Here is a 229,975-nt window from a genome sequence, read left to right as displayed (position 1 = left end):
TTTCCACCCATTCAATCTTGGCCAGCGTTTCGTTCATCTGGCTCCAGCGCACGGTCACGCAGCCGCCCGGTACGCTAAGCGACCCATATTTCGCCGCATTGGTCGCCAACTCATGAATTGCCAACCCGAGAGAAAGAGCGTCGTTTGGAGCAAGCTCGGTATGCGGGCCAACCAATTCCAGCTTCTGCTCCTCGTCGCGGGCATAGGGCGCAAGTTCGACATCGACGACAGAACGGATCGGGGTAGTGCCCCACTCCGATTGCGTTAAAAGATCATGGGTGGCCGACAGAGCCCTGATGCGGCCATCGAGCCCTTCGGCAAACTCATCGAGACTTCCAGAACGACGCCTCGTCAAAGAGACGATCGAAAGGACGTTGGCGAGTGTGTTCTTGACCCTGTGGTTGAGTTCGCGGGTCAGCGAGTTTCGAATGGAGTTCTGCTCTTCGAACCAGATGATCGCCCGGCGGTCTTCCAGAGTCTGCTGTGTTAGAAGACGGGATACCAGCATTAACAGGCTGGCAACGGCAAGGCCGAACAGCAAGGTGATCATCGACATGGATGAAAGGCCTTCCACGCGTGTCGACTGCACCTCGAGCAGCATGCGCCGGTTGGCCAGGCTGACTTCGCGCGTCACAGCGGAGCGGCCATCGATCCACCCGTCGCTCTGTGCAAGTATCGGCTCACCTTGGGCTTCACCATCTCTCAACCGGGCGCCGACAGATTCGTAGCTGACAAGATTTGCGGCCGATCCCAGGAATTGCGATGCATTGAATGGACTGAAAATGAAGCCCTTGAGGTTACGCGCCATGCTCAGACCTTCGAAGACCGGCATGTAGATAAGAAAGCCGGCTGCATCGCCCCCGCCTTCCTGCACCAGCACGACGGGTCCGCTGGCCGTGGGGCGATCATTGGCCGCTGCCAGATCCATCGCAGTACGGCGAACGGGTTGCGAATACATGTCGTATCCCAACGCCCTGCGATTACGCGCCGTATCGGGCTGCATATAGAGGATCGGGGTGAGGATTTCGCGAGGCTGCTCTTGCAGGGTCGGCCTGACCATCTTGTCGCTGATACGCTCGGCGTTCAGCCGTCCTTCGAAAGACCGCAACTGATTGGCTGCGACTACGGGGGCCCATCCGATGCCTTCCGCACCCCGGTAATTGGAATCCAGCCTGAGTTCGGAAACAAACCGGCGGAATACCGCGGGGGTCACGTCAGCCTGTGTGGAAAACAAGGCCGCCCCTGCGCGTAAATATGCCGAGCTCGTATAGGCACGGCGCTCGATTGCCGACGTCATGGCCTGCGCCTTGCGAGATACGTCTGCCGCATCGCGCTCGACCTCACCGCGTTCGATAGAGAACACGCTGAGGACTGTTATCGCCGTCACGAGAACGAATATCAGCACCGGGATACCGCGCGGATAATCGATCAGCCAACGCCTGCGGCGACCCTTGCGTTGGAGCTCTTCCGTGACCAGCTTCCTGCCCCTGACGATTTACCCGGCGATATAGTATGCTGCGCACGCCATTTGGTTCCGAAATGAAATGGGTGGGAACACTGTGCCGCCATGTGCGTTGTGCGAAGCACGTTCGGGATCGAATTTTTCCGCTGCTGCGTCTTTTCAAAGGCCCTGGCGGGAATTCTAAGAGGGCAATATCTTTTAAGCCATGACATCACACACGCCGAGAAATCCGCAGCGGCAACCCGCCAGCGGTTCACCTGCCGCTTCCAGCGGATCCGGAAAAGAAAAAGACCCTGACTGGGCCAACGGCCTCAAGCAACTCTACGATTCCGTAGTCGAAGAGCCGCTGCCTGACAGCTTTCAGGATCTGATCGACAAGCTGGATTCCAACAGCTGATGCCGCCCGAAGAACGGACGGCCTCCGAAAAAGCCGATTTCAAGCGTGAACTGACCGACGTCGTGCCCCACCTTCGTGCGTTTGCACGCGGACTTTGCGGGCGTGCCGACATGGCGGATGATCTCGTGCAGGAGACGCTGCTGAAGGCGTGGGCCGCACAGGAACGCTTTCAACCGGGTACAAGCATGCGGGCCTGGACCTTCGTCATTCTGCGCAATGCCTATCTCACCGATATGCGCCGAAACCGTTTTCGCGGGGAGTATGACGAAACCGTTGCAGAGCGCGTGCTGACAGCGCCTGCCGGACAGGAAGAACCCATCCACTTGTCGGATATGCACAGGGCGTTGCTTACCCTTCCACCGGAACGGCGCGAGGCGCTGCTGTTGGTTGGCGCCGGCGGTTTTTCGTACGAAGAAGCAGCGACTATCTGCGACTGCGCGGTCGGCACGATCAAGAGCCGCGTCGGACGTGCGCGCGCTGCACTCAACGCCATGCTGGCGGATGGAAACATTCCCAAGCGCTCAATCGGTGACGATGCCGCCCACCGCGCAATTCTCGAAGAATTGGACGATGTGGCCGCAGGTCAGGGTTCCAGCCGCAGCTAGATTATCTTTGCCTTCGGGCCGCTTGTCACATCTTGCAGCGCGAGGCAGATAGTCTGTTATGAGCGAGACGGAGCCACCTCAGCAAGGCGATGCGCCGGCGATACCACGCCGGTCACGTCGTCGTGCTTTTGCCGAGCAGGAACTGCGCCTTATTTCCTCGCTCGTCTTGCTGATCGGGTTAGGTCTTTTCTTTGCCTTGCCATTCGTGCTGTCGATCGGCTCCGTGGTTTTTCTGCCGGTGGTAACCGCGCTGGTCCTCACGGTTATTCTTTCGCCACTGGCGGACAAACTCAACGGCTGGGGCCTTCCCAACGCCCTTGCCTCATTTGCCGCTCTCATCATCTTTTTCGCAATTCTGGTGCTGGCACTGGCAACGATCCTGCAGCCGGCAATCGCGCTGTTCGACGATGTTCCGGCCATGGCCCAGCAGGTAATGGCCCGCTTCGGCGAAGTTCGCGAGCAATTTGCCTGGGTAGCCTCGCTGAATAAACAGCTGGCAACCTTCATGAACACCGACAGCACGCGCGAAGTGGTGCTGGCGGCACCCAGTCTGCTGGAGCAGGTGGCGTTCGCCACCCCGAGTGTGGTTCTCGAAGTGGTGCTGACGCTCCTGATGGCGTATTTCATGATAGAGGCGCGGGTGAGACTTCGTCAGCGGCTACTGTTCGGTCGTGCGAGTTTCGGTACCAGCATCAAGGCAGCGCGCGTCATTCGCGAAGTGCAGGACCGCGTCGCTGCGTACATTCTGACGGTCGGCTGGATCAACGCTGTGGTCGGTGTCATAGTAGCCTTGGGCGCCTGGGCCCTGGACATAGACGCGCCGATCATGTGGGGCGGTCTTGCGGCGCTGCTTAATTTCCTCCCCTATGTCGGCCCCATTGTGATGATTGCATTGCTGGGGCTTTTCGGGATCGGGACTTCGGATACAATCTTGCTGGGCCTTGTGCCGGCTCTTGCTTACCTTGCGCTACACACCGTTGAAGCAAATCTGGTGACTCCTTCCATACTTGGTGCTCGCTTCACGATGAATCCGGTCATGATCCTCATTGCGCTATCCTACTTCACATGGATCTGGGGGGTATTCGGGGCGCTCCTGTCCGTTCCGATCCTGTTGATGCTGACCGCGTTATTCGACCATATCGGCAGGCCCAATCTGGTTGGCTTCATTTTTGGCGAACCGTTGTTCACTGCCAATCTTTTCGACGAAGAAGACACCGCGGAACAGGGCGCCGAATAGAAAACCCGCCGCCATTTCTGGCGACGGGCTTTGGAAACTTAACATGAAGCCGTGATCAGCCGGGATATTTCCAGGTTGTTCCGCGCGCAAGGTTTTCACTTGCGAACTTCCAGTTCAGCTTGCCGTTAACCGCATCAAGATAGGCCGGACGCGCGTTTTGATGGTCCAGATAATATGCGTGTTCCCAAAGGTCGATCACGAGAAGTGGATTGAATTCACCCTGATCTGCGAGCGTATCGCCATCATGGGTTTCCTCGATGCTCAGCTTGCCGCCCTTCACGGCGAGCCACACCCAACCACTGGCGAAATGTCCGGCTCCGCGCTCGGCAAGCTTTTCCTTCAAACCGTCCGTCGACCCGAAGGCATCATCGATCATGCTCTTCAGCTCGTCGGAAGCGCCGGTTTCGTCGGCTGCCATCGAATGCCAGTAGAAACCGTGGTTCCAGCTTTGTGCCGAGTTGTTGAAGAGGCCTGCATTGCTGCCACGAGCGGCAGCAATGACGTCTTCCAGGCTCTTGTCTGCCAGATCGCCGCCTTCGATCGCCGCGTTGGTCTTGTCGATATACGCCTTGTGATGCTTACCATGATGGAACGACAGGGTCTTTGCCGATACGGCAGGCTCCAGCGCGGTGTCTTCGTAAGGCAGGTCGATCAGCTCAAAAGCCATTGATTTTCCCCTCTTGGGTTGGTGTGAAAGAATTTCGTACTCGCGTCCCTAACGTATTGGCGCGCGCGTGGTTGCACATAGCCACGATATTACGCGCGAAAAGGGGGACGGTCGGTCTTTTATTCATGCTCCAATCGGGCCATGGGTCAATCGGCAAAAGGGGATCGCGGATAGATGGCACGCAAATTTTTCGGTACCGACGGCATTCGCGGTCGCACGAACGAAGGAGCAATGACGGCCGCTATTGTCATGCGCGTCGGGCAGGCTGCCGGCACCCATTTCCTACGCGGCGAACATCGCCACCGTGTGGTCATTGGCAAGGATACACGCTTGTCGGGCTACATGATGGAAAGCGCACTGGTCGCAGGTTTCACCAGCGTGGGAATGGATGTCATCATGACAGGACCATTACCCACACCTGCGATCGCGCTGCTGACGCGCGAAATGCGCGCCGACCTGGGCGTGATGATTTCCGCCAGCCACAATCCGTTCGAGGATAATGGCATCAAGTTGTTCGGACCGGACGGATACAAACTTTCGGACGACGCTGAAGCCGCAATCGAACTCCTGTTGGAACAGCAACCGCTGCTGGTTCAACCTGACCGCATCGGTCGTGCCCGCCGGATCGACGACGCAAGCGGGCGGTATATTCATGCCGTAAAGCAATCCATATCCTCGGAGATACGTTTCGATGGGCTCAAGGTCGTCGTCGATTGCGCTCACGGCGCAGCATACGAAGTAGCCCCTAGTGCCATATGGGAACTGGGCGCGAACGTGATCGCAATCGGCGTTTCCCCCAATGGCACCAACATCAACGATGGGGTCGGCTCGACCTCCCTCGACGCCATGCGTGAGCGCGTTGTCGAAGAAGGTGCCGATATCGGCATCGCACTGGATGGGGACGCGGACAGGCTGATAGTTATCGACGAGAAAGGCAACACCGTTGATGGGGATCAGATCATGGGTCTGATCGCTACCCGCCTTCACGATCAAGGCGCACTAAGGGGTGGCGGTGTCGTCGCCACCGTCATGTCGAACCTTGGTCTCGAACGATATTTGCAAAGCATGGGCCTGGCGCTTGAGCGCACCAAGGTAGGCGATCGTTACGTACTTGAACGCATGCGTGCTGGAGGTTTCAACCTTGGCGGCGAGCAATCGGGACATATGATCCTGACCGACCATGCCACGACTGGCGATGGGACCATGGCCGCGCTCAGCGTACTGGCAAGTTTGGTGCGCACGGGCAAACCAGCCAGCGAATTGCTTCATGTCTTCGATCCGGTACCACAGCTTCTCAAGAACGTCCGCTACTCTGGCAGCACACCTCTGGAGAATGCAGTGGTCAAACAGACGATCTCCGATGCCGAGAACGAACTGGCGGGCAAGGGCCGCCTTGTCATTCGTGCGTCCGGTACCGAGCCGGTCATCCGTGTCATGGCCGAAGGTGACGATGCGGCTCAGGTCGAGGCGGTAGTCGACCGGATTTGCGAAGCCGTAAAGGCGGCCGCCTGATGCTTGAGATGCGACCCGAATGCGAGAGGTGTGGCGCCGGACTGCCTGCCGAAGGCGCCGGAGCCTTTATCTGCAGTTTAGAATGCACCTTTTGCGCGACATGTGCTGACGAACTCGATGACATCTGCCCCAATTGCAAGGGCGAGCTGATGGACCGACCGACACGCCCCAAGAGGCTTCACGATAAATACCCCCCAACGAGCCTGCGCGCTCAGGGCACTTCGACAGGCGCCGGATGAGCGAGAACGCTCCCCCTCCCCCCCGCATATTGTCCATAGCCGGCTCGGACAGCTCAGGCGGCGCCGGCATTCAGGCAGACATCAAGACGATCACGATGCTGGGCGGTTATGCCATGACGGCCATTACCGCCGTAACGTCGCAAAACACCTGCGGTGTCGTTGGGGTGGAAGCGCTGTCGCCCCAGTTTGTTCTCGATCAGGTCGAAAGCTGCCTGTCCGACATCGGTGCTGATGCAATCAAGATCGGTATGCTTGGTTCGCCCGAGACAGCAACCTTGCTTGCTGAGCGGCTCGATACCTTTGCAGGACCTATCGTGTTCGATCCGGTCATGGTCGCCACCAGCGGGTCGATCCTGGCCGATGAAGACACCATCGCCAGCTTCGCGGCGCTGATGGACATCGCCACTGTCGTCACCCCCAACCTGCCCGAACTGGGCGTGCTGGCCGGTCGGGAAACGATCGCCGATGACGAGGTGTTCGATGCGGCAGCAGCGCTCGCCAGCCGTTTCGGGGTACAAGTGCTGGCCAAGGGCGGCCATGCGGGCGACGAAACGCAGGTCATCGACCGGATCGTGTCGCCCACCGGCAAGTTAGCCAGCTTCGCCCATGCGCGGATCCAGACGCGGCATACGCATGGGACGGGGTGTACGCTGTCTTCGGCGCTGGCGACCATGCTTGGATATCGCCAGCCGCTAGTCAACGCCGTGCGCATTGCGCGTGCCTTCACCTATGCCGCGATAGAGAATGCGCCTGGCTTTGGAGAAGGATCGGGCCCGATGGGACATCAGGCGGTCCGCAAGTTGGAACCGCCCGAAGAAATCCCTCACTAGAGTTCGTAGAAGGCGCTGATGTGATCCCAGGCTTCCTGGGCATCTTCGCACCAGCGGAACAGATCGAGATCCTTCCTGGATATCGTTCCTTCGTCGGCCAGCGCCTCGAAATCGATGACGCGCGTCCAGAAATCCTTGCCGAACAGGAGGATCGGCATCGGCTTCATCTTGCCGGTCTGGATAAGCGTGAGAAGTTCGAAAAATTCATCGAACGTGCCGAAGCCGCCGGGGAAGACCGCAACCGCCTTGGCCCGCAGGAGGAAATGCATCTTGCGCAGCGCAAAGTAGTGGAAGTTCAGCGATAGATACGGCGTCACATACTGGTTCGGCGCCTGTTCGTGCGGCAGGATGATGTTGAGCCCGACGCTTTCGGCACCCGCATCGCTGGCGCCCTTGTTGGCCGCTTCCATGATCGAAGGACCGCCGCCAGAGCACACCACGAACTGACGCTTCCCATTTTCGATGATCGAGCGTTCGGAAGCGATCCGCGCCAGCTTGTACGCTTCGGTGTAATATTTGCTCTTCTTGACGAGGTTTTCGACGACCCGCCGTTCGTCTTCGGGCAGATCCTTGGCCCCTTCGAGCGCCGCTTCGCAGGCATCTTCGGGAGGAATGCGCGCGCTGCCGTACATCACCAGCGTGGAGCCCACGCCCGCTTCGTCGAGCAGCATTTCCGGCTTCAGCAGTTCGAGCTGAAATCGCACCGGGCGCAATTCGTCGCGCAGGAGAAAGTCCGTATCCTGGAATGCCAGTTTATAGGCAGGATGGGCTGTCTGCGGCGTTTGCAGCTGCGTTTTTTCGAATTCGGCTTCTTTGTCGGCCGGATAGAACTTGCGATCAGACAGATCGCGTTCGCTTTTCTTGTCGGTCATGGGCAGCGCGATAGGGCGCAGGCAAGCCGCGCACAAGCGCTGAAGAACAAGGAAATGGCAGGGGTGACAGGATTCGAACCCGTGGCCCTCGGTTTTGGAGACCGATGCTCTACCAGCTGAGCTACACCCCTGCAGGAAGGGCGCGCATTAGTATGGCCGCCGACACTTGGCAAGGCGCATATCGCTTGTTGAGATGAAGTGCTATTATTCCAGCCTATGCATGCTCCCGTTTCGCCCCCAATTCCGATCGAACTTCTGCTGCGCGCCTATCGTGGCGGCGTTTTCCCGATGGCCGACCACCGCAGCGATCCCGAAGTCTACTGGGTGGAGCCGCGCGAGCGAGCGATCATTCCGCTCGACGGGTTTCGTCTTTCGAAAAGCCTGAAGAAAGTGCTGCGGCAAGATCGCTTTCACGTCACTTGCGACACCCGTTTCGCCGATGTGATTGCCGAATGCGCCGCCCCGCGCGAGGAACATGCCGAAAGCTGGATCAGCCACAGGATCGAGGCGAGCTACCGCGCGCTGCATGCGGCCGGACACGCCCATTCCATCGAATGCTGGCAGGACGGCGAGCTAGTCGGCGGGCTCTACGGCGTCAGCTTCGAGCGGGTATTTTGCGGCGAAAGCATGTTCAGCCGCACCGCCGATGCCAGCAAAGTCGCTCTGGCATGGCTTGTCGCGGCGATGCGTCAGGCAGGTTTTGCCCTGCTCGACTGCCAGTTCATGACCGATCATCTGGCCACCATGGGGGCCGTCGCCGTACCGCAATCGCGGTATATGGACATGCTGATCGCCGCAGATGGCTATCCCGTAGCGTCGCTACCCGACGCCGTTGCGCGATTCGCAGCCTCTTCTTCGCCCGGGAAATCCATTGCACAGTCCTTGACCCAGACGTCGTAGATCGGGTGTTCCACGACATTCAGGCTGGGAGAATTCTTGAACAGCCAGCCCGAAAAGACTTTCGCGAACTGGTCTTCGGTGCCGCGTTGCCTGACGAGCAGTTGCACGAATGCGCCCGTTTCCTTCGGCATTTCCCAGGGAGCCGTACGCTCGCACGCCTGAAGGCGGACTATGACGTCGCCGATACGCTGTTCTTCGCCGGGACGCATTTCGAGATCCTGGCTGACATTATTGCGTTTGTTGAGGAGGCCGAGCGTCGCGACCCGTTCCGCCATGGGCGTGCCGATATTCGCTTCGTCGGCAGGCTGCACAGGCGTTTCCGCCTGCTGCACGCTTTCCGGGATCGTCGTCCGGATGGCATCTTCGGGTTCGGCAGTTTCCTGCCCGCAGGCCGCAAGAGCCGCCGTCGCAGCGACAAGGGCGAATGCCCTGCGCATGGTCACGCCTCTGGCGACCAGGCTTCGTAGTCGCCTGTAGCCTTGGCCCGCTTGCCACCCATTTCCAACGCACCGGCAGGGCGGTAGGCGCCTACCGTGCCAGTGGCATTCGGAGTGTAATCGGCTTCCCAGATACGAGCAGGCGGAAGATTGCTTTCCGGTATGTCGTCGAACGCCCCGTGGAGCCAGCCGTGCCATTCACTCGGAACGCGGCTCGCGTCATTGGTGCCTTCGTAAATGACCCAGCGACGTTCCCGGCCGTCACCGGTCTTCTTCTTCGAACGATAATAGCGGTTGCCCTGCACATCTGTGCCGACATGCTCCCCATTGCGTGAGGACCACAGGAGAGTGCCGATCGTGGCGCCGTCCCACCAGGTGAAAATCTTGCCGAGGAAGTTCATGGTCGCGCGGTTAGCGGATTCGCGCGCAGTGGCCAAGCCATTCGATGATCACCATTCCACCAAATCGCCCGGCTCTATGCCAAGTTCCTGTGCCCGGCCGCCGCGCAATTCGAGCACACCGAGCACCGGACCGACGGAATAGACCGATTCGAGCGAATAAGGCTCTGCCATCGCGGCGATGTTGGAAATCCGCCGATCCGGACCGATGAAGATGATGTCGAGCGGCAGCGGCGTGTTCTTCATCCAGAAACTCTGCGCCGTCACCCCGCCATAGGGGAAGATCATGCCTTCGAAATCACCGAGTTCGGTGCGAAACATCAGTCCCCGCGCCTGAGATTCGGGCGTGTCGGCGACTTCGACCTTGAAGCCGATTCGTTCGTCCCCACTCGTCACGGTCAGCGGCACCACTCGCAAACCGGATATCGGATGATTGCCAGCGGCCGCGGTGCCAGCGGCAGTCGGCCCCTTGTCCGCCGACGCTTCGGCCTGGGTCTGGGGCGAGCAGGCGGCCAGCGCCGCCAGCATGGCGAGAGCGCAGCCCGATCCCCTCAGCCGAGTTCGTCCGAAGCTTCCGTGACCCATTCTTCCAGTTCCTCGACCGTGGACGCTTCTATGACGCGCCGTGCCATGTCGAAATCATGGCCCGCCCTGACCACTGCGGCAAGCTGCTTTTCACGAAGCTTGCGGGCGTCTTCGGCGCTCGCTTCGCCCAGTCGCCCGAACGGCCCGAACCGGCGTTTGCGGGCGAGAACCACAACCGCCTGTCGCATGTGGGCTTCGTCCGGTTGCAGGACTTCGCGAAGATCCTCCGCGATGCCGGCGGACCGCAAGGTCTGTTCGACACGCCGCCCGCCATAGCCGCGGGCGACCAGATCGTTGGCCTTGGCGCGGCCATAGGCTTCGTCGTCGACATAGCCCTTGCCCACGAAACTGGAGATCAGCGTTTCGATGTCGGGTTCTTCGCCATCGACAAATCCGCGCTCGTGCAATTTACGCCTGAGGTAGGTCCGAAGCGTGCCCGCGCTCGTCGCAAATCGCGCCACATAAGCGAGCGCCAATTCTTCCAGTCGATTGCGATCAAGCGGTTTTGCGCGGCGGCGAGTGTGACCAGATGTTGCGCGTTCATCATTCATCGGCCATATTCCTGCCACAGTCCTTTAAGAATGGGAAACGTGGGAGAGTGCGCAGCCGCCGGTTTGCGCATTAACAGCGCAATGAGGTAAGCCGTAAGGCACCAGCTATTCACGGGTATCGCCGAAAATTATGACCGACGCCGAAATTTCGCCGACGCCGAACGATTGCGACCTGCCGCGTCGCCGTTCGGATTTCGCGACCTTCAACGAAGCCATCGACTACGCTGCGCGGAGTGCGAAGGGTCTCAACTTCCATGACATGCGTGGCACGCTGGAATGCAGTTACCCCTATGTGCAGATGCGCGAGGATGCGATCCAGGGGGCATACCGCCTGGTTGCGATGGGCATCGAAAAGGAAGACCGCGTCGCAATCGTCGCGGAGACCAGCCCGGAATTCGCGGCGCTTTTCTGCGCCTGTACCCTGATGGGGGCATGGCCGGTTCCGCTGCCGCTGCCGACCACCTTCGGCGGCAAGGAAAGCTATATCGACCAGCTTTCCGTTCAGTTGCAGAGTTCCGATCCCAAAATCCTGATTTATCCGGGCGAGATCGCGGACATGGCCAAGGCCGCCGCCGATCGCCAGGGCTGCGCGGGCGAAAGCTGGGAAGATTTCAACCAGCGCCCTGCGCCCCAGGCCGAGCTTCCCGAAGCGAAGCCGGAAGACATCTGCTATCTGCAATATTCATCCGGATCGACCCGCTTTCCCACAGGCGTTGCGGTAACCCACGAAGCGCTGCTGCACAATCTGCGCGGCCATGCGGAATCGATGGAAATCGGCACGAACGACCGCGTGGTCAGTTGGCTGCCGTGGTATCACGACATGGGCCTGGTGGGCTGTTTCCTGTCGCTGATCGCCAACCAGGTTTCGGTCGATTATCTCAAGACCGAGCATTTTGCGCGCCGCCCGCTTGCTTGGCTCGATCTGATCAGCCGCAACAAGGGCACCACGCTGAGCTATTCGCCGACATTCGGTTACGACATCTGCGCACGCCGCATTTCGAGCCAGACGCATGTCGAGGATCGGTTCGACCTTTCGCGCTGGCGAGTTGCAGGTAACGGGGCCGACATGATCCGCCCCGACGTGATGCAGAACTTCGTCAACGCCTTTGCCGATGCAGGCTTTCAGGCAAGCAGTTTCAATCCCAGCTATGGCCTCGCCGAGGCGACGCTTGCCGTTACCGTCATGCCCCCGGGCGAAGGCATCCGGGTCGAACTGGTCGAGGAAGAGCGCCTGTCGGGGCGCCCGCGCGACCTGTCCAAGCCCGCACGGTATCGCGCGATCGTGAACTGCGGCAAGCCGATCCCGGGCATGGAAGTCGAAATCCGCGGGGAGAGCGACCAGATCCGCGGCGATCACCAGATCGGCAAGGTCTGGTGCCGCGGCAAGAGCGTCATGCATTCCTATTTCCGCAACGAGGAAGCCACCAACGACTGCCTGGTCGATGGCTGGCTGGACACGGGCGACATGGGATACATGGCCGACAATTACCTGTTCATCGTGGGCCGTGCGAAGGACATGATCATCATCAACGGCAAGAACCTGTGGCCGCAGGACATCGAGTGGGCGGTCGAGCAATTGCCGGGCTTCAACCACGGCGACATCGCGGCCTTTTCCATCGATACCGAAGGCGGTGAAGAAGCGCCTGCCGTGCTGGTCCACTGCCGGGTGTCTGACCCCGAAGAGCGGATCAAGCTGCGCGACCAGATCGCGGACAAGGTGCGCGGCGTGACCGGCATGAGCTGCGTCGTCGAACTGGTCCCCCCGCGCACCCTGCCCCGCACCAGTTCCGGCAAGCTGAGCCGGGCGAAAGCGAAGAAGCAGTACCTGTCGGGAGAGATCACCCCGCTCGACCTGGCTGCCTGAGGATTTTCCGGCAGCAGAATTGCCTTGCGCTTGCCCGCCAGGGCGCGGCACTATCGCCGCGCCGGGTGACAGTGCGCTTGAAGATCGTGTATTGCCACCCTAATACAGGATCATAGCCGCTTGGAGAGACCTGCGCCCATGAGCGATACGAAAACGCAGACTGCCACCGAAACCGCGTTCGACCTGACGCCCCCCGATCCGGTGCCCGAGGTCAAGCCGGAGAAGGCTGCCGGGCTGGTACCGGTTTCGGACGAGGTGAAGAGCAAGCTGGAAACCAAGGTCGACGGCTTCGTCGAAGACCTGATTTCGCAGGATGCGAATTCGCCGGAGTTCGGCAAGAAGGTCGACCAGCTCACCAATATGGGCCGCAAGGAAATCATGGCTGCGGCCGGCATGTCCAACCGTTTCCTGGACCGCCCGGTGCGGGCCATGGACAAGGACGAAGGCGTCGGCGCCAATCTGGCCGAATTGCGCCGGGTCGTCGAAGATCTCGATCCGGGCAAGCGCGGCAAGCTGGCTGGCCCGCGCAAGATCCTCGGCATCATTCCGTTCGGCAACAAGCTGACCAATTATTTCCGCAGCTACCAGAGCGCGCAGACGCACATCCAGTCGATCCTCAACAACCTTGCCAGCGGCAAGGACGAGCTGATCATGGACAATGCCGCGATCGACGTGGAGCGGCAGAAGCTGTGGGAGGCGATGGGCAATCTGGAACAGATGATCCACATTTCCAACACGCTGGACCAGAAGCTGGAAGACAAGGCCGCCGAACTCGACGCGACCGATCCGGCCAAGGCCAAGGCGGTTCGCGAAACCGCGCTGTTCTATGTCCGCCAGCGCACGCAGGACCTGCTCACGCAGATGGCGGTCAGCGTGCAGGGCTACCTCGCGCTCGACCTTGTGAAGAAGAACAATGTCGAGCTGGTCAAAGGGGTGGACCGCGCCAGCACCACGACCGTAGGTGCGCTGCGCACCGCGGTAACCGTGGCCGAAGCGATGACGAACCAGCGCCTGGTGCTGGGACAGATCACGGCCCTGAACGAAACGACTGCTGGCATCATCGATTCCACCAGCACTCTGCTGCGCGACCAGACCGGCAAGATCCACGAACAAGCCGCCGCGAGCACGATCCCGCTGGAAACGCTGCAGCGCGCGTTCCAGAACATCTACGACACGATGGACGAGGTCGACAGCTTCAAGCTGCGCGCGCTCGACAGCATGAAGCAGACGGTTACACTGCTGACCGACGAGGTCGAGAAGTCGAAGGGCTATATCGCACGCGCCGAAGGCCAGGCGCAGGCCCAGAAGCAGGTTGCCGAAAGCGGCCTGCTGAGCATCGAGGGCTGAGGGCGGCATCGTGAACGACCTCACCCGCGACAGCGACCGGATATTGTCCGAAAGCAAGGCGCTGGTGCGCGACAACCGCGAAGGCGGCCGCCACCGGCGCGCGCCCTCGATCGGGCAGGGCTCGGCGAAGGCGAAGCGCGATCATCTGCTGAAGAAGGTCCGCAACGTCGTGATCGCGGTATTTGCGATCTGGCTGGCAAGCGGTGTCGCCGGAGCGATCTTCAGCGGCATCGGTTTCTGGGGCGTGATGGGTGTTCTGGTGGCGAGCATCATCGCGATTGCGGTGTTTTCCAGCTATCCGAAAATGGGCACACCCAAGCGGGCGGACATCAACAAGGGCAACGTCCAGCAGATGGTCGGCCGCACCGAATTGTGGCTCGAAGCGCAGCGCCCCGCCCTCCCTGCGCCAGCCGCGCGGATAATCGACGACATGGGCGTGCAGCTCGATGCGCTGGGCCTGCAGCTCGAAGGGCTCGACCAGAACCACCCCAAGGCACGCGAAGTGCGCAGTCTGGTGGGAGAACAGCTGCCCGAGATGATCGACAGCTATCGCCGCATCCCTGCCCATCTGCGCAAGGAACAGCGCGCCGGTTCTACGCCGGACGAGCAGTTGACCGACAGCCTCGGCAAGATCAGCGGCGAAATCGATTCCATCACCCGGCAGCTTGCGGAAGGCTCGCTCGACGATCTCGCGATCAAGCACCGCTATCTGGATTACAAATTCGGCGAAGGGGCGCAGACGAGCCCGCAATTGGAGAACAAGAGCTGATGCGCGTTCCTATTCCCCACGACATCGGCAAGGAAGAGGTGCGGCGGCGCCTCCACGCACGCAGCCATGAAATCGGCCAGTTCGTTCCCGGGGGCGTGGCAGATGTGCAGACGGCCTGGCCGAACGAGGACCGGATGGATCTGTCGGTAAAGGCGATGGGTCAGGGCATCGACGGCAGCGTTATCATTGAGGATGCGCAGGTCATCTTCGAAGTAAACCTGCCCCCTGCGCTTTCGTTCGTCGAACCCATGGTTGCGAGTGCTATCCGCCAGCAAGGGCAAAAGCTGATCGCGCCAAAGTAACCAAGCGCGCTGCACAGGCCAAATTTCGCCTTTCAGGAACCATTTGCAACCCCGTTCGCTTTGCGTCGAGGAAGGGCGTGCATTCGGCCATCGATTGTTTATTGCATCCGCTTCCGTGGGCGCAGCGGTAGGGAAAGCGAGGCCGAGCGAATGCCGACATCTAAGGCAGTGGGTCGCACCACTAGGGATTATCTCAGGGAAGCCACCGCGGACAGCCATGAACGGCTGGATCTGCTAATGGGCGAGCTCGTCGTCGATGACGAGGCAGCTTATGCAGAGTTCCTTCAAATCCAATGGCATGCCCGGGTCGGCGTCGAGAACTGGCTTCATGAAAGCCATGTCGAGGCAATGCCGCCGCACCAGACGGACCTGATCGCGCGCGATCTGGCGGCGCTGCGCTGCGCGCTGCCGGACAACCCGCCTGCCTTCGCCCCGTCGGCGGACGCCGATCCCATGGGCACGGTCTGGGTGCTGGCCGGTTCTTCGCTAGGTAATCGTTCGCTTTTGAAGCGGTTGAAGAAGACAGGCACTGCACTTCCGACCGCGTTCCTCTCCGATCCCCGGATGGTGCAGTTCTGGCAAGATCTGCGACCCGCACTAGAGAGGCCACATAGTTTGCCGGACGACCAGGCGGTCCTAATGGCAGCGCAAGCGACATTCGCCCATTTTCAGCAAGTAGCCATGAATACTCGGGTAATTGAGCCAGCATGACGAACCCATCCAATGTCACGCTGTCCAATTGCGACCGTGAACCAATCCACCAGCTTGGCCAGATTCAGGCTTTCGGCGCATTGATCGCCGTCAACTCGGATTGGTTTGTCGCGCATCGATCAACCAATCTGGAAGACATCTTCGGGCGTGGACGCACGGTCGAGATAGGGGCTAGCCTGACGCGATTGATGACGCCAGGCGCGATGGATCTGCTTCGCAGTGCGGCGGCGAACCTGGCCATTCCCGATCAGGTCGAACGACTTTTCGGGGTAGCCTTGTTCGGTACGGACGATCTGTTCGACTGTGCGCTGCATTCGTCAGGTGCGAACACGATAATCGAAATCGAGCCTCACGCGGCGGGCGATCTCAACCGCCAGCTTGCCGTCCTGCGGCCAATCATGAGCCGCCTCGAGAAGCACGCGGATTTGCTCCCACTCGTCGAGGAAGCTGCCCGGCAGCTTCGTCACACGCTGCAAATCGACCGGGTCATGGTCTATCGCTTCCGCGACGATCTTTCAGGTGAGGTCATCGCCGAAGCAGCCCGGGAAGATCTCGAGAAATTCCGCGGTCTGCGTTATCCCAAATCGGATATTCCGACGCAGGCCCGCGCCCTTTATGTGCGTAATCGCTTTCGGATCATCGCCGATGTCGAAGCTGAGCCCGTGCCGATCGAGCCCGGCATTTCTCTCGAAGGTGAACCGCTCGATCTCAGCATGAGCGCACTACGTGCGGTCTCACCGATCCATATCGAATATCTGCACAACATGGGCGTGGGAGCCTCGCTCTCCATCTCCATCATAGTCGGCGGCAAGCTGTGGGGGCTCTTCGCCTGTCATCACTATGGCCCCAAACTGCTGCCTTACACGCAGCGAACAGCGGCGGAGCTTTTCTCCGAACTGTTCTCACTGGTACTGGACCGCACCTTATCGCGCCAGATCGCCAACCGGCGCGAGCTGGGGCGCGATATCCACACGCGCCTGATGCGTGACGTGGCAGCAGGGACGCCCCTGTCTTCCAGCCTGCCCATGATCGAACCGGTCATCCAGCAGGTCATTCCGCATGACGGCGTGAGTATCTTCGTCGAGGATATTTACGATTCACGTGGGTCTGCCCCGAACGAGGAAGAATTCCGCGCCATCGTACCCGGCCTCAATGCCGCTGCGACGAGCCGGCTGCTGGCAAGCGAACAGATCGCGGAAAGAATGCCGCGGGCGACGCGGTTTGCCGATCGTGCGGCGGGGGCATTGATTATTCCCGTATCGCGCACACCGCGCGATTATCTGGTCCTCTGGCGCAAGCCGCTTACGCAAACAGTCGTATGGGCGGGCAATCCGGAAAAACCGGTCGAAACAGGTCCGAATGGCGATCGCCTCACGCCACGAAAGAGCTTCGAAGCGTGGCAGGAAACCGTAGAGGGCCGTGCGGAGAAATGGTCGGAAGCAGAACTGGACATTGCTGAAGGCCTGCGCGTCACCCTGCTCGAAATCATTCTTCGTTTGACCGACGAGGCCGTCGCAGAGCGGGCCAAAGCCCAGCAACAGCAGGAACTGCTCATAGCGGAGCTAAACCACCGCGTTCGCAATATCCTCAATCTTATCCGTGGCCTGATCAACCAATCGAAACACGATGCGCCCGATATCGACACCTTCGCTCAGATCGTTGGAGGAAGGATCAGTTCACTCGCATCGGCCCATGACAATATCACCAAGGGCAACTGGTCTCACGCCCCGTTTTCGGAACTCATCGAAACCGAAGCCAATGCCTATCTGACCGGCAAGAAGGACCGCCTGGATGTGCAGGGGCCCGAGGCCATGATTGCGCCGGAAGCCTATACGGTGATGGCGCTCGTCATTCACGAGATGATGACAAATTCCGCCAAATACGGCTCGCTCAGCGATCAGTCCGGTCAGCTGGAAGTGATCGTCAGCCGCGATGACGAGGACAATTTCTGTGCAACCTGGCGCGAGAGTGCGGGACCACCGGTCAAGCCGCCCAAGCGGCGCGGGTTTGGCAGCACCATCATCGAGCGCTCCATCCCTTATGAACTCAAGGGCACTGCAGAAATCGATTACCGGCTGGAAGGGGTAGAAGCGCGCTTCTGCATCCCTGCCCGCTTCGTCGAATGGCGTGCGCGCGAAACCGCCGGCGCGGCTGCCCAGGCGAAGCAACGAAAGGCAACAGCGTTGGATAATCTTCCCGAAAGCGTCCTGCTGGTTGAAGACAGCATGATTATCGCTCTCGATGCGGAAGACTGTCTGAAAGAGATGGGCATCACGAAGGTCCGCATAGAAAGCTCCGTCGCCGGCGCTCTGGATGCGCTGGCGAAGTCTCCTCCCGCCATGGCCATTCTCGATTATAATCTCGGACGAGAGAACAGCGAGCCGGTGGCCCGCAAGCTGCAGGAACTAGGCATACCTTTCTGGCTAGCAACCGGGTACGGCGAAATGCAGGACCGTGTGGAAGAGCTTGGAGCCTCAGGCCTCCTTACCAAACCCTACGGCAAGGATGAGCTTGTCGAAATGGTCGGCAGTCTGTCCTGATCCAAAGAGCTAGCTTCTTAATTGAAGAAGCGTTGCTGGTAGAAGAAAGTCGCACTGACTGCATTGCCGGCAAAGTCCCTTGCCGGTTCGAACCGGAGCTGATCCAATGCCAACCGGCATACGGTTGCGTCGGTTTCCGGGAAGGGGCTTGGACGGTAGATGCTACACTGCGTTGCACGCCCTTCCGCCGAGACGGTCAGGCGGACAATGACCGATTGACCAATGCGGGCTTGCCTCCCCCCGGGAGGGACTGGAAAGGCACTGGCGTTGGTAATCGCCCGAGTCAGGACTGGCTTGGTTGCGATCCCGCCGCCCTGACCGTTACCGCCCGTACCGCTCCCCGTACCGTCGCCGTCACCCGCGCGACCAGTGCCTGCCCCGTCGTCTGTAGCTCCCGATGTTTGCGCTGTACCGGTCGACGACGCGCGGGGTACAGGGGGGGCTTCAGGTTTGCGAATGGGCGGTTCCGGTGCAGTAACGGGTTGCGGCACCGCCTCGCGACCCGGGTCACCCTGAGCGCCCGCAGGCTCGGGTTCATCGGGTTCTGGCTCCGGCTCGGGAGTCGTGACCGTCACAGTAAACGCAGATACGACCTTCTGTTCGACCTGCGAGACTGCGGACGGCGCAAAGCTGCGTATCAGGAGATAAAAAATGGCGACATGAAGGAGCACGATCAGCGCGATCACCCATGGGTTGGGTTTTCGCCGGGTCTGGGAGTAGCGAGTGATTTGCTCGTTCATTTCTGAACAACCGCATAGCTCCAGTGCCCGTTCCGGTCACCATCGATCCACACGAAAAAGGGCGGCCCTCCAAGCAGGAGAGCCGCCCTACATTCTTTATGCGAACTGGAAGCTTAGAAGCCCCAGATAAGCGATGCCGTGAATGCACGCGGTGCGCCGATATTCACATTTCGCGCACCTCGAGTGAGATCCGTAGGAGCCGACCCAATATAGACCTCGTCCAGAAGATTGGTAATGTTCAGCTGAATGAACGCCTTGTCGAGATCGTCATTAAAGTAGCCGAGAGCCAAACGAGCGTCGAGATCGGCTACGGTGTAGCCGGGCAGTTCAATCGTATTGATATCGTTCACGAAGCGTGATCCAGTACGCTTGATTTGAGCGCCAAGCTCAAGCGGTCCGAAGGAGCCTTGTGCGCGAGCGCCGAGCGTGAACTTCGGAGCGCCAGCTTCGCGCTTGCCGGCTGTAGCCGCAAACGAATTCGCACCGGTCTGAACGTCTTCCTTGATTTCCGATTTCAGATAAGAACCGAACACATAGAGGAAGAAGGGCTCTGCTGGTTGCCACGCAATACTGCCGTCCACACCGTACATTTCTACCTTGCCAAGGTTGCGGGTGATGGACCGATCAAGAATTGGATCGTAGGCCGTCTTTATGCGATCGTTGTATTGATTGTACCATCCAGTAACTTGAGCTTGGACGTTGCCAGTCTGGTAACGGACGCCCAAATCAAAGGCGTCCGACGTTTCGGGAACTGGCGCCACGCCGACAAAAAGCGAACCGTAAAGCGGATCGGTACTCGGAACGGACAAGTTCTTAGCATAGCTTGCAAAGATGCTGGCCGCCGGGGTGATGTCGTAGTTCAGGCCAATATTTGGCAATAGCTTGTCATATTTGTAAGTTGCCGAAGTAGGTGCCACGGATGTCGGATTTGCCGTTAAATAATCTGCGATAGCGTCATCGCCGTTAACACAATCAACATCTCCCGATGCAGTAGTCGTTATACAGTACTGGTTGAGTTCACGTTCGAAGAACGGTGCGCGCAAACCCAGCGTAGCGGTCAGATCACCGAACTGTCCGCGATACTCGGCTGAAATTTGGTTCAATATCGCGAACGACTTGCGGTTACGCTTCTGCGGCGCAACGCCATTGGCATCGAGAACCGGATCGTTGGCCGGAAAAACGTCGACCGGTTCGGCGTTCGGCAAGAGTAGTCCTGCCGTACCGGTCTGCCGGTGACGGGCGTGGTCAAGCGTATAAGCTAAACGCACGCGGTGATCCGGATTGATGTCGTAAATCAAGTTCGCAATGACACCATAACGGTTAGTACGAGTATGGCTCGGCGACAAAATCGTCACGTAGTCGAGGGCATCACCGTCTCCATTGAGATCTACGCCCCCGAAATAGTAGTATTGTGTCCGTCTGCCAGGTTCCCGCTCATTGCGCGAATCCGCGGTAAATATCCCTCCGGTAAATCCGCCGGCCGAAGCACCCTCGAAGCCAATTGATGTGCCACCACCGTTCGCTTTCACATATTGAAAGTTCGGGTCCACAGTGAGCGTCAGCTTATCACTCAGCGTAAAGAGCGAATTAATACGAACGTTGCCTGTATTTGACGGATTGTAGCGACGCTCAAACGCGGTACCACAATCATTGTAGGTATCTTCTACGCCAGTCACACCAGCAACGACTGTGCAAGGAAAACCATCGCCACCGACTTCGTAGAACCGGTCTTCGGGCTCTTGAAGTGGGTTAGTTCCGTCATAGCCATATGTAGAACCGTTAAAATTGTTACGGTTCACATTATAATGGCCGGCAATCGAGATGAAATCGCCGTTATCGCCGATCGGCTGGAAGATCTTGGCGTTGTACTGCTGCTTTTCCACACCGCCGTAATTCGAAAAGGTGGATTCATTCTCGGTGGTCGATGCGCTGAAGAAGGCTTTGAGGCCGCCCGAGGTAAGCTCGCCGGTTTCGACCTTGCCGAAGAAGCGATACATCATGCGATCGCCCGGATTGCCGCGCGAAATGATATTGCCGTAGGTGGTGGCAGTGTAGACGCCGAACTCGTCATCCGGAGCCTTCGTACGAATATTGATCGTGCCACCGGCGGCCGCAGCGGTTGGGCTGTCGACATCGGTCGAGCCGAGCGTCACAGTAGCCGCTTCGATGATTTCCGGATCAACCATCTGGTTGGTGTAAAGAGCGTAGTTGCCCGAATCGTTCAGCGGAATACCGTCGAACGTCTGCGAAATGCGATCCGAGTTGAAGCCACGGATGGTGAAGTTGCCACCGAGCGAACCGAAAGGATCGTTGTTGGTGAAGCTGACGCCGGGGACGAGGTTCAACGTGTCGTTGATCGTCTGGCCGGGTGCCTGGCGCAGGATCAGTTCGGAATCGAGCTGAACCTTGGCCTTCGGCGAATCGGGAATATCGACCCCGCCAACATCGGTGCTGCGCGCACCCGATACGACGATGACATCGTCGTCGAAGTTGAGCGAACCGGTCGACTGCGCGGCGGCAGGAACGGCGACCATGGCGCTGGCGGTGCTGACCACCGATGCGGCCAGGAGAAACTTGAATTTCATCAGAGTAGACCCCTTCAGTCTCTTGATGCGGGATTGCAATGCGAGAGGTGAGCCCCCGCTAGGCGGGACACGTTTCCGCAAAGCGATGGAAATGTGACAGAGTCAAGACAACCGTGATACTTCTGCCGAGAGTTCAGGTGCCCCGCCAAAATTGCACTTAAGGAACAACACGTTGATGGTGTTGCAATCAGGCCACGAGTCTGAAATTTTCCTGATTATGGTTTTTTTGCAACGCACAAATTGGTGCACCGCACCAGATCACGCGAGATTGATCTCGCGCAGGCGCTGCATGAGGAATTCATGGCTGGAGATTGCATCGGGTCGATTCTCCGGATGCTCCGGATCGATGCACGAAGGCAGCGTCTCAATGACATAATCGGGGCGGAAATGCAGGAAAAACGGCATCGAGTACCGCGCACGATAGGCCGCTTCGCCTCGCGGATTTACCACCCGATGCTTGGTCGAGCGCAATCGGCCGTTGGTCAATCTTTCAAGCATATCGCCGATATTGACCACCAGCGCACCCTCCGGCGGGGCGACGGCTTTCCATTCGCCTTGCGAAGTAAGAAGTTCCAGACCGGCTTCTTCCGCACCAAGTAGCAATGTGATCGTGTTGATATCGCCATGCGCGGCTGCGCGGATCGCACCTTCCGCTTCTGCGCCTTCGAGGGGAGGATACCGCAAAAGGCGCATGACGGAATTGCCGTCCTCTACCGTAGGAGCAAAGAACTGGCGCGGTAGCCCCAGATGAAGCGCGATGCCCTCCAGCACCTTGCCGCCGGCTTCTTCGAATGCTGTGTAAAGTTCGAGGAAGGTTTCGCGAAATCCGTCGATCTCGTCCGGCCAGATATTGGCTGGCATATAATCCGCAAGATCATGGCCCTCCGGCAGCTGGCGACCGACGTGCCAGAATTCCTTGAGGTCATGGACCTTGGCATCCTTGGCCTTTTCGGTCCCGAACGGCGTGTATCCGCGAGCCCCGCCGCCACCAGGCGTGTGATACGCCTTCTTCACATCATCGGGGAGCGCGAAGAATTCCTTGGACAGCGCCTCGGCGCGATCGATCAGGTCCTGCGGGATGCCGTGATCGCGGATGACGGCGAAACCGTATTGCTCGAAGCTACGCCCCAGCTCATCGGCTATGCTGTCCAGCGGCTGTGCCAGCGACACTACCGCGATATCGGTGTTCGAATCGGTCATGGCGAAGCCCTTTAATACGGTAGGAAAAGACCTGCCAGCGCGGCGCTCATAAGGTTGGCGAGAGAACCGGCGGCAAGCGCTCGCAAACCAAGCCTGGCGATGACCGGCCGCTGGTTGGGAGCGAGCCCGCCGGTCACGGCCATCTGAATGGCTATCGAACTGAAATTAGCGAAACCGCACAAGGCGAACGTAATAATAGCGCGACTGCGTTCCGTCAGGACCTCGGGGCCGATCGTCCCGAGCTCGATGAATGCGACAAACTCGTTCAGCACGATCTTCGTCCCGAACAGTCCGCCCGCAGCGCCAGCCTGATCCCACGGAATGCCGATCAGATACATCATGGGAGCGAAGACGAAGCCGAGCAGCTTCTGGAAGCTGAGGTCCGAATAGCCGAACCATCCGCCAACACCCGCCAGAAGACCATTGGCCAGGGCTACCAGCGCGACGAATGCAAGGACCATCGCGCCAACGGCGACCGCAAGTTTGACACCGGTTTGCGCGCCCTGCGCGGCGGCTTCGATGACATTGGCCGGACGCTCGCCCTCCTCGAAGGTCTCTGCGATCTCCACTTCCCTCTCGCTCTCGGTGAGCGCGGCAGGTCCCTCGCCGCTGATCCGGCCGCGCGGCAACGGCAACTCACCCTCCGCTTCAGGAGACGGCTCGCCGTCATCGGGCATGATGATCTTCGCCATCAATATGCCGCCAGGGGCAGACATGAATGCGGCGGCCAGGAGAAAGGGCAGATAGGCATTGCCGAGCAGCCCGGCATAAGCGGCAAGGATCGTGCCGGCAACGCCGGCCATTCCCACCGCCATGAGCGTGAACAGCCGAGAGGGCGCAAGTGCGGCGAGGTACGGGCGCACAACGAGCGGGCTTTCGGATTGGCCGACAAAAATATTCGCCGCGGCCCCTAGCGATTCGACCTTCGATATCCCCGTCACCCAGCCGATTGCACCGCCGACCCAACGCACGACACGTTGCATGATGCCGAGATAATAGAGGATCGAAACCAAGGCTGCGAAAAAGATGATCACCGGCAACGCGCCCAGTGCGAAGGTGTTCGCCAACGGGTTCGTCTCGTTCGGGCCGAAAAGAAACTGCGTTCCCTGGTCCGCATAGGAAAGGAGGGCGGCCACCCCATTAGCCATGCCTTGTATCACGGCACGCCCGCCGCTCGTGGCCAGTACGAGAAAAGCCATCAGAGTCTGCAGCGCGAAGGCTGCACCGACGACCCTGAGTTTGATCCTCCGCTTGCCGGTCGACAGCAAGAATGCGACCAGCAAAATCGCCAGAATGCCGATAATATTGATAAGGATGGGCGACATCGGCTTCCCTTCGGACGCTACAAGTTGCGGATGAAATTAGCCGCTGTCTTGCTTGCACCGTCCCATTAGTCAATTTTCACTACTCACCGATGGCCAAGCCGTCCCCGAATTCCACGAGATCCACCCATGACAGAACCCGCCAACGAAATCCGGCCTGCCGCTGCCGCCATGCCGCTCGGCCTGTTCGTTTACACTCTGATCTACGGGGGAATGACCGTCTTGGCAGGCGTTCTCGCGTACAAGCAGGTTCAGCTGTGGCCGACCGAACTGGCCGTGGAATCCGGCATCTTCGCCTTTCTGCTACTGGTCGTGATATCGAGCACCATCGCACAGCTGTACGGCGAAAAGCTTGCCAATAGGATCGTTTGGTGGGGTTTCATTCCGCTGCTCATCGCTTCGCTACTGATGCAACTAGTACTGAATCTTCCTGCTTCAGTAGAGATGGTCGAGTTTCGCGGCGAGGACCTCGCAGCTTTCGAGCGCGTCCATGCTACGTTGTGGCGCGTATGGATGGCCGGGCCCGCGGCTTACATCGTATCGCTGCTACTCAATGTCTGGATTTTTTCGCGTCTACGCGGCTCATCGCAGAGTACCTCAACCGTCTCGTTGATGATGCGCGGCGCAATTGCTTCCGCACTCAGCCAAGCTATCGATTCGGTCATCTTCATCACGCTCGCCTTTTACGGGCAATTCGAGATAACCAATCTGCTCATCGGGCAAGTCATCGCCAAGGTGGCGCTCAGCTTCGTGCTGGTTCCGTTTCTGATTACGGGCGGCGTGGCTTTTGCACGCTGGCTGGACCGGCGCTAGAGACGCCGGACATCCCCGATCAGGGTTTCGTCCAGAGCGTCACCATGCAGTACGGAAACGTCGCCCGTGGTTTCCAGAACCACCGCGCGTACGCACGAAAGGTCGAGCGCGTTCGCCTCGCGCAGTTTTGCGATCAGATCGCTTTTCGACACCCGGGTTTTGCGTAACGCGTCCTCCAAGAATTTGCCGTTGCGCATCAGAAAGACCGGCTCGTTCTGCATGATTGCTTCGGCGGCATCCGACGTCTTGCGGATGTAAGCAGCGATAAACTGGACCAGAAACAGGCCGAGCATTCCGGCCGATGCCTGGGCGAACCCGCTCCAACTGCTGGCTTGTGCCGCCCCAGCCACCAAGCTGCCCAAGGCAACGGTCATGACGAAATCGAAATTCGTCATCTTGGACAAGGATCGCAAACCGTTGATGCGGATAAGGATGACGACCCAAACAATGGCTCCCGCAGACAGAATGATGCCGCGCGCAGCGATATCCAGCACCGTGTTTTCCAGTATCATGCCCGTTCAACGCCTGAAGCGCGATAGGTAAGCGGGGCCGCACTAAAGTCGACATCGAGGGGGTCGGCGACCGGAGAGGGCAAATCGGTTGCGGTGCTGTAGGCCGGGAGATCTTCGCCAGCCTCCTGGGCACGAGACGGCGACGCACAGGCGAACAGTGCCAGGGCAGCCGTGCCGCCAAACGTTCCGATGATGCCTCCCACAGATCCCATCGCGCCATGTCTAGCAGGGAAATCCCGCAAAGCCACAGTCATCGGGCGCGGCAGAGCTTTTATGCCGTGGGGAGTGCTACTCGGCGCCGCTCTGTTTCAAATGTCGCGCATGCCAGGCCACGTGTTCGGCCATGAATGTCGATATGAAGTAGTACGAATGGTCGTACCCATCCTGAAACCGGATGTCTGCAGGCATGCTGGCTTTTTCGCAGATTTCAATCAGCAGTTCGGTCTTGAGTTGCTCTTCGAGAAAGCCATCGGCCGTGCCTTGATCCACCAGTAGGGCAGGCAATCTCGCACCGTCTTCTATCAGTGCGCAGGCGTCATATTCACGCCAAGCCTGGCGATCCGCCCCGAGATATCCGCCGAGCGCCTTTTCTCCCCACGGACATGCAAGCGGACTTGCGATCGGCGAGAATGCACTGACCGAACGAAAGCGGTCCGCGTTGCGGAGTGCGACGGTCAGTGCGCCGTGACCACCCATCGAATGGCCCGTGATGCTCTGACGGTTCATATCGATGGGGAAATGCCCGCCAACCAGCTCCGGCAGTTCCTGTTCGATATAGCTGCGCATGCGGAAATGCTCTGCCCAGGGGTCCTGCGTAGCGTCGACATAAAATCCAGCGCCTTGGCCGAAATCGTATGCTTCATCGTCGGGCACGTTCTCGCCGCGCGGTGAGGTGTCTGGCGCAATAAAGATGATCCCGTGCTCGGCGCATGCAGCACGAAACTCGCCCTTGTCGGTGACGTTGGCGTGGGTGCATGTAAGCCCGGAAAGGAACCACAGGACCGGCAGCTTCGTGCCTTCTTCGTGCTCGGGTACAAACACGGAGAACGTCATATCGGTGCCGGTACTGACCGAAGCGTGGCGATAAACGCCTTGAATGCCGCCCTGGCTACGGTGCTCCTCGACTGTTTCCAACGCGGTAGCCATCCCTAGAGAGCGACTTCGTACTGCGCGGTCGTCTTTTCGGCTACTTCTTCGGCGGTCACGCCCGGCGCCAGTTCGATCAAACGAAATGCGCTGTCATGGTCGGGCCGCTGGAATACGGCGAGATCCGTCACCACCATGTCGACCACGTTCTGCCCTGTCAGAGGCAGCGTGCATTCGGAGATGAACTTCGGGCTTCCGTCCTTGGCAGTGTGCTCCATAACAACGATGATCTTCTTGACGCCGGCAACCAGATCCATGGCGCCGCCCATGCCCTTGATCATTTTGCCGGGGATCATCCAGTTCGCGATATCGCCATTTTGTGCGACTTCCATTGCACCGAGCACAGTCAGATCGATGTGCCCGCCACGGATCATGGCGAAGCTGGCAGCACTATCGAAATAGGCACTATGCGGAAGTTCGCTGATGGTCTGCTTACCAGCATTGATCAGATCGGCATCTTCTTCACCGGCATAGGGGAATGGTCCGATGCCGAGCATGCCGTTCTCGCTCTGCAGCGTTACATGCATGCCGTCAGGAATGTGGTTGGCCACCAGCGTCGGGATGCCGATGCCGAGGTTGACGTAATATCCGTCTTCCAGTTCCTTGGCCGCGCGGGCGGCCATCTGGTTGCGATCCCAGCCCATTACGCGGCCTCCCTTTCGCGGGTTGTCACAAATTCGATCTTCTTGTCGTAAGGTGACCCAACGATCATGCGCTGGACGTAGACCCCGGGCAGATGAATGCAGTCGGGATCGAGGCTACCGGTAGGCACGATTTCCTCGACTTCGACGACGCAGACCTTGCCGCACGTTGCGGCGGGGAGATTGAAGTTGCGAGCGGTCTTTCGGAAAACGAGATTGCCCGTCTCGTCGGCCTTCCACGCCTTCACGATTGCGAGGTCGGCGAAAATCCCATGTTCCAGGATATAGGTTTCGCCGTCGAAATCCTTGTGCTCCTTGCCTTCGGCGACCTGCGTGCCGACGCCGGTCTTGGTATAGAAGCCGGGAATGCCCGCTCCACCTGCCCGCATGCGTTCGGCCAGCGTGCCCTGCGGGCAGAACTCGACCTCCAGCTCGCCGGAAAGGAATTGCCGCTCGAATTCCTTGTTCTCGCCAACATAGGAAGAAAACATTTTCTTCACCTGCTGGGTACGCAAAAGCATGCCGATGCCTTCATTATCGATGCCGGCGTTGTTGCTGCAGAAAGTGAGCCCCTTGACCCCGCTGTCACGAATAGCGGTGAGCAGGCGCTCCGGAATTCCGCAGAGGCCAAAGCCGCCGCTTGCGATGAGCATGTCGTCGCGCAACACCCCGTCGAGCGCCGCTGCGGCGTCAGAATAGATCTTGCCGGCCATCAGAACACCACCACGCTGCGGATGCTTTCACCTGCATGCATAAGGTCAAACCCCTTGTTGATGTCCTCTAGGCTGAGAACGTGAGTGATCATCGGGTCGATCTCGATCTTCCCGTCCATGTACCAATCGACGATTTTCGGAACATCGGTGCGGCCCTTGGCTCCGCCGAACGCCGTGCCGCGCCAGTTGCGACCGGTCACCAGCTGGAAGGGCCGGGTGGAGATTTCCTTGCCCGCTTCGGCAACGCCAATGACGATGGATGTACCCCAGCCGCGATGGCAAGCCTCCAGGGCCGTGCGCATCACCTCCGTATTACCCGTACAGTCGAAGGTGTAATCGGCTCCTCCGTCCGTCATCTCGACGACCTTGGCCACCACTTCGTCCCGGCTCATACCCTTGGTATTGAGGAAATGGGTCATTCCGAACTTGCGGCCCCATTCTTCGCGATCAGAATTGATGTCGATGCCGATGATCATGCCGGCGCCGGCGAGCCGCGCACCCTGAATGACATTGAGACCGATCCCGCCCAGGCCGAAGACCACGACATTGTCACCAACCTGGACCTTGGCCGTATTGGTCACTGCGCCGACGCCCGTTGTGACACCGCAGCCGATATAGCAGCTCGTCTTGAAGGGGGCATCCTCACGAATCTTGGCGACCGCGATTTCGGGCAGGACAGTGAAGTTCGAGAAGGTCGAGCAGCCCATATAATGGAAAATCGGCTCGCCCTTGTAGGAAAAGCGCGTCGTACCATCGGGCATCAGGCCCTTACCCTGAGTGGCCCTGATCGCGGTACAAAGGTTCGTCTTGCCGCTCAGGCACGATTTGCACTGGCGGCATTCGGGGGTGTAAAGCGGAATGACGTGGTCGCCGGGCGAGACGCTCGTGACGCCGGCGCCGACTTCACGCACGATTCCTGCGCCCTCATGACCCAGGACACTGGGAAAGATCCCCTCGCTGTCCAATCCATCGAGCGTATACGCATCCGTGTGGCAGAGACCGGTCGCCATGATCTCGACCAGCACTTCGCCCGCCTTTGGTCCCTCCAGGTCTAACTCGACGATTTCGAGTGGTTGCTTGGGGGCGAAAGCGACGGCGGCGCGGGTTTTCATGGGAATGTCGGCTCCGGTAGTTGGTGCCGGCACTCCGGCCTCGGTGCGGATAGTGGTGGTGAGCCGTGCTGGGTTCGAACCAGCGACCTACTGATTAAAAGTCAGTTGCTCTACCGACTGAGCTAACGGCCCGACCACGGCGTGCCACCTAGGGGCGCCTTTGCGGGCGGTCAAGCGGGTCATGCGAGATTTGGCGCAGGTCAGCGGAAACTTCTTCTGGCGAGCTGACGCAGGGTGTGGCCCGAGACAGGGTCTCGCCAATCCGCTGCAATTTCGGCCGCCGGGCGCAACACAAATTCACGTTCTCGAAACAGGGGATGCGGGATCGAAAGAGTTGTCGAATGCCAGGCCCCGCCACTCCAAAGAACGATGTCGAGATCGAGTGTGCGCGATCGCCACCTCTGCCCGCGCCGCTCGCGTCCGAACTTTTCCTCGATTGATTGAAGGTGTTCCAGCGTCTCGGTGGGATCGAGATCGCCACTGATTACGACAGCGCCATTTGCATATTGCCGCTGCGAAGGGCCGATGGGCACGCTATCCACCCAAGACGAGACAGCTTCGACCTCCCAGCCTTCCTCGGCCAGTTCTGCCACCGCCGCATCAAGCACTGCGCGCGGGGCACCGATCTGGGGTACGCGCCGGTTCGACCCCAGTGCAATCAGGTAGCGATGCTTGCTTGCCTCCATGAAGGCTCCGTCCTAGCGTCCCGCCGCGTGATAGCCAACTGGAGGGGCAGGCGATGAGGGTAAAGGCATTTCTTCTGGCGGGCGCGCTGGCTTCGGCGGGCCCAATCGCGGCTCAGGATACCGAAACGCGTCAACTGACCGATCACCAGCAGATGGTCCATGACATCTATCGCGACATAATAGGCTTTCGTACGGCGCGCGGTCATCAGCAGGTGGATGACATGGTCGCGTACCTCACGAAGCATCTGTCCGATGCTGGCTTCGCGCAGGAAGACCTGATGGTCGCTGACTACGACAGCGACGGCGAACCGACGCAGGGGCTTATTGTAAGATATCGCGGTGACGGTTCATCGGGAGAAAAGCCGATCGTGATGCTGGCTCACATGGACATGGTGGATGCTCTGCCGGAGGATTGGGATCGCGATCCATTCACTCTGACCGAAGAAGACGGTTATTTCTTCGGACGCGGAACGATGGACAATAAGTACGGCGTCGCCAATCTCGTAGGCACTTTCATACGGCTGAAAGATGAAGGTTGGACGCCCAACCGGGATCTCTATCTGGCTTTCTCTGGTGATGAGGAAACCGGCATGGTTTCCACCCGCGCACAGGCGAAGTGGATCGCAGAGAACGTCGACCCTGCTTTCGTGCTGAATTCCGATGCCGGCGGAACGGCGCTGGACGACGAGTTCAAGCCGCTGGCCATGCGTGTTCAGGCTGCAGAAAAAACGTTTGCGACGTTCGAGCTTACCGTGAGCAATCCAGGCGGCCACTCTTCGCGGCCGCGATCCGACAATGCCATCTATGAACTGTCGGCAGCGCTTCTGAAATTGGCCGATCACAAATTCGCAGTTCAGGCGACACCGCTGACCCGAAGCTATTTTGCAGCCCTTGGCCAGAGCGTGCCGGGCGAACTGGGCGATGCCATGCGGGCCTTTGCGGAAAACCCAGAAGATCCGGCAGCCGTCGCCACGCTTCAGTCGAACCCCGAGACGGTGGGCACGCTCGGCACGACTTGCGTTGCGACGATGCTCCGCGCCGGGCATGCGGAAAACGCGTTGCCGCAGAGCGCGACGGCGACCGTGAACTGCCGCATTTTCCCCGGCATCGGGGTGGAGAAGACCCAGGCCGAACTGGCCCGCGTCATCGGCAACGACAATGTTTCGTTCAAGCTGATGGCAGAGGTGACGGAAAGCCCCGTCTCTGTTCTCCGGGACGATGTCCGGGCAGCGGTCGCGAAAAGCCTCGCCGCACGATACGGCAAGGACATACCAATCATTCCCTATATGGAATCGGGCGGTACCGACGGGATGCATTACCGCACGCTAGGCTACGATACGGTCGCCGTAAGCGGAGGCGCCAGCCGTTCGCAGGACATGTATGCACATGGCCTAAACGAACGGGCAAATGTCGATGCGTTCTATTCGGGCCTCGATCACTGGACGATCATACTCAAGGAACTGGCAGGCAGATAGCGCGGGGGCGTACGGCCCGCCTTCAGATATCCTCGCAGATGCGCCCGTAAAGCTGGGGACGTCGATCGCGAAAGAAGCCCATGCCCGCACGATGTTTTCGTGCGCGGTCGAGGTCGAGCGTTGCGACGAGGACACCATGTGACGAACCGCCGAATTCCTCGACCAGATCGCCCCATTCATCGCTGATGAAACTGTGGCCATAGAAGCTCTGCTGACGATCCGCGGGACCTTCGTGTCCGATACGATTGGCCGCGCAGACGGGCATGCAATTGGACACCGCATGACCGATCATTGCACGCCGCCACATGCGGCTGGTATCGAGATCTGCATCGTAAGGTTCGGAGCCGATGGCAGTCGGATAAAACAGTACTTCGGCGCCCTCAAGCGCCATGACGCGAGCACATTCGGGATACCATTGATCCCAGCAGATGCCGATGCCGATACGCGCGCCGAACACATCCCATACCTTGAACCCGTCGTTGCCGGGGCGGAAGTAGTATTTCTCTTCGTAGCCCGGTCCGTCAGGAATATGGCTTTTGCGGTATGTCCCCATGATTTCGCCATCCGGGCCGATCATGGCGAGCGTGTTGTAATAATGCTGGCCGTCACGTTCGAAGAAGCTTGTCGGAATGGCCACCTTTAATCTTGCGGCGAGTTCCTGCATGGCAATGACGCTGGGGCTTTCGCCGGTCGGGTGAGCAAGAGCAAAGAGGTCCTCCTCCTCCTCCCGGCAGAAATATTCCCCCGCGAAAAGTTCGGGCGGCAGGATGATCTGTGCGCCCTTGGCCGCCGCGTCTTCCACCAGTTTCGAGACGGCGGCGATATTGTCTGCCGCGTCGGGGCGGGCGAGCGGCAATTGCAGGACGGCGACGGTCAGTTCTCTCATGGGCGCCAGATAAGCAACCGTCGCGCGTCAGGCAATGATCAGTCCCGCTTGCGGAACAGCAGGGTCATGCGATCGCTTTCGCCCAGATTGCGCGTTTGCGCGTCCATCGCATCATCGCCCCCGAGGCTTGGCGGCATCATCCATACGCCGTCTTCCCAATTGGCCGGATCGCGCGGATTGGCGTTCACCTCGCTGCTGCCGACGAATTCGAAGCCTAGGGCCTCCACGAAGCCCACGACATCGTCCTGTCGCAGATAGCCTTTCGAGCCGTTGGCATAGTCGGCGCTGGCATCTTCGGGCGCGCGATGCTGGACGATGCCAAGCATCCCGCCTGGTTTGAGCAGGCCGCGCATGGTCTTGATTTCACTGTCGGCATTGTTCCAGCGCATCATGTTGTGGAGCATGCGAATGACGAGGATGCGATCGAACGTGCCCGCTTCGCCTTCCGGCACGGCATCAAGCGTCATGGCCGAGAAATGTTCTGCCGGAAGCCCGGTGAATTCGGCAGCTTCGGCAGGAAAACCGGCGGCCCCGGCGCGGATGCGCTGCTGCGCTTCGGCGTCGAAGGGACCGCTGGTGGGATCGTAATACAAACCGACGAGCTGCCCCTCACCGCCCAGATAGTGTCCGAGAACGCGCGTGTACCAGCCGCCGCCAGGCGCATATTCACCGACTTTCATGTCCGGGGCGACGCGGAAGAATGCGAGGGTTTCGGAAGGGTGACGATACTGATCACGCGCGCGATCTTCGGCGCGGCTGGGATGATTGATCTCGCCGGATATCGCTTCGGCATGAGTCGCTGCGAAGGCCGCGGGATCGGGCAATTTCTGATCGTCGGCAACGGCAGGAACGCCGAATGCCAGCGCTGTGGCGGCGAGCAGGTAACGCATCTGATCTCTCCCTCGAATGGATCGGTGATGTCCTGCACGTGCAACTGCACGATGACAAGCGCGGGACGGATTCCTATCTTGGTATCCAACAAGGAGTTTGATGACATGGCAGAACAGCAGGCGATCATTGCCGGCGGGTGCTTCTGGTGCACCGAAGCGGTGATGAAGGACGTGATCGGCGTCAGCGAAGTAGAGAGCGGCTATATCGGCGGGCATCAGGCGAACCCGACCTACAAGGAGGTCTGCACGGGCAATACCGGCCATGCCGAAGGTGTGCGTGTCACATTCGATGACGAGCAGATCACCCTCGCCCAGCTTTACGACGTCTTCCTGGGCACGCATGATCCGACCCAGCTGAATCGGCAGGGCAACGATGTCGGCACCCAGTATCGCAGTGCGATCTTCCCGCTCGAAGGGCAGGAAGAAGAAGCCAGGGCCGCCATTGCGCGATGGAACGACGAACACGAGGGGCAGGAGGCCGTCACCACCATCGAGAGCGGCGAATGGTACCCGGCGGAGGATTACCATCAGGAATACTGGGATGGCGAAGGCCAGCGGAACCCGTACTGCCTTGCAGTTATCCCGCCCAAGCTGATGAAACTGCGCAAAAGCTTCCAGAAGTATCTGAAGGAAGACGCCTGATTCGAACGCCCGGCTGCTTAGCTTTGCAACCGCAAAGCTGAGACATGGACCGGGTGTTACACAGTCCAAGAGCAAAAAAAACCACCGCCGGATAATCCTCATCCGGCGGTGGTTTTTTGCGATTCTGGCAGGGTGGGATAGGCATGGAGAATACGCTGGCACGTGGGGCAGCGAGTAGGAAAGCCGGTAATGATGCGTGCTCAGTACCGGCCGGCCTTGCGCGCCGGATGGGTCGCTGCTAGCCAACCGCCGTCATCTGGGGAGTAGCCCGCCGCATTCAGTGCGGTTCCCTCGCGTCAACATACTCGGCCGAGAGGTCGTGGCGCAGGGGTTCGAGCATCCGTTCGGGCAAGACCAATGGCACCTGACTTTCGTCCGGCCGGGCGGAAGGTCCGGTGTCGTTGAAGTCTTGAAGCCCGGCCCGGAGATACCCTGTGGAAGCCATTCTCACTTCGACCGCCGTGGTTGCGCTCGCCGAAATCGGCGACAAGACCATGCTCCTTGCCATCGTGCTTGCAACGCGATTTCGCAAACCCCTGCCGATTGTTTTCGGCATCCTGGTCGCCACCCTGGCAAACCATGGCATTGCCGCTTTCGTGGGCCAATCCGTCGCCAGCCTGCTGGAAGGTCCGTGGTTTCGCTATGCCGTCGGAGCAAGCTTCATCGCCATGGCCCTGTGGACGCTTGTGCCAGACAAGCTGGACGACGATGAACAACCCAAGGCCCCGCGGTTCGGGGCCTTCCTGACAACCACCATCGCGTTCTTCATTGTCGAAATAGGAGACAAAACGCAGGTTGCCACCATTGCCCTGGGGGCGCAGTTCCAGAGCGTCCTTCTGGTAACGCTGGGCACGACGCTCGGCATGATGCTGGCCAATGTGCCGGCGGTCTATTTCGGCAATGCCATCGTAGAACGCGTTTCGCTGAAAGCAGTACGGATCATTGCGGCACTGCTGTTCCTTGCGATAGGCCTGTGGGTCATCGCGGCCGCGGCGCTGCCGGGCATCTCCTGATTGGAGGTTGCGATTGCGGATAATTTTTGGGTGGCAACGCCCAGGAAACACCCGCGCAGCCTTAACCGGTTTCCCGTGCCATCCTATTCGGCGGGCACCAAATCGCCGAGCGCAACCGTCTGGTCGACGTCTTCGGCGATGGTGAAGGCAAAGGTCGTCTGGTCGGCATCGTTCAGTACGATCGTCCAGCGGCCGGGAGCAAGGCCGGTCGCACCAAAACGGCCGGCCGAGTTGGTGAATAGCGCCACGGGTTCCCGTTCGGGATGGGCATCCTCGATCGCGACGCCAGACAGAAGCGAAATCGGTTCGCCATCGCTGTTAAGCAAACGCCCGACCACGCTCGCCATATAGTCCGAGCCGACAGTCAGGCGATATCCTCCGCGATAGGGCGGAAGGAGCCGGAAGGAGCCTTCACCCAGATCCGTATTCAGGGGCGCATCGGGAGCAGTTATCAGCAGGTTACGTTCGCTATAGCTGCTCAGGCTGGGCTGCAGGGCGGTACCCAATGCGCCGCTGTTTGCCGCGGCCGAGCGCCCGGTCGGTTCGATCAATATGTCGGTTCCACGCAGCGAGGCATGTGGACTGACGATGGCAAAACTGTCCTGGATGGGCCGTCCGACCGAAAATGCACCGTCTGCGACAGCCAAGGCAGTGCCGAACCGAAGGGATGTCCTCTGGCTCGTCGATCCGCCGAGATCGCCTTCGAACGCGCCAAAATGACTGAAGCCCAGTTCGGCCCGGTTGCTGAACAGCGTGCCATTGGCGCCGGTCACTATGCCGACGTCGCTGTGTTCGATATCGGCGCTGAAATTATAGGCCCCGGTCCCCGTCCCGTGGTACGTCTGGTAGGTCAGGCGTTTGCGGTCGCCGCGGCTGTCGTAATCGGCGCGCAGGCTTGAACTGCGATCGAAACGGAAGACGAGCGAGAAGAACGCGCTGAGCCGGTTTTGCCCGCCCACCCGGTCATAACCGAAATCGCCAGTCAGGTTCAGCCGGGGCGAGATCTGCCAACCACCGGTGGCGCGCAGACTGCCGACATCGGGTTCGTCATCCCGGCCGCGCGAATAGCGCGCATCCAAGCCGGCATAGACCGTGTCGCTGATCGTGGCGCTGTAGCTTGCCCCGGCGATGTAGCGATAGGGATTGAACGGCAAGCCGGTACCGATCGGGGAGAAGTCTCGGCTTCGTGTTTCGATGGAAGCTGACAGAACGTCAGCCCCGCCGGCAGTATTGCGCGCGATAGTCCGCTGAAACGTAAGGATCGATGCCCAACCCGAGCCGGCGCCTTCGCTGTGCGAGGCGGAAGCGAACCCGCCGAGAGATCCGATTGGAGTTGCAACAACCGCTTCGACACCGCCCATCCAACCGTCGGGATCTGCCTGCGCATTCGCGCCAAGTGTCAACCGGTCGTTGATACCGCGCCGATAGAAGCCGCTGAAGGCGAGGTCGTCGCTATACACGGGACCGCGCCCACCCGATGGTGCGAGCACGCCGGCATAAAGCCCGAATTCGCTAAGACCTTCGGCAAGCTGTGCCTGATCGAGGAAAATGTCGAAATCGACGGTTTCGCTGCGCCCGGTATCATCGGTTATGGTCAGCTCGACGTCATTGGACCCTTGGGCAAAAGGGAAATCGGTCAGGTCGAACGTGCCTGGATCGAGTTCCAGCCGCCGAACGAGCTGTCCGTTAACCCGCACTTCCACCTGTGAACGACGATCCAGACGGAAACTGCGGCTGCCGCGCGGACGGATGATCCGTTGCGGATCGAGGAGGGAGTAGAAGCGCGAAACCGAAAGACCGCTGATCTCCGGTGCCGCCTGAAATCCGCGGGCCAATGTGCGCAGGTCCCCGGCCGATGCGCGCAGAAGATTGCGTCGGTCATCGTAGACCAGCCGCGTTCCGCGGCGCTGGAAATCCGCCCCTGGCGCGCTGGCCTGCCAATTGGCTTCGCTTTCCAGCACCACGCCGCCCAGCCTCGCTGCCCCGTCGAGAAACGTGATGGGTGGCGCCAGCCCTTCGTCGCTACCCTGCTGAACCCAGTCCAGCGAACCGCGTATGTTGAGATAGGCACTGAAATCGGCTGGCGCGACATAGTTGACCACCCCGCGCTCGTCTTCGTTGCCCAACGTCAGCGACCGGCTCGCCCGGCTTGCAGGGGCGATATCAAGGATCAGTTGCAGCGATTGCGGATCATAGCGGATCGCGATGCCGACAGCTTCGAGATCGGATCGCCCTATCTGACCCTGCTGGGCCAACCGGGAGCGCAACCGTTCGACGAGCTGCGGTGCGATGCGCGGCTCCAGCAGCGCCAGCAGGCGTTCTGCCGCGAAGCTTGCCTGCCCGCCCGGCTCGAGCGTTAGGGTCGTGTCGCCAATATAGGTTTCGCCATCGAGCAAGGGTGCCGTCAGGACGAAGGTTCGCCCGGTAGGATTGACCTGATCGCCATCGGGGCCCGGATCGATCACCACGCGAGCGCGCACCGGGGCAGCGGGCTGCGCATTCCCCACTTGGGGAACGAGGCAACCGGCAAGCAGGACAGCAGCGAGTATCTGGCGGTTCATACGAACCTGGGGCCCTTAATTGTCGGGCGTGAACTGCACTTCGACACGCCCATCCGTTTGCGGCAGGACCACAGGCAGCGTCAGGCGCCGCGTCTGGCCCCCGCCAATCAGACCATAGCCCAGCGTCTGCTGCAGCTCCGGGCCTGAAATTTCCTTGCGGAACACCTCGCGGCCGTCGGCGCCGGTCTGGACGACCCGCAGCCTTCCGCGCGACAGATAGCCGTGCGCAGCCGAATCATTGGTTACGGTAATGACAGGGGCTGGTCGCCCCTCGGCATCGGTGCCGATCTGTGCAGAGGCGATCGACAAGGAAGGTTTCACGCCATCGGGCGAGACGCTGACGAGAATCTGGAAATTGTACAGGAGCTGCACGTTCGAAGTCGTATCGCTGGTTTCAACCGGCAGCTGCGCGGCCGTGACGAAATAGTGCTTGCTGCGTGCAAGGTCGGGATCGCCGACATACTGTACGCGGAAGCTCTGCCGCTGGCCGGGAGGGATCAGCGCCTGGGGGGGAAAGGCCACCAGTTCGCCGGGATCGACCCCGGTCGGGGTCACGCCGTCGCTGTTCAGTTCCAGCGCCTCGATCCGCATTTCAACCGGCAGCGGTTTGTCGAAGGTATTCTCGACAGTCACGACATCGCTCATACCGCGGCCGGCTGTCGTCAAGTCGATGACTACGGGCTGGACGATCATCGCATAGGCGGCGACAGAGCCGACCACCCCAAGAACCGTAACCAGCAGCGCGACCGCAATTTTTCTAAGTGACTGCAATGGATACTCCTGCGAGACAGCCTTATCGGGCGACCATGGACCGACCCACCCCGGTTCGCCAAGGACGAATTGCCGCGAACCGCCGGATAGGCCCAGGGGTGTTTCCCTGCGGCAGCACTTACTTCGGAATGGCGACTCCGCGCCATTCGGGGCGCGCTGCCAGACCGGTTTCCTGCGCCATGCGTTCATATTCAATCGCGAGGTACAGCAGCTCGTTACGCTCCTCGCCCTCGGCATCCTGCGCTCTTAAGCGCAGTTCGGTCGCGAGATCGGCCGGATTATGTGTGACCATGAAGAATTCCAAAAATTTCCGGCAGGCTGCCCCCGCGCCTGCCGGAAACCCCCCTGTCAGGCGGTCGGTGCGATGGTGACTTCCACCTTACCGGCATAGGTGCCGGCGTCGAGGATCGCAGCCGGATCCGCAGTAAGCCCGCTGCCGATCGTCAGCGTGATATTGTTGGACGTGGCGGCCAGACGGTCACCGACCTGGGCCGAGGTGGCACCTGCGGTCAGAGACTGGTCGGCAACCGGAGTAGTTCCACCCTTGGCACCGGTGGCAACCAGCGTCGCGGTGTAGTGGACGGTGTTGGTGTAGCCGGCAGGTACGTTCGTTGCAGCGGCATTGATCAGCGGCTTGGCATCGACCGAGATTTTCGGGTTGGAGCCATTGCACTTCACGGTGAAGTTGCGGGTAAGGCCGCCGGTGTTGCCGGCAAAGCTCGGGTCGACGGTGCCGTCGGTCTTAGCAAGTTCGCCAAGGGTGATGTTGCCGCTGATGGGCGAAACGGCGAGGCAGCGTGCTGCAACCGAGCCCGTGACGTCAACCGATCCGGTTGCCTGGGCGAAAGCAGGGGTAGCGCCGAGTCCCGAACCGAGAACCAGGACGGAAAGAACCAGCTTTTTCATTTCGTATCTCCAATCTGAATTTCAGAGGGGCTCGTCACCCCGATGAGTTGGAAATAGCCGGGAATCGCCGGTCGCCCCATTTAGCGGGTGGCGAAAACGGCGCTAACTTTGAGCGTTATTCGCTATACCCTTGGGTATAGTTGGCGGGCGGTCAGAGCCCGGCGCAATTGCTGGCGGACGCAGCCGTGACCACAGGCGTGAAAGTGATGCTGATCACGTCACTGTAGTTGGGGGCCGGCGTCTTGGCCGCCCCGCCTTCCTTCAATGTGGCGCGCAACGGCAGAACCCCTGCGCTTCCGTCCATGCCCGCACGTGCACAGGTCCGCGTTCCGAAAGAGGCATTGGAGGTGACCTCCTGCCCCAGAAAGCGCGCACTGTAGCGGATCGCCTGCGACGCGTCGCCGAGGTTGCCGCCCGGATAGGTAAGGCGGAAATCGTTCTGCGAGCGCATCCTTACCTCGAACGGGCCGGAGCTGCGCACGCGCAACGAATTTCCTGCGGGCGTCGTGTAACGTTCGGGCGCGGCCAGTACCGCCGTCGTGCTGGCATCACCGACTTCGCCGAAGTCGAGGGGGGAGCCGGCATAATAAGCCTGAAGCGCGCTGACCGTGTTGACGTTGATCCGAATGGTGCCCGGTTCGCGAACGGGAACGGGTAAGCTCGCCAGTCCACCGATACCGGAGCAGATGTATAGCAGGTCGAGGACAATAGGTTCGCCGGCCGACAGATCACTACCAGGCGGCACGGTTACGCGCAGGTTGAGCGGATTGGACAAATCCGAGCTCAGAATGCCGCCGAAATTGTATCGTATTTCACCTGCCGAACCGGCGCCGTTGTCGCGTGAATCCAGCGATCGGGGACGACCCGCCGTCGATCCTTCGGGATAAATCACCCGGAAACCGCGATAGGTCACGTCGAGCGGCGGCGAGCCCGTGGGGGCGACGATGACGAGACTGACCTCATCCGTGCGGCCGAGGAGGATACCGCGATTGCGCCGCAGGATCAGCGGGATGGTCACTTCCGAAAGGCCGCCGGGCGAGAATGGATCATAAGTGATGCTGGCCGGTGCGGTAGCCGTACCGGTAACGCCGCAAACCGACGAAATCTGCGATTGAGCCTGTGCGGGCGATGTTATCGCGAAAGCCGCGGCGGCGGCTGCAAAACCTACTGTCCAACGCCTCATACCTGAGGCGATACGACGATCTCCAGTGCAGCGCGAGAAGAGAATTCTGCCGATTGAACCGGTATCGGCCTGAGCGGGCCGCGCGGCTGCCTCTGCAACTTCGCCATGACGGTCCAGTTTTCCGACACCGATCGAGCGACGGAATGATTGCAGACCGCACGGCGAGCGTTGGCCGCCGGGGTGGACATCACGACCACAGCCTTCGGATCGGAAACCCAGCAGCGCGGCGCCACATGACCGGTAATGTCCACCTCTGCCGCGCTTTGCGCGGCCGATGGAACTGAACACAACAGAGCTGCAATACATGTCGACTGCGCGGCAATCGCGCGAATTCTGGCCGAACGGATTATATGCAGTTTCGTCACACCGTCGGAGGTATAGGCGAGTTTCTAACAAAGGGCGAATCTTGTTCGTTACCATGGCGTTAGGGACTCACGCTGACAGTGACCGAAAGCGTGTCGGCGTACCGGCCCGATACGAGCGTGTCGCTTCCGGTATAGGCGGGTGCGCTGACACGAAGATACGATCCGTTTACCTTCGTCGAGGCTCCGGCAAGGCGCAGACCCTGGGCTGCGGTCGCGGTTCCTGCAAAGCTGCAAGAGCCACCCGCCGACAGCGTGGCCGCATCGCAGGTGGCCGAAGCATTCTTACCGTTGTCGGCCACCATATAGAGGGCAACACGGTAAGGTGCCTTGGTCTGATATCCAGAGCCGCCCGCTGCCTGGCTGGCCATCCCGCCATTGAGCGAGGACACGGCAATGCGCGAGGCGCCCGTGCAGTTGAGCTGGATTGCGAAATCGCGGCTGAAGCCGTTCACATCGAAATCGGCCTGATCGATCGTGCCCGAAGGTGCGCCCGACGTTGCAAAACCGCAGCGGCCGGTTACCGAGGCGCGAACCTCTACGCCCACTTCGATGCTGTTTACCGCACCCTGGCCGGCCGCATAGGCGGTGGTCTGCGCGCGCACGGGCTGGCCGGCGATCGCGAAGATCGCAACCAGCATCGCCATTCCGAGCGCGTGAAGAGTTTTCATTATCCGCCTGTTGCAGCCGGCGACCCCATGTCGCCGATATGCCAGACAGATGCGTCATTGGTTGATTACGAGCCATTCACCCGACGGAGACAAACGCCCTCACCTTCGGCGAAAAGCGCCTATTACTTTCGATATAACCTCAGTCGCCACGCTCTTGCGCAAGGAGGATCAATTCGGTTCGTCCGCGGATGCCGAGCTTGTCGAAAACCTTGTGGAGATGGACCTTCACCGTCCCTTCGGTGAGGCCCAGTTCGCTGGCGACTTCCTTGTTGCGTAGCCCGCGCTGGACCAGCGATGCGACAGCGCGTTCCCGCGCGCTCAGCGCGTCGAAGGGATCGCGCGGCGCATCGGGCGACATGGCCTGTTCCATCACCCGCTGCATGACTTCCTGATCGATCCACCGGCGCCCCTGGACGACGCTTTCGAGGCAGACCAGCAGGTCGCGTGGCGCCGTGGACTTGATGACGATGCCGTTGACCGACAACTTCACCGCCTCGCGGGCAAGCTCGTCATTGAGCCGGCTGGTGAGCAGAACCACCGGGCGATCGTCGCCCTTGCTGCGTAGCGTGCGGAGAACATCCAGCCCGCTTCTTTCGGGCATATCGTTGTCGAGGATCAGAAGTTCGGGCCGCGCGCCGGGAAGTGCATCCAGCACCGCGGCGCCTGTGTTTACCGTCGCAACCACGGTGAAATTGGTTTTGTCGAGCAGTGTCGTGATGCCCGCCATTGTCAACGGATCGTCGTCGGCTACGAGTACCTTGGTCATTCTGTTGCACCGGTCAAATCATGGGGGCCGAGAGGCCTAACACCCTCATCGAGCGCCGGTCCACCCCGCTTCAACTCCGCTGCGTTATGGGTTCGCTCGTGCATGGACCACCCTGAGCAGGGCCGTCAGCCCGTCGATTGCAGCGGACAGGCTTTGTGGCGACTGTCCTGCATCCAGCGCTTGCTCGATACGGCTAGCAGCTTCGCCCAACGCCGCTTCGCCGAACATGCCCGCGCGCCCCGCCAGACTGTGACACAATTGCTGAAGCCTCTGCACATCGCCCGTGTTCGCCGCATTTTCGATCGCTTCGGCACTGGCGCCGGCATGCTCCGCGAACAGCCGGGAAAAGGCCGCGAGGCGTTCGTCGATGTCATCCATCGAGAAAGCTCCGCACTTGTTCGGCCAGTGTCATGGGATCGAATGGCTTGGCGATAACGCCCCGCGCACCGAGTTGCTTCAGGTGGGCGATCTCCTGCTCCTGCGTGCGGGCGGTGATGAAAACAACGGGCACGGATGCGGTAACCGGATCGTCTTGCAAAAGGCTCAACACGCCTGGTCCATCCAATCCGGGCATCATGACATCGAGCAACATCAGATCTGGCGGAGACTGCCGGGCTTGCTCGAAACCTTCCTGGCCTGATCCGCAAGTGCGCACGATCAACGATGGGTCCAAGCCAATGGCCATTTCTGCAATCTCGCGGATATCGGCCTCGTCATCGACGTAGAGGATTTCGCTGGTCACGGGCCTATTCCCTTATTTTTGCGCGCCTCGATCAGGTCGATGGTTTGATCGACCAGCGTATCGAGGCTGGCGCGAGATTTTACCAATACGAGATCGATACCATTACGTGCTGCCAGTTCGACTTCCTGTGCGGTGAACAGCATGATCGGCACGGTGGGTGAACGCTCGCGCAGTGGAGCGACCAGGTCCGTGCCACATCCATCGAGCATGCCGACATCGAGAATTGCTGCATCATATTTACTGCGACGGATAAACGCTCGCGCCTGAGACATGCTCTGCGTAGAATGGAGAAGCGCCTTGCCTTCGAAGGCGCTTTCCACGACGGCCAGCATGTCCGGATCATCGTCGACATGGAGAATCGTCGGCAGCGATGGTTCGGGGTCGCGGCGCTCCTGCGGCCGTGCTTCGATCGCAACCGGCCCATGGAGCTCGGCCGCGGGCAGGTCGACGTGGAAGACGGTTCCCCTACCTTCCACAGTATCGAAGCTGATCGAACCGCCGAGGCGTGTAACGATTTCCTTCACGATGCTGAGCCCAAGTCCGGTACCGCCCTTCTGCCGGGAATCCGATGCATCGGCCTGGGCAAATTTCTGGAAAATGCGCGCGCGAAAGACTTCCGAAATCCCCTCACCGCAATCGGTCACGCTGATACGATATCGACGATCGAGCGGCCGTACGGTCACGTTAACCGTTTCTCCGCGCCGCGAAAACTTGATCGCGTTCGACAGCAGGTTCGTCATCACCTGCATCAAGCGGTCCTCGTCGGCCAGCACTCCGGCATTGGGCGGGAACGGCTCTATACGGAGCGCTATATCGTATTGACCGGCGAAGCCGGCCGCCTGATGCACAGCCGCATCGAGCAATGGTGCGAGTGCGAGCGGCCGAATATCGAATTGCATCCGCCCCGCCTCGATCTTTTCGATATCGAGAATGTCGTTGATCAGCCTGACAAGCCGGGCTGCGTTACTATGCGCAATTTCGATCAGTCGCCCGACTTTGGGCGACACCTCGCCCGCCGCGCCACCATTTATCAGGCCGAGCGAGCCGGCAATCGACGTAAGCGGAGTGCGAAGCTCGTGGCTGACGGTGGCGACAAATTCGCTCTTCATCTGCTCGACTTCGCGGCGTTCGCTTACGTCGCGCAAGACCGCTACAAAGCTGGTCCGGTCGGCGAGATCGACCGGGCTGACCGAGACTTCGAGCGGGAAAATCGTTCCATCGCTGCGTCGGCCGAAAAATTCCTGAATACGGCCCTTGTTCTCGCTACGCTTGGCCTTGAGCCTGGCGAGGAAAGTCTCGATCTGTCCACGATCTGGCGCGACTTCGAACAGAATGCCGATATCGCGCCGCAGGAGAGAACTCGCGCTAGCGCCGAACATGGATGCCGCAGCGGGATTTATGCTTTCGATACTGCCGCTGGGGTTGAGCACGATCATGCCATCCATCGAGCTGTCGAAGATCGCTTCCTGACGCGCCGCCATATCGCTGGCCCTGCGCAGAGCCGATTGCCTACTCAACTGGCTGCGCAAGACCAGCAGACCGGCCAATGTCAGCAGGAGGATCAGCCCGATTTCAAGCCCCAGCGTCCGCCCTTGGAGCTTCTGACGATCGGTTTCCGCATTGGCGGTGCTCCGATCCAGCATCAGCCGTTCGACTTCGGATAGTTCTTCGACCAATCCGCGAACGCGGTCCATCAGCACTTTGCCGGCTCCGGTCGCTATCAGTCGCTGGGCTTCGCCGCGCCGACCGTCGGCGACCAGGGCGATCGTGCGTTTGGCAAAATCTCGCTTTTCACGGGACGCCTGCCTGAGCTGCGCAACCAGCTGCGTCGAGCCGATCTTGCTCGTTCGTGCGGCGACTGCATTCAGCTGGCCTTCGACTTGCGCTTCGGCAATACGATATGGTTCGAGGAACGCGGTATCACCGGTGATGGCATAACCGCGCTGACCTATCTCGATATCCTGGTGCAGGGTCATCAACTCCTGCAGCGCCGACCTTGCGTCATATGAGTCGGTTACGAGATGCCGAAGCCGGTCATTTTCCTCGAAACCACGATTTGTCGAGATCGCCAGAAAGGCGAGAATGATCAGCGTACCGATACATGAGGCGACCAGGACCCACCCGACGAGCCCGATCCGCAATCTTTGCGCTGAAAGTTTCAAGAAAAGGACATTCTAGTAGCTAAGTAGCCGCCGCTTCTTCAGGATGCTTCGAGCCCCGTTCGCTAGGAAATCGAGGTTAACAAAACGTAAAGAAAGCAGGCTCCGGCGTGCCTGCTGGAACGGGAACCGAGCAAGACACAGCTTCCGTCAGCGGTACTAAAATGCAGCAGGCACCGGCACCATTTTTCCCACGAGGGGTTAGCGTTGAGGAGTGCATGACAATCGGAGGAAATTTACATGGCTGAAACGCTTGCTCGAACCAGGTCATTCACCAACCCGATACATGCGATCCTGCTTGCTTTTCCCGTCGCGCTATACCCCGCCGCACTCTTGTCCGACATCACCTATCTCAACACGGCGGTCATCCAGTGGACCAATTTTTCATCCTGGCTGATTGCCGGGGCCGATGTATTTGCGGGACTTGTTCTTGCCTGGGCCCTTGTCAGCCAGTTCCTTGGCCGCAAGAGGCAGCGCGGGTGGGCATATGTGATGGTAGTTGCGCTGATGTTCATTGCCGGCGTCCTCAACGCCTTTCAGCACGCACGTGACGGTTGGCATTCGGTCGGCACCTCCGGTCTTGTCCTCTCGATCCTCTGTACGATCCTGGCCTTTGTCGCAGCCTTCCTCGCCTATGCCCAAACCCAGGTTAGGGAGTATCGGGCATGAAACGGATCGTCCTTCTCTCTCTCGCGTTTTCGCTCGCCGCGTGCCAATCGCAAAGCGATCCCGATCTGGATCAGACAGGCGAACGGCCCGACCTTCCTCAGCAAAGCGACACGCTCTTGCCCGCCATGAAAATTCCCACTCCCAAAGGCTGGGACGGCGAACTTCCGACCGTGCCCGAAGGTTTCACGGTGACTGCGATTGCGAAAGACCTTAAAATCCCGCGGCAGATGCTGCTTCTGCCCAATGGCGACATACTGGTTGCCGAAGGATCGGGTGGACACGCCCCGGCTGTCCGTCCGAAGGACGTCATCGCCGGAATGATCAAGAAGCGCGGCAAAAGTTCGGTCGAAGGTGGCAACCGCATCACTCTGCTGCGCGACCGCGACGGCGATGGGCAGACCGATCTGCAGACCACCTTCATCGACGGGCTCGATGCTCCGTACGGATTGGCTTTCGTCGACGGGAAAATCTACGTCGCCAATCAGGGAAATCTGGTCAGCTTCGATTACACCGAAGGCGCTACGCGTATCGATGGCCCGGGCACCGAGGTGACCAAGCTGCCATCGGTGATCAATCATCACTGGACCAAGGCCATGACCGCCAGCCCGGACGGCTCGAAGCTGTATGTCGGCATAGGCTCGAACAGCAATGTCGGTGAGCGCGGCATGGATGTGGAGGAAGACCGCGCGGTGATCTGGGAAATCGACCGCCAGACCGGTGCCAACCGCATCTTCGCCTCCGGCATCCGCAATCCGACGGCCCTGTCCATCAATCCCTGGACCGAGCAATTGTGGGCGGTGGTCAATGAGCGGGACGAACTCGGGCCGCAGCTGGTGCCCGACTATCTTACATCCGTTCGCCAGGGCGCCTTCTATGGCTGGCCCTATAGCTATTACGGTCAACACGTTGATCCCCGTGTTCGCCCGCAGCGGCCTGATCTGGTGCGCAAGGCGATAGCGCCCGATTATGCTCTTGGTTCGCACGTCGCCGCGTTGGGCCTGGATTTCACCACGAACGGGGGCCTTGGGGGCCCCTTCTCTGAAGGCGCGTTCGTGGGTGAACACGGCAGTTGGAACCGCAGCGATCCGTCGGGTTACAAGGTTACTTTCGTGCCGTTCCGAAACGGGCGCCCTTCGGGAAAGCCTATCGACCTTGCTACCGGCTTCCTGAAGGATGGGCACGCCCGCGGACGCCCTGTCGGAGTACTGTTCGACGAGCAGCGCCGGGCATTGCTGATAGCGGATGACGTTTCAAACACCGTTTGGCGTGTCGCTCTGCAAGGCGGTTCGGCTGTACCGGCTGGCGAAGCGCGCCAGTCGTCGCGCTAAGAGCGTACGTCAGAAGCAGGTCGATATTGCCAGGATCGGCAGCCCCGTTATGACGGTAGCGCCGAGGCCGATCCACCCGATCGCTATGCCGATGCGCTCCATCTGCGTATCGCGCCGTCGCATCAGCCAAAGCAGCAGGACGACCTGTGAGGCAATCAGCCCCGCCCAGACCGCAAGCAGAACCGCCTTCGTCTGCGTAAGGCCGAATACGGCCGGATCGGTCCAGCCTCGTGCACAGCCCAGCCCTTGCAGTGCGTAAAGCACTGCGAAAGCGATGCTCCACAATACAAGGCCGGAGATCATGCGGATCAGCGCCGTCATAGCGATGCACTCGAAAGCGACAGTATCCAGGCGACAGCCAGTGCGACGGCGGCCCCGTAATCACTCCACACCGCAGCGATGCGCAATTCATGGGGGCGGTCGGAGGTCGTATGCCCGCTCGCGATCCGCCGGGTTATGAATACCTGCGCGAGCAGCCCAACAATTGCCGAGAAAACCGCGTAGCTTGTCAGTGTCCAGCCGACGGCGGCGAACGAATGCTCGCCGGGGCCCGGCAAGTGGCGAATTGCACCAATGAGAAGACCGGCAATGGCCAATGCGAGACCACAAGCAGATATCATGGCGCCATTTCTCGATCGTGCAAAATCGCGCGCCCCGATCCGCGCTGCGGCCAGAGCAAGGAGTGCACCTGCTGTCACCAGCACGGGTTCGAGGAAATACGCGCCGAAGTCGCCGGGCGGAGGCCAGTTGGGGGCAACGACCCAAAGGAAGAAATGGCCGAACACCAGCGAGGCGAACAGCGTTGCGCTCGCCGCGATTGCCAGCACACTGCCCCAGTAACCCACGCTGCCGCGCACCGCGAAACTGGTGGGCACTCGATCACCATGTCCGGTATCGACAGGACCGTCGTCCTCGGTTGTTCCAGTCGTCGCTGTCCAGCGCCAGACCATGACCGCCGTACCGAGAATGAAAACCGGCGCCAGCCAATACAGGCTCAACAGCATCGACAGGAAGAAGCCGCCGATTACCAGAGCGGTCTGGAAAGGAACAATGCTTGGCCCGGGCAGGATCGCAACATGCTCCGGCGCGCCAGTAACCATGTCCACGGCAAGCGTCTCTCGGCGGTGGCCGATCGTACGGCCCAGCAACCCCCTGCCGGCAGCGAGGCCCGCACCCAGCAGGCGATCGCGGGTAAGCGGTTCGCGGCAGTCGACCGTGGGCAGGCTGGCGAAATTGTACTGCGGCGGCGGGGTAGGCATCGCCCATTCCAGGGTTTCGGCATTCCATGGGTCACGTCGCGAACGATTGCCGACCCGGCGCTGCAATGCGATGTCGATCGCGAAGAGGCCGAAACCAAAGGCCTGCATGAAACTACCGACGGAGGATATGAGGTTGAGCCAGGTCCATCCCGCTTCCGCAGGATAGGTGTACATGCGACGCGGCATACCCAGCAGACCCGTCAGATGCATGTGCAGAAACGTCAGGTTGAAACCGATGAAGATCAGCCAGAAGGCGGCGATGCCCAATCGCATCACGCGTGTCCGCCCTGTGGCGTGTGGCATCCAGTAGTAAGCCGCTGCCAGCATCGGGAAAACGAACCCACCGACAAGCACGTAATGCAGGTGTGCAGTTACGAAAGCGGTATCGTGTGCCTGCTGGTCGAAGGGCACGATCGCAAGCATCACGCCCGTCAGGCCGCCCAGCACGAAGACGATAAAAAAACCGACTATGTAATACATCGGCAGCGTGAATTTCGGTCGCCCTGCCCAGATCGTACCGATCCAGGCGAATATCTGGACGGCAGTCGGTATCGCCACCAGGACCGATGCGGCAGAGAAAAAGCCCAGCGCCATGTGCGGAATGCCGGTGGTGAACATGTGGTGGACCCACAAGCCAAAGCTGAGAAAGGCGAGCGCCATGACCGCGGTCACGATCGCGCCGTACCCGATGAGCGGTGTGCGTGCCATGACAGGAATGATGGTGGACAGCGCACCGGCCGCCGGCAGGAAGATGATATAGACTTCCGGATGGCCGAACAGCCAGAACAGGTGCTGCCAGAGCAGCGGCGACCCGCCGAGTTCGGGCTGGAAGAACGGCCAGCCGAACGCGCGTTCGAGTTCCAGCAGGATCGACCCGAGGATCAGCGGCGGAAAGCCGAAGATCATCATTCCAGCCGTTGCCAACAGATACCACGCCATGATCGGCATTCTGGTCAACGACATGTTCGCAGCGCGGAACTTCAGGATAGTCACCACGATTTCGATCGCGGCGCACATCGCCGAAATCTCGACGAAGGTAATGCCCAATAGCCAAACATCCGAATTGACGCCGGGCGTAAACTCCTTGCCCGACAGCGGCGGATAGAGGAACCAGCCCGCATCGGGCGCCACGCCGCCCAGCAGCGCCAGGATCATGATCGAACCGCCGAACAGGTAACACCACCAGCCAAGAGCAGTCAGCCGCGGATAGGCGAGATCGCGCGCGCCAAGAATCTTGGGCAGCAGATAGATGGCCAGCCCTTCCAGCATGGGAATGGCGAACAGGAACATCATGATACTGCCATGCATCGTGAATATCTGTCCGTAGACCTCCGGCCCGGCGAAAGCGCTCTCGGGCGTCGCAAGTTGAGCCCGGATAAGCATGGCGAGCACGCCCCCGATCCCAAAGAAAACAGCTGCTGCAATGATGAAGCGCTTGCCCAGATCGGTGTGGCTGACGCTGGTGAGAACGCCGCGCCAGCCCGGCTCGCCTTCCCAGATGCGCGTCAGATCGCAGTGGAGCTGGATTGCTTTCATCGTGCCGCCTCCAGTCCGTCCGGCCTATCGCCAATGTCGTACGCCTGGACCACAAAACGATGATCGGCGTGGCCTATGCCGCAATATTCTGCGCAGACGGCCTCGTAACGCCCCGGCGCTTCGGCTTCGATCCTGAGGCGGTTAACCTGGCCGGGGATCGCATCCATTTTGCCTGCCAGTCGGGGTATCCAGAGGCTGTGGATCACGTCGGTGGCCGTTATGTCGATGTCCACCGGGCGTTTGGCTGGAATGCGCATCACCCCTTCCGAACAGCTTCCGTCTTCGTAACAGAATGTCCAACCGTAATTGTAGGCGGTAGCCTCGACCCGTACTGCTGCGGTGCCCGTGGGCAGGCTGCGCTCGCCCACCCAAAGGGCGTAGACGAGCAGAACCGAAAGAACGCCGATTGGCATGGCCAGGCCTAGCCAACCGATCCACACACCCTTTCGATCCGGCTTCTGGCGGTCTGCGATACCGCGCCTGAACAGAGCCATGAATAGAAGCGTAAAGACCAGGGCCGACAACAACAGGGACCCGCCAAGCATCCACCACCACAGGTCTGCCACCCGCAAGGCGGACGGTCCGGCAGGATCGATTGTGGACAATGACCCGTTGCAGGCCGCAAGAGGGGCGAGAGCGAACGTCGCGCTCGCCGCACGCACCCGATTACGCAAAGGATGAAACCATTGACCGACACGTTGCACGAAGAGGTTGCCGAAAAGGAACTGGTCGAGGGGAACCCCGATGAGCTGGTCGATCCGGTCGAACAGCAGCCCAATTTTCATCGCCTTGAATCGCGCATCGCTCTGGCCGGTCATCCAATTCATGCGATGCTGGTTGCTTTCCCGATTGCGCTGACCGCCTGCGTTCTTGGTGCGGACATATTCTATTGGTGGACCGGCGACATTTTCTGGGCGCGGGCCGGGTTGTGGGCGGCCGGCATGGCGTTTCTGTTCGGCGTTCTCGCCGGGGTGACCGGCACGATCGAGCTGCTCAGTGTGCCCGGTATCCGTCAGCGCGCCGCCAGCTGGACGCATTTCATCATCGCCGTGATGTTGCTGTCCATTCTGGGAATGAACTGGGGTTTCAGACTGCTCGGGTACGAACAGGCCGTGCTGCCATTTGGCATCATGATCTCCGCCTTCGCCGTCGCCTTCACCGGGTTCACCGGCTGGCACGGGGGCAAGCTTGTTTTCGAGTATCAAATCGGGGTCTCGTCGACCGGGAGTTCATGACCGAGCGGGTGGTCCAGCCAGGCCGGGGCGAAGCTGTCCAGTGTTGGTTTGCCCAGTACCAGAAACAGGATCGCCACCATCGCGACGACGATCGGCAGGAGCGTGGGCAGCGCACTTCGCGGAACGAAGCTGCCCCGTCTCTCGCTCATCAGGATCACCAGATGCCCGATCCAAGCGTGTAGCGAGACCAGAACGCCGACGACCAGCAGCTTCACGAACATCCACAGGGTGAAGGCCCCAGCCAGGAAAATCAGTGCGGTCCCTGCGGTAATGGCAATGATGGCAGCGGGAGTCACGAAATAGGAATACGCGCGATGGGTCAGTAGACGCAGCTGGGCATAGCTGCCCTGACCCTCCCCGATTTCGTGCTTGCTGAGCATGAGCGGCAGACCCACCAGCCCTGCACACCATATGATGAGAGCGGCGATGTGAACCGCCTTGACGAGGGAGAGAATCATCTCAGGCCGGGTTCCGGACAATGCCGGCGACGGGCATGATGTCGTCCTGACGCAGCCACGCCTTGCGAGCGATCACGGCTGCGCCGATCGCGAAAGGCGCCATCCCGCCGACCCACATGATGAGCCCGGACAGTTGCTGGTCGGCCAGCGCCGAAATTCCCCATGATGGCGCAGCGACGATATGGACCAGATAGAACGGCCGCGCCGCAAATGTCAGCAGTGCGCCCAGAAAACCCATCTGCACCATGCCGCCCAGCAGCCCGCCAACTGCACCCACCGCGCCCGCCCGGCAAACCGCATGCCAGAATGCGAAGGACGTCGCGAGGATCGACAGCTGCATCGCCCAGTACACCAGCATGTTGGAGAGCGCAGCATCGTAGAGCGCCGGCACATGCCAGCCCCATAGCACGACGGTCATGACGATCGCTGCAGGGCCAACCGGGATGTGAAGGCCGGACAGCGCCCGCACGATACGGTTCGACGCGCCGCTGTCACGGACCGCCATCGCAAAGGCCAGCGAAGCCGCGATCAGAAAAAGATGATGGACCGAGCGGGCCGAAAACAGCGTAACACTCGCAGCACAGAGCGGCGAAACGAAAGCGACCGCAAGCAGCGCGACCCCGGAGGCTGCCAACCGGTTGCGTGCCCGCAACGCCAAGGCCAGCCCGCATGCCAGGACAGCGATCAGTGCCGGGTCGAAATTCCACCGCATGGCGATTTCGTGGAGGCCCGGTGGGCTTCCGCAATAACTGCCGGCAAACATTCGCATCACTCCCGGATAAATGGATCGACCCCGCCGAGGCAGCCTGAAACTCGATAATTCCCTGCGCGTGCGAGGGAACATAGCGGTCGGAATTGCGGTTTGGAAACGGTCAATTGCAACAATTTATCCCGGCAAACGGGATGCGGGAGTATCGAATTTGAGCCAGAAACGGATTGCAGTGTTCGGCGCCAGCGGCGCAACCGGTCGCGAAGTTGTCAGACATGCCTTGCGCGCCGGGCTCGAGGTCGTGGCTATCGACCGCTCGCAGCCGGATGAGGAGGACCGCCTCGAAGGTGTGACCTATCGCCAGGCAGACGTGCTCGAAGACGATCTCGCCGACGCAATGGAAGGCTGCGATGCGGTAATTTCGACGCTGGGTGTCGCCTTCTCGCCAAGCAATGCCATGTCCCCTCCCCCGCTCTACACCAAGGGCACCGGCAATATCCTGGACGGCATGCAACGTGCTGGCATCGACCGGATCGTGGTGATCTCTGCGGCCTTCGTCGCCGATCAGCCCAGCTTGCCGAAGTGGTTCAAGCTCACGGTAGTCCCGGCGCTGCACAACATCTTGGAACAGATGAAGGAAATGGAGACGTCTCTGGAAGAGGCGACAAATCTCGAATGGACCGCCGTGCGTCCCGCCTGGCTCATCGAAAAGCCGGCCAACGGCGAATTGCTAGTCGATGAAGAACACCTGCCCCAGGAAGCCTTCCGCTGCCGCATAGGAGATCTCGGCGCCTTCATGGTCGATTGCGTGAAGAACGAGAAACACGTGCGCGCCAAACCGGCCGTCGGCGCCCCCGAGGACGAAAAGTTTGAAAGCCCCCTCGCCCTGGGCGAAGAATTCGTCGGATTGTAGGGAGCCTCGGCGCCCCGTCTACGTGTCGGCAAAAGACAGGGAAGTGGCGGAGCAGGAGGGATTCGAACCCTCGATACGGGGTTACCGTATACACACTTTCCAGGCGTGCGCCTTCGACCACTCGGCCACTGCTCCGCATTCCCCGCCCGGACATGCCAAGCAAGGAAGGCGCGCCTCTAGCGGCGAGGCGATGATTCCGCAAGCCGGGACGGGATGCGTGTTATTGGCATTTGCATAAATGGGAGTAATATCCGGGCTGCGACGGAGCTGCGCGGATCAGGCATACCCTGCGAACTCCGTCTCGAAGCCCCCTCCTGCCCCTACAATGCGCAGGTGGGGGCTTTTGTTTTCCAGCGCACGGTGGCACGCCATGCGCGATGACGAGACCGCTGATTTCCCTCGCCGCGCTGCTTGCGCTCGCCGCCCCCTCCTTCGCGCAGGAGGCAGCGCCCGCGCCGCCCTCGCCTGCGGAGATCGTCGATCAGGCCCCCGCGGACGAATGGGTCGTCATCCCGCCCGAAGATCTGCTGGTGATGACTCTGGCTCCCGCTGCGGACGGATCGGAACGCAAGGTGGTGATCCAGCTCATGCCGGCGCCTTTCAGCCAAGACTGGGTTGCAAACATTCGTACGTTCGCGCGTGCCGGCTGGTTCGACGACATCACCGTCAACCGCGTGCAGGACAATTATGTCGCCCAGTGGGGCGATGCCAATTACGACAATCCCGAAAGCACGGGCGAGGCCAAGCCTCTGCCCGATGGCCTGATCGCGACGGACGAGCGGAACTACACGGCGCCTAGCGAGGCGATCGGCCTGTCCACCCTCCTGGCGGATTCGACCCGCGACCTTGCGCTGAAAACCGGCCATGTGCTTTCGACGAGCGACGAAACGGCTGGCGTGATCATCGCCAACGGCCTCGTCGATTCCTACGCGCAGCTTTCGCTGTTCGATCGCGGGTGGCCGCTGGCATCCAATATCGGCGCCGACGACGAAAGCGAGCCTGCAGCCGTCTGGCCGATCCATTGCTACGGCATGGTGGGCGTCGGACGGAACATGTCCCCGGATGCGGGGACGGGGGCGGAACTCTACACGGTCATCGGGCATGCGCCGCGTCATCTCGACCGTAATATCGCGCTCGTCGGCAGGGTGGTCGAAGGGATCGAGCATCTGTCCAGCCTGCCGCGCGGCAAAGGCCAGCTCGGCTTTTACGAAAACGAAGCCATGCGCACACCGATCCTCACCGTCCGGGTGGCTGCCGACCTTCCCGCATCCGAGCGCCCCTCGTTCGAATATCTCGCGACAGACGGCGCCAGTTTCGCCCGCTATGCCGAGGCGCGCGCCAATCGCCGCGACCCCTTCTTCATCGTGCCGGCGGGCGGCGCGGATATCTGCAATATTCCGGTGCCGGTCCGGCGCACGGGCAGCGAATGACGCCGCATCGATGGCGCGAGATATGAGCTGATTGGCAAGCGCCGCCGTCCAAACGGATGCGCGGCCTCGTCCCGCGTCAGACCTTCTGCATCAATTCGATGCGATTGCCGAAGGGGTCGGCGATATCGCCGCGCCGATAGCCTTCCAGATCCTTACCCGGCTTGTAGCGGATCCCCGCCTTGCCCAGCTTGGCCACCAGGCCGGCCAGATCATCGACCAACAATGCCGGATGCGACCGGCGCGACGGGAGGAAACCTTCCTCCACCCCGCAGTGGATGGCAATACCGGCGCCTTCGAACCAGCAGCCGCCGTTGACGGCCAGATGTGCGGGCTTTGCCACCTCGGCAAGTCCCATGACATCGACCCAGAAACGCCGTGCATGCGGTTCGCCCCCATGGGGCATGGCCAGTTGCACGTGGTCGATGCCGATGACGGCGGTCATACCCGCTCCGCCTGAGCGATGGAATCGCTGGCGCGCAGGGCACTGAGAATACGGTTGAGGTGGGGGACGTCCTGTACTTCCAGATCGATTTCGTAGGTGGTGAACGGATGGTCGAGCTGGGTCTGGTCGAGGCTCGTCACGTTGACATGGTTCTGCGCGAAGATACCCGCCATCTCGGCCAGCGTGCCCGGCCGGTCGTACAGCGTCACCCGCAGGCGCCCGGTGGCCCCGCGCGACCGCTTGCCCCACGACAGGTCGAGCCAGTCGCTGTCGATACCGCTGGCGAGGTGATGGCAGTCGATCGTGTGCACTTCGACGCCTTCATTGGGCTTGCGCAGCCCGACGATCCGATCGCCGGGTACCGGGTGGCAGCATTCCGCCAGCTTGAAGCCGACGCCCGGCGTCAGCCCGCGGATCGACAGGGCCTTGCCGCTCTTCGCCCAGTCGGGCTCGTCCTCCAGCTCTGCCGTGCTTCCCGGAACCAGAGCCTCCATCACCTCGCGATCGGAAATCTTGGCCGATCCGATGGCGTAATAGAGATCCTCTTCCTCGTCCATTTCCAATCGCCGCAACGCCTCGCGCTGGGCTTTCTTGCCGATCTTTGCCGGCACCCGCAAAGCGATCTCGTCGAACAGCTTCTTGCCGATTTCGGCCACTTCGGCGCGCTCCTTCAGGCGCACTGCGCGGCGGATGGACGCACGCGCCTTGCCGGTGACGACGAAGCCCAGCCAGCTCATCTGCGGATCGGCCTGCGCGCTCTTGATGATCTCGACCACATCGCCATTGTTCAGCTGCGTGCGCAGCGGCATGTGCCGCCCGTTGATCTTGGCGCCCACCGTCTGCGCGCCCAGATCGGTGTGAACGGCGAAAGCGAAATCGACCGGCGTCGCCCCCTTGGGCAGCTGGAACAGCGCGCCCTTGGGCGTGAAAGCGAAGATGCGATCCTGGTAGATGGCCAGCCGCGTGTGCTCCAGCAGCTCTTCGGGATCGTGGCTCGCATCCACGATCTCGATCAGATCGCGCAGCCAGGCAACCTGCCCGTCGGGGCGATTGCCCTGTTTGTAGGCCCAGTGCGCGGCAAAGCCGAATTCGTTGATCCGGTGCATTTCGCGGGTGCGCAGCTGCACCTCGACCCGCATGGATTTGCCATAGATCAGCGAGGTATGGAGCGAACGATACCCGTTGTTCTTCGGGGTCGAGATATAGTCCTTGAACTTGCCGGGCAGGAACTGCCACGTCGTATGCAGCACACCCAAAGCGCGGTAGCAGTCCGACACTTCCTCGCAGATGATGCGGAAGGCCATGATGTCCGTCACCTGTTCGAAGCTCACATGGCGCTCGGCCATCTTGCGCCAGATCGAATAGGGGTGCTTTTCGCGGCCCGATACTTCGGTGGTTATCCCGGCTTCCGCCAGCGCGTGTTTCATGTCGAGCGCGATGGCATCGACCTGCCCGCCATCCTCGCTGCGGATCTGGTCCAGCCGCTGGGTGATGGTCCGGAAGGCTTCGGGTTCCAGCTGTTCGAAAGCGAGCATCTGCATCTCGCGCATATATTCGTACAGCCCGATCCGCTCTGCCAGCGGGGCATAGATGTCCATCGTCTCGCGCGAGATGCGCTGGCGCTTTTCCGGGTTCTTGATGAAATGCAGCGTGCGCATGTTGTGCAGCCGGTCGCCCAGCTTCACCAGCAGCACGCGGATATCCTCGCTCATGGCCAGCAGGAACTTGCGCAGGTTTTCCGCCGCGCGCTCGTTCTCGGGCATCTGCTCGATCTTGGACAGCTTGGTCACGCCGTCCACCAGCCGCGCGACATCGGTGCCGAAATTCGCCTCGATGTCGTCGATCGTCGCCAGCGTATCTTCCACCGTGTCGTGGAGCAGCGCGGTGGCGATGGTTTCCTGGTCGAGCTTCAGATCGGTCATCAGGCCGGCGACTTCGACCGGATGGCTGAAATAGGGATCGCCGCTGGCCCGGGTCTGCGTGCCGTGCTTCTGCACCGTATAGACATAGGCGCGGTTGAGCATCGCCTCATCGGCGTCGGGGTCGTATTCCTTGACCCGCTCTACGAGTTCGTATTGGCGCAGCATTCTGTTCTGACGATGTGGGCAAACGCTACCGCAATGCAACGCAAAAGTGCCTCGGGTCCGACTAAATACGTTCGCGCAGCGCGGTGAGGAACAGCTCTGGCTCGTCGACCCGGAATGCCACCCGCTCGACCGTCCGTGTTTTACCAAAAAGCCCGCGATGCCGGATTGGCTTCTTCAGCCGCAAGATAATGTTCGGATGCGCCAGAATGGCGGCATTTAGAACGTCGCTGCGTTTGGTGTCTTCCATTGAAATGGCCGCATCGACGCCTGCAATCTCGCAATGCGGCACCGCGAAGTCGGTCAGCGTTCCTGCCCGCACACGCACCATGTTTTCGTCCATCAGCACGGGATAAATCCGGAACGCCTTCATCAGTGCAATGGTGAAAAGCAAACCCCAGACGCCCAGCGCAAACAGTATCCATGCTGCCGTGGCGCTCCAGTGGCTGACCAGCAGATGCATCACTCCAATCTCGATCAGCTGAAGTACCAGCAAAGTGGCAATCATCGGATTGACTATCCGGTGACAGCTGAAGCTCTGCGTTTTCGCAGGGACATCGGGCTGTGCGCCCCAGCTGAACAGCGCCAGGCGAAGCATGGTGAATTCATACGCTGCCATGCGTACAAGCAATTCGGGCAGCACCTGCTGCGCGGCTTCTGCGATAGACCCGGTTCGCTGAAAAACCCGTATGGCCCGCCACAGGCTCCACCCGGCATAAGTGGCCACGGTCAGAGCCATCGCCAGAACTACGGCGTGCATGTCGAGCAGCGCAGCGCGGACCGGATCGGCAGCGCCCAGGGTCGCGACCAGAAAACCCGTCGCGATTGCGCCCAGCACGGCGCGCAGTTGCGGCCGGTTGCGCGGCGCCTTTGCGATGAGCGCCAATGTTAGGCTGTCGGCGGCAATCCATAGAAAGCACAAGGCGGCAGTGCGCGGATAGCGAGCGGCAATTTCACTGTGAGTGGCCATGCGCGCGGCAAAGATTGCCAAGAGTGGCGCAAGAAGCAGAAGTATCGGGCGCAGCCGGTTCGGGAGTGAATACAGCACAGGCCATCTCCTTCGTTTGCGTCCTAACCTGCCCCCACGAACAGAACAATTGTCCGCGGCGCAACGACATATGCAAGAAACGGAAGGTGGGTCGGCGGCCCACGGGTGGCCAGCGCGATCATAGCACCCTAATCGGGTCGACGTCTGCGCGAGTATCAGGAGCGACACCATGACCGACACGAGAACCGAAACCGACTCCATCGGACCGATCGATGTGGCAAGCAGCGCCTATTGGGGCGCGCAGACGCAGCGCAGTCTGGAAAACTTCCCTTTCCCCGCTCACCAGCGCATGCCGATCCAGATCGTCCATGCACAGGCCGTGGTGAAACAGGCCGCCGCGCGCATCAATCGCAAGCACGGGCTGGACGGGAAGCTGGCCGACGCCATAGAAGCCGCCGCAACGGCAATCCGCAAAGGCGACTATGACGAAGAGTTCCCGCTGACCATCTTCCAGACCGGCAGCGGCACCCAGACGAACATGAACGTCAACGAGGTGATCGCAGGGATCGCGAACGAACGGCTCGCCGGTACGCGCGGCGGGAAGGAGCCGGTCCATCCCAACGACCACGTCAACAAATCGCAAAGTTCGAACGACAGCTTCCCCACCGCGCTTCATGTAGCGACGGCGCTCGCCACCCGCGATGCGCTGCTCCCCGCGCTCGACCGGTTGACCTCCTCGCTCAATGCCAAGGTCGAAGCCTTCGCCGATATCGTCAAGATCGGGCGCACGCATACGCAGGATGCCACCCCGCTGACCCTGGGGCAGGAATTCTCCGGCTATGTCGCACAGCTCATAAGCTGCAAGGCACGCATCGAGGGCGCTCTCAATGGCAATATCCGCAAGCTGGCCATTGGCGGCACCGCCGTCGGCACGGGGCTGAATGCGCCCGATGGCTGGGCCGAGGATATGAGCGGCGCGATCAGCGAGATCACCGGCTTCGAATTCGAACCTGCGCCGAACAAGTTCGAACAACTGGCGGCAAAGGATGGGCTCGTCTTTTTCTCCGGCGCGCTCAACACGCTGGCGGTGGCGCTCAACAAGATCGCCAACGACATCCGCTTTCTCGGCTCCGGTCCGCGCTCGGGCCTTGGCGAACTGTCGCTGCCCGCCAACGAGCCGGGCAGTTCGATCATGCCGGGCAAGGTCAATCCGACGCAGTGCGAGATGCTGACCATGGTTGCAGCGCAGGTGATCGGCAACAACCAGGCCGTGACCGTCGGCGGCATGCAGGGGCAGTTCGAACTCAACGTCTTCATGCCGCTGATCGGCTCGAACGTGATCCGCTCCATCGAACTGCTGGCGATCGGGATGGAGAGCTTCGCCGAACGCTGCGTGGACGGGATCGAAGCGAACAGGGACCAGATCGCCGCCCTGGTCGACAGGTCGCTCATGCTGGTCACCGCGCTCGCCCCCGAAATCGGCTACGACAACGCCGCGACGATCGCGAAACACGCGCACAAGAACGGCCAGACCCTCAAGGAAGCCGCGCTCGAACTGGAACTGGTCGACGCGGAAACATTCGACCGCCTGGTCCGTCCAGAGGACATGGTCTGAGTTTCTGCGGGCCGGTCACGAACAGACGGAGGGACAGCACAATGGCATCGGGCAGCAAAAAGAGGGCATGGCACTTCGCTGTCGATCGCGGGGGCACCTTTACCGATGTCGTTGCCGTAACGCCCGATGGGGTACTGGTGACCGACAAGCTGCTCTCGGAAAATCCCGGCCATTATGCGGATGCGGCGAGCGAAGCCGTGCGGCGCCTCATGGAGCGGCATGGGAATGCCCCCATCGCGGAACTGCGGATCGGGACAACGGTCGCGACGAATGCGCTGCTCGAACGCAAGGGCGAACGGCTTGCCCTCGCCATCACCCGCGGCTTCGGGGATGCGCTCCGTATCGGCAACCAGGCACGGCCGGACATCTTCGCGCGGCATATCGTCCTGCCTGAACAGCTGGCCTCGCAGGTGGTGGAAATCGACGAGCGGGTTTCCGCCGATGGCGAGGTACTGACTGCCCTTGACGAGCAAGGGACGCGCCGGGCTTTCGAAAGGCTGCGTGCCGACGGCGTCGATGCGCTCGCCATCGTGCTTATGCACGGCTGGAAATATCGCGATCACGAGGAACGGCTGGCCGCCATCGCGCGCGACATGGGCTTTGCGCAGATCAGCGTCAGTCACGAGGTTGCGCCGCTCATTCGCCTGATCCCGCGCGGCGACACGACTGTCGTCGATGCCTATCTCTCGCCGGTCCTGCGACGCTATACCGACACGCTTCAGGCCGGTCTGCCCGAAACCGACAGCCTGCGTTTCATGCAATCGAACGGCGGGTTGGCGGAAGTCGGCGCATTTCGCGGGAAGGATGCCATTCTGTCCGGTCCGGCAGGCGGCGTCGTCGGCATGGTCGCTGCGGGCAAGCCACTGGGCCATGACAAGCTCATCGGCTTCGACATGGGCGGGACCAGCACCGATGTCGCGCATTACGCGGGCGAATACGAGCTGACCGGCGATAGCGTGGTGGCCGGCGTGCGCGTCGCCGCCCCGATGATGCAGATCCACACCGTTGCCGCAGGGGGCGGATCGATCTGCCAGTTCGACGGCGGACGCTTCACGGTCGGCCCGGAAAGCGCGGGTGCGGATCCGGGACCCGCCTGCTATCGCAAGGGCGGCCCTCTGACAGTGACTGACTGCAACCTGTTTCTTGGCCGAATAGACCCTGCATTCTTCCCGAACGTCTTTGGTTCGGACGGCAATCAAACGCTTGATCCGCATGCATCCCACAACCGTCTGAAGGAAATCGCCGAAGCGCTTCCACACCCCAGATCGCTGAAGGAAATCGCGGAAGGCTTCCTCGATATCGCGGTCGACAACATGGCGAATGCGATTCGCAAGATCAGTGTGGCGCGCGGGCACGATGTGACGACCTATGCCCTCGCCTGCTTCGGCGGAGCGGGCGGACAGCATGCCTGCAGGGTCGCCGACGCTCTCGGTATGGAAACCGTTCTCGTCCACCCGCTCGCCGGCATTCTCTCCGCCTACGGTATTGGCCTGGCGCCGGTGAAAGCCATCCGCGAAGTCAGTCTCGTCAGAAAGCTCGGCGAGAGTTTCGCCGCAGAACTAGCGGATCTCGAGGCTCAGGCACGCCGGGCCTTGCTGGACCAAGGTATCGAAAACAGCGAGATCGTGCTCGAAAGCCACGCCCGCCTGCGGTTCGAAGGCAGTGACAGCTTGCTGCAGATCGATTGCGGCGATGTCGCTACGATGGACCGGACGTTCCGCACCCTTCACCGCCAGCGGTTCGGCTATTCCGATGACCACGCGCCGATCGTGGTCGAGGCTCTGAGCGTCGAGGCCAGCGGGATGAGTGGCGGCCTCGGCAGTGCAGTGGCCCAGCCGGTTGCCGCCAGCGGCAAGCCCTCGGGCACATGGCAGACCGTAGAACGCGCGGCGATGAGCCGGGGCGACGTCGTGCATGGTCCGGTTCTGGTGATCGATCCGGCATCGACGACAGTCGTCGAAGGCGGATGGCAGGCCCGGCTCGCGGAAGAAGGCAGCCTCGTACTTACACGCAGCGAACCGCTTCAGCGCGACCGTGCGGCAGGGACTGAGGTGGACCCGGTCAGGCTCGAAATTTTCAACAATCTCTTCATGGCGATCGCGGAAGAGATGGGCGTCGTTCTCCAGTCGACGGCGACTTCGGTAAACATCAAGGAACGGCTCGATTTTTCCTGCGCCCTGTTCGACGGATCGGGCGAACTGATCGCCAATGCGCCGCACATTCCCGTCCATTTAGGGTCGATGGGCGACAGTATCGCCCGCGTTATCGAAGCGCGGGGCAACGCTCGCGACGGGCGCGGCTTCAGGCGGGGCGATGCCTATGTGCTCAACGATCCCTATCGCGGCGGGACCCACCTTCCCGACATCACCGTGATCGTGCCCGTTTTCTTCGAAGACAATGCTTCCGAACCCGGCGCGTTCGTGGCCGCGCGCGGGCATCATTCGGATATCGGCGGGATTGCACCGGGATCGATGCCACCCGAAAGCCGGACCATCGAGGAAGAAGGCGTACTTATCGATAATGCCCTGCTGGTCGATGCCGGGCATTTCCGCGAGGCGGAAATGCGCGAGGTCCTCGCTGCGGCTACGCATCCTGCGCGCAATCCGGATCGCAACGTCTCCGATCTGCGCGCGCAGCTTGCCGCATGCACCCGCGGGGAGTCACTGCTTCAGTCAGCCGCGCGCGATCAGGGAGCGGACGTGGTGGCCGCCTATATGAACCACGTTCTCGCCAATGCGGAGGAAAGCGTCAGGCGGCTGCTCGACCGGCTGGACGACGGCACATTCGCCTATCCGATGGACAACGGTGCGGTGGTGAAGGTAGCCATCCGGATCAACCGGGATGAGCGATCGGCGGTCTTCGATTTCACGGGCACCAGTGGACAATTGCCCGATAATTTCAACGCGCCCAAATCCATAACGCGCGCAGCGGCACTCTATGTCGTGCGCACGCTGATCGACGATGCCATTCCCATGAACGATGGCTGCCTACGTCCTGTCGAACTTCTTGTACCGGAAGGATCGATGCTCAATCCGCGCCCGGGGGCTGCCGTGGTGGCAGGTAATGTCGAGACAAGTCAGGTCGTGACCGACACGCTCTTCGCAGCGACAGGCAGGCTGGCACCGAGCCAGGGCACGATGAACAATTTTACCTTCGGCGACGGCGCAGATCAATATTACGAAACGATCTCCGGCGGATCGGGCGCCGGCCTCGACCATGACGGGACCAGCGCCGTGCAGACCCATATGACCAATTCGCGGCTGACCGATCCGGAAATCCTGGAAAGTCGGCTTCCGGTCCGTCTCGACACCTTCTCCATTCGGCGGGGGTCTGGCGGGGATGGCGAATATCGCGGCGGAGATGGCGTAGAACGCCGCATTGCTTTCCTCCACCCGATGCGCGCCAATATGCTGGCGAACCGGCGGGAGATCGCGCCGCGCGGCATCTGCGGCGGCAGTGATGCAGCGCCGGGCCGCAACTGGATCGAGCGTGCAGAGGGCTCACGAGAAAATCTCGGCGCCACGGGCTCGGGCGACATGCAGCCCGGCGATACATTCGTCATCCTCACCCCCGGCGGTGGAGGGTTCGGCCCTCCCCGCCAGAAGTGAGGGTCGCGATCAGACGGCCGCGTCGCGTTTGACCGTGATGACCTGAGGATAGGTGAATTCCTTCAAACCATCGACGCCATATTCGGCGCCGAATCCCGACTGCTTGTGCCCGCCGAAGGGAGCGAACGGCGAGAGGTGCATGAATTCGTTGATCCAAACCGTACCCGTTTCGAGCTGTTCCGCGATTTCGACACCCTTATCTGTATCTTTGGTCCAGACTGCGCCGGCGAGGCCGTAATCCGAATTGTTCGCGCGTTCGATGACTTCGTCGATCGTGTCGAATTTCAAAAGCGGCATGACAGGGCCAAACTGTTCTTCGGCCACGATCCGGGCATCTTCGGGAGGGTTGTCTAGTATCGTGATCGGTACGTAATATCCGGTGCCGGACGGGTCCTTGTCGCCTCCGGTCAGGAATTTGTAGCCATTGTCCTTCGCATCCTGGATCAGTTCGAGCACGCGCTCATACTGCTTCTTGTTCTGGATCGGGCCGACGCCGGTACCCTGCTGCGAACCATCGCCGACCACCACGGTGTTTGCATAAGCAGCGATCGCCTTGGACAGGTCGTCGTAAATATCCTTGTGAATGTAGACGCGCTTGGCCGCGATGCAGACCTGCCCAGCGTTGGAAAAGCTCGACCAGAATAGCTGCTCTGCGACTTTTTCGACATCGGCATCCGGCAGTACGATCGACGCGTCATTACCGCCAAGCTCGAGCGTGATACGCTTCAGGTCGCCGCTCGCGCCTGCCATGATTTTCTTGCCCGTGGCAGTCGACCCGGTGAAGGTTATCTTGTCGATGTCCGGGTGCTCGGTAATCAGCGGGCCCAAGGTGTCTTCTCCGGTGATGATGTTCACCGTACCGGCCGGCACCACGTCCTTGATCAGTTCCGCAATGCGCAGCGTAGTCAGCGGCGTGAACGGCGACGGCTTGAGCACGATCGTGCAGCCTGCGACCAGCGCTGGCACGATCTTCTGAATGGCCATCATGATCGGGAAGTTCCAGGGCACGATACCGCCGACCACGCCCACAGGCACACGGCGGGTACGCGACAGACGCGTATCGTCGTCCTGGCTGATCACATCATCCAATGTCAGCGTCGATTGCGCAGCAGCAAGGCCGGCTGCGCCGTAAATTTCCTGTTGCGCCTGCGTATGTGGCTTGCCCTGCTCGCTGGTCAGCAGGCGATAGAGCTCGTCGGCATTTCCCTTGATCGCTGCCGCGATACCCTGGACCACCTTTTGACGTTCTTCCTGGGGAGTTTTCTTCCATTCCTTGAACGCTCGTCGCGCGGCAGCGACGGCACGGTCCAGTTCATCCTTGCCGCAAGCTGGTACGCGCCCGACCACCTGCTCGTTGGCAGGGTTCAGAACCTCCAGCCACTCGCCATTGTCGACCATTTCGCCGTCGATCAGGTTCTTATAGTCTGTCATCGCTTTTCTCTCCTTGCCGGAATCCAGGAATTTTCTCTTCGCAATATCCTGTCGGGATTCGTTGCATGATGCAACGGGTCTTGCGGCGCGGCCAGAAATTGGAGACAGAAGCACCGGAGAGGAGAGCGATGCAGACCTTCGCAACCGAAGCGGTCGACTGGCCGGACACGGCGACGCGCCTGCGCGACCAGGTCCGTGATCTGGTTGCGCAGCACGGCGAGCGAGATCCTGTTCGCCGGGCAAACAGCTGGACCAAGCCGAACCCCGCCTTCAGCCGCAAATTGGGTGATGCGGGCCTGCTCGGCATGACCTGGCCCAAGGAGTACGGGGGGCACGAGCGCAGCCAGCTTGAACGCTATGTAGTGATCGAAGAACTGCTGGCGGCTGGTGCCCCGGTCGGGGCGCACTGGATCGCGGACCGGCAGAGCGGGCCGCTGCTGCTGCGTCTCGGCAACGACAGGTTGAAACGGCGCTGGGTACCCGCGATTGCCCGCGGCGAGGCATTTGCCTGCATCGGCCTTAGCGAACCGGGCTCGGGTTCGGACCTTGCCTCGGTCCGCACGTCGGCACGCCGTGACGGCGACGAGTGGATCATCAACGGCCAGAAAGTGTGGACCACCGGCGCACATATCAGCCATTTCATGATTGCCCTTGTCCGCAGCGAAGCAGGCAGCGAGCGACAGGCCGGATTGTCGCAATTCGTCATTCCGACGGATGCGCCGGGCGTCACGGTCAAACCGATCATAGACCTGACGGGTGCGCATGAATTCAACGAGGTGTTTTTCGAGGATGTCCGCTTGCCAGCCGATGCACTTTTGGGGGTCGAAGGCGAAGGCTGGAAGCAGGCCACTGCCGAGCTCTCGCTCGAACGGTCGGGGCCGGAGCGATACCTGTCGTCCATGGCGCTTTTTCTGGAACTGGTGCGATATGCCGGAACGCGGACAGATCCCGCGCTCCAGCAACTGGTCGGCCGCCTTGCCGCAGAGGCGTGGACCTTGCGATTGATGAGCGCATCGGTCGCGGCCAAGCTTGCACGAGGCGAGGACCCGGCGCTGGAAGCGACCATCGTCAAGGATCTTGGCAATTCGTACGAGCAGGCGATCCCACAATTGGTCCAGGCTGTTGTCGATTTCGGCGACGCAGATGCCGAGGTGCTACGAGCCGTCTGCTTCTACCTGCTGCAGGTAAGCCCGAGCTTCTCGCTGCGTGGCGGCACGCGGGAAATCGTCCGGGGAATTATCGCACGCGGATTGGGCCTCAGATGAGTGACACGCGCCGCATGCTGGCTGAAATGGTCGATCCTCTTTTCGCGGGAATGGGTGCGGCAGCCATTGTCGAGCGTGACATTGCGCGCCTTGAAGAGCTCGGACTGCCAAACCTTCTGGTTCCAGAAGCGAAGGGCGGCTTCGGCGGCAGCTGGCTCGATGCGCTGACAGTCTTTCGCCTGGCCGGCTATCACGCCCTTGGCATCGACCTACCGAAGCTCATCGTGAAGCGGGCAGCAGTAGCAGACACCGAATTGGCAATGGCCTTTGCCCGCGCCTGTCAGATCGCGGGCGCTCTGGACGCGGCGCTGGCCTTGTCGATCGCCTATGCCAATGAGCGCCAGCAATTCGGCAGGCCACTGGGAAAATTCCAGGCCGTGCAGCAGTCTCTGGCGAGCTTTGCCTGCGAAGCGGCAGCGGCCAATTGCGCTGCGATGGGTGCGGCACAGGCGCTTGATCGCGGTAACGCCGAATTCGAAGTCGCCGCTGCCAAGCTGCGCGCGAACCGGGCGGTCGAAGTGGGCACCAGTGTTGCTCATCAGGTTCACGGCGCGATCGGCTTCACGGACGAATACGCATTAGCCCCCCTCACCCGGCGGTTGTGGCAATGGCGTTCCGAATACGGCAACGATGCCTATTGGAGCGCTCGGCTCGGCAGTAAGGTAATCGCGCAAGGGGCAGACCGGTTCTGGCCGGACCTTTCCGCGCGAACTGACCATTCCTAGCCGCGCTGCGCAATCCCGGCGCAGCAATCGCCGGCACTAAGCCAGCGCAAGCACCCCCGTAAGAATGTTGCGCACTAGGTCGACCTGCCCCCGAGCGCCCGTCTTCGCATAGATTTTCTTTGAGTAGTACCGGGCGGTTTCAACGGTAAGGGCGTGCGCTTCTGCCGCTTCGACAATCGACAATCCTTGCGCCAGCGACCAGGCAAGGCGCGCTTCCGCAGGCGTCAGATCGAATAGATCGACTAATTGCTCATGGCGGTCGGCGGAGGATGAGCGGTCGCCGCGCAGGTAGACAACCGCGACCGCCTTGTCCTTTCCCGCCAGCAAGTTGATGCGCGTGGGCGCAACAAGAATATCGATCCATGGGTCCTTGCTGATGTTGATCGCCTGAGGGCGATGTCGGCGGTCGGCCGCCATCGCCTTGGCAAGTGCTGTCAGTTCACGATCCACATGGGGCGAAGATGGCACGAGGCGATCATAGGGACCCCGCCTGAGTGCGCCCGATCGGCGCAGGAAGCTGTCTGCCTGACTGTCCAGATCAACTATCCGGCAACGCTCGTCCAATGCAATCCAGCCAAAGTTCATTCGCCGGAACGCCTCCTCGCTCACGGATGCACGGCTACGTTCGCGCTCGAGCGTTTCGAGGACCCTCAGGGCCACACGTAAATGCGGGACCAGAGCCGTCAGCAGGCTGGCGATCTTTGCCGTTGGCGACGCTTGCGCCAGAACCGCCAGCGTCAGAACGATGCCGGCCCCTTCCACGCGCACTGCACGCAGGCCAGCATCATCATAGCCGATCTCCTCACCTGAATAGACGCGCCCGTTGCGCATTTCCTCCGCCACGAACCCGATCAATTCGCCGTCATGTAGGGCCACAGCGTCTGTATCGCCCGTACCGGTCAGCCAGATGGCCACGCCCTCGGCTTCGCAGACCCGGCGCATCAGTCGCAGGAAGGTTACCCACATGGGCTGCTCGAATAAGCCCGAATGGAGCGGGATGAGCAATTCCGTTTCGCCAAGATTAGGGATGCGCATGCAAGCATTTCTATCACCTCCCATTTGGGAGGTCCATTGGCTATGCAGCTTCCTATCTCTCACCAGAGAAAAGCGGAGCCGATCCATGACCGACGCCAAATCCCTGACCCATCTCCAACGGCTCGAAGCCGAGAGCATCCATATCATGCGCGAAGTCGTCGCAGAGGCGGAAAAGCCCGTGATGCTTTATTCGATCGGCAAGGACAGTGCCGTCATGCTGCACCTTGCGAAGAAAGCATTCTATCCATCGCCCCCGCCCTTCCCGCTCATGCATGTCGACACGACATGGAAGTTCAAGGACATGTATGCGCTGCGGGAAAAGGCCGCCGAAGAAGCGGGGATGGAACTGATCGTCCATCAGAACCCAGACGCCGCGGCGCGAGGAATCAACCCTTTCGATCATGGCCCGCTACATACCGATATGTGGAAGACGGAAGGGTTGAAGCAAGCGCTCGATAAATACGGTTTCGACGCGGCATTCGGCGGCGCCCGACGCGACGAAGAGAAGAGCCGCGCCAAGGAGCGCATTTTCTCGTTCCGCACCGCCACGCATGGCTGGGACCCGAAAAACCAGCGGCCCGAGCTTTGGAACCTCTACAACGCACGCAAGAAAAAGGGCGAGAGCATCCGCATCTTCCCGCTTTCCAACTGGACCGAGCTCGACATCTGGCAATACATCATGGCCGAAAATATCGAGATCGTGCCGCTCTATTTCAGCGCGAAGCGACCAACCTACGAACATGATGGCGGGCTGTTCATGGCCGACGACATCGAAAGGTTGGAGCGGGTGATCGGACACCGTCCGGAGATAATCGAACGTTCGATCCGCTTCCGTACCCTTGGATGCTTCCCCCTTACCGGGGCCGTGGAAAGCGAAGCTGCGACACTGCAGGAAGTGGTGCAGGAGATGTTACTGACGACCACCAGCGAACGGCAGGGGCGCGTGATCGACAAGGACGCTGGGGATGCGTCAATGGAGAAGAAAAAGCAGGAGGGTTACTTCTGATGACCGATCCGATTTATCAGACCGATGCTCTGATCGCCGAAGATATCGAAGCCTATCTGGAGCAGCATCAGAACAAATCGATGCTGCGCTTCATCACCTGCGGCAGCGTGGATGACGGTAAATCAACCTTGATCGGCCGCCTGCTGTATGATTCCAAGATGATCTTCGAAGACCAGCTCGCCGCTCTGGAAATTGACAGCCGGCGGGTCGGGACCCAGGGTCAGGACATCGATTTCGCGCTGCTGGTCGACGGACTCGCTGCCGAGCGCGAACAAGGCATTACGATCGATGTCGCCTATCGCTTTTTCGCGACGGAGAAACGCAAGTTCATCGTCGCAGATTGCCCGGGTCACGAGCAATACACGCGCAACATGGTCACCGGCGCATCGACAGCCGATTGTGCCGTCATCCTGATCGACGCTCGCAAGGGCGTGCTGGTCCAGACCCGTCGCCACAGCTTCCTGTGCCAACAGCTTGGCATCAGGAACCTCGTGCTGGCAGTGAATAAGATGGATTTGATCGATTACGATGAGACCAAGTTCAACGCCATCGTTTCCGATTACGCAAAGTTTGCAGAAAGTATCGGAATCGAAAGCTTCCACGCCGTTCCGATATCGGGCCTAGCGGGCGACAATATCACCTCGCGGTCGGACAACACGGATTGGTATGGCGGTCCGGTTCTCATCGACCTTCTGGAAACGATGCAGATCAGCAATACTGCCAGCCAGAAGAAGCCCTTCCGCATGCCCGTCCAATGGGTAAACCGTCCCAATCTCGACTTTCGCGGCTTCTCGGGACTGATCGCTAGCGGCACCGTGAAGCCGGGCGACGAATTACGTTCTCTCCCTTCGGGCAAGACCAGCACGGTAAAATCGGTGGTCACCATGGACGGGGAACTCGACGAAGCGGTTGCGGGCCAATCCATCACGATCACTTTGGAGGAAGAGATCGATTGTTCGCGCGGCGATGTGCTTGCCACTGCCGACGACCCTCCCGAAGTCGCTGACCAGTTCGAAACCACTATCGTGTGGATGGACGACGAGCCGCTCGTCGTCGGCCGCGGCTACTGGCTCAAACTGGGCACGCAGATGGTCAGCGTAACAATCGCCGAACCAAAATACGAAATCGACGTCAATACGATGGAACATCTCGCATCGCAGACGCTGAATCTGAATCAGATCGGGGTCTGCGAGATTACGACCGACAGGCGCATCGTCTTCGATCCCTATACAGAAAATCGCGCGCTGGGCGGCTTCATCCTGATCGACAAGATCGCCAACCACACCGTTGGCGCAGGGATGCTGCATTTCAGCCTGCGCCGCAGCCAGAACGTCCATTGGCAGCCTACCGATATTACGCGCGACCACCACGCTTCGATGAAAAACCAGACGCCGCGTGTGCTCTGGTTCACCGGGCTGTCGGGTTCGGGAAAATCGACTATCGCGAACGAAGTCGAGAAGAAGCTGGCCCTCATGAACCGGCATACCTTCCTGCTCGATGGCGACAATGTTCGCCACGGGCTGAACAAGGATCTCGGCTTTACCGAAAGCGACCGGATCGAGAATATCCGTCGGATAGGCGAGGTTGCGAAGCTGATGACCGATGCCGGCCTGATCGTACTGACAGCCTTCATCAGCCCTTTTCGCGCCGACCGGCAACTGGTGCGGGACATGATCGATGGTGGCGAATTCATCGAGATCCATGTCGATACGCCGCTGGAAATTGCCGAGGCGCGCGATGTGAAGGGGCTTTACAAGAAGGCGCGCGAGGGGAAGCTGAAGAACTTCACCGGCATCGACAGCCCCTACGAACCACCGGAAAGTCCGGAAATTCGCGTCAACACGGTGGAGATGACACCCGAAGAGGCGGCGGACCATATCATCGCGAAGATCTTGCCATTGAAGTAGGCACGCCGACGGATGTAAAGGATGCATGCTCGCACCAGATGGTCGTGGGCTGGCCGTCCGCGCCATTTCGGTAACCTGAGAAATCGATGCAAATCAGCGAACGTACTTACCAGATCGCGCTAGTCGAAGATGACGGCGCTCTGCGTACTTTGCTGACGCGCTATCTCCGACAGAGCGGGTTTCCCGTTCGCGGGTACGCGACGGCTGCAGAATTTCGGGCATCTGCCGACCAATTCGATCTGGTCATTCTGGATGTCATGCTCCCTGCCACCAGCGGTCTCGACCTGTGCCGATGGTTGCGCGAGAGGAGTAAGGTTCCGATCATTTTCATCAGTGCACGGTCGAGCCATACCGATCGGATCGTGGGGCTGGAGCTTGGTGCGGACGACTATCTGATCAAGCCGGTCGACCCAGGCGAACTGGTTGCGCGAATCCGATCCGTATTGCGCCGCTCGGAAGAAGCCGGACAGCGTGATATGGCAGACTATGCATCGATCGTTCGGTTCGAAGGCTGGCAAATGGACCGTCGCCGGCGCGAGCTGTTTGCCCCGGAAGGTTCACGCGTATCCATTTCGGAAGCTGAATTCGACCTCCTCAACGTGTTCATCGACATGCCACAGCGCGTTATTGGCCGGGACACTCTGCTCGAGCATTCCAGAAGCCGCTTGCCGGGCCGCGACCACAGCGACCGCAGCGTGGATGTGCTTGTAAGCCGCCTGCGCCGCAAGCTCGGGTCTGTCGATGGCGGGCGCGACTTGATCCGCACAGTGCGAGGCGTGGGATACGTCTTTACTGCGTCAGTAGACGCGTGATGGCACGACACAGTCTCTGGCCCAAGGGTCTGACCGGAAGGGTAATCCTCGTTCTGGTGCTGGCCGTACTGTTCCAGTTCCTAGCTGGCAGCGTGCTAATTCGCACCGGAGAGATGCACATACAGCGTCAGGATCTAGGACGACGAGTTGCCGAACAGGTGCTAATCGCGGAACGTATCATTACTGCCGCCGATCGATCGGACCGCAGTCGCCTGCTCGAAAGCCTGTCTACAATCCATACGAAACTGGAACTCGTCGAAGGCAGCCCGGAGATCGGTCCGGGCATAGATGCGGAAGCCAGGGAAATTGCGAATGCAATTTTCGAGTTCGAGCCAGCCTTGGCCAATTACGAATTACGCCTCTCTCTCGCCTCAGGTTCATTCCTCAACCTTGAGCGAAAAGTCATTGGCGCTATCGAGATAGACGAAGACACATGGATTGGCTTCACGACGCAGGAAAGGGTCGCCGACTGGCGGCTCCTGCTGGAAACCTCGATCCGGGTTGGACTGATAGCCGTACTGATCCTTGGATCCGCCGCTGTGCTTGTCCGTACGCTGAGCGCGCCCCTTCGCCGGCTGTCGGAAAATGCGCAGTTGATCGGAACGTCGGGGCGAATCTTTTTCGATGATACCACCGGCCCGGAAGAACTGCGCGAGGTTTCGCGGGCTCTGAACGCAATGCAGGAACGGCTAGAAGGCGTGATCGATCAGCGAACGCAGGCGCTGCTTGCGGTCGGCCATGATCTGCGCACGCCGCTGGCCCGGTTACGGCTGCGAGTGGATGGGATCGAAGATCGGGCGGATCGAAGCGCGGCACGTGAGGACATAGATCAGATGACCCGCATGCTGCAGGAGCTCTTAGAGTTCTTCGAGACTGGCGAGAGCCAGTTGGATCGCGAACCGACGGAACTGTCCAGTCTGTGCCAGATGATTGCGGAGGCCTTCGACGACTTAGGAGCAAACGTTCGTTTCGAGGGCCCTGACCGCTTGGTAATCGACGCCGTGCACGATCATCTGGCGAGGGCCATCGAGAATCTGGTCGATAACGCTATCAAATATGGCGGCGATGCGACGATCACGCTCGCCACCGATCCAGACTGGGCCATTGTGTCGGTAGAAGATAACGGCCCCGGCATCCCTGCATCGCAATTCGCTCGGGTGATGCACCCATTTGAGCGATCCGACGCAGCGCGCTCTGGCAGGCATCCCGGCATGGGCCTTGGGCTGAGCATCGCGCGCAACGTCGCGGAGGCCCATGGCGGCCGTCTCGAACTCGCGAACCGCACCGGCGGAGGACTTCGGGCGACGCTGACGTTCCCCAAAAAATAGCACCTGCAACACTTTGTTACATTCGGGGCGATGCACAGCAATGTTCTAACGCCATTGTGCACTGCGAAAGATTTCGTCCCCCCCCAAAGCAGGAGCCAGAAATGGAACAGCTGATGAAAGGCGTGTCGCGGTTTCGCGATGCGGTCTATCCCGAACACAAGCAACGCCTCGAGACCCTCGGGCGCGACGGGCAAAGCCCGACAACCTTGATGATAAGCTGTTCAGACAGCCGTGTGGTACCTGAACTCATTACCCAGTCCCAACCCGGCGAATTGTTCGTGATCCGCAATGCGGGCAACATCGTACCGCCCTGGCAGCGGGTAAACGGCGGCGTGACCTCCACGATCGAATATGCCGTCATGGGCCTCGGCGTGACAGACATCGTCATTTGCGGCCACGCCGACTGCGGCGCGATGAAGGCGCACTTCGCGCCCGAGGGCGCTCTCGACGCCATGCCGTCGGTCAAGGAATGGATTGGTCATTCCACCGCTGCACACTCGGTGATCGAAGCTTGCTGCGGCTCGGCAGACGACGGCGAAAAGCTTGACCGCCTCGTAGAAGAGAATGTCATCCTTCAGCTGACGCATCTGCGCAGCCACCCCTGCGTAGCCGCTGCACTGGCTAAGGGCGAACTCCGCTTGCATGGCTGGGTGTTCGACATCTCCGAAGGCGCAATCCGCGCGCTCGACGGCGAAAGTGGCAAATTCCGCCGCATGGAAGATCCCCAGCATCCGGTCCCGGTTGCCGATTTCGGCGGTAATCGCCAGCAGGCTCGGGAAGCGGCCTGACCTCCCAGTCCCTTCCCAGGGCCGGTGCCCGTTCGCAGGAGTTCGAGCGCACCGGCCCACCCTCCCGTCAGATCTGCTGACCCGAGACTTTTACACTAAGGAGCCGTCGTGGCCGACAAATCGTCGTTATTCTCGTCCTTGGGCAAGGACATTCCCGCTTCAATCGTGGTGGCGCTGGTTGCCCTGCCGTTGTGTCTGGGTATCGCGCTCGCTTCGGGCGCGCCCTTGTTCTCCGGACTGATCGCGGGGATCGTCGGCGGCATCGTCGTCGGTGTCCTCTCCAAATCGCAACTTTCGGTCAGCGGCCCCGCAGCGGGCCTGACCGTGATCGTCCTCGACGCTTTGGCGGTCCTGCCTACCTGGGAAATCTTCCTCCTGGCAGTTCTGCTCTCCGGTTTGCTTCAGGTCGGGCTTTACTTCACCCGTTCAGGAACTCTGTCGGAATTCGTGCCCAGTTCGGTCATCACCGGCATGCTGGCGGCGATCGGCCTGATCCTGATCCTCAAGCAAATCCCTTATGCCATGGGCTATGACGGAGATTTCGAAGGCAGCCTCAGCTTCCTCCAGCCTGATGGTCTCAACACGATTTCCGCCTTGTTCTACTCCGTTTGGGATTTCTTCCTGCTGGGGCCGATCATCATCGCAGTGGTTTCGCTTATCTTCCTCTTCTGGTGGGATGCAAACCGACCCAAAGACGGCCTGCTGAAGCTCCTGCCCGGACCACTGGTTGTCGTTCTGTTTGGCGTGCTTGCAAACGAAGCGTTCAAGCTCTTCGCACCCGGGCTCGTCATCGACCCAAGCCAGCTCGTACAGGTGCCCGTATCGGAATCGCTGGGCGAATTCGTCGGACAGTTCCGTACTCCCGACTTCTCGGCCATCACCATGCCCGACGTATGGATCGTGGCAGTGACACTAGCGATCGTAGCCAGTCTGGAATCGCTGCTGTGCGTTAAAGCCGTCGACGAAATCGACCCACGGCGCCGTACGACCGACAAGAACCACGAACTGCTCGCACAGGGCGGTGGTAACTTCGTTTCCGGCCTGATCGGCGGCCTGCCGCTCACGTCTGTTATCGTCCGGTCTTCGGCCAACGTTGCCGCTGGGGGCGAAACCAAGACTTCGGCCATCCTCCACGGCTTCTGGTTGCTCCTGAGCGTTCTGCTGATCCCGGTCGTACTCAACCTCATCCCGCTTGCTGCGCTCGCTGCGATCCTCATTCAGGTCGGCTACAAGCTCAATACGCCTGAACTCTACAAGCGCCGCTGGGCACAGGGCTGGCATCAGTTTGTGCCCTTCATGGCCACTATCGCAGCAATCCTTTTCACCGATCTGCTTCGCGGCATCATCATCGGGCTGGTCATCGGCTTCGTATTCGTCGTCGCCCGCAACTTCCGCACGGCAGTCAGCGTAGCCAATGACGGTGATTTCTGGATGGTACGCGCTCGCCGCAACCTCTACTTCATTCACAAGTACGAATTGCAGAATTCGCTCAACAAGGTGCCGGAAGGCGCGAGCGTGGTGATTGATCTCGAACGGGCGGAATTTGTGGATCCCGACAACATCGACATCATCAACAGCTTTGCCCGCAACGCCAAGTTCCGCGACGTTTCGGTCACCATCCGCGGCGATGTCGACCACCTCGAAGACACTCCGCTGGAAGCCCCTGCCAAGAAGGTAGCTTACACATGAAGACCATTCGAGAACTGAAGCTGTCCAACAAGGCCTGGTCGGACGAAATGCGTGAGCGCAAAAAGGACTATTTTGCGCGGCAGACGGTCGGCCAGAATCCGGAAGTGATGTGGATTGGCGGATCCGACAGTCGGGTATTTCCGCACCAGATCACGCAGACCCGACCGGGCGAATTGTTCATTCATCGCAACCTCGCCAATCTGGTCTACTCGGATGATGACAATCTGATGGCTGACTTGCAGCATGCGGTCGACGATCTGAAAGTCGCGCACATCATCCTGTGCGGGATATACGGTTGCAACGGCATGGGTGCCGTATTGAATGGCGACGCGACGGGCCACATGCATTCCTGGCTACGTGCTTTACGGGAGGTCTACGAAGAAAACCGGCTGGAAGTCGATTCGATCGAAGATCCCCTGGATCGGCAGAACCGCTTGGCCGAACTCAACGTCCGTGAACAGCTTCGCCGACTTTCGCAGCTCGACATTGTGCGCGCTGCCTTGGAACGCGGGCAGGACCTGACCTTGCATGGCTGGATTTACGATTTGAGCAACGGCAGGCTGACCGAATTGTTCGAAGTCGAACCCGTCAGCGAAACGTCGGGCTTTGCTATGCCTCTGCAGGACGTTCCGCAGATGGAAGACCATCTCGCCGTTGCAGAGTAATTGAATGCATGGTGTGGTAGCGAGGAGGCCCCGCGCGCCTCTCGCTACCACACCTAACCTCGCGGTCAGGCAATCGCACCCAGTTCCTTCTGAAGCTCGGACAACCACGGAGCATAGGGCTTCCATGCCCCTTGCCCGGACCGGTTGAGCGGACGTCGAACCTGTTCGGAACTTGCCGTCCGTACCGCCCGCTCGGTTCGGTGGAAATCGAGGCAGGCTTCTTCGAATGGAAGGCCGATATGATCCAGCATGCGCCGGGTCTGGCCTTCCAGATCATCGAGCACATCCTCGTGGTTCACTCGGAGGACCCGGCCGGGAAGCACACTATCCCAGTGGTCCATCAGACCGACATAATCGCGGTAGTAGCGACCGATCTCCGTCATTCCGTACGTGAAGTCCTGCCCCTCGGCAAAAAGCTGTTTGAAGCCCGAGAAGCAGCAATCCATCGCATCGCGCCGCGCATCGATAATGGTCGCGTTGGGCAGTATTAGGTGGATCAATCCGATGTGGCGGAAGTTGTTCGGCATCTTGTCGATGAAGAACGGCGCGCCCTGTCTGTGAATGCGAGTATCCTCGACGAAGCGATTACCCATTTCAGCGAATTGATCCGCGTCAAGATCGTGGAGCACCTCAGGATAACGGCTCTTGCCGGCCTTCCGCCCCCGCAATTTGTGCGCGAGCGCGAGGATATTCGGCAGTTCCAGTGTCCCATCGATCTGTGAGTGGCTGGCAAGGATCTGTTCGAGCAGTGTCGATCCGGCGCGCGGCAGGCCGAGGATGAAGATCGGGTCCCGCACACGGCTACCCACATTCGCCTTGCTCTCAAATAATTCAGATGTGCAGACTTTCTTCTGCGCGTCCATTTCAGCAGTCATCCGGTCGGCATCATAACCGGTTTGACGGCGCTTCAGATCATTGCCGAGTTCATAAAAGCGGAATGACTGGGCATGTTCGGCGCGGTCTTCGAAGGCCTTGCCGAGCGCGAAAGCAAGGTGAACCCGGTCCATGAATCCGATGTCCGTGCGGGCTGCCTGCCCTTGCATGGCGGCGAGCTCTACTTCGGTAAAACGATAGGTCTTGAGATTGGCAAGCGCGTAATACGCATCACCATGGCCGGGCCGCGCAGCGATCGCGGCGCGATAGGACGCCACAGCGCGTTCCTGATCCCCGACCGTCTTCAGCGCATGGCCGCGCGACGTCAGCGTCGCCGGATCGCCGGGCAGGCGCGCCAATACACTATCGAAAAGTTCGAAGGCCCGGTCGTAATTGCCGGTCTGCATGCTTTCGATCGCCAGGTGGGACTGAAACAGCGGGCTGTCAGGATCTCGCCTATACAGCGCCTCTGCTTCTTCACATGAGCGAGCGAACTTTTGTCGCTTGCGAAGCACGTCGATATAATCGAGCCGAACCTGAATATTATCGGGTTCGAATGCCGCTGCGCTCTCCAGCAGGAATTCCGCATCATCAAGTATGCCCAGCGTCAGGCCGATCTGAGCCAGCAACCGCATCGCTTCGACATTCTTGGGATTGCGGCGAAGAAAGTGTCGGCAGATTTCTTCTGCCCGCAGTGGTCGGCCTTCATGGAGATGATGCGTCACCGCAATCAGTTCTTTAGGCAGGGTCAGGAGGCGCCGTTCCTGACTGCGCGCAGTTGTCGCTTCGCCCATTTGCCCAGCCGCTTCGAGCAATTCCGCCTGTGCGCGCCAGCTTGCCGCGAGCGCGGGATTGAACCGGACTGCGCGTCCATAAGCTTCAACTGCTTGCTCCGTGTCGCCCGTCGCACGCGCGAGGTGGCCGGCCTCCTGCCAGGCGCGTCCATATTCGGGGATCTGGGAGTGCAGGCGGTCCAAATAATCCTGCGCATCCTGATGGCGTGCCAGATAACGGTTTGCGACCGCCGCGATATAGAGCGCCTCGGCATCATTCGGGACATCGGCCAGGATGGCCTCGGCAAGTGCCAGCCCCCGCTCGAAGGCGTTGGCCTGCAGCGCCTCCTGCGCGTCCTTCAGCGTTTGGTCACGCCGATCCATCCTGTCTCCTCGTTACTTCTTGTACAAATGGCGGAGGCGAGCCTCAAGCTGCGCCCCCGCCATAAATACGACCGTTGTTCTGGGTCAGTAGCTGAAGGTGGCTTTCGCGCCCACCGTCAGCGGCCGATTGGTTACGATGCGCGCGCGATCGTAATAAAAATCGCCCGCAATTTGAGCCCGCTCGTCGAAGAGGTTCGCCCCGTAAACCTCGAACCGCCACTGATCGTAGGATACGCCCGCCGACAGATCGACCACGGTGTAGCTGTCGAGCTCCAACCGATTGATGGAGATAATGTCGGTGAACTTTGAGGCTGAATGCGAAATGGACGGCTGGATAAACGCGCCCAGTTCGTCGGTCAGATCCCACTCATAGCGCACCCGCAGATTACCCTGAAAGGATGGGGCATAGGCAAGATCGGATCCAACCTGCACGTCGTCCGTCGGGGTCAGGACCTCGGTAATCTCGGTATCGAGCAATGACACCGCACCCGAAAGCGTCAGACCGGGCGCTGCATAAGGCGCGAAGGTGAAATCGGCTTCGAAACCCTTGATCTCTGCATTCGCCGCATTGTCCGAAAAGAACAGATTGGTGATGCTGGGATCGAAGATGGTCGTCTGCAGATTGCTGATGTCGACGTAGAACAGGCTGCCGTTGATACGCAGCTGACGATCGAACAGTTCGGTTTTCGCGCCGATCTCGTAGTTCTTCACCTCGTCCGATTCCAGCTCGAACGGAACTGTGAAGCCGTCGGGTCCTTGCGCTCCGCCGGGACGATTGAGCAGGCCGGGACGGAAGCCTTCCGAATAGGTCGCATAGAACAGCAGATCTTCCGTCGGGGTGAAATTGACAGTCGCCTTGAAGATCACGCCCTCGGTCTTCGCCTTGTCGGGCGCTCGGATCGCATTGAACACCTGTTGTGCCTGAGCAGCAGTAAGTCCTGCTGCCTGTATGTCCTCAAGGCTATCATCGCGTCCGAAGGTCTGACGCAGATCGGCATCGCACGACCCGATGAAGGTATATTGCCCATCGCCATCATAGAGATCCGACAGGTTGGTGCCAAAGGCGTTCGCATCCTGCGCAGCGCCCGCATTGCAGAAGGAACTGTTGGCTGTGCCTTCGAAATCGACCTCGACATTGTAATACCGAGCGCCGCCGGTGATCGACAGCAAATCGGGAACAAGGTCGAAGGTTGCTTCCCCGAAAATGCCGAACTGCTGATCGGTCCGCTTCACGTCGTTACGGAAGATGACGCCATACGGAAACGGCCCGGCATCGCTGGCATAGGCTCCAGGGAAAGGGAAGTTCGGCGCAAACCCGCCGAACGGCTGGGCCAGTTCGCTACCCGGATAGGTATAGTCGTTGCGCTCCTTGAGCACGAGGTCGGAATAGAACCCCCCTGCGGTCACGCGGAAGCGATTTTCCTCCGGCGTGCTTAGCCGCAATTCCTGCGTAAACACCTGAAGATTGCTATCCGAGGTGACATAGAGGTTGGGCGCCTGACATGTCCCGCTTGGTGCCGCATCGCCGGGATAGCTGACCGACCCGTCGCAGATGTAATATGGAAGATACTGGCCGGCGAAAAGATAATCCGAATAGTCGATCCGCTGCTCGGTTTCGCGTTCCGTGTAGGCACCGTTGTAAATCACATCGAGCATGCCCAGACGGCCCTCGACGCTCCAGGCGGTGTTGGAGAAATCGTCCTCCAGCCGGTCGTCTTCAAAGCGCTGGATCTCAAGATCATCGAGATCGAGTTCCGGATCGGCGAAGAATACTCCGTCGCTCTCCAGACTTTGGCGGCTGTGCGCTACGGTGATCCGCCAGTCCGGCGATACCTCGTAAAGGGCCGAGACGCGGAAGCCTGAATATTGGGTGTCGTTGAAGTCATTCTCGACCAGCCCGGCGTTATTCGCCTCGATGAAGTTAACGCCCGACAGGTCATCGCCCGATTGAAAGCCGGCGCGATTGGGTGCCACGGGCACACCGTTGTCGCGCACCGTTCCGGCTGGGCGGAAGCGCGCGCTTTCGCTTGCGTCGCGGGTGCCTGCGACATTGTCGATGTAGCCGCCCTGATCATCGAGATATACGACGCCGCGCACGGCGAGATTGTCGGTCACCGGCACATTGAGCATGGCTTCGGCCTTGTAGCTCGCCTCGCCTCCCTTGGTGAAGGACGTGCCGACACTGACCCTGGTGTCAAAGCCCGACAGATCGGGCTTGTTGGTGATGAGCCGCACGACACCAGCCTGCGAACTCGCTCCGAACAAGGTGCCCTGAGGCCCGGAAAGAACTTCGATCCGTTCGAGGTCGGCGGCATAGACGTCGAGATTACGACCCGGCTGTGCCAGCGGTTGCTCGTCTAGATAAAGCGAAACGTTAGGAGCAAGACCCGCGACGCCCGCCGTTGTGAGGTTTGGCGTGGTCGACGCAAGTCCGCGAATATAGATCGTGCTCTGGCCGGGACTGCCACCGCCAGCGGTCACGGTGGGCAATTGCTGCAGATAATCGTCGAAGGTCGCGATGTTCAACTGGTCGAGCTGTTCCTGACCCAGGGCTTGAACCGAAACCGGTACGTCCTGCAGATCTTCGCTGCGACGCTGGGCGGTGACAACGATGGTTGTGACGCCGCCTTGGCGCGGCTGCCTCTGAGCGCCGGTCCGGCTCTCGGGCTGCGTGGCGGTTCTCGAAGTAGTGGAACTCTGCGCGTGCGCATGTGTGGGTGAAAGAAGTGCAATCGCAAGCGCACCGAATGATATGCCTTGTGCGGTTTTAAATAGGATAATGGCCCCCTTGAAGATGTCATGCGTGAAGTCGATCAACCGGCGCGACAAGTCGGCCAGGTATCGACGATGATGGATGTTGTGTGGGGGCGACCTACGGAAGCTGGTCCCGTTCGGCCACCGAAGTGCCCCTATTTCCCGGGATTGGCCGATGGCTGTTGCTGCAATGCAACAATTAATCCCGCCACCCGGCAGTGCCGGTCACTTAGTTGTGCTGTTGATCACTTCTTGTCCGCTGCGACCCCGACCGCCGTCGTGGGCACGCCCTGATGTTTACGGATCAAGTCGTAACAGATCGCCTTCACGATCGAAATCGCCATCAAGGCGACGACGAACGAGAATGGGAGTGCGCCAATGATCATCGTGATCCGGATCGCCTCGATTCCCCCAAGAACCAGCATGCTGCCGACTACTGCGGCGAGAGCGGCCCCCCAGAACAGGATGTGCTTTCGATGTTCGCCTTCCGTGTCGCCTGCTCCGTTGATCGTATTTACGATCAGGATCGCGCTGTCGGTGGAGGTCACCAGATAAGTCATCAAAAGCACCACGATCATGCCCGAGACGGCAAACGCCGTTCCAGGATCTAGGATGACGGCTAAGGTCGCATAAAGCTGGTCGGCCATCGTGGCATTCACAATGGTGCCACCTGCACTTCCATTGAGTTCAAGGGCGATCGCGGTGCCGCCAAGCAATGTCATCCAGATGAAGCATACCAAAGATGGGACGAGAACCACGCCGAAGATATACTCGCGGATCGTCCGCCCTCTTGAAATGCGGGCGATGAACATGCCGACAAAAGGGGAGAACGCGATCCACCACGCCCAGTAGAACACCGACCAGTCCAACTGCCACGCTACCAATTGCTCTCCTACGGGGCTCTCATCGGAAAACAGGGTGAGCGACAGGGGAATGAAATGCCCGATATAATCCGCGATTCCCTGGCCCAGCAGTTTCAGGGCGAATAGGCCGGCGCCCATGATCGCAAACAGCAAGAGCAGCAGAAAGGACAGGCCAAGATTGAGGTTGGAAAGCCACTTGATACCCTTCCCCACGCCCGACAGCGCACTGAGGGTAGAGGCACCAACCAGAATGGCCAGGGCAAGTGCAATGGCAGGCAGGGAAGAGGACCCATCCGGGTTGAGCAGCCAATCACCCAGGCCGACGCGTGAAAGACCGACAACGAATTGTTCAACGCCGAGGCCCATGGTCACTGCAACGCCGAGTATGGTTGCCACGACCGCGACGACATCGACCACGTGGCCGCCAAATCCGGACATGGTCTTTCCGAATAAAGGAACCAGAGCGGACCGGATCGTCAGCGGAAGATCGCGCCTGTACGCTACGTAGCCGATCGCCAGCCCCACCAGGGCATAGGTTCCCCAGGCTGCGAAACCCCAGTGGAGGAAGGTATAGACAAATGCTGGCCGCACCGCGTCCCAGGATTGCGCCTGGACCGCGCCGCGGATGATATCCGGATTTTCGGAAAAATGGGAGAGGGGCTCACCCGTCGAATAAGTGAGCAGCCCGATACCGATGCCCGCACCGAATAGCATGGCAAACCACGAAAGACGTGAGAACTCAGGCTTTTCTCCGGCATATCCTATCCTGAGGCTGCCGGTTTGCGGGAAAATTGCCAGGATGGCACAGATCGCTATGAGCGCCGCCACAAGATAGACATACCAGCCGGCGAAGGACGATATGATCGTCGAATTGGCCGCCGACAGGGTCTCGTTGGCGCTGACTGGGAAGAAGATCGCCCACAGGATGATGAGCGTGACTATGATCTTCGCTGGGATTGTCACCTGACGGCTGAAGCCATGGTAAAAGCCGCGATCGGCCGTGCTGATCGGCAGTTCGACCAATGGCGGGGCTATCCCCTTGGGGTCATCGGATGACATGGTTCTCTCGCTGACTTGGCTGTCCCAAGGTTCGGCGAACAGTGGGTAAGGATGCTGGCATCATACGGACGATCGTCAAGAGATCAAATGGCACTGCCATCTTAAGCACGGCGCGATTGCCCCAGCGCACATCGGAATAAGCCGCGATGGCAGGTCGCGATGCGCGGCGTCTGTTGCGGCAGGTGAAACTTCGACCTCCTTGTCCAGCCAGCACAAAGCACCCAGCATTCTCACCGGCGCGCACTAGGCAAAGGTTGGATTTTTCAAGCTTTTCTCAATCTTTCCATACTAACGCGATGCTTCAGTTCCACTTAACCACGCCTCGAGAAGCCTCGCCCAAGCAATGGTCGCAATCCTCATCACTCTCGCTGTCGCCGGCATGGTGGGCATAGCGCTGGCCGTTTGGCTCAGGCCGCAACTCATCCAACTGCACGGCGCCATAGAGCGCGCTGAAGGACTGATCGGAGTAAAGCATACCGGCGGATTTCTGACCCGGGCGTCACAAATAATCGTGGCAATGGAGCAGGCGCTCCAAAGCTCAGCGCCGCGTGCGCAATCTCACGCGATTTCGGGTTTGCCGACGCGCGAACCCTTGATTGCGCGGATGAAGAGCGATCGAAAGGGTACACTCGGCATCCTGGCGTTGAAAGACTACGATCGCTTGTGCGCCTTCGACCCGGAATCGGCAGAGCGCTTGTTGCTGATCATGGTCGAGCGTTTGACGGCAATGGTGCCAAGAGATCAGCTCGTCGCACAGCTTGATCGCTCCCATTTGGCTATCTGGATTGGCCCGGACATGGAGTTGGCGGCGGCGACTACCGAGGTGGAAGCACTCGCCTACTCATTGGGCGATCGCTGGTGTGACGGCGAAAGAGAAATTTTTCCCGAAATCGCATTCCGTACCGGAGAGTTCACGTCCGACAGCGGAGCTCCCGAAGCCTTGCTGTCGCAAACCCTTTCATCATTCTCGGTTCCACTGATCACCGACGTGCGGGAGATCGTATCGAGCATCGATCCGGTGATCCAGTCGCGCGAGCGCTTCCAGATAGAACAGGATCTGCGTCAGGCTGTCGGACGGGACGAACTGCGCATGCAGTTTCAGCCTCTGATAGACGCGTCGACAGGGCGGGTGTCGGGGGCAGAGGCATTGCTCCGTTGGCACCATCCCACGCGAGGACTGATCCCGCCGACCCGCTTTATTCCGATCATGGAAGCTTCCGATCTGTCGCCTGAAATTGGCCTTTGGGCTCTTAACCGGGCGGCGCGAGAGGCACGCCAATGGCGCGACGGTGGACATGATTTGCGTGTTGCGGTCAACGTGTCCGGTAGACAGTTAGATGGCGCAGACCTGCCGCTCCTGATCGAACGGACACTGGCACGACATGATCTCGGTGGGGAAGCTCTGGAGATCGAACTGACTGAAACTGTTGCCCTTGCCGAAGGCGACTGCGCCGCGCGCCTTAGCGACGCTCTGCGGTCGCGGGGCATCCGGATCGCAATCGACGATTTCGGCACCGGTTATTCCAGTTTCGCGGCGCTCAATGCCATCACCTTCGACAAGATAAAGATCGACCGGGCATTCGTAACTGACGTTCATGCCCGACGCGAAAGCCAGGCGATCTGTTCCAGCATTCTTACGCTTGGCCGGGGGCTTGGCATTAACGTCTTGGCTGAAGGCGTCGAAACAGCCGAAGAATTTCTATGGCTGCGCGATCATGGATGTCGTTTCTTCCAAGGTTTCTATTTCGCCCGGCCGCTTTCGGGCGAGGACTTCCTGACTTTTGTCAAAGACGAACAGACGCTCAACAAATTGTTGCAGCCGGACACACAACTGATTTCTGAGAGGATGCGGGCATGACGACCCTTTTGCGGAGCGTGAACATAGGAATGGGCCTGCTTGGTGTTCTGGTGCTGAGCGCATGCTCGTCCGGACCAAAGAGCATAGTGCCCGCTTCGGCCATACAGCAGGTCGATCCTGATGAGGTCGAAGAAATTGCAGCTTTGCTTGACCGGGGAGAGGTTCGATCCGCGGAGAAACGACTCCGGAAAGGTTTGGACCGGGATCCGATGAACCCTTCCCTGCAAGTCCTTCTACAGGGGATCGAAGGTGACGCCCGAACCGATCTGGGACCGAAAAACTTCAGCTACACCGTCCGATCTGGCGAAACGATGACGGAATTGGCTGAACGCTTCCTTGGCAACCGCCTCAAGTCCTATCAGCTGGCGAAATATAACGGCATCGATGTGCCGGACGCATTGGAAGTCGGGCGCGAACTTCTGATACCCGGACAGTCACCCAATGCAGCGAGCGCCCCTCGATCGACACCAAAGGCGGAAAAAGCCGCACCTGCCCGCCCAAAAACGGAAGTGGCAAAGCCAGCTAAGCCGGCAGCCGCCCCTGCGCCACGCAAGACTGTCGATCATGCTGCTGTCCGTCGTGCGCGCTCCGCGGGGCTTGTTGCCCTCAATCAGGGCAATGTGAAACAAGCGGTTGCGCTGCTCCGCCGCGCAGCTGCGCTCGATCCAGACAACAAAGCGATTGCAGCTGATCTGCGCCGGGCGGAACAGATTGCCGCAACTGTCAGGGCACGACAGTAATTGGTTGATAAGACTTTTACTTTAATGCCGCGTCACCTGCCGATTGGACTATCGAGCTGGAAGGGACGCGCACAGTATGATCGAACGGCTCGACCGTTACCGGATAGAGGGCAAGCTTGGCGAAGGCGCCATGGCGGACGTTTACCGTGCACACGATCCGGAAATCGGTCGTACGGTTGCCATCAAGGTTCTCAAACCCGAATTCGCCAGCAATGCAGACATTGGTAGTCGTTTCCTGCGCGAAGCGCGGGCCGCAGGTGCCCTGAGCCACGCCAACATCGCGACGATCTATGACGTGGGCGAGGCCGACGGAATTGCGTACATCGCGATGGAGTTGGTGGACGGACGCCCGCTCGACCGTTGGATTGCGGCCAATGGCAGGATTCCGCATGAAAGAACGCTCCATCTAGCTCTGCAACTCGCCCAGGCTCTCGGCTATGCGCATAGCATGGGGATCGTGCATCGCGACGTGAAGCCATCCAACATTTTGATCTCCGAAGACGGGAAGACCGTGAAACTGCTCGACTTCGGGGTAGCGAGAATGGGCGATGCCGATCCTTCCGCGCTTGAGAGGACGCAGGTGGGCCAGCTTGTCGGCACACCGCGCTACATGAGCCCCGAACAGGCGCTCGGTCTGCCGGTGGACGCCCGTTCCGACCTCTTTTCGCTCGGGGCGGTTTTCTACGAAATGACGACCGGAAAACCAGCTTTCCCCGGCGGAGAACTGGCAGTGCTCGCAATCCAGATTGCTCAGGGCAAAGTCACGCCGATCGGAGAGGTCACCACTGATTGCCCACCTGGATTTCGCGCGATCATAGACAGACTTCTCGCGAAAAAACCCGAGCAACGTTATGCGGATGGCACTGCCCTCGCCCAAGTGCTCGAACGCGAAGTGAACGACGCACGCGAGGGAGGCGCAGTTTCGCGAGGCCTTTCTTTGCGGTTCAAAGTTCCAATCGCGCTTTTTCTGGTCACGGCCCTCGCCTTGGCGGCTTGCGTCAGCGTCATTCTCCACCGCCAGCAGCAAGCACTCGAAACGATGGCGGCCGCGACCGGAAACAGCATTGCTGCCTTCATTACCGGCAATGCGGCCGTCACGATTGCAGAGAACGCCGGAATGCCGTCTGCGCAACAGGACTGGACGGCTCTTCAGGCGTTCGTCACCACTGCCGCGCAAGACGACGCCATGCGCGGGATTGTGGTCGCCGACGCAGATGGCACGATCCGGGCGTCCAGCAACCCGCAACTCATCGGCAGGCGCTACCAGAGTCATGACGCCGAGGACGCGATCCTGGAACAGCCGGATCGACGCGTCACGAATGTGTCCGACGCGGATGGCGGTGGCATGCGTTTTGTTCATCCGGTGAACTATGCCGGGGTCCGGTTCGGAACAGTAGATCTGGTGCTGAAACGCGACGCGCTCAATGCGGCCCTTTCTACATCGAAAGCTCTGTTTGCAGGGCTTTCGGCCGCTGTCATGGCCGTAGTCCTGCTCATTGGATATCTAAGCGGCGCGTTTGTAGCGCGTCCACTGCGTCGCCTGCGAAAGGCGCTGGACGAAATGACGGCGGGCGATCTCACCACCCGCATTTCACATCAGCGCCGGGACGAGGTGGGCGAGGCTTTCGATGCCTTCAACCGCGCAGCATCCACCGCTGAGGTGCGCAGTGCCAGCACCCCGAAACCGGCCGATACCGCGGTTCTTGCTACCCGGATCGCGGCGTAGGAGCATCGCAATGTACATGCTTCAACTGTTCGATATCGACGACGCAGTCCAGCCGATCGACGCACGGCTGTTTGCTACGGGGAACCTCACTATCGGACGCGACGCTGCTGCCGACTGGAGCATTGCAGACCCCAATTGCGAAGTGTCACGCAATCATTGCGAACTTCGGATCTCGGACAATGGCCTGTCGCTCCATGTCAGCGGAGCGAACGGCGTTTATGACGACTTCAGCGGCGCCCGTTATCCGGACGACGCCGAATTCGTGCTCTCTCTGCCGGCAACATTGAGGCTGGGACGGTTCCGCATCGTCATCGCTCCTGCGCCCCTTGCCGCATCGCCTTCCGGCGCAGCAGATCGCACGATGGTTCTTACTCCTCCGCTTGGCACATCGACCGACGTTCCCAGCGAATGGGACGAACCGACAAATCAATCGACACCTGCCAGCGGAACGCTTCTGGAAGCTTTCTGTCAGGGGGCCCAACTCGATGCGTCGCTGTTGTCCAGCGAAGACCCCGATGAGATCATGCGCCGCGCGGGCGCTCTTTACCGCCAGATGGTCCTTGGAATTGGCGATCTTATGTCCGAACGCAATGCCGCGCGGCAAAGATACAGCCTCAACCGGACAACCATGTCGGGCCAGGACAACAATCCTTTCAAATGGGCACCGTCCCAAAGGCTCGCCGTCGACCTCCTGCTTGCAGAATCAACCGGCTTCATGTCCGGTCCTACAGCGCTCCAAGCTTCGTTTCGCGACGTCAAACGGCATCTCGTCGCTACCTTTGCAGGCATGCGCGGGAGCCTGCGCGCAGCGATCAATCATTTGAACCCGGATCGACTGGACGGGTCGGGTTCTCGGCGCAAGACGTTGCTTCAGACGCGCTCTCAGTCAGCCTTGGCACAACTACGTGAGCGTCATGCCGAACTTTGTTCCGAGATTGCGGACGGTGTGCCGGGCGCGCTCGACCGCGCCTTTGTGGTGGCCTACGACGAAGCGGAAACGGTTGCTGATAAATGCGACTGAGCAGGTTCTTCCGGCATCGGAAAGAGAGCGGTCCGCTGGCTTCGTCGGATATTCAATCCGTAAGCCGTAGCCATGTCGGTCGGTTCCGCACTCTTAACGAGGACCGCATCCTTGATCGTCCGAATTCCCGGTTATGGGCAATCGCCGACGGCATGGGCGGTCATGTGAACGGCAGTCTCGCTGCAGAGACCGTCATTGCCCATCTTGGAGGTTTGCCGCAGGTACAGGAACCGGCGGCCATTCGCGCTGCCATCGAAGCGGCGAATGGCTCGATCCTTGAACAGGCTGGCGGAAAAAGCGGGACGACAATCGTCGCACTGAAAATATTTGATGACTGCGCGCGCATCTGGTGGGCCGGCGACAGTCGCGCCTATCGTTTGAGAGACGGGAAAGTGGACCTTCTCACCCGAGACCATAGCCTTGTACAGGAACTGGTCGAAGTGGGCGAATTAGCCGCTGACGAAGCGGCAGGACACCCTCGGGCCAATGTCATCACCCGTGCGCTCGGCATTGCCAGCAGTATAGATCTCGACGTGCGGGAAATCGAAGTGTGTGCGGGCGACCTGTTGCTTTTGTGCTCTGACGGCCTTTCCCGCTCGTTTGTTAGTGACGATCTTCGCAACGAGGAGCCGATCGATGCCATGGCTGATCGATTGCTCAGGAATGCACTCGAGCGAGACGGGCGCGACAACATCTCCTTCGTGCTCGTAAAAGCGTAAGCGTTCTCGATACTACCGACGTTGTGAGATCAACGGGGGAGTGCGTCAAAATCCCCGGACAATTCACAACAGGAACCACATACCTCCCAGCAAAACGACCGAGCCGGTTCCCATCAGACTCGCGACCAGCCGCAGGTTCATCCGCCTCAGGGGCTGGACAGAATGAGCGTCCAGCCGCTCGAGAACGCTGCAGGAATTACGCTCCGCGAGGTAGAATATCACCATCCCAGACAGGATGAAGCAGGATGCTATTGCCTTGGGCAACCAAGACGGTTCCATCTTTCCAAACAAGGCATTGAACCCCAAGCCGATGCCAACCGCTGCAAGACCTGTTCGCATCCAGCCCGCAAATGTTCTTTCATTCGCTAGCACGGTGCGGTCCTCAGCCAGATCGGTACGCTCTCCGGCAAGCTCGGCGGTGTCGCTCGATTTCGTCATACGCCTTCAGTGCCACGTCGGCCGCCGCCGTGCGCACAACATAAGTTGCGCTCCTCATCGAGACGTATGTCTCGGTGTTCTCATGATAATTCCACATGATCTTTGTTGTGTGAAGGAACCCGATGGAGGCGATATTCGCTCAGTCGCTACTATCGACGCAATCCGTGTTTTGAACCAGTAAGCGCGGCATCATACGCTAGGTTCGTGAGAACCCCTGTCGTTACAGCAAAGGGTACTGCTTGAATGTTCACGCAATTGCAGACGCCCCTTCCGGTTCATGTGATCGGCAAAGGCGCGGGGCTGGCTTTCGCAGTGATCGATTATGGCGCGGAGCATAATCTGATATGGGTGACTGCGCTGGATGAGGGCGGCGAAATCTGGTGTGCACCCAACCCGAAGGTGCGGGTCGCGGAGAACTGGTCGCTAGGTCGTAGCAGGGACTCGATAGCTGGCGCCGACAGTCTTGCTGCCCCGGAGGGTGATACCCCTTGAACCAGAAACCGATTGCCTTCTTCGCCCATCATCAGGGCCGGGGCCACGCAAACCGGATAATGGCGATTTCCAAACACATTCCTCCCGAAAGACCTATCACCATTTTGACTGCGCAACCGGGGCAGTTTGAAAGCCTACCTCGCGAGGCTGAGCTCGTCCGGCTCCCGGACATGATCGGCGCGCCATCGCGACCCAAAGCCTTGCACGACCAGGCGACACCATCCGTTCTGCATTGCGTTCCACTAGGCGTAGACGAGATGCGCGATCATATGGGCATTATCGCCCAAACCTTACGCGCCATCGATCCGGCCCTTTTCGTCATCGATGTGTCCGCGGAAATCGCACTTCTTTCGCGCATCATGAGCATACCAGCCGTCACGATCCGCATGCATGGCGATCGGTCAGACATTGGTCATCTCGCGGGATACGAAGCCTGTGTGGGCATGCTCGCGCCGTTCGACGACGCCATCGAACAGGATAGCTACCCTGACTGGGCTCGCTCGCGCACCTTTTACACTGGCGGCCTCTGCACCACGAAAGATCCAATCCTCACGCGAGACGAAGCCCGCAAACGGCTGGACCTGCCGCTCGACAAGCCCATTACGTTGGTGATCGCAGGCGGCGGTGGATCGGGTACTCCCTACGCTCCGTTAACCGTGGCTGCCCGGGCAGAACCCGAAGGTCTATGGCTCGTTGCAGGCCCCGTCCACCGCGAAGGACATGAAACGGATTTCGGCAACCTGCGCGAACTCGGATGGATCGATAATCTGACGGAGTTTCTGTGTGCGGCAGACCGGGTCGTTGCATCGGCCGGCGACAATACGGTCCATGAGATCGCGAGAGCGGCCAAGCCTTTCCTCTGCATTCCAGAGTGGCGATACTTCGATGAACAACAGGACAAGGCTGCCGAGTTGGCCCGAGTAGGTGCCGCCATCCACCTCAACACCTGGCCAGCTTCGATACCACACTGGCAACGTGCGCTCGCAGACACGGACGGGCTGGATGTTTCGAGGCTCGCGACCCTTCACGACGAGGAGGCTGCGCAGAAGGCGGCGCAATGGCTGGAAAGCGAAGCGCGCCGTTTATGGGCTAACTGAAACGGATTTCCGGACCCTGCGTTGTCTTGGCAATCTCTGACGCTGTTGGATGGCGGATCACGGTCAGCTTATCCGCATCACGCTCTATCAATCCGCGACGTGCGAAATCGTCCAGCCAGTAATCCATGCACCACTCATGCCAGCAATCGTGGAAAAGCGTCGCATTGCGGACAATGCTCTCGAAATGCTGGAGAGGCGGTTTGTTGATTGTGTGATGCTGGTGGTAACATACCGTGCCTCCCAGCCAGTAAAGTTCGGCTCCGGCTCTTTCGAGGCGGCGACCGAAATCCGTTTCCTCCGCGCCATAGCCGACGTATCGTTCATCCATGCCTCCTGCGCTGTCCCACGTCTTTCCTGTAAGGATGAAGGCAAGACCCCAGATTTCACCAAAGTCCTGAATGGCCCTGGTCGCGCACATGGAAAGGTCGGGCTTCGCCGGGTGGCGCTTGCCTGCCCATTCGAGTTTGGTGACATCAGGCGTGCGCTGCGTGTGGTCCAGCCAGCCGTCCGGATTGCCTGGAAGGTAGCGGACCTCGGGCAAAAAGACGCCATCGGGAAGTTGGTCGACGGCTTCGATCGCGCGTTTCACAAAGTTTCGATCAGGGATGCAGTCGACATCTAGAAACGCCAGAATTTCTCCTTCCGCCTGATCGGCAGCGTGGTTTCGCGCTTTGGCTAGCGGGAGGGCATCGCCATCGATTTGCAGCAGACGAATAGGGAAAGGACAGTCTGGAGGAACTCGAGGTGCTACGTCCTGCATGAAAGCGACGATCAGTTCGTCCGGCATTCTCGCCTGCGCGCATAGCCCGGCAATCAGATGATCCAGATGCACTTGGCGACCCCGCACCAGCGTAAGCACAGATACCGAGCGGTACGTCATTGCCAGTGCCCGGCCTCGCTGTAGTGGCGGACCCCCTCGAGCACTCCCCCAGCGTGGGTAGCAGATGCCATATAGGCATGGGAGAGCGCGGGATCATCGCCCAGGCCGTCACTCCAGTTGCCGACAATGATGGGATGAGGACATGCGCGGAGCATGGCCCGGTCGTTCCCGCTGTCGCCTGCCACGACTACTTGCGATTGCGTCATGCCTAGCGCATCCGCAACATGCAGAACGGCGGCGTGTTTGCCCACGCCTCTGGCCAGGATATCCAGATATCGGCCATGACTGGCGACGATCTCGATATCCAAACCGGCGTCGTGCATGGTTCGGCGGATTTCTTCCGGATCGTGATCGTCGAGGAAGTAACTCGCCTTGCCCTTGCGCTGTTCGAGAGGCGCCTGAGGGCGAAGGCCGAGGTCTCTGGCCAAGCATTCTATTGCTTCACCTCGCCAATCCCTCGCCACGTACTTTGCCCATGCGCCGTCCTCCGCATAGCTTCGCGTCGCGGGATCATACCAATGAATTTGGCTGCCCACGCTGCTGATGATGACGTTCGGCGTGGGAACTCCTTCTGCCGCAAGTATGGCCTGAGCGCTGTGAAAGCTGCGCCCGGTAGCAATCCCCAACGCGATCTTGGATGAGTTCTGGGTTTGCCAGTCGAGAAATTCGCGCAGCGCCGCCCGATCACCCAGCAGGGTATTGTCGATGTCGCAGACAAGAAGCCGTCGATGCTCGCTGCTCGGCTTCTGAGGCTTTAACAGCTCGCGGATCAGCTTGTGATAGATGTCCGTATGAGCTTCCCAGTCGTAGGCAGCGACTGCATCGCCGCCCGCCGATGCGTATCGAATCCATTCGCGTCGATTGGAGATAATCTCAAGACAGGCACTAGCAATCGCCGCTGGATCCTTGGGACAAACCAGAAGACCGTTCTTGCAGCGCTCCACGATATCGTTGGGGCCTCCACTATCGGTAGCAACTACCGGCAGACGCGCAGCAGCCGCTTCGAGTAGGGTCAGACCAAATGGCTCATTCAGTGCTGGGTTTACGAAAACGCCGCCACTCTCCCGGGCAAGAGCATAATAGGCCGGGATGTCTTCGGGCTCGTGCGATTTGGGATAGGCAACCTTCCCGTACAGATCGTGCGAATCGACCGCGCGGATAAGCTCCTCGCAGATCGACCGACATTCAGGCTCGAGATCGGTAATCCTGCTCCGGCAACCGGCAACGATAACCAAGTTCGCACGGTCTTGAAGAGACGGGTTGGACGCATATGCTTCGACAAGCCCAATCAGATTTTTCTTTCGGACCGGACGGGCGATGGCCAGAATTATGGGCTTTTTCGGATCTCGTAAAAAGCGCTCAACCTCTTGCTGCACCTTCGCATTTGGTGCCGCTCCTTCGAAGCGTTCCAATTCGCAGCCAGGGGGAATGACCCGGATCCGTCCCGCAGGGATCGAACGGTAATGCGCATACTGGGCTTCAGCCTCGTCGCGCGAACTCGCAATCACGGCGTCGGCGGCTTCCAGCGCCCTTTCTTCAATAGCTATTCGCCGTTCCAGCTCGTCATTGGTTCGGCCGTTGGCCTCTCGTTTGACCGCTCCCAGAGAATGTCCTGTGAAAACATAGGGAATGCCAAACACCTCCTTCGCGCGGCGAGCCAGAATGCCAGCGTCGGCGTAGTGCGCGTGGATGAGATCAGGTTTCCTATGGAGACCGCGAAGATAGGCGATGAAGGAATCGCACAGCTCGCCATGGCGATGGCGCAGGTCTTCCTTGGGAAGGTAAGCTTCCTCGCCATCGGCAATCCGGACGAGACGCACCTTGTGATCACGCTCGCTCTCACCGGGTCGAAATTTTTCGCCCAGTCGTGAATCCACAAACCCTCGCGTCACGAGATCGATGCGGTGAACGGAGGGATCTTTTGCGCTCGCGTCAGCAAGCTCCAGCAGATATTTGATATGACCGCCGGTGTCCGCCGTCAGCCCATAGGGAACATCCTGCAAAGTGAGACACCCTTGGAGCGCAACATGGCAAATGAACATGTGAAGACCCTTTCCAAAGGGTAGGATTCACTTATACATGCTAAGTTCCTGAAATAGCAGGCAATCTATGTTAGTTCTATGCGTATAGCTCATGTCGCGCCCGTGATTTATCCCATCCCGCCGAAGACGTATGGCGGGACAGAGCGTGTCGTCGCCGATCTTGCTACGGCACAGGCCAAAGCGGGGCATGAGGTCAGTGTGTTCGCGCCTCGCGACAGTACGCTAACGGACGTCGAAATAGTCGGGAGCTATCGCTCAGCCTCCGCATCTTCCGACACAAATGGAAAACTGACGCCGGGCTTCCCGGCAGAATTGGAGGCGGAACAACTCGCCGATCTCGTAACGCGCGCTGCGCAGTTCGACGTTGTACACCTCCATGGCTCCGCTCATGCGAGCGGAGTATGTGCTGCGCTAGGAATTCCGACATTTCGCACGGTTCACTGGCGAGCAGACGAACCAGATCATGTGCGACATTTTCAAAGCTTCCCGAAGGAACGGGTCATTGCAATTTCGCGGCGGCAAGCCTTGGACGTGCCTCGCGCCAACCTGGCAGGAGTGGTGCATCACGGCATACCGCTTGACCGGTACGCCTTCGGAGGCAGCGGCACTGACTACCTCGCCTTCCTCGGGCGAATGACTGACCAGAAACGTCCCGATCGCGCCATCGCGCTCGCCAGGCAGAGCGGTCTGACCCTAAAACTTGCGGGGCCGGTAGACCCCGGCAATCCAACATACTTCGATGACGTCGTTAAACCGCATCTAGATGCCGCTATTCAGCACCTGGGCAATGTCACGGACGATCAGAAGCAAGGTTTTCTGTCGAACGCACTGGCCCTGATGTTCCCGATCGACTGGCCTGAACCGTTCGGCCTCGTCATGATCGAAGCCATGGCATGCGGAACTCCGGTTATCGGATGGGATGAGGGTAGTGTCCGCGAAATCGTCGATGATGGGGTAACGGGTATTATCGTCAATTCGGTTGAGGAGGCGCTCGATCGTCTGCCGGAAATTCGCAACCTTGACCCTGCCATCATCCGCAAGACGTTCGAGCAACGGTTTTCGGCCGACAGAATGGCCCGCGAAATAACGGACCTCTACCGCCAGTTTGGCGTCTAACGGTCGTCCAGTGTATCCAGCGCCAGGTCGCCGTCGCCATACAGATAGTCTCCATCGAACTCGCCCAGCTTGTTCAATGCCGCCTCGTCTTGGATGACAATCCTGCCATCGCCCTGTGGATCGAGAATTCCGCGTTCACGAAGGTTTCTGAAGCTGCGATTGGCGTGGACCGAGGTTATACCGCACGCTTCTGCATAATCGCGCTGCAACAGCGGAACCGGCAGATTGGTGCCATCAAACCGCCCGACGAACTTGAGCCGCTCGATTATCTCCGAAACCAGATGCGCGATCCGCCCCTCGGCATTGAGGCGCCCCAAACGGAATATCCATTCCCGATGCATGGCCGCGTCGAGCAAGGTCGAAAACCACATCGCCCGGGCCAGATGCGGGAAACGCTCGACCAGCCGGGCGATCGCCGTGTGCGGCACTTTAGCCAAGGTTACAGTATCGAGCGATGCGACATTGTGATCGAGCCGTTTCATGGGAAAACCGTGCAGGTCGACGAAATCGCCCGTGACGTTCAAACCGACCAGCTGGCGTTCGCCCCGGCGATCATCGATATGCCGGAGCATCGTCCCTTCGATGATATAGTAGGAATTCTCTATCCGCTCGCCCCGCTCAACCAATGTCTTGCGCGGATCGAGTTTGACGACATCGACGACAGCATCCTCGAGAGCGCGCTTCTCATCCGCGCTGAGATCGTGTCGAAGCCTGCCTTTGAGGAATAATTCGGTACGCACGGATAGTCCCTGTTTGTTCCACGCTTCGCTATCCGCCCGGCAGGCCGGTGTCAAAGCGGGAGCAACTAACTTAAGTCAGGCAAGGTAGAATTGCGCAGAACGTCAATCAACACTTCCGGTAATCAAGCACGATGCGATTAGCTGAAGCTGATCCCACCGCGCCAGCTTGGCGGGACGTGGCACCGGCAAAATGCAGCGCCGAACAACGAGCTTGCTGAAGCCTTCTTCAGATGACCCCGGCCTTAGGTGCCTAAGCTCACATCGCTATTTTGCGTTCGTTTCCGAAAGATGGTGCCCAGAAGAGGCATCACATTCGAACTTCTTTTCCGTTTAATTTCTGATGTTTAGATATTTCGGTCAAGCTGAAAAGCCCGCAAAAGGCCCGCAAAATCCCTCTAATGTATTGGTTCGATGCCTTTTTTAGGACTCGGAATTTCAATTTCAAACTTGACCGCGGAGTAGGTCGTTATCCGCTTTGCGCTCCAATCTCCGCTATTCTACGGGCTGCGCGCTCTGCCCGGAAGCAGTCATCCGTTCGGTTTACTTTAAATCATCGATATTCGTTCCAGCTTCTCTTCTTTTTGGCCGATAGTCTGGGAGGGGAGGATTTGATGTAATTCCCTCAACCTGAATATCTTCGATTTTTTCACTGAGAGGAGCAAGTTCGCGACTAAGCTCGCGAAGGTCCGTTTCACCTTCAACCAAAGAATCTTCGACCGCCGGAATGCCACTCCTTATCTGGGAAAGTTTGTTTTCAGCGTTCTGCACGCCCTCCCTGAATTGGCGAAGGCGTCGTTGCGCGATAGCAGAAGCGCTCCGCCCTGAGATCCGCCGATCTGCATCTCGAAGATTATTTCCCCATCCACCAACCCTGTGCCCTAAGTCTAACAATCTTCCTTTTGTTGAGGCCAATCGTTCGTCCCAACCTTCGGCGTCCGATGCGAGTGCGGCCGTCGTGACTCGAAGCCGGACAAGATCGGAGGTGATCACCCGTTGCTTTTCTGGCTCCAGTCCTTCGTTCAGAGCGCGAATGCTATTTGCCACGGTCTCTACAGTGGCGGTCGCATCCCTCCCCAATAGTCCGGTTTCGTCCGCGGCGGGAATGATCTTTTTTCCTGACTTGTCGGTGTAAATGCCCTGACGACCCCGTCGGCCCTCGAGCACGAGCGCAGCCTCTCCAGTTATCAGATCCGTGCTGATTGTCGCTTCAAGGCCGTGGACTTTCGCCGCAGAAGGATCGAGAGTCAGAACAACGACCACGTTTTCCGGTTCATTTTCCGCCAGACGGACCGATGTTACCTGTCCCACAGGGACTCCCGATAGTGTTACAGTCGATCCCGACTGAAGGCCTTCCACGGAGCGATCAAACTTGATCTGATATGTTTCCTGATTTGGTCTGGGATCGATTAGCCACATCGCGAAAGCGATGGTCGTAAGCATCAGAATGCCAACGATCCACGCCACTAGGGAGAAGTTTGCGTTAGTTTCCATCTAGCACGCCGCCAGCGGTTTGTTCGTCCGGCAGAGGGCCGGTGCAATGAAAGTTCGCGTCCCGCATGCTCCATTCGGTTGTCCGCTATAGAACATGACCGAGGTTCGTCCCCTGGCGCAATCGCCACGAGCGGGGCATCCGGGCGCGTCGAATGTGTTTTGGTTTTGAGATCGGCCTAGTCCCAACACGGGCGTGATGCCGCCCCGCCCGTGGCGACCGAATATTGCTATGACTTGCGCAAGCCGCGTCCGGTCACTCAAGCGCGAAGGCGTCATGTCTTCCAGGCCGCTGCTGGAGGATGTGATTTCAAGTCTCCTGGCGATGTCCGTCTGGTTCAGGGCAGGAGCTCTGATCAACTGCGCCAACACACGCCACTGCGTACGATTGAGGCTCAGCGGCTGTGCTCGGTCATCGAATGCCTTGCGCGCGGCGCGGCTGATCTGGTCCATCATGAAGATCGCTCGATCATCGTGGGTGATGACATTGTCGAGTGCGAGAGTGCCCTCATCTTCTGGCATGAGACATTCCTATCGATCGGAGAAAAATAGTAAAGGACTTTCGCATTTTGTTTTGGCCGCTATATCGCTCGCGCAGCGGCTCAAACGATGGCGAGGAGCGAAATAATCATGGCGGACGAGACAGCAGGGGCTAGCGATGAAGGCGCACGTCCGACGGGGTTGTCCAGTCCGCGGGTCCGGCTGGGTCTGCTGATCGCCGGCATTCTGGTCCTGCTCGCCGGGAGCTACTGGTATTACAATCATCAGACGTACGGCAGATTCCAGCAGTCCACCGACAACGCTTATATTGCCGCCGACAGCGTCATCATCTCCCCCAAAATTGCGGGCTACGTCGAGCGCGTATTAGTGACGGAGAATCAAACGGTCGCGTCGGGCGATGCGCTTGTCCAGCTGGACGTGCGAGATTATCGTGCCCAAACGAACCAGGTCGAAGCCCAGATCGCCGCGTCGCTCGCCGGAGCAGATACGGTACGCGCCCAGCAACAAGAGCAGGACGCGGCAATTGCCCAGGCCCGTGCACAGCTCGCAGCGGCATCTGCACAGGCTGGTCTCGCTGCTGAGCAGGTTGTCCGGTACCGCCCCCTTGCCGCTTCGGGAGCGGAGCCGCGCGAGAGGCTCGATCAGCTGGAGGCCCAGGCCAGAGAAGCGCAGGCTCAAGTCGCGGCAGCGCGCGCCGCGCTCACGGCGGCACAGCGCCGACAGAACACGCTTAGCGAGCAGATAGACCAGGCCAATTCGCAAGCCAACGCCGCTCGTGCGCAACTCGAGGCCGCCCGTCTGAACCTGTCATCGACCACGCTCCAGGCCAGTATTTCCGGGCGGGTGGGTGACCTCACGGTCCGACCTGGACAATTTGTCCAGCCTGGCCAACGCCTTATGAGCCTCGTACCGACCGACCGCCTCTACGTGACAGCAAATTTCAAGGAAACGCAGCTCGGACTTGTCCGCCCGGGGCAACCCGTCACCTTGGAAATCGACGCGCTGCCGGACCTCGAGCTATCAGGAAGAGTGCAGAGCATCGCGCCGGGTACCGGGGCAGAATTCTCAATCCTTCCGCCACAGAACGCGACGGGTAATTTCACCAAGATCGTTCAGCGCGTCCCGGTGCGCATATCCATTCAGGCTTCGCCCGAGATCCTGCGTCTGCTGGTGCCGGGCATGTCTGTTGTCGCGAGTGTCGATACGCGCGCCGCTAGAGACCAACTCGATTCGATCCGCAACGCGGCCGGAGACTGACCGATGGCAGGCGCCGCTGCAGCGGTTTCGCCGCCGGTCGAAAAGGCCGATGCTACGGCCTGGATCGCCGTAGCCGCCGGTGCGCTGGGGGCGATGCTGGCAACGCTTGACATCTCGATCGTCAATTCGGCGCTGCCGACGATCCAGGGGGAAATCGGCGCGACCGGAACCGAAGGCACCTGGATCGCGACAGCCTTCCTTGTTGCCGAGATCATCATCATTCCTCTGAGCGCGTGGCTGGAAAGACTGCTCGGCCTTCGCACGCTGCTCATCGTCGCGGTTTCTGCCTTCACGGCCTTTTCGGTGTTGTGCGGCATTGCCACCGATCTGACGACGATGATCATCGGTCGCACCGGTCAAGGGTTCATGGGCGGCGCGCTTATTCCAACCGCCATGACCATCGTCGCAAAGCGACTGCCTCCATCGCAACAGCCGATTGGCATGGCGCTCTTCGGAATGACCGTGGTTCTTGGGCCGGTAATGGGCCCGTTGGTGGGGGGCTGGCTTACCGAGAACCTGAGCTGGCACTACGCCTTCTTCGTCAACGTGCCCGTCTGCGCGTTGCTCCTTGCTTTACTATTCATCGGGCTACCCCATGAAAAGCCCGACTGGGTTTACCTGCGCGAGGCTGATTGGGCGGGAATAGCTGGTATGATCCTTGGGTTGGGTGGGCTGACCATCGTTCTGGAAGAAGGCCACCGTGAGGAGTGGTTCGATTCCACGCTGATCGTCCAGCTCACACTGATGACGGTCGTGGGTTTTGCACTTCTGACCTACGGACAGCTTTACGCGCGCAAACCCGTGCTCAAATTGCGCCTGATGCTCAGCAGGCAGTTTGCCAGCGTCGTGGTGATGGCACTGGCGCTTGGCATGGTCATGTATGGCTCGACCTACGTGATCCCGCAATTTCTCGCGATAATTTCCGATTATAATGCCTTGCAGACCGGACTTGTGATCTTCTGGATGGGCGTTCCGGCTTTCCTGTTGATGCCCGTTCTCCCGTTCATGATCCGCAGGATTCACATCCGCATTGCGGTCGGCGCGGGCATGTTCATCATGGCGCTAAGCTGTTTCGTCAGCATAAATCTGACAGCGGAATCGGGAGGTGGAGTGTTCACCGAAAGCCAGTTCCTGCGTGGCATCGGCATGATCCTCACGATGATGTTCCTCAACCAGGCGACGGTAGCTTCGGTTGCCAAGGAGGATGCCGGCGATGCTTCCGGGATCTTCAACGCGGCGCGAAACCTCGGGGGCTCGTTCGCGCTCGCGGGGCTTGCCTCGTTCCAGGATCAGCGCCTGTGGCATCATAGTCGACGCATGGAAGAAACCCTCAACGCCAACAGCCCCCGGCTACAGGAATACCTGGACGGCATGACGGCGTCGCTGGGCAGCCCACAGGCCGCGCTGGAGATGCTTTCCGGCATCATTCAGCGCGATGCGTTCGTGATGACCTACAACGATGTCTTTTTCGCCATGGGCGCGATTACCCTGGTCACGGTGCCGCTGGTACTGTTCCTCAAGCCTCTCCCGAAGAACTTATCCCTTTCGATGCACTGAGAACTCTATGCGCAAGACCCTAACCCTCCTCGCTCCCATGGCGCTCCTCGCGGGTTGCATGTCCGGTCCCGACTATGCCGGTCCCCCGCAACTTGCGACCGCCGCAGGCAATGCGTTCGTACGCGCCGGCCCCGAAATCGATCCGTTTGCGCCGATTGCCGGCGACTGGTGGACGCTGCTCGGCGATCCGGTTCTCAATGAACTGGAGGCGCGCGCGCTGGTCGGCAATCCGGGCGTGGCCGCGGCGCGCGCTCGCATCGAACAGGCAAGGGCTTCTCTCCGCCAGGAGCGCGCCAACCGGCTACCCGCCGTGGCTGCGCAGGCGACTGCGGTCCAGGCGAATATCCCAGGGCTAGATATCGGCAGCGGCCCGCCCCCGGGATCGCCCGGCGCTCCTGCAGACACCGAAGAGCAGGACAGCCTCAGCGTCTACAACGTCGGGCTCAATGCAAACTGGGAGATCGATTTCGCTGGGGGGCAGGCACGGCGTGTCGAGGCCATTAACGCTCAGGCTGCGGCCTCGGTGGCGAACGCCGAGGATGCGAAAGTCCAGCTCGCCGCCGAAATCGCGCGGGCGTATGTGAGCCTGCGAGAAGCGCAAGGGCGGCTCGAGCTTGTCCAGCGAGAGCGCGACTTGCAGCAGCAAATTCTCGAATTGACCTATCAGCGCTATACACAGGGCGCTCTCGCGCTGTTCCCGGTCGGTAACGCGAACGCCGAGCTCGAACTGCTCAAGTCGCAGATCGCGGAAGCTCAAGCGGACATCGATGTATTCAAAGACACGCTCGCGGTGCTGACGGGCGAAGCGCCCGGCGCACTCGACGGGCTCCTGGCGGCTCAGGCCGAAATTCCGCTTCCCCCCGAACGGGTCGCGGTGGGCGATCCCGCAGCGCTAATAGCGCGGCGGCCGGATGTTCGAGCCGCCGAACGCATGCTGGCCGCGGCGAATGCGCGCATTGGCGTGGCAGAGGCTGCTCGCTTCCCCAAGATTTCCTTCATGGGGATTCTCGGTTTGGGCGGATCGGAGCCCGACGACATCCTGGACCCGGGCAACTTATCGGCAATCGCTTTGCCGCGGCTGCAGTGGAACCTGCTTGATTCCGGCCGCACGGCAGCATCGATCGATCAGGCCGAGAGTGCGCGCGACGAGGCCGAAGCGCGCTATCTTGAAGTGGTCCTGGGCGCACTACGCGACGCCGAACAATCGCTTGCTCGGTTCGGGCAACAAAGAGCCAACGTAGCCGCGCTGGCGCTGATCAGTCGGCAGGCCGACACGGCTGCGGAGCTTAACGAGCAACGCCGCGCCGCGGGGGTAATCTCGCAAGGCGAACTCGACACTTCGATCCGCAAGCGCGAACAGGCCAGAGCAAATCTCGATCGGGCGATCGCCGCCATGACAAATGGCTGGATCGCGATCCAGAAGTCGCTTGGGTTGGGATGGGTCGAATTGTCTCGCGACAATCGCACGTCGGTTGAGCCAGCTCCGGTCGATCGAAAATCAGTTATGAAACCTGAACAGAGTTAGGATAAGTTTTCTCAGAAGTCTGCCCCGCAGCCCCTTCCAACTTTTCCTAACGCGTCAGCACCTCGTGCACTGCGACCCAATCTTGGATCATAGGGGTCAGCATGTTTCCGCCTTTCGCAGAGTGCGTTTGCCAGTATCACCATCGGATATCCCGATTGCACTATTCGGTGACTCTTCATTGTCGTTTCTATGTAAGGCCTTAAGCTTTCCGCGAGCATCTCGTAGCGACATCAACGAGCGATCGTACAGGCATTTCGAGTGCAGCTCGCATTTGGCCGGTTCGATGACCGCCTCGTCGGTAGGCTTACGAGGCGGTCATCGAGCATTACGCCGCTCTGGAAAAGCTATAAAGTCATGGGTCGAAATACGAACTAGCTGGCACTGTCCTTTCGGGTCGTTGGGAGGACCACCGATCTCCCCGCCAACACGATCTGGACCTGTTAGAAACTGAACCCCAAAGCAACACCATATCTACGAGGATCCAAAGTGTAGATATTGGTAAAATTCCCCGAGGATGCGTCGGTCAAGTACAATCCTGTCACCGAGCTGCTGTCGAAAATGTTCTGAACAAATCCGCGCACGAACCAACGCTCATCCGCACTGTTCAACTGCACGATCGCGTTGGCTTGCACGAATGGCTCGATCCGGTTGACCCTGCCGTTAAAGATATTGCCGTATTGCTCACCAGTCAGCGCTACGTCCACGCGAGGAACCAGAGTCATGCCATTGTCGAAAGTGGCGGTGTACTGCACACCCATCGAAACCTTCATTTCGGGGGCCTGCGGCAACTTGTTCCCTTTTAAGTTGACCTCTACGCCAGGGCTTAATACCGCAAGGCCGCTGCCCGCCGGAACGGCTCCGGCCAAGACATCGCAAATGCTGAATGCGCCGCTTGACGCAAGATTGCCGTCATTAGGAAATTCTTCGGGACCACGAAGACCCAGAGCTGCGTTCACTCCGGCGACGAATGCGTCGGCCACGCCGGGGGCTGGCCCGGTTACGGCACAATTAGCACCGTTGCTGATATCCTTGATGATGACGGCATCAGGATCGCCGCCACCCGGGTCGCGCGGATTGGAGAAGAACTGGTCGCCGGCAACTTCCGCGTTGAGATAACTGAACGTCAAGTTGACAAGCCAATCGGGATCGGGCCGGATAACGGACTCTAGTTCCACACCCCAGATATCGGCATCGATAGTATCATTAACTGAGGTACGGGCGACGATGCGGCTAAGCTGCAACCCGCTATACTTATAGTAGAATGCAGTAGCGTTTAATTGCACTGCGCCATTCGCAAAGGTATTTTTCGATCCGATTTCAAATGCGTCGATGGTTTCTGATCCGAAGCTTTCAGCCACATCGAAAACGGGCGAAAGGGGCGGGTTGATACCCCCGGATTTATAGCCCCTGGCATAAGATGCGTAAATCGAATTGTCAGGCGTAACTTCGTAGTCGAGCACCGCACGCCCGGTTATTTCATCGAAACCTACTTCTCTAAATTGCGTCAGCTGCTCACCTGGCGTACCAGGATCGGCATCAAAAAGACCAGAGGGACCGGTTAAGGGAGTGATCGGGCTGTCGAACGGCTCCCCGTCATTCGCGTAAGGATTGAGGAAGCTAATCAAGGTCGTGCGCGCAGTCACGTCTTTCTTGTCGTCGTTATACCGCAAACCTCCGGTGAAGGTCAGACGCTCGGTCAGGTCGACGTAGATCTCCCCGAACACACCGAAGCTCTCAAGATTAGCCTCGAGAGAATTGTTGCGGTACATGGATGTTGCGAAGTAGGATGGCGGTGCACCGCCTGCCAAAGTACCAAACGATCCCAGAATGGCACTGGCGTAGTCAAGCGCGAATGAGTTTACATAGTAACTGTTGTCGGTAGTCTTGGACTTTGCATAGATCCCTCCGAGCAGGAAATTGAATGCTCCGTCGAAATCACTGGAAAGGAGGATTTCGCCGCTCCAGGATTCGCGTTGCTCTGAAGACCTGTCGAAGGATAGCGGCGTTTCGCCGCACAATACATTACCTTCGAACGCGCCCCTGTTCCCATCATCGTTATCGGAGGTGCACAATAAGCCCCCTGGGCCATTGGGGATGAGAGCCTCCACAATCGGGGTAAAATACGCCGACGAACCTGGCACGAACGCCGGTGCAGGTGCGGGGAGGCCGGTAGGCAAACCGTTGGCCGCGAAGCCGGACAACACGTTCAAGGCCGTAGCAAAGCCGGTACGATCCTGAATGCCCAGAAAGTAGTCCTGCCGGGAATCGACTTCGGTGTCCTGATAAAGACCGGTTGCAGTCAGTGTCATAGCTCCGATGCGCTGCTCGAGACGGGCCTGTAGCTGCACTTCATCGGCAAAATAGAATGGAGTATACGCCGTGTTTACCGTGCGCACATCGTCGGGCTTATCGAATCCTGCAAATGCATCGGGGCCGTACAGGCTTCCCAATCCCAGTACTGAGGGAATTCCCTGAATAGCGAAGAACTCTTGCGAACTGAGCGTTGCGCCGACTGTGGAATTGGCATTGGTGATGTCAAAGTCGCGGCGATTGTTCAGACAACCCAGCACGCCGAGCGGGTCACGCTGGCAGGCCTGCTTTTGATTACGTAAACGGGTGTCATCTTCCCTGAAATAATATGCCATGAAGTCGAGAGTGGTATCGGCACCGGGTTCAAAACGAAGAGAACCACGAACAGCGTACATGTCTCGGTCGTCGACATCCGAATTGTCGAAAAGGTTTGTGGTGTAACCGTCGCGATTCAGAAAGAATCCGGCTACCCGAACGCCGATAGAATCGCCGATCGGGACATTGACCATCCCTTCGGCCTTGATGCTGTTGTAATTCCCATACTCGAACTCTCCGGCCGCGCCGAAAGAACCGAGGTCAGGCTTGGCTGTCACAAGGTTGACAACACCCGAGGTAGCGTTGCGGCCGAAGAGGGTGCCCTGCGGCCCCCGTAGGACCTCAATTCGCTCAAGGTCAAAATATTCTGTTTCGAACAGCCGGGTACCAAAAAGAGGGGAACCATTGATATGGATAGCCGTCGCTGCGTCACACGTCACACCAACACAAAGATCGCCGATACCACGGATGGTGAAGGACGACCCGGTGAAGTTGCCCTTCGAAAATGAGACGTTCGGGAGCGTCAATTGAAGGTCAGCAGCGTTCTCGATCTGCTGGCTTTCGAGAGCCGTAGCATCGAAGGCACTGACCGCGATCGGCACCTCTTGCAGACTTTGAGATTGGCGTTGGGCCGTCACGATGATTACGGATCCTTGGGGTTCCGCCTCATCAGTTGTGGAATCCTGCGCTAAAGCCATCTGCGGCCAAGCCAAGATGGCCGAAGTGGCGAGCACCATCGCTCTCAGTGTCATATAGCATCCCTTCCCATCTCTTCAGTGCGACGATAATTGGCTCCGCCGCTTACTGCAAAATGGGGCGACCTCGAGGGTCGCCCCTTAGTCTGTGGAGAGGAGAGGGAGAGAATTAGCCCAATCCCCGTCCATGGGCATATACATCCGCGTGATATTAGTAAAGCGCCTTATCTTTTGACCCCATGGGCCACGATCCAGATCGCACGCGGAGTGAACGTTTGCTAAAGATCAGCAATGGTTGGCGTGCTAAGCGAGTTGCTCCCGATAAAGCTTTTGCCCCAGCTGGCATCGAGACCAACGAAGCGTTCGCCGTGCCGACGGCGACAATAGTTCGGATATAGTACAAGATGAATATGGACGCCCTTTGCCCCCATCTCGCTGGCCTCTGACCAGGAACCAGCCTCTTAGTATGGGGGATCTCAGAGGCTCCAAAAGGCCAGTACCGCCCGTAGCGCAGCGACGAACGCGAGCGGCTGATCCAGCATGAGATGATGGCGTGCATCGGGCACTGCAACAATTGGTATCTTTCCCCCTCCCAGTTCCCGGATATAGCGGGCGGAATCGCGATCAAAGAGCTGACTTTTCTCGCCGTACACAATCGCTTTGCGCCCGGGCGCATCGACCAGCCTCTGGCCTACTGTCAGCCATTCGTCGGGCTTGTTGCTGCGCCGGAACACTTCGGGAGAAAACTTCCATGTCCACTCCTCGCCATCGCGGCGGAGAGAGTGATAGGCCATGTAATCCATCAGGAACGGCTCACCAACTGCCTGCGGCGGCGACAGGATATACCTCTCGCGCGCCGCTTCGTAGGTGGGGTAGCGTCGCACCGGTTTGTCAGGATTACCCGACCCGGGGCTCGATCTGCCCATGGTCCAGTATTTCTCCAGCTTTTCGGGCCGCATCACCATGAGATCGCAGACAATAACGCCGGCGAAGGCATCCGGCGATTGGGAAACGGCGGTCAGCGCTGCACCCGAGCCGAAGCTATGGGCGATGATCGTCGGTCTGCTTCCATCCGCAAACAAATCGAGCGCTTCGCTGATCTCGACGAATTCCTTTCCCCGCGCAGCTATATCGGCCACGCCGCGCATCTCGCTATCGCCCATACCGGCCAGATCGAACGCCACCACGTCGTAGTCTTCGGCAAGGTACGGTGCGATGAAGGCAAAGCAGCGGGCATGGGCGAGAAAACCGTGAGTCATGAGCAATTTGGGCCGGTCACGCTTGCCCCAGCGAAGATAATGCACCCGCGCGCCACCAACCTCTACGAAGCCTTCCTCACGGGGCACGCTCAGCGCCCAGGCGAACCATTCGGGTATATCCGCCCCGTCGCCGGCCCATACGGGATCGATATCTGCTGACCCGTCGTGGATTGGTTTCATTTCATTCATTTCGGCGCAGTCTCCATACCGGATAGTGTATTCCTGATAAAACCACGATAATCGTGCCGTGCGACATCGTGGCATAGATCGGCGTAACCAGATACGCTGGGGAAATTGATCAGTTGTCGGGGTTTGCCGGGAATATTGGCGCCCATGTACCACGATTCAGCCTTGGGGAAGAGCGTCATCGACCCTACTTGGGCGACCATATCGGTCCAGCTTCGCTCGGCCAGCGCATCGGCTTCGAAAAGGCCGATCCTGTTATCGCGCAGCCAGATCAGGAAATCGCAGATCCAGTCACCCTGGATTTCGGCGCTTGTCGGACCGTTGGAAAAGCCTGAAGGGCTGAGCGGGCCGTAGGCGAACAGCATGTTCGGAAATTGGGCGACGGCCATGCCTAGATAGGCTTTGATCTCGCTCTTCCATGCTTCTGCCAGCCCCAGCCCACCGCGGCCGGTGATGTTCATGTCGATGAGCCCGCCACGACCGGCATCGAAGCCGGTCGCGAAGACAATGAGATCGCACGGGATCATGCCAGTGGCTGTTTCTATCCCGGCCTCGGTGACGCGAGTGATCGCGGTGTCGTTCAGATCGACCAGCGTCACATTGTCTTGTGCGAAGATCTCGTAATAATTCTGTTCGAGCGATGGTCGCTTGGTCCCGAAGGGATGTGGCGGCTCATCGGGAGCGAGCTTCTCGGCAATGGTCGGGTCGCAGATCCGCTCGCGCACCTTGTCACGCCAGAACTCGTAGGCGTGGCGATTGGCGTCCTCGTTCGTCAGTATGTCAGCGAAATTATGATACCAGAAGCGCAACCCTCCTCGCTGCCACAAATCCTCGAAATGCGTAGTCCGCTCTTCCTCGGTCACAGCCAGGGCCGAGATGTCCAGCGATTGGCATTCGAAACCGCCACTTGTCGTAAGCCTTTTCTGGAAGACAGCGGGATATTCGGATTTTTCGCGAAGCTGACGATCAGCGTCCAGTTTTTCCTGCCGCATGGGAAGGGCGAGAATCGGGGTTCGCTGAAAAAGCGTCAGCTGCTCCGCGCAGCTTGCCGCCTCCTGCGCCACCTGTACGCCGCTGGCACCCGTGCCGATCAGGGCGATCCGGCGGCCAGAAAGGTCGATGCCTTCCTGCGGCCAGCGGGCGGTATGGCACCAGTCGCCTTCGAAATCGCTAAGACCCGGGATATCGGGAATGTAGGGTTTCGAGGCGAACCCCAGGGCCGGCAAAAGGAAACGCGCGCTTACTTTCCCGCCTTCGTCGAGCTTCAATCGCCAGTAGGCGGTGTCTTCATCGAACTGCGCGCTTTCGACCCGTGTTTTCATTCGCATTGCCGGCCAGAGGTCGAGCGTATCGCAGACGTGGAGGAAATAGGCGCGCAGTTCCTCCCAGCCTGGAAATCGTTCGCTCCACGTCCAGCTTTTCCATACTTCCGCAATGGAAAATTCGTAAAGTGGAACCTGGGAATCGACCCGTGCTCCCGGGTAGCGGTTCCAGTACCAGATTCCCCCCGGCTGCTCCGCTGCGTCTACCAGCAGAACGTCGAACCCCGCCTGACGCAGCTTGTAAAGCAGGTATATTCCGCTGAACCCGGCCCCGACGATTACGACATCATAGTCAGGAGGGGGCAAATGGCTCACGAGGCCCCGGCACCCGCTTTCGCGATCTCTTTGGCCGTAGTATAATCCGCCTTGCCGTTTGACGCGCGCAAGGCGGTTTGCGTTGGGCAAATCGCCTTGGGTGTTTTGTAGCCTGCCAATTGTTCCCGCACGTGATCCTTGATCGCTTGCGCGTCGAAGTCCGCATCCTGGGTCAAATGCACCACAGCGGTCACCGCTTCGCCCCATTTTTCGTCAGGCACCCCGACGACAAGCGCGTCGGCAATGGCGGGATGGGTTTTGAGCACTTCCTCCACCTCCTCGGGGTAAACCTTTTCACCTGCGGTGTTGATGCAGACGCTGCCGCGGCCCAGCAAGGTCAGGCTTCCATCGGATTCCACCCGGCACCAGTCGCCCGGGATGGAGTAACGCACGCCATCGATCGTCCTGAAAGTCTTGGCCGACTTTTCCGGGTCCTTGTAGTATCCTGTGGGGATTGCGCCCTTGCGGGCAATAAAGCCGGGCACGCCGCTCCCCGCCTCGACCTTCCGGTCGTTCTCGTCGAATACGTCGCAAAATTCCCCGATCCCGAATTTCGCGGTGTTGGTGCCGCCCTGTGCGGTCGTCACCGACAAGCCGTAGCCCAGCCCTTCCGAAGCGCCAAAACTGTCCATGAGGATGACCTGGGGGATATGTTTGCACAGGCCCGCCTTTACCTGTTTACTCCACATGACGCCGGACGAGATGATCGAAATCAGGCTGCTCGTGTCCCAGCGCTTCGGGTGGGCGTCCAGCGCCTGCAGCATGGGTTTGGCAAAAGCGTCACCGACAATGGCGATGCTCTGCACCTTGTGCTGGTCCACCGCATCCCACAATTCTTCCGCGTCGAAGGATGGATCGGACAGCGTGACGATGGCCCCGCCCGACATGAGCGTGCCGATAGCAGTAATGAACCCGGTTCCATGCATCAGCGGGCACGCCGGCAAAGTGATGCGTGCAAGCTCGCCCTGCTTCACCAGGGCCACCATTTCCTCCATGGTCTGGGGAACCGGACCCAGCAGCTTTTGCGCGTCGAGCTGAGCCTTGCGCATATCATCGTGTCGCCACATCACGCCCTTGGGCATGCCGGTGGTACCGCCTGTATATATGAACAGCAGGTCATCGGGAGAACGCTCGATATCGAGAGGCGCGCCGTTACCTTCTACAAGTTTTTCGTAAGGAAGCGCGAAGGAAGCGATCTGCGAAGCATCGCCGATTTCTACAAATGTATGAACCTTGGTCAACCGTTCCTTCAGTTCAAGAATGCAGTCGCGGAACTCGGAACTGTAAACAATTACCTCGCTATCGGAATCGTCGAAGATGTAGAAAACCTCCTCGGGACGGTAACGATAATTGATGTTCACGTGCGTGAGGCGGCCCTTGAAGCATGCGGCCATCAATTCCCCGTATTCGGAACGGTTGCGCATGTAGAAGGCTATCTTCGCCCCGTCGCCTGCACCTTGCGCGCGCAGATTGCGCGCCAAATTGTTCGAACGCTTCGACATTTCGGGCCAGGTAATGATCCGGTCGCCGTTAATCAGCGCCGGAGCATCTTCCGGGACCGCAGGTTCGATTGCATCAAGGATGTCGCCAAGGTTCCAGTCGATCACGTATTAATTCCTCTCTCCTTGGTGGCCACGATTTTGTCGGTAGCGTGCGCCTAATTCATCGTCTCATGCGACCTGCGTCCACCCCTGCAAGGCCGCTGCTTCGGCCCGGACCGCTTCGGGACCTCCCAGAACCTGGCGGTCGAAACCGATTCGCTTGAACCAGAAATGCAGACCTAGGAGATCGGTAAAACCCATCCCCCCATGCACCTCGGTTGAGGTTCGGGCGACAAAACGGTGGACTTCGCCCGTATGTGATTTGGCATGGCATGCCACCAGCGAAGCCTCGTCGGGCGTCGCATCGAACGCATGGGCGGCATACCAGACCAGCGAACGGCATGGTTCATGGCGGGCAGCCATTTCCGCGCACATATGCTTGACCGCCTGGAAGCTGCCGATCACTCGTCCGAACTGTTCGCGCTGCCCGGCATAGTCGACCGCTTTTTCGATCATAGCCTGGCCCGCACCGAGGCTATCGGCGGCTAGGAGCACCCGGCCGGCGTCCCGCAGGCGCCTGACTGTGGCCCCACCATCGTCCGCGAGAGCCTCGCCCGCTACGCCAGAAAACCGCAGCTCCCCTACGCTCCGGGTCCGGTCGATCGTTTTGAGAGCAACCTTCTCCAGACCCGCAGCATCGCCAGCTACGAAGTGCATACGACCGGCGGTATCGGCTACCAGAAACGCGTCGGCTTCCAGGAAGTCGAGCGCGAACAAAGCCGTTCCGTCGAGCTTTGCGCCGTCGAAGTCCACGCCTGCCCGGTCCCGGATCTCCACCGTTTCCGCGATCGCGACGGCGATTTGCGCCTCGCCCTTCGCTATCCTCGGCAGCCAGTGCGCCTTCAACTCCTCGCTACCGCCCTGTGCCAGCGCAAGGGGTGCCAGTACATGGGCACCGATAAAAGGCACCGGCGCGACGGCATAGCCGAGCTGCTCGGCCACAGCGGCGGCATCGAGCATTGTCATCCCGAGCCCGTCATGTTGCTCGGGAACCATCATTCCCCAAATGCCGATTTCGCCCAGCGCCGAACGCACGTTGTCGCTGAAGGGAACCGAGCCCTCCGCGCATTCGCGCACATGATCGAGCGGACAAGTATCAGCAAGAGTGCGGCTGATCGCGTCGCAGAGCATCTCCTGGTCTTGCGAAAGTCCGAAATCCATCAGGCGGCTCCCTTATTCTGCCCGCTTGCAACGGCCGTCGCCTGTTCGGCCGCGGGAGGCGTTGCGAACTTGGGTTCGCGCGGCATTTCCAGCCCGCGTTCGGCGATGATGTTCTTCTGGATCTGGGCGGTGCCTCCACCGATGATCAGACCAAGCTGGAACATGTAGTTCCACTGCCAGGCACCGTCTTCGCGCTCGCGCTCGCTTCCGTGATAGAGTATGCCCATCTCGCCCATTGCGTCGATCGCGAGCGCGGAAATCTGATGGGCGAGCTCACAGCTCTGCAGCTTCACGACAAGTTTCGCCATGCCGCCGGCATCCCCCCTAAGGCTGTTCGACAGGATGCGCATGCCGTTGAATTTCATCGCCGCGACTTCGGCTTGCAATGCAACCAGCCGGTCACGCAGAACGGCGTTGTCCATTGCGCAACCCTGGCCGATGCGTTCTTTTTGCATCAGCCTGACCAGCGCCTGGAGCCGGTTTTCCAGTGCATCGGGGTCGCCCAGCATGCCACGTTCATGGCCCAGTGTGGCATTGGCCACGTACCACCCCTGCCCGCGCTGCCCGACGATCTGGTCCAGGGGAACCCGCACGTCGGTAAAGAACGTTTCATTGAACTCGGCGTGACCGGTCATGGTCTTGAGTGGTCGGACCTCGATCCCTGGTGTGTCCATCGAGAAGATCAAGTAGGAGATGCCGCCGTGCTTGGGCGCGTCCGGTTCGGTCCGAACAAGGCAAAAGATCATGTCCGCCTGCTTGGCCGTGCTGGTCCAGATCTTCTGTCCGTTGATGACAAAGTCGCCATTTTCGACGCGGGCGCTGGTCTTGAGCGCGGCGAGGTCCGATCCCGCTCCAGGTTCCGAATATCCCTGACACCAGATTATCTCGCCATTAAGGGTCGGCTCGATCCATTGCTGTTTCTGGGCTTCGGTTCCGAGTTCCAGCAGCGTGGGAACGAGCATGGAAATGCCCTGGTTCGCAAGGCCTGCGGGGATGCCAGCGCGCGAAAATTCCTCGGCAATGATCCGCGATTTCAGGATGTCCGGCTCGGCTCCGTATCCGCCGTATTCCTTGGGAATCGTACGCGCCGTGTAACCATGCAGGATCAACAGCTTTTGCCATTCGACGGCTTCGGGGGAAGGGCGCGCGGCACGGCCTTGGCCATCGGGTGCGCGGTGACCGTGGGTTTGCAGGAACTGGCGCACTTCCTCGCGAAACGCGTCATACTGGGGTCCGTAGTCGAGATCCATCTTGGTCTATCCTTCTGCGCGCGCGATCGCGACGGGTCGGAATACTGGCAGGCGAAAATCTTCGGAGATCGGCTCGAAATCCAGCGTGACCGGCAGATCGAGCTCAAGCTCGTCGAGCGCGCAATCGACCAGCCGGGTTGCCATGCGCACTCCCTCCTCCAGTTCCACCACCGCAGCGATGAAGGGAATCTCGCCGGCGAAGGCGGGATGCAGTGCCTGATGGGTCACCGTCCAGGAAAACAGCGTGCCATTGCCGGTGCTACGCTCCCACGACCATTCAGGAGAACCGCATCGGGCGCACATATAGCGCGGCAAATGCCGAAAACTGCCGCATCCTTCGCACTGCTGGAAGTAAAGGTTGCCGTCCTGACACCGGTTCCAGAATTCCTGCTCCACCGGATCCTGCGGGCGCGGCTTTGGCTTGGCTGGTGCGGCCTGCGCCGAGGGGCGCATCTTGGGCGGCAGATCTTTCTCGTCGCTCACGCAAACCTCCTCAAAATCGCTATACTGCCGTCACCCAGATCGCCCCAGCCGGTCACCAGGCCGGTCTGGGCGCCTTCGACCTGCCGCTCCCCACAATCGTGGCGCAACTGACGCACCGCCTCGACGACATGGTTCAGTCCCCAAATATGGGCCTCGCTCAGCAGGCCGCCATGGGTGTTGACGGGATAGCGCCCGCCCAGCTCGATCTGGCCATTCGCGACGAACTCTGCCTGTCCACCTGGTTCGCAATAGCCCAGGGCCTCCAGCTGCAGGAGAACCACGTAGGTGAAGCAGTCGTAGATCTGCAGAAAATCCATGTCTTCGCGATCGACCCCCGCCATTTCGAACGCGCGCGGCGCGGCGTAGCTCAGGCCGATCTTGAAGGGGTCGGGACGCGAAGGGATATCGTCGGCGGGGTAAGGATGCCCTTCAGCCGCACCGGCGATGCTCACGGGAACATGCGGCATGTCCCTGGCGCGGTCCATTCGCGAAACCACGACTGCGCATGCCCCGTCAGTCTCCAGACAGCAATCGTAGAGGCGAAAGGGTTCGGATATCCAGCGCGCGGAATGGTAGGTTTCGGCATCCAGTTCCCGGCCATGAGTGAAGGCCTGCGGATTCATCTGCGCATGGCGACGGCACGCCAGTGCAACGGCCGCCATCGCTTCCGGGCCGATATCGTAAATTCGGGAGTGCCGGGTGGCGAGCCAGGCATACATCTGCACCGGCAGGAACACGCCATACGGAATGTAATAGCCTTGGATCGTATTCGTCAGGGTGTTCATGTTCATCGGCCGCGTCGGCGGTGCGCCAGGCTTGGGCCGCAAGGCGGAATAACCGTTCCACCCGAGCGTCACCAGCACATGGTCGCATAAGCCGCTGGCAATTGCCATCGCGGCGTTCTGGAGTGCCGTGGTAGGGCTCGCCCCGCCCATGTGGACCGTAGAGGCATAGCGCAGAACTTCGATACCGAGGTTAGCCGCCATCTCTTCCGAGGTGGTGTAGATCGGCGGAGGAACCATGCCGTCGATATCCGACGGCTTCAGCCCTGCATCTGCTATGGCTTTGCGCGATGCTTCCAGCATCATGTCGACCGCGGTTTTCTCGGTGCCTTTCACGAAAGCGGTTTCGCCCACTCCGGTGATGGCCGATTTGTCGCTTAAGCTCATGCCTGCCTGACCGCCTGGTAATCGCGTTCGAGCTGTTCGGAAAGAGCGCGCACCCTCTGATAGGTCTCCGGCGGACGCAGTCGCAACTCGCGGCGGGCATCCTCCAACGGACGATCGAGATTTTCTTCCCAGTAGAAGGTGGTCAGATCGGCTGCAGCCCGGCCCCGGCGCCACGCTTCAAATGCAGCGCGCGCCACTGGCAACTTGGCAGCTTCCAGTTTCATCTTGGGAATGCCGACGCCCACGATGAAAGCGATCCCGTGATTATAGAATTGCGCGTTTCCGAAGGACAGCACGCACAATTCGCCCAGTGCGTCCCTGCCGTATCCGGTGACGACGTGAAACAGGTCATGCGAATCGCGAAGGCGCCGACGATAGAGGGAAACATCGGGGTCGCCGAAGTCCTCCAGACCTCCGGCCTCGCTGGCTTCCGCCAGACCTTCTGCTGTCAGACCCTCCCCGTAAACAAAATCGAGGTAGGCTCGGCCAAGCGTGCCAGACGCACAGGTCGCAAGGCGTTTGCGATCGCACAAGGTTTCAAGCAGGTCGGCCCGGTCGGAAGCGATGCGCCGCCCATCGCTCGACTTCATGAAGAGATTGAAATTCCGATAATAGGAATTGCCCGACAATGCCTTGACGATACGGAACACCTGCGCCGTATCCTCCTTGTCTGCAATCAGCTGCCTCATCGCCCCCAGCGCCTTCAGCGGCTCTACGGGGCGGCGCAATTCATGACCTTTGGCGTAAGCCATCTTCTTGCCTCCTGCGCTTCACTTGTAGGTACCGGCGGACGCCAACGCCTTCTCGGCTCCATCGACCAGGTCGCGCATCACTTCGGCGGCAGGTCGGATCGAATCGATCAGGCCGATGCCTTGCCCCGCGAAGCCGGGGATGACATCCTTGCGCTCTGCCTTGATCCCGGAGGCCATGACCGGGCCGGAGATCATCGACTGATAGGGCATCGGCAGAGGTTCCTTTCCGGCCTGCACCCAGGCGTCGGCCCATTTGTTACGGATCATGCGCGCCGGTTTGCCGGTAAGCGATCGACTAACGACCGTATCGGCATCGCCGCTTTCGGTGATCGCCTCTTTCTGGAAGCGCTCGATGCCCGCTTCCTCGGTCGCGAGAAATGCCGTGCCGACCCACGCGCCCTCTGCCCCCAGCATCATCGCAGCGGCAACACCCCGGCCATCCGAGATACCGCCGGCCCCAAGGACAGGAACACGATCGCCAACGGCGTCGACCACCTGGGGAATCAAGGAAATAGTCCCGATCGGCGAGTTGTGACCTCCGCCATCGTGCCCTTGCGCGACGATCATGTCGATGCCCGACCCGACGACCTGTTCGGCGTGCTTGACCTTGCCGATCACCGCCATGACCTTGGTGCCATTGGCATGGAGCCGATCCATCCACGGTTCAGGATTGCCAAGGCCGGCAGCATAAACCGGCACCTTTTCCTCGATCACCACTTCCATCTGCGCCTCAAAGAATTCCTTCGAGAACAACTGCGGGCCGCCCTTGCCCATTTCAGGCGCGCCCGCCGCCCGCATGGCGGCGGCAGCATCGACCTCCGGAAGCTCTTCACGATCCATGAAGTCGCGCGCGAACTGCTGATATTCACCCATCAGATCCATGGGATTTTGGGGTGCAGCACCGCTTTGAGGGGCAGAGCCGCGCCTGACCGACGCGGGGAGCAGCGTATCGACACCGAAAGGTTTGTCGGTCAATTCCCGGGTCTGGCGAATCCAGTCACGCAACTGATCGGGCGAACACGCCGCGGCACCCAGGACCCCGAGCCCGCCGGCATTCGAAACCGCAGCCGCCAGCGCCGGAACGCTCGCTCCGCCCATCCCGGCAAGCAGGATCGGGTACCGGATCCCCAGCATTTCGCATATTCGGCTCTTCAACGCCATTCTTCCTCTCCAGCCACTTGCCTAAACGCACACTCAAACTATTGAAAATTCTACAGCTGCCCCCATCGCACCCGCTGCGAGACCAGCTCGGGACTGCGCTCCGAAAGATAGACGGCAGAGCCGGCCACCAACCGGCTCATTGCTTGACGGGCCGCGGCGCTGTCGCCAGTCCGCACTGCCTCGAGCACCCGCACCAGAAACTTCATCTGCACCGCCCGTTCCTGTGCCGAATATCCCAGCGAATGGGAAAACTCGCGGGTCAACAGATGCATCGCAGAGGTCAGCAAACCGAACAGCGGATTGCCGCTCGCCCAACCCAACAAGTCGTGAAATCTGCGATTAAGTTCCTCGAATTGATCAGAGGCTTCATGATGCCTCAATTCCGCCAGACACCCTGCCAACGCGCTGAGATCAGCGGTAGTTGCACGCTGGGCTGCATACCCTGCGACATCGGGAGCAATTGCTTCGCGCAATTCAAGCAAACCACGCAAATCGGCTTCCATGAAATGCAGAATCAATGACAAACTGCTTGCAAAATCGCCGGTCTGCGGACGGGCTACGACGGGACCTCCACCACGGCCGAGCTGGAGATGGATGACCCCTTGCAATTCCAGGAACCGCAAAGCCTCCCGCAAAGTTGCGCGCGCAACCTCGTAACGCGCGAGCATTTCATCCTCGCGCGGAAGCCTGTCACCCGGGTTATGGCGACCCGCCTCGATGTCCCGCACGATGCTTTGCGCAAGAGAAAGGGCACGCTTGGCCTTCTTCACCGCTGGCATCCGCCACTCATCAGCACACCCGCACCTCTCGAATAAACAGTATAAGGATATTAGCCAACCTTCGCTGGATCGGCACACTATCCGATGGGATTGGTGTCTGCAAGGGACTAAAAGAGTATACGATTTATTGACTGCACGAGATTTCTCGCTTATGGAGGACTGAAGGCCGATCAGGCCTGAGATGTAGAAGGAATAGTTCTTATGGACAGCCAGATCGCCGAGCCGGATGCCGCGGCGAGGATCGCGTCAATTCCGATCGAGGAAATCGACGTGGCCCGGCCAAGCCTGTTTCAGAACGATACCATCGGTCTATTTTTTGACAGGTTGCGCGCCGAAGAACCTGTGCACTACTGCCGCGAGAGCTATGTCGGCCCTTACTGGTCCATTACCAAGTTCGACGACATCATGGCGGTGGACACCAATCATAAGGTCTTCTCTTCGGAAGCGAAGCTAGGCGGAATTGCAATCCAGGACATGCATTCGGTGGAAGGCGCGCTCGAACTTGAAATGTTCATAGCGATGGACCCGCCCAAGCACGATCAGCAGCGCAAGGCGGTGACTCCGGCAGTGGCTCCGTCCAACCTGCAACTGCTCGAGCCGATCATCCGCAAGCGCGCGGGAGAGATTCTCGATGAACTCCCGATTGGCGAAGATTTCGACTGGGTGGATAAGGTTGCGATCGAGTTGACGACGATGACGCTGGCAACCTTGTTTGATTTCCCTTGGGAGGAGCGGCGCAAGCTGACGCGCTGGTCCGATGTAGCAACTGCGGCACCTGAAACCGGGATCGTCGAATCCTACGAGGCGCGGCGCGAAGAACTCATCGGTTGCGCGATGTATTTCAAGACTCTGTGGGACGAACGGATAAACGAGGAGCCGAAGAACGACCTCATCTCGATGATGGCTCATTCTCCCGCCACGCGCGACATGCCGTTCCTCGAGTTTCTCGGCAATCTTATGCTGCTGATCGTCGGTGGAAACGACACAACACGCAATTCCATCAGCGGCGGCGTGCTCGCCTTGAACCAAAGCCCGGACGAGTACGCGAAACTCGACGCGGATCCTTCGCTCATTAGCAAAATGGTTCCGGAAATCATCCGTTGGCAGACCCCCCTCACTCATATGCGCCGCACCGCGCTGGAAGATTGGGAGATCGGCGGCAAACAGATCAAGAAGGGCGACAAGGTGGTGATGTGGTACCTGTCAGGCAACCGCGACGAGAGTGCTATCGAGCGCGCGGACCAGTTCATCATCGACCGCAAAAATCCGCGCCATCACCTCTCATTCGGCTATGGCATTCACCGCTGCATGGGAAACCGGCTCGCGGAACTGCAGCTGCGGATCATCTGGGAAGAAATTCACAAGCGCTTTTCCCGGGTCGAGGTTACAGGTGAACCAGAGCGTCTTTTTTCAAACCTCGTCCGCGGAATCACCAGGCTGCCGGTGCGGCTCCGCGCCCGCTGACTCTCGAGATCGAAATGCGGAGTTCAAGATGATCAAAATTACGTTCGTGGCTAGCGATGGTGAGCGACGGGAGGTCGAAATAGAAGAAGGCGAGACAGCCAGGGAAGCGGCGCTATACAATGACGTGCCGGGTATCGATGGCGATTGCGGAGGGGTATGTGCTTGCGCGACCTGTCATGTGCATGTCGATCCCGAATGGATCGACAAGGTGGGTCGGCTTATGCATGATGGAATGGAGGCCGACCTCTTGCAGTTCGCCGAAGGCACCACTGAATACAGTCGCCTTGCCTGCCAGATTCCGATGAAGCCGATGCTGGATGGATTGGTTCTTCACCTACCCGAACAACAATACTGACGGAGGGATTTTCGTCCCCGTAGCCTACATTCTTATCTGTCTTTCCTCGATTCTTTGAGAAAACGCCCATGGCCACACAAATTGAGCCCGCAACCCAGACCGACGAAAACGCCTTCCGCGCGGAAGTGCAGCAGTTTCTGGCGGACAATTTTCCCGCCGAACTCAAGGGCCAGTCCAACGCACTAGCCGGCGTGGACGGCCCCACCAACGAAACGCCGACGCAGACCAAGTGGCGCGAAGCCGTGGGCGCGCGCGGCTGGGGCACCCCCACCTGGCCGAAGGAATACGGCGGCGGCGGCCTCACCAAGGCGCAGGCGAAGATCATCGACCAAGAATTCGCCAAGGCGGGTGCCTACAACCCGATCGGCGGCATGGGCGTCATGATGTTCGGCCCGACGCTGCTCGAATACGGCAACGAGGCACAGAAGCAGGAGCATATTCCGCCGATCTGCCGCGGCGAAATCCGCTGGTGCCAGGGCTATTCGGAACCCAATGCCGGTTCCGACCTCGCCAACCTCCAGACCTTTGCCGAGGACAAGGGGGACCACTACCTCGTCAACGGCCAGAAGACCTGGACCAGCGGCGGCCAATGGGCCGACAAGTGCTTTGCAATTGTGCGAACCGACAAGAGCGACAAGCACAGGGGCATCAGCTTCATGCTGATCGACATGGACACGCCCGGTGTCGAGGTTCGCCCGATCACCATGATCAGCGGGACCAGCCCGTTCTGCGAAACCTTTTTCACCGACGTGAAGGTGCCCAAGGAAAACCTCGTCGGCGAGGAAGGCCAGGGCTGGACCATCGGCAAGCGCCTGCTGCAGCACGAGCGCACCAACATCTCGGGCGGCGGCAGCCTCGCCCGTCTGATGGGCCAGAGCCTTGGCGATATCGCCAAGAAGTACCAGCCGACGGGCGCCGACGGCGAACTCGCCGATGCGGTGCTGCGCGACAAGATCGCCGATTTCGAGATCCGCTGGAACAGCTTCCTGCTCACTGCGCGCCGCGCGATGGAGGAAAGCAAGGCGGCTGGCGGCGTCTCCGAAATCAGCTCGGTGCTCAAGAAGCTCGGCACCAAGCTGAGCCAGGAACGCAGCGAATTGCTGATCGAAATCCGCGGCCTGCAGGGCCTCGGCTGGGAAGGCGACGGCTTTTCGGACGGGGAGCTCGAGGCCGTGCGGGCGTGGCTCTTCGGCAAGGCGACCACGATCTACGGCGGCTCGACCGAAATCCAGAACAACATCATCGCCAAGCGCGTGCTCGGCATGCTCGACCACCAGTAAGAGAGGGGAGCAAGGACAATGGCCGTTCTCAACGAAGAACAGGAAATGCTGCGCGACATGGCGCGCGAATGGACCGTCAACGAAAGCCCGGTCACCGAATTCCGCAAGGTCCGCGCCAGCGGCGAGCCCGAAGCCTTCAACCGCGACGCCTATGCGACGATGGCGCAGATGGGCTGGGCCGGGGTCATCATCCCCGAAGAGCACGGCGGTTCGGACTTCGGCTTCCTGTCCGCGGGCCTCGTCGTCGAGGAGCTCGGCAAGACGCTCACCGCGAGCCCGCTGGTGATGAACACCGTCGCGGCGAGCGCGATCGTTCTGGGCGGCAGCGACGAGCAGAAGGCAAAGTGGCTGCCCAGGCTGGCGAGCGGCGAGGCCATCGCCACCCTCGCCATCGACGAAGGGCCGAGCCACGATCCTGCGAAGATCGAGACCAGTGTGTCCGACGGCAAGCTGAGCGGCACCAAGGCCTTCGTCCATGAAGCGCATGGCGCGGACCTGTTCGTCGTTGCGGCCAAGGACGGGCTCTACCTGGTCGAGAAAGGCGACGGCGTCGCGCTCACCACCCGCAAGCTGACCGACCAGCGCAGCCATGCCGACGTCACCTTCGACGGCGCGGCGGCGGAGAGGCTCGCCAATGGCGGTGACAGCCTGCTCGATGACGTGCTCGACCGCGCGCGCGTGCTCACGGCGGCCGAAATGCTCGGCATGGCGCAGCAAGTGTTCGACGACACGCTCGACTATCTGAAGCAGCGCGTGCAGTTCAACCAGGTGCTGGCGAGCTTCCAGGCGCTGCAGCACCGCATGGCGGACCTCTTTGCCGACCTCGCGCAGATGCGTTCGGCGGTCGAGGCGGGCCTCCAGGCCGTCGACGGCGGCTTCGGCGTCGCGCGTGCGGCGACCATTGCCAAGGCGGAGGCCAACCGCGTGATGCACAAGATGGCGAACGAAGGCATCCAGCTCCACGGCGGCATCGGCATGACCGACGAATACGACGTCGGCTTCTACCTCAAGCGCGCCCGCGTGCTCGAAGCGAGCTTCGGTTCGTCGAGCTGGTTAAAGGACCGTTTTTCCAAGCTTTCTGGCTACTAGAAACCTGCATGTAGTAACCTGCATGGCATTTTTGCCACATGCTTGTCGACAATGTGAAATAATCCGTCAATTCATCTACCAAGTCTTGAAATTAAACGCGCTTATCGGCATCGTTTCTAACATCGACTAGTGCCTAGGATGGGGCACATTCTTAGAGGAGAGGCACATGAAAAGATTTCCATCACGCCACCATTGCGCCCTTGGTGCATTGGCAGCGGCACTTGCCTTCACACCGACAGCCGCCTTCGCCCAGGATGTTGGCGAACCCGATGCGGATCTGGTTGAAGGGGCCGATGTCGAAGACCAAAACGTAATCATTGTTACCGCGCAAGGGCGATCGCAGGTCTTGGCGGATGTTCCAGTCGCCGTGTCAGCTGTTTCCGGAGAAACCCTCCAGAATTCGGGCGCCAGCGACATACGTGAGCTGAACCAGGTTGCACCGTCCCTGCTGGTGTCTTCCACCGGCAACGAAGCTAACGGTTCCGCGCGTATTCGCGGTATCGGCACGGTCGGCGACAACCCTGGTCTGGAAAGTTCGGTCGCGGTTTTCGTCGATGGAGTCTATCGCTCTCGTTCGGGAAGCGCCCTGAGTGAGCTCGGCCCTATCGACAGGGTCGAGATACTTCGCGGTCCCCAAGGTACTTTGGGCGGGCGGAACTCGTCGGCAGGCCTGATCAATATCTATACCGCACCGCCCGAGTTCGATTTCAGCGCATACGGGGCCTTCACTTATGGCAACTATGATGCGATCCGCGTCGAAGGCGGCATAAACGCTCCGCTTGGCGACAGAGTAGCTGCGCGCGTTGACGGCGTGTATTTTGAGCGCGACGGCTTCTACAACGATATTACCAATCGTGGGACGATCAACAATCGCGATCGTTATCTGGTCCGCGGTCAGCTCCTGTTCGAACCTAACGACGACCTGTCCATTCGCCTTGTCGGGGATTATTCCAAAAAGGACGAAGCGTGCTGTGCCGCGACGTTCGTCCAGCCCGAGTTTGCTCCGCTTGCACGGATCAGCGCTGGATTTGATCCCTTTACGAGGCCATCGGATGGGGCCGCCCTGACGAGTACCGCAAATCCGATCGTTCCCGTGTTGCTTGCGCTTGGGCAGGATCCGCGTGCCCTCACCCAAGACACATTCAACCGCGACCTGTACCCTACGCCAGGCAGAAGCTATGAAGGCGAAACCGAAGACTACGGTATTTCGGCTGAGATCAATTGGGATTTCGGGAACGTCACGTTGACGTCTATCACGGGCTACCGTGAATATGCCAACAGCCAGGGATCTGACACCGATTACACTACTGTCGATATTCTCTACCGCGCTCCGACCGAGAATGCTCTTGCTCGAGACTTTGAAACATTCACTCAGGAACTGCGCCTTACCGGTGAGGCCTTCGATGGCAAACTGGATTGGTTGATCGGCGCGTATTACGCCAATGAAGAACTGCAGGTGCGTGATAATCTGCGGTTCGGCACCCAGTACGGCAATTTCGTAGCGTGCCGCATCGCGATCGCGATCAATCCGGCTTTGGTCAATCCGGGGGCTTCCAATTGCCTGGGTGCCAACGTGGCGGCATTGGACGGTACGCTGACCGGAAGCCCGGCATTCGGCGCTGCAACCCCGGCGATCCTCGCAGGTATCAACAACCTTGCAAGCATCAGCGATTTGGGAACGGTCAGCGAGGTCTACAATCAGACGAGTGAGAACTTCGCGTTCTTCACGCATAATATCTTTGCGATCACGGATACGCTCGATTTGACGCTGGGGCTTCGTTATACGAACGAAACCAAGGACTTCGACGCAACTTTCCGCAACGACAACACGGTTTGTCCGACAAACCGCAATCTGCTCGGAGGCTTTCTGGGTGTTCCGACTTTGGCACCTCTGGCCGGTGGTATCATCAGCCTTTCCTGCCAAGGCAATTCGACATCGGAGCTCGATGGAGTTTCTCTCGAAGACTCGCGCGAAGAAGAGGAGTTTACCGGCACGGCTATCCTGAGCTGGAAGCCAACTCCCGATCTGCTAGTCTACGGTTCGTATTCACGCGGCTACAAGGCGGGCGGTTTCAACCTCGACAGGTCTGCACTGTCAAATCCGCTTGCGTTCGATCCGGCCAATATCTCGGCAGCCGCGCTGCAGTTCGATGAAGAAACAGTCGATGCATATGAGATCGGCCTCAAATACTCGACACGCGAGTTCGGGGTTAGCATTGCAGGCTTCCGGCAAGAGTTCAGTAACTTCCAGTTGAACACGTTCAATGGGGCGTTCTACATCGTGCAGACGGTCAATAGTTGCGATAGCGATCTCGGCGGGGCCGACAGGGACGCAAGCGCGACAACCGGAGCATGCTCTTCCGATGAAGTTGCACCAGGTGTGATCGCTCAAGGTGTCGAGATCGAAACCTATCTACGGCCCGCTCGTGATTTGGATATTACCCTTGGCGTCACCTATTCTGATACGAGCTTTGAAGACAATCTTATCGGGGACGATACCGGGGTACCGCTCGACCCCGCACTACGCTTGCTGCCAGGCGACAACCTGTCGAATGCACCAGAGATCGTGGCAACATCGTCGCTTACGTGGACGCCGCCAATCGGCGACAGTGGGCTCGAAGGCCTGGTCTTCGTGAACGCTCGTATGGCTGGTGATTACAACACCGGTTCCGACCTGATCTTCGGCAAGGAACAGGACAGCTTCGTCGTAGTGAACGGGCGTGTGGGTCTAACCAATATTGCGGATCGCTTCGCGATCGAGGGATGGGTCAATAATTTGTTTGACGTTGGGTATACGCAGGTGGCCTTCAACACGCCTTTCGTGGCTCCGCAACAAACGTTCTCCGCTTTTCTTGCGGAACCGCGGACTTACGGCATCACCGTGCGCGGCAAGTTTTGAACTTACTCGCTAATTGCAAGAGGGTTCGGCGCTTCGCTGTGTCGAGCCCTCTTTTTCGAACTTTTATTTGCTCACGACTAGGTGGCGTCCGAACAAAAGTTCCGTGTGCTCAATATCGTCGATGATGTGATAGGGAGAGGCCGGCAGCGGTGTTCGCTGCATGAATCCCTCTTTGCAGGGACTGACGTGACCCCCAGCTTTCGCCCAGCTGGGATTAGGGCCTAGTAGCGGCATTGTTGCGCATGAGCGCGGCTGAAGCAATGGGCTGGGTAGCGGTGCCCGTAGGGCGTAGCGAGGCAGGCCATTGGTTATTCAGTCGGGCGGCGAACGCCGCCGAGCTTGCGTAGCCGAGGGCTGAGTGTGGTCGCTCCCGAATGTAATCTTCAACCCCAACCCGAGATCTCGACGTGGCATGCGCGAGGCTGAGGAACAGCGTTTCGTTGAGCAGCTCGTCGCGCATGCGGCCGTTTGAGTAGCCCCTAGTTTTCTAGACGCCTTCGGCTTTCAAAATCTGCTGCCGTTCGAACTCGACGGGTGACAGCATCCCGTTCCTGACATGTTTGCGCACCGGGTTGTAGAACATCTCGATGTAATCGAACACGTCCTGCCGGGCTTCCTCGCGAGTTTTGTAGGTACGGCGCCGGATGCGCTCACGCTTGAGCGAGGAGAAGAAGCTCTCGGCCACGGCATTATCGTGGCAGTTGCCCCGTCGGCTCATCGAGTGCTCAAGATTGTGAGCCCGGATGAAGGCGGCCCAGTCTATGCTGGTGAACTGCGAGCCTTGGTCCGAGTGGATCAGCACCCGTTGCTTCGGTTTACGCCGCCATACCGCCATGTGCAGTGCCTGCAGCACCACATCGGTGGTCTGGCGGCTTTGGATCGACCAACCCACCACACGGCGGGAGTACAGGTCGATCACCACTGCCAGATAGGCAAAGCCTGCCAGGGTGCGGATGTAGGTGATGTCTGTTACCCAGACCCGGTCCGGCGCAGCCACGTCGAACTGGCGATCCAGAGTGTTGTCGACCACCAGGGACGGCTTGCCACCATGGCTGCCCGGCCTGCGCTTGTAGCCGATCTGTGCCTTGATGCCCGCCAGCCTGGTCAACCGGGCAACGCGGTTCGCGCAGCAGGTCTCGCCGTGATCAAGCAGGTCATCGTGCAGCTTGCGGTAGCCATAGACCTTGCCGCTGTCGTTCCACGCTTGCCGCAGCAGCTCCGTCTGCCGGGCATCTTCCCGGGCCCGCTGGCTCAGCGGGCTCTTCTGCCAAGCATAGTAGCCACTCGGCTGCACAGCGAGGCACCGGCACATTGCCCGCACGCCGAAACGATCGCGATGCTCGGCAATGAACGCGTACCTCACTTTGCATCTCGGGCGAAGTACGCGGTGGCTTTTTTAGGATGTCGCGCTCCTCCGTCACCCGGGCCAACTCGCGCTTCAACTGGCGGATCTCGGCATCCTTGCTCGCATCGCTAGACACTTGCCTGCCCAGCTGTCGCTTCCACGCATACAGCGAGTGCTGGCTGACACCGAGCCGCTGCGAAACCTCGGCTACCGGATATCCACGCTCGGTGATCTGGGCCACCGCATCGCGCTTGAACTCATCACTGAAGTTGGGCTTCCCCATCGTCGCCTCCTGTCCTCAAAATTAGGATAGAAGGCGTCCAGAAATCTAGGGGCTACTCATCCACCGCGGATTCGGCAGAGCCAGGACCGGTGCTGGCGCTCTGGTTCGCATAGCCCGCTTGCGGCCGCGTCGCCACCTGACTGCTAGTCTCTCTTACTGATATAGGCGCTGGGTCTTCTTCCGGTTGATCATGATCCCCTCCCGACGCAGCAGGAAATGCAGGCGGCGGCAGCCGAACCAGCGACGCTGGTTGGCCAGTTCGCGCAGCTTTTCGCGAAGCTCAGCGTCAACGTCCCGCGTGGAACGGTACCGCACACCCTTGCGATCGGTATCGATGACCCGGCACGCCCGCCGCTCGCTCATCCCATGGCAGTCCCGGAGATGAGCCACAGCTTCGCGCTTCGCGCCCGGCGGCAGAATTTTTTGCCAGGAGATCCTTCAGCGCCGCTTTGTCCAGCATTGCATCGGCCAGCAGACGCTTCAACCTCGCGTTGTCGCTTTCGAGTTCCTTCAGCCGCCGAGCCTCCGAAACCTCGAGCCCGCCATACTTCGACTTCCAGTTGTAGATCGTCGCTTCCGCTATACCATATCGACGGGCCAAATAGGCGGTCTTCGCTCCAGCTTCGGCCTCCTTAAGCAAGCCAATGATCTGCTTTTCGGTGAACCTCAGTCACTTCGTCTCGTCCGTCCTTCCAACAGGGCCGGTCTCTCGTCCAGATCGGAGGAAAATCAGGGGGCCACATCACACTCGGCCACAGCCTCACAGCTTCACTCAATGCAGGCGTTTCGTCCAACGTTTGCATTGCCTTACGATGGCACCCCTCATTTCGCGCGGACTACTGCGAAGCTTCAGATCGTTGTTTCAAACGCCAGCGAAATGGCAAGCCCTCGTAAGACATAGCCTGCCTTGACCGTATATTTCAGCTTGGAGGCGCTATCGAGATTAATGAGACGTCCATCATTCCTTGCTGCAATAGCTGAGTCGAGATGCGGCTCCTCCGCCCTCACCCGAGAGGCGATAATAGGGACGGAACTATTTTCACCTATCATAAATTTAGTGTCGCGCCCGGGGAGCTACCCTTCCGACTTCGGTCGGCGGCCACACAACTTTTCACGATCGCCACCACCTCGTCTAGGCACCCAAGTATCTCTCGGGGTACTGCACGGCAAAGTCCGACTGGGATTGCGCGAAATCATCTGCCAGGTCTGCCCCAAATGGGCGCGAAGATTAGCAACTGGTCCTTGTCCCGCGACTGCGGGCATATGTTCGTCAAAATCCCACCACAATTCTCGGTCGCTGATTTCGTGCGCCAGGCCAAGGGGCGCTCCTCGCGCAAAATCCAGCAGGAGTTCGAAAACATGCGCAAGCGCTACTCGGAACAGCGCTTTTGACAACGCGATTACCTCTCGACCACCTCCGGCAACTTCACCCAATGACATCTTCAAGCGCTATTTTGACCGGCGTACCCACAAAAATGGCTTCAGCCCCTCCGCTTGAAGCTACGGGCGTCAGCCGGTCAGTCATTCAGAGCGGACTACTGAGCGTGACCACGGTTGCCGGCCATTTCGATCCCCCAGCAACGACTGCTGAATCGCTGTCATCCCGAGGTAAGGAACATAATTTGAAATGCTTTATTATAATCAGTAAGATCTTCCCTGGGTTCGGATCGCGAAAGAACGTTTAGGCCAATTATCTGACCAAGAGCCATAGTAGCAATTCGACGTGCATCGACTTCGCTTTTTCCAAGTTCGATGTAGGCATCTGCAATTAACCGAATCCGTTCTTGATCGACACGTTGGGTTGTTTTTGATGCCGCTTCAGAAACCCGGGCCCATTCTTGCAGGGCCCGCTCAACCGGTCCACCAGGGACATCGTACCTTTGATTAAATGCTAAACTGAAAAAATATCTTAGACGATCAATAGGATCGCTGAAACTGCGATTGGCGGCACGACCAATTATCCTTGTTGCAGTTTCGTACCAATATGAGAGGGCATCATTCAAAAGTGCGTCTCTTCCTTTAAAATGCCAATAAAAACTACCCTTTGTAACATTTAAATCTTTAGCAAGGGATTCTATTTGAATATTAGCGACACCCACCTCGCCAATGGTTTTGAGGGTGTGTTTTAGCCATGCGTCCTTCGATAGTTGCTTAGAATCGCCACTCTTACCCTTATCGTTAAGCATATATGTCCCAATATCTAATCTCGTGCCCAGCCAAGGTTGCATGATATCCGCTGGTTCGATAGGTAAGATTACACCCAAAACGCGTTTTCGTGCAGGAGATAAACTTTAAAGCAACGCGTCGACTCACCCCACTTTGCGACGACTGCGACGAAGTCCGGTGCATTTCTAGTATTGCGCAGAATGAGCTAAGATTGCGTGAACAAGTGAATTGTTGAGGTCCGCCCGATTTGGGGCCCAGATCCCCTGTATGGTTGAGATGAGAGTAACCACTCGGCGAAGAGGGGGCACTTGCGCAATTTTTCCCATATGGTCCTTTCTGAGGCTCGAAGTTGCCGTTCTGCCTTTGTGTACCCAGTCTGTTTCAATATCCGACGGCTTTTGATCAGCTCACGAGGTCGCCTTGCCAGAGCTATGGGCAACATGGGGGCTGGCAACGGTTGGCCACTGATAGCCCGGTTGGTTTATTGGGTCCACGTGAGATAAATCAAGACGAAACGAGCTCGTTGGCGGCATACTATCGAATCGCAGGAGACTTGAAACGACTCCTGGAAACACCAACGCAATTTTTTGGAGGGATCACGCCCCGCCTTTTGTGATCATCTTTCATGAAGGTAGCTGACGAGACCCCCGGCTGTCCCCCAGTTGGGATTAGAGCCATTCGGTTGCTTATACTCCTACCGAACCTTGGACCACGCGGGCCTGGAGTTTTCCACCTGGCTCAGGTCCGGTGGGTTGGTCGCACCGGCTGAGTTTGGCAGCAAGATCGGAGGGATATTCCAGATCGCGCTGTGCGGTCGCTCTTCGTCGTAGTGTCTACGTTACGCCTCCAGCTTTTCGCAAGCACCTTGCACAGCCTTCGCTGGTTTCCGGCCTCGTCGTGGTTGAGGATGCGGTCGCCCCCGCTCAGGAGCCCAGGCTCGAACGGCTTATCGATGCGGCACCGCTCTCGCCCAGCAACAGGAAGCGGTGCGCGTTCAAGCATTCACCCGTTGCTTGCTGTTGAACGCTTCGATGAACACGTTATCTGCGGGCTTACCAGGGCGAAAGAAGTCCAAGGTAACACCGCGCTGGTAAGCCCTCCGATCCATGTCTCGCGAGATGAACTCGCTGCCATTGTCCACCCGTATCGTCTTTGGATAGTCGATCTTCTGGCAAGCCTTTTCAGGCGTTGCGACCACATCTTCCCCCGGTAGCTGAACCGCGGATCGATCACAGGTGACAGACGCGAAAACGTGTCGACTACCGTCAGGATGCGCAGTTTGCGACCAGTCGCAAGCTGGTTTTGAACAAAGAACATCGCCCACACATCGTTCGGCCGGATCGCCATCGATCGATCCTCCCGCAGCTTGGCCTTCACCCGACGCTTGGACCTCTCGTTCCTGAGCTGAAGACTTAACTCCTTGTAAAGGCGATAGGCCTTCTTCATGTTCACGCCCCAACCGTGGTGGCGAAGAATGTAGTACACGCGCCGATAGCCGTAGCGGACATGCGTCTCGCAGGTCTCCCTGATACGCTCCTTCAAAAAATGACGGATCGTTGCGGCGGAACCAGTAGTGATAGGTCGAAGGATCGAAGTGCAGTATGGCACATGCTCTGCGGATCGTCACCTGCAAGTCCTGCCGAACCTCGTCGTTGATCTCGCGCTCTCGATCCGGCCTCAGAGCTTACGCTTGATGACATCCTGATGCATCGCACGATAGAGCGTCAGGTCTGAGACGATCTGCTTCAGCTGCCGATTCTCGTCCTTGACCTCGCGCAGCCTCCGCACCTCCGACGGCAAAAGTCCGGCGTACTTCTTCTTCCAATTGAAGTACGTCGTCCGGCTTATTCCGCCTTGCGGCAGATCTCCGCCACCGGCGTCCCTTCCTCACCCTGCTTGATGACGAACGCCTTCTGCGCGTCCGTCAACTCCGATGCCTTCATGCCATAACTCCTCGGCCAGCCAAGGATATCTACGGCAGAAAAGTCTAACCGCGAATGGTCCAGGATTCAGGTGGCAGAGTAGCCCGTGCCTGGATCGAGCCGCTGCCTTGGGCGAGGACTACAATCGGGAGAGAACGCAACTGTTCTGGTGTACGCAAATCCGGCGGCGTTCGGCGCAGAACTGATAACGCAACAGCTATTCCCGCAACGCCCAACTGGCTCCGCTAAGGCGCCCAACACTTCAACCGAACACATGCGCAACGAAGCGGTTTGACTTTGATTTTTTCCCGAGCAAATTTTGGGAGCTACGTTAATCAGCATCCGGTGTATCAAATGCCGAGACAACCGTTGCGCGGCCAACCGCGTTATCGGACGGATTCAAACGAGCCAGGTTGAGTGCAGGTCAACGGGCCGACCGGCCCCGGGTATCCGGGGATCAGCCATTTCATGCTCGCCACCGGAATATGTCGCTTCGACCATTTCTTGGTTGAGGCTTTCGTTCACCTTCGCCCCATTCAACACCTTTGCGTTCAATTATAATTATCCCTAATACTTTGATATCAGTCATCGATTGGGAGAAAACGATGTAGCCATTCACAATAGTCGTCGTGAGTTTTCACTTTTTCTCACCTCTCAGAACCGATATGAGATTCTTCAGCGGCGTCTCAGAGTCAACCAGCGCCTCGACCGCGACTTCTGCCCTTGCCTCCACTAGCTTAAGGCCTTGGACGTAGTCTTTCATCGCATTTACACAGTCGAGTGCGATGACCTTACCCCGTTTTAGGTAGATCACCGAAAAGCTTCGTTTGAACGGATCACCGCGTAGAACGGTCTTGTCATGGCCTGCAGATAGGCCAGCCGTCTGTAGCCTCAAGTCGTATTGATTGGACCAAAACCAAGGGGTCGCTAAATAAGGAACTTGGCTTCCGCACAGGTTTTTCGCAACTGTATTTGCCATCCCACCGGCGTTTTGCACACTCTCAATCCGGATCATCTTACCATTGGCAAAACTGTTGGCTTGAAGGGCGACATCGCCGATGGCGTGGACATGCGGCAGACTTGTACGGCAATACTCGTCGACGGCCACGCCATTAGGCGTATCGGCGCCAGCTGCGGAAAGTTGCTCGACGACGGGAACAATGCCTATGCCGACGATGACCATGTCGCAGTGGATAACTTCACCATTATCCAACTTCACGCCGGTGGCTTTGGTACCATCCCCTTGAATGCAGTCGACCACTGTATTGAGTCGAACCTGCACACCGTGCACTCTGTGCTGTGCCTCGAAGAACCGGGAAATCGCTTCGCACGCGACGCGGGCCAATACGCGTTCCATTGCTTCGAGTAACACGACAGTGCAGCCAAGTTTGCGTAGCACGGCTGCCGCTTCTAGTCCGATATAGCCGCCGCCGATCACCACGACCCGCCTCGCTCCGTTACCGAGTTGGCCCGTGATTGCGTCAACATCCCCCTTGTCGCGCACGGAGTGGATGCCTTGGAGGTCAGCGCCTTCGCAAGTTAGCTTGCGTGGTGAGCCGCCCGCGGCCCACACCAACTCTCCATAACCAAACGTTCGGCCATCCTGCAACGCAACGGTGCGAGCATCGGCATCAACCGCGACGACTTCACTACCAAGCATCAGGCGCACCTGCTTGTCTTTCCAAAAGCTGACGGGGCGAATCAGGATGCGTTCGAACTCTTTCTCACGCGCGAGATATTCCTTAGATAGAGGTGGTCGTTCGTAGGGTGGTTCTTTGTCTCGCCCCAACATGGCTATGGTGCCTTCAAAGCCATTCTGGCGGAGCGCCAGCGCAGTCTGGGCGCCACCGTGCCCAGTACCAACAATCAGCACGTCGAAACGATCAATCAACGCCGGTCCTCCTCAATGATTGGGACGCTCGATCCCGTCTGATGCTCAAATTTCGGCATCTGGCAAAACAGCCGAGAAGTCTCGGTGCAATTGCCGGAGCTGTGGGGCTCGTCGTTTCGGTCATAGTTCATGGATGGGGCGCTTTCTGGTATTACCAGCCCCGCCTGGTCCGGACATGTAGCGCCCCTACAGCAATCACGGCAATGCGTGAGTAGACCGCCTACTCCAATGACGTGACCCCAATCGAGGTGATGCTGGAGAGTACAGCTTGACTTTAATTCAGCGTTCCCTCCAGCCGTCAGGTTAGAATCTTAATTCTACACTTGCACCTATTTCGCGTGGGCGCTCATAAATGATGTATGCCCCGAGCGGACCCGGTGAGATCTGTTGAGCCACCGCTTCATTCGTAAGGTTCTTGGAGTAAACCCGGAATGTCAGATCATCATCTGGGCTAATCCAGCCGATCTCGGCTGAAAGCAGTTCATATGAATCCTGACCGAAAATGTTGAGGTAGTCGTAATAAACCTCACTCGAATGAAACAGGTTGCCGCCGATAAATGCTTCACCCTGAAACGTATCGAAAGTGTAGCGACCACCCAGCGTCAAAGTGAATTCTGGCGTACGGACAAGTTGATTTCCTGATGCGTCAGCCGAGGCAACCATGTTTCCCCCACCGGGCTGAGGAATGAACACCTGCGCACTTTCAAATTCATCGTAGGTGGCATGCGTGTAAGCCAGGGCAGCTCTCAGATTGAGGCCTCGCGTGGGCTCTGCTGAAAGTTCAAGCTCACCGCCGTAGATTTCCGCGCTTGCAGCATTCTGAAGAACGAAGGAATTGTCCGCCGCCCGCGCGGTAACTTGCAGATTGTCATAGGTATAATAGAAGGTCGCAAGGTTTGCGCGTAGCCATGGGAATGGATCGGATTTGATGCCGAATTCCAGTGCTTCGATGGTTTCGGGTTCGACAGCAACGCTGGAAGCGCTGAACGTGTTAAACGTGCCGCTCTTAAAGCCTGTCCCATAGGTCGCATAAAGGTTCAGGTCAGGTGAAGCTTCATACTGGACAGCCACCCGATAGGTAAACTTATCGAAATCTTCTTCTGCATCGGAGAAGAGCTGATTCCCGTTAATCCGTTGAGAAAACTTTCGTGTTTCAGTGGTGAACCGCCCGCCCAGAGTTACCGAAAGCCTTGGTGCCAACTCATAGGTTCCTTCGGCGAATGCCGCTATCGAAGAGTTCTTGATTTCAGGTTCAATCGTGATCGGCGTAACAGGGGTCGCCGTATCCTGGCGATTTATTAATATGAGCGGCTGCTCGCCCTCAAGCTGGTAGTAATAAACGCCGGCAGTCCAACTTAACGGACTGGCATTGTCCGAAATCAGACGAAGTTCCTGCGTGAATGTGTCGGGCTTTACCCGCATGTTCGTTTCACCAAGGAGGATGTTGGTGGCATCGGAATCTGCGATCTGATGGACGCGCGTCTTCATATAAGAACTAGTCGATTCAAGCATAACTCCGCCCAGATCAATCTGCCCCTTCAGCGCAAGATCGAGACGGGTGAATTCCGACAAGCCCGGTGTTCCAAAGGCGAAGTTCGAGATTTCCCAAGGCTCGTCAGAGATGATCGCTCCGGCGAATTGTGCGCCACGGGTGTTGCCTTCAAAAGGCTGGGCGGTCGCCGCAGTTTCTTCGTGCGTATCGACGTAGGCAACCGTCAGAACGAACTCAGCATCGTCGCTAGGTTGAAACAACAGCTTGGATCTGATGGAAGCAATTTCGGTATCGCCGACTGTGCCGCCGCTGACCAAGTCAGTCGCGTATCCATCTTGATTTCGGTACAGTACCGCCAGATCGGCAGCGATCGAGTCTGTCAACCCGCCGGTTGCATAGGCGCGGATGTCGAAATTGTTCGAGTCTTCGCGCAGTCGGCCCCAGCTTCCCCTTACCCAGGCCCGTGGCGCGAACTGCGGATCCGGCGTCACGACGTTAACCAAACCGCCGGTCGCATTACGACCGAATACCGTACCTTGCGGTCCGCGCAATACCTCTACCCGCGAAACTTCGACGAGATCAATCTGTGTCGAATAAGGATCGCCTTGGTACACCCCATCGACATACACGGCGACGTTCGATTCATCACCCACTGAGGTGCCGCTGGATCCTACGCCACGGATACTGGGCTGCATCACGTTCTGATTGCGCCCGCCATTGAATCCGGGCACAAGCTGGTTGAGTGAACGGACCTGCTCGACGCCGGATGTCGTCAGCGCTTCGGTAGAAACTGCCGTCACCGCGACTGGCACTTCCTGCAGGCTTTCCTCACGGCGAGTGGCGGTAACGATAATCGTCCCATTGCCTTCCTCAGCCTGTGCCTCGGTCGCTCCTGCGAACTCGCCCGCTTGATCCTCAGATGCACCCTGCGCAAAAGCTGCGGCCGGGCAGAGCAAAACCGGCAGCGCAGCCACCGTTGTTAAAAAGTATACTTTCATAAAACCTCCCCAATTTGGCATAATAAAATTAGCAATCTATTCCTGTATTACTTTGCAGTAATTTTATTGCCTTGCTTCCTCAAAAAATCTCTAGCCAGTTTCTCGAGCCTCTTTTTGTCCGGCTTGCGTGCGGGCGTCTTTGGAAGCTCGTCAAGCAAGACGATTGCTCGCGGAATCTTGTAGTTGGTCAGGTGCTCGGCGCAGTGATTTAGGAGTGTCTTTTCAGTAATCCCGGCCCCCTGGTCGATTGCTACAAAAGCAAAGGGCACTTCACCCTTGCGATCGTCAGGCACTGAGATTACAGCCACATCCGTGACCTCCGGAACTTGGGAAATTACTTCCTCGATCTCGCTGGGATAGACATTAAATCCCGCAACAATGAGCATGTCTTTCTTGCGGTCGACGACTGTCAGAAAACCATCCGAAGTCAAACATCCGATGTCCCCGGTGGGGAGCCATCCGTCATCTGCACATGGTGGAAGGCCCATGTATTGCTCAATGACACGTTCTCCGCGGATCAAAATTTCACCGTTCTCATTCGGATCCAGCCGCTTGCCACTTCCATCGAGCGCAGCAATGGCCACCTCGATACCGGGCAATGGGAGGCCAGCAGTGCCGTACTTGTGCGAGCCGTCGAGTGGTTGCGCCGTCAGTGGGCCGCCTTCTGTCATGCCAAATGCCTCGAGTATCGGAAGGCCGGTCTTGGCCTCCCAACGCAGAAGGGTTTGCCGAGAGAATACCGAACCGCCGCCAGGGCACAGCCACAGCGCAGATAAGTCGGCATCAGGGGCTGCAAGGAGTCCCTGATAGATAGCCGCCGGACCACCGCTGAAGACGCTGACCCTGTGCTTTTCCATCAGACCTGCCGTGACGTCTGGCTGGAAGCGCGGAACGATTACGAGGGGAGCGCGCCCATAAACAGGATTGAAGCACCCCATGTGCAGGCCCCAGACATGGCTGACGGGGGCAACATTAAGCCAGACTTCTTCGTATAGGCGAGTAGGCCAAGCGGTTTGCATTGCCTTGATGCAGCTCATTTCCGAGCTTTGAGAGCGCCGGACACCCTTCGGTGCGCCCGTCGATCCACCCGTAAACATGATTATACAGGGGCTTTCGCCCGTTATTTCGAGTCCCGGCCGCTCTGGCGGCGTTTCCAGCAACTGCTCGATCGCAATGCCGCCCTCGCCCACGATCGCTAGTGGTTTACCAATGCTGCCGGCGGTGGCACCGGCGACCGTGGCGTTCTGTCCACCCGCCAGAACGAGATCGGGCTCCGCAATCCCGAACAACACTCCAAGTTCGCGCGGCGTATATTCGGCATTGACCATCGAAATCTCGGCACCAGCGCTCAATGCAGCGAAAATGGCGACGTTTGCCTCGATAGAATTCGGGATGGAAATCGCGACACGGCCTGATGGCGGGACAATCTCGCCAATGCGCGCAGCGAGACCTGCAACCGCAGAACCGTACTGCTCGTATGAGAGTTTTCGATCTCCCTCAATCAGTGCCAGCTTTTCAGGACAAGCTTCTACCGCGTCCCAGAACATGGTCACGACATCACTATATTCTTCGCGCAGGAAAGCTCGATCGCCTTCACTGAGACGACGAAGTATCTCGGTTCTGGTTTTCGACATCTGCATAAATACCATTTCGCCGGAAACTGTGTTAAGGATTTTGCGGCCAAGAAATACGGCTAGCGAGGATTTCAATTGCGACGGAGAAATGCGCGTATTTGGTCCAGAAACTGATGCTCACGCTCTAGCTGGACCCAGTGGCCGCATTGACCATAGACATGCATCTCGGAGCGCTTGAGGTGTTCGTGCATTCGCACTGCAACATGCAATGGAATCATCTTGTCTTCGCGGCCGTGCAGAATCAGCGTTGGCGCATCGATAGCTTTCAACTGCTCCAGCGGAATGCCCTTGACGATTCGTGGACCTTTCGATGCTTGATCAGCGCCAGGCTGCAGCTTGCGGATTGTCTCTTTCCCGCTGGCGATTTCCGCCACACGCAGGCGCGCGGCCACTGCCTCGTCGGTAACTATTGACGGATCGTATGGGAATGCCTTCATCATAGCGCGCATGGCGTCCATGCTGGGCTCGAAGGATCGGCTGTCCGCCAATCCCTGCGTCTGCTCAAACTCACCAGCCGGTGTGCCCATAAGAATAAGCGAGCGCACCTTGTCGGAATGAAAAGCCATCATTCCCAGCGCGAGGGCACCACCGAAGCTGTTGCCGACCAGCGTTACGCGGTCGAGGCCAAGGGCTTCTATAAAGCCCGCCAGATGCCGCGTCCACAGTTTGATGCCCGGCTTCTCTCCTTCAGGCAGTTGGCTAAAGCCGAAGCCCACGATGTCGGGGGCCAGAACCCTGTGCGTTTCCCCAAGTTTTGGCAGGATTCCTCGCCAGTTTTGCCAGGCGGTCACGCCCGGACCCGAACCGTGAAGGAGGATGACGGGGTCACCTTCTCCACAATCGTGATAATTTGTCTGGATACCGTCGACGTCTATCGACAACCCGATATCGGGAAGCTCCGTATTACCGGGCATACCTCTCTCCAAAGCAGCATTTCGCCAAATTCTTCTTCCTTGTCTGTTGCGAGGGACCTTGGAAGATGTCAATACGCTGGAGTATGGATGGTTGATCTGAAATAGACAAAAAACCAGAGGGTGAGAATTGATGGGAAAACTTTCGGGCCAAACAGCGTTAATCACTGGCGCGGCTTCAGGTATCGGCAAGGCAGTGGCGATACGTCTCGTCGAGGAAGGAGCGAATGTAGTTGCGTTGGATCGCAATGCCGACGCTCTCGCGGATTTGTCGGATCACTTGGGGGATCGGTGCTCTGTCCTCGCGGGAGATTGCACAGAGGCTGCGATCTGCGAAGCGGGCGTCGAACTTGCGCAGGAAAAATTCGGAAAACTGGACACCACGATAGCGAACGCCGGCGTTTACGACTGGTACAAGCGTATAGATCGCATGAAAATGGAAGACGTGGAGGCAGCGTTCGAGGAATTGTTCCGAATTAATGTGCTGTCGACTTTGCTCTTGGCGCGAGCTTCCGCAGATGCGTTGCGGAAATCCACGGGCTCTCTGATAGTGACCTGCTCCAATGCTAGTTTCAGAGCTGGCGGCGGTGGCACATTGTACACTGCCAGCAAGTTCGCACTGCGGGGCATAGTTTATCAACTTGCTTATGAATGGGCGCCGCAAATCCGCGTTAACGGCGTTGCTCCTGGCGGGACTGTCACGGGCCTTTCGGGATTGGACACACTGGAGAGCGCATCGCGTCGTCTCGATTCCGAACAGCGCACAGTTGAAATGGTGGCGAAGGCATCGCCACTGGCAAGGGCGGCAGAGGCGGAAGATCATGCCGGATGCTATGTGCTTCTCGCGTCACCTAGAGATGGAGTAAACCTAAATGGAACGATCCTGGTCAGCGATGGCGGATTGATCTCGCGAATGGGTTAGGCCGAGCACTTCAAGTCTTGTTACTTCGCTTCTCGCGAACCTCGTCCCCTGGCATTCGCAAAACATCGGAAACTGCCTCTGCCGCTTCAACGATGCGCGGAAAAAGCGTCAGCAAATCCTGTTCCGCTTTCTCGGGATCAACGTCGTTGCAGACCTCGGTGACTGACACCGCCGCCAACAGGCCGGTCCTGCCCCGTATCGGCACCGCGAGGCAGCGCAGCTCTGGATACATCTCCCCTCGATCTATCGCCCATCCCTGTCGGCGTACGCCGTTGATTTCTTGTCTCAGGTCATCGACATCGAATATTGTGTTGTCCGTAAGAGGAACGAAATCGCCCAAGGCAAGATAGTCTTCAAGCCTGTCCCGTTCCAGTTGAGCAAGCAGGGCCTTGCCAATCGCTGTGCAGTAAGCCTCGAGCTCGATCTCCTCCCGAGAAGGAGACCGTCGGCACCCGGATTCGGCCTTGACCAAATAGCGTACAAGATTGTCACGAAAGACGCCCAGATGCACCGTACGCCTGCAAGTCTTGGCGAGGTCTGCCATAATGGGCCGGGTTGCAGTGGTAATAATCGAATCGATATCCGCACGTACCGCTATTTCCACGCTGGCGATGCCGAGAGCGTATAATCCTCGACGTTGCCGGATTACAAATTTGCGCTCGACCAACGGCCTCAAGAGCCGGTGAGCTGTAGAAACGGGAATGCCGGTATGTTCGCAGATTTCCCTTACCGTCTTGGGCGCCGACGAAAGGCAACCGATCAGGTCGAGTATTCGCTCGACAACCGATGTGCTGGATGCATCGTTCATCTTGTCGCTCCTCTCACAGAGTGAGGCTCTAGGCCTCAATTGCCGCCGGTCAAGCTTGGCAGGGTGCCAAACGATAGCGCACAGACACAAACATAGATTGAAGACGCCGTTTTCGAACCGTGCCGGATTCGCTGACTGCTCAGATTGGACGGGCGGTGAATTGCTCGATGGTGGCCAGGAGACGAGATCGGCAAAAGATACAAGGGCGTTTCGATGCGCACGTTTGGGAGAATTTAAGGCAATGCCACTCGAAAGTTCAATAATATCTTCCCTGGGTGATGAACTCTACGGCGCACTGATCAAGGGCCGAACGGTTTCCAATCTGCGGGATCGCCATCCGGAGATAGATATTGTCGACGCCTATCGCGTCCAGGAACGAATGGTCGCGCGCCGTCTGGAAGCTGGCGAAAAGATCATCGGCAAAAAGATCGGCGTTACTTCCAAAGTGGTGCAGGAAATGATCGGGGTGTTCGAGCCTGATTTCGGACAATTGACCGATCGAATGCTGGTTCCCGATTGCGCTACGGTAGATCACAAATCACTCATCCAACCCAAGGCAGAAGGCGAAATTGCGTTCATCCTGCAACATGATCTCAACGGGCCTGGCGTGACCGCCGCCGATGTACTGGAGGCGACCGAATATGTCACTGCCTGTTTCGAGATCGTCGATAGCCGCATTCAAGACTGGGATATCAGAATTCAGGATACAGTCGCGGATAACGCCTCGTGCGGAATATTCGCGATAGGGACCGAGCGGGTCGATCCCCGTGAGATCGATCTGGCAAAAGTGGCCATGACAATCGAGTGTAATGGAGTCGAGGTTGCGAGCGGGATCGGCGCCGCTGTTCAGGGTTCCCCTCTTAACTCTGTCGCCTGGCTGGCCAATACGCTTGGCGAGCTTGGAATGCCGTTCAGGGCGGGCGAAATAATCCTTTCCGGAGCACTTGGTCCGATGATCGACATATCCAGCGGTGACACGCTGCAACTTAACCTCAGCGACGGGCTTGGGTCCTGTCGCATGATTTTTTCTTAGCCAATCGCGTGCTTCGGCAAGGATAGCAGCGAGGTGACAGACCTCGGCGCACTCTAGTGACAAAGTAAGGATGCTCGGATGGACAAAATTAAATGCGCAATAATCGGGCCGGGGAATATCGGCACCGATCTGCTTTACAAACTGCTTCGTTCCGAAGTTCTCGAACCCGTTTGGATGGTGGGTATTGAGGCCGGATCCGAAGGTCTGGCCCGCGCGAAGGAACTGGGCCTCAAGACCACTGCTGAAGGGGTTGACGGGCTGGTGCCTCACGCGATCGAGGATGGAGTGAGCATCGCGTTTGATGCGACTTCGGCCTATGTCCACGCCGAAAACAGCCGCAAGCTGAACGAGCTGGGCATTCTTATGATCGACCTGACGCCCGCCGCCCTTGGCCCGCTTTGCGTTCCCCCGGTGAATCTCAAGGATCTGGCAGGCCGTAAGGCAATGAACGTCAACATGGTCACATGCGCGGGTCAGGCCACGATTCCGATGGTCGCCGCCATCAGCAATGTTCAAAGCGTGGATTACGCCGAGATAATCGCAACGGTCGCGTCGAAGTCGATCGGAGTGGGTACTCGGAAGAATATCGACGAGTTCACGCGCACCACTTCTGCGGCAGTCGCGAAAGTGGGAGGTGCAGCGCAAGGCAAGGCTATCGTGGTCGTCAATCCGGCCGAGCCTCCGCTGATGATGCGTGACACCGTCTATTGCGAAACAGTCGACGAGCCGGATCAGGAAGCGATCACCGCATCCGTGCACGAGATGATTTCTGCTGTGCAACAATATGTCCCCGGCTACCAATTGAAGAACGGGCCAATTTTCGAGGGGCGCAAAGTCTCGATCTTTCTGGAAGTGCAGGGACTTGGCGATTTTCTCCCCAAATATGCAGGAAATCTGGACATCATGACTGCCGCTGCAGCGCGCACGGCCGAAATGTTTGCACAAGACATCCTTGATGGCCGACTTGAACTCTCACCATTGAAGGAGAACGCATGATGACACTCGAAGAACAGGTTAGGGGTAAAAAGCTCAAGCTGCATGATATGTGTCTGCGCGACGGCATGCATTCCATGCGGCATCAGATCACGCTGGATCAGATGGTCGATATCGCTTCCGGGCTTGATGACGCAGGGGTGCCGTTGATCCAGGTCACTCACGGTGACGGGTTGGGAGGATCATCCCTGAATTACGGTCGCGGACTCCATTCGGATAGCGAATATATCTCGGCAGTGGCCAAGGTAGTGAAAAAGGCGACTATCTCGGTACTCCATGTTCCGGGCATTGGCACTCTGGATGAGTTGCGGATGGCCGCCGATTGCGGGGCAGGATGTGTTCATGTCGCCTCGCATTGCACCGAAGCCGACGTTACCGAACAGCACATTGGCCTGGGACGGGAACTTGGGCTTGATACAGTCGGCTTTCTCATGATGGCGCATATGACGCCGCCCGAGCACCTGGTTGAGCAGGCGCTGTTGATGGAAGGGTATGGAGCAACAACAATCTACTGTGTTGATTCGGCAGGTTACATGCTGCCTGATGAAGTTACCGATCGCATCACCATCCTTCGCACAGCTTTGCAGGACGAAACCGAGATCGGATTTCACGCTCATCACAATCTCGGGATGGGAGTCGCCAATTCGCTGGCTGCTGTAGCCGCGGGCGCGGACCGCATCGACGGTTCGGCTGCCGGATTGGGTGCTGGCGCTGGCAATACACCCCTCGAACTGATGGCTGCCGTCGGAGAGCGATTGGGCATCGAAACCGGGGTGGATCTGTTTAAGCTGATGGACGTAGCAGAGGATCGGGTTTTGCCGATCATGCCTCAGCCGCCCCGTGCGGACAGGGATTCCATAACGCTCGGTTTTGCAGGGGTCTACTCAACCTTCCTGTATCAGGCCAAAGAAGCCGAACGTAAGTACGGCTTGTCTGCACGTGATATCTTGATGGAATTGGCTCGCAAGAAAATGATCGGGGGTCAGGAGGACATGATCGAAGACACCGCGCTCTCGATGGCCAAGGAACGCGATCTGGTTTGACGGCGATTCAAGCACTTCAAAACAGAACGAAGTTACGAAAGGCGTTGCTGTCGCTCCTTGTCGGGAGGCCAAATTGGACGAGAAGTCCTCGGACCCACGCGACAGGGAGCGGACAACCTCATCACCGCAGGCTTTGCTAAGAACTCTGCCTGGGGTCGTATCCTGCCGACCATTTGGCAAAGGCTCCGACCCGCCAAAATCGCGAACTCCCTGATTATCGGCGCTATATCGACTGTCACCTCATTGAAACCAAGTCTCGTTTTCTCTCCCGAAAGGGCAGACCGGCCATAGCGAAGCAATCCACACTATCTTGCGCTGCCGATCCTGACATTGCGGAATTGTCAAGGCCGTGGGGTGTTCCGATCAGCTGCGGTGCCAGAAACGACACCTGCTTCTCTACATCGTTCCGAGCCACTTTTCCCGCACGGTGGCAGCCGCCAAGAGGCCGTCAGCAACAGCGGCAAGAGTACTTTCGGGCAACCTACGCCGCCAGGCCTATGCAACAGATTCGGCCCAGTTGCGGGCAAGCAGAAGGGCCTTCACACAATCAAAGGAACGTATTGATGTTCTTTGCTTGCAAGACAGTTTCCTGCAAGATGACCTTCCTGCGCGCCAGTTGGAGCAGACCTTCTGAGTTCCGCCTGATTGTATCGACGCGTCTGGCTTTTAGTTCCATTTCATCGTCTTCAGTCCGATGACGATGGTTGAGGATCACAGAATGGACCGTCCACTCGTTAGAATCTTCAGTAGGTAAGACCTCGATATTGCCGATCAGGTGAAAATGCCTGGTGGGTGGATCTTCGGCCCATGCCGACGGCTGCTTGGCGCGTGCCACGCGGATCTTGAGATATTCGAGGCCGTCGTCGAAATAGGCCATTCGTTCGGAACTGAACTTCGCCTCATCCTTTCGATAGCGGGCCTGCACTCCTGGTACCCAATAATGGATATCGTCCGTCAGCAATTCTAGCCATTCATCATATTGCTCGTTATCGAGCAAACGGGCTTCTCGATACAGAAACTGCTGTATCTCCAAAAGTAACTCGGCTGACACAGAGCAGTGATCGCGCCGGGTGGTTTGTTCGAGAGTCTTCACATTTACCTCTGAATATTTCTAACGGACAGGAACGTCGGCCCAGGTTTCTGCACCCATCAGATCTGCCCAGCGCTGGTAGAAGGCCCGTTGGTTCGCTTCATTGATCTGGCTTTGATAAACATTGCCGCGCAGTTCCTCGTGTTCGATTTTCGAATCGAGGCCCATCCCGAAGTGAAGCTGTTGCTGCCGGGTCACCACGCCTACATTGACCGCCGTGCAATTCTCGAAGTTCTCGCCGTCATCCATTTCGAACACACCCGCCGGAGAAAAGGTTAACATTACCCCGCGGCGATATTCTTCCTTGAGTTCTTCCGGGGCATTTGCGTTCAGGAACACCCAGGTGTGAAGTTCCGTGCTCCTTGGACCCTTGGGGTTCCATGTCCGAAAAGTGTTGTGACCTGCCAGGAAGGAAAGATTGGGAAAGACGTTAGCGGAGCTTAGAGCGCCTACCATCCTGCTGCGAACCTTCCCCAGACGTTCGGCAAATTTCGCCTCCTGCTCACGCAGATAGTCGATAATCGGCGGTGAATTGAGCGTTGCCGCGTTCCCAATGAAATCCAGTCCAAACTCCCAGCCGTGGCCGTTCGCATTGGCATGATAAGAACGGTCAGGTCGCATGGTCGGCTGTTTTCCGAACATTGCGATCAAGGCTGAGCTATGCGTCCAGGGAGCGTGATACGAGTCGCCCACGAAGTTCTCTGCCGGGAATTTCCAATTGCATTTGAGCCGAGATTTGATGTTGCCATCGATAAACTCGATACCACCTTCGTCATTGTCGAGGATCACATCTAGATACCAGCGAAATTCGCCTAGATATTCCTCAAGCGACGGGGCCTCCGGGTCGAAGCAGGCGAAATGCATCCCCTTATAGCTTTCGACACGCGCCTTGTGCAGGCCAAGCTTGGACTTATCGAGGTTCGATTTTCCACTATAGGACTGCGGGCGACTGACATTCTTCAAGCTACCGTCGAGACCGTAGGACCAGCCATGAAAATTGCATGTGAACCGCCGGGAGTTGCCCGCCTCTGCAAAGCACACGCGATTACCTCGATGCGTACAGGAGTTGAGAAAGGTGTGGATCTTGCCGTCTTCGCCACGCGACACGATGACCGCATCTTCACCGATTGTCGTCGTTAGAAAATCGCCAACATTGGGCAATTGCGTGTCATGCGCGACAAAAATCCAGCATCGCGCAAAAATCCGTTCAAGCTCCAGGTTGTAGATAGATTCGTCCCAGAAGATCCGGCGGTCAATATTTCCCGCTTCGGCGTCGACGAGTTCCTCGATGCCCGCAGCCAATTTTGCATTACTATCCGGCTTCAAGAGCGATTCAGTCATGTCATTCTCCAGCTATTCGAACCCGACCCGTTCAGGCGGGCAGTATCTCCGCAAAGCCGAGGCCGGTAACGCCGCCATCCCAGGCTTCGTAAGCGAGCACTTCGCCTCGGCCCGCCGGCAGAGCACCCATCACTGCAAGAAAATGACGAATCTCCATTCCACCGTTGCCGCCTTCGCGCATTATTTCCTCGTCTGTCATTGAAAGGAGAGGGGTCGCATCGCCGGAAACGATGCAGTCGAGGACCTTCCGATCAAACTCGGAATTGATGCGCCCCATTTCTCCGGTGCCCACCCAGTGGCTGATCCCTCCGCTGCCGATCAACACTACGGATTCGTCTACGGGCATTTTCGCAATGGCATCGCCAATCATTCGTCCGAAATCATATGCCCTTTGGAGACGAACATACGGCGCTACGCCACTCGCCATATAAACGGGAACCGTCTTGACCGACCCGTCGGCCGGAAGGGCAAGCTGGGCGGGCACCCCGATTGCATGATCCACCCCCAAGTCGCGCGCCACAGACACGTCGAAGCCGCTTTGATGGGCATGGCCGACCAAATACTCTGCGAAACCCGGATCGCTGGCGATCGGTGAATCTCCAACACCGGGCAACCGGTCAATGGGACCATGAAGCTCGCCTGTCGGGATAAGAAACTGTGGCAGACAGCGAGGGCCGAAGAGAATATAATGGTCCGCGCCGAAGATGATCGCCTTCGTCGCGCCGGACTTGCTTACTTTGTCGCGAATTTCCGAATAAGCGCCAATCAGGTGGTCGCGCTCTTTCTTCTTTGGGTTCACAAACAACAATGGATCATGCGGCATGATGAAGCCGCCGACTATTTCGGCCATCTTGAAACTCTCCTAAAGATAGACGGGTAAGCGCTTCGCTGCCGCCGGCCTCTCACTTCATTCGCTTACCGTCTCGAGCTGTGACGTCAGCGTCGGAACGCGGGACAGATAATCCGGCATCGATTGCGGTCCGTTTACGCTTGTCCAGAAGCCCATCAGAAGCATCGGGTTAATGCCGTACTCGAAGAGTCCCTCGGCATTCATGGACAAGACCATGTCGCGTTCTAGCTCGCTGAGGGCGTACTTCTCTGCGAAAGCTGTGGCATCCTCGCGAAACGCTGCGCGGGAATTCCGTTTGGTACTCACGTCGTAAAACAGTTGCTCGACGGCTCCAAAACTCATCTGTCACGTCCCTTCCGGCACCTCAGATATCGTTCAATCGGATCTTCGGGTCGAAAAGTCAATACGCAAGAGTATGGTTTTGCCTTCGAGGTCGCTGAGCCGGCCCAATCAGACCGTTTGCTGCTACATGGCAATCACGACTTTACCTACCGTTCCGCGAGAGCGCAGCGACTCCATTGCTGAAACGAGTTCATCCATTTGATACACATCCCGAATTAGGGGGCGAATTTCGCCTCTGGCACATTGATTAACCAGCTTCTGCTGTATGGTGCGAATCGCTTCCGGCGAGCGGTCGAAGCTCCAGTATACACCGTGCACACTGGCGGACTTAACCAGCATGTAGTTCGCCTTGAGCGCCTGAACCGTCCCACCGGCAAAGCCGCATACTAACAGCCTGCCCTCCCATGCCAGAAGACGCAGACTCTGTTCCGAAGTTTCGCCGCCGACCGGATCCATGACGATATCGACCCCATCTGGTGCCAGAGCTCTTACTCGCTCGGACCAGTCAGATTGACGATAATCGATCACATGATCAGCCCCATTCTCTTTAGCGATTCGCCGCTTGTCTTCGTCGCCTGCCGTGGCAACGATGCGAGCTCCCGCTGCTTTTGCAAGCTGAGTGGCAGCGATGCCCAATCCGCCTGCCGCCGCATGGATTAGGACCGTATCTCCCTTCTTGAGATTACCCTTTTCGAAAAGGGCGACATGGGCAGTGGTGTAGGAAACCGGAAGCGCGGCGGCCACCGAGGCTGGTAAGTCTCCTATCGCCATCAGACGGTCAGAAGCGACGCCACAATATTGTGCAAAGGCACCACTGCGGACCTGACATGCGACCTTGTCACCGGGAGAGAATCGAGAACCCGGGATTGCCTCGACGACCGTTCCCGCCAACTCGTTGCCTGGCACAAACGGCGGTTTTATCCGATCCTGATATTTTCCTGCAATCGCGATTTCGTCCGCAAAATTCAGACCTGCAGCGTCAATCTTGACCAGAGTGTCCGCCCGATTCTCTTGCCCTTCCCCCAGCTTCGGCATGGCAGTTTGTCCTAAGACCATCTCCTCCGGATTGCCATATTTCCTGACGATCCAAGCCTTCATGGTTTCCAACTCAAACTCCCGTGTCCGCAAATTACCATTCGCATAGGTATGGAGATTGCGGCAAGACTGCAATTGGGGCATAAAAGCAATGGCTCGCATGAATTTCCGAGCCTTTTCCCCTCTGGCCTAAAAACCGGCCGCACTGAGTGGTCCGCACCGATTGTTTCTACAAGTCTGCTTCTGGCACCAATACGGTCCGCTGGTGGAACGTGGCGGAACGGGATGGCAGCCGTGGCGGTGTCACGCCTTCCCTGGAACAAGGCCGATAGTGAAACGAGCTGTGAGACCCGGCGGTGCTGTATCAAGGTCAAGCAGTAGTCATTCGCTTATACAGGTATCATTCGCCGGATCTGTCCGATGCGCCATCGTCGAAGCGAGAGACTGAGATGATTACCTTGCACCTCCCAGAAGGAGCAGATTGTATAGCGTGAGTTCTGACGCCGCGCGCTGCAACCGGGGGATTCCTTTGCATGCTCTTTCGGAAGCTGCGCCTGATCCATTTTGAGGCTGGCATTCCCCTTGCGCTAGCGATATTGGCTCGGCTCGCCGACACCGATCCCGCGGCACAGATCCGCGATCGTTCCGCCCTGCACCCGAACAATCTCCACTACTCGCAGCTTAGCGATGTTTTCTTTCAGATGGTGCTTCCTCACCATTCCGTCACTCTCTTAACCAATTCAAAAATAGAAATCGGGCCAATTAGAAGAGTGCAGATCAGCTAACATGCCGGTAGTCGCAGTAGATCAGCGTCACTTTAATTTCGTGGATGTTCTGGTTCATCTCGGTCCTTGGAGCTTGTTTGCTCGGCTTCTCTTAGGTCTAATGATGCTGCTGCTAGACCTATCTGGCCCAACGCTCGCTGTTTCATTGCGATAACAGGACAGAGACTGAAAGGCGATTCCTGAGTTCCGACCGGAATATTTTCGAACGAACATCCTGCAAGACAGCAATAAACCCTAATAAGCCAGGCGCATAGCTAGGTGACACGGTTTGCGACGGGGCTACAAAACGATGGTAGCCGGTCCCCTCTTGCCGAGACGATCGATCGTCTCGGCGTTATTCATCCTATAACCTCGCTTGCCGGGCCGTAGCCTGCATCCTCCGGGATGGTCAGGATATTCTTGCCATCTCGCTGCAAGACCCACGGCAGGACAGGCACGATCGTGCGCGCCTGCGCGCGATCTACGCAGTCCGTAGCACTGTTCGCCTTGGACAACAGTTCCAGGTTCAGTCGGGTCGGGAAAATGACCGTGCGCTCGCCCGATTGCCCCATCTCCAGAGCACGATTTGGTGACAGCCATTCGGCATCTACCGTCTCATAGCCATCGCACGCGGCAATTTGGCGTTCCGGGGCTCGAGCGACGTAGAACCAGGTGTCGAACCGCTTCTTCATGAAGACCGGGGTAATCCACCGGGCAAAATCGGTGAGGCTATCGAGCCGCAAGATCACATCGGACTCCCGGACGACATCGAGGAACGATCTTTCCCCCTGTTCGACTGCCCGGCGGCTGTCCGGGTCACAGGCCCCTTCGAAAGGGCTGCCATCGCGGTTGACCGCCAGCAAAATGCCAGCCTCCTCGTAAGCTTCGCGGATCGCAGCGATCTTTAAAATTCTCTGGGTCGTATCGACCTGATCCCGCCCGTCGCAGTAAGCGGCCCATTCCTCCAGAGAATCATCGGAGTGGGGTTTCCCGCCGGGGAAGACCAGTGCGCCAGATGCGAAGTCTATCTGATGATGTCGCTTCACCATGAGAACCTGAAACTCCGGTTCATCCCGCACCAGCAGCATGGTGGCGGCAGGCACCGCCTCGGCTGGTTTCTGTTCGGTCATTTCCACTCTTCTCCCTTGATGTAGCCAATATCGGTGCCGGGCGGCCGTGATCTAAGCGTTCAACGCGTATGGTCTTATCAGTTCCATCTAGGAATGAGTGCTATTCCCGCGAAAGCCAGAACAATGCCTGCCAGTAACAACGATTGGTCGGCCAGCAATGCGGCAGAGACGATCAATGCGGCGACCACCGGACCCTTGACGGGGGTGCTGCGGTCCTCTTCCCGCGTCAGATGGTTCAGGCTGGCTGGGTCGATGGACACCTGAATCGTACCTGATCGAGCGACCGAGGCAACGTTCTCGATTAGCTCGGGCAGCGATGCCGAGAAATCAAGCAGCCCACTGCGGACCTTGGCCAAATGATCCCGCGCGGCTCCGATCGAAAATCGCTCGGCAAACAATTGCATCACGATCGGCTTCGTTTCTTCGGCGATATTGTAGTCCGGCGCCAAAGAGCGAACGAAGCCTTCTGCGGTCAGCAGGGTGCGCAGCAAAATAGCGAGGTCGGGCGGCAATACGAGGCGATACTCGCGCAACAATCCGAAAACCCGATCGAAGATTGCCGAGAATTCAATCCCCGCAAGAGCTGTGCCGCGAAATTCCTCGATCAGCTCATCCAGATCCATCGCCAATTGCGCGCGGTCCACGAGTGGATTGCCTGCCCAGTCAAGCAGCAGATCGGCCACCTTGTCTATCTGATCGTTCGCGATAGCAAAAATCAGGCGGACGATTTCCTGACGCCGCGCGCCGCTGAGAAAGCCGACCGAGCCGAAATCGATGAAGCCTACCTGGTTCCCTTCCATCCAGAAGACGTTGCCGGGATGCGGGTCGCCATGAAACTCTCCGTTGAGAAGGATCATCCGTAGCACCGCATCGGCATAGCGCTTCGCGAACCGGGCATTATCTCCCTGACCAGTTGCCGGGGGCCGCGACGCAGGCTTTCCGACCAGGGCTTCCTGCACATTGATCGTCATGCCTGTAAGTTGCCAGTGGATCGCGGGGGTCTTCACCCCAAGCATCTCCAGATAACCGCCAATCCGTTCACAAGCGCGTGCTTCTGCCGCCAGGTCCATCTCCCGCGCTAAATTCTTGGCGAATGTCTGGAGGAACTGCACGGGTCGATAGCGGGCAATGTCGCTTGACCGACGCTCGGCGAGGCCCGCGAGCCGTGTCAACAGCCTCATGTCCGCCTCGATCCTGGGCGCCATGCCGGGTCGGCGGACTTTCACGATAGTCTCGCTTCCGTCCAGCAGGGTTGCGACATAAGTCTGCGCGATAGAGGCTGAGGCGATCGGGTTTCTCTCGAAAGCGGCGAATTCACATTCCCAGTCGCTGCCCCAAGCCGATACAATCACCGGTTCGATCTTATCGAACGGCAGCGGTTCCACCTGGTCGTGGAGAGTGCCGAACGCGGAAATCCAGGGTTGTGTAAACAGATCGCTTCTGGTCGCCAGGAGCTGGCCAAGCTTTATTCCGACAGGGCCGACATCGCGCAACAGCGCCACCACCGATGCAGGACGCAAGTCCTCGGTATCTGGCTCCTTCTCCGAAACCGGCATAACGCCAAATAAGCTTCCGAGATTTTTCAGACCGTGCCGGGCGAAAATCTGACCGAGTTCTGCTAGCCGCGTCAGTTCACCGACACTGTTTTCCAGATCATGCTTCATCGGCTTTCTTCGCAAGTGTCAGCCTGCTTCTGATTCTCCGCAACTTTTCGAAGCATCGTACGCAGGAGGTCGATTTCAGGCGCAGACATTTCCTTCCAGAGAATTTCGTGGAGTCGATCAGCCGCTTCGCGCAGTTCTGGCCAGATGGTTCTTACTTGCTCGGTGAGGTGGAGGTTCCAAACTCTTCGATCGTGCGCCGCCCGCTCTCGCTCGATCAAACCTTTTTCAACCAAAACTGCGACAGCCTGTCCTATCGTCGCCGATTCAAGCTCAAGCAGGCGAGAAATCTCGGTCTGTGTTAGCGTAGGTTCCCTCAACAAGGACGCGATGATCCGCCATTGTGTTTGATTGAGGTCGAGCCCCACGATCAGAGCGTCGAACGTCCGCCGAGCGGTCCTGTTCACCTCTTCTAGCAAATATAGAATGTCATCCTTTTCGTTGGGGGCGTAATCACGTATCTCATCTTTCGACATATGCTTATCCATCGCGCTATCTTGGAAGGCTCGCGCAAGCCTGGCGTGTTCAAGCTCAGCGTCGACCATATTCGCTAGCAGTGCCGCCATGCAAACACTCGCTGATTTCACGCTACAGCAGAAATTGAATCCGAGGGTCGCTCGAGCTGATAAGGTACCGAACGGCGCTGGGTAAGTGCGAGGGCTCCGGCCACCTCGCCTGCCACGACTGCCGGGATCTTATGATCGCATGCGCTCGGCGTCCCTCATCTGAGCATAAGTCCCCCCTGAAGGGCAACGTGGGGTGCGAATGCGGGGCGCGGGCTCGATTTCGAGTGATTATGGCTCGCTGCCCAGATTGTCATGCATCTTGGCCAGCGATCCGCGTAAGCGTTCCAGTTCCCCAAAACGGATCCCCCCGAGCAAGCGAGCATGCACCGCATCAGCTTCTACTCGCATCTTGGGAAGTAGCTCGATCGCGGCAGGGCGTAAATGAACCCGCCAAACGCGCCTGTCGTTCTTCGCGCTGCGTCTTTCTACCAGCTCAAGTTCTTCCAGGCGATCAATAGTCCGGCCGATGCTAGCGCGCTCTAGTTCCAGTTCCCGAGCCAGCTCTGTCTGGGTCATGCCTGGGCTCCGAAAGAGATAAGCCAATGCACGCCATTGCGTCCGCGTGAGCCCGAATTGTTCAACCGAAGAATCGACGGTCCTGCGCAAACGCCGGGTCACTTCCTCCATAAGAAAGAACAGCCGATCGGTATCGGTGAGGAAACTTGCCCCCTTTGTATCCGGGTCATAGTCCGTCGTGGCCGCCATCCTGGGCAACCTACCATAACCGATCAGGAAATAAAGCCGTTTACTGTAAACCGATTTACAATATAGAGGTTGCGGTATGCAGTCGCAAACTTTCCATATCGGGGGAGATGGTGGCATCTCCATAGCAGCCGAAGCGACCGGAAATGCCGATGCTTTACCGGTCTTGCTCGCGCATGGGGGCGGCCAGACCCGTCACGCATGGAAACGTGTCACAGCCGATCTCGCCAATGCGGGATTCCGTGCGATCGCAATTGATATGCGCGGTCACGGCGACAGCGAATGGTCTGCCGAGGGCGCTTACGAAACGCGCGACTTCGCTTCAGATCTCGTTGCGATTGCTTCAAAAATAGACCGCAAGCCAGCGCTCGTCGGGGCCTCCCTTGGCGGGCTGGCCGGACTGATCGCCGAAGGACACCTTGCGCCGGGCCGCTTCGCGTCGCTCACTCTCGTCGACATCGCGCCGCGTATGGAAACGGGGGGCGTTATGCGCGTAGTCGGCTTTATGGAGGAGCACGTGGAGACCGGTTTCTCTTCACCCGACGAAGCGGCAGAGGTCATCGCGCGTTACATGCCACATCGCCGCAAGCGCGGAGCCGGCAAGGGTTTACGGCGCTATCTGCGAGAGAAGGAAGACGGCCGCTACTACTGGCATTGGGATCCGGCCTTTATCCGCAACATTACGCTAGCCAAGCGAAGCGATCCGGCTCATCAGGAACGCCAATTTGATGCGCTGAACGATGCAGCCAGCAGGCTTTCGCTGCCATTGCATATTATTCGCGGCGGATCGAGCGATCTGGTCTCCGAAGACGCGGTCGCGCAATTGCTCGAACTTGCTCCACACGCTGAATACACCGACATCGCAGAGGCAACACATATGGTGGTTGGCGATGCCAACGATGCCTTTTCGGCAGTGATACTCGATTTTCTCAAGCGTAATCACAGTGCGCAGGGAGCCGTTACATGACCGATAATCCGACAAGGATCGATCCTAAGCGCCTCGAAGAGATCCTGCAGATTGCCCCGTTTCACCGGTGGCTTGGCCTCACTTTACGGTCATGTTCGAGCGAGCAGCTTGAACTGGAGATGCCTTGGCGCGACGAGATCGTGTCAAACCCGGCAATCGGTTCAGCGCATGGCGGCGTGCTCGCCTCTCTGATCGATTTAACCGGGCTCTACACCTTATTGTCGCAAGGTACAGGGGCCAAGGCGACCGCCGATCTGAGGGTCGACTACCACCGCCCGGCAACCTCGGGACCACTCGTAGCATCGGGCAAAATAATCAAGATCGGTAAAACTATCTCGGTCGCTGAAACACGTGTATACGGTCCTACTGGCAACCTTTTGGCTAGCGGCCGCGGTGCCTACGTATGCTAGCAGCGTTATCCTAATGGAACTAACTGCAGGGCGAAAATTAGCAGGTCTGTTCCTCGAAGACCTGCAAAATAGTCCCACGACTTTCAGAGCGATTTGCGTCACGATAGCCGCCTTCCAATGAGTGACGTGACCCCCTGATTTTCCCCCAGCTGGGATTAGAGCCGAGCCGCGTTGTTGCGTATGAGCGAGGTTGAAGCAATGGGCTGCGCAGCGGAGCCCGTAGGGCGTGGCGAAGCAGGCCATTGCTTATCTAGTTCGGCGGCGAACGCCGCCGGTGTCGCGTAGCCAAGGGATGAGGGCGGTCTCTCTCGGTTGTAGTCTTCCACCCATACGGCGATCTCGACGCGGGCATGGGCCAGGCTGATGAACAGGGTCTCGTTCAGCAGTTCGTCGCGCATGCGGCCGTTGAAGCTCTCCACGTAGCCGTTCTGCATCGGTCTGCCCGGAGCGATGTAATGCCACTCCACGCCAATCTCCTCGCACCATGCCAGCACGGCATTGCTGGTGAGCTCCGTGCCGTTGTCGCTGACGATCATGCCGGGCTTCCCACGCCGTTCGATCAGCGCGGTCAGCTCGCGAACGACGCGGCGACCAGAGATCGACGTGTCCGGCACCGCTGCCAGGCACTCCCTGGTCACGTCAACGACCACGTTGAGCACGCGGAACCGTCTTCCTGACGCCATCTGATCGTGCACGAAGTCGAGGCTCCAGCGCTGGTTCGGCAGGGCAAGCACCGGAGCAGGCGCTCTGGTCCCGACAGCCCGCCGACGACTGCGCCGTCGGCTGACAGCCAGCCCTTCCTCCTGATAGAGCCGCTGGGTCTTCTTGCGATTGATCATCACGCCCTCCCGGCGTAGCAGGATATGCAGGCGGCGATAACCGAACCGCCGACGCTGGTTGGCCAGCTCGCGCAGCTTCTCACGGAGCTGGGCATCATCGTCCTGCGTGGAACGGTAACGCACGCTCTTGCGATCGGCATCTATGACTCGGCACGCCCGCCGTTCGCTCATCCCGTGACAGGTCTGGAGATGAGCCACAGCTTCCCGCTTCGCGGCGGGCGTCAGAACCCTTTTGCCAGGAGATCCTTCAGCGCTGCCTGGTCGAGCATCGAATCGGCCAGCAACCGCTTGAGCTTCGCGTTCTCGCTCTCGAGCGCTCGCAGGCGTCGAGCCTCGGACACCTCCAGCCCGCCGATAATCTGGTCTTCTGAAAACCTCGTTCTCTTCATCTCGTCCGTCCTTCCATCAGGGCCGGACGCTAATCGAGAATGGAGGAAAATCAGGGGTCACGTCAGCGCTCCGCGCCGCGCTTTAACTCGTCATTAGTATTTGACCGTCCCATCCTCGCCTTCTGTCCTCAAAACTAGGGAAGAAAGCGTCCACAAATCTAGGGCTATTGGTCACGTAGGATGAGTCGGTCGCCGAGTTCCTTCACGATCCGACATCGTTTTTGACCTTTCCAAGGCTCGTAATAAGGGTATGCCGAATATCTTTCTTCGAGATTTTGCCGGTGGCAGTGTGCGGCAACTTATCAACGACAACCAGGTGGTCAGGTACGTGCCATTTGGAAGTCTTGCCTTCGTATTGGGCCCTCATGTCATCGTAGCTGAAAGTCGCGCCAGGCTTCAGGACCACCACCAGGGCCGGGCGTTCGTCCCAGCGGCTATCCGGCACAGCGACGATGGCAGCCTCTTTGATCGCGGGATGATCTTGAGCGATGTTTTCGAGCTCGATGGATGATATCCACTCACCCCCAGACTTTATCAAATCCTTGTTGCGATCCACAATCTGTATGAAGCTATCTTTGTCAATGGTCACGACATCGCCGGTATCGAACCAGCCTGGGTGCTGCTCGTGAGTATCTGCGTCCTCGGCGTTGAAATATTGCGCGGCTACCCACGGACCGCGAACGAGCAAGGAGCCGATGCTTTTGCCATCGTGTGTTACCTCATGTCCGTCTTTGTCGGCAACGCGAAATTCCATCCCGAACTGTGGACGCCCTTGCTTGCATTGCAACGCCAAACGATCCGCCTCCGGTAAGGCGAGTTGATGGGGCTTTAGCGCTGCGGAAAGGCCCAAAGGGCTGGTCTCTGTCATTCCCCAGGCTTGGCGCACCTCAACGCCTTTGGACTGGAAACGTTTGATCATGTTGGCTGGTACAGCCGATCCGCCGATTACCACACGCTTTAGAGAGCCAAAACGTCTCCTTCAGCTCACAAAACGTGCCCATCATACCTGTCGAGGGATCGATCATGATCGAGGGCATTCTTGTCGATCATGCAGCGGCAGAGAAAATGCTAAAATGTACGCGGCAGCATCGCCCGTTAGAAGCTGGGGGGCTGGTACTAGGGCTGCGCAAGGGTCTTTACCTTCATGTGACTGAGATCACCCGACCATTGCCATGGGATCGACAAAGTTCGACGCGCTTCCAGCGCTCACCTAAGGGACACAGAATAGCTGCACTAAGGCGGTGGCGTAAATCCGGCGGAAAGATGGACTGGATTGGCGAATGGCACAGCCATCCCGAATTTTCTCTTTCGCCTTCATCCATCGATATACGCAATTGGTATGACATCGTTAGACAGCGCAAAGCAGAGATGATTTTCCCTATCTGCGACGGTCGAGAAACCGCCTTCTACCTTCAGTGTTGGGGTGATCGGGGCAAGGTCTTGCTCCGGCAAGTCGAGAAAGATGCGCTTGGCACTTTTTACCGCACCCCGGCTGCTATCAAGCGTCAGCTGCGCGAAACAGGGAACGAGGCTTATGGGCCAACCGTCGAGTTGCCTTAACCTAACAGGCGAGCGCAACCACACTTTGCCCTGCTTCTGCGAACATCCGATTCGTGCACGAGCATTGGTAGGGCAACCCGCGAGCCGCAATTGAAACCAAACGATCACAACAACCCGAGATCCTGAGCCTAACAGTAGTAACTCCCGCACAAACGGAAGTGCGCAACGACGAAAGATGAATCTCTTTCCTAAGGTTTAGAGCTGGCAACAGAATCTGGGATGAAACGGCAGCATTCCGTGTCGGGCTTGCCAATAGAAGCCAGTCCGCTACCGGCCCTATTCTGTTGAAAAGCTCTGCTTGCAGTAAGGCTAAGTCGCTGATTCAGTGTGCCCCCCGTTAGCGCCTATGGCACAGATTTGAGGTTGTGAAGTAAGGAGGATTTGGGCTTCGTCGTAGTGACGAAGGAACGAAGATGAAGCCAAGATCCTCCAATGCAAAATCGACTGCCGAGCTGGTGATCAAGGATATCCGCCGCAAGACCCGCCGACACTTTTCGGTCGAGGACAAAATCCGCATCGTGCTCGATGGCCTGCGCGGCGATGACTCCATTGCCGAGCTATGTCGCCGCGAAGAGATTGCGCAGAGCCTGTATTAAACCTAGTCCAAGGGGTTCATGGAGGCTAGCAAGCGCAGGCTCGCTGGCGATACGGCACGTACCGCGACCACAGAAGAGGTGAAGGATCTGCGCCGTGAGGCCCGCGATCTGAAGGAGTGCGTGGCCGATCTCACTTTGGAGAGCCGGCTGCTCAAAAAAAGCATCATCGCGGATGGGGACGACGACGCATGAGGTATCCCGCATCAGAGAAGCTGGAGATCATCAGGATCGTGGAGCAGTCGCATCTCCCGGCCAAACGCACGCTGGACCAGCTTAGCGTGGCACGGCGGACCTTCTACCGCTGGTAGGATCGCTTCCTCGAAGGCGGGCCGGAGGCGCTGGCAGACAGGCCATCCACGCCAAGCCGGGTGTGGAACCGTATTGTGCCCGAGCTGCAGGACCAGATCGTCGAGATGGTGCTCGAGCAGACCGAGCTGTCACCGCGTGAGTTGGCCGTCCGCTTCACCGACGAGAAGCGTTACTTCGTGTCCGAAGCTACGGTTTACCGGCTCTTGAAGGCCCATGACCTGATCAGCAGCCCGGCCTACACGGTTATCAAAGCGGCAGAGGCGTTCCATACAAGGACCACACGTCCAAATGAGATGTGGCAGACCGATTTTACCTACTTCAAGATCATCGGTTGGGGTTGGGTCTACCTATCCACCGTGCTCGACGATTACTCGCGCTACATCATTGCCTGGAAGCTCTGCACCACTATGTGTGCCGAGGATGTGACTGACACGCTCGACATGGCGCTGGTCGCTTCAGGCTGCGATCATGCCAATGTGCTACACAGGCCGCGCCTGCTCAGCGACAATGGCCCGAGCTACATCGCCGGAGAACTGGCGGAATACATCGAGGCGAACCAGATGAGCCATGTGCGCGGCGCACCACCGGTAACAGCGTGGGCTGTAGACTGGAGTTCGTTCGACCTGAGGCCGGTCGGATTACGACTTCTTACCAGTCGTCGAAACTTTGAATTTTGCTCAGATTGGAAACCTCATTCAAGTGCGTTTCCAAGTGATGGCGTTCCTCATCCCAAACCGCAAACAGATATTCTGCGCCAGGATTCTCAATGTTGTTTAATTCGAAATCGTACACATCGAGAAACAATTGCTCGTAGTACTTAGAGAGACGATTCTCCATGCTGGTGAATGTCACGTATAGCTGGGCATTCTTCGACCATTTTTTTCTGACGTGGCTATCAACGCGAAGCTCAGCAAACCCTTTCCCGACATACACGCATAACATCGTGTAATTGCCATGGTCGTCGCAGGCGTCATAGTCTACCCACAGGTGATAGAGGCCTGTCTGACCACGGAGGAATTTAAGATAGAGCTTGTACGTTATGTTCCCAATACGGAGTTCGTCGTCGACCGGCAGTTCCGCACAAAATGCGCTCTCGTTCACCAACTCATGGGCAGAAATTGGCTGGCTTAGTTCTAAGAGCGCTATTTGATCGAACGCATCGTACTCTTGATTTTGACACGGGAAATCTTGTTCGATGCACTTTGTCATGATCGGCTCGACCTACTCAATATTGTATGTTCCTTAATAGGCGCCGGTGGCTTCCGAAAGCAGCTCGGTTCTTGCAGCGACGAGCGCTCCCAATACTCGAGGGTATCGGGCCGACTGCTTCGATCCGGCGACCGCGCAAAGGATGCCTTTGACTGCCCCTGTCGATGGCACGTCCGCCTCCAACCAGTCAGCTCCAGACCAATAAGCGGTCACTTCAGGCGGTCCGAAATCCAGGCTTCGACTTCTCTTTCCGACCATGCCACGGAATAGCCTCCGAGCTGTACGGGTTTGGGAAACTTGCCCTCGCTCATCCAACGGTAGATCGTCGAACGGCCAAGCCCGACGCGGTGCTGCACTTCGGGCAAGCGAATAAGCCGCGTCACCCGGCGAGACTCCGTCGCTCCTTTGTCGATCTCTTCACCCACGATGGCCTCTTTCGGCACCGGCGAAGACATCGCCAAGCAGCGCGTCCTTACGTTCGAGCTCATCGATGTGATCGGAAAGCAGGCGGGCGACACGGTGTGCCGTGCCCTTGGCCCAACGCGGCTTCACCTCATGAACCTGGTTGCCTAGGACTCGTTCGAGCGCTGAAGGCAGTTCGCCAGAAAAGTCCTCGAAGAACTGCGCGAGGTCCGATTGCAGCCAGGCAATCGCGTGATCGCCGCTGCTGACGAGGAACAGCAGCAGGTGGGCATGAGGAGCGACGCCGCACGCGGCGAGAACGCGCAAGGCTTCGCCGAGGCTAGCCGAGCGTTCACCGGCAAGGACGCGGCGCAGGGCATCCTTATGGATCTGCGCGTCGCGCGCGATGTCGCAGCGTGCACGGCCGCTGGCTTCGACGGCTGCCAAAAGCAGCCGGGCAAGGTCGGCGCGAACCTGTTGTTCGGCAAAGAGCGCCATGTTGGTCATCGACGAATCCTTATCTCTGGAGGTGATCGAACCACCGGCTAACCGCGAAGGAAGCCTGTAGGAAAACGAAAAGAACAATTAGAGAACATAGAGGAACCACCGAATCGGCTTCCTTCGTTGATTCGCGCGAATTCCGGTCGTGTTCGCGCATATGGCGGCACGCTCCTCGCCAAACTCGGCACAGTTGGCGCTGATCCGCGATCAACCTGCGCGAATCCCAGCCTGCGCACCTCCAGATGTCGCTTTTTGCTTGGGCAGCAGCCCCAAAATCCAGTTCCCGATTTCCTACAGGCGCATGTTCTTTTTATGTTCTCTTTCGATTCGAATCAATGGAGCACAAGTCGAGATGAACTGCCTCAATTGTCTGACCGCGCTAGTGGTCGCCTGTCTGGGGATGATCGCGACCTCCTCACAGCAAGTACGCGCCCAGGATTTCACCTTGTTCGAGCACTCGATCGTTCCGCCGAAGACGGACCAGCAGCCGGCAAGAGAATATCTTCCTGCAATCTACCAGGCCGAGCCAGCAAACGTATCCTACCGGGAAGGCTTGTATATGGCGGCGATAGCCGAGGCTGAACGCCGTTACGGGCTTCCGACCAACCTGCTTCGTGCTCTTATCTGGGCTGAGTCCCGCTTCAATCCGATGGCTGTTAGTCCAGCCGGTGCTGCCGGGCTGGCTCAGCTTATGCCGGCCACGGCGAGAGAACTGGGCGTCCGGAACCGTCATGACCCTCTTGCATCGATCGACGGTGGCGCCAGGTACCTTCGCGATATGTTGGACCGGTTCGACGCAGTCCACCTGGCCTTGGCTGCTTACAATGCTGGTCCAGGTGCCGTCTCCCGATCACGCGGCATTCCCAACAATGGTGAAACGCCGCAATATGTCCGGTCTGTGTTGGGACGTTGGCAAGCAATTGGTACGTACAATTGACGAAACTACCTGATTTCCGGCTATTGTCTGAAATCATGTGCCGGAATGAAGACGGACAACGCCAGTGAATGAGACCCCAGGTGAGCCGTTCGACTTTCGCAAGGCGTTGAAGGCACAGAAGCGCCGGAAGCTGAGAAAGGAGATCGCGTTGGGTTTGGGAGCATTCGCGATCGTATTTGCTGGAGGGATGCTGGCACTCAACTGGCCAGTCCATGATGCCAGCCTTGCTAACGACGATCAGCAGCCTCAGGTTTTATTCCAGCAAGCAAGCTCCCCACAATTCGACATCTGCGGATCCATCCGGCGCACATGCGTCGTGGATGGAGATACTTTCTGGCTTGATGGCGTGAAGATCCGGATTGCCGACATCGACACTCCCGAGATCAGCGAGCCTCGTTGCGACTATGAATACCAACTCGGCATGCGCGCGACGCATCGCCTTGTCGAACTGCTCAATGGCGGACCCTTTGAACTCAGAACCATCGGTAGCAGAGATGAGGATCAGTACGGCCGTAAACTGCGGGTCGTAACGCGCGGCGGCCGCTCGCTCGGCGATCAGCTGGTCAGCGAAGGGCTGGCGCGGACCTGGACCGGGAGACGCGAAGCATGGTGTTGAACCGCGACCAGGAATTGTGGGCCGTCGCTCTCTGGGTCGAAAAGAACCATGGCGAAGAGGGAACCGCGTATATCGCGCAGCAAATCCAGCGGCTATCCAACGAAGGGGACGAGGCAGGCATAGCAACTTGGAAGACTGTTGCTGAGCGCTTCGATCAGCTTGGCTGCCAAAGCTCTACGAACTGAGGCTCGGCACAATGCGGAATTGGCTTAAAGTCTGGGGCATCAGAATTGAATTCGCCTTGCTCGCGTCAGTGTCCCTGATAGGGCTGGTCCTGAGCCTTCAGTCCTGCACTGGCTGAGAAGAAATTCGTTCTTCCGATCATCCCTTCGCAAACTTGCCCATGATGACCTTTCCTCCTGTCCGGAGCTCATCGAGGTAGTCGCTCCACCATTGAGCCATGCGCACGCGCTCGTCCCAATGCTTGCCGCGATGGTAGATGCCACGCACAACATTGCTGTCGCCATGTGCCAGGGCACGCTCGATTGCATCCGGATTCCAAAGTCCCGACTCGTTCAGGAATGTCGATGCTGTCGCACGGAGTCCGTGCGCGGTGACTTCTTCTTTCGAGTATCCCATGCGACGGAATGCGGCATTGAGCGTGTTTTCACTCATCGGACGCTTGGAGCTGCGCGCAGATGGGAAAACATATCCTTCGCGGCCGAGCATCTCGGCCAGGTCAGTGAGATAGCCTCTAACCTGCTTGGAAAGCGGGACGGCATGCGCTCGGCGTGCTTTCATTTTGCCGGCAGGGATCTTCCAGACTCCATCGACGAGGTCGATCTCATGCCATTCGGCGTGCCGGAGTTCGCCGGGGCGCACAAACACATGCGGCGCGATCTGCAAAGCTAACTTCGTCACCATGTAGCCAGTGAAGTCGTCGATTGCGCGCAGCAGCCCGCCTAGCTCGGTGGGCTCGAGGATTGCTGCGTAGTGCTTGGCTCTAGGCGTTACGAGAGCACCCTTCAGCATACTGGTCGGATCGGATTTGCAACGGGTCGTTGCAACACCATAGCGAAACACCCTGCCTGCGAACGACCGGCATTTCTTCGCAGTCTCGTGCTTGCCAGTGGCTTCCATTCGCTTGAGAGGAGCCAGGACTTCGAACGGTTCGATCTCGTTGATGGGTCGGTTCCCGATGGCAGGTGCAAGCTTGTCGAGGAAATAGTTGGCCTTGACGATCGTGCCATCGGCGCGACCATTCTGGACCATCATCTGTTCAATATACTCACGTGCGACGGCCTCGAACGTCTGTGCAGAAAGGAACTCCGCGCGGATTTTCCGCTTCCGCTTCTCAAAAGCCGGGTCGCCCCCTGAAGCAACAGCTCGTCGCGCCTCGTAGGCCGCGTCTCGCGCCTGCTTGAGGCTGATGTCGGGATAGCTGCCGATGCAGAGCTTCTTTTGAGCGCCGCCGATCCGGTATCTGAATCGCCAAAGTTTGCCGCCGGTCGGCGTGACCTCAACATATAGGCCGCGCTCATCGGTTACCTTGTACGGCTTATCCTTGGGCTTGAGTGCGCGGAGGCGAGTATCTGTCAGAGGCATGTGGGGGCCTTTTCATCTGGGCCTTTGCGAAACGGCCTCAAAAGGCCCACAAAAGTGTCTGGAACCCCCGAGAACAGGCGGGACGATCCGGAACGATCCAAGGGCCAAATCCCTAGGATTTCTGCGGGTTTTATAGATTATTTGGGAGAACGTGAGAAGAACAAATGGTGCCCAGAAGAGGACTCGAACCGCTCTCAGAATGTCGCAAAACTGCGAGAATCTTGACCTTGGTTACTTAAGTGAGGCCCCCGTCGGTGCCCCCAGAATGCATTTTTACCAGAGGATTTGGGTCCCATCCCCGAAAAAACTCAATGATTTCAATAGGAGTCTTTTAACGTAGAACGCGTCTGATTTCCAGCAAATTTGCATGGCCGACCAGCTCCGAAATGGGATGATAAGTGAAACGATAATCAACTCTGCTACAATGTTGCAGCTGCATCGAGGAGGAGAATTGGCGTTTGCTTATCGCACCCGAAGATCCCGGTTCCGAAACCATTCGGGTGCCTGTCCTCAAGGTTTTTGACGGCGATGGCTTCCTAACCCGCATTGACAATCCCCGACGAGGAGCAAGCCTTGAAGTGACAATCAGGCTGGGGTTCATCGATGCGCCGGAAATGGAGCAGCCTGGAGGCATCGAGGCGCGAGACTTCCTTCAATCGCTCATTGGCGGAAGGCATGTCGATCTGGCCATTCTGATGAAAATGGACACTGGCGGCATTGTCGATCGCCACAAGCGGATCGTAGCCGTGCCCTACTTGCAGATGGATCAGAGCAGTGAGGCTAGCAGTCCGGCTTTCCGGCTCGGACAGTTCTTTCGGGGGCTGACTGCACCATCTCACCGCAACATCGAGTTAGAAATGATCCTCAATGGATGGGCATGGGTGCTTGCTCGCTATGCCCCCGATGAAAGCTACTTCGATGCGCTCGAAGATGCTCAGCGAAACCGGCGCGGTATCTGGGCGAATGACGACAACGTTCATCCGTGGGAATTCAAAAAGCAGCGCTACAGGACTCGTCGGGCGAGACCGAATCCTGCTCCCCAAACGCCTCTCTTCGACGCCCCTGAGGCAGCAATCTCGTGTCCGATGGTAGGTTGCGATGGTCAGTTGGTTGAGAAGAGCGGACGTTTTGGGAGTTTCCTTGGATGCTCGAATTTTCCGAGATGCCGTCACTCGCGCAATTTGAATGGATAACTTTAGCGAGCTCTAAGGGATCGTAGCGATGTCCGAGCGCGTCTGCAATCGAGGGGCTTTTATCCCGCAAAACGCGATTTTTGAAAAATGCGGGATAAATCGCGGATCGGCTCCCTGAGTTCTTCCTATGTTCGAACATTCTTGTTTTGCTAACGCATGAAGCGTATATTCTCACCCTGAGATTGATTCCGTAGGTTTAAGATGAGCAACCTAACTGCAAAGGTTCTGGCAACGGTGAACGCCCCCTATGGGGCGAACCATTCCGCTCATCAACTCGCTGCGCTCATCGCTGACCCATCGAGCGTGGCAACGTGTGACGCCAGCGTCTTCGCTTTCTTCTCGGAAGTGGCACCAGCGATCCAGAAAGCCTTCATGGTTGAAATGAAGGTCAATGAGGATATGGCAAAAGCTGTCGCTAGCCAGTTTTCCAAGATGGCTGGGTACTCGCTGCCTCTGGCAGCCTGAGAGAGTGATCTCGCCTCGACAGCAGCCGAGCCAATGGCCGCTTTTATTTGATTTGGCATCCGACATCATCGCGCGAACCACCGAAGCCGTTGGCCGCGAGCCAGATTGGTCGTTCGGAGGTGGGACGGCATTGATGCTCCAGATCGATCATCGCGAGAGCCATGACATCGACCTCTTCATTTCCGATCCCCAATTCCTCCCCTACCTCAATCCCGAGACGCAGGGGTTTGAACTCGAACGAATGCCGGACACCTACGAAACAGACGGCGCAGGTTCCCTCAAACTGATCTTCGAGAACATCGGCGAAATCGACTTCATTTGCTGCGCCGACATTACGCCAGAGCCATCACAGGTCGGTGAGCTACGGGGGCGAACAATCCGGCAAGAAACTCCGGCAGAGATAGTCGCGAAGAAGGTCTACTATCGCGGTGCATCGATGCAGCCACGCGATATGTTCGATATCGCGGCCACCAGCGAAAAGCTGGGCCACGAATACGTGATTAATGCTCTCAGCGAATGTGGGGTCGATCGATGTACGAATGCCCTTCGAGCTGCGGAGAATATGAAGCCTGAGTTCGCTAGCTCAATCATCAAGCAACTCATGTACCGCGATCATAACGGTCACTTGGTTGAGGAAGCGCCGGCGATTACAGTGCAGCTGTTGCGTGCAACGCTAGGCGCCTAGGGCTCCCCTCGCTCAGCCCCAATATCCGCCCATTCAAGAACCAGCTTGTCACCTTTTACACGGGGCAAGGACTTGCGTGGAATGAGCTTCCCGCGCACTTCGAAGTCAGATGTGATCTTGACCAGAAAAACCATGCTGAAGTTCCGTTTAAGGTTCAGCGTGACCCGGTCATTGCTTTTGAATGGCGTGATTGTCTTGACCTCGACCAGGTTATTTCCCAGCCGTCCGTCCGATCCTTGAGCGTAGTTGCGGTGCAGCTTGATGCCGTGCGTGATCGCCCCGTAGAGTTCTCCGATATCGCCATACACCTGAAGGTGCTTGCCTGTGTGAAGGTGATAACCTTCAGCCGTGGCGATCAGGTTCTCGAAAATCGAGACCAGCGACAGATCGGCATTGGGATATTTGGCCCGCCATTCCTTGTACTGGATTTGCTCGTTGATTTCGTCCCAGCTGATCCATTCGCCATCATCCCAGATGGCATTGTCCGGCCCAAGTTGCTGCATCCGCTATCCCGCTAACGTGTAAAGATTTTCGCGTTTTCTTTGCATGTCCGTAGCAACGTGCAAAGCGAGAGCGCGTTTGCTTGTCATATGGGCTCAGGATGCGATTCGCGCGGAAACCGGTCTTTCGCCGCACCAGAACCGTAGATTCGGACCTGCATTGGCCCGGAGCGGACACCAGCGGGAAAATCTCTTTCAGTCCCGGACTGTCCATAGCGATCCAACAGCGTCCATCCGCCATTCCGGAACGGCATTAGTTCTTTTTTTGTTCTTTCCTACAGCCTTGCGATTCGCATAGCTTGGCCAGCGTCACCTAAGCCAAGGGTGGCGCTGAGTTGAATATCTGATTGCACGATCCGTAACGGCAAACTGAAAGCAACCCATCGTCGCAGGGGAGTGCGGCAACGGTGACAGAACCCTGAAGCAAAGGAGTCTGTCATGTCGAATATCGAATTACTCACCTGCCATGAGGTCATGCGCCTGACCGGCATTCGCAGCCGGACAACGATCTGGCGACGCATCCGCCGGGGTGCCTTTCCACACCCGATAGACATTGGCGGCGGACGTATCCGCTGGCGTTCCACTGACATCAAGGAGTGGATCGAGGCCCTCCCCCTGCGCAGCTATTGACCCCCTCCAAGGCGGGCAATGGCCCGCAGAAAGCATCTCCCCCATGTCTATCCTTTCCCTGATCAACGCGGCCCTGCAGAAGCATGGCTGGCTGATCGCTCGCCTTCCAAGAGACGAAGAAGCGCGCGCGGCCCAGCTCGTAGGATTTCTTGTCGAAGACAACGCCGATGGGCGCGCCCGTCGCCACACATTGCGGCCCTGGCTCTGGTACGAACGCCCGGTCCGCGAGCGGTTTGAGGGGCAAGATTGTTGCCTCACTGTCGAGGGCCCAATTTACAGGGGCCGGGACGGAACCGGGTATCCGCTTGGCGGCCAGCTGCGTACCGAATTCGGGTGGCTGGACCTCACGCCGGAAGAGACCAACGCGATCGCAGATGAGGTTCGGTCCGCGATCGACCTGACCCTGTTTCGCTGGTTCGCGCGCCCCAATATGGCGGATCGCCAGTTGCCTTCACGCCAGTCCCGCGAGCGCTACTTTGACGACGATGTCGCCCGCGATCTGATCCTGTCTGCGACGCCTCCAACGGCAAGCATGGAGCAAGACGCCCATGCCGATTGACCGGAGAAAGACTGGAGCAAGAAGGGGCCACGATACTTCGTATCGGACCCGTAATTTCCATACACACCCCACGCACGCGTGCATCGAGGGTTTCTGCGGTTTCTGGAGCGCGCGGATAGCGCGCTCCCTGAAACGAAGCGTTCAGACCCTCGCAATTCTGCCATTTCTGGAGCGCGCTTCGAGCGCGCGCGGGCGGTGGTGATGGCGAACCACATCAAGCGAACCATCCGCCTCAATCCTTCGCAGGCACGGTCGCTGTCCGGCATCGCCGACCGGCGCGGATTGTCGGAGTATGCGATGCTCCTGAAAGTGATCGATGCGGGCTTTCTTTCGGTCCTGCACGGCACCGACAAGGAAACCGACCTCGCCGAACTTGCGCGCGAGATCGGGGCGATATCGGAGCGCCTCGCCGAAGCCGAACGGGTGCTCGACCGCACCCTGTTCACCGCCTGTGCGGCCTACGCTTACGCCCGCCATTCCGCGCTGGGCACGAAGAAATCCGACGAAACAATTGCAGCCGAAGCGCGCGCCGCGTTCGAGCGCCAGCGCTCGCTTGCCTTGGAGATCGAGCCATGACCACGGGAGTAGATTTTGTCACCCGCGCGCACGCCTTGTGGCGGGTGCGCATGGCGCAGTGGCAGCAGCGCTTCGGTTTCTTTTCGAAGCTGATCCTCGCCTCAACCGGAGCGGGGACAATCATCGTGCCACAGTTCCTGTTGCTGCCCGCCGAACTCAAGGTCGCAGGTCAGTGCGTTGGCGCAAAGCTGCTCGCCATGATCGGCGATATGGCGGGCAAGGACATGATGATGAACGTGTCGATGGAGGGCAAGCATTGGACGGTTTCCGCGTCCGGCTTTGCTTCCGATCCGTTGATTGCCGGAACACTCTGGAAGGCAGTGAAGGTATCAAGCGGCGGGGCACTGCTGGGCCTCGTTATTGGTGCGCTGACGGTCTGGCTGATCCAGCGCACCATGTCCGCACAGGGCAAGGATACGCTCGCCGATCGGGTCATTGGCGGCACTCGCGTGGCCGATGAAGAAGACGTTGCGGCACAGACGACATTGCTCTGTGGCAAGGGCGCATTGCGCATCGGCCCGGTCCCCGTTCCGCGCCGGATCGAGACCCGCCACTTCGCCTTTCTCGGCACTACCGGCAGCGGCAAGACCACTGCCTTGCGCCAGATGCTTGATGGCATCGAAGCGCGGGGCGAAGCAGCGCTGGTCTATGACACATCGGGCGAGTTCATCGCGCACTATTACAATCCCGCGCGCGGAGACATCATCCTCAATCCCTTCGATGCGCGCTGTGCTTTCTGGACGCCGTTCGACGAGATATCGCACCCCGCCGATGCCGACCGGATTGCCCGCCAGCTGGTGTCGGAAACCAGCAGCCAGGATGACGATGTCTGGCTGGAGACGAGCCGCATTCTTGTCGCCAACATGATCCGCTCGCTCTGGGCGGAGAAGAACTGCAGCCTCGAAGCCCTGCTCGAAGCCTTGCAGGTCAAGGACAAGGAGCAGTTGAAGGAATGGCTGGGGCACACGTCGTCGGCCCGCACCTTTGCCAACGACGCCGACCGGGCAACCGGCAGCGTGCTGTTCATGCTCGCCAAGGCGGCAAACCTGATCCAGTTCCTGAAGGTCGAGGATGAGGGAGAGGACCGCTTCGCCTTCCGCGACTTCATCGCCAAGTTGGACGAGTGCGAGGGTGCCAAGCCCTGGATCTTCGTCCCCCGCAAGGAAGACTACTTTGAGGCGTCCAAGCCGCTCATGGCGTGCTGGCTCGAATGCGCTGCAAGCGCGGTGTTAGGTTTGTCGCCATCGCCAGACCGCCGCATCTGGTTCGTGCTCGATGAGCTGGCAGATTTGCCGCGCGTCGAGAACCTTGCCCGGCTTCTGCCCGAAGGGCGCAAGTTTGGCGCAGCGATCGTACTCACGTTCCAGGCGCTTGGGCAGATGCGCAACCGCTACGGTGCCAACATCGCCGAGGCCATGCTGGCATGCTGCAACACCAAGCTGTTTCTGCAAACAGTCGATCAGGAAACGCGCAAGTGGGCGAGTGAGACCATCGGCCAGTGCGAGGTGGAATTGCGCGTTGCCACCGACACACTGTCGATTGGCAGTGAGGTGCCGCGCACGACCATCGCCACCCAGCGGCAATTCCGTCCTGCCGTGCTTGAGAGTGAACTGCGCCTTGCCCCACATGAGGGTTATCTGCTGCTCCCCGATGGCCTGCCAGTCGCGCGTATCGGTCTTACCGCCGATCACATAACCCGGCGTGGCGAGCCTCGACAGTCCGGTTACGTTCCAGGCGATCCAGCAGGCACACTGTGGAGCAGGGTCAGCGAGATCGCAAAAGGTGCCGAGCCCGACGCGAAGCCGGGACCGGTCTAATGGTCGCCTCGGTCTCGGCCCTGTCGAGTGCCGGGCAGGCCGCCAGCTACTACGAAGCCGACGATTACTATTCTGAAGGCGGCAAGGCTCCGTCCGAATGGTTTGGTGAGGCAGCGGAGAAGCTGGGCCTGTCAGGCGAGGTCGATCGCGAGAAGTTTGCCGAATTGCTTGAAGGCCGGATTGCCGGACAGCAGCTCGGCACCACCCGCGATGGCAAGGTCGAACACCGGCCTGGCTGGGATATCACTCTGTCCGCGCCCAAGTCGGTCTCGATCATGGCCGAGGTTGCCGGAGACAAGCGGCTGATCAAGGCGCATGGCGCAGCGGTGAAAGTGGCTCTCGCCCATGTCGAGAAGCACATGGCGGCAACGCGGATCAGGCAGGGCGGCGAGGTCCGACGCGAGGCGACGGGCAATCTCGCCATCGCTACTTTCCGCCATGCCACGAGCAGAGCTCAGGACCCCCAGCTGCACACTCACGGTGTGATCCTTAACGCCACGCAGGACAAGGATGGTAATTGGCGTAGTCTTGAGCCGCGTGCCTTCTATCAGCTGCAAAAGGAGATCGGCGCGATCTACCGGCAGGAGCTAGCCCATGGTGTTACCGAGCTGGGTTATCGGATTGAGGCTGGGAAAGATGCGCTCCTTGAGATTGCGGGCGTGCCGGAAAATGCCATCGAAGCGCTCAGCCAGCGCACCGCAGCAATCGATGCCCGGCTTGCCGAGCGCGGCACGAGCCGCGCGGAAGCGAGTGCCGCCGAAAAGCAGATCGCCGCGCTGGATACGCGCGAGGCCAAGACCAGTGCGGATCATCGCACATTACGCACCGAGTGGCGGGCAACCGCCGATGCCAACGGGTTCGACAAGGCAGCGCGAGACAGGATGATAGGTGAAGCGAGAGAGCGGGCTAAAGACAGCGAAGCTACCGCCAGCCCGGAAATGCTGGCACGGCAGGCAGTGGACTGGGCCGCTGCCAAACTAGCCGAGCGAGACGCCGTTTTCGCGGCAAGCACGCTGGCACGCGAGGCCGGGGACTTTGCCTTCGGTAAGGCCGGGCACGGTGCAATCAGCGCAGCGATTGCAGAAGCCGGAGAACGCGGCGAGCTTGTCACGCGCACTTTCCTCGACCGGCGCGGTGCGGAATTTGCGGGCTTCACGACGCCGCAGGCCATCGAGACCGAGCGCGCCATGTTGCGGCTTGAGCAAGCGGGGCGCGGCATGGCGCAATCGCTCGCCACGCCGGTAGCAGCAGCACGGACGATTGAGCGCGCTGCACGGCAGTCAGCCCGATCCGGCTATGCCTGGACCGTGGACCAGAAGCGCGCGACCGCAGACCTGCTCACTTCGCGCGACCGCGTTGCCGCCATCCAGGGCTACGCCGGGACCGCCAAAACCACCACAGTTCTCGCGACCTATGCCCGTGAGGCCCGGCGTCATGGGCTCGCCGTTACTGCGCTTGCGCCGACAGCATCGGCGGCGACCGTTCTTGGGGAAGCGCTCGGCCTGCGTGGCGATACGGTAGCGCGGCATTTGCTGGCACCCGAGGCAAAGACGGCGGGCCAGGACGCTGTCTGGATTGTCGATGAGGCCTCGATGCTTTCAGCTTACGACATGGCAAAGCTCTTGACCCGTGCCGACAAGGCAGGACCCCGGCTTGTTCTGGTCGGCGACGTCAAGCAGCTGGGCTCGGTCGGCGCGGGTGCCGCCTTTGCCCAGTTGCAGCAGGCAGGCATGGCGACCGCGAAACTTGCCGACGTGGTCCGGCAGACCAATGCCGCGACCCGCGAAGCCGTCATGGCCTCGATAGAGGGTCACGCGGGCAAGGCCCTGACCGCGCTTGAACGTGGCGGCGGCAAGGTGATCGAGGGCGCAACGCCAGATGAGCGCCTTGGGGCGATCGCCCGGCACTATCTGACTGTGTCGCCGTCAGAGCGCGCGCGAACCCTGGTCATCGAGCCATCGCGCGAGGGCCGCGACAAGCTCACTGACATGATCCGCACGAAACTGACCGGGCGCGGTGAGCTGTCGGCGGAGGCCGTGCGGTTCGAAGCGCTGGAGGCGAAGGGTCTGACCCGCGCCGAAGCGCGCGAGGCGGCCCGCTATGCCATCGGCGATATTGTCCGGTTCAACCGCGACTATGTCGCCAAGGGCGTGCGGCGCGGCGAAAGCTTCGCGATTGCCGCTATCGATCCCGAGCGCGGGCGCATTGCTCTGGAAGACCGTAATGGCCGGTCGCTGGACTGGCATCCCCGGCAGTGGGGCGCTGGCAAAGCCGAGGTGTTCGAGCCCAAGTCGATGGAACTCCGCATCGGCGACCGCGTGCAGTTCACGCGCAACGACCGCGAGGCCGGGCGGGTCAATGGCCTTGGCGGGTCCATTACCCGCATCGATTCCGACCGTGGCCGGGCAACCGTGAAGCTCGTCACCGGGCGCGAACAGCGGCTCGATCTCTCCGGTCCTCGCGATACTCATTTGCGCCACGCCTATGTCCAGACCGCACACGCCGCACAGGGCCAGACCGCCGAGCGGGTCCTGATCCACGCCGACAGCCGCTCCACCAATCTGGTCGATCAGAAGATGCTCTATGTCGCGCTGTCGCGCGCCAGGGCCGAGGCGGTGGTTGTAACCGACGACAAGGACAGGCTTGTCCGCGCAATCTACGAGCGCGCTGGCGAGAAGCAGACGGCCATGACCGTGAGCGCTCCCGAGGCCGGAAAGTCAAAGACAATGGGTGCTGGGTTGGGCTGATCAAGCGGCTTGGCGGCGGCAGGCCATGGCGTCCTTCGTCCTGGCGTTGGAATGAACTGCTCCTCTTCGACAGGCCGTGCCGGGCAGATCAACAGCCTGCCCGCTCCATTCGGGCTGAAGCCCTCCCGTGTTGCCTGTTTCGCGTAACCGCTGACCCGCCCGGCCATTCCGGCCCGTCCCTTCATCCGCGTTCCCAACGAATAGACGAAGGATTTTCACCATGGCCAGCACCACAACCGCCAGCATCTACGATACAATCACCAACCAGATCATCACCGCCCTTGAACGCGGCACGGACAAGTTCTCGCTCCCTTGGCATCGCAGCACCGCGCCACTTTCGCGCCCCGTTAATGCGGCGACTGGGAAAGCCTATCGCGGCGTCAACGTACTCGCCCTTTGGGCCAGCGCCGAAGCGCAGGACTTCGGGCATGGTCTTTGGGCAACCTATCGCCAGTGGCAGTCGCTTGGTGCTCAGGTCCGCAAGGGTGAGAAGGCTTCGCCCATCGTATTTTACAAGGTCTTCGACAAGCGCGACGACGATCAAGCCGAGGAACGGGACTGCTCGACTCGCATCTTCGCGCAGGCCTCGCACGTGTTTAACGCCAGCCAAGTCGAAGGCTACGATATGCCTGAAACGCCGGACGGCGAAGACTTCGACCCAATCCCGCAGGCGGACGCTTTCGTTTCTGCCACTGGTGCCGCCGTACGCATCAACGGCGACAGCGCCCACTACACTCCCGCGACCGACACCATCACAATGCCGGAGCGCGAGCGCTTCTTCGCAACGGCCAGCGGCAGCGCGTCGCAGAACTGGTATGCCACCTTGCTGCACGAGCTCGTCCATTGGTCTGGCGCTGATAACCGCCTTGCACGGACGTTTGGTAAACGGTTCGGCGACGATGCCTATGCGATGGAAGAACTGGTGGCCGAGCTTGGTTCAGCCTTCCTTTGCGGCGACCTTGGCCTTTCCACCAGCCCGCGCCCGGATCACGCCAGCTACCTCGCGAGCTGGCTGAAGGTGCTCAAGGCCGACAATCGGGCGATCTTCACCGCCGCGAGCGCTGCGGCGAAGGCTGCTGAATTCTTGAGCTCGGATTAGGTCGAGCAATACGTTGAGAGAATTTGTAGTCCGGTCTATCGTCTTCCAGGGGCGGCCGACCGGCTGCGAAAATCATTTCGAAGTATTATCATGAGCCTAATCAAGTCCAAGCAGCGCGTTGCCGATCACGGGGAGGTATTCACACCGCCCTGGCTGGTCGAGAAGATGCTCGACCTTGTGAAGGGTGAGACTGAAAGGATTGATTCCCGATTCCTTGAGCCTGCCTGCGGCAGCGGCAATTTCCTCGTGCCGATCCTGCAACGCAAGCTGGCCGCCGTGGAATTGAAATTCGGCAAGTCGGACTTTGAAAAGCGGCATCATGCGCTGCTGGGCCTGATGTGCTGCTACGGCATTGAACTGCTGGCCGACAATATCGCGGAATGCCGCGCCAATATGCTGGAGGTATTTGCGGACGATCTGGCACTGGATGCGGGCGACGATCTTTATCGTGCCGCCTCTCACGTCCTTTCGCTCAATCTCGTTCATGGCGATGCGATGACAATGCGCGCGATTGATGACGCGCCTATCCGCGTGGTCGAGTGGGGCTATCTTGGCAAAGGGAAATTCCAGCGCCGCGATTTCCGGCTTGATGTGCTGACCGGCATGGCGAGTTTCAGCGCCGAGGATTCTCTGTTTTCGACGCTGGGCAAGCACGAAATTTTCACGCCTTCGCAGACTTATCCGCCCATTAGCGTGCGCGATCTTGCGGCGGGGAATGACGGAACGGGGGCGAACGCATGATGGATCAGGCCAGCTTTGCACTGCGCGGGCGCAACCCCGATGTGCTGACCTGCATCGCCAACCTGTCCAACGATGAGGTGTTTACCCCGCCCGAGTTCGCCAACCGAATGCTGGATACGCTGGCAGAGGCATGGGCGGCGGATAACGAGGGCGCGAGCATCTGGGCCGACAGTTCGGTCAGGTTTCTGGACCCGTTCACGAAATCCGGCGTCTTTCTTCGGGAGATCGCCAAGCGGCTGATCGCGGGCCTTGAAGCGGAAATCCCGGATTTGCAGACTCGTGTTGACCATATCCTGACACAGCAGGTTTTCGGCATCGGCATCACCCGGCTTACAAGCCTGTTGGCGCGCCGCAGCCTCTATTGCTCCAAGCACGCGACGGGGGAGCATTCCGTTGCAACGGCATTTGCCAATGACGATGGCAATATCTGGTTCGAGCGCACCGAGCATTCGTGGAAGAATGACAAATGCGAGTTTTGCGGAGTTCCGAAAGAGACCTTTGATCGAGGTGAACAACTGGAGAACCATGCCTATGCCTTCATCCATACCGATGACATCAAGGCCCGCATTGGTGAGATTTTTGGAGATGACATGCACTTCGATGTGATTATCGGTAATCCGCCTTATCAGTTAAATACGGATGGGCATGGTGTGCAGGCTCGCCCAATTTACCAGCAGTTCGTTCAGCAAGCGAAGAAACTCTCCCCCAGATTTCTCAGTATGATCATTCCTGCCCGTTGGTTTTCAGGGGGCATGGGTTTGGATGACTTTCGGGAATCCATGCTCTCCGACAATCAGTTGATTTCAATCGAGGACTATTTAACCGCATCAGATGTATTTCCCGGAGTGGGCCTTAAGGGTGGCGTTTGCTACTTCTTGTGGGACCGCGAGCACCGTGGCCCATGTCGCGTAACAACACATTACAAGGATCATCCTTCTTCAACGGCCACTCGTCCTTTACTCGAAGAGGGTGCTGATGTTTTCATTCGCTTCAATGCTGGGTTGTCGATCCTCAAGAAAGTCGTAGCAACCGAAACGGGCAACAATAGGTCGCTGGAGTTGCCCGAAGAGAAGCGGTTCATGAACTTAGTGAGTTCAATCGGCGCTTATGGCCTCGACAGCACGTTCAAGGGGAAAGTCGCTCAATCGGCAGATGATCTCAAGGTATACCGAAATGGTGGCGTTGGATATGTCGCGAGAGCCGAAATTACCAAAGAGCAACAGACATTCGACAAATGGAAAATATTCATAGGCCGTGCTGCTCCCGGAACTGGCAACAAAGACACCTACCCACATCGAATTTTAAGCACGCCGTTCCTCGGAGAGCCAGGAAGCATTTCCTCATGGACGTATTTATATATCGGCCCCTTTGAAACGAAGGATGAGGCAGAGAGTGCCTTGTCATATCTGTCCTGTCGGCTTACGCGACTGCTCATTCTTTTGCATAAGCCTTCTCAAGATACTACGCGAAGAGTTTACACGTTTGTTCCTGTTCAAGATTGGACAAGAACTTGGACCGATGCCGATCTTTATGAAAAATATGGAATTACCGAAGAAGAAATAGAATTTATCGAATCTCTTGTGCGCCCGATGGAGGTTGGTGTGGTTGATGGCGATGAGTAAGCCCACCATCGACGACATCCTCACCCCGAAACCCGATGCGCGCCCGCGCATCTATGCTTATTCCATCGCGGATGAGGCGCATGACGGCTTGCTCAAGGTCGGCCAGACCACGCGCGACGTGAAGCAGCGGATTGCCGAGCAGTTAAAGACGGCAGCAATTGCAAATTACACCATCGAACTCGACGAGCCCGGCGAAGCCGATGACGGTTCGATCATTACCGATCATGCCGTGCGCGATGCGCTCAAGCGCAAGGGCTTTGCCAATCCGCAACTCGAATGGATGCGATGCTCGCTGGCCGATGTGAAAACCGTGCTGGCCGAACTGCGCAGCGGTCAGCAATTCACCGGCACGCATCACGAGGATTTTCCGCCGCGCAAGGAGCAGTTGGAAGCGGTCGAGCAGACCTACGCCTATTATCACTCGCGCTGGCAGCAGGATGCCAATGCCGTTCCCCGCTTTCTGTGGAACGCCAAGATGCGTTTCGGCAAGACCTTCACCAGCTATCAGCTTGCCAAGAAACTTGGCGCTAAGAGGGTACTGGTGCTGACCTTCAAGCCCGCCGTCGAAGATGCCTGGCAGACGGATCTTGAATCCCATGTCGATTTCGACGGGTGGCAGTATCTCTCCCGCAATTCCGGGCGCGATCCCAGCCAGATCGACGGTGACAAGCCGGTGGTCTATTTCGGCTCGTTCCAGGACCTGCTGGGGCGCGACAAGGCGGGGAACATCAAGGCCCGCAACGAATGGCTCCACACGATCAACTGGGATTTGGTCGTGTTCGACGAATATCATTTCGGCGCATGGCGCGAGACGGCCAAGGAGCTTTTCGAGGGCGAGGATGCAGGCGAGGCCAAGAAGGAAGCCAAGCTGGAATATGCCGATGGTCTGGACGATGTGAACGAAGACCTTGGTGTCATGTCGGAAAGCGAAACCGACTTTCTGCCGATTACCACGCGGGCATACCTCTATCTTTCTGGCACACCCTTCAAGGCGCTGGCCACGGGCGAGTTCATCGAAGAGCAGATATTCAACTGGACCTACACGGACGAGCAGCGCGCCAAGGAAGAATTTGCCGCTCAGCATCCGGGGCAGCGCAATCCTTACGGCGCATTGCCGCAAATGCGCCTGCTGACTTACCAGATGCCGCCGGAAATTACTCACATTGCCAGCGGCGGCGAGCTGGACGAGTTTGATCTCAATGAGTTTTTCGCGGCAAACGGCACAGGCGTTCTCGCGCAGTTTAAGCACAAGGACGAGGTGCAGAAATGGCTCAACGTCATTCGCAACTCGCCAGATGCACCGCGATCATTCGACAGCATCAAGACGGGCGTTGTTCCGCCGTGGCCCTATTCGGACACGCGGCTTCTGCCTCACTTGCAGCATAGCTTCTGGTTCCTGCCTAATGTCGCCGCCTGCCATGCTATGGCGAACTTGCTGGAAGAGAAACACAACACGTTCTGGCACGATTATCAGGTGATCGTGGCCGCAGGCGCATCGGCGGGCATCGGCCTTGATGCCTTGCCGCCCGTTCGGGACAAGGTTGGCAGCGGTTTCGACACTAAGACCATCACGCTTTCCTGCGGCAAGCTGACCACCGGGGTTACGGTCAAGCAATGGTCGTCGATCCTGATGCTGCGCAATCTCCAATCGCCGGAAACATATTTTCAGGCGGCGTTCCGGGTGCAGTCGCCCTGGTCGATCAAGAATCCCAACGGGGACAATCCGAACGAGGAAGAGATCATCAAGCCGGTCTGCTTCGTGTTCGATTTCGCCCCGACTAGGGCGCTGCGGCAGTTGTCGGAATATGGCATCGGCCTTTCACCGGGGGAAGCGAACCCGGAAAACGCCGTGAAGGAACTTGTCTCGTTCCTGCCCGTGCTGGCCTATGACGGCGCGAAGATGATGCAGATCGACGCGGGCGGCATCCTCGACATTGCGATGGCGGGAACGTCCGCGACCCTGCTGGCCCGGAAATGGGAATCGGCCATGCTGGTGAACGTGGACAACGACACGTTGCGCCGCGTTCTCGAAAACCCCGAAGCGATGGCTGCTGTTGAGCGGATCGAAGGTTGGCGCGCCTTGGGCGACAACATCATCGAAACGATTATCAACAAGAGCGAGAAGATCAAGGACATCAAGGACAAGGCCAAAGCCAATGACGGGGAGCTGACCCCGAAAGAGAAGAAGGAACTGACCGCCGAGGAAAAGGAGTTCAAAACCAAGCGCAAGCTGGTTCAGGAAAAGCTGATAAAGTTCGCCACCCGCATCCCGGCCTTCATGTATCTGACCGACTTCCGCGAAAACAAGCTACAGGACGTGATTACCAAGCTGGAACCGGACCTTTTCCATGCGGTTACTGGCCTGACCGTGGCGGATTTCCACCTGTTGGTTCGCCTTCGAGTGTTCAACACCGAGCGGATGAATGAAGCGGTTTTCGCGTTCCGCCGCTACGAAGATGCCTCGCTACGCTATACCGGCATCGAGAGCCACGAAGGGCTAACGCATTATGGCCTGTATGACACCGTAGTGGCGAAGGAGTGAATGGATTTTGGGGGCTGCATGACGACCGAAGCCGAGGCGTTGGCCAATATCCTTGCATGGACCGCAGACAGCCCAGGCTGGCAACGCGATGCGTTGCGCAGGCTTGCGGCAGAGGGTAGTGTTGATGCCGCCGGGCTCGATGAGCTTGTAGCCATCTGCAAAGGCGACGGTCAGGCAGTACCGTTAGAAGCGGCACACTTGCGCGACCCCAACCGCGATCAAGGAGAAGTCTATCTGCGGCAGGTGCATGACGTGCGAAATGTTAACGCCTTGGCTCCCGATCAGAGGCTATCTCTTCACCGTGTTGGACTGACCATAATCTATGGCGATAATGGATCAGGAAAATCCGGTTACGCCCGTATCCTGAAACGCGCATGTCGGGCACGCATCTCGGGGCGTGGCGAGGAGATCATACCCGACATCTATGACGCCCAGCCCGGCACCCCGAGCGCCACCATTGAATACGCGATCAGCGGCCAGAACCGCACATGCGCATGGCAGCTTGGCCAGCCCGCCGATACGGCGTTATCCGCTGTAAGCGTTTTTGACTCCCGCACCGCCAACATCCATGTCGATGAAACCAACGACGTAGCCTACACGCCACTCCCGCTCAAGCTGCTGAGCGCCCTAGCCCAGCTTTGTAAGTCGGTGAAAGATAAGCTCGCCGCTGAGATCACCCAGCTACAGGCGCAGACGCCGCAGAGCATTAACACCCCCACATGCAGCCCCACCAGCAAAGTCGGTCAGCTTCTTGCGCGCCTTGCCGCAAATACCGATCCAGCCGCCGTGGAGGCGCTGGCGACTCTTACGCAGGCCGAACAGGACCGGCTGGCGCAACTCACCGCCGACCTCGCCGGTGATCCTGCGCGCGCTGCCCGCCAGCTTGCCGCGCTTAAAGCCAAGGTCGAAGGATATATTGCTCAGCTGGACGTACTGGTTGCTGCCATCAGTGATGATGGCGTCACCTCGCTCCGCCGACTGGCGAACGATAGTGAAGCGGCGCGGCGAGCGGCGGAGGCCGCGTCGGGCGCGTTGTTTGCAGGCGAGCCGTTACCCCATATTGGCTCCGAGGTGTGGCAATCGCTGTGGGAAAGCGCGCGGGCCTTTTCGGTTGAGGCGGCCTATCCCGAGCGGGATTTTCCCGTCACCGATGCCGGCAGCGTTTGCGTTCTGTGCCAGCAGGAACTGACCCCGCAAGCCGCCGACCGCCTCAATCGCTTCGAGAATTTCGTGCGCGACGACAGCCAGCAGCGAGCCGATGCCGCACGCGCAGCCTATGACGACGCCGTTACGGCATTCGCGGGAAGCGGACTGACTCTGGCCGAACTCACCGCCATCGTGGCGACCATCCGTGACGATTTGCGTCAGGATGCGCTGGCCACCGAAGTCAGACGTGCGGGCGTACACGCCCTCTGGCGTCATCGTCAGATCCGCCGCCGTCATGCCGACCCCACCGCCATCATCGATGCGAAACTGGTCGCTTTGCCGCCTAAGGCTTTGGTCGATCAGGTGGCGGACCTTGATGCGCGAGGCGAAGCGCTTGCGGTAGAGGCCGATTCCCCTGCGCGCGAGGCGCTGATCGCCGAGCGCACCGAGCTTGCCGATCGCCAATGGCTTAACGGCATCAAGGCAGACGTGCTGGCGCAGATCGAGCGCCTGAAACAGATCAAGGCGCTCGAAGCGGCACAGCGCGACACCGCGACCAACCGCATAACTACGAAAAGCACGGAAGTTGCGCAGGCATTGGTAACGGACGCGCTGCGCGCGCAGTTTGCGCGTGAGGTGGCGAGTTTCGAGATTGCAGGGCTTGCCGTCGAGTTGCGCCAGCAAAACAGCGTGCAGGGCGTGCCACGCTTCAAGGTTGCGCTGACTCGCAAGCCCACTGCATCGGTGGGGCAGGTCTTGAGCGAGGGCGAGCATCGATGCGTCGCCTTGGCCGCGTTCATGGCGGAACTCGCCACGACCGAGAACAAATCCGGCATCGTATTTGACGATCCTGTGTCCTCGCTCGACCACATGCACCGCGAGGCCGTTGCCAAGCGGCTGATCGCGGAAGCGGCGAACCGACAGGTCATCGTGTTCACGCACGATCTGGCTTTTCTGTTCGAGCTGGATCGAGCTGCGAAAGAGGTGGACCCTACTCCGCAGGTTGCCATAAGTTCTGTCAGTCGCGGCACCGAAAAGGCTGGTTTCTGTCGTAGTGAGCCTCCCTTCAAGGCACGGCGCGTCACCGACATTACCACAAGCCTGACCAACCAGCTCGCCAATGAACGCTATCACTTCGATCAGGGCGATCAGGACAAATGGCGTGAAACGGTAAAATCTATCGCCGGATCGCTGCGAGACACGTGGGAAATCGCGGTTGAGGAAGCGGTAAGTCACGTTCTTCGCCGTCTGTCCAACGAGGTAAAAACGCCCGGCCTCGTCAAGCTGACTGCGATCACGATCGCTGACTGTGAGACCATGCGCGATGGTTTTCAGCGGTGTTCTGAGTTGCTGCATAGCACCGCACCTGCGTTGAATCGCCCGCTTCCAAACCCAGATGCCCTTGACAGTGAAATAAACACTCTCGCCAGATGGACCGATGATTTGCGTCAACGTCAAAACGCGGCTCGATTGCCGTAAAGTGACCGACATGAGCGAACCCCTCGTTTAATCTTATCCAACAAATGGAAAGCTACCCTTCCGGGCAACCTGCTCTATCTCGCAAAGCTCGACTGAACCCGCTTTGCGGTTTCATCCCACCCGGGTGACGATCAGGAGCAGTTCGAAGCAGAGCGGGAATTCCTGGTGGACGCGCTCTGTCCCACGCATTCTGCGCTCCTGAGGGCGCGGCATTCCTGAGCTAACCCGCAGGCACTCTTGCCTCTTTCATTGCCGGAGGCCCGCTGGCGCACTGATCGCGTGCGCAGGACCTCCGTCGGCTTCGCGCCGTTGCAAGGGTGCCGATGTTCTCTGGATCGCCGGGCGATCCCTGGCGGGAACACCAAAGGCTTTGCCCTCTCGTTCCCGAAACCGGAAATAGACGCCCCCGTGTGGCGGGCTGTGCCCGCTGGCCCGCGCCAGGGCATCGATTCCGGTTTTCCCTCCCCCTCCCATCCTCGCCGGAAGGCAGGCCGCATGCCGCGTGTCGGATGCGGCTTTCAGCCGAAGGAGGGCAGAAAATGGGTGACCTGATCTTGAACTACCGCGCATGCGGAGCCGAGTGCCGCGAGGACTGGTTGCGAATGCTGGCCAATGAGAACGGTCTGCCCTTCGGAACCGTGCAGCGCTTGGCCGAGGAACTGGGCGAGCGTGAGGATTTTGGCGAGCTGGTCGAACTCTGCGAACTTGGCGGGAGGGCGGTGCAATGAGTACTGGCGCCCTTTCCCGCAGCGAGCGCATTGCGCGGCTTAATGACCGGGCGCGGCAGGCGATGGGCGTTGCATGCGTTGCTGTGGCAACCGAAGGCTTTCGAGCCTTGTCAGAGGCAGATCAGTCGCGGGTGCGCGAGCTGATCGAAACCTTCGACGCCTTCACGCCGGACAACGATCCTTACGGTGAGCGCGATTTCGGAGCGATCTATCAGGATGGCGAAGATCGCTGGACGACCACGCGACCTGCGCGGCCTGCCGAAACCGTGTTCTGGAAGATCGATGCCTACGACCGCGATTTGCATTTTGGCAGCGATGACCCGGCCAATCCTGCGGTGACCCGGCGGGTGCTCACCATCATGCTCGCCAGTGAATATTGAGGGGCGGCAGTCCGCGCGCCGCCTGACAGGTCAGGCGGCGCGTTGATCGACGAAGCAATGTTCGTTGTGCCAATCGAGAAAGGCTGGCTCGGGATCGAACCGGATTGCTGAGCGCAGAGTCGCGTCCTCGAATTGCTGGAAAAAGTCGCGCGTCTCGCGGCTCTGGCTTTCGCGCAATTGCCGCGAGACGCGAATGCGCCGTTGGCGATCGACCGTGATCAGCCCCCGATCAAAGGCGCGGTCGAGTGTCGCTGAAAGCAGCAAGCCATTGGCGGGGTTGTGCCGGTTGTCGCTGTCCTTGCCCCATGGCTTGATGTGGCTTGCGGTCAGAAGGCGGGGATCGGCGATGCCGGTGATGCAGCAGGTCTCTTCGTAATTGGCGAGCACCGCGCGGCGGAAGAAGTCTTGGCCGACACGCTGGTTCACAAGCGCCTGTGTGGTGGACTCGCCTTGATAGGTCTCGAACCGGAATTCACTGCGCTTCTCATTGAGGCGCGATGGTGCGGGCGATGGGTCGAATTGCCCGATCTGTGCAGCCCATAGGTCTTCGGCCCGCGAGACGAGACCTGTCCAATCTTGGCCGAACTCCGCATAGGCCGCGCGATCCAGCTTGGATGCGCCGTCCAGGCCCTTGCGTCCGCTGTCGGTGATCTTTGGATCAAGGCTGGCGAAGTTGCACAGCTTCATCGCGACCGAGCTATTCGTGCGCCCGAGCGCTGCGGCAAGCTCCTGGATTTCCGGATTGCCCGAGTGCAGCTTTCCGAACGGCAGCTGGAAGTAGAGATACAGCGCAAGCACCGTCTCCTCTTCGCTCCAGCGTTTCCGGGAACTGCCCTCGATTGCCATTGCGAAGGTTTGGGCGAGAGTGATCGCAGGCGCAAGTGTGGCGGTTTGCCATGTGTTTGCATGCCTTTCGATCAGGCGGGCTCGTTCTTAAGCACCCAATTGGCCGCACGCGGTCAGCCTTCAATGCCCGGCCCGCGCCGGTTTCCCCGGCCTTCGCTGGGGTCACCCGTGTTGGACATGAATCCTGCCCTTGGCCGTGCGGCCTTCCTGTTTGGTGCAACGAGCCACCAGACACGAAAGGAAATCATCATGGCACGCAGCAATACCGCACCCTCGCAGGAGACCAATCCGCCGGACTTCCTAGCCTGGCATGTCGCCAACAAGGGCGACAAGGGCTTTTGGACCCGCATCGGAGCCGCGTGGTTTCACCGCGACCGTAAAGGGCTTTCGCTGCAGCTTGAAGTGGTGCCGATCAATGGCCGGATCGTCCTGCGCACGCCGCTGGACGACGAGAAGAAGGAACCGGGCGCTTAGCGCCCGGCCTTCGGGCGGATCGACTAGGACGGACAGATAGAAGACCGTCGATTGTCGTAGTTTTCTGGCGATGTTGCGGACATCGTCGCCATAAAGATCGCTTCGAGCACCTAGCGCCAAGTTTGCAGGATTGTTATATTCGTCGTGGAGGTAATGGCGATGGCGAAGCAAGGTCAGCACGTAGTTCGAAGTTCAACTGGTGGTTGGGCGGTGAAGAAGGCTGGCTCATCCAGAGCGAGCAGCGTGCACGACACCCAAGCCGAGGCGATCAAGGCTGCAACAAGGATCGCTCAGAATCAGAAGACGGAACTTTACATCCAGTGACGTGACCCCCAGCTTTCCCCCAGCTGGGATTAGAGCCGGGCGGTTGTTTTGCGCATAAGCGCGATTGAAGCAATGGGCTGCGTAGTGGAGCCCGTAGGGCGTAGCGAAGCAGGCCATTGCTTATCCAGTTCGGCGGCGAACGCCGCCGGTGTTGCGTAGCCAAGCGATGAGTGCGGTCGCTCCCGGTTGTAATCATCCACCCAGGCGGCGATCTCGACACGGGCATGGGCCATGCTCATGAACAGCGTCTCGTTGAGCAGTTCGTCCCGCATGCGACCGTTGAAGCTCTCGACATAGCCATTCTGCATCGGCCTTCCGGGCGCGATATAATGCCACTCGACGCCGATCTCGCCGCACCATGCCAGCACGGCGTTGCTGGTGAGCTCGGTTCCGTTGTCGCTGACGATCATGCCGGGCTTGCCACGCTGGGCGATCAGCTCGGTCAGCTCTCGAACGACACGGCGACCAGAGATCGACGTGTCCGGCACCGCTGCCAGACACTCCCTTGTCACGTCATCGACCACGTTGAGCACCCGGAACCTCCTGCCCGACGCCATCTGGTCGTGCACGAAGTCCAGGCTCCAGCGCTGGTTCGGTAAGGCGAGCACCGGAGCAGGTGCCCTCGTGCCGACTGCGCGCCTGCGACTGCGTCGACGCCTCACCGCCAAGCCTTCCTCCTTGTAGAGCCTCTGGGTCTTCTTCCGGTTGATCATGATCCCCTCCCGGCGCAGCAGGATGTGCAGACGGCGATAGCCGAACCGCCGTCGCTGGTTGGCCAGCTCGCGCAGCTTCTCACGCAGATCGGCGTCATCGCCCCGGGTGGAACGGTAACGCACGCTCTTGCGATCGGCATCGATGACACGGCACGCCCGCCGCTCGCTCATCCCGTGGCATGCCTGAAGATGAGCGACAGCTTCCCGCTGCGCGGCGGGCGTCAGAACTTTTTTGCCAGAAGATCCTTCAACGCCGCTTTGTCCAGCATCGTGTCGGCCAGCAGGCGCTTGAGCTTGGCGTTCTCGCTCTCGAGCTCCTTGAGCCGCCGGGCATCAGACACCTCCAGCCCACCATACTTCGACTTCCAGTTGTAGATCGTCGCTTCCGAAACCCCGTGTCGCCGGGCCAGGTCGGCGGTCTTCGCTCCCGCCTCCGCCTCCTTGAGCACGCCGATGATCTGCTCTTCTGAAAACCTCGTTCTCTTCATCTCGTCCGTCCTTCTGTCAGGGCCGGACTCTAATCCAACTTGGAGGAAAATCAGGGGGTCACGTCAATCTGCTCTGCTACCTGAAAATTGGTCCATTTCTGGATAGAGTTTTCGGCGATGGACTTCGCATCCTTGCCTAACCCAAGACTTTCGATTGCCCTTTAGGGCATCGTAATTCCAGGACTCATGAACGACGTAATGTTGCATTATAGGCGATTCATCCTTTCCCTGGCGACGACTGGAGTTGGCGCGCGGTGAACGAAAGCATGCGCGCTGCTATTTCTCGCTCACCCATCACGATGTCCGGAACGCCAAGCCGCTGCAGATGCTCGACTGTCCGTCGTCAAAACATTTGGCACAACTCGCGGCGTAGGATTGCGGAGTGCGGGCCTCGTCTGGGTTTGATGTTTAGGCGGCGAGCTTGCGGTGTTGCAAGCGCCGATGTTCGAGTGTCTTTCGCTTGATCCTTTCTCGTCGTTTGATGATGGCGGCAGCCCTGCCGAAGTAGGCATCGGCAGGCGTCACGTTGTCGAGGCTTTCGTGATAGCGCTGGTGGTTGTAATGCTCGACGAACGCCTCGATCTGCTGTTCGAGGTCGCCAGGCAGGAAGTAGTTTTCGAGCAGCACGCGGTTCTTTAGCGTTTGATGCCATCTCTCGATCTTGCCCTGGGTCTGCGGATGGAAGGGTGCACCGCGCACATGGCTCATCCGGTTCGCTTCGATGTATTCGGCCAGTTCCCCGGCGATGTAGCTGGGACCGTTGTCGCTCAGCAGACGTGGTCTGTGCAGCACATTGGCATGGTCGCAGCCTGAGGCTGCCAGAGCCATGTCGAGCGTGTCGGTGACGTCCTCGGCTCGCATGGTGGTGCAGAGCTTCCAGGCGATGATGTAGCGCGAGTAATCGTCGAGCACGGTCGAGAGGTAGACCCAGCCCCACCCGATGATCTTGAAGTAGGTAAAGTCGGTCTGCCACATCTCGTTGGGGCGCGTGGTCTGGGTGTGGAACGCCTCTGCCGCCTTGATCACAGTATAGGCCGGACTGGTGATCAGATCGTGGGCCTTGAGCAGCCGGTAGACGGTGGCTTCCGACACGAAGTAGCGCTTCTCGTCAGTGAAGCGCACCGCCAGTTCCCTTGGGCTGAGGTCAGTCTGCTCCAGCGCCATCTCGACGATCTGATCCTGAACCTCGGGTGCGATCCTGTTCCACACGCGGATCGGCGTCGATGACCTGTCTGCCAGCGCCTCCGGCCCGCCTTCAAGGTAACGGTCATACCAGCGGTAGAAGGTGCGCCGTGCGACGCCGAGCTGGTCCAACGTGCGCTTGGCCGGGAGATGCGATTGCTCAACGATCCTGATGATCTCCAGCTTCTCGGATGCGGGGTATCTCATGCGTCGTCTCCCCCATCCGCGATCATGCTTTTTTTGAGCAAGCGGTTCTCCAGGATGAGGTCGGCCACGCATTCCTTCAGATCGCGGGCCTCACGGCGCAGATCCCTGACTTCGTCCGTAGTCGCTGCACGGGCGGTGTCGCCAGCCAGGCGGCGTTTGCCGGCCTCCATGAACTCCTTGGACCAGGTGTAGTACAGGCTCTGGGCAATGCCTTCCTTGCGGCACAACTCAGCTATCGAGTCATCGCCGCGCAGGCCTTCCAGCACGATCCTGATCTTGTCTTCCGATGAAAAATGCCGACGGGTCTTGCGGCGGATGTCCTTGACCACCTGCTCGGCAGGCAATTTGGACCTTGAGGATTTGGGCTTCATCTTCGTTCCTTCGTCACTACGACGAAGCCCAAATCCTCCTTGAATCACAACCTCAAATCTGTGCCATAGGTGCTGACGGGGGACATACCGATCAGCATGTCGCGGATGTCCGGGCCGGGATCGGCGGTCGGCAGCATAAAGCGCTGCCCACGCAGATCAGTCCAGTTGACAGTGTCACGCTCATAGAGTGCGTGACCCTTCGACATCGCAGCGACGACGTGCTCGCTCCAGAACGAGGCGTGCCGACAATCATCGCGGGCGATCTCGCCCATCAAGATGGCTATATCGATCTCGCCGCTGTCGAGACCCGCGAAAAGTGCACTGCGGTCCGATTCGACGCCGTTGATTTTAAGGTCAGGGTTCTCGCGTTGCGCGGCGACCAGCGTAGCACGAAGGTTTCCAGCAGAGACGGAGTTGTTGAACCCGACAACGAAACCTCCTGCACGGCCACTGCCCGCCACGCGCGTGTTGGCGATCATCCGGTCCGCATTGGCGACCATAGGTCGGGCGCTGCGCAGAAATCGCAACCCGGCGGTCGTTGGAGCTACACCCGAGTGTGACCTCAAGAATAGCTGAGCGCCGACCGATCGTTCGAGCTTCATAACTGAGCGACTGAGCGTTGATTGTTCAACATCAAGGGCGCGGGCGGCGCGATAAAAGCTGCCGTGATCCGCTGCAGCGATTGCATATCTTAGTTGACGAATGTCGAATGCCAATTACGAGCCCCGGATGTTGACGGTACAATCATCACTTTCCTGATTTCGAGCTGGCGGACTGTGCGCCAAAGAACCACGCGTACAGAACGGGCACCGCGCCCAATGTGATTGCCAGAGCAAACACCAAACCAAACGCGATAGCGCTGGCCAAGCCGTAGAAAAGCACGTCCTGTCCGATGATGAGCGGTAGGAGTCCGAGGATCGTGGTGATCGTCGTCATCAGGATTGGTCGGAACCGGCGCATGCCGGCCTGGACCACCGCTTCGGCTACTTGCTCAACGTCAGCATCGTCGCGCGTTTTGCCTTCATCGTGTGCACGTTTCTCCGCTTCACTGCGCTCGATCTCGCAGCGGTCGACGAGAACGATGGCATTGTTGATGATAATGCCAAACAGAGCGAACAGGCCGAGGATCACCATGAAGCCGAAATCGGCCTGCATGATATGAAGCCCGGCTGCCGCACCGATCACGCCCAGAGGAACGACTAGGAGAACGACACCGGCCTGTCGGAACGCACCGAACTGGATCACCAGCATGATGACGATCAGCCCCATCATCAGGGGCAGATTGGCGAGCAGCGCGCTGGTGCCTTCCGAGCTCTCGGCGATAATGCCGTCCCATTCTATATGATGACCCGGCGGCAGCATCGCCTCGAGCTCGTCGAGCTTGTCCTGCACCATCGGAACCATGTCCTGCGGGGTGACCGAGGTAGGACGCGCTTCGACCGTGAGCGTCTTGATCAGGTTCTCGCTCTGGATGCGTCCCCGTTGCGGGACAAGCGAAGCCATCGCTACTTCACCCAACTGTACGACCGCTCCTTCCGCCCCGACAAGCGTCACCGCTTCCAGTCGGGCCGGATCGGTGCGCTCGATTTCGGGAGCACGAATGACGATCGGCGCGAGATCATCGCCGTCGCGATAGACGCCTACGGATTGCCCCGAGAAATAGGTCGTGAGCGCACGCGAGACGTCGGCCGAGGTCACGCCCGCCGCACGCGCGGCCGCTTGGTCGACCTCGACCCTGTATTGCATGGACGGTTCTTCCCAATCGGAGAAGATGTCGATCGTCCCTTCGACCTCGCGCAGGATGCCCGCGAGCTTGTCGCCCGTTTCAAGCAGGACATCGGGGTCCGGGCCGCGAACCTGCACCTGGATCACGTTGGGATCGCTCGGCCCGAGGAACATCCCCGCGATCCGCATCCGAGTGTCGGGAAAGGCCACGGCCATGTCCTGCCGCAATTGCTCGACACCGGCATCGCGCACCTCCGCGTCCTTCGCGTTGATGACGAGGAAACCCCTATTGGGGGCTGGGTCCGATGGTGCGAGCGACAGCACGAAGCGCGGTCCCCCAAACCCTGAATAGGAAGCCACGCTGTCGAAGTCTGGATAGCGCTCGTCATCGTCAATGAACTCGGAGATCGCCTGAACCTTTTCGTCCATCGCAACGCTCGAGGTTCCTACGGGCATGTCGGCATAGACGAGTATCTGCGCACGGTCGGACGAGGGGAAGAATTGTTGCGGAACCAGCTGCAGCGATGCCGCTGCGATAGCAAACAGCGCGGCCATGCCGCCAAGATAGAGCTTGCGATGCGCGAGCGCCCAGCGAAGAAGCTTCTCGTAGCGCGCCGATCCCCAGTCGAACGTTTCGTCAACCTTGGCCCTGATCTTGCCCTTCTGTTGCTCCTCGGGTGGCCTGGCGAACCAATAGCACAGGGTGGGGATCACCGTGACCGCGATCAGCCAAGAGCTCGACAGAGCGATCAGGATGACGAGCGAAATGTTGCGCGTGTATTCACCCGATTCCTGCTGCGCGAGCATGAGCGGCAGGAACACAAGGATAATGGTGAGTGTCGACGCGAGGAGCGGCCCGGCGAGTTCTCCGCCCGTCTGACCGATAGCCTTGCGCCGGTCGATGCCTTCGGCGAGGCGCTGTTCGAAATCCTCCGCGATCACAATGCCGTTATCGACCAGCAGGCCGAGCGCGATAACGATGGTTGCAAGGCTCATACGCTCTAGCTTGATGCCGTACATGCCCATGATTGCGAGTGTGATCAGCACGACCGCAGGAACCACTGCGCCGATTACGAGCCCCGTGCGAAGGCCAAGGAAGAGGATCATGGTCGCAAGCACGATGGCGAACGTCTGGAGGACGTTGAAGCTAACGCCGTAGACAGCGTTCTTCACCTGCTCGGCCTGCCAGGTCATGGTTTCAAGCGTTATGCCCGCGGGCAGCGACTGGCGCACGTTGTCGATCGTTTCCTGCGCGCGATCGGCGTAGTTGATCACGCTTTGCGCCTCGTCCATCGAGATGGCGAAGACGATGGCAGGATCACCGTTGAAATAGGCGCGCTGCAACGGAGGATCGATAGATCGTTTGCTGACCTGCGCGTAATCGCCGAGCCGGATGGTCCCTGCCGGGCCGAGGTCGAGATAAAGGTTTCTGACGTCTTCAAGTGTTTCGAAGGCGCCCGACGGTTCGATCGACAATCGGCGGCTTTCGGTCTCGATTGCGCCACCGGGCGCCACGACGTTCTGCTGTGCGAGCGCCGCAGCGACCGCATCGAGCGGAACGCCGAGTTGGGCGAGCACCGCATTGCTCATCTCGATATAGACCCGCTCCTGCGGTCGACCCAGGATGTCGACGCGCTTGGTGCCGGGAATGGTGTAGAGCTGGTCGCGCACATGCTCCGCAAGATCGCCCAGCTCGTCCATCGGGAAATCGGCAGATTGCAACGCCAGCGTAATGACCGCGACATCGCCGAACTCGTCGTTGATGATTGGCGCCATCGTACCTTCAGGGAACTGGCCCACAGTCTCCTCGACCTTTTCGTCCAGTTCGTCCCACGCCTGATCAAGATCGTCGGTGGCGAAGGCGACTTCGGCATGGATAATCGATTGTCCCTCCATTGAAGTGGCACGCACTTCGTCGACCTCGGGCATCGTCTTGATAGCTTCGGCGAGCGGGGTGGTGATGAGGGTCTCGACCCGTGTCGCGTCCATCCCCGGATGCGCGGTAACGACCACGGCTTCGCGGATAGTGATCGTGGGGTCCTCGCGCGCGGGAAGCGTGAAATAGCTCGCGACGCCGTAGATCATCGCGAGCACGACGATGAGTAAAACCGCCGCGCGGTAGCGGAAGCCGAGTTCCGAAAGATTGCTCACGATGCGAACCGCCGCGCGCCGGCGCCGATCAGACTGACGCGCTCACCGGTTTGCAGAAAGGCTGCTCCCTTGCTGACGACGACGTCGCCGCTCTTCAGCCCGCTCGTTACCGTAACGCGGTTCTCGCTCGCCGCTTCGAACCGGATGGTGCGCGCGGAAACTTTATCGGTTTGCGTGTCGACGACCCATACCTCTCCGCGATCGGGACCGGTGGGCATGATGGCGGTCAGCGGTATCGCGTAAGTGGCGGACTGTGGCCGCGGTTCTTCGTTACCGGCGTCGCGAGACAGGCGAACCTCGGCCACCTCGCCGGGCTCGATCGTCCCTTCACCGGCCATCACCCGTGCGACGATTTCGAAGGCGCCCGGCCCGCTGCCGCGGCTGGAAATCTCGGTGATGGTCGCCGCAAGAGCTGGCACGTCGCGTCCCGGTCGGAGCACCTCGACCGATTGACCGGTGGCAAGCCGATCGCGCAGCGTTCCGGGGACGCTGAAGACCACTTCGGTTCCGAAACCGTCGAGCTCGAGCACCGGCTGGCCGGGGGAGACCTGGGTGCCCGGCTCGACGATCCTGCGCGCCACACGACCCGAAAAGGGGGCGCGCAATCGGGTATCGGAAAGCGTCTCGCGCGCCGAGCCAGCCTGCGCCTGCCCGGCATCTAGAAGGGCCTCGAGACTGTTTACCTCGGCATCGGCGGTCTCCAGCCGCGTCTCGGAGGTTGCACCCTCGGCAAAGAGCGCGCGCTGTCGCTCCGCTTCCTGTCGGGCGCGCGCAAGCCGCGCGCGGGTTTCGACGACCTGCGCGTCGGCAGACGCGGCATTGAAGCGATAGGTCGCGGAATCGAGTGTCGCGACCACCGCGCCGCGTCCGACCCGATCGCCGATCTCGGCGCGTACGGAGGTGAGGGTCCCACCGACTTCGAAGCTGAGTGACGCGCGCTGTTCGGCGCGTACGCGCGCCGGGAAGGTCACTTGATCGTCGGATGTGGTTTCCGAAGCGCCGACTTCGACCCAGGCGACAGGTCTGGGCTCGGGCGGTTTTTCCGTTTCGGAACAGCCAGCCAGCAAGAAGGCTGACCCAAAAAGGGCGAGGGTATGTTTCACGATGGGTCTCCCGATGGTGCGGCCTGCCAGCCGCCGCCGAGTGCGGCGTACAGCCCCGCCATGGCAAGACTCGCCTGGCGATAGGCAATCGCTCGGCCGCGTTCCGCATTCCGCAGACCCCGCTCAGCCTCTTGCAAGCGAAGCTGGTCGATCGCGCCGTACTGGAACTGGATGCGGGCGAGGCGGTAATTTTCTGCCGAAAGGGTCGCGGCGCGCTCGCTCAGTGCAAGTGCCTCACGTCCCAGGTCGTAGCGGGCGATGGCCGTCTCGGTTTCCTCGAGCGCGGTTAGAATGCTTTGCTCGTAAGCAAGCGCAGCCCGGCGCGCTTCCAACTGAGCGAGATCGATTTCCGCGCGGATTCGACCGCCTTCGAAGACGCGCCACGACAAAAACGGCACGATGGAATAGCTGGTGCTGTCGCCATCGAAGAGCGTATCTAGCGCGATCGATGAGAAGCCCCCTGCCGCGTTGAGGCGCAGCTGCGGGAAAAGCTCGGCCCTCGCGACGCCAATCTCGGCGGTCTCGGCCGCCAGTTCGCGTTCAGCGCGCGCGATATCGGGGCGCCTTCGGAGCAGATCGGCGCGCAGGCCGACAGGCACGTCGAGCAGCGCGACCTCGTTCCGATCCTCGGTCGCGAGCGCGATCTCTCGTTCCGGCAACTCGCCGATCAGCGGCCCGAGAGCCAGGGCAGCAGCCCTTATCTCGACATCGAGGCGCGGAAGCTCGGCTTCGATGCGGGCGAGCTCGCTTTCAACGAGCAGCAGGTCGGCACGCGATATTTCGCCCTCGCGAAGCTGAATATTCGAGAGCGCCAGCAGTTCGCGCTGCGCCGCGATGCTGGCGAGAAGCGCGCCGCGCTCGGATTGGTATCCGATCAGGGCAAGATAGGTCGAAGCCGTCTCGATGGCCACGGCGAGCCGTGCACCGTTGGCGGCTGCAATCGCGCCTTCGATGCGCGCATCGCCCGCTTCCAGAGCGCGGCGCGTTTGGCCCCATAGGTCGATCTGCCAGGCGAGCGACCCCCCGACATCGTAGATTTCAAGTTCTCGCTGAAAGCCGGGGATCTGTGCAAAACCCGGATTGGCGTTGAGGCTTTGCTGCAGCGCGGTGACGGAGGCATCGGCTCCGACCGATGGAAGCGCGGAAGCCCTGATTTGCGCGCGTCGCGCCCGCGCTTCCTCGACCCGAAGGAGTGCCTGTCGGATCGTCAGATTGTCCTGCAGCGAAGCTTCGACCAGCCGAGTGAGCACCGGATCGCCCAGATTGCGCCACCAGGCGATGAATTCCGCTTCGGCGACCGGTACGCTTTCCCGATCGATCCAGTCGGTCGCTGCCGCCTCGATCGGAGGCCGCTCGTAATCAGGACCGACCGTGGCGCAGCCTGCCAGACCCGCCGAAAAGACGGCGGCTATCCATCGGCGATGGTGTCGTGGTCGCATTGTGAGTCTGATCATAATGGGCTGGCCTGCTAGGCGATTCGCTCTGAACCGTCCAGTACAATCTAGAACGAATTTGCTAAGTCAGCCGCTTGTTCCTGAAGGATTTCAGCAGCGGCTCCTGCGCGAAAGTCGCGTTAAAGCGCCGATAAGAGACGAAATATGTCGGATAACTTGGCGAGAGATCAATAGGTATATCGATTCCGAACGCCAAGCAGAAAAGCTACCCAAAAGTTCATCATGAACCTTCGGGTTGGCTTTCTGAAACCGAATCGCCTATGGCCACTTTCAGATCGGAACGAAGTGGAGCAGATGAACAAGATCACGCAGACGAAGAAGCGGGCGGCGATTCTCGCCGGGGCTCAGCGCGTGTTCGTACGCGAGGGGTACGAGGGTACCAGCATGGATGCAGTGGCGCGCGAGGCGAAAGTCGCCAAGCCGACGCTCTACAATCACTTTCGCGACAAGAACGCGCTCTACGTTGCGGTGGTCGAGCATTCCTTGACCCGGGTGCGCAGCGAGATCGTACCACCGGAATTGCGCGACATGACCGCGACCGAAGGTCTCAAGGTCATCACCACGCGCCTCGCACGCATGTTCGGGCGTGACGACGACGTGCTGCGTCTGTGCCGCATCTGCATCGGCGGCTTCGACCGCTTTCCGCTCGCTACTTCGACCTTCATGTATAACGGCCCCCAACGCGGCAACCGCGAAGTAGCGAGCATGATCGCGCTATGGGCCGGGCGGGGCGAGCTAGCGTGCGACGATCATGAATTTGCCGCCCAGCAATTGAGTGAACTTTGCAAGGTCGGGATTTTCGATCCGCGCTTGTACGGCTCGCGCGAGAAGGCGTCGATCGACGAATGTGATCGGATTGCTGCGGCCGCGTATCAGACCTTCATGGCGCGATATGGCAAATAGGAGCATGCGACGTAGATCTGGTATCGCCTCGCGGATACCAAGACAGACATCGCCGAGAGCGATGCTTTTGATCGTCCTTTCTGCCGCGCTCGGTGCCTGCGCAACCCTGCCCCAGCGCGAAGACGTTTCCTCGGCGGCGCGGATGGGTGGGCAACTCGTTGATTTCACCGGCACGCGGTTCGATACAGAGGCACCAATCGAGATTATCCGGCCATGGCATGATCGCTGGATGGCAGAGAGGCGAGCCTCGGGTGACGACGAACCGATCGATCTGCTGGCCATCTCCAGCGGGTCGGACAAAGGAGCCTTCTCGGCAGGCTTCCTTACGGGCTGGAGCAAACGCGGCGACCGGCCCGACTTCGATCTCGTCATCGGGGTCAGCACCGGCGCGCTTATCGCGCCTTTTGCTTTTCTAGGTCCAAGCGAGGACGACGCTTTGCGCCGCCTCTACACGACAATCGACGCGGACGACATCTACCGTCAGCGTGCGATCTCCGGGCTGCTCGGTGGACCAGCTTTTGCAACCAGCCGTCCCTTGCTCGAAATGATCGAGCGCGAGGTTTCGCCCGAACTTGTCGAGCGGATCGCAGAGGAACACCGGAAGGGTCGCCGCCTTCTGGTAACTACGACCAATCTTGACACGCAGCGCGGCACGATCTGGGATCTGGGTTCTATCGCCGTCTCGCCGATGCCCAACCGCGAGCATCTTATCGAGAGTCTCCTTCTAGCCTCCTCGAGCGTCCCTGCGCTGATGCCGCCCGTAATGATCGATGTCGAGGCGGACGGGCAGCCCTTCCGCGAAATGCATGTTGACGGCGGCACCGCAGGAAGCTTCCTCGCGATACCGCCCAGCATCCTGTGGGGACAGGCCGAGCTCCGTGAGCGAGCGGATGTGACTAACGGCTCCTTCACCATTCTGTATAATGGCCGCCTTGCGCCGCAGGTCGAAGGCGTCGAGCCAACGGCTTTTTCGATCCTGCGCCGCTCGATCGAAACCATGATCGCCCATGCCGATAGGAACATCCTACGGTCCTATCGCGAATTCGCCGTCCATCATGGCGTAACGCTTGCGGTCTACCAGATCGGTGACGATTTCGATGATGACGCCTTCCCAGACGAGCAGTTCGATTCCGCATTCATGCAGGCCCTGTTCGCCCATGGCGAAGAGCAGGGACGTCAGTGATGATGTAGGGGCCTGCCGGCCTCCTACGGCGTTGGCCGTCGGGTTGCGAAGGCCAGCAAAAAGCATCTGTCAATGCCAGCGGACGCTGCATCTGAATGCTAATTTTTGTTCTCTCGGGCCTGCTGGTAGTTGCATTGAACTGCGCGAAACAGGTCACCTTCATGGGCGCGGCTATCGCTTTGCTCAACCGGTTGGTCGCGGATCGCGTCAAACCGACAACGCTCCAATTCATGGTCGCGGTCGTTCTAACTGCATTCTGGCTGATGCTTGGGTTGGTTTGCTCAGTCTGCCTTTGGGCGTCACGTCAGTCTGGAGAAGTAGGGCCGACGCACCCATGAAGCATCTAGCTAAACCGGACATCATCGCAACTCCGCTTGAAGGCGTTACCAGTTGCGGTTGGGTTCTGACAGACAGCGGTCTGGGTCTCAACCCGCGCAGACCGGATCGCAACTCTGTCGAAGAAGTCAGCCGATATCTCGCGAGGTTGCCTGGTTTTGACGTCGAACCGCTACAGCGTACTTGGCTGATGGTAAGTGTGATGGTTCTAAGCCTGAGAGGCTGAATGAAGAACTCCAGAAATCAACGTGTTAGGCGGCCCGATCGAGTCCTCTTCTGGCACCATTTGTTCTTCTCACGTTCTCCCAAATAATCTATAAAACCCGCAGAAATCCTAGGGATTTGGCCCTTGGATCGTTCCGGATCGTCCCGCCTGTTCTCGGGGGTTCCAGACACTTTTGTGGGCCTTTTGAGGCCATTTCGCAAAGGCCCAGATGAAAAGGCCCCCACATGCCTCTGACAGATACTCGCCTCCGCGCACTCAAGCCCAAGGATAAGCCGTACAAGGTAACCGATGAGCGTGGCCTGTATGTTGAGGTCACGCCGACCGGCGGTAAACTTTGGCGTTTCCGATACCGGATCGGCGGCGCGCAAAAGAAGCTCTGCATCGGCAGCTATCCCGACATCAGCCTCAAGCAAGCGCGAGACGCGGCCTACGAGGCGCGACGAGCTGTTGCTTCAGGGGGCGACCCGGCTTTTGAGAAGCGGAAGCGGAAAATCCGCGCGGAGTTCCTTTCTGCACAGACGTTCGAAGCAGTCGCACGTGAGTATATTGAACAGATGATGGTCCAGAATGGCCGCGCCGATGGCACGATCGTCAAGGCCAACTATTTCCTCGACAAGCTTGCACCTGCCATCGGGAACCGACCCATCAACGAGATCGAGCCATTCGAAGTCCTGGCTCCTCTCAAACGTCTGGAAGCCACTGGTAAGCACGAGACTGCGAAGAAATGCCGCTCGTTCGCAGGCCGCGTGTTTCGCTACGGTGTCGCTACTACCCGCTGCAAATCCGATCCGACCAGTATGCTGAACGTTTGGGCGAGAGCGATCGAGGGCGCAAGTGTGACGGTTTGGCATGTGTTTGAATTCCCTTCGATCGGGCGGCTTCGTTCTCAAGCACCCAACTGGCCGCACGCGGTCAGCCTTCAATGCCCGGCCCGCGCCAGTTCGCTCCGCACCCGTGTTGAACACGAATTCTGCCCTTGGCCGTGCGGCCCTTCCGTTGGTGCAACGAGCCACCAGACACGAAAGAAAATCATCATGGCACGCAGCAATACCGCACCCGCGCAGGAGACTAACCCGCCGGAATTCCTTGCCTGGCATGTCGCCAACAAGGGCGACAAGGGTTTCTGGACCCGCATCGGAGCCGCGTGGTTCCACCGCGACCGCAAAGGGCTTTCGCTTCAATTGGAAGTGGTGCCTATCAATGGCCGGATCGTCCTGCGCACGCCGTTGGACGACGAGAAGAAGGAACCGGGCGCTTAGTGCCCGGCCTTCGAGTGGGTGGACTGGAATTGAACCATTGGCGGATCGACAGCTTTCAGCCGACGAGACGTTAGAAGCGAACTTTCATCGATAGTTGCCTTTGTTTTTACAGCTTTGCATTACGCATCGGCAATGCAACTCCGTGTCGGCAAGTGTCAGGGGCGCCGTATCACCGTCCTTAGGTCAAAGCGCGGTCTGAACACTAGGGAGAGCGGCGGGAGGCCTTTCCCGCGGCATCCTCTGCACCGGCGGCAGGCTGATGATCGTCGTTGATTTCGCGGCCAAGAAGATCGAGCGTCACGGTGCGAGAGAATAGGACACGTGGCGATGGGCCTCTCCAAACCCCCTCGCCATCCTCGATCCGGAAGTTTGCAATGTTAGGAAACAGCGCGTCGTCAATGGGGTAGAGCGCTCGCGGATTGTGGTGTAGCTCGAGTTCGTCGGCCCAACCTTCCCAGTAAGCGGGATCCTCCACGTCAAAATCGAAAGGGATGGCCTCGTAGGCGTCTGGGCGTGGGTCGTTCCAGCCACCAGACCGCCGGAGGGTAACGAACCGATCACCAAAGCCAGCACGCACCGCCATGCGGTTGAACTTAGCGATCGTACCCGCGTTGCTAAACAGCACGGCCGACACGTTCTCCGTCCCATCCTGCTCGAAAAACGGAAGTATCTGGTTCGAGCCCTTCTCGAAGGCGTCAATACGCTTTTCCTCGCCATATTCGCGGCCATCAGGTCCGGTGCTGACGGCGGCGGAACGACCATATAAATAGATAGGCAGCGCTGTATGCGACCAAGTCATCGAGGCTTGCGCGTGGAAGTCGGCGATCGCCAGTACGAATGGCTTTCCCTTGACGTGATCAAGCTCCCAGTAGCGCTTGCCGACTTTGGTATGTAGGGGCGACCCGAACTTCAGTGTCATTTCCTTTTCAAGGAATGACCATCGATCATCAGGAACGGGAGGCGGTTCTCCGCCCGTTGTCGCCACAGCGCGGGTGTCGGGTGCGTTAGCGGTAGTCGCCTCGACGAAAAGCTCGATCCCGTTTCGCTCCAAGTGGTAGTCGGGTGACTGATGATCGTGACGTAACCGGAAGCCCATTTCGCGGAACGCGAATGACAGGTAAATCTCCCAGACGCGGGCGCTGTAACCTGTCGTTTGGAAGTCTCGGGCGAGGTTGCCGTCCAAGTCGGGCACCCAGCGCGAAAGCTCGGCCATTAGCGCTTTCGCCCCGCGCTGCGCTACGCCGTCTCGAAGGATTCTGAAGCCGGGATGCAGGGCCGTTTCATCTACTTCGGCGATCGGCGAGAATAGGTCGGTCCCTTTGGGCTGGTCGGGCAATGGCTTTAGGGTTGGTTTGAGTTCGAGGGCCGATAGCCCCATGTTGCCGCGCAGCATGTCTTCGGCGGCCCGGACCGTCGGAAGGCCTCGCTGATGTCCAACCGGGCGGTAGCGTCCCTCGCCATCGCGAGCGATCACCGCGAGGCCCACTTTGCCGGGACCACCCTTAAGATAGACCACGGCGAGGAGCCGCTCCCGGTCGGCTGACCAGAAGGATGTGGGCGAGCACTCGTCCCTAAAGTCCTGCGGCAGGCCCCAGAGTGCAAGCGCCTCGAAGCGCTCTCGTGACATCCGCTCGAAGCCGCTCTGGCGATCAGGATCGTAAAGCCGGACGTCGTCAGCCAAGCGAGCGATCAACTCTTCTCGCGATATAAAGAGGTCGATGCTATCGCCCTCGTTTTGTTGATCGGAAGGCTGTCTGCCTTGGCTTCCACTCATCTATCCCCCAATCCTTCAAACCGATCCACAGCAGCAATGACTGGTCGGCGACAGTTACAAGCGATGCGGTGGCATCTAACCGAAAGCAATTTCCCGAGATCAGCTCAAACCCTGCCGCCTCCCACCAATCACGGGCGGTCCATGCCTCGCACGCAGTTCACGGTCCCACTTAATCATGTCGAGTACGTACGATGAGAACGCGAGGTCTCGGTATCCCATCGAATAGCGCCATTCGCGAGGATCCAGCGCCGCCAGCTGATCCGTAGCAATCGACGCGGGACCAAGATAGGCAATTAAATCTGCGGTTTGGAAGTCAGGACCTCGCCAAAATGATAGGCTGTCCTCATCCGCGACGATGCGTCCGCTCGTTAGGACGTTGATCAGTTCGTGGGCCTGCCGGATTGGGTGTCCGTTTAAGTTTGCTCCGTGGAAGACCCGGTTACCGATGACAATACCGGTGTGGACTTCGCAGGACGCGTCGACATCCCACCCGAGCTTCTGAAAGAGGACCTCCCGATTATTGGTGTTCGCTAGGATCTTGTGCCGCTTGTCGAGCTGCTTCCTGGCGCTGCGAATATGATCCCAGCTGTTGCGCATCTCGTGGACGGACACCGGATGGTAAGCGTTTTTGCACTCGAACAGGAAGAGCGACCGATCGCGCCAGGCGACAACGTCCAGTTCCAACTCTTGGCCAGCAACCTTCACCTCAAAGTCGCTATGGACGAGGAAGCCTGCGCAACCCAGCGCCTCCGTTACAGCTTGGACCACGCGGTCCTTGGGGCCAATGGCGGCAGACCGGAGACGGTTGGCGACGATCGTGTTACGCACGAGGTTTGAAGCCGCGACAACGTGCGGCGCTATGACGTAGTAGCCCCCGGTATCCAAGAAAGGGCGATACTGTAGGTCGAGGTGCGGCTCGCCCGGCTCCATCGTCAGGAGGGAGACGATCTCAACGGCTTTGTCCACATCGCCGAAAATCAGCTCCATCTGCTTTATAAGGTCGTCGTGACGGATGACGAGCAAAGTCGAGGTCAGGGTCAACTCCCCGCGCTCGGACTCGTCCTTCAGGTCCGAAAGACGTCGCTGATAGGCGCAACTGAGAAAGTTGAAGTAGCGCTGCACCTTAAAGACGTCCATCGAGGTGACGTGGTCGGTGATCGAAAAGATCAATTCCTCGAACGTGCCGAAGTTGTCGACGTCGAGCGCGAGGAGCATTTGGAGTTCGTCGAGAAACAGATCGTCGCGCGCGAAGAACTCTTCGAAAATTTCAGGCACGGCCGGCAGGCGCAAAACCAATCTACGTATCGGTTGTTCAACCAGCTCAAGCATCTCCCCGAAGCTGCCCCGCTCGAAGCCGCGGTCGATAACAGAGCGCATGGAGATCGCAGGCTTTGTCTGCTGCAGGTGCGTGTAGCGGATCATTCCCTGGTTCTGTGACTGGATGTAGCCAAGTCGGACGGAGCGCTCGAGGTCGGGATCGATGGAGGAGATGGTGACGGTCTCACCCGCACTGTCGGCGCGGTACGGAAGGCCGTCGATGAAGAACTCGGCTTCCCTGAACTTCGTAAGGCGGATAGCGGCAACAAGCAACCGCTCGTAGACGAGCGCGTTCTTCGTGAAAGCGTCCGTGTCCACATGTGTGAAGCTGACGCCATCGACCGGAAACATAGAAGCGTAGGTGCGCAACACGAGCGAGGCCGCTTCAGCATACTCTTCCGAGGAGTAGCGATGGCCGCTCAGGGAGCTTGCCTCATGGTCGTTCAACCAGCCGTGGTAGAACAAGGTGTTAACCATCACGAATACGGTCTTCAGTACCACGGCATGGCGCGACCGGATCGTCGTCTCTATCTCTTTCTGTAGTGCCCGGGCGTTGCCGGCGAGGCGCGAAAGCGCCACGACCGATTCGAGATACACGATTCGGTCAGGGGACGCCGTCAGCAGCTCGCGCACGCTGAGCGCGGCCTTGGCAACCCTGCCGATCAGAGATCCCCGGAATTCATACCGCGATGCTCGCAAAACACCCTCGCGCCGCATGCAGGCGATGGCATGATCCGCGTCGAGAAACATCATGGCGAGTGCCGTCGCGATTGCTTCGCCCGCGCGGTTATCGTTTAGATACTTTGCCAGCAATTGGACATGAGCCTTGACATCCGAGGCGAGTGACTTCGACGTGGGTTGGCGGACTTGGTTCCGAAGCAGCGCGACCATCGCCCGCTGGCTTTTGGCGGCAATTAGCCGGGCCGCAAGATCTGATACTGGCTGGAACTGGGACAATTCATTCTCTTTATTATGACCGACAGTGCGTGACGATATGCTGCGAATGAGAATTTTTCACCATGTCGGCTACCCTAATTTCCCGTCCTCTAAGTAGCCGGTGCGCGATTTCTGAATCAACAGACGCTTGTCCGCTATTTTGCTCACGCAACATCAGGAAGCATGCGGACGGCGCCCAACTGAACGGCCATAATTGGATTTTATCGATCTACGGTCGAACGATTGGAATAGGGCGCAAAGCCGCCACCATCTCAAATTGCAGTCAGCGACTCGCTCCGCGTTGTCGAAGCTCATCAAGATAGTCGCTCCACCATTGCGCCATCTTTACGCGTTCATCCCAGTAGTTCCCGCGATTGTAGACGCCACGAATAGCGTTGCTGTCACCATGAGCGAGTGCCCGCTCGATGGCGTCAGGATGCCAGAGGCCGCTTTCATTTAACATCGTTGAAGCAGTCGAGCGCAGTCCGTGTGCCGTCACTTCTTCTTTAGTGAACCCCATACGCCGAAATGCCGCGTTGATCGTATTCTCGCTCATCGGGCGCTGGTTCGTATGGAACGCCGGGAAGATGTAGCCCTTGCTGCCGGTAATTGGTTTGAGCTCTCGCAACAGGTCCAACACTTGGCGTGATAGCGGCACCACATGGGCCCGCCGCGCCTTCATCTTGCCTTCCGGTATTGTCCAGGTGGCCTTGTCCCAATCGATCTCGTTCCACTCGCCGTGGCGAAGCTCACCGGGTCGCACAAAGACATGGGGTGCGATCTTCAGCGCGAACTTCGTCGCCGGGTAACATTCGAAATCATCGATAGCACGGAGCAGCCCGCCCAACTTCTCTGGTTCGAGGATCGCCGCGTAGTGCCGTGCTTTGGGCGTGACCAGTGCACCCTGCAGGATCGAAGTCGGATCGGTTTGGCACTGGCCAAGCGCAGCTCCATGCCGGAACACCCGGCTTGCGAAGGAGCGGCACTTCTTCGCTGTCTCGAGATTACCTTTGGCTTCGAGTTTCTTGAGCGCCGCCAGCATCAACTGCGGATCGACATCGTTGATTGGCATATTGCCGATCGCTGGCTTGAGCAGTTCGAGGAACCAGCGCGCCTTGCGCAGCGTGGCCTCTGCCCTGCCTTCGGGCACCATCTTCTCGTCGATGTACTTATTGGCGATGACCTCGAAGGTGTTCTCCGCACCTAGCTTGATCCTGGCCTTCTTGCGCTTACGCTCCAGCATTGGATCGATGCCATCGGAAACCTTGAGCCGTGCTCGGTCGCGAAGCTGGCGCGCTTGCGACAAGCTGATCTCAGGGAACGCGCCGATGGGCAGCTTCTTCTCCTTACCGCCAAAGCGGTACTTGAAATACCAGAGCTTGGAGCCGTTCGGCTTCACCAAAAGCAGCAGCCCCCGCGAGTCGTATTTCTTGTATGACTTGTCGGCAGCCCGGAAGCCTTTGATTTCCTGCACATTGAGGCTCATTTGGGGGCCTCACTTTCGTGCGATTTGGGGGCTTTTGAGCTGGAGCCCCCAGCCGAGGCCCCCACAGACGTTGGAACAAAGCGGAACAAAACAAGACCTCGCTTTCTGCGCTAGAGGTCAAGAATGGCAGAATTCCGCCATTTCTGCAATGTTTTGGAACGTTCTGATGAGAACAAATGGTGCCCAGAAGAGGACTCGAACCTCCACGCCCTTGCGAGCGCCGCCACCTGAAGACGGTGCGTCTACCAATTCCGCCATCTGGGCACACTTGTCGCAAAGCCGGTCATCAATGCACGGCTGCGGGTAGGCGCGGGCCACTAGCGAAGGGCGCCCTGCCCTGTCAATGGCTTTCGCACATGTCGGAACGCTTGCGGCACAGCGAAGGTTGGGGCTAGGGGCGCAGCAACGATTCCACCTTCGAGGATACAGGCGAATACCATGGCGAAAAGCGGCGCGTTGAACGGCAAGCTGGTAGTGCTGATGGGTGGCAGCGGTTTTCTCGGCAATTACGTTGCCCAGGCCCTGCTCGAACGTGGCGCGCGCGTCCGCATCGCCAGTCGTAATCCCGACAAGGCTTTCAAGCTGAAGCCCCTCGCCAATCTCGGCCAGATCCAGTTTGCGCGCTGCAATGCGGCAGATCGCACGTCGGTAGAGCGTAGCATCGCCGGGGCCGACGCGGTCGTGAACCTGATCGGTGCGTTCGACGGCAATCTGCGCCGCCTGATGGGCGATGCGCCCGGCTGGATGGCCGAAGCCGCTGCAAGCACAGGGGCCCGCGCCTTCGTACATGTCAGCGCGATTGCGCCCGAACCGGACGAAGATGCCGAAATCGAATATGCAACAGCCAAGCGGCTGGGCGAAAAACAGGTTCTCGCGGCCTTTCCGAAAGCGACCATCCTTCGCCCCAGCATCGTGTTCGGCAAGGACGACAAGTTCATCAACATGTTTGCAGGTCTGATTTCGAACCTGCCGGTGTTGCCCGTTTTCGCTCCGGATGCCAAACTGCAGCCGGTCTATGTCGACGACGTGGCCGAAGCCGCCGTCCGTGCACTCGAGCAACCCGACGTTTTCGGCGGCAAGATCCACGAACTCGGCGGTCCGGAACAGCTTTCCATGATGGACATCAATCGCGCGATCGCAGAGGCGCAATACCGCGATCGCAGCTTCCTGCCGATGCCCGATGCGATTTCGGCGATCTTCGCGGCCCTGCCCGGCACTCCTATGGGGAGCGACCAGTGGGAACTGCTGAAATCCGGCAATGTCGTTTCGGGCGACCACCCCGGTTTCGACAAGTTCGGCATTTCGCCACGGCCGCTAAGCCTGTTCCTCGACAAATGGATGGTGCAGTACCGCAAGCACGGCCGCTTCAACGAACGGGCGAGCGTCTAGATCAGGCGTCTTTCGCCGCGCTTCCGTCTAGCAAGGCGACCGGCTCCACCAGCAGATCCGAGCCCCTGCTCCCGATGATGCGTACGCGCGTGCCGATATCGGCATCGCTGCCGCGCGCGTTCCATTCGCCGTCTCCGACCTTGACCCGGCCCGAGCCGCTTTCGATCGCCTTCGTCACCAGTGCGGTTTCCCCCACCAGCCTGCCGGTCCGATTGTTCAGCAGCGGGTCGGATGAGATGATGGGCCGATCGCGCAGCCAGCGCTTGGCGGAAAAGGCAAAGATCAGCGACAGCGATACCCAGGCGATGATCTGCATCGCGAGCGGCGGCCCGGAAACGAAAGCCAGCGCGGCGATCGCCAGTGCCGCCATCGCCATCCAGATCAGATAGACCCCGGGCACGATCATCTCGAGCGCGGCCAGGGCCAGTCCCACGATCAGCCAAATCCAGTATGTGTCGATGCCGTCCATGGCCCCGCCCCTATCCGTTCCTGGACGGGGGCACGCTGGGCCGGCGTACCGGGGCGCGGTCGCGCGGGTCGGCGATGGGTGTGCCCGTGTCGGCCGGTCCCTCCGCCTTGTCGAAGGCGCCCCGCATCAGTTCACCGATCCCGCCGAGCGAGCCGATGAGCTGGGTCGCCTCGACGGGAAACAGGATCGTCTTGGCATTGGGACTATCGGCGAACTTGCCGACTGCCTTGGTGTATTCCTGGGCGACGAAGTAATTGATCGCCTGATTGCCCGACGATGCGATCGCGTTCGACACCATCTCGGTTGCCCGCGCTTCGGCTTCGGCGGCGCGTTCGCGGGCCTCGGCATCGCGGAACTGTGCCTCGCGCTTGCCTTCCGCCTCGAGGATGGCCGACTGCTTGCGGCCTTCTGCGCGAAGGATCGAACTGGTCTTGTCGCCTTCCGCCTCGAGGATTTCCGCACGCTTGAGCCGTTCCGCCTTCATCTGGCGCGCCATGGCTTCGGAAATATCCATCGGCGGGCGGATGTCCTTGATCTCGACGCGGGTGATCTTGATGCCCCAGGGCGAGGTGGCATGATCGACTACGCTCAGCAGACGGGCATTGATCTCGTCGCGCTTCGAGAGTGTTTCGTCCAGGTCCATCGAACCCATCACCGTGCGCAGATTGGTGGTCGTCAGCGCCAGGATTGCGTTGTGCAGGCCCGACACTTCATAGGCGGCCTTCCCCGCGTCCAGTACCTGGAAGAACACCACCGCATCCACGCCGACCATGGCGTTGTCCTTGGTGATGATCTCCTGCCCGGGAATGTCGAGCACCTGCTCCATCATGTTGATCTTGTGCCCCACGCGGTCGATGAAGGGGATGATCAGATGCAGACCGGGATCGGCGGCGAGCGTGTATTTGCCCAACCTCTCGATGGTGTAGACATAACCCTGCTTCACCACGCGCACGCCCATCATCAGGAACAGTATCGCGACCAGAACAATCAGCGCCAGAACGAGCGTACCGCCCATGTTGGAAACCCTCCTCTATTCGGGGGGTATCGTAGCGAACGCAGGACTGGCGGCAAGCGAAAGCGGCGCTGCTACTTCGCCCCGGTGTAGTCGGCACCATAGATGGCGTCGCGAATATCGTGGTGCAGCGTGCCGTCGAAATCGATTTTCTGGGTCGCGAACACCACGGCCATGTCCTGCACTGGATCGACCCAGAACAGCATGGACGGCAGCCCGTCCCAGAAGAATTCGCCGGTCGTGCCTTGGTTTTCCTCGGCATCGCGCGGCGGCCCGGTGCGGACGAAAAAGTCGAAACCGAAACCGCCGTTCCCCTTGCCGACCAGCCAGCTCCGGTTCTCGGGCCCGATGCGCGGGTCGAGGTGGTCGGTCGCCATGAGCTGCACCGTGGCAGGCTCGAGGATGCGCACACCATCCAGCTCCCCCTCGTCCAGCAGCATGCGCGCAAACCGCATGTAATCGTCGACCGTGGTGACGATGCCCGATCCGCCCATTGTCATCGGCTTGCCCATGAAATTGGCTTTCAGCCATTCATCGCGCGGCATGGGTTCCAGCGTGCCGTCATCCTTTGCGATATAAATGCGGGCGAGCCGGGCCAGGTCCGCCTCGTCGCGCTTCCAGCCGCTGTCGGCCATGCCTAGCGGGTCGAAGATGCGCTGCTTCACATAGCTGTCGAACGGCTGGCCGGAGAGGACTTCGACCAGCCGGGCCTGCACATCGACCCCGGCGGAATAACTCCAATGCGTGCCCGGTTCGTAAAGCAGCGGCACCTGCGCCAGCTTCTGCGAAAACTGCGCCAGGGTATTGTCGGCGCTCAGCGGGTCCAGCTCCTGCCATGTACGATCGGCAGCAGTCTGCGGTTCGCCGCCCGGGCCGTAGCTGAAACCGGCTGTATGGCGCAGCACGTCGCGCACTGTGATGGCGCGTCTGGGCTGCGCCACGATGGCGCTGCCATCTTCGCGCTCGCCCGTCAGCACGCGGGTCGCCCGATACTCAGGCAGGTACCAATGCAGCGGATCGTCGAGGCCGAATGCGCCCTTCTCCCACAATTGCATCAGCGCGACGCCGGTGACGGGCTTCGTCATCGAAAACACCTGCACCAGCGTGTCGCGGGAAAACGCCTTCCCCTCTTCGCGAACAGCATCGCCGGAAGCCGCGAAGCAGGCTTCTTCGCTGCCTTGCCATATCAGCACGGATGCACCGACGGTGCGGCCTTGATCAACGGCTTTGCCGATAAATTCCGCGGCCGCGGCGCAATCGGGTTCGAACTCCTGCGCTGCCAGCGGTGTCGCCAGCACCAGAGCAGCAAGAGCAACCGAATGCCGCATCAAAGCGCGGCGGAATACAGGCGAAGCAATCTGGCCCATGCCCGTTCCGCCTGCTCGCGGTCATAGGCGGGGGAATCCGGCACGCACCATCCATGGTCGGCGGGATAGACTTCTATCTCGGCCTCGCACCCGGCAGCGGTCGCCGCATTGCGAAGCGCGGTTTTTGCGCCCGGCGCTTGGGCATCGTCATCCTGCGCTATGGCGATTAGGTAATGCGCATCGGCGCGCAGCATGGTGTGCGGGCTCGGCCCGTCTTCGCGCACCAGTCCGCCCCCATGAAAGCTGGCGCCCGCTTGGATGTGGTCGTCTGCCGACGGTGCGACCACGGCGAAGCTGCCCGTCATGCAATAGCCCTGCGTTCCGATCCCGCGATCGGTATCGACTTCGGGCTGTTCCAGTAGCCACTCGGCGCAGGCGCGCGCATCGGTCTGGATTGTCGCCGGGGTGAACTTGCTGCGCCACGGTTTGACCTTGTCGAAACCGCCATTGGCGGCAAAGCTCGCGAAATCTTCGAACTGCTGCCCGGCAACGTCGCGATAGTACGGGTTGGCCAGCAGAACCGCGTAACCCTCATCGGCCAGCCGCTGTGCCATCTGCCGCTTGGCCGGGCGAATGCCGGCGATATCGGGCCACAGGATTACGGCAGGGTGCATGCCGCTGGCGGGATGAAAGAATTCGCCATCCATCGTGCCGGCAGGTGTTGCGAAAGTGACCTTGCGTCCGCTCCTGTTCTGCGCGGCCGAACTTTCGGCTGCCCGCTCTACAGGTGCACAGGCCACGGCCCCCGCTGCCATCGCGCCCGCCCCGAAACCGCGTCGCGTCATCGCCTGCCGTCCCCAGCGGGCCAGCATTTCTTGGTCGCACATCGTTCGTCACTCCTCTGTCCCGTCAGTCCGGCACTGTTGCAGCTAGCCAGCGTATGGACAAGCTTTCGCTGGAGAGGCAAGATAGGTTGCATAGAGCGACGCAAATGTCGCCGGGGGAGAGAGCGATGCGAGGGATCGGTTGGGCGGCGCTGGCCGCGCTGGGGTTTGCGGGCGTCTTGTCGGGATGCAGTGTGGGCGCGGCCGAAGAACCGGCAGGCGGCATCGACAATACAAGGCTGATCAATGCAGCCGACGATCCGGCGAACTGGATTACGCATGGCGGCACATATGCCGAACAGCGGTTTTCGCCTCTCGACCAGATAAACCGCGAAAACGTCTCCGGGCTCGGCCTTGCCTGGTTTGCCGACATGGACACGGCCCGCGGGCAGGAAGCGACCCCGTTGGTGATGGACGGCAAACTCTACGTCACCAGCGCATGGAGCAAGGTCTTCGCCTTCGATGCCGCGACCGGGAAGGCATTGTGGAGCTACGATCCCCAGGTACCCGGCGAAACCGGCGTGAAGGCTTGCTGCGATGTGGTCAATCGCGGGCTCGCCGCCTGGGGGGACAGGCTTTTTCTCGGCACGCTGGACGGGCGGCTTGTCGCACTCGATCGCAATACCGGCAAAGTCGTCTGGGAAAAGGTCACCGTCGATCAGTCCAAAAGCTACACCATAACCGGCGCCCCGCGCGTGATCGATGGCAAGGTGCTGATCGGCAATGGCGGCGCCGAATTCGGCGTACGCGGCTATATTGCGGCCTATGATGCGAAGGACGGTCACGAGCTCTGGCGTTTTTACACTGTGCCGGGCGACGATGGCGATGACGCGCCTGAATATCTGAAGGCAGCTCAGTCCACCTGGAGCGGCGATGCGCTTTCGGGCGAAGACGGGATCGGCGGCGGCGGGACCGTGTGGGATTCCATGGCCTATGATCCGGATCTCGATCTGCTCTATATCGGGGTTGGCAATGGCAGCCCGTGGAACCGCGCCTATCGCAGCCCCGGCGCCGACGGCACCGGCGAAGGCGACAACCTCTATCTGTCCAGTATCGTCGCCATCCGGCCCGATACCGGGGAATATGTCTGGCACTATCAGACGACACCGGGGGAAACGTGGGATTTCACCGCGACCCAGCACATTATCCTGGCCAACATGAAGATCGGCGGGCGGGATCGAAAGGTGCTGATGCAGGCGCCGAAGAACGGCTATTTCTACGTTCTCGATCGCGCCACGGGCGAATTCATTTCCGCCGAACCCTATATCCCGCTCAACTGGTCGACCGGGATGAGCGCCGACGGCCGGCCGCAGATGAACCCCGAAACGCGCATCGACATCACCGGCAAACCGGCGCTGGTCATGCCGGGGCCGCTTGGCGGGCACAACTGGCATCCCATGGCTTACGACCCGGGCGAAAACCTCGTGTACATTCCCGCATTCGAAGCGGCGATGCTCTATTCTCCCGAAGCGAACTGGAAACCCGACAGGGCCCGCGGTTTCAACATCGGCTACGATCTGGGCGCGGGCGACCTGCCGCCCGATCTGGGTATCAGGCGCGAAGTACAGGGAACGATCAAGGGGCGCCTCGTCGCCTGGGATCCGGTAGCGCAGAAGCCGCGCTGGACGGTCGAACATCCCGGGCCGTGGAACGGCGGCGTTCTGGCGACAGGTGGCGGGCTTGTCTTCCAGGGCAATTCGGGCAGCGACTTTGCCGCCTATAATTCCGCGACCGGGGATCGCTTGTGGCGTTTCGCCGCGCAGACGGGCGTTGTCGCCCCGCCCATCACCTATTCGGTTGATGGCGAACAGTATGTCGCTGTCCTCGCCGGATGGGGCGGCGCTTTCGCTCTGTCGGTCGACGGGGAACTGATCGACAACATGCGCCCGGTTCGCAACATAAGCCGGCTTCTCGTGTTCAAGCTCGGGGGCAAAGAGCAATTGCCGGCAGAGCCGGACTTTGCCCTGGCCCCGCTCGATCCGCCACCTTCGCGCGCCACTGCAGCTACGATAGAACTCGGCCGCACCAAATATGCGCGCTATTGCGCCGTTTGCCATGCTCCCGGCGCGGTTGGATCGACCGAGCTTCCCGACTTGCGGCGTTCGGGCGCGCTGGACAATCAGAAGGCCTGGGTTCAGATCGTCCATGGCGGCGCACTGGAAGGAAACGGCATGGCCAGCTTCGCCAAATCCCTGTCGGAGAGCGAGGTCGAGGCAATCCGTCAGTATGTGATCAAGCGCGCCAACGAGGACAAGGCCATGGAAGCCCAGCGCGCCAAGACCCGCACCGCCGCGCGGTAGGCATGGGCGATCCACATCTGGCGCCCTGGAAGGCGCTGCTCAGCTCCTGAAGACGACCGTGCGCTGGCCGTTGAGCAGAACGCGGTCTTCGAGATGCAGGCGGACGGCTTCAGCCAGAACCCGGCTTTCGATATCGCGGCCCTTGCGCACCAGCTGATCGGGCGTGTCCGCATGGCTGATAGGCTCGACGTCCTGATGGATGATCGGTCCTTCATCGAGGTCGGCAGTGACGTAATGCGCACTTGCCCCGATCATCTTGACCCCCCGCTCGTATGCCTGGTGATACGGCTTTGCGCCCTTGAAGCCGGGCAGGAAACTGTGATGGATGTTGATGCACCGCCCGCTGAAATGCGCGGCCTGTTCGTCCGACAGGATCTGCATGTACCGCGCCAGCACGACCAGCTCGGCCCCACTCTCTTCGGCGATTGCGCGCACCTTTGCCTCCTGCGCGCTTTTCTCGCCGCTCGTCACGGGGAGGTGATGGAAGGGAATGTCTCCCAGATGCGTATGCTCGATTGCCGCGCGCGGATGATTTGAGATGATTGCCACGGGCTCCATCGGCAATTCGCCGATCCGCCAGCGGTACAGCAGGTCGGCCAGGCAGTGATCGAACTTGCTGACCATGATGAGCACCCGCCGCGGCCGGTCGCGCAGCGCAAGCTTCCAGTCCATCGCGTGTTCGGCGGCAATCGGTGCGAACTCTGTCCGGATCATTTCGCGCGATGCCTCGCCCGGATCGAACTCGACCCGCATGAAGAAGGCATCGCTCGACCGGTCGTTGAACTGCTGCGCTTCGAGGATGTTGCCGCCGCGTTCGAACAGAAACGACGTGACGCGCGCGGTGATGCCCGGGCGATCGGCGCAGGACAGGGTCAGGACTAGAGGCTCGGACATCCCGTTTCCATGTCCTGCCATTGTGGGTCGGTGCAAGCGCTATGCGCTTGGGGCGCGACAATCAGGAATTCATCCGTCGAATTCGAACACCACCTTGCGCATGCCCGCTTCGATCAGTGCGGTCCGCACGACCTCCATGTCGGCCTCGCCGAGCGGGGATTCGCAGCTGACCACCCGCGCGATCGGATCGCGCAGCGAAAAGCCGCCGGTCGCGATGACCTGCCGGATCCCGCGCACGATCGTGTCCTCCAGATAGCGCGGGTTGGCGACCACGGAATTGTCCGAAGAGAACGCATATTCCGCGCGCTGGTCGACGAACGTGTCGGTGGGGCGATGCGTCACCTGCACCCGATCGCGATAAATCGCTATATCGAGATCGAGGCGATGTATCGTCATCTCACCGGCGCGCGAGCGCTTCCTCGCTCTGGCTCATCAGCTTTTCGATGATGGCGGCCACCGGCTCTTCTTCCTTCAGCATGCCGACCGACTGGCCCGCCATGAGGCTGCCGTTCTCCACATCGCCATCGATCACGGCGCGGCGCAATGCACCGGCCCAGTAATGTTCGATCTGCAGCTGCGCTTCGGCCATCGCGATTTCCTCGCGGTCGAGCACGCCTGCCACCTCGATCTGCTTGCGGGTGAACTCGTCCGTCCCCTTGTTCTTGAGCGCGCGGACCGGGATCACCGGCAGCCTCGGGTCGACCTGCACGCTCGTGATGGCATCGCGCGCGCTGGCGCGGAAGAAAGCCTTCTTGAAGTTGGGATGCGCGATGCTTTCGGTGGCGCAGGCGAAGCGCGTGCCGAGCTGGACGCCCGCCGCGCCCATTTCCAGATAGCCGGCGATTGCCTGGCCGCGGCCGATCCCGCCGGCAACGAAGATGAGATGGTCTTCGGCGAGTTCGGGCAGCATTTCCTGCGCCAGGACGCTGGTGGAGACAGGGCCGATATGGCCGCCCGCTTCCATGCCTTCGATCACCAGCGCATCCGCGCCGGAGCGCAGCAGCTTCTTGGCGAGCGCCAGCGTCGGCGCGAAACAGATCACCCTGGCGGGGTTCTGCCCGCCCTTGATCGCTTCGACACTGCCCTTGGGCGGAATGCCCCCGGCCAGCACGACATGGCCCACGGCGTGCTTTTCGCACACGGCGATGAGGTCGAAGAGCTGCGGGTGCATGGTGATGAGGTTCACGCCGAACGGGCGGTCGGTCAGCTTGCGGGTTTCGGCGATTTCGGTGTCGAGCAGATCGGGCGTCATCGCCCCGCAGGCGATCACGCCGAACCCGCCGGCGTTCGAAATGGCGGAGACGAGATTGCGTTCGGACACCCAGCTCATCGCCCCGCACAGAATGGCGGTTTCGCTGCCGAGAAAATCGCAACCGCGCTGCATCAAACGCGAAGTCTTGGAGTAACTGTTCATGATGAGATCGCTTAAGCCCACCCCGCAATCCTAGCAAGCACATGCACTCATTCGATTTAACTAGGCATCCCGTACTTTTACTGTAGCCGACATTTGAATGCCATCGCTTCTACCTGATTCGGTCGCCGCTTATCACCCGCTCATCGGGCTGATACTCCTTTTCCTCCTGTTCGCCGGCTTCGTGGTGGAACGCCTGCCGCCGGTGGTCGTGGCCACGCTCGGCGCGCTGATCATGCTGTTGCTGGGGTTCATTTCCACCGACGAACTGCTCGGCGTGTTCTCGAACCCTGCGCCCATCACCATCGCGGCGATGTTCGTGCTGTCGGGCGCGCTGCTGCGCACGGGCACGCTGGAAGAAGTGTCGGGCTGGATCATCCGCCGCACCCGGCGCAAGCCCCGGCTGGCGCTGGCGGAGATCGGCTTCGGCACCATTGCGGCCTCGGCCTTCATGAACAACACGCCGGTCGTTCTGGTGATGATCCCGGTGGTCAAACGCCTCGCCCGCTCGCTCGGAACCGCGGCCACGCGCCTGCTGATCCCGCTATCCTACCTCTCGATCCTGGGGGGCACGCTCACGCTGATCGGCACCTCGACCAATCTCCTCGTCGATGGCGTCGCACGCGAACAGGGGCTCGCTCCGTTCGGCATGTTCGAAATCACCGGCGTGGGCCTCGTCGCGGCGCTGGCGGGCACGGCCTATCTCGTGCTTGCCGGGCCCCGGCTGCTGCCCGATCGCCCGCAGCGCGCGCTCGACGATGATACGGAAAGCGATTTCTACCTCTCTCACCTCGTCGTTTCCGAAAACAGCCCGCTTATCGGCCAGGAACTCGGATCGACCAAGCTGGTGCGCCGCCCCGGTGTGAAGATCATCGGCATCAAGGCCGGGGGCGAGGTGATCCGCAAGGATATCGGCGAACATATCCTCGGCGTGGGCGACCAACTCGTCGTCGGGGCCAGTCCCGCCGAACTCGCTTCGCTGGCGGAAGCCTTCGATTTCCGCACCGGCCTTACCGGCGTGGGCGGCGGCGTCGATACGGCGGGCAGCGGGCGTCCCGCCGACCTGTCCCTGATCGAAGCGGTCGTTTCCAGCTCCCACCCCATCATCGGGCGGCGGCTTGCGGAAATTCCCATGCTGGCCAAGCTAAAGGTGCGCGTGCTGGGCCTGTCGCGTCCGCGTCATATCGCCGGTCCGGAACTTGCCGAGGTGCGCGTCAGGGCTGGCGATCGCCTGCTGATCGCGGCCGGGGCCGATGCCGTGCAGGCACTGCAGAACAACGTCATGCTCGGCACGGTGACACAGGCGCCGACCCGCGCCTTCCGCCGCGCCCGCGCCCCGATCGCCATCGGCACGCTGGCCGCGGTCGTCCTGCTCGCGGCGATCTTTTCCTGGCCGATCCAGGCGCTGGCCCTGATCGGTGCGGGTCTTGTGCTGGCGACGCGCTGCCTCGAACCGGAAGAAGCCTGGTCGGCGATCGACGGCAATACGCTGGTGCTCATCTTCGGCATGCTGGCCTTCGGCGTCGGGCTGGACAATGCCGGTACGGTCGAACTGATCGTGGCGACCCTCGAACCGGTGTTCGCCAATGCGTCGCCGCTGCTGCTGCTGATCGCGATCTACGGGCTGACCAGCCTGCTGACCGAAAGCGTGACCAACAATGCCGTCGCGGTCATCCTGACACCCATCGCCATCGGCCTTGCCGGGGTAACGGGCGCCGATGCGCGCGAACTGGTGGTCGCGGTCATGCTCGGCGCCAGCGCCAGCTTCGCAACGCCCATCGGATATCAGACCAACACGCTCGTTTACGGCGCGGCGAACTACCGGTTCATGGACTTCGTGAAGATCGGCCTGCCAATGAACGTGGTCGTCGGCATCGCAACCTGCTTCGCCATCGACGCCTTCTTCGGCTGATCAGTCGCCGTAGACGATCCGCACCTTGTGTGCCGCCTCGCGCGCCTTGCGCCGGGCTTCGTCGGTATCGCCAGCCGTCGCCAGGGCCACGCCCATGCGCCGATAGGGGCGGCTGTCGGGCTTGGCGAAAATCCGCAGGTCCGCTCCATCCGCCATCGCTTCCGCCAGCCCTTCATAGGACAGGCTCTTGGAATCGCGCTCGGCCAGGATCACGGCGCTTGCCGCCGGGCGGGCGCGCAGATCGGCCGGAACGGGCAGGCCCAGCACGGAGCGGGCGTGCAGGTCGAATTCGGTCAGGTTCTGGCTCACCAGCGTGACCATGCCGGTATCGTGCGGCCGGGGGGACAGCTCGGAAAAGATGACCTCTTCGCCCTTCACGAAGAACTCGACCCCGAACAGGCCATAACCGCCCAGATCGTCCACCACGGTCCGCGCCATTTCCTGCGCCTTGGCGATGGCCTGATCCGACATCGGCGTCGGCTGCCAGCTTTCTTGGTAATCGCCGCGCTCCTGCCGGTGGCCGATGGGCGGGCAGAAGGTCACGCCGTCCCTGTGGCGGACTGTCAGCAGGGTGATCTCGTAATCGAAATCCACGAACTGCTCCACGATCACGCGCTGCCGGTCGCCGCGCATGTTGGCGTGGGCGTAATCCCAGGCCGCTTCCAGCCCGGCCTCGTCGCGCACGGTCGACTGGCCCTTGCCGGACGAGGACATGACCGGCTTGATCACGCAGGGAAAGCCGGTGTGCTGCGCCGCCGCCTTCACCTCTTCGAGGTTCTTGGCATAATGATATTTCGACGTGACGAGGCCCAGTTCATGCGCCGCAAGATCGCGGATCGCATCGCGGTTCATCGTCAATTGCGCCGCGCGGGCCGATGGGACGACGGTAAAGCCCTCGTCCTCCAGTTCGGCCAGCACGGATGTGCGGATCGCCTCGATCTCGGGGACGATATAGTCGGGCCGGTGCTTTTCCGCCGCTTCGCGCAGCTTTTCGCCGTCGAGCATGGAGAAGACCTCGCGCGCATCGGCCAGTTGCATGGCCGGCGCATCGTCATAGGCATCGCAGGCCACCACATAGGCACCCAGCCTCTTGGCCGAAATGACGAATTCGCGCCCCAGCTCGCCCGAACCGAGCAGCAGGATTTTCGCGGTATGGCTCATGTGCGCGTCGCTCCCAGACCGATGACGACCCCAGCCTCATAGGCCAGATAGACCAGACCCACCGCCACCAGCACGCTTGCAATCGCGGTTGCGACGCGCCGGATCATGCGACGGCCTCGTCCACCGCGTCCAGCCCATAGGCGGTGTGCAGGACACGGACCGCCAGTTCGGTCTCGTCCTCGTCGATCATCACGCTGATCTTGATTTCGCTGGTGGAGATCGCCTGAATGTTGATCCCGCGATCCGACAGCGCGCGGAACATGGTGCTGGCGACGCCTGCATGGCTCTTCATCCCTACGCCGACGACGGAAATCTTGGCGATCTTGCTGTCGGTGATCAGGCGGTTGAAGCCGATGTCCTCGCGCTTGTCTTCCAGCAGCGCCTGCGCGCGCGCCAGATCGGTCTGCGGCACGGTGAAGGTCACGTCGGTCTCGCCCTTGTCGCGGCCCACGTTCTGGATGATCATGTCCACGTTGATGGACGCCGCCGCCAGCGGTTCGAAGATATGCGCCACCGCCCCCGGCTTGTCGGGCACGCGGGTAAGGATCACCTTGGCCTCGTTCTTGTCATGCGCGATGCCGGTCACGTGCTGGCGTTCCATATCGCCCTTCTCCACCAGTTCGTTCATTTCTTCTTCCGACACGATCATCGTACCCGGAAGGTCGTCGGCAGGGATGGCATCCTCGCCGACGAAGCTGGAAAGGACCTGCACCCGCACGCCCTCTTTCATGGCAAGCCCGACCGAACGCGTCTGGAGCACCTTGGCCCCCACGCTCGCGAGCTCGAGCATTTCTTCGTAAGTGACCGCCTTCTGCTTCCTCGCCTTGGCGACGATGCGCGGGTCGGTCGTATAGACGCCGTCGACGTCGGTATAGATATCGCAGCGATCGGCCTTGATCGCCGCTGCCACGGCCACGGCCGACGTGTCCGAACCGCCGCGTCCCAGCGTGGTGATGCGGCCATCGTCGCCCACGCCCTGGAATCCCGGGATAACGGCGATTTCGCCCGCTTCCATGCTGGCGATCAGCGCATCGCCATCGATCTCGTCGATGCGCGCCTTGGCGTGGGCCTCGATCGTGCGGATCGGCAATTGCCAGCCGAGCCAGCTTCGCGCCTTGCTGCCCAGCGATTGCAGCGTCAGCGCCAGAAGGCCGCTGGTCACCTGCTCGCCGCTCGCGACCACCACGTCGTATTCGGCCGGATCGTACAGCGCATTCGCCTCGCGGCAGAAATTCACCAGCCGGTCGGTCTCGCCCGCCATGGCCGAAACGACCACTGCGACCTCATGTCCGCGCGCCTGCTGTTTGCGCACGATATTGGCCACGCGCCGGATGCGCTCGGTCCCCGCCATGGAGGTTCCGCCGAATTTCATCACGATACGGGCCAAGCGAGGAGGTCTCCGTGCTGGAATAGCTGGGTTACGGCTGCTAGCCAGAGCGCATGAGTGATGCAACCACGCAACCGCGAAGCAATACTTCGGGCGGCCAAACGATCCGCCCCGATGAAGCTGCCCATTTCGGCAGGCTGGCCAAGGACTGGTGGGACCCGAAGGGGTCTTCCGCCATGCTTCACCGTCTCAACCCGGTCCGGCTCGCCTTCCTGCGCGAATGCGTGGATATGCATTGGGGTGGCGATATTTCTCAGCGTCATCCGCTCGCGGCCAAGACCGCGCTCGATGTCGGTTGCGGTGCGGGCCTCCTGTGCGAACCCATGGCGCGACTCGGGGCAGATGTAACCGGCGTCGATGCCGCGCCGGAAAACACCGCGGCGGCGGCCGTCCACGCCGATGGTGCCGGTCTCGATATCCGCTACATCGCGGGCGAAGTCGGTTCTCTCGACATCGGCACCTTCGATCTGGTCACGGCGATGGAAGTCATCGAACATGTCGCGGACAAACCCGCCTTCATCGCCGCGCTCGCGGGCAGGCTCGCGCCCGATGGGCTGATGGTCCTGTCCACACCGAACCGCACGCCGCAGTCGCGGCTGCTGATGATCGGTGCGGCAGAAGGGCTCGGCATGATCCCCAAAGGCACGCATCACTGGGACGATTTCATCACGCCGGAAGAACTGGGCGCGTTGCTGGACGATGCCGGGCTGGAGATGGGCGAACCGCGCGGCATTTCCTTCCGGCCCGACAAGGGCCTCCACCTTTCGGCCGATCTCTCGCTCAACTATCTGGTCACGGCGCGGTACCGATAGGCTCGGCAAAGTCCCGCGATGGCTGCCTGACGTCGATCAGTGGCCTGCATTCATGGCCGGAACCACCAGTCCGGGATCGTCGGTGAAAACGCCGTCGAGCCCGGCCGCCCTCAGCAGTGCGACCATCGCCGGCACGTCGCCTGCCGCATTCTCCGCACTGCCGCGGCGCAAAGCTGGCGGCAGGAAGGCGTTTTCCTTGCGCAGCGTCCAGCCGTGCAGCTTCAGGCCTGCCCCGTGCACCTTTTCTGCCAGCCCGGTCGGGGTCCCGTCCGCATTGAATACCAGCCGCAGGTCGGCACCGATGGCATCGGCATATTTGGCCACTTCCGCCAGCCCGGCAGGTGTCAGCATTTCTTCATAGGACAGGGCCGGTTCGTCCGCCGGACCGCTGCCCGGCGTCACCAGCAGCACCAGTGGCACCTCGACCATGGTATCGAGGCGGCGCAGCGTGCCCACCTCGAAGCTCTGGATGAAGACCGCATCCTCCGCATCGTCGAGATCGGCCTGGCGCAGGGCGGTGACCAGCAGGTCCACCGTGTCGAAACCCTGCTGCAGCAGGAAATCGGGATGCTTGAGTTCGGGATAGATGCCGACGCGCCTGCCCGTCTCGGCTTCCTTGGCCTCCACCAGCTGCAGGATCTCGGCAAAGGTGGGAATGGCATAGAGACTATCGAACTGCGCATTCTTCGTCCGCAGGCTCGGCAGGCGTTCCTTCGCGCGCAGGGTGCGCAGCTCGGCCAGGGTGAAATCTTCGGCGAACCAGCCGCTTACCAATCGCCCGTCGATGGTCTTGGATCGCTTGCGGTCGGCAAATTCTTCATGGGCGGCGACATCGGTCGTGTCCGACAATTCGTTTTCATGGCGCGCGACCAGCACCATGTCCTTGGTCACCACCAGATCGGGTTCGATATAATCCGCCCCCTGATCGATCGCGCGCTCATAAGCGGCCAGCGTATGCTCCGGCCGTTCGCCGCTGGCACCGCGATGCGCGATCACGATGAAGTCGGAAGCCTGCAGCGGCAGCGCCGTGAACAGCACGGCAAGGAGCGCGATCGATCGAAGCGCAGGCCAATGGGCGAAAATCGCACGGATCATGGTCGACAAAGCTCCTGTTCGTGGCCGTTTCGTACTGTTCGGCAGGGATGTTCGGCGCAAATCAAACGCTCGATTAACATGCATATCGCCAACCGTATGGTGCCCGGCCGGTCGTTACTTGAGGGCGGCGGCCCATTCGGTTTCGTCGAACCCGACCAGCAGGCCGCCGGGATATTCGACCACGGGCCGCTTGATCATGCTGGGATTGGCCTCGAGCAAACCTACCGCTTTCGTCTCGTCGATATCGGCCTTCTCCGCGTCCGCCAGCTTGCGCCAGGTCGTCCCCCGGCGGTTCAGGATGGCATCCACGCCCTTGGCCCCGATCCATTCCCGCAGCTTTTCCGGATCGGCGCCCTCTTTCTTATAGTCATGAAAAACATAAGGAATTTCTTGGGTATCGAGCCATTTGCGGGCCTTCTTGACCGTATCGCAATTGGGGATGCCGTAAAATTCGATCGTCATAACGTCCTCGTCAAATGGGCGTCCGCAATGGCCACCGCCAGCGCATCGGCCGCGTCCGCTCCCGCGATTTTTACGCCTGGTAACAAGACCTTGACCATCGCCTGCACCTGCGCCTTCTCCGCCGCGCCGGTGCCGACCACCGCCTTCTTCACCAAGCGCGCAGCATGCTCGTTGACCGCCAGCCCCGCCGTTCCGCACGTCGCCAGCACAGCCCCCCGCGCCTGCGCCAGCTTAAGCGTCGTTTGTGCATTTTTGTTGACGTAGATCTCTTCCGCAGCCGCCCGGCCGGGCTGGTGCACGGCAATCACTTCCGCGAGCGATGCCTGCAACAGCCCCAGCCGCTGCGCCATGCTGGCTTTAGGATCGGTTGGCACCTGCCCGTTGGCGACATGCGTGATACGCGCGCCCTCGGACCGGATCACGCCCCACCCCGTGCAACTGAGCGAGGGATCGAGACCGAGGATGAGCACGGCTGGTTTAATCCAGCTTTTCCATCACTTCATCGGAGATATCGTAATTGCCCCACACGGTCTGCACATCGTCATCGTCGTCGAGGGCATCGATCAGCTTGAGCAGGGTAGACGCATTCTTCTCGTCCATGTCGACGGTAAGGTTCGGCTTCCACGCCAGCTTGACGGTTTCCGCTTCCCCGAGCGACTTCTCGAGATCGGTGGCAACCTGATGGAGATCTTCGGCTGCGGTCCAGATTTCGTGGCCGTCATCCGAACTCGCGATATCTTCCGCCCCGGCTTCCATCGCCGCTTCGAGGATCTTGTCTTCGCTGCCTGCTTCGGCCGGGTAGAAAATCAGGCCAAGGCGCTCGAACCCGTGGGCAACGCTGCCTTCGGTGCCGAGATTGCCACCATTCTTGGAAAAGGCGGTGCGGATGTTGGTCGCGGTGCGGTTGCGGTTATCCGTAAGTGCTTCGACGATGATCGCGCTGCCGCCCGGGCCATAACCTTCGTAACGCACTTCTTCGTAGTTCTCGCCGTCCTGCGCACTCGCCTTGTCGATCGCGCGCTGGATGTTGTCCTTGGGCATGGACTGCGCCTTCGCCGCGTTGACCGCCAGGCGCAGACGGGGGTTCATGTCCGGATCGGGCATGCCCATCTTCGCCGCGACGGTGATTTCGCGGGACAGCTTGGAAAACATCGCGCTGCGCTTCTTGTCCTGCGCGCCCTTGCGATGCATGATGTTTTTGAATTTGGAATGACCGGCCATGGTTTCGCTTCGTAGCTCGATTGGTTGGGACGTTTCTCGTCAGAGATTCTCGGGGGTCGCCTTAGCCGCATGAACGCCGGAACGACAAGTCTTGCGCCTGCGATTTCGATGCGCAGCGAATGGGTTCAGTTCGCCCGCTTTCTGAAGCGCCCGACATTGCCCGCCCGCGCCCCCTTGCCAAAAATCAGGAGCCTTATCGCCGTACTTCGGCTGTTCGTCCTCGATCTGATCGTAATGAGCGTGCTTCTGGGAATCGCCGGAGCGGTGATGTCGGCCGGTATCGACGTGCCAGAAACGGCGCTTGCGGGCATGGAAATCGGCCCGGCCATTATCTTCGCGGTAATAGTGATCGCTCCTCTGGTAGAAGAGACGCTATTCCGCGGGTGGTTATCGGGGCGCCCGGGCCACGTTCTTGGAATTCTTCTGGCCGTTCCTGCCGGTTTGCTGGCGGCCGGCATCTTCACAACCGTCGGCGGGGGGACCTTCGCTAACCCATGGGCCGGAATGGCTGGGGCCGTGATCGTGGGACTTATTGTGGCCCTCGCATTCGTTTTCCTGCTGCGCCGACGCGATGCCATGCGCTGGTTCAAACGCTTTTTCCCGCAGTTTTTCTGGTTAAGCACGCTGGGTTTCGCCAGCGTCCACCTGTTCAACTTCGAGCCCGATCAGATGGCCATGGCCTTGCCGCTGGTGCTTCCGCAATTCGCAACGGGCACGATGTTAGGCTATTTGCGGGTCAGATACGGGCTGTGGTCGAGCATCCTTCTGCACATGCTTCACAACGGGGCGTTCATTTCGCTGGTGCTGCTGGCGGGAAGCGCGGCCTAGATCTTGACGGCCGTCCCGCTAGCACTGACCATCAGCATGGAACCGGTATCGCCGATTACCTCGTAATCGAGATCGATACCGACCACGGCATTGCCGCCCAAAGCGCCGCATTCGGCCTGAAGTTCCTGAATGGCCTGCTCTCGTGCGTCGCGCAGGATGCGTTCGTAACTCCCGGAACGGCCGCCCACGATATCCCGAATATTGGCGAACAGGTCGCGGAAGAGATTGGCACCGACGATCACTTCACCGGTGACGATGCCGAGATAGTCCTGGATGGGCTTGCCCTCGATAGTCGGCGTCGTTGTAACGATGATGCCGCGAGCATCTTTCCAAGGGCCTGCCATATCCGCATCTCCTGTTCCTTGCTGTGTTGCCAACATAGGACGGCTGACACACGGATCAACCGTTGACGACAATGCCCCCGTTGGGATGAAGAACCTGTCCTGACATGTAAGAGCTGTCCCGACAGGCAAGAAACAGGAAGGCGGGCGCCACTTCGTTCGGTTCGCCCGGTCGGCCCATTGGCGTGTCTTCGCCGAAACTGTCCATATTTTCAGGCGGCTGCCCACCCATCGGATTAAGCGGCGTCCAGATCGGACCCGGTGCAACTGCATTAACGCGAATACCCTCGCCGACCAGATTTTCAGACAACGACCGGGTAAACGCCGTGATCGCCCCCTTCGTGGCGCTGTAATCCAGCAGTCCGCCAGAACCCTGATACATCGTTACGCTGGTACAATTCACGATCGCCGCCCCGTTCTTCAGATGCGGGCGCGCGGCCTGCGTCATGTAGAACATCGAAAAGATGTTGGTCTGAAAGGTGCGCTGTAGCTGTTCGGTCGTGATATCGGTTATGTCGTCGTCGGGATGCTGTTCGCCGGCATTGTTGACGAGAATGTCCAGTTGGCCCCATTTCTCGATGACGGCCCGAACCAGTCCCTTGCAATGTTCCGGATTGCCGACGTCGCCGGCGGAAAGGAGCACTTCGGCGCCTTCCTTTTCGCATGCATCCCGCGTGATATGGGCGTCGTCGTGTTCTTGGAGATAGGCGATGGCGACCTTCGCCCCTTCTCGGGCGAACAGCACCGCGGTTGCTCGCCCTATGCCGCTATCGCCACCGGTTACGATGGCGACCTTGCCTTTCAATCTTCCCGATCCGGGATAGCGCGGCTGCCATTGAGGTTTGCGATCGAGATCGGTTTCCGATCCCGGCATCCGCGGTTCTTCAGGTGTTTCTTCGATGAAGGCAGTATCGACGGGCTGGGTGTTGGCCATGGGTGAATTCCTTTCACCCGACCAACAGCTTGAAACGGCGCCGTGTTCCGACAGCCCGCCGCAGCAAAGCGTCAGCCCATGCCAAGCGCGGCCTTGTAGGTATCGAGAATGGTTTCCTGCTCGCTGCGCTCGTCCGGCTTCATCTTCCGCAGACGAATGATCTGGCGCATGATCTTCGTATCGTAACCGACCGCCTTGGATTCCGCGTAAACGTCGCGAATGTCGTCGGCGATGCCCTTCTTCTCTTCTTCAAGCCGTTCGATGCGCTCGATCAGAAGGCGCAGGCGGTCGTCGGTGGCTTCTGCCATCTTGTAAAACTCCAGAATTTGAGAATCGGTTGGCGGCTCGATAGCCAGCCTGTCGGCGGTGGTGAAGGCGGCGACTCGCTACTCCACGCGATTTTTCGCAATACTGGCCTCCATTCGGGCAAGCTGTTCTTCGGTCGCCGGGGCCTGACGGGTCGATTTCCATTCATCCATGGGCATTCCATGGATCAGCTCCCGCGCCGCCAGTTTGTCGCCTTCGAACCCGGCATCGCGGATCCAGTCGGCAAGACAGTTACGGCAGAATCCGGCGAGGCCCATCAGTTCGATATTCTGCGCATCGTGACGGTGCCGAAGATGGCGCACCAGCCGCCGAAATGCCTCTGCCGCTACGGCATCGTCGAGTTGATCGAGGGCATCGGGCGCATTCGTAGTCATGTCTCTATCGTCCTTGCTTTGTCGCATAGCAGTGCCATAGGCCATTCCCATGGCCAATTCCGCCCCCAAGCTCGATCCTCGCGGCCGCAAGGTCAAGATTCTCGCCACCGTTGGTCCTGCCAGCCGCTCGCCAGAAATGCTCGCCAGGCTGTTCAAGGCCGGGGTCGATGCGTTTCGCGTCAACATGAGCCATGGCGAACATGCCGATCATGCAAAGACGATCGAAGCCATCCGCGCGATGGAAAAGCAGTTCATGCGCCCGATCGCGATCCTCGCTGACCTTCAGGGTCCAAAGCTACGCGTAGGCAAGTTCAAGGACGGACAGGCGGTCATCCGCCATTCCGGGCATTTCAAGCTCGATCGCAATCCTGAGCCCGGCGACGAGACGCGCGTCGAACTGCCGCATCCCGAACTGTTCGGCCTGCTTGAGAAAGGCCAGCGCCTGCTGATCAATGATGGCAAGATCCGCCTGAAAGTGATCCGGGCCGACGAGAATGAAATTCTCTGTTCTGCAGAAGTCGGAGGAGTCATTTCGGACCGCAAGGGCGTCAATGTACCCGATGCCGAAGTGCCGATCCCGGCCCTTACCGACAAGGACCGCAAGGATCTTGCCTTTGCAGTCAGTCAGGGCGTCGACTGGATCGGCCTAAGCTTCGTACAGCGCCCGGAAGACCTTGCCGAAGCCCGTAAGCTGATGGGTGGTTACGGCGCGCTGTGCGCCAAGATCGAAAAGCCCATGGCCGTTCGCCGGCTCGACGAAATCATCGACATGAGCGACGGCATCATGGTTGCTCGCGGCGATCTGGGGGTCGAACTCGAACCGCAGGAAGTCCCGCCTCTCCAGAAGCGGATCGTGAACGCCACCCGCCTCAAGGGTAAACCGGTGATCGTGGCGACACAGATGCTGGAAAGCATGATCGAAAGCCCTGCCCCGACCCGGGCAGAAGTCTCCGACGTGGCCAATGCAGTATACGACGGCGCCGACGCCGTCATGCTTTCCGCAGAAACCGCTGCGGGCGACTGGCCCGAAGAAGCGGTCACCATCATGCACAAGATCGCACGCCAGGTAGAGGGCGATGAAGCCTATCTCGCGCGGGTACGGTTTCTGGACACGCCACCGGACAGGACAACTGCCGACGCACTGGCGCATGCCTGCATGACCGTGGCCGATACGGTAGCAGTTAGCGCGATAACGGTCTTCACAGGTTCGGGATCTACCGCCCGCAGGGTTGCGCGCGAACGCCCCAGTGTGCCCATGCTCGTGCTGACACCGAGTATGAAGACGGCGCGCCGCCTGGGTTTGCTATGGGGTGCCCACGCCGTTGCGACCAAGGACATTGGCAGTTTCGAAGAGATGATCGCCAAGGGCAAGCGCATGGCGCTGCGTCATGGCTTCGGGGAAGCGGGCAGCAAGCTGATTGCACTGGCCGGCGTCCCGTTCGGCACCCCCGGTTCGACAAACCTTCTGCATGTCGTGACGATCAGCGGTGACGAACTGGACAAGCACGACGTGCAACCGGATTGACGGGCGGACACTTTCTTTAAAAGCACCGCCCGTCTGCGGATTATCAGGCGCCGATCGCGACGATTGTAATTCCGCCGAGCAGCAGGATTCCTGCCAAGACGGTCAGAACCATTTCGACCAATCCAAGCCTGTCGATATGGGCGGATCGAAAATCGCTATACTGCTGCCGCAAGCGTTCCTTGCTGGCCAGGCTGGCGACTTCGAGCGCCGAAGCCTCTTTGTCGAACCAGCGTTTTAGATCGGCCAGTTCCGTACTGTCGATGTCCGGATAACGCAGTAAGGTCGCCTCGATCTGGTCGAAGCGGTCGGTGACGGCACCGCCGTCGATATCGGTTGTCATTGTAAATATGTCCTGTCTGAACAGAATAGGCGTCCCACGGGGGACGCGGCGGCTCAGATCAGGCGGGGTGGTTCCCGTGGGGATGCCAGAGAACGTGGCGGCGGCTTTAACGGAGGTGCGCGGGGCCCATGCGCCGGCCAGGGCTTTTGTTGCAGGCCCGCATGCAGGCTCGCCTTAGGTGTCAGTATACTCGTGAATGGAGCTGTTTTGTCCGGACATGGCTGCGCTACCGTGCAGACGATGCCGGAATTGTCCTCCCTCGGAGGAAGCGTGACTTCCGCCGTTGCCGCACTGAATACCGGACCACGTCCGCGATCGAGCGAGATGGGCTGGGAAGGAATCGCATGCGCGAAAAGAACCGCCAGTAACAGCGCAACCAGCGGGCGCGCCCGGGATCTGTTCAGCACATCGAGCATGGTGCCCCAAGGTAAGGGCCGCCGCGCCTTGCCGCAAGTCGGCGGAAATCTAGCTGGTCGCGGCCTTGGTCAATCGCGCCCGGGCTTCCTCCTCGCCGATCAGCGGCAACAGTTCTCCCATGTCCGGCCCGTGATCCATACCCGTCAATGCTTGGCGCAACGGAAGGAACAGCGGTTTGCCCTTGCGACCGGTCGTATCCTTCAGCGCGCCGGTAAGCGAACGCCACGGATCGTCGCTCCATACGAGCGTGCTCGCTGCTTCGGCGAGATAGGCGCGATCATCCTGCGTAAAATCCGGCTGGTCAATTGGGCCGGTGACCAGGGCCCACCACTGCCCCGCCTCGTTTACATGCGCGAGGTTCGGCCTGATGGCATGCCAGCCAGCCTCGTCCATACCCTGCGGGAGTCTGTCGGCGACCTGGGAAAACTCCATCTGATGGACAAGCGCAGTGTTGATACGGTCAAGCTCCGCATCGTCGAACTTTGCCGGTGCCCGTCCGAATGTCGAAAGATCGAAGGTTTCGAGAAGCGCCTCGATTTCGGCGATAGGCTCGACGGGAAGCGATGTGCCGAGGCGCGCCAGTAGCGCGATGATCGCTTCCGGCTCGATACCACGTTCGCGAAAGGCATCGCAGCCGAGCGATCCGACCCGTTTGGATAATTTGCCTTCGGCCCCCACCAGCAAAGCCTCATGCGCAAAGCTGGGAATTTGCTGCGTTTCGTCTCGTGCAGCAATTAGTGCGGTAAACATCTGAATTTGCACCGCGGTATTGCTTACGTGGTCCTCTCCGCGCAGGACGTGGGTAATACCCATATCGAGATCGTCCACCGCACTCGGCAGCATGTAAAGCCAGCTTCCGTCTGCCCGCCGCACGACCGGATCGGACAACTGCGCGGCATCGAATTTCTGTGGCCCTCGCACCCCATCGTTCCAGGCGATCTGCTCGTCATGATCGAGCACGAATCGCCAGTGCGGCACGATACCCTGCGCCTCCTTGGCCGCACGGTCTTCCTCGCTCAGTTCAAGGGCCCCGCGATCATATATCGGCGGCAGGCCACGTCCGAGCCGGATCTTGCGCTTCAGCTCCAGTTCCTGCTGCGTTTCGTAGCAGGGATAAATGCGGCCGGCTGATTGCAACAAGGCAAAGGCCTCTTCGTATTTCTCCAGACGCTCTGACTGACGCGCTTCGTCATCCGGGAGCATTCCGAGCCACGCCAGATCCGCCCGGATTGCGTCGACATACTCCTCGCGGCTGCGCTCGGCATCGGTATCGTCGATCCGCAGTATGAATTTGCCGCCAGTCTTTCTCGCCAGCATCCAGTTATGCAGGGCGGTACGGATATTGCCGACATGGAGTCGTCCAGTAGGCGATGGGGCGAAACGCGTGACAGTGGTCATATCCGCGCCGATAGCGGAGGGCGGCTGGCTTGGCGAGAGGTCAGCTGGCGCGTCGTGGGCTTTGCTTCACGCTTGCCTCGCGCGTGCGGCGGTAGGCCAGTATCCCACTGACCGCCCCACCACGCATGGCGGCATCGACGGCATCGGCCGTGGCGAAGTTCTCCCCAGGCACCGGTTCGCAGATTAGATAGCCCTGCGCTTCCTGACAGCCGAGCCTGCGCAGGAGATCGAGCTGGTCGCGCGTTTCGACGCCCTCCGCCGTGGTCGCCATACCCAACGCTTCGGCAAGCTTGGTGATGCTCGAAACGATCGCCTGGTTGTCGGCAGAACTCTCCACTCCGTCGACGAAGTCCTTGTCGATCTTGATCCGGTCAAAGGGAAAACGGCGCAGGTAACTCAGAGAAGAATAGCCGATGCCGAAATCGTCCAGCGCGATGCGGGTGCCCAATTCCCGAAGCTTCTGGAGATTGCCCATGCTGATGGAGCTTTCCTGCATCAGGACATGCTCGGTGATTTCGAACTCCACCCGTTCGGGCGCAATGCCATGTGCATGCAAAGATTGGGCAATAACCTTCACCAGATGCGGGCTGCGCACCTGTGTAGGCGAGAGATTGATCGCAATACGGAAATGGCCTTCCCACTTTGCCGTTTCAGCAAAGGCCTGCCGGATCGACCACTCGCCAATCGGAACGATCAAGCCCGTTTCTTCCGCAACTTCGAGAAAATCCGCCGGGCCGATAATTCCGCGCTTGGGATGGTACCAGCGCAGGAGCGCTTCATATCCGACAACCGAACCCGATTGCAGGTCGATCACCGGCTGATAATGGAGGTTGAGCTGTCCTCGGGCCACCGCTTCGCGCAAATCGATTTCAATTTCGCGGCGCTCTCGGGCCGCAAGATCGATGGACTGATCGTAGAGTGCGAGAGTGTCGCGCCCTTTGTTCTTAGCAGCAAAGAGGGCAAGATCCGCACGGCGCATCAATTCCTCGGCATCGCAGCTTCCGTCACTGCTTCTGGCGATGCCGACGCTGCCTGAGACGCGATATATCTGACCATCTATTTCGAATGGATCTCGGATAGCGGCAAGGAAACTGTGCGCCCTTTCGATAAGCATGCCGGCCCCGGAACGCGTTTCGACGAGGATGGCAAATTCGTCGCCCCCCAGCCTCGCGACCAAATCCTGGCCGCGGACTTCCTGTTCAAGCCGTTTACCGACCTCGCGGAGCAACCTGTCGCCCATGAGATGTCCGCGCGTGTCGTTGACTGCCTTGAAGTCGTCCAGATCGAGGTAGAAAAGGGCAATGTTGCGCACCCTCTCGTTCTGATCCAGGGCACCACGCAGGCGTTCGTTGAAAAGGTATCGATTGGCGAGCCCGGTCAAATTGTCGTAATGCGCCATGAAGGCGACGCGCTCCTCGATCATCCGATCGCTCGTCACATCCCGTGCAACGCCGCTGATTTGGCCATCGTCGCGCGGCCTTGCGGAGAGCTTCCAGTAGCGCATCTCCCCATTGATCCGCAATTTGAGCACCAGATCGCGGAAGCGGCTGCGTTCAGTGAGATGCCGTGCAAAAATGGCGCGGTTCGCATCCGCCATGAACATGTCGATCAGCGGCTTTCCTTCGAGCGTTTCGGCAGGCTTCTCGGCTGCCATTGCGAACCGCTCGGCCACGTTACGAAGATTGCCGGCTTCGTCGACCGTCCAGAGCCAGTCGGACGAATGCTCTTCGTAATCGTTGAGCAACAAGCGAACCGTATCGGTCGCTTCACGGCGGTTCATCTCGGCTTCGAGCCACTCGACAATCTGCCGCTCCTGCTCGCGCGTCGAGCCGAGCAGCGCGATGACGAAAAGGGCGAGCAGGATCAGGGCAGGCAAACCCGCTATACCAGTGCCGGTCCAGATGGCAGCGGTGATTGAAATTGCCATCACGACTACGTGGAAGATCGCAGCACTCGGCGCCGTTCTGTGAACCAGCAAAACGCCGCAAAGCACGGCGATTGCCACAACTGCGAGCACGACTGCGTCCAGACCATGCGCGACCGGCGCCAAATACGGAAAAATTCCGGCCCAGGCCAAGGAGCCAAGCCATTGCAATAGAACGAAACGGCGCCAGTGTCTGCGCAACTCCCCTAGGGAGGGACTGTCACGGTCGAGAATGCTGTCGAAGACCACATAGACCGCGATCAGCACAAACTGCACAGTTGCCCAACCTATCAGGACCGCAAGATCAGCCTGATCGCGGAAGGTGTAAACAAGCGCCACAATCGACCCGAGCGCTGGAAGCAGGGACAACGTCGCCCCGGTCGTGAAATCTCTCATTCTGCGGGTCAGCAGAAGTTGTCCGACCGCAGCGTGCCCGTCCGGACTTCCGCCGGTTCCATACGCTTCGGTATCGGGCCCTTCTACTGCCACGAAATTCCCCGCATTGCGGTCACTTTCCCCCATGTACCGATAGTTAAGGTGCAACTACTCAAACCTGCCGTCAAGCAAACAAGCGCGGGCGTGCTTTCCGCCGAGTACAACGAAAAGACCCCGCCGGATCGCTCCAGCGGGGCCCTTTCTGTGCGGTTGCCGTAAGACGAACTTATTCGCCGTCTTTCGCATCCTCGTTCAGGTAATCGCCTGCATCGGCGTCGGTGCCGTGGGTTTCCCCTTCCATGGTCGCCAGCGGATCGTCGCCGATTGCCGCCTCGGGTCCCTGCGCAAGTTCGGCTTCGTGCTCTTCCGCCGCGGTATTGGCAGCGATGATCGCATCCTGAGCCTTCTTCCACTGGGCCCGCAGAGCAGCATCACGGCTCGACGCGGTGATGCGCATGCGGTTCATGCCCGCACCGGTGCCTGCCGGAATGAGGCGGCCAACGATCACGTTTTCCTTCAGACCTACCAGAGTGTCCTTCTTCCCTTCGACCGCGGCCTGCGTCAGCACGCGCGTGGTTTCCTGGAACGAAGCCGCAGAGATGAACGAACGCGTCTGGAGCGAGGCCTTGGTGATGCCGAGCAGGATCGGGGTACCCTTGGCAGGTTCCTTGTTCCTGCCGAGCTTCGCATTGGTTTCGTTCAGTTCTTCCAGATCGACCTGCTCGCCGGGAAGCAGAACGGTGTCGCCACCGTCTGTGATCTCGACCTTCTGCAGCATCTGGCGAACGATCACCTCGATGTGCTTGTCGTTGATCTTCACACCCTGCAGTCGGTAGACTTCCTGGATTTCGTTGACGAGATATTCGGCTAGTGCCTCGACGCCCATGACTTCGAGAATATCGTGCGGGTTGGGCGAGCCGGAAATCAGGGTATCACCCTTCTTCACGAAGTCGCCTTCCTGCACGTCGATCACCTTGGTCTTGGGGATCAGGTACTCAACTGCATCACCTTCCTCGGGGACGATCGCAATCTTGCGCTTCGCCTTGTATTCGCGAACGAATTCAATCTTGCCCGAAATCTTGGCGATGACCGAATTGTCCTTCGGCAGACGCGCTTCAAACAGTTCGGCGACACGCGGCAGACCGCCGGTGATGTCGCGGGTTTTGGCAGCTTCACGCGAAGCACGGGCCAAGATGTCACCCTCCGAAACCTGCTGATTGTCTTCGACCGACAGAACGGTACCGGGCGCCAGCATGTAACGCGCGGCTTCGCTCTCGTCGCCGGCATCGTTGAACAACGTCAGACGGGGACGCAGATCGTCCTTCTTGCGACCAGCGGTACGCATTTCGGTGACGACGCGCTGAGCAATGCCGGTAGCATCGTCGACGCGTTCTTCCATCGTCGTACCATCGACAAGGTCCTGATACTTCACGACACCCGACTGTTCGGTGATGATCGGCAAGCTGAACGGATCCCATTCGGCCAGGCGATCGCCTTCCTTCACCTTGCCGCCATCCTTGTGCATCAGCACGGTACCGTATGGCACCTTGTGGATTTCGCGTTCACGGCCTTCGGCGTCGATCACAGCCAGTTCGCCGTTGCGGGCGAGCGAAAGAATCCGACCCTTCTTGTCGACGATCGTCGGCATGTCGCGATACACGACCTTACCGTCCGAGATCGCTTCGAGATGGCTCGTTTCGTTAAGCTGTGCAGCACCGCCGATGTGGAAGGTACGCATGGTCAGCTGCGTGCCGGGTTCACCGATCGACTGCGCGGCGATCACACCGACAGCTTCACCGATGTTGACCGGCGTACCGCGAGCAAGGTCGCGACCGTAGCAGGTGGCGCAAACACCCTGACTTGCCTCACAGACCAGCGGCGAACGGATCTTGGCCACCTGTACTTCGGCAGCTTCGATTTCCTTCACCATCGGCTCGTCGATCAGCGTACCGGCCTTGACGATAACTTCATCGGTTGCCGCGTTGACGATGTCCTCGGCCGTGGTCCGGCCCAGAATACGTTCGCCAAGCGAGGCAATGACAGAGCCGCCCTGCACGATAGCGCGCATTTCCAGCGCATTCTCGGTCTTGCAGTCTTCCTCGATGATGACGCAGTCCTGCGACACGTCGACGAGGCGGCGGGTCAGGTAACCCGAGTTAGCCGTCTTCAACGCGGTGTCCGCGAGGCCCTTACGGGCGCCGTGGGTCGAGTTGAAGTATTCAAGGACGTTCAGGCCTTCCTTGAAGTTCGAGATAATCGGGTTCTCGATGATTTCGCCACTCGGCTTGGCCATCAGGCCGCGCATGCCGGCCAGCTGCTTCATCTGAGCGGGCGAACCACGCGCACCGGAGTGCGCCATCATGTAGATCGAGTTGATTTCGGCCTGAACACCATCGTCGCCGATCGGTCGAGCCTTGATCTTTTCCATCATCGCATCGGCCACGCGGTCGCCGCACTGGCTCCACGCATCGATCACCTTGTTGTACTTTTCCTGCTGGGTGATCAGGCCGTCCTGGTACTGCTGCTCGTAATCGGCAACCAACGCCTTGGTCGTTTCGACCATGCCTTCCTTTTCTTCGGGGATGATCATGTCATCCTTGCCGAAGGAAATGCCGGCCTTGAACGCGTGGCGGAAACCGAGCGACATGATCGCGTCGGCAAACAGCACAGTGTCCTTCTGGCCGGTGTGACGATAGACTTCGTCAATTACGTCGGCGATGTCCTTTTTAGTCAGCAGGCGGTTCACGATGTCGAACGGAACCTTGTGGTTCTTCGGCAGACATTCGCCGATCAGCATGCGGCCGGCAGTGGTTTCGAACCGCTTCATGGCGATATTGCCATCTTCGTCAGCCTGCGGAACACGGGCGAGGATCTTGGTGTGAAGCGAGACCTGCTTTGTTTCCAGCGCCTGATGAACCTCTGCCATGTCCGAGAACATCTGCAGCTTCTCGACTTGGTTGCCGTCTGAATCCTCGGCGAATTCGGGCGTCTTTTCCTGGCGTTCCATCGACAGGTAATAAAGGCCAAGAACCATGTCCTGCGAAGGCACGATGATCGGCTTGCCGTTGGCGGGCGAGAGGATGTTGTTGGTCGACATCATCAGCACGCGCGCTTCGAGCTGCGCCTCGAGGCTCAGCGGAACGTGGACGGCCATCTGGTCGCCGTCGAAGTCGGCGTTGAAGGCGGCGCAGACCAGCGGGTGAAGCTGAATCGCCTTGCCCTCGATCAGGACGGGCTCGAACGCCTGGATGCCGAGGCGGTGGAGCGTCGGCGCGCGGTTCAGAAGGACCGGGTGTTCGCGGATGACTTCATCCAGGATGTCCCAGACTTCCTTGCGTTCCTTCTCGACCCACTTCTTCGCCTGCTTCAGGGTCATGGAGAGACCCTTGGCGTCGAGGCGCGCGTAGATGAACGGCTTGAACAGTTCGAGCGCCATCTTCTTCGGCAGGCCG

200 protein-coding genes, 4 tRNA genes, 6 pseudogenes and 1 riboswitch (2 of these 211 only partly in view) are annotated in these 229,975 nt (G+C 59.5%); of the genes and pseudogenes, 88 read left to right on the top strand and 122 right to left on the bottom strand.

Annotated features, from left to right (window positions below):
- Nucleotides 1-1,405, bottom strand: the 5' portion of a protein-coding gene (locus ACIGGE_RS07160) for a CHASE domain-containing protein (protein ID WP_234036506.1). 206 nt of this gene lie to the left of the window's left edge; the window shows 1,405 of its 1,611 coding nt (coding positions 1-1,405); its start codon is at nt 1,403-1,405; its stop codon lies beyond the left edge, outside the window.
- A 262-nt stretch (nt 1,406-1,667) separates the two neighbouring features.
- Between ACIGGE_RS07160 and ACIGGE_RS07155 the strand changes: the two genes are divergently transcribed.
- The 3 genes from ACIGGE_RS07155 to ACIGGE_RS07145 are packed head-to-tail and all read left to right on the top strand — an operon-like array spanning nt 1,668 to nt 3,701.
- A complete protein-coding gene (locus ACIGGE_RS07155) occupies nt 1,668-1,859 on the top strand; it encodes a NepR family anti-sigma factor (RefSeq protein ID WP_103024500.1) in 192 nt (63 codons plus the stop codon).
- Nucleotides 1,859-2,464 carry a sigma-70 family RNA polymerase sigma factor gene (locus ACIGGE_RS07150; RefSeq protein WP_103024499.1) on the top strand — a complete coding sequence of 202 codons (606 nt, stop codon included), beginning with the start codon at nt 1,859-1,861 and terminating at the stop codon, nt 2,462-2,464. Before ACIGGE_RS07155 ends, ACIGGE_RS07150 begins: the two co-directional genes overlap by 1 nt.
- A gap of 58 nt (nt 2,465-2,522) precedes the next feature.
- Nucleotides 2,523-3,701 (top strand): AI-2E family transporter, encoded by a 1,179-nt coding sequence (locus tag ACIGGE_RS07145; RefSeq protein ID WP_397489790.1) that lies wholly within the window; start codon nt 2,523-2,525, stop codon nt 3,699-3,701.
- A 55-nt stretch (nt 3,702-3,756) separates the two neighbouring features.
- Here ACIGGE_RS07145 and ACIGGE_RS07140 read toward each other — a convergent pair whose 3' ends face one another.
- Nucleotides 3,757-4,368: a superoxide dismutase gene (locus tag ACIGGE_RS07140; protein WP_221597282.1), complete on the bottom strand. Its 612-nt coding sequence runs from the start codon at nt 4,366-4,368 to the stop codon at nt 3,757-3,759.
- 174 nt (nt 4,369-4,542) lie between these two features.
- On the opposite strand from ACIGGE_RS07140, the gene glmM reads away from it, so the two are divergent.
- Genes glmM through thiD form a run of 3 tightly spaced genes read left to right on the top strand, consistent with a single transcriptional unit; the run spans nt 4,543 to nt 6,949 of the window.
- Nucleotides 4,543-5,880, top strand: coding sequence for a phosphoglucosamine mutase (gene glmM / locus ACIGGE_RS07135; protein ID WP_397489789.1), 1,338 nt, complete (start codon nt 4,543-4,545; stop codon nt 5,878-5,880).
- Nucleotides 5,880-6,119, top strand: coding sequence for a DUF1272 domain-containing protein (locus ACIGGE_RS07130; RefSeq protein WP_397489788.1), 240 nt, complete (start codon nt 5,880-5,882; stop codon nt 6,117-6,119). The genes glmM and ACIGGE_RS07130 overlap by 1 nt, the downstream gene beginning before the upstream one ends.
- On the top strand, nt 6,116-6,949 hold the full coding sequence (thiD, locus tag ACIGGE_RS07125; RefSeq protein WP_397489787.1) for a bifunctional hydroxymethylpyrimidine kinase/phosphomethylpyrimidine kinase: 834 nt from the start codon (nt 6,116-6,118) through the stop codon (nt 6,947-6,949). The genes ACIGGE_RS07130 and thiD overlap by 4 nt, the downstream gene beginning before the upstream one ends.
- Here thiD and ACIGGE_RS07120 read toward each other — a convergent pair.
- Nucleotides 6,946-7,821, bottom strand: a complete 876-nt coding sequence (locus ACIGGE_RS07120; protein WP_103024493.1) for an LOG family protein — start codon at nt 7,819-7,821, stop codon at nt 6,946-6,948. The genes thiD and ACIGGE_RS07120 overlap by 4 nt on opposite strands.
- Before the next feature lie 55 nt (nt 7,822-7,876).
- Nucleotides 7,877-7,952, bottom strand: a tRNA-Trp gene (locus tag ACIGGE_RS07115).
- Nucleotides 7,953-8,037: 85 nt separating this feature from the next.
- Here ACIGGE_RS07115 and aat point away from each other — a divergent pair.
- Nucleotides 8,038-8,721: a leucyl/phenylalanyl-tRNA--protein transferase gene (gene aat, locus ACIGGE_RS07110; protein ID WP_397489786.1), complete on the top strand. Its 684-nt coding sequence runs from the start codon at nt 8,038-8,040 to the stop codon at nt 8,719-8,721.
- Here aat and ACIGGE_RS07105 read toward each other — a convergent pair.
- The 4 genes from ACIGGE_RS07105 to ACIGGE_RS07090 are packed head-to-tail and all read right to left on the bottom strand — an operon-like array spanning nt 8,625 to nt 10,692.
- Nucleotides 8,625-9,158 carry a DUF2155 domain-containing protein gene (locus ACIGGE_RS07105; RefSeq protein WP_397489785.1) on the bottom strand — a complete coding sequence of 178 codons (534 nt, stop codon included), beginning with the start codon at nt 9,156-9,158 and terminating at the stop codon, nt 8,625-8,627. The genes aat and ACIGGE_RS07105 overlap by 97 nt on opposite strands.
- Nucleotides 9,159-9,160: 2 nt before the next feature.
- Nucleotides 9,161-9,559, bottom strand: coding sequence for an NADH:ubiquinone oxidoreductase subunit NDUFA12 (locus ACIGGE_RS07100; RefSeq protein WP_103024491.1), 399 nt, complete (start codon nt 9,557-9,559; stop codon nt 9,161-9,163).
- 48 nt (nt 9,560-9,607) lie between these two features.
- Complete coding sequence (locus ACIGGE_RS07095; RefSeq protein ID WP_234003228.1) at nt 9,608-10,141, bottom strand: DUF192 domain-containing protein; 534 nt, start codon at nt 10,139-10,141, stop codon at nt 9,608-9,610.
- The gene (locus ACIGGE_RS07090; protein WP_397489784.1) at nt 10,108-10,692 is read right to left on the bottom strand and encodes a regulatory protein RecX; all 585 of its coding nucleotides are present in this window, start codon (nt 10,690-10,692) and stop codon (nt 10,108-10,110) included. Before ACIGGE_RS07090 ends, ACIGGE_RS07095 begins: the two co-directional genes overlap by 34 nt.
- Nucleotides 10,693-10,822: 130 nt before the next feature.
- On the opposite strand from ACIGGE_RS07090, the gene ACIGGE_RS07085 reads away from it, so the two are divergent.
- From ACIGGE_RS07085 to ACIGGE_RS07060, 6 genes are all read left to right on the top strand, one after another.
- Nucleotides 10,823-12,556: a fatty acyl-AMP ligase gene (locus ACIGGE_RS07085; RefSeq protein WP_375246281.1), complete on the top strand. Its 1,734-nt coding sequence runs from the start codon at nt 10,823-10,825 to the stop codon at nt 12,554-12,556.
- A gap of 138 nt (nt 12,557-12,694) precedes the next feature.
- Entirely contained in the window at nt 12,695-13,903 is a 1,209-nt protein-coding gene (locus ACIGGE_RS07080) for a toxic anion resistance protein (protein ID WP_103024487.1), read from the top strand.
- A 10-nt stretch (nt 13,904-13,913) separates the two neighbouring features.
- Nucleotides 13,914-14,672 (top strand): hypothetical protein, encoded by a 759-nt coding sequence (locus ACIGGE_RS07075; RefSeq protein WP_397489783.1) that lies wholly within the window; start codon nt 13,914-13,916, stop codon nt 14,670-14,672.
- On the top strand, nt 14,672-14,974 hold the full coding sequence (locus tag ACIGGE_RS07070) for a polyhydroxyalkanoic acid system family protein (RefSeq protein WP_196847659.1): 303 nt from the start codon (nt 14,672-14,674) through the stop codon (nt 14,972-14,974). Before ACIGGE_RS07075 ends, ACIGGE_RS07070 begins: the two co-directional genes overlap by 1 nt.
- Before the next feature lie 237 nt (nt 14,975-15,211).
- Nucleotides 15,212-15,685 (top strand): biliverdin-producing heme oxygenase, encoded by a 474-nt coding sequence (locus ACIGGE_RS07065; protein WP_397489782.1) that lies wholly within the window; start codon nt 15,212-15,214, stop codon nt 15,683-15,685.
- Complete coding sequence (locus ACIGGE_RS07060; protein ID WP_397489781.1) at nt 15,682-18,225, top strand: HWE histidine kinase domain-containing protein; 2,544 nt, start codon at nt 15,682-15,684, stop codon at nt 18,223-18,225. Before ACIGGE_RS07065 ends, ACIGGE_RS07060 begins: the two co-directional genes overlap by 4 nt.
- Before the next feature lie 17 nt (nt 18,226-18,242).
- Here the strand turns inward: ACIGGE_RS07060 and ACIGGE_RS07055 are convergent, their stop codons facing one another.
- The 4 genes from ACIGGE_RS07055 to ACIGGE_RS07040 all read right to left on the bottom strand — a co-directional run bounded on the left by ACIGGE_RS07055 (nt 18,243) and on the right by ACIGGE_RS07040 (nt 24,075).
- The gene (locus ACIGGE_RS07055) at nt 18,243-18,965 is read right to left on the bottom strand and encodes an energy transducer TonB (protein ID WP_397489780.1); all 723 of its coding nucleotides are present in this window, start codon (nt 18,963-18,965) and stop codon (nt 18,243-18,245) included.
- 113 nt (nt 18,966-19,078) lie between these two features.
- Nucleotides 19,079-21,550, bottom strand: coding sequence for a TonB-dependent receptor (locus ACIGGE_RS07050; protein WP_397489779.1), 2,472 nt, complete (start codon nt 21,548-21,550; stop codon nt 19,079-19,081).
- Between the two features lie 258 nt (nt 21,551-21,808).
- Nucleotides 21,809-22,750: an isopenicillin N synthase family dioxygenase gene (locus tag ACIGGE_RS07045; protein ID WP_397489778.1), complete on the bottom strand. Its 942-nt coding sequence runs from the start codon at nt 22,748-22,750 to the stop codon at nt 21,809-21,811.
- A gap of 11 nt (nt 22,751-22,761) precedes the next feature.
- Entirely contained in the window at nt 22,762-24,075 is a 1,314-nt protein-coding gene (locus tag ACIGGE_RS07040; protein WP_397489777.1) for a NupC/NupG family nucleoside CNT transporter, read from the bottom strand.
- Nucleotides 24,076-24,201: 126 nt separating this feature from the next.
- Here ACIGGE_RS07040 and ACIGGE_RS07035 point away from each other — a divergent pair, with 126 nt between their 5' ends.
- A complete protein-coding gene (locus ACIGGE_RS07035) occupies nt 24,202-24,885 on the top strand; it encodes a queuosine precursor transporter (protein WP_103024478.1) in 684 nt (227 codons plus the stop codon).
- Here the strand turns inward: ACIGGE_RS07035 and ACIGGE_RS07030 are convergent.
- The 7 genes from ACIGGE_RS07030 to folK form a co-directional block, all read right to left on the bottom strand.
- Nucleotides 24,882-25,397, bottom strand: a complete 516-nt coding sequence (locus ACIGGE_RS07030; RefSeq protein WP_397489776.1) for a DUF421 domain-containing protein — start codon at nt 25,395-25,397, stop codon at nt 24,882-24,884. The genes ACIGGE_RS07035 and ACIGGE_RS07030 overlap by 4 nt on opposite strands.
- A gap of 288 nt (nt 25,398-25,685) precedes the next feature.
- On the bottom strand, nt 25,686-26,543 hold the full coding sequence (fghA, locus tag ACIGGE_RS07025) for an S-formylglutathione hydrolase (RefSeq protein WP_397489775.1): 858 nt from the start codon (nt 26,541-26,543) through the stop codon (nt 25,686-25,688).
- A gap of 2 nt (nt 26,544-26,545) precedes the next feature.
- Complete coding sequence (locus ACIGGE_RS07020; protein ID WP_397489774.1) at nt 26,546-27,187, bottom strand: CoA transferase subunit B; 642 nt, start codon at nt 27,185-27,187, stop codon at nt 26,546-26,548.
- The gene (locus ACIGGE_RS07015; protein ID WP_397489773.1) at nt 27,187-27,897 is read right to left on the bottom strand and encodes a CoA transferase subunit A; all 711 of its coding nucleotides are present in this window, start codon (nt 27,895-27,897) and stop codon (nt 27,187-27,189) included. Before ACIGGE_RS07015 ends, ACIGGE_RS07020 begins: the two co-directional genes overlap by 1 nt.
- Nucleotides 27,897-29,009, bottom strand: a complete 1,113-nt coding sequence (locus tag ACIGGE_RS07010; RefSeq protein ID WP_196847646.1) for an S-(hydroxymethyl)glutathione dehydrogenase/class III alcohol dehydrogenase — start codon at nt 29,007-29,009, stop codon at nt 27,897-27,899. The genes ACIGGE_RS07015 and ACIGGE_RS07010 overlap by 1 nt, the downstream gene beginning before the upstream one ends.
- A gap of 56 nt (nt 29,010-29,065) precedes the next feature.
- Nucleotides 29,066-29,141 (bottom strand) — tRNA-Lys (locus tag ACIGGE_RS07005).
- A 68-nt stretch (nt 29,142-29,209) separates the two neighbouring features.
- Nucleotides 29,210-29,695, bottom strand: a complete 486-nt coding sequence (gene folK, locus ACIGGE_RS07000; protein WP_103024469.1) for a 2-amino-4-hydroxy-6-hydroxymethyldihydropteridine diphosphokinase — start codon at nt 29,693-29,695, stop codon at nt 29,210-29,212.
- Nucleotides 29,696-29,748: 53 nt separating this feature from the next.
- Here folK and ACIGGE_RS06995 point away from each other — a divergent pair, with 53 nt between their 5' ends.
- The gene (locus ACIGGE_RS06995) at nt 29,749-31,170 is read left to right on the top strand and encodes a M20/M25/M40 family metallo-hydrolase (RefSeq protein WP_397489772.1); all 1,422 of its coding nucleotides are present in this window, start codon (nt 29,749-29,751) and stop codon (nt 31,168-31,170) included.
- 22 nt (nt 31,171-31,192) lie between these two features.
- Here ACIGGE_RS06995 and aguB read toward each other — a convergent pair whose 3' ends face one another.
- Nucleotides 31,193-32,056, bottom strand: coding sequence for an N-carbamoylputrescine amidase (aguB, locus tag ACIGGE_RS06990; protein ID WP_397489771.1), 864 nt, complete (start codon nt 32,054-32,056; stop codon nt 31,193-31,195).
- Between the two features lie 38 nt (nt 32,057-32,094).
- Nucleotides 32,095-32,946: a class I SAM-dependent methyltransferase gene (locus ACIGGE_RS06985; RefSeq protein WP_397489770.1), complete on the bottom strand. Its 852-nt coding sequence runs from the start codon at nt 32,944-32,946 to the stop codon at nt 32,095-32,097.
- A 105-nt stretch (nt 32,947-33,051) separates the two neighbouring features.
- Between ACIGGE_RS06985 and msrA the strand changes: the two genes are divergently transcribed.
- Both msrA and ACIGGE_RS06975 read left to right on the top strand, forming a co-directional pair.
- Complete coding sequence (gene msrA, locus ACIGGE_RS06980) at nt 33,052-33,588, top strand: peptide-methionine (S)-S-oxide reductase MsrA (RefSeq protein WP_103024589.1); 537 nt, start codon at nt 33,052-33,054, stop codon at nt 33,586-33,588.
- Between the two features lie 245 nt (nt 33,589-33,833).
- Nucleotides 33,834-34,006: riboswitch (yybP-ykoY riboswitch) on the top strand.
- Between the two features lie 16 nt (nt 34,007-34,022).
- Nucleotides 34,023-34,601, top strand: coding sequence for a TMEM165/GDT1 family protein (locus tag ACIGGE_RS06975; RefSeq protein WP_301641755.1), 579 nt, complete (start codon nt 34,023-34,025; stop codon nt 34,599-34,601).
- Between the two features lie 83 nt (nt 34,602-34,684).
- Here the strand turns inward: ACIGGE_RS06975 and ACIGGE_RS06970 are convergent, their stop codons facing one another.
- The 11 genes from ACIGGE_RS06970 to ACIGGE_RS06920 form a co-directional block, all read right to left on the bottom strand.
- Complete coding sequence (locus tag ACIGGE_RS06970) at nt 34,685-37,162, bottom strand: fimbrial biogenesis outer membrane usher protein (protein ID WP_397489769.1); 2,478 nt, start codon at nt 37,160-37,162, stop codon at nt 34,685-34,687.
- A 15-nt stretch (nt 37,163-37,177) separates the two neighbouring features.
- Nucleotides 37,178-37,933 carry a molecular chaperone gene (locus ACIGGE_RS06965; protein ID WP_397489768.1) on the bottom strand — a complete coding sequence of 252 codons (756 nt, stop codon included), beginning with the start codon at nt 37,931-37,933 and terminating at the stop codon, nt 37,178-37,180.
- A 118-nt stretch (nt 37,934-38,051) separates the two neighbouring features.
- Nucleotides 38,052-38,225 carry a hypothetical protein gene (locus ACIGGE_RS06960; protein ID WP_158246650.1) on the bottom strand — a complete coding sequence of 58 codons (174 nt, stop codon included), beginning with the start codon at nt 38,223-38,225 and terminating at the stop codon, nt 38,052-38,054.
- 56 nt (nt 38,226-38,281) lie between these two features.
- Nucleotides 38,282-38,839 carry a hypothetical protein gene (locus ACIGGE_RS06955; protein ID WP_397489767.1) on the bottom strand — a complete coding sequence of 186 codons (558 nt, stop codon included), beginning with the start codon at nt 38,837-38,839 and terminating at the stop codon, nt 38,282-38,284.
- A gap of 151 nt (nt 38,840-38,990) precedes the next feature.
- Nucleotides 38,991-40,022 carry a hypothetical protein gene (locus ACIGGE_RS06950; RefSeq protein ID WP_397489766.1) on the bottom strand — a complete coding sequence of 344 codons (1,032 nt, stop codon included), beginning with the start codon at nt 40,020-40,022 and terminating at the stop codon, nt 38,991-38,993.
- Nucleotides 40,019-40,273, bottom strand: a complete 255-nt coding sequence (locus tag ACIGGE_RS06945) for a hypothetical protein (protein WP_397489765.1) — start codon at nt 40,271-40,273, stop codon at nt 40,019-40,021. The genes ACIGGE_RS06950 and ACIGGE_RS06945 overlap by 4 nt, the downstream gene beginning before the upstream one ends.
- A 173-nt stretch (nt 40,274-40,446) precedes the next feature.
- Complete coding sequence (locus ACIGGE_RS06940; RefSeq protein ID WP_397489764.1) at nt 40,447-41,055, bottom strand: hypothetical protein; 609 nt, start codon at nt 41,053-41,055, stop codon at nt 40,447-40,449.
- A 139-nt stretch (nt 41,056-41,194) separates the two neighbouring features.
- Complete coding sequence (locus ACIGGE_RS06935) at nt 41,195-41,821, bottom strand: response regulator transcription factor (protein WP_103024459.1); 627 nt, start codon at nt 41,819-41,821, stop codon at nt 41,195-41,197.
- Nucleotides 41,822-41,905: 84 nt separating this feature from the next.
- On the bottom strand, nt 41,906-42,199 hold the full coding sequence (locus tag ACIGGE_RS06930) for an Hpt domain-containing protein (RefSeq protein ID WP_397489763.1): 294 nt from the start codon (nt 42,197-42,199) through the stop codon (nt 41,906-41,908).
- Nucleotides 42,192-42,563 carry a response regulator gene (locus ACIGGE_RS06925; protein WP_196847633.1) on the bottom strand — a complete coding sequence of 124 codons (372 nt, stop codon included), beginning with the start codon at nt 42,561-42,563 and terminating at the stop codon, nt 42,192-42,194. Before ACIGGE_RS06925 ends, ACIGGE_RS06930 begins: the two co-directional genes overlap by 8 nt.
- Nucleotides 42,560-44,725, bottom strand: coding sequence for an ATP-binding protein (locus ACIGGE_RS06920; protein ID WP_397489762.1), 2,166 nt, complete (start codon nt 44,723-44,725; stop codon nt 42,560-42,562). The genes ACIGGE_RS06925 and ACIGGE_RS06920 overlap by 4 nt, the downstream gene beginning before the upstream one ends.
- Before the next feature lie 237 nt (nt 44,726-44,962).
- Here ACIGGE_RS06920 and ACIGGE_RS06915 point away from each other — a divergent pair, with 237 nt between their 5' ends.
- Together ACIGGE_RS06915 and ACIGGE_RS06910 are read left to right on the top strand one after the other, a co-directional pair.
- Nucleotides 44,963-45,391: a DUF2231 domain-containing protein gene (locus ACIGGE_RS06915; RefSeq protein WP_397489761.1), complete on the top strand. Its 429-nt coding sequence runs from the start codon at nt 44,963-44,965 to the stop codon at nt 45,389-45,391.
- Complete coding sequence (locus ACIGGE_RS06910; RefSeq protein WP_397489760.1) at nt 45,388-46,719, top strand: PQQ-dependent sugar dehydrogenase; 1,332 nt, start codon at nt 45,388-45,390, stop codon at nt 46,717-46,719. Before ACIGGE_RS06915 ends, ACIGGE_RS06910 begins: the two co-directional genes overlap by 4 nt.
- A 9-nt stretch (nt 46,720-46,728) precedes the next feature.
- On the opposite strand, the gene ACIGGE_RS06905 is transcribed toward ACIGGE_RS06910, so the two are convergent.
- The 3 genes from ACIGGE_RS06905 to ACIGGE_RS06895 are packed head-to-tail and all read right to left on the bottom strand — an operon-like array spanning nt 46,729 to nt 50,119.
- Nucleotides 46,729-47,040, bottom strand: a complete 312-nt coding sequence (locus ACIGGE_RS06905; protein WP_397489759.1) for a hypothetical protein — start codon at nt 47,038-47,040, stop codon at nt 46,729-46,731.
- Nucleotides 47,037-49,514 carry a cytochrome c oxidase subunit I gene (gene ctaD / locus ACIGGE_RS06900; protein ID WP_397489758.1) on the bottom strand — a complete coding sequence of 826 codons (2,478 nt, stop codon included), beginning with the start codon at nt 49,512-49,514 and terminating at the stop codon, nt 47,037-47,039. The genes ACIGGE_RS06905 and ctaD overlap by 4 nt, the downstream gene beginning before the upstream one ends.
- Nucleotides 49,511-50,119: a cytochrome c oxidase subunit II gene (locus ACIGGE_RS06895; RefSeq protein ID WP_397489757.1), complete on the bottom strand. Its 609-nt coding sequence runs from the start codon at nt 50,117-50,119 to the stop codon at nt 49,511-49,513. Before ACIGGE_RS06895 ends, ctaD begins: the two co-directional genes overlap by 4 nt.
- Before the next feature lie 81 nt (nt 50,120-50,200).
- Between ACIGGE_RS06895 and ACIGGE_RS06890 the strand changes: the two genes are divergently transcribed.
- Nucleotides 50,201-50,749 carry a DUF2231 domain-containing protein gene (locus ACIGGE_RS06890; RefSeq protein WP_234003226.1) on the top strand — a complete coding sequence of 183 codons (549 nt, stop codon included), beginning with the start codon at nt 50,201-50,203 and terminating at the stop codon, nt 50,747-50,749.
- Here ACIGGE_RS06890 and ACIGGE_RS06885 read toward each other — a convergent pair.
- Together ACIGGE_RS06885 and ACIGGE_RS06880 are read right to left on the bottom strand one after the other, a co-directional pair.
- Complete coding sequence (locus ACIGGE_RS06885; RefSeq protein WP_196847626.1) at nt 50,716-51,207, bottom strand: CopD family protein; 492 nt, start codon at nt 51,205-51,207, stop codon at nt 50,716-50,718. The two genes, ACIGGE_RS06890 and ACIGGE_RS06885, sit on opposite strands and share 34 nt — an antisense overlap.
- A 1-nt stretch (nt 51,208) precedes the next feature.
- Complete coding sequence (locus ACIGGE_RS06880) at nt 51,209-51,970, bottom strand: cytochrome c oxidase assembly protein (RefSeq protein ID WP_397489756.1); 762 nt, start codon at nt 51,968-51,970, stop codon at nt 51,209-51,211.
- A gap of 157 nt (nt 51,971-52,127) precedes the next feature.
- On the opposite strand from ACIGGE_RS06880, the gene ACIGGE_RS06875 reads away from it, so the two are divergent.
- The gene (locus ACIGGE_RS06875) at nt 52,128-52,829 is read left to right on the top strand and encodes an NAD(P)-dependent oxidoreductase (RefSeq protein WP_397489755.1); all 702 of its coding nucleotides are present in this window, start codon (nt 52,128-52,130) and stop codon (nt 52,827-52,829) included.
- A gap of 44 nt (nt 52,830-52,873) precedes the next feature.
- On the opposite strand, the gene ACIGGE_RS06870 is transcribed toward ACIGGE_RS06875, so the two are convergent.
- A tRNA-Ser gene (locus tag ACIGGE_RS06870) sits at nt 52,874-52,964 on the bottom strand.
- 242 nt (nt 52,965-53,206) lie between these two features.
- On the opposite strand from ACIGGE_RS06870, the gene ACIGGE_RS06865 reads away from it, so the two are divergent.
- On the top strand, nt 53,207-54,259 hold the full coding sequence (locus ACIGGE_RS06865) for a peptidylprolyl isomerase (protein WP_397489754.1): 1,053 nt from the start codon (nt 53,207-53,209) through the stop codon (nt 54,257-54,259).
- A gap of 76 nt (nt 54,260-54,335) precedes the next feature.
- Here ACIGGE_RS06865 and ACIGGE_RS06860 read toward each other — a convergent pair whose 3' ends face one another.
- The 3 genes from ACIGGE_RS06860 to ACIGGE_RS06850 all read right to left on the bottom strand — a co-directional run bounded on the left by ACIGGE_RS06860 (nt 54,336) and on the right by ACIGGE_RS06850 (nt 57,833).
- Complete coding sequence (locus tag ACIGGE_RS06860; RefSeq protein WP_397489753.1) at nt 54,336-54,701, bottom strand: VOC family protein; 366 nt, start codon at nt 54,699-54,701, stop codon at nt 54,336-54,338.
- Nucleotides 54,698-56,788, bottom strand: a complete 2,091-nt coding sequence (locus ACIGGE_RS06855) for a bifunctional (p)ppGpp synthetase/guanosine-3',5'-bis(diphosphate) 3'-pyrophosphohydrolase (RefSeq protein WP_103025131.1) — start codon at nt 56,786-56,788, stop codon at nt 54,698-54,700. The genes ACIGGE_RS06860 and ACIGGE_RS06855 overlap by 4 nt, the downstream gene beginning before the upstream one ends.
- A 61-nt stretch (nt 56,789-56,849) precedes the next feature.
- Nucleotides 56,850-57,833, bottom strand: coding sequence for a hypothetical protein (locus ACIGGE_RS06850; protein WP_397489752.1), 984 nt, complete (start codon nt 57,831-57,833; stop codon nt 56,850-56,852).
- A 169-nt stretch (nt 57,834-58,002) separates the two neighbouring features.
- On the opposite strand from ACIGGE_RS06850, the gene fumC reads away from it, so the two are divergent.
- Together fumC and ACIGGE_RS06840 are read left to right on the top strand one after the other, a co-directional pair.
- Nucleotides 58,003-59,388: a class II fumarate hydratase gene (fumC, locus tag ACIGGE_RS06845; RefSeq protein WP_301641771.1), complete on the top strand. Its 1,386-nt coding sequence runs from the start codon at nt 58,003-58,005 to the stop codon at nt 59,386-59,388.
- Between the two features lie 41 nt (nt 59,389-59,429).
- A complete protein-coding gene (locus ACIGGE_RS06840; RefSeq protein ID WP_397489751.1) occupies nt 59,430-62,996 on the top strand; it encodes a hydantoinase B/oxoprolinase family protein in 3,567 nt (1,188 codons plus the stop codon).
- Between the two features lie 9 nt (nt 62,997-63,005).
- On the opposite strand, the gene ACIGGE_RS06835 is transcribed toward ACIGGE_RS06840, so the two are convergent.
- On the bottom strand, nt 63,006-64,427 hold the full coding sequence (locus ACIGGE_RS06835) for an aldehyde dehydrogenase family protein (protein WP_103025127.1): 1,422 nt from the start codon (nt 64,425-64,427) through the stop codon (nt 63,006-63,008).
- A gap of 128 nt (nt 64,428-64,555) precedes the next feature.
- Here ACIGGE_RS06835 and ACIGGE_RS06830 point away from each other — a divergent pair, with 128 nt between their 5' ends.
- Together ACIGGE_RS06830 and ACIGGE_RS06825 are read left to right on the top strand one after the other, a co-directional pair.
- Nucleotides 64,556-65,692 (top strand): acyl-CoA dehydrogenase family protein, encoded by a 1,137-nt coding sequence (locus ACIGGE_RS06830; RefSeq protein ID WP_397489750.1) that lies wholly within the window; start codon nt 64,556-64,558, stop codon nt 65,690-65,692.
- Entirely contained in the window at nt 65,689-66,417 is a 729-nt protein-coding gene (locus tag ACIGGE_RS06825; RefSeq protein WP_397489749.1) for an acyl-CoA dehydrogenase family protein, read from the top strand. The genes ACIGGE_RS06830 and ACIGGE_RS06825 overlap by 4 nt, the downstream gene beginning before the upstream one ends.
- A gap of 36 nt (nt 66,418-66,453) precedes the next feature.
- Here the strand turns inward: ACIGGE_RS06825 and ACIGGE_RS06820 are convergent, their stop codons facing one another.
- Nucleotides 66,454-67,452: a helix-turn-helix transcriptional regulator gene (locus ACIGGE_RS06820; RefSeq protein ID WP_397489748.1), complete on the bottom strand. Its 999-nt coding sequence runs from the start codon at nt 67,450-67,452 to the stop codon at nt 66,454-66,456.
- A gap of 85 nt (nt 67,453-67,537) precedes the next feature.
- On the opposite strand from ACIGGE_RS06820, the gene cysD reads away from it, so the two are divergent.
- From cysD to ACIGGE_RS06785, 7 genes are all read left to right on the top strand, one after another.
- A complete protein-coding gene (gene cysD / locus ACIGGE_RS06815; RefSeq protein WP_196847596.1) occupies nt 67,538-68,458 on the top strand; it encodes a sulfate adenylyltransferase subunit CysD in 921 nt (306 codons plus the stop codon).
- Nucleotides 68,458-70,365 (top strand): sulfate adenylyltransferase subunit CysN, encoded by a 1,908-nt coding sequence (gene cysN, locus ACIGGE_RS06810; protein ID WP_397489747.1) that lies wholly within the window; start codon nt 68,458-68,460, stop codon nt 70,363-70,365. Before cysD ends, cysN begins: the two co-directional genes overlap by 1 nt.
- Before the next feature lie 86 nt (nt 70,366-70,451).
- Nucleotides 70,452-71,177, top strand: a complete 726-nt coding sequence (locus tag ACIGGE_RS06805; protein ID WP_301641780.1) for a response regulator transcription factor — start codon at nt 70,452-70,454, stop codon at nt 71,175-71,177.
- The gene (locus tag ACIGGE_RS06800; protein ID WP_397489746.1) at nt 71,177-72,505 is read left to right on the top strand and encodes a sensor histidine kinase; all 1,329 of its coding nucleotides are present in this window, start codon (nt 71,177-71,179) and stop codon (nt 72,503-72,505) included. The genes ACIGGE_RS06805 and ACIGGE_RS06800 overlap by 1 nt, the downstream gene beginning before the upstream one ends.
- A 101-nt stretch (nt 72,506-72,606) precedes the next feature.
- Nucleotides 72,607-73,293: a carbonic anhydrase gene (locus ACIGGE_RS06795; RefSeq protein ID WP_221597191.1), complete on the top strand. Its 687-nt coding sequence runs from the start codon at nt 72,607-72,609 to the stop codon at nt 73,291-73,293.
- A gap of 108 nt (nt 73,294-73,401) precedes the next feature.
- Nucleotides 73,402-74,982 carry a SulP family inorganic anion transporter gene (locus ACIGGE_RS06790; RefSeq protein ID WP_196847591.1) on the top strand — a complete coding sequence of 527 codons (1,581 nt, stop codon included), beginning with the start codon at nt 73,402-73,404 and terminating at the stop codon, nt 74,980-74,982.
- Nucleotides 74,979-75,647 carry a carbonic anhydrase gene (locus ACIGGE_RS06785; RefSeq protein ID WP_222828489.1) on the top strand — a complete coding sequence of 223 codons (669 nt, stop codon included), beginning with the start codon at nt 74,979-74,981 and terminating at the stop codon, nt 75,645-75,647. The genes ACIGGE_RS06790 and ACIGGE_RS06785 overlap by 4 nt, the downstream gene beginning before the upstream one ends.
- A gap of 65 nt (nt 75,648-75,712) precedes the next feature.
- On the opposite strand, the gene ACIGGE_RS06780 is transcribed toward ACIGGE_RS06785, so the two are convergent.
- From ACIGGE_RS06780 to ACIGGE_RS06770, 3 genes are all read right to left on the bottom strand, one after another.
- A complete protein-coding gene (locus ACIGGE_RS06780; RefSeq protein WP_397489745.1) occupies nt 75,713-77,677 on the bottom strand; it encodes a tetratricopeptide repeat-containing sulfotransferase family protein in 1,965 nt (654 codons plus the stop codon).
- An 84-nt stretch (nt 77,678-77,761) separates the two neighbouring features.
- Nucleotides 77,762-80,494: a TonB-dependent receptor gene (locus ACIGGE_RS06775; RefSeq protein WP_397489744.1), complete on the bottom strand. Its 2,733-nt coding sequence runs from the start codon at nt 80,492-80,494 to the stop codon at nt 77,762-77,764.
- A 182-nt stretch (nt 80,495-80,676) separates the two neighbouring features.
- A complete protein-coding gene (locus ACIGGE_RS06770; protein WP_397489743.1) occupies nt 80,677-82,353 on the bottom strand; it encodes a BCCT family transporter in 1,677 nt (558 codons plus the stop codon).
- Nucleotides 82,354-82,696: 343 nt separating this feature from the next.
- Here ACIGGE_RS06770 and ACIGGE_RS06765 point away from each other — a divergent pair, with 343 nt between their 5' ends.
- The 5 genes from ACIGGE_RS06765 to ACIGGE_RS06745 all read left to right on the top strand — a co-directional run bounded on the left by ACIGGE_RS06765 (nt 82,697) and on the right by ACIGGE_RS06745 (nt 88,417).
- The gene (locus ACIGGE_RS06765) at nt 82,697-84,211 is read left to right on the top strand and encodes a putative bifunctional diguanylate cyclase/phosphodiesterase (protein WP_397489742.1); all 1,515 of its coding nucleotides are present in this window, start codon (nt 82,697-82,699) and stop codon (nt 84,209-84,211) included.
- A complete protein-coding gene (locus tag ACIGGE_RS06760) occupies nt 84,208-84,951 on the top strand; it encodes a LysM peptidoglycan-binding domain-containing protein (RefSeq protein WP_397489741.1) in 744 nt (247 codons plus the stop codon). The genes ACIGGE_RS06765 and ACIGGE_RS06760 overlap by 4 nt, the downstream gene beginning before the upstream one ends.
- Nucleotides 84,952-85,027: 76 nt before the next feature.
- On the top strand, nt 85,028-86,677 hold the full coding sequence (locus tag ACIGGE_RS06755; RefSeq protein WP_397489740.1) for a protein kinase: 1,650 nt from the start codon (nt 85,028-85,030) through the stop codon (nt 86,675-86,677).
- Between the two features lie 10 nt (nt 86,678-86,687).
- The gene (tagH, locus tag ACIGGE_RS06750; protein ID WP_397489739.1) at nt 86,688-87,698 is read left to right on the top strand and encodes a type VI secretion system-associated FHA domain protein TagH; all 1,011 of its coding nucleotides are present in this window, start codon (nt 86,688-86,690) and stop codon (nt 87,696-87,698) included.
- On the top strand, nt 87,689-88,417 hold the full coding sequence (locus ACIGGE_RS06745) for a PP2C family protein-serine/threonine phosphatase (RefSeq protein WP_397489738.1): 729 nt from the start codon (nt 87,689-87,691) through the stop codon (nt 88,415-88,417). The genes tagH and ACIGGE_RS06745 overlap by 10 nt, the downstream gene beginning before the upstream one ends.
- A 63-nt stretch (nt 88,418-88,480) precedes the next feature.
- Here ACIGGE_RS06745 and ACIGGE_RS06740 read toward each other — a convergent pair whose 3' ends face one another.
- The gene (locus ACIGGE_RS06740; RefSeq protein WP_221597184.1) at nt 88,481-88,855 is read right to left on the bottom strand and encodes a YidH family protein; all 375 of its coding nucleotides are present in this window, start codon (nt 88,853-88,855) and stop codon (nt 88,481-88,483) included.
- A gap of 243 nt (nt 88,856-89,098) precedes the next feature.
- Between ACIGGE_RS06740 and ACIGGE_RS06735 the strand changes: the two genes are divergently transcribed.
- Together ACIGGE_RS06735 and ACIGGE_RS06730 are read left to right on the top strand one after the other, a co-directional pair.
- Nucleotides 89,099-89,347 (top strand): hypothetical protein, encoded by a 249-nt coding sequence (locus ACIGGE_RS06735; protein ID WP_196847582.1) that lies wholly within the window; start codon nt 89,099-89,101, stop codon nt 89,345-89,347.
- Nucleotides 89,344-90,444, top strand: a complete 1,101-nt coding sequence (locus tag ACIGGE_RS06730; RefSeq protein WP_397489737.1) for a glycosyltransferase — start codon at nt 89,344-89,346, stop codon at nt 90,442-90,444. Before ACIGGE_RS06735 ends, ACIGGE_RS06730 begins: the two co-directional genes overlap by 4 nt.
- Here ACIGGE_RS06730 and ACIGGE_RS06725 read toward each other — a convergent pair.
- Nucleotides 90,437-91,324, bottom strand: a complete 888-nt coding sequence (locus ACIGGE_RS06725; RefSeq protein WP_397489736.1) for a glycosyltransferase family 2 protein — start codon at nt 91,322-91,324, stop codon at nt 90,437-90,439. The genes ACIGGE_RS06730 and ACIGGE_RS06725 overlap by 8 nt on opposite strands.
- Nucleotides 91,321-93,366: an HAD-IIB family hydrolase gene (locus ACIGGE_RS06720; RefSeq protein WP_397489735.1), complete on the bottom strand. Its 2,046-nt coding sequence runs from the start codon at nt 93,364-93,366 to the stop codon at nt 91,321-91,323. The genes ACIGGE_RS06725 and ACIGGE_RS06720 overlap by 4 nt, the downstream gene beginning before the upstream one ends.
- Before the next feature lie 102 nt (nt 93,367-93,468).
- On the opposite strand from ACIGGE_RS06720, the gene ACIGGE_RS06715 reads away from it, so the two are divergent.
- Nucleotides 93,469-94,482, top strand: coding sequence for a glycosyltransferase family 4 protein (locus ACIGGE_RS06715; protein ID WP_397489734.1), 1,014 nt, complete (start codon nt 93,469-93,471; stop codon nt 94,480-94,482).
- On the opposite strand, the gene ACIGGE_RS06710 is transcribed toward ACIGGE_RS06715, so the two are convergent.
- The 3 genes from ACIGGE_RS06710 to ACIGGE_RS06700 form a co-directional block, all read right to left on the bottom strand.
- The gene (locus tag ACIGGE_RS06710) at nt 94,479-95,222 is read right to left on the bottom strand and encodes a Crp/Fnr family transcriptional regulator (protein ID WP_103025105.1); all 744 of its coding nucleotides are present in this window, start codon (nt 95,220-95,222) and stop codon (nt 94,479-94,481) included. The two genes, ACIGGE_RS06715 and ACIGGE_RS06710, sit on opposite strands and share 4 nt — an antisense overlap.
- Before the next feature lie 540 nt (nt 95,223-95,762).
- Complete coding sequence (locus ACIGGE_RS06705) at nt 95,763-96,713, bottom strand: MlaD family protein (RefSeq protein WP_082737151.1); 951 nt, start codon at nt 96,711-96,713, stop codon at nt 95,763-95,765.
- Nucleotides 96,714-97,163 (bottom strand): MarR family transcriptional regulator, encoded by a 450-nt coding sequence (locus ACIGGE_RS06700; RefSeq protein ID WP_224802040.1) that lies wholly within the window; start codon nt 97,161-97,163, stop codon nt 96,714-96,716.
- A 177-nt stretch (nt 97,164-97,340) separates the two neighbouring features.
- On the opposite strand from ACIGGE_RS06700, the gene ACIGGE_RS06695 reads away from it, so the two are divergent.
- Genes ACIGGE_RS06695 through ACIGGE_RS06685 form a run of 3 tightly spaced genes read left to right on the top strand, consistent with a single transcriptional unit; the run spans nt 97,341 to nt 101,550 of the window.
- The gene (locus tag ACIGGE_RS06695) at nt 97,341-98,468 is read left to right on the top strand and encodes an HlyD family secretion protein (protein ID WP_050599652.1); all 1,128 of its coding nucleotides are present in this window, start codon (nt 97,341-97,343) and stop codon (nt 98,466-98,468) included.
- Between the two features lie 3 nt (nt 98,469-98,471).
- The gene (locus ACIGGE_RS06690; RefSeq protein ID WP_050599572.1) at nt 98,472-100,025 is read left to right on the top strand and encodes a DHA2 family efflux MFS transporter permease subunit; all 1,554 of its coding nucleotides are present in this window, start codon (nt 98,472-98,474) and stop codon (nt 100,023-100,025) included.
- Nucleotides 100,026-100,062: 37 nt separating this feature from the next.
- Nucleotides 100,063-101,550 (top strand): efflux transporter outer membrane subunit, encoded by a 1,488-nt coding sequence (locus ACIGGE_RS06685; RefSeq protein WP_397489940.1) that lies wholly within the window; start codon nt 100,063-100,065, stop codon nt 101,548-101,550.
- Nucleotides 101,551-101,990: 440 nt separating this feature from the next.
- Here the strand turns inward: ACIGGE_RS06685 and ACIGGE_RS06680 are convergent, their stop codons facing one another.
- The 11 genes from ACIGGE_RS06680 to ACIGGE_RS06630 form a co-directional block, all read right to left on the bottom strand.
- The gene (locus ACIGGE_RS06680) at nt 101,991-104,927 is read right to left on the bottom strand and encodes a TonB-dependent receptor (RefSeq protein WP_067182407.1); all 2,937 of its coding nucleotides are present in this window, start codon (nt 104,925-104,927) and stop codon (nt 101,991-101,993) included.
- Nucleotides 104,928-105,346: 419 nt separating this feature from the next.
- Nucleotides 105,347-106,318 (bottom strand): alpha/beta fold hydrolase, encoded by a 972-nt coding sequence (locus ACIGGE_RS06675; protein WP_067182404.1) that lies wholly within the window; start codon nt 106,316-106,318, stop codon nt 105,347-105,349.
- Entirely contained in the window at nt 106,315-107,952 is a 1,638-nt protein-coding gene (locus ACIGGE_RS06670; RefSeq protein WP_067182402.1) for an NAD(P)/FAD-dependent oxidoreductase, read from the bottom strand. The genes ACIGGE_RS06675 and ACIGGE_RS06670 overlap by 4 nt, the downstream gene beginning before the upstream one ends.
- On the bottom strand, nt 107,949-109,559 hold the full coding sequence (locus tag ACIGGE_RS06665) for an acyl-CoA synthetase (protein ID WP_067182399.1): 1,611 nt from the start codon (nt 109,557-109,559) through the stop codon (nt 107,949-107,951). Before ACIGGE_RS06665 ends, ACIGGE_RS06670 begins: the two co-directional genes overlap by 4 nt.
- Nucleotides 109,560-109,622: 63 nt before the next feature.
- On the bottom strand, nt 109,623-110,714 hold the full coding sequence (locus ACIGGE_RS06660) for an acyl-CoA dehydrogenase family protein (RefSeq protein ID WP_067182397.1): 1,092 nt from the start codon (nt 110,712-110,714) through the stop codon (nt 109,623-109,625).
- On the bottom strand, nt 110,714-111,964 hold the full coding sequence (locus tag ACIGGE_RS06655) for an acyl-CoA dehydrogenase family protein (protein WP_067182395.1): 1,251 nt from the start codon (nt 111,962-111,964) through the stop codon (nt 110,714-110,716). Before ACIGGE_RS06655 ends, ACIGGE_RS06660 begins: the two co-directional genes overlap by 1 nt.
- A gap of 6 nt (nt 111,965-111,970) precedes the next feature.
- A complete protein-coding gene (locus ACIGGE_RS06650) occupies nt 111,971-112,447 on the bottom strand; it encodes a Zn-ribbon domain-containing OB-fold protein (protein WP_006834185.1) in 477 nt (158 codons plus the stop codon).
- Complete coding sequence (locus tag ACIGGE_RS06645; protein ID WP_067182393.1) at nt 112,444-113,616, bottom strand: thiolase C-terminal domain-containing protein; 1,173 nt, start codon at nt 113,614-113,616, stop codon at nt 112,444-112,446. The genes ACIGGE_RS06650 and ACIGGE_RS06645 overlap by 4 nt, the downstream gene beginning before the upstream one ends.
- Nucleotides 113,613-114,368, bottom strand: a complete 756-nt coding sequence (locus tag ACIGGE_RS06640) for a ubiquinone biosynthesis protein COQ4 (protein WP_237233938.1) — start codon at nt 114,366-114,368, stop codon at nt 113,613-113,615. Before ACIGGE_RS06640 ends, ACIGGE_RS06645 begins: the two co-directional genes overlap by 4 nt.
- 18 nt (nt 114,369-114,386) lie before the next feature.
- Complete coding sequence (locus ACIGGE_RS06635; protein ID WP_067182388.1) at nt 114,387-115,529, bottom strand: nitronate monooxygenase family protein; 1,143 nt, start codon at nt 115,527-115,529, stop codon at nt 114,387-114,389.
- 50 nt (nt 115,530-115,579) lie between these two features.
- Nucleotides 115,580-116,308, bottom strand: a complete 729-nt coding sequence (locus ACIGGE_RS06630) for a FadR/GntR family transcriptional regulator (RefSeq protein ID WP_011415894.1) — start codon at nt 116,306-116,308, stop codon at nt 115,580-115,582.
- A 201-nt stretch (nt 116,309-116,509) separates the two neighbouring features.
- Here ACIGGE_RS06630 and ACIGGE_RS06625 point away from each other — a divergent pair, with 201 nt between their 5' ends.
- The 5 genes from ACIGGE_RS06625 (at nt 116,510) to ACIGGE_RS06605 (ending at nt 123,395) form a co-directional block, all read left to right on the top strand.
- Nucleotides 116,510-117,772 carry a cytochrome P450 gene (locus ACIGGE_RS06625; RefSeq protein WP_006834190.1) on the top strand — a complete coding sequence of 421 codons (1,263 nt, stop codon included), beginning with the start codon at nt 116,510-116,512 and terminating at the stop codon, nt 117,770-117,772.
- A 28-nt stretch (nt 117,773-117,800) separates the two neighbouring features.
- Nucleotides 117,801-118,127 carry a 2Fe-2S iron-sulfur cluster-binding protein gene (locus ACIGGE_RS06620; protein WP_006834191.1) on the top strand — a complete coding sequence of 109 codons (327 nt, stop codon included), beginning with the start codon at nt 117,801-117,803 and terminating at the stop codon, nt 118,125-118,127.
- A gap of 68 nt (nt 118,128-118,195) precedes the next feature.
- Nucleotides 118,196-119,407 (top strand): acyl-CoA dehydrogenase family protein, encoded by a 1,212-nt coding sequence (locus ACIGGE_RS06615; RefSeq protein WP_067182385.1) that lies wholly within the window; start codon nt 118,196-118,198, stop codon nt 119,405-119,407.
- Nucleotides 119,408-119,425: 18 nt separating this feature from the next.
- Nucleotides 119,426-120,496: an acyl-CoA dehydrogenase family protein gene (locus ACIGGE_RS06610; RefSeq protein ID WP_067182382.1), complete on the top strand. Its 1,071-nt coding sequence runs from the start codon at nt 119,426-119,428 to the stop codon at nt 120,494-120,496.
- Nucleotides 120,497-120,662: 166 nt separating this feature from the next.
- On the top strand, nt 120,663-123,395 hold the full coding sequence (locus ACIGGE_RS06605) for a TonB-dependent receptor (protein WP_067182380.1): 2,733 nt from the start codon (nt 120,663-120,665) through the stop codon (nt 123,393-123,395).
- A gap of 214 nt (nt 123,396-123,609) precedes the next feature.
- On the opposite strand, the pseudogene ACIGGE_RS06600 reads toward ACIGGE_RS06605, so the two are convergent.
- From ACIGGE_RS06600 to ACIGGE_RS06590, 3 genes and pseudogenes are all read right to left on the bottom strand, one after another.
- Nucleotides 123,610-123,864, bottom strand: a pseudogene (locus ACIGGE_RS06600) (integrase core domain-containing protein); the annotation flags it as partial.
- A gap of 18 nt (nt 123,865-123,882) precedes the next feature.
- A protein-coding gene (locus ACIGGE_RS06595) for an IS3 family transposase (protein WP_089213974.1) occupies nt 123,883-125,023 on the bottom strand; the annotation gives its coding sequence in 2 pieces (ribosomal slippage) (nt 123,883-124,783 and nt 124,782-125,023; 1,143 coding nt in all).
- Between the two features lie 60 nt (nt 125,024-125,083).
- Nucleotides 125,084-125,693, bottom strand: a pseudogene (locus tag ACIGGE_RS06590) (transposase); the annotation flags it as partial.
- A 545-nt stretch (nt 125,694-126,238) separates the two neighbouring features.
- On the opposite strand from ACIGGE_RS06590, the gene ACIGGE_RS06585 reads away from it, so the two are divergent.
- Nucleotides 126,239-126,415, top strand: coding sequence for a transposase (locus ACIGGE_RS06585; RefSeq protein WP_228766238.1), 177 nt, complete (start codon nt 126,239-126,241; stop codon nt 126,413-126,415).
- A gap of 206 nt (nt 126,416-126,621) precedes the next feature.
- On the opposite strand, the gene ACIGGE_RS06580 is transcribed toward ACIGGE_RS06585, so the two are convergent.
- The 6 genes and pseudogenes from ACIGGE_RS06580 to ACIGGE_RS06555 form a co-directional block, all read right to left on the bottom strand.
- Nucleotides 126,622-127,251, bottom strand: coding sequence for a TetR/AcrR family transcriptional regulator (locus ACIGGE_RS06580; protein ID WP_082737149.1), 630 nt, complete (start codon nt 127,249-127,251; stop codon nt 126,622-126,624).
- Nucleotides 127,252-127,883: 632 nt separating this feature from the next.
- Nucleotides 127,884-129,132: pseudogene (locus ACIGGE_RS06575) on the bottom strand (IS3 family transposase).
- Nucleotides 129,133-129,748: 616 nt separating this feature from the next.
- On the bottom strand, nt 129,749-130,999 hold the full coding sequence (locus ACIGGE_RS06570; RefSeq protein WP_397489939.1) for an NAD(P)/FAD-dependent oxidoreductase: 1,251 nt from the start codon (nt 130,997-130,999) through the stop codon (nt 129,749-129,751).
- A gap of 306 nt (nt 131,000-131,305) precedes the next feature.
- Nucleotides 131,306-133,492 carry a TonB-dependent receptor gene (locus tag ACIGGE_RS06565; protein WP_397489733.1) on the bottom strand — a complete coding sequence of 729 codons (2,187 nt, stop codon included), beginning with the start codon at nt 133,490-133,492 and terminating at the stop codon, nt 131,306-131,308.
- Nucleotides 133,493-133,539: 47 nt separating this feature from the next.
- Nucleotides 133,540-135,126, bottom strand: a complete 1,587-nt coding sequence (locus tag ACIGGE_RS06560) for an AMP-binding protein (RefSeq protein ID WP_210434215.1) — start codon at nt 135,124-135,126, stop codon at nt 133,540-133,542.
- Between the two features lie 71 nt (nt 135,127-135,197).
- On the bottom strand, nt 135,198-136,040 hold the full coding sequence (locus tag ACIGGE_RS06555; RefSeq protein WP_067182368.1) for an alpha/beta fold hydrolase: 843 nt from the start codon (nt 136,038-136,040) through the stop codon (nt 135,198-135,200).
- Between the two features lie 130 nt (nt 136,041-136,170).
- Here ACIGGE_RS06555 and ACIGGE_RS06550 point away from each other — a divergent pair, with 130 nt between their 5' ends.
- Nucleotides 136,171-136,959, top strand: a complete 789-nt coding sequence (locus ACIGGE_RS06550) for an SDR family NAD(P)-dependent oxidoreductase (protein WP_082737146.1) — start codon at nt 136,171-136,173, stop codon at nt 136,957-136,959.
- Between the two features lie 10 nt (nt 136,960-136,969).
- Here ACIGGE_RS06550 and ACIGGE_RS06545 read toward each other — a convergent pair whose 3' ends face one another.
- Nucleotides 136,970-137,767 carry an IclR family transcriptional regulator gene (locus tag ACIGGE_RS06545; protein ID WP_067182365.1) on the bottom strand — a complete coding sequence of 266 codons (798 nt, stop codon included), beginning with the start codon at nt 137,765-137,767 and terminating at the stop codon, nt 136,970-136,972.
- A gap of 241 nt (nt 137,768-138,008) precedes the next feature.
- On the opposite strand from ACIGGE_RS06545, the gene ACIGGE_RS06540 reads away from it, so the two are divergent.
- The 3 genes from ACIGGE_RS06540 (at nt 138,009) to dmpG (ending at nt 140,836) form a co-directional block, all read left to right on the top strand.
- Nucleotides 138,009-138,800 carry a fumarylacetoacetate hydrolase family protein gene (locus ACIGGE_RS06540; protein WP_067186977.1) on the top strand — a complete coding sequence of 264 codons (792 nt, stop codon included), beginning with the start codon at nt 138,009-138,011 and terminating at the stop codon, nt 138,798-138,800.
- Between the two features lie 78 nt (nt 138,801-138,878).
- Nucleotides 138,879-139,796: an acetaldehyde dehydrogenase (acetylating) gene (locus tag ACIGGE_RS06535; RefSeq protein ID WP_067182363.1), complete on the top strand. Its 918-nt coding sequence runs from the start codon at nt 138,879-138,881 to the stop codon at nt 139,794-139,796.
- On the top strand, nt 139,796-140,836 hold the full coding sequence (gene dmpG / locus ACIGGE_RS06530) for a 4-hydroxy-2-oxovalerate aldolase (protein WP_067186976.1): 1,041 nt from the start codon (nt 139,796-139,798) through the stop codon (nt 140,834-140,836). The genes ACIGGE_RS06535 and dmpG overlap by 1 nt, the downstream gene beginning before the upstream one ends.
- Before the next feature lie 547 nt (nt 140,837-141,383).
- On the opposite strand, the gene ACIGGE_RS06525 is transcribed toward dmpG, so the two are convergent.
- The 5 genes from ACIGGE_RS06525 to ACIGGE_RS06505 form a co-directional block, all read right to left on the bottom strand.
- Nucleotides 141,384-141,929: a 3-phenylpropionate/cinnamic acid dioxygenase subunit beta gene (locus ACIGGE_RS06525; RefSeq protein ID WP_082737145.1), complete on the bottom strand. Its 546-nt coding sequence runs from the start codon at nt 141,927-141,929 to the stop codon at nt 141,384-141,386.
- Nucleotides 141,930-141,947: 18 nt separating this feature from the next.
- Nucleotides 141,948-143,267 carry an SRPBCC family protein gene (locus ACIGGE_RS06520; RefSeq protein WP_067182357.1) on the bottom strand — a complete coding sequence of 440 codons (1,320 nt, stop codon included), beginning with the start codon at nt 143,265-143,267 and terminating at the stop codon, nt 141,948-141,950.
- A gap of 31 nt (nt 143,268-143,298) precedes the next feature.
- The gene (locus ACIGGE_RS06515; protein WP_067182354.1) at nt 143,299-144,117 is read right to left on the bottom strand and encodes a protocatechuate 3,4-dioxygenase; all 819 of its coding nucleotides are present in this window, start codon (nt 144,115-144,117) and stop codon (nt 143,299-143,301) included.
- 57 nt (nt 144,118-144,174) lie between these two features.
- Entirely contained in the window at nt 144,175-144,459 is a 285-nt protein-coding gene (locus ACIGGE_RS06510; RefSeq protein ID WP_067182352.1) for a hypothetical protein, read from the bottom strand.
- Between the two features lie 123 nt (nt 144,460-144,582).
- Nucleotides 144,583-145,656, bottom strand: coding sequence for an NADPH:quinone oxidoreductase family protein (locus ACIGGE_RS06505; protein WP_067182350.1), 1,074 nt, complete (start codon nt 145,654-145,656; stop codon nt 144,583-144,585).
- A gap of 371 nt (nt 145,657-146,027) precedes the next feature.
- Between ACIGGE_RS06505 and ACIGGE_RS06500 the strand changes: the two genes are divergently transcribed.
- A complete protein-coding gene (locus tag ACIGGE_RS06500; protein WP_067182347.1) occupies nt 146,028-146,279 on the top strand; it encodes a hypothetical protein in 252 nt (83 codons plus the stop codon).
- A gap of 338 nt (nt 146,280-146,617) precedes the next feature.
- Here ACIGGE_RS06500 and ACIGGE_RS06495 read toward each other — a convergent pair whose 3' ends face one another.
- From ACIGGE_RS06495 to ACIGGE_RS06480, 4 genes are all read right to left on the bottom strand, one after another.
- Nucleotides 146,618-147,388, bottom strand: a complete 771-nt coding sequence (locus ACIGGE_RS06495) for an NUDIX hydrolase (protein ID WP_067182344.1) — start codon at nt 147,386-147,388, stop codon at nt 146,618-146,620.
- A 77-nt stretch (nt 147,389-147,465) separates the two neighbouring features.
- On the bottom strand, nt 147,466-149,052 hold the full coding sequence (locus ACIGGE_RS06490) for an AarF/ABC1/UbiB kinase family protein (RefSeq protein WP_067182342.1): 1,587 nt from the start codon (nt 149,050-149,052) through the stop codon (nt 147,466-147,468).
- Nucleotides 149,049-149,615 (bottom strand): MarR family winged helix-turn-helix transcriptional regulator, encoded by a 567-nt coding sequence (locus ACIGGE_RS06485; protein ID WP_067182339.1) that lies wholly within the window; start codon nt 149,613-149,615, stop codon nt 149,049-149,051. The genes ACIGGE_RS06490 and ACIGGE_RS06485 overlap by 4 nt, the downstream gene beginning before the upstream one ends.
- Before the next feature lie 228 nt (nt 149,616-149,843).
- Nucleotides 149,844-150,320: a MarR family winged helix-turn-helix transcriptional regulator gene (locus ACIGGE_RS06480; RefSeq protein WP_067182336.1), complete on the bottom strand. Its 477-nt coding sequence runs from the start codon at nt 150,318-150,320 to the stop codon at nt 149,844-149,846.
- 76 nt (nt 150,321-150,396) lie between these two features.
- On the opposite strand from ACIGGE_RS06480, the gene ACIGGE_RS06475 reads away from it, so the two are divergent.
- Nucleotides 150,397-151,284 (top strand): alpha/beta fold hydrolase, encoded by an 888-nt coding sequence (locus tag ACIGGE_RS06475; RefSeq protein WP_067182333.1) that lies wholly within the window; start codon nt 150,397-150,399, stop codon nt 151,282-151,284.
- Nucleotides 151,281-151,694: a hotdog fold thioesterase gene (locus ACIGGE_RS06470; RefSeq protein ID WP_082737144.1), complete on the top strand. Its 414-nt coding sequence runs from the start codon at nt 151,281-151,283 to the stop codon at nt 151,692-151,694. Before ACIGGE_RS06475 ends, ACIGGE_RS06470 begins: the two co-directional genes overlap by 4 nt.
- A gap of 155 nt (nt 151,695-151,849) precedes the next feature.
- On the opposite strand, the gene ACIGGE_RS06465 is transcribed toward ACIGGE_RS06470, so the two are convergent.
- The 3 genes and pseudogenes from ACIGGE_RS06465 to ACIGGE_RS06455 form a co-directional block, all read right to left on the bottom strand.
- A protein-coding gene (locus ACIGGE_RS06465; RefSeq protein WP_089217183.1) for an IS3 family transposase occupies nt 151,850-152,922 on the bottom strand; the annotation gives its coding sequence in 2 pieces (ribosomal slippage) (nt 151,850-152,763 and nt 152,763-152,922; 1,074 coding nt in all).
- 202 nt (nt 152,923-153,124) lie between these two features.
- Nucleotides 153,125-153,478 (bottom strand): hypothetical protein, encoded by a 354-nt coding sequence (locus ACIGGE_RS06460; RefSeq protein ID WP_269420691.1) that lies wholly within the window; start codon nt 153,476-153,478, stop codon nt 153,125-153,127.
- A gap of 105 nt (nt 153,479-153,583) precedes the next feature.
- Nucleotides 153,584-153,883 (bottom strand): annotated as a pseudogene (locus ACIGGE_RS06455) (AMP-binding protein); the annotation flags it as partial.
- Between the two features lie 62 nt (nt 153,884-153,945).
- Here ACIGGE_RS06455 and ACIGGE_RS06450 point away from each other — a divergent pair.
- Nucleotides 153,946-154,482, top strand: coding sequence for a Mov34/MPN/PAD-1 family protein (locus tag ACIGGE_RS06450; protein WP_082737143.1), 537 nt, complete (start codon nt 153,946-153,948; stop codon nt 154,480-154,482).
- Nucleotides 154,483-154,895: 413 nt separating this feature from the next.
- Nucleotides 154,896-155,971 (top strand): annotated as a pseudogene (locus ACIGGE_RS06445) (IS3 family transposase); the annotation flags it as partial.
- Between the two features lie 834 nt (nt 155,972-156,805).
- Here ACIGGE_RS06445 and ACIGGE_RS06440 read toward each other — a convergent pair.
- Nucleotides 156,806-157,021 carry an AlpA family transcriptional regulator gene (locus ACIGGE_RS06440; RefSeq protein ID WP_063511184.1) on the bottom strand — a complete coding sequence of 72 codons (216 nt, stop codon included), beginning with the start codon at nt 157,019-157,021 and terminating at the stop codon, nt 156,806-156,808.
- A complete protein-coding gene (locus tag ACIGGE_RS06435) occupies nt 157,014-157,505 on the bottom strand; it encodes a hypothetical protein (protein WP_063511185.1) in 492 nt (163 codons plus the stop codon). Before ACIGGE_RS06435 ends, ACIGGE_RS06440 begins: the two co-directional genes overlap by 8 nt.
- 346 nt (nt 157,506-157,851) lie before the next feature.
- On the opposite strand from ACIGGE_RS06435, the gene ACIGGE_RS06430 reads away from it, so the two are divergent.
- From ACIGGE_RS06430 to ACIGGE_RS06420, 3 genes are all read left to right on the top strand, one after another.
- On the top strand, nt 157,852-158,436 hold the full coding sequence (locus ACIGGE_RS06430; protein ID WP_067182328.1) for a lytic transglycosylase domain-containing protein: 585 nt from the start codon (nt 157,852-157,854) through the stop codon (nt 158,434-158,436).
- Nucleotides 158,437-158,500: 64 nt separating this feature from the next.
- Nucleotides 158,501-159,052: a thermonuclease family protein gene (locus ACIGGE_RS06425; protein ID WP_233453976.1), complete on the top strand. Its 552-nt coding sequence runs from the start codon at nt 158,501-158,503 to the stop codon at nt 159,050-159,052.
- Entirely contained in the window at nt 159,043-159,237 is a 195-nt protein-coding gene (locus ACIGGE_RS06420) for a DUF6961 family protein (protein WP_022673626.1), read from the top strand. Before ACIGGE_RS06425 ends, ACIGGE_RS06420 begins: the two co-directional genes overlap by 10 nt.
- Nucleotides 159,238-159,373: 136 nt before the next feature.
- Here ACIGGE_RS06420 and ACIGGE_RS06415 read toward each other — a convergent pair whose 3' ends face one another.
- Nucleotides 159,374-160,597: an integrase arm-type DNA-binding domain-containing protein gene (locus ACIGGE_RS06415; protein ID WP_067182325.1), complete on the bottom strand. Its 1,224-nt coding sequence runs from the start codon at nt 160,595-160,597 to the stop codon at nt 159,374-159,376.
- 458 nt (nt 160,598-161,055) lie between these two features.
- Between ACIGGE_RS06415 and ACIGGE_RS06410 the strand changes: the two genes are divergently transcribed.
- The 3 genes from ACIGGE_RS06410 to ACIGGE_RS06400 all read left to right on the top strand — a co-directional run bounded on the left by ACIGGE_RS06410 (nt 161,056) and on the right by ACIGGE_RS06400 (nt 162,940).
- A complete protein-coding gene (locus ACIGGE_RS06410; protein WP_397489730.1) occupies nt 161,056-161,790 on the top strand; it encodes a topoisomerase DNA-binding C4 zinc finger domain-containing protein in 735 nt (244 codons plus the stop codon).
- A gap of 201 nt (nt 161,791-161,991) precedes the next feature.
- Entirely contained in the window at nt 161,992-162,255 is a 264-nt protein-coding gene (locus ACIGGE_RS06405) for a hypothetical protein (RefSeq protein ID WP_397489729.1), read from the top strand.
- A gap of 4 nt (nt 162,256-162,259) precedes the next feature.
- The gene (locus ACIGGE_RS06400; RefSeq protein ID WP_397489938.1) at nt 162,260-162,940 is read left to right on the top strand and encodes a nucleotidyl transferase AbiEii/AbiGii toxin family protein; all 681 of its coding nucleotides are present in this window, start codon (nt 162,260-162,262) and stop codon (nt 162,938-162,940) included.
- Here the strand turns inward: ACIGGE_RS06400 and ACIGGE_RS06395 are convergent.
- Nucleotides 162,937-163,443, bottom strand: coding sequence for a hypothetical protein (locus ACIGGE_RS06395; RefSeq protein ID WP_397489728.1), 507 nt, complete (start codon nt 163,441-163,443; stop codon nt 162,937-162,939). The genes ACIGGE_RS06400 and ACIGGE_RS06395 overlap by 4 nt on opposite strands.
- Before the next feature lie 435 nt (nt 163,444-163,878).
- Here ACIGGE_RS06395 and ACIGGE_RS06390 point away from each other — a divergent pair, with 435 nt between their 5' ends.
- The 12 genes from ACIGGE_RS06390 (at nt 163,879) to ACIGGE_RS06335 (ending at nt 179,506) form a co-directional block, all read left to right on the top strand.
- Nucleotides 163,879-164,070: an AlpA family transcriptional regulator gene (locus tag ACIGGE_RS06390; RefSeq protein WP_297319995.1), complete on the top strand. Its 192-nt coding sequence runs from the start codon at nt 163,879-163,881 to the stop codon at nt 164,068-164,070.
- Between the two features lie 43 nt (nt 164,071-164,113).
- Entirely contained in the window at nt 164,114-164,629 is a 516-nt protein-coding gene (locus tag ACIGGE_RS06385; RefSeq protein WP_397489727.1) for a hypothetical protein, read from the top strand.
- A 201-nt stretch (nt 164,630-164,830) separates the two neighbouring features.
- Nucleotides 164,831-165,205 carry a hypothetical protein gene (locus ACIGGE_RS06380; RefSeq protein ID WP_397489726.1) on the top strand — a complete coding sequence of 125 codons (375 nt, stop codon included), beginning with the start codon at nt 164,831-164,833 and terminating at the stop codon, nt 165,203-165,205.
- Nucleotides 165,202-167,022, top strand: a complete 1,821-nt coding sequence (locus ACIGGE_RS06375; protein ID WP_397489725.1) for a type IV secretion system DNA-binding domain-containing protein — start codon at nt 165,202-165,204, stop codon at nt 167,020-167,022. The genes ACIGGE_RS06380 and ACIGGE_RS06375 overlap by 4 nt, the downstream gene beginning before the upstream one ends.
- Nucleotides 167,022-169,769, top strand: a complete 2,748-nt coding sequence (gene mobF, locus ACIGGE_RS06370; protein ID WP_397489724.1) for a MobF family relaxase — start codon at nt 167,022-167,024, stop codon at nt 169,767-169,769. The genes ACIGGE_RS06375 and mobF overlap by 1 nt, the downstream gene beginning before the upstream one ends.
- Nucleotides 169,770-169,989: 220 nt before the next feature.
- On the top strand, nt 169,990-170,868 hold the full coding sequence (locus tag ACIGGE_RS06365; protein ID WP_397489723.1) for an ArdC family protein: 879 nt from the start codon (nt 169,990-169,992) through the stop codon (nt 170,866-170,868).
- Nucleotides 170,869-170,958: 90 nt separating this feature from the next.
- Complete coding sequence (locus ACIGGE_RS06360) at nt 170,959-171,609, top strand: N-6 DNA methylase (protein WP_397489722.1); 651 nt, start codon at nt 170,959-170,961, stop codon at nt 171,607-171,609.
- Nucleotides 171,606-173,231, top strand: a complete 1,626-nt coding sequence (locus ACIGGE_RS06355) for an Eco57I restriction-modification methylase domain-containing protein (protein ID WP_397489721.1) — start codon at nt 171,606-171,608, stop codon at nt 173,229-173,231. Before ACIGGE_RS06360 ends, ACIGGE_RS06355 begins: the two co-directional genes overlap by 4 nt.
- On the top strand, nt 173,224-175,773 hold the full coding sequence (locus ACIGGE_RS06350; protein ID WP_151884739.1) for a GIY-YIG nuclease family protein: 2,550 nt from the start codon (nt 173,224-173,226) through the stop codon (nt 175,771-175,773). The genes ACIGGE_RS06355 and ACIGGE_RS06350 overlap by 8 nt, the downstream gene beginning before the upstream one ends.
- Before the next feature lie 18 nt (nt 175,774-175,791).
- Nucleotides 175,792-178,398 carry an AAA family ATPase gene (locus ACIGGE_RS06345; protein WP_151884738.1) on the top strand — a complete coding sequence of 869 codons (2,607 nt, stop codon included), beginning with the start codon at nt 175,792-175,794 and terminating at the stop codon, nt 178,396-178,398.
- A gap of 539 nt (nt 178,399-178,937) precedes the next feature.
- Nucleotides 178,938-179,126: a hypothetical protein gene (locus ACIGGE_RS06340; RefSeq protein WP_066842348.1), complete on the top strand. Its 189-nt coding sequence runs from the start codon at nt 178,938-178,940 to the stop codon at nt 179,124-179,126.
- The gene (locus ACIGGE_RS06335) at nt 179,123-179,506 is read left to right on the top strand and encodes a DUF3768 domain-containing protein (RefSeq protein ID WP_066842346.1); all 384 of its coding nucleotides are present in this window, start codon (nt 179,123-179,125) and stop codon (nt 179,504-179,506) included. The genes ACIGGE_RS06340 and ACIGGE_RS06335 overlap by 4 nt, the downstream gene beginning before the upstream one ends.
- 30 nt (nt 179,507-179,536) lie before the next feature.
- Here the strand turns inward: ACIGGE_RS06335 and ACIGGE_RS06330 are convergent, their stop codons facing one another.
- A complete protein-coding gene (locus ACIGGE_RS06330) occupies nt 179,537-180,352 on the bottom strand; it encodes an HNH endonuclease (RefSeq protein WP_066842344.1) in 816 nt (271 codons plus the stop codon).
- Nucleotides 180,353-180,601: 249 nt separating this feature from the next.
- On the opposite strand from ACIGGE_RS06330, the gene ACIGGE_RS06325 reads away from it, so the two are divergent.
- The gene (locus ACIGGE_RS06325; RefSeq protein ID WP_054525419.1) at nt 180,602-180,826 is read left to right on the top strand and encodes a hypothetical protein; all 225 of its coding nucleotides are present in this window, start codon (nt 180,602-180,604) and stop codon (nt 180,824-180,826) included.
- A gap of 153 nt (nt 180,827-180,979) precedes the next feature.
- Nucleotides 180,980-181,150, top strand: coding sequence for a DUF2188 domain-containing protein (locus tag ACIGGE_RS06320; protein WP_083987518.1), 171 nt, complete (start codon nt 180,980-180,982; stop codon nt 181,148-181,150).
- A 29-nt stretch (nt 181,151-181,179) separates the two neighbouring features.
- Here ACIGGE_RS06320 and ACIGGE_RS06315 read toward each other — a convergent pair.
- The 7 genes and pseudogenes from ACIGGE_RS06315 to ACIGGE_RS06285 form a co-directional block, all read right to left on the bottom strand.
- A protein-coding gene (locus ACIGGE_RS06315; protein WP_155805911.1) for an IS3-like element ISEli1 family transposase occupies nt 181,180-182,351 on the bottom strand; the annotation gives its coding sequence in 2 pieces (ribosomal slippage) (nt 181,180-182,099 and nt 182,099-182,351; 1,173 coding nt in all).
- A gap of 408 nt (nt 182,352-182,759) precedes the next feature.
- Nucleotides 182,760-184,111, bottom strand: a protein-coding gene (locus tag ACIGGE_RS06310) for an IS3 family transposase (protein WP_151884740.1) whose coding sequence is annotated in 2 segments (ribosomal slippage) — nt 182,760-183,773 and nt 183,776-184,111 — 1,350 coding nt in all. Because the reading frame shifts where the segments join, the coding sequence is not laid out codon by codon here.
- Nucleotides 184,112-184,155: 44 nt separating this feature from the next.
- Complete coding sequence (locus ACIGGE_RS06305) at nt 184,156-184,638, bottom strand: LysR substrate-binding domain-containing protein (protein WP_397489937.1); 483 nt, start codon at nt 184,636-184,638, stop codon at nt 184,156-184,158.
- A 12-nt stretch (nt 184,639-184,650) separates the two neighbouring features.
- A pseudogene (locus ACIGGE_RS06300) lies at nt 184,651-184,827 on the bottom strand (LysR family transcriptional regulator); the annotation flags it as partial.
- 31 nt (nt 184,828-184,858) lie between these two features.
- A complete protein-coding gene (locus ACIGGE_RS06295; protein WP_397489719.1) occupies nt 184,859-187,987 on the bottom strand; it encodes an efflux RND transporter permease subunit in 3,129 nt (1,042 codons plus the stop codon).
- Nucleotides 187,984-189,090, bottom strand: a complete 1,107-nt coding sequence (locus tag ACIGGE_RS06290) for an efflux RND transporter periplasmic adaptor subunit (RefSeq protein ID WP_192796942.1) — start codon at nt 189,088-189,090, stop codon at nt 187,984-187,986. The genes ACIGGE_RS06295 and ACIGGE_RS06290 overlap by 4 nt, the downstream gene beginning before the upstream one ends.
- Nucleotides 189,087-190,544 (bottom strand): efflux transporter outer membrane subunit, encoded by a 1,458-nt coding sequence (locus ACIGGE_RS06285; RefSeq protein WP_151884736.1) that lies wholly within the window; start codon nt 190,542-190,544, stop codon nt 189,087-189,089. Before ACIGGE_RS06285 ends, ACIGGE_RS06290 begins: the two co-directional genes overlap by 4 nt.
- 294 nt (nt 190,545-190,838) lie before the next feature.
- Between ACIGGE_RS06285 and ACIGGE_RS06280 the strand changes: the two genes are divergently transcribed.
- From ACIGGE_RS06280 to ACIGGE_RS06270, 3 genes are all read left to right on the top strand, one after another.
- Nucleotides 190,839-191,447, top strand: a complete 609-nt coding sequence (locus ACIGGE_RS06280; protein WP_192796941.1) for a TetR/AcrR family transcriptional regulator — start codon at nt 190,839-190,841, stop codon at nt 191,445-191,447.
- A 61-nt stretch (nt 191,448-191,508) separates the two neighbouring features.
- Complete coding sequence (locus tag ACIGGE_RS06275) at nt 191,509-192,630, top strand: patatin-like phospholipase family protein (protein WP_397489718.1); 1,122 nt, start codon at nt 191,509-191,511, stop codon at nt 192,628-192,630.
- A gap of 786 nt (nt 192,631-193,416) precedes the next feature.
- On the top strand, nt 193,417-194,451 hold the full coding sequence (locus ACIGGE_RS06270) for a tyrosine-type recombinase/integrase (RefSeq protein ID WP_397489717.1): 1,035 nt from the start codon (nt 193,417-193,419) through the stop codon (nt 194,449-194,451).
- 202 nt (nt 194,452-194,653) lie between these two features.
- Here the strand turns inward: ACIGGE_RS06270 and ACIGGE_RS06265 are convergent, their stop codons facing one another.
- The 4 genes from ACIGGE_RS06265 to ACIGGE_RS06250 form a co-directional block, all read right to left on the bottom strand.
- A complete protein-coding gene (locus tag ACIGGE_RS06265; protein WP_347209442.1) occupies nt 194,654-196,132 on the bottom strand; it encodes a hypothetical protein in 1,479 nt (492 codons plus the stop codon).
- A gap of 192 nt (nt 196,133-196,324) precedes the next feature.
- On the bottom strand, nt 196,325-198,499 hold the full coding sequence (locus ACIGGE_RS06260) for a hypothetical protein (protein ID WP_157668099.1): 2,175 nt from the start codon (nt 198,497-198,499) through the stop codon (nt 196,325-196,327).
- Between the two features lie 262 nt (nt 198,500-198,761).
- Nucleotides 198,762-199,964, bottom strand: coding sequence for an integrase arm-type DNA-binding domain-containing protein (locus ACIGGE_RS06255; RefSeq protein ID WP_066842321.1), 1,203 nt, complete (start codon nt 199,962-199,964; stop codon nt 198,762-198,764).
- A gap of 177 nt (nt 199,965-200,141) precedes the next feature.
- Nucleotides 200,142-200,228 (bottom strand) — tRNA-Leu (locus ACIGGE_RS06250).
- A gap of 174 nt (nt 200,229-200,402) precedes the next feature.
- On the opposite strand from ACIGGE_RS06250, the gene ACIGGE_RS06245 reads away from it, so the two are divergent.
- Entirely contained in the window at nt 200,403-201,353 is a 951-nt protein-coding gene (locus tag ACIGGE_RS06245) for a complex I NDUFA9 subunit family protein (RefSeq protein WP_397489716.1), read from the top strand.
- Nucleotide 201,354: 1 nt separating this feature from the next.
- Here ACIGGE_RS06245 and ACIGGE_RS06240 read toward each other — a convergent pair whose 3' ends face one another.
- The 4 genes from ACIGGE_RS06240 to ACIGGE_RS06225 form a co-directional block, all read right to left on the bottom strand.
- Complete coding sequence (locus ACIGGE_RS06240) at nt 201,355-201,822, bottom strand: NfeD family protein (RefSeq protein ID WP_397489715.1); 468 nt, start codon at nt 201,820-201,822, stop codon at nt 201,355-201,357.
- A gap of 10 nt (nt 201,823-201,832) precedes the next feature.
- The gene (locus ACIGGE_RS06235; RefSeq protein WP_397489714.1) at nt 201,833-202,837 is read right to left on the bottom strand and encodes an SPFH domain-containing protein; all 1,005 of its coding nucleotides are present in this window, start codon (nt 202,835-202,837) and stop codon (nt 201,833-201,835) included.
- Nucleotides 202,838-202,908: 71 nt separating this feature from the next.
- The gene (locus ACIGGE_RS06230) at nt 202,909-204,201 is read right to left on the bottom strand and encodes a serine hydrolase domain-containing protein (protein WP_397489713.1); all 1,293 of its coding nucleotides are present in this window, start codon (nt 204,199-204,201) and stop codon (nt 202,909-202,911) included.
- Entirely contained in the window at nt 204,162-205,028 is an 867-nt protein-coding gene (locus ACIGGE_RS06225) for a dienelactone hydrolase family protein (RefSeq protein WP_375246941.1), read from the bottom strand. The genes ACIGGE_RS06230 and ACIGGE_RS06225 overlap by 40 nt, the downstream gene beginning before the upstream one ends.
- Nucleotides 205,029-205,153: 125 nt before the next feature.
- On the opposite strand from ACIGGE_RS06225, the gene ACIGGE_RS06220 reads away from it, so the two are divergent.
- Entirely contained in the window at nt 205,154-207,325 is a 2,172-nt protein-coding gene (locus tag ACIGGE_RS06220) for a PQQ-dependent dehydrogenase, methanol/ethanol family (RefSeq protein WP_397489712.1), read from the top strand.
- 39 nt (nt 207,326-207,364) lie between these two features.
- On the opposite strand, the gene purU is transcribed toward ACIGGE_RS06220, so the two are convergent.
- The 3 genes from purU to ACIGGE_RS06205 form a co-directional block, all read right to left on the bottom strand.
- The gene (gene purU, locus ACIGGE_RS06215; RefSeq protein ID WP_397489711.1) at nt 207,365-208,219 is read right to left on the bottom strand and encodes a formyltetrahydrofolate deformylase; all 855 of its coding nucleotides are present in this window, start codon (nt 208,217-208,219) and stop codon (nt 207,365-207,367) included.
- 69 nt (nt 208,220-208,288) lie between these two features.
- The gene (locus ACIGGE_RS06210; protein ID WP_397489710.1) at nt 208,289-208,615 is read right to left on the bottom strand and encodes a hypothetical protein; all 327 of its coding nucleotides are present in this window, start codon (nt 208,613-208,615) and stop codon (nt 208,289-208,291) included.
- 1 nt (nt 208,616) lies between these two features.
- Nucleotides 208,617-209,633 carry an NAD(P)H-dependent flavin oxidoreductase gene (locus tag ACIGGE_RS06205; RefSeq protein WP_397489709.1) on the bottom strand — a complete coding sequence of 339 codons (1,017 nt, stop codon included), beginning with the start codon at nt 209,631-209,633 and terminating at the stop codon, nt 208,617-208,619.
- A 97-nt stretch (nt 209,634-209,730) separates the two neighbouring features.
- Between ACIGGE_RS06205 and ACIGGE_RS06200 the strand changes: the two genes are divergently transcribed.
- Nucleotides 209,731-211,542, top strand: a complete 1,812-nt coding sequence (locus ACIGGE_RS06200) for an SLC13 family permease (protein ID WP_221597087.1) — start codon at nt 209,731-209,733, stop codon at nt 211,540-211,542.
- Here the strand turns inward: ACIGGE_RS06200 and purT are convergent, their stop codons facing one another.
- Both purT and ACIGGE_RS06190 read right to left on the bottom strand, forming a co-directional pair.
- Nucleotides 211,543-212,703 (bottom strand): formate-dependent phosphoribosylglycinamide formyltransferase, encoded by a 1,161-nt coding sequence (gene purT / locus ACIGGE_RS06195; RefSeq protein ID WP_397489707.1) that lies wholly within the window; start codon nt 212,701-212,703, stop codon nt 211,543-211,545.
- A 103-nt stretch (nt 212,704-212,806) separates the two neighbouring features.
- Nucleotides 212,807-214,090, bottom strand: a complete 1,284-nt coding sequence (locus ACIGGE_RS06190) for an aspartate kinase (protein WP_103023031.1) — start codon at nt 214,088-214,090, stop codon at nt 212,807-212,809.
- A gap of 53 nt (nt 214,091-214,143) precedes the next feature.
- Between ACIGGE_RS06190 and ubiG the strand changes: the two genes are divergently transcribed.
- Complete coding sequence (gene ubiG / locus ACIGGE_RS06185; protein ID WP_397489706.1) at nt 214,144-214,902, top strand: bifunctional 2-polyprenyl-6-hydroxyphenol methylase/3-demethylubiquinol 3-O-methyltransferase UbiG; 759 nt, start codon at nt 214,144-214,146, stop codon at nt 214,900-214,902.
- Nucleotides 214,903-214,938: 36 nt separating this feature from the next.
- Here ubiG and ACIGGE_RS06180 read toward each other — a convergent pair whose 3' ends face one another.
- The 4 genes from ACIGGE_RS06180 to ACIGGE_RS06165 all read right to left on the bottom strand — a co-directional run bounded on the left by ACIGGE_RS06180 (nt 214,939) and on the right by ACIGGE_RS06165 (nt 217,680).
- Nucleotides 214,939-215,997 carry a glycerophosphodiester phosphodiesterase family protein gene (locus ACIGGE_RS06180; RefSeq protein ID WP_397489705.1) on the bottom strand — a complete coding sequence of 353 codons (1,059 nt, stop codon included), beginning with the start codon at nt 215,995-215,997 and terminating at the stop codon, nt 214,939-214,941.
- Between the two features lie 114 nt (nt 215,998-216,111).
- Nucleotides 216,112-216,459 (bottom strand): arsenate reductase, encoded by a 348-nt coding sequence (locus tag ACIGGE_RS06175; protein ID WP_397489704.1) that lies wholly within the window; start codon nt 216,457-216,459, stop codon nt 216,112-216,114.
- Nucleotides 216,456-216,929: a crossover junction endodeoxyribonuclease RuvC gene (ruvC, locus tag ACIGGE_RS06170; RefSeq protein ID WP_397489703.1), complete on the bottom strand. Its 474-nt coding sequence runs from the start codon at nt 216,927-216,929 to the stop codon at nt 216,456-216,458. Before ruvC ends, ACIGGE_RS06175 begins: the two co-directional genes overlap by 4 nt.
- Nucleotides 216,930-216,936: 7 nt before the next feature.
- Complete coding sequence (locus tag ACIGGE_RS06165) at nt 216,937-217,680, bottom strand: YebC/PmpR family DNA-binding transcriptional regulator (protein WP_397489702.1); 744 nt, start codon at nt 217,678-217,680, stop codon at nt 216,937-216,939.
- 69 nt (nt 217,681-217,749) lie between these two features.
- Here ACIGGE_RS06165 and ACIGGE_RS06160 point away from each other — a divergent pair, with 69 nt between their 5' ends.
- Nucleotides 217,750-218,508 (top strand): type II CAAX prenyl endopeptidase Rce1 family protein, encoded by a 759-nt coding sequence (locus ACIGGE_RS06160; protein WP_397489701.1) that lies wholly within the window; start codon nt 217,750-217,752, stop codon nt 218,506-218,508.
- Here the strand turns inward: ACIGGE_RS06160 and ACIGGE_RS06155 are convergent.
- The 4 genes from ACIGGE_RS06155 to ACIGGE_RS06140 all read right to left on the bottom strand — a co-directional run bounded on the left by ACIGGE_RS06155 (nt 218,505) and on the right by ACIGGE_RS06140 (nt 220,484).
- The gene (locus ACIGGE_RS06155) at nt 218,505-218,852 is read right to left on the bottom strand and encodes a heavy metal-binding domain-containing protein (RefSeq protein WP_199797726.1); all 348 of its coding nucleotides are present in this window, start codon (nt 218,850-218,852) and stop codon (nt 218,505-218,507) included. The two genes, ACIGGE_RS06160 and ACIGGE_RS06155, sit on opposite strands and share 4 nt — an antisense overlap.
- 55 nt (nt 218,853-218,907) lie before the next feature.
- On the bottom strand, nt 218,908-219,783 hold the full coding sequence (locus ACIGGE_RS06150; RefSeq protein ID WP_397489700.1) for an SDR family oxidoreductase: 876 nt from the start codon (nt 219,781-219,783) through the stop codon (nt 218,908-218,910).
- Between the two features lie 71 nt (nt 219,784-219,854).
- Nucleotides 219,855-220,091, bottom strand: a complete 237-nt coding sequence (locus ACIGGE_RS06145) for a DUF2312 domain-containing protein (RefSeq protein ID WP_050601763.1) — start codon at nt 220,089-220,091, stop codon at nt 219,855-219,857.
- Between the two features lie 78 nt (nt 220,092-220,169).
- On the bottom strand, nt 220,170-220,484 hold the full coding sequence (locus tag ACIGGE_RS06140; RefSeq protein WP_103023094.1) for a DUF1244 domain-containing protein: 315 nt from the start codon (nt 220,482-220,484) through the stop codon (nt 220,170-220,172).
- A 49-nt stretch (nt 220,485-220,533) separates the two neighbouring features.
- Between ACIGGE_RS06140 and pyk the strand changes: the two genes are divergently transcribed.
- Nucleotides 220,534-222,009, top strand: coding sequence for a pyruvate kinase (pyk, locus tag ACIGGE_RS06135; RefSeq protein WP_103023024.1), 1,476 nt, complete (start codon nt 220,534-220,536; stop codon nt 222,007-222,009).
- 43 nt (nt 222,010-222,052) lie between these two features.
- Here the strand turns inward: pyk and ACIGGE_RS06130 are convergent, their stop codons facing one another.
- From ACIGGE_RS06130 to rpoC, 4 genes are all read right to left on the bottom strand, one after another.
- Nucleotides 222,053-222,349, bottom strand: coding sequence for a hypothetical protein (locus ACIGGE_RS06130; protein ID WP_301641810.1), 297 nt, complete (start codon nt 222,347-222,349; stop codon nt 222,053-222,055).
- Between the two features lie 465 nt (nt 222,350-222,814).
- Nucleotides 222,815-224,164: a glutamate--tRNA ligase gene (gene gltX / locus ACIGGE_RS06125; RefSeq protein ID WP_397489699.1), complete on the bottom strand. Its 1,350-nt coding sequence runs from the start codon at nt 224,162-224,164 to the stop codon at nt 222,815-222,817.
- Nucleotides 224,165-224,204: 40 nt separating this feature from the next.
- Complete coding sequence (locus ACIGGE_RS06120; protein ID WP_397489698.1) at nt 224,205-226,610, bottom strand: putative bifunctional diguanylate cyclase/phosphodiesterase; 2,406 nt, start codon at nt 226,608-226,610, stop codon at nt 224,205-224,207.
- Nucleotides 226,611-226,749: 139 nt separating this feature from the next.
- Nucleotides 226,750-229,975, bottom strand: partial view of a DNA-directed RNA polymerase subunit beta' gene (gene rpoC, locus ACIGGE_RS06115; RefSeq protein WP_103023020.1) — the 3' portion only. It continues 1,100 nt past the right edge of the window; the window shows 3,226 of its 4,326 coding nt (coding positions 1,101-4,326); its start codon lies off the right edge, out of view — the gene reads right to left on this strand; it ends in the stop codon at nt 226,750-226,752.

Source organism: Qipengyuania sp. NPDC077410, assembly GCF_044543405.1.
GTDB classification, from domain to species: Bacteria; Pseudomonadota; Alphaproteobacteria; order Sphingomonadales; family Sphingomonadaceae; genus Qipengyuania; species Qipengyuania pacifica.
This window is presented reverse-complemented; position numbering and strand designations above follow the sequence as displayed.

Bases quoted from the DNA above. Each gene is read 5' to 3' on its own strand.
- ACIGGE_RS07155 (WP_103024500.1), top strand. From the start codon at position 1,668: ATGACATCACACACGCCGAGAAATCCGCAGCGGCAACCCGCCAGCGGT.
- ACIGGE_RS07150 (WP_103024499.1), top strand. From the start codon at position 1,859: ATGCCGCCCGAAGAACGGACGGCCTCCGAAAAAGCCGATTTCAAGCGT.
- ACIGGE_RS07145 (WP_397489790.1), top strand. From the start codon at position 2,523: ATGAGCGAGACGGAGCCACCTCAGCAAGGCGATGCGCCGGCGATACCA.
- ACIGGE_RS07140 (WP_221597282.1), bottom strand. From the start codon at position 4,368: ATGGCTTTTGAGCTGATCGACCTGCCTTACGAAGACACCGCGCTGGAG.
- glmM (WP_397489789.1), top strand. From the start codon at position 4,543: ATGGCACGCAAATTTTTCGGTACCGACGGCATTCGCGGTCGCACGAAC.
- ACIGGE_RS07130 (WP_397489788.1), top strand. From the start codon at position 5,880: ATGCTTGAGATGCGACCCGAATGCGAGAGGTGTGGCGCCGGACTGCCT.
- thiD (WP_397489787.1), top strand. From the start codon at position 6,116: ATGAGCGAGAACGCTCCCCCTCCCCCCCGCATATTGTCCATAGCCGGC.
- ACIGGE_RS07120 (WP_103024493.1), bottom strand. From the start codon at position 7,821: ATGACCGACAAGAAAAGCGAACGCGATCTGTCTGATCGCAAGTTCTAT.
- aat (WP_397489786.1), top strand. From the start codon at position 8,038: ATGCATGCTCCCGTTTCGCCCCCAATTCCGATCGAACTTCTGCTGCGC.
- ACIGGE_RS07105 (WP_397489785.1), bottom strand. From the start codon at position 9,158: ATGCGCAGGGCATTCGCCCTTGTCGCTGCGACGGCGGCTCTTGCGGCC.
- ACIGGE_RS07100 (WP_103024491.1), bottom strand. From the start codon at position 9,559: ATGAACTTCCTCGGCAAGATTTTCACCTGGTGGGACGGCGCCACGATC.
- ACIGGE_RS07095 (WP_234003228.1), bottom strand. From the start codon at position 10,141: ATGGGTCACGGAAGCTTCGGACGAACTCGGCTGAGGGGATCGGGCTGC.
- ACIGGE_RS07090 (WP_397489784.1), bottom strand. From the start codon at position 10,692: ATGAATGATGAACGCGCAACATCTGGTCACACTCGCCGCCGCGCAAAA.
- ACIGGE_RS07085 (WP_375246281.1), top strand. From the start codon at position 10,823: ATGACCGACGCCGAAATTTCGCCGACGCCGAACGATTGCGACCTGCCG.
- ACIGGE_RS07080 (WP_103024487.1), top strand. From the start codon at position 12,695: ATGAGCGATACGAAAACGCAGACTGCCACCGAAACCGCGTTCGACCTG.
- ACIGGE_RS07070 (WP_196847659.1), top strand. From the start codon at position 14,672: ATGCGCGTTCCTATTCCCCACGACATCGGCAAGGAAGAGGTGCGGCGG.
- ACIGGE_RS07065 (WP_397489782.1), top strand. From the start codon at position 15,212: ATGGGCGAGCTCGTCGTCGATGACGAGGCAGCTTATGCAGAGTTCCTT.
- ACIGGE_RS07060 (WP_397489781.1), top strand. From the start codon at position 15,682: ATGACGAACCCATCCAATGTCACGCTGTCCAATTGCGACCGTGAACCA.
- ACIGGE_RS07055 (WP_397489780.1), bottom strand. From the start codon at position 18,965: ATGAACGAGCAAATCACTCGCTACTCCCAGACCCGGCGAAAACCCAAC.
- ACIGGE_RS07050 (WP_397489779.1), bottom strand. From the start codon at position 21,550: ATGAAATTCAAGTTTCTCCTGGCCGCATCGGTGGTCAGCACCGCCAGC.
- ACIGGE_RS07045 (WP_397489778.1), bottom strand. From the start codon at position 22,750: ATGACCGATTCGAACACCGATATCGCGGTAGTGTCGCTGGCACAGCCG.
- ACIGGE_RS07040 (WP_397489777.1), bottom strand. From the start codon at position 24,075: ATGTCGCCCATCCTTATCAATATTATCGGCATTCTGGCGATTTTGCTG.
- ACIGGE_RS07035 (WP_103024478.1), top strand. From the start codon at position 24,202: ATGACAGAACCCGCCAACGAAATCCGGCCTGCCGCTGCCGCCATGCCG.
- ACIGGE_RS07030 (WP_397489776.1), bottom strand. From the start codon at position 25,397: ATGATACTGGAAAACACGGTGCTGGATATCGCTGCGCGCGGCATCATT.
- fghA (WP_397489775.1), bottom strand. From the start codon at position 26,543: ATGGCTACCGCGTTGGAAACAGTCGAGGAGCACCGTAGCCAGGGCGGC.
- ACIGGE_RS07020 (WP_397489774.1), bottom strand. From the start codon at position 27,187: ATGGGCTGGGATCGCAACCAGATGGCCGCCCGCGCGGCCAAGGAACTG.
- ACIGGE_RS07015 (WP_397489773.1), bottom strand. From the start codon at position 27,897: ATGGCCGGCAAGATCTATTCTGACGCCGCAGCGGCGCTCGACGGGGTG.
- ACIGGE_RS07010 (WP_196847646.1), bottom strand. From the start codon at position 29,009: ATGAAAACCCGCGCCGCCGTCGCTTTCGCCCCCAAGCAACCACTCGAA.
- folK (WP_103024469.1), bottom strand. From the start codon at position 29,695: ATGGAGGCAAGCAAGCATCGCTACCTGATTGCACTGGGGTCGAACCGG.
- ACIGGE_RS06995 (WP_397489772.1), top strand. From the start codon at position 29,749: ATGAGGGTAAAGGCATTTCTTCTGGCGGGCGCGCTGGCTTCGGCGGGC.
- aguB (WP_397489771.1), bottom strand. From the start codon at position 32,056: ATGAGAGAACTGACCGTCGCCGTCCTGCAATTGCCGCTCGCCCGCCCC.
- ACIGGE_RS06985 (WP_397489770.1), bottom strand. From the start codon at position 32,946: ATGCGTTACCTGCTCGCCGCCACAGCGCTGGCATTCGGCGTTCCTGCC.
- msrA (WP_103024589.1), top strand. From the start codon at position 33,052: ATGGCAGAACAGCAGGCGATCATTGCCGGCGGGTGCTTCTGGTGCACC.
- ACIGGE_RS06970 (WP_397489769.1), bottom strand. From the start codon at position 37,162: ATGAACCGCCAGATACTCGCTGCTGTCCTGCTTGCCGGTTGCCTCGTT.
- ACIGGE_RS06960 (WP_158246650.1), bottom strand. From the start codon at position 38,225: ATGGTCACACATAATCCGGCCGATCTCGCGACCGAACTGCGCTTAAGA.
- ACIGGE_RS06955 (WP_397489767.1), bottom strand. From the start codon at position 38,839: ATGAAAAAGCTGGTTCTTTCCGTCCTGGTTCTCGGTTCGGGACTCGGC.
- ACIGGE_RS06950 (WP_397489766.1), bottom strand. From the start codon at position 40,022: ATGAGGCGTTGGACAGTAGGTTTTGCAGCCGCCGCCGCGGCTTTCGCG.
- ACIGGE_RS06940 (WP_397489764.1), bottom strand. From the start codon at position 41,055: ATGAAAACTCTTCACGCGCTCGGAATGGCGATGCTGGTTGCGATCTTC.
- ACIGGE_RS06935 (WP_103024459.1), bottom strand. From the start codon at position 41,821: ATGACCAAGGTACTCGTAGCCGACGACGATCCGTTGACAATGGCGGGC.
- ACIGGE_RS06930 (WP_397489763.1), bottom strand. From the start codon at position 42,199: ATGGATGACATCGACGAACGCCTCGCGGCCTTTTCCCGGCTGTTCGCG.
- ACIGGE_RS06915 (WP_397489761.1), top strand. From the start codon at position 44,963: ATGGCTGAAACGCTTGCTCGAACCAGGTCATTCACCAACCCGATACAT.
- ACIGGE_RS06910 (WP_397489760.1), top strand. From the start codon at position 45,388: ATGAAACGGATCGTCCTTCTCTCTCTCGCGTTTTCGCTCGCCGCGTGC.
- ACIGGE_RS06905 (WP_397489759.1), bottom strand. From the start codon at position 47,040: ATGACGGCGCTGATCCGCATGATCTCCGGCCTTGTATTGTGGAGCATC.
- ctaD (WP_397489758.1), bottom strand. From the start codon at position 49,514: ATGAAAGCAATCCAGCTCCACTGCGATCTGACGCGCATCTGGGAAGGC.
- ACIGGE_RS06885 (WP_196847626.1), bottom strand. From the start codon at position 51,207: ATGATTCTCTCCCTCGTCAAGGCGGTTCACATCGCCGCTCTCATCATA.
- ACIGGE_RS06880 (WP_397489756.1), bottom strand. From the start codon at position 51,970: ATGTTTGCCGGCAGTTATTGCGGAAGCCCACCGGGCCTCCACGAAATC.
- ACIGGE_RS06865 (WP_397489754.1), top strand. From the start codon at position 53,207: ATGACGAGACCGCTGATTTCCCTCGCCGCGCTGCTTGCGCTCGCCGCC.
- ACIGGE_RS06860 (WP_397489753.1), bottom strand. From the start codon at position 54,701: ATGACCGCCGTCATCGGCATCGACCACGTGCAACTGGCCATGCCCCAT.
- ACIGGE_RS06855 (WP_103025131.1), bottom strand. From the start codon at position 56,788: ATGCTGCGCCAATACGAACTCGTAGAGCGGGTCAAGGAATACGACCCC.
- fumC (WP_301641771.1), top strand. From the start codon at position 58,003: ATGACCGACACGAGAACCGAAACCGACTCCATCGGACCGATCGATGTG.
- ACIGGE_RS06840 (WP_397489751.1), top strand. From the start codon at position 59,430: ATGGCATCGGGCAGCAAAAAGAGGGCATGGCACTTCGCTGTCGATCGC.
- ACIGGE_RS06835 (WP_103025127.1), bottom strand. From the start codon at position 64,427: ATGACAGACTATAAGAACCTGATCGACGGCGAAATGGTCGACAATGGC.
- ACIGGE_RS06830 (WP_397489750.1), top strand. From the start codon at position 64,556: ATGCAGACCTTCGCAACCGAAGCGGTCGACTGGCCGGACACGGCGACG.
- ACIGGE_RS06825 (WP_397489749.1), top strand. From the start codon at position 65,689: ATGAGTGACACGCGCCGCATGCTGGCTGAAATGGTCGATCCTCTTTTC.
- ACIGGE_RS06820 (WP_397489748.1), bottom strand. From the start codon at position 67,452: ATGCGCATCCCTAATCTTGGCGAAACGGAATTGCTCATCCCGCTCCAT.
- cysD (WP_196847596.1), top strand. From the start codon at position 67,538: ATGACCGACGCCAAATCCCTGACCCATCTCCAACGGCTCGAAGCCGAG.
- cysN (WP_397489747.1), top strand. From the start codon at position 68,458: ATGACCGATCCGATTTATCAGACCGATGCTCTGATCGCCGAAGATATC.
- ACIGGE_RS06805 (WP_301641780.1), top strand. From the start codon at position 70,452: ATGCAAATCAGCGAACGTACTTACCAGATCGCGCTAGTCGAAGATGAC.
- ACIGGE_RS06800 (WP_397489746.1), top strand. From the start codon at position 71,177: ATGGCACGACACAGTCTCTGGCCCAAGGGTCTGACCGGAAGGGTAATC.
- ACIGGE_RS06795 (WP_221597191.1), top strand. From the start codon at position 72,607: ATGGAACAGCTGATGAAAGGCGTGTCGCGGTTTCGCGATGCGGTCTAT.
- ACIGGE_RS06785 (WP_222828489.1), top strand. From the start codon at position 74,979: ATGAAGACCATTCGAGAACTGAAGCTGTCCAACAAGGCCTGGTCGGAC.
- ACIGGE_RS06780 (WP_397489745.1), bottom strand. From the start codon at position 77,677: ATGGATCGGCGTGACCAAACGCTGAAGGACGCGCAGGAGGCGCTGCAG.
- ACIGGE_RS06770 (WP_397489743.1), bottom strand. From the start codon at position 82,353: ATGTCATCCGATGACCCCAAGGGGATAGCCCCGCCATTGGTCGAACTG.
- ACIGGE_RS06765 (WP_397489742.1), top strand. From the start codon at position 82,697: ATGGTCGCAATCCTCATCACTCTCGCTGTCGCCGGCATGGTGGGCATA.
- ACIGGE_RS06760 (WP_397489741.1), top strand. From the start codon at position 84,208: ATGACGACCCTTTTGCGGAGCGTGAACATAGGAATGGGCCTGCTTGGT.
- ACIGGE_RS06755 (WP_397489740.1), top strand. From the start codon at position 85,028: ATGATCGAACGGCTCGACCGTTACCGGATAGAGGGCAAGCTTGGCGAA.
- tagH (WP_397489739.1), top strand. From the start codon at position 86,688: ATGTACATGCTTCAACTGTTCGATATCGACGACGCAGTCCAGCCGATC.
- ACIGGE_RS06745 (WP_397489738.1), top strand. From the start codon at position 87,689: ATGCGACTGAGCAGGTTCTTCCGGCATCGGAAAGAGAGCGGTCCGCTG.
- ACIGGE_RS06740 (WP_221597184.1), bottom strand. From the start codon at position 88,855: ATGACGAAATCGAGCGACACCGCCGAGCTTGCCGGAGAGCGTACCGAT.
- ACIGGE_RS06735 (WP_196847582.1), top strand. From the start codon at position 89,099: ATGTTCACGCAATTGCAGACGCCCCTTCCGGTTCATGTGATCGGCAAA.
- ACIGGE_RS06725 (WP_397489736.1), bottom strand. From the start codon at position 91,324: ATGACGTACCGCTCGGTATCTGTGCTTACGCTGGTGCGGGGTCGCCAA.
- ACIGGE_RS06720 (WP_397489735.1), bottom strand. From the start codon at position 93,366: ATGTTCATTTGCCATGTTGCGCTCCAAGGGTGTCTCACTTTGCAGGAT.
- ACIGGE_RS06705 (WP_082737151.1), bottom strand. From the start codon at position 96,713: ATGGAAACTAACGCAAACTTCTCCCTAGTGGCGTGGATCGTTGGCATT.
- ACIGGE_RS06700 (WP_224802040.1), bottom strand. From the start codon at position 97,163: ATGGACCAGATCAGCCGCGCCGCGCGCAAGGCATTCGATGACCGAGCA.
- ACIGGE_RS06695 (WP_050599652.1), top strand. From the start codon at position 97,341: ATGGCGGACGAGACAGCAGGGGCTAGCGATGAAGGCGCACGTCCGACG.
- ACIGGE_RS06690 (WP_050599572.1), top strand. From the start codon at position 98,472: ATGGCAGGCGCCGCTGCAGCGGTTTCGCCGCCGGTCGAAAAGGCCGAT.
- ACIGGE_RS06685 (WP_397489940.1), top strand. From the start codon at position 100,063: ATGGCGCTCCTCGCGGGTTGCATGTCCGGTCCCGACTATGCCGGTCCC.
- ACIGGE_RS06680 (WP_067182407.1), bottom strand. From the start codon at position 104,927: ATGACACTGAGAGCGATGGTGCTCGCCACTTCGGCCATCTTGGCTTGG.
- ACIGGE_RS06675 (WP_067182404.1), bottom strand. From the start codon at position 106,318: ATGAATGAAATGAAACCAATCCACGACGGGTCAGCAGATATCGATCCC.
- ACIGGE_RS06660 (WP_067182397.1), bottom strand. From the start codon at position 110,714: ATGGATTTCGGACTTTCGCAAGACCAGGAGATGCTCTGCGACGCGATC.
- ACIGGE_RS06655 (WP_067182395.1), bottom strand. From the start codon at position 111,964: ATGGATCTCGACTACGGACCCCAGTATGACGCGTTTCGCGAGGAAGTG.
- ACIGGE_RS06645 (WP_067182393.1), bottom strand. From the start codon at position 113,616: ATGAGCTTAAGCGACAAATCGGCCATCACCGGAGTGGGCGAAACCGCT.
- ACIGGE_RS06640 (WP_237233938.1), bottom strand. From the start codon at position 114,368: ATGGCTTACGCCAAAGGTCATGAATTGCGCCGCCCCGTAGAGCCGCTG.
- ACIGGE_RS06635 (WP_067182388.1), bottom strand. From the start codon at position 115,529: ATGGCGTTGAAGAGCCGAATATGCGAAATGCTGGGGATCCGGTACCCG.
- ACIGGE_RS06630 (WP_011415894.1), bottom strand. From the start codon at position 116,308: ATGCCAGCGGTGAAGAAGGCCAAGCGTGCCCTTTCTCTTGCGCAAAGC.
- ACIGGE_RS06625 (WP_006834190.1), top strand. From the start codon at position 116,510: ATGGACAGCCAGATCGCCGAGCCGGATGCCGCGGCGAGGATCGCGTCA.
- ACIGGE_RS06620 (WP_006834191.1), top strand. From the start codon at position 117,801: ATGATCAAAATTACGTTCGTGGCTAGCGATGGTGAGCGACGGGAGGTC.
- ACIGGE_RS06615 (WP_067182385.1), top strand. From the start codon at position 118,196: ATGGCCACACAAATTGAGCCCGCAACCCAGACCGACGAAAACGCCTTC.
- ACIGGE_RS06610 (WP_067182382.1), top strand. From the start codon at position 119,426: ATGGCCGTTCTCAACGAAGAACAGGAAATGCTGCGCGACATGGCGCGC.
- ACIGGE_RS06605 (WP_067182380.1), top strand. From the start codon at position 120,663: ATGAAAAGATTTCCATCACGCCACCATTGCGCCCTTGGTGCATTGGCA.
- ACIGGE_RS06585 (WP_228766238.1), top strand. From the start codon at position 126,239: ATGGGCGCGAAGATTAGCAACTGGTCCTTGTCCCGCGACTGCGGGCAT.
- ACIGGE_RS06580 (WP_082737149.1), bottom strand. From the start codon at position 127,251: ATGCAACCTTGGCTGGGCACGAGATTAGATATTGGGACATATATGCTT.
- ACIGGE_RS06565 (WP_397489733.1), bottom strand. From the start codon at position 133,492: ATGAAAGTATACTTTTTAACAACGGTGGCTGCGCTGCCGGTTTTGCTC.
- ACIGGE_RS06560 (WP_210434215.1), bottom strand. From the start codon at position 135,126: ATGTCGAAAACCAGAACCGAGATACTTCGTCGTCTCAGTGAAGGCGAT.
- ACIGGE_RS06555 (WP_067182368.1), bottom strand. From the start codon at position 136,040: ATGCCCGGTAATACGGAGCTTCCCGATATCGGGTTGTCGATAGACGTC.
- ACIGGE_RS06550 (WP_082737146.1), top strand. From the start codon at position 136,171: ATGGGAAAACTTTCGGGCCAAACAGCGTTAATCACTGGCGCGGCTTCA.
- ACIGGE_RS06545 (WP_067182365.1), bottom strand. From the start codon at position 137,767: ATGAACGATGCATCCAGCACATCGGTTGTCGAGCGAATACTCGACCTG.
- ACIGGE_RS06540 (WP_067186977.1), top strand. From the start codon at position 138,009: ATGCCACTCGAAAGTTCAATAATATCTTCCCTGGGTGATGAACTCTAC.
- ACIGGE_RS06535 (WP_067182363.1), top strand. From the start codon at position 138,879: ATGGACAAAATTAAATGCGCAATAATCGGGCCGGGGAATATCGGCACC.
- dmpG (WP_067186976.1), top strand. From the start codon at position 139,796: ATGACACTCGAAGAACAGGTTAGGGGTAAAAAGCTCAAGCTGCATGAT.
- ACIGGE_RS06520 (WP_067182357.1), bottom strand. From the start codon at position 143,267: ATGACTGAATCGCTCTTGAAGCCGGATAGTAATGCAAAATTGGCTGCG.
- ACIGGE_RS06515 (WP_067182354.1), bottom strand. From the start codon at position 144,117: ATGGCCGAAATAGTCGGCGGCTTCATCATGCCGCATGATCCATTGTTG.
- ACIGGE_RS06510 (WP_067182352.1), bottom strand. From the start codon at position 144,459: ATGAGTTTTGGAGCCGTCGAGCAACTGTTTTACGACGTGAGTACCAAA.
- ACIGGE_RS06505 (WP_067182350.1), bottom strand. From the start codon at position 145,656: ATGCGAGCCATTGCTTTTATGCCCCAATTGCAGTCTTGCCGCAATCTC.
- ACIGGE_RS06500 (WP_067182347.1), top strand. From the start codon at position 146,028: ATGCTCTTTCGGAAGCTGCGCCTGATCCATTTTGAGGCTGGCATTCCC.
- ACIGGE_RS06495 (WP_067182344.1), bottom strand. From the start codon at position 147,388: ATGACCGAACAGAAACCAGCCGAGGCGGTGCCTGCCGCCACCATGCTG.
- ACIGGE_RS06490 (WP_067182342.1), bottom strand. From the start codon at position 149,052: ATGAAGCATGATCTGGAAAACAGTGTCGGTGAACTGACGCGGCTAGCA.
- ACIGGE_RS06485 (WP_067182339.1), bottom strand. From the start codon at position 149,615: ATGGCGGCACTGCTAGCGAATATGGTCGACGCTGAGCTTGAACACGCC.
- ACIGGE_RS06480 (WP_067182336.1), bottom strand. From the start codon at position 150,320: ATGGCGGCCACGACGGACTATGACCCGGATACAAAGGGGGCAAGTTTC.
- ACIGGE_RS06475 (WP_067182333.1), top strand. From the start codon at position 150,397: ATGCAGTCGCAAACTTTCCATATCGGGGGAGATGGTGGCATCTCCATA.
- ACIGGE_RS06470 (WP_082737144.1), top strand. From the start codon at position 151,281: ATGACCGATAATCCGACAAGGATCGATCCTAAGCGCCTCGAAGAGATC.
- ACIGGE_RS06450 (WP_082737143.1), top strand. From the start codon at position 153,946: ATGATCGAGGGCATTCTTGTCGATCATGCAGCGGCAGAGAAAATGCTA.
- ACIGGE_RS06435 (WP_063511185.1), bottom strand. From the start codon at position 157,505: ATGACCAACATGGCGCTCTTTGCCGAACAACAGGTTCGCGCCGACCTT.
- ACIGGE_RS06430 (WP_067182328.1), top strand. From the start codon at position 157,852: ATGAACTGCCTCAATTGTCTGACCGCGCTAGTGGTCGCCTGTCTGGGG.
- ACIGGE_RS06420 (WP_022673626.1), top strand. From the start codon at position 159,043: ATGGTGTTGAACCGCGACCAGGAATTGTGGGCCGTCGCTCTCTGGGTC.
- ACIGGE_RS06415 (WP_067182325.1), bottom strand. From the start codon at position 160,597: ATGCCTCTGACAGATACTCGCCTCCGCGCACTCAAGCCCAAGGATAAG.
- ACIGGE_RS06405 (WP_397489729.1), top strand. From the start codon at position 161,992: ATGAGCAACCTAACTGCAAAGGTTCTGGCAACGGTGAACGCCCCCTAT.
- ACIGGE_RS06395 (WP_397489728.1), bottom strand. From the start codon at position 163,443: ATGCAGCAACTTGGGCCGGACAATGCCATCTGGGATGATGGCGAATGG.
- ACIGGE_RS06390 (WP_297319995.1), top strand. From the start codon at position 163,879: ATGTCGAATATCGAATTACTCACCTGCCATGAGGTCATGCGCCTGACC.
- ACIGGE_RS06385 (WP_397489727.1), top strand. From the start codon at position 164,114: ATGTCTATCCTTTCCCTGATCAACGCGGCCCTGCAGAAGCATGGCTGG.
- ACIGGE_RS06380 (WP_397489726.1), top strand. From the start codon at position 164,831: ATGGCGAACCACATCAAGCGAACCATCCGCCTCAATCCTTCGCAGGCA.
- ACIGGE_RS06375 (WP_397489725.1), top strand. From the start codon at position 165,202: ATGACCACGGGAGTAGATTTTGTCACCCGCGCGCACGCCTTGTGGCGG.
- mobF (WP_397489724.1), top strand. From the start codon at position 167,022: ATGGTCGCCTCGGTCTCGGCCCTGTCGAGTGCCGGGCAGGCCGCCAGC.
- ACIGGE_RS06365 (WP_397489723.1), top strand. From the start codon at position 169,990: ATGGCCAGCACCACAACCGCCAGCATCTACGATACAATCACCAACCAG.
- ACIGGE_RS06360 (WP_397489722.1), top strand. From the start codon at position 170,959: ATGAGCCTAATCAAGTCCAAGCAGCGCGTTGCCGATCACGGGGAGGTA.
- ACIGGE_RS06355 (WP_397489721.1), top strand. From the start codon at position 171,606: ATGATGGATCAGGCCAGCTTTGCACTGCGCGGGCGCAACCCCGATGTG.
- ACIGGE_RS06350 (WP_151884739.1), top strand. From the start codon at position 173,224: ATGAGTAAGCCCACCATCGACGACATCCTCACCCCGAAACCCGATGCG.
- ACIGGE_RS06345 (WP_151884738.1), top strand. From the start codon at position 175,792: ATGACGACCGAAGCCGAGGCGTTGGCCAATATCCTTGCATGGACCGCA.
- ACIGGE_RS06340 (WP_066842348.1), top strand. From the start codon at position 178,938: ATGGGTGACCTGATCTTGAACTACCGCGCATGCGGAGCCGAGTGCCGC.
- ACIGGE_RS06335 (WP_066842346.1), top strand. From the start codon at position 179,123: ATGAGTACTGGCGCCCTTTCCCGCAGCGAGCGCATTGCGCGGCTTAAT.
- ACIGGE_RS06330 (WP_066842344.1), bottom strand. From the start codon at position 180,352: ATGGCAATCGAGGGCAGTTCCCGGAAACGCTGGAGCGAAGAGGAGACG.
- ACIGGE_RS06325 (WP_054525419.1), top strand. From the start codon at position 180,602: ATGGCACGCAGCAATACCGCACCCTCGCAGGAGACCAATCCGCCGGAC.
- ACIGGE_RS06320 (WP_083987518.1), top strand. From the start codon at position 180,980: ATGGCGATGGCGAAGCAAGGTCAGCACGTAGTTCGAAGTTCAACTGGT.
- ACIGGE_RS06285 (WP_151884736.1), bottom strand. From the start codon at position 190,544: ATGATCAGACTCACAATGCGACCACGACACCATCGCCGATGGATAGCC.
- ACIGGE_RS06280 (WP_192796941.1), top strand. From the start codon at position 190,839: ATGAACAAGATCACGCAGACGAAGAAGCGGGCGGCGATTCTCGCCGGG.
- ACIGGE_RS06275 (WP_397489718.1), top strand. From the start codon at position 191,509: ATGCTTTTGATCGTCCTTTCTGCCGCGCTCGGTGCCTGCGCAACCCTG.
- ACIGGE_RS06270 (WP_397489717.1), top strand. From the start codon at position 193,417: ATGCCTCTGACAGATACTCGCCTCCGCGCACTCAAGCCCAAGGATAAG.
- ACIGGE_RS06255 (WP_066842321.1), bottom strand. From the start codon at position 199,964: ATGAGCCTCAATGTGCAGGAAATCAAAGGCTTCCGGGCTGCCGACAAG.
- ACIGGE_RS06245 (WP_397489716.1), top strand. From the start codon at position 200,403: ATGGCGAAAAGCGGCGCGTTGAACGGCAAGCTGGTAGTGCTGATGGGT.
- ACIGGE_RS06240 (WP_397489715.1), bottom strand. From the start codon at position 201,822: ATGGACGGCATCGACACATACTGGATTTGGCTGATCGTGGGACTGGCC.
- ACIGGE_RS06235 (WP_397489714.1), bottom strand. From the start codon at position 202,837: ATGGGCGGTACGCTCGTTCTGGCGCTGATTGTTCTGGTCGCGATACTG.
- ACIGGE_RS06230 (WP_397489713.1), bottom strand. From the start codon at position 204,201: ATGGGCCAGATTGCTTCGCCTGTATTCCGCCGCGCTTTGATGCGGCAT.
- ACIGGE_RS06225 (WP_375246941.1), bottom strand. From the start codon at position 205,028: ATGTGCGACCAAGAAATGCTGGCCCGCTGGGGACGGCAGGCGATGACG.
- ACIGGE_RS06220 (WP_397489712.1), top strand. From the start codon at position 205,154: ATGCGAGGGATCGGTTGGGCGGCGCTGGCCGCGCTGGGGTTTGCGGGC.
- purU (WP_397489711.1), bottom strand. From the start codon at position 208,219: ATGTCCGAGCCTCTAGTCCTGACCCTGTCCTGCGCCGATCGCCCGGGC.
- ACIGGE_RS06210 (WP_397489710.1), bottom strand. From the start codon at position 208,615: ATGACGATACATCGCCTCGATCTCGATATAGCGATTTATCGCGATCGG.
- ACIGGE_RS06205 (WP_397489709.1), bottom strand. From the start codon at position 209,633: ATGAACAGTTACTCCAAGACTTCGCGTTTGATGCAGCGCGGTTGCGAT.
- ACIGGE_RS06200 (WP_221597087.1), top strand. From the start codon at position 209,731: ATGCCATCGCTTCTACCTGATTCGGTCGCCGCTTATCACCCGCTCATC.
- purT (WP_397489707.1), bottom strand. From the start codon at position 212,703: ATGAGCCATACCGCGAAAATCCTGCTGCTCGGTTCGGGCGAGCTGGGG.
- ubiG (WP_397489706.1), top strand. From the start codon at position 214,144: ATGAGTGATGCAACCACGCAACCGCGAAGCAATACTTCGGGCGGCCAA.
- ACIGGE_RS06180 (WP_397489705.1), bottom strand. From the start codon at position 215,997: ATGATCCGTGCGATTTTCGCCCATTGGCCTGCGCTTCGATCGATCGCG.
- ACIGGE_RS06175 (WP_397489704.1), bottom strand. From the start codon at position 216,459: ATGACGATCGAATTTTACGGCATCCCCAATTGCGATACGGTCAAGAAG.
- ACIGGE_RS06165 (WP_397489702.1), bottom strand. From the start codon at position 217,680: ATGGCCGGTCATTCCAAATTCAAAAACATCATGCATCGCAAGGGCGCG.
- ACIGGE_RS06160 (WP_397489701.1), top strand. From the start codon at position 217,750: ATGAACGCCGGAACGACAAGTCTTGCGCCTGCGATTTCGATGCGCAGC.
- ACIGGE_RS06155 (WP_199797726.1), bottom strand. From the start codon at position 218,852: ATGGCAGGCCCTTGGAAAGATGCTCGCGGCATCATCGTTACAACGACG.
- ACIGGE_RS06150 (WP_397489700.1), bottom strand. From the start codon at position 219,783: ATGGCCAACACCCAGCCCGTCGATACTGCCTTCATCGAAGAAACACCT.
- ACIGGE_RS06145 (WP_050601763.1), bottom strand. From the start codon at position 220,091: ATGGCAGAAGCCACCGACGACCGCCTGCGCCTTCTGATCGAGCGCATC.
- ACIGGE_RS06140 (WP_103023094.1), bottom strand. From the start codon at position 220,484: ATGACTACGAATGCGCCCGATGCCCTCGATCAACTCGACGATGCCGTA.
- pyk (WP_103023024.1), top strand. From the start codon at position 220,534: ATGGCCAATTCCGCCCCCAAGCTCGATCCTCGCGGCCGCAAGGTCAAG.
- ACIGGE_RS06130 (WP_301641810.1), bottom strand. From the start codon at position 222,349: ATGACAACCGATATCGACGGCGGTGCCGTCACCGACCGCTTCGACCAG.
- gltX (WP_397489699.1), bottom strand. From the start codon at position 224,164: ATGACCACTGTCACGCGTTTCGCCCCATCGCCTACTGGACGACTCCAT.
- ACIGGE_RS06120 (WP_397489698.1), bottom strand. From the start codon at position 226,610: ATGGGGGAAAGTGACCGCAATGCGGGGAATTTCGTGGCAGTAGAAGGG.